This window comes from Streptomyces sp. NBC_00212 (assembly GCF_045206365.1).
GTDB lineage: Bacteria > Actinomycetota > Actinomycetes > Streptomycetales > Streptomycetaceae > Streptomyces.
In genome coordinates, this window is the sequence record NZ_CP108115.1 from 2,730,858 (window position 1) to 2,961,543 (window position 230,686).

Annotated in this window: 195 protein-coding genes, 1 tRNA gene, 3 rRNA genes, 1 pseudogene and 1 riboswitch (2 of these 201 only partly in view); of the genes and pseudogenes, 87 read left to right on the plus strand and 113 right to left on the minus strand. The window is 70.5% G+C overall.

Annotated features, from left to right (window positions below):
- From OHA17_RS12270 to OHA17_RS12320, 11 genes are all read right to left on the minus strand, one after another.
- A protein-coding gene (locus tag OHA17_RS12270; RefSeq protein ID WP_406506563.1) for a thioesterase family protein crosses the window boundary here: on the minus strand, window positions 1-169 show its beginning. Its footprint begins 701 nt before the window's first position; the window shows 169 of its 870 coding nt (coding positions 1-169); it begins with the start codon at window positions 167-169; the stop codon falls past the left edge of the window.
- Window positions 170-253: 84 nt separating this feature from the next.
- The gene (locus tag OHA17_RS12275) at window positions 254-913 is read right to left on the minus strand and encodes a trimeric intracellular cation channel family protein (protein WP_053726224.1); all 660 of its coding nucleotides are present in this window, start codon (window positions 911-913) and stop codon (window positions 254-256) included.
- Between the two features lie 46 nt (window positions 914-959).
- Entirely contained in the window at window positions 960-2,366 is a 1,407-nt protein-coding gene (locus OHA17_RS12280) for a M1 family metallopeptidase (protein WP_406506565.1), read from the minus strand.
- A gap of 95 nt (window positions 2,367-2,461) precedes the next feature.
- Window positions 2,462-3,739, minus strand: a complete 1,278-nt coding sequence (locus tag OHA17_RS12285; protein WP_406506567.1) for an ABC transporter ATP-binding protein — start codon at window positions 3,737-3,739, stop codon at window positions 2,462-2,464.
- Window positions 3,740-3,753: 14 nt separating this feature from the next.
- On the minus strand, window positions 3,754-4,851 hold the full coding sequence (locus tag OHA17_RS12290; RefSeq protein WP_053726222.1) for an ABC transporter ATP-binding protein: 1,098 nt from the start codon (window positions 4,849-4,851) through the stop codon (window positions 3,754-3,756).
- Window positions 4,848-5,846, minus strand: a complete 999-nt coding sequence (locus OHA17_RS12295) for an ABC transporter permease (protein ID WP_053726221.1) — start codon at window positions 5,844-5,846, stop codon at window positions 4,848-4,850. Before OHA17_RS12295 ends, OHA17_RS12290 begins: the two co-directional genes overlap by 4 nt.
- A 123-nt stretch (window positions 5,847-5,969) precedes the next feature.
- The gene (locus OHA17_RS12300; RefSeq protein WP_398879415.1) at window positions 5,970-7,739 is read right to left on the minus strand and encodes an ABC transporter substrate-binding protein; all 1,770 of its coding nucleotides are present in this window, start codon (window positions 7,737-7,739) and stop codon (window positions 5,970-5,972) included.
- 80 nt (window positions 7,740-7,819) lie between these two features.
- Window positions 7,820-8,824 (minus strand): ABC transporter permease, encoded by a 1,005-nt coding sequence (locus tag OHA17_RS12305; RefSeq protein WP_398879413.1) that lies wholly within the window; start codon window positions 8,822-8,824, stop codon window positions 7,820-7,822.
- A 388-nt stretch (window positions 8,825-9,212) separates the two neighbouring features.
- Window positions 9,213-10,010, minus strand: a complete 798-nt coding sequence (locus tag OHA17_RS12310; protein ID WP_406506570.1) for an enhanced serine sensitivity protein SseB C-terminal domain-containing protein — start codon at window positions 10,008-10,010, stop codon at window positions 9,213-9,215.
- A 168-nt stretch (window positions 10,011-10,178) separates the two neighbouring features.
- Window positions 10,179-10,952 (minus strand): enhanced serine sensitivity protein SseB, encoded by a 774-nt coding sequence (locus OHA17_RS12315; RefSeq protein WP_406506572.1) that lies wholly within the window; start codon window positions 10,950-10,952, stop codon window positions 10,179-10,181.
- Between the two features lie 106 nt (window positions 10,953-11,058).
- Window positions 11,059-11,715 (minus strand): AAA family ATPase, encoded by a 657-nt coding sequence (locus OHA17_RS12320; RefSeq protein WP_406506574.1) that lies wholly within the window; start codon window positions 11,713-11,715, stop codon window positions 11,059-11,061.
- Between the two features lie 129 nt (window positions 11,716-11,844).
- Window positions 11,845-11,942: riboswitch (glycine riboswitch) on the plus strand.
- Between the two features lie 153 nt (window positions 11,943-12,095).
- Here OHA17_RS12320 and gcvT point away from each other — a divergent pair.
- The 4 genes from gcvT (at window position 12,096) to OHA17_RS12340 (ending at window position 16,504) form a co-directional block, all read left to right on the plus strand.
- Window positions 12,096-13,211 carry a glycine cleavage system aminomethyltransferase GcvT gene (gcvT, locus tag OHA17_RS12325; RefSeq protein WP_398879406.1) on the plus strand — a complete coding sequence of 372 codons (1,116 nt, stop codon included), beginning with the start codon at window positions 12,096-12,098 and terminating at the stop codon, window positions 13,209-13,211.
- Between the two features lie 100 nt (window positions 13,212-13,311).
- Complete coding sequence (gene gcvH, locus OHA17_RS12330; RefSeq protein WP_344376580.1) at window positions 13,312-13,686, plus strand: glycine cleavage system protein GcvH; 375 nt, start codon at window positions 13,312-13,314, stop codon at window positions 13,684-13,686.
- A 32-nt stretch (window positions 13,687-13,718) separates the two neighbouring features.
- The gene (gene glyA / locus OHA17_RS12335) at window positions 13,719-14,978 is read left to right on the plus strand and encodes a serine hydroxymethyltransferase (protein WP_053726214.1); all 1,260 of its coding nucleotides are present in this window, start codon (window positions 13,719-13,721) and stop codon (window positions 14,976-14,978) included.
- A 155-nt stretch (window positions 14,979-15,133) separates the two neighbouring features.
- On the plus strand, window positions 15,134-16,504 hold the full coding sequence (locus OHA17_RS12340; protein ID WP_406506577.1) for an L-serine ammonia-lyase: 1,371 nt from the start codon (window positions 15,134-15,136) through the stop codon (window positions 16,502-16,504).
- A 94-nt stretch (window positions 16,505-16,598) separates the two neighbouring features.
- Here the strand turns inward: OHA17_RS12340 and OHA17_RS12345 are convergent.
- From OHA17_RS12345 to OHA17_RS12355, 3 genes and pseudogenes are all read right to left on the minus strand, one after another.
- A pseudogene (locus OHA17_RS12345) lies at window positions 16,599-17,261 on the minus strand (NADPH-dependent F420 reductase); the annotation flags it as partial.
- Between the two features lie 126 nt (window positions 17,262-17,387).
- Entirely contained in the window at window positions 17,388-17,600 is a 213-nt protein-coding gene (locus OHA17_RS12350; protein ID WP_053726211.1) for an EF-hand domain-containing protein, read from the minus strand.
- Between the two features lie 56 nt (window positions 17,601-17,656).
- Window positions 17,657-18,577: a MerR family transcriptional regulator gene (locus tag OHA17_RS12355; protein WP_406506579.1), complete on the minus strand. Its 921-nt coding sequence runs from the start codon at window positions 18,575-18,577 to the stop codon at window positions 17,657-17,659.
- A gap of 67 nt (window positions 18,578-18,644) precedes the next feature.
- On the opposite strand from OHA17_RS12355, the gene OHA17_RS12360 reads away from it, so the two are divergent.
- From OHA17_RS12360 to OHA17_RS12370, 3 genes are all read left to right on the plus strand, one after another.
- On the plus strand, window positions 18,645-19,283 hold the full coding sequence (locus tag OHA17_RS12360) for a GNAT family N-acetyltransferase (RefSeq protein WP_406506581.1): 639 nt from the start codon (window positions 18,645-18,647) through the stop codon (window positions 19,281-19,283).
- Between the two features lie 202 nt (window positions 19,284-19,485).
- Window positions 19,486-20,181 (plus strand): tRNA-dependent cyclodipeptide synthase, encoded by a 696-nt coding sequence (locus OHA17_RS12365; RefSeq protein ID WP_406506583.1) that lies wholly within the window; start codon window positions 19,486-19,488, stop codon window positions 20,179-20,181.
- On the plus strand, window positions 20,178-21,368 hold the full coding sequence (locus tag OHA17_RS12370; protein ID WP_053726207.1) for a cytochrome P450: 1,191 nt from the start codon (window positions 20,178-20,180) through the stop codon (window positions 21,366-21,368). Before OHA17_RS12365 ends, OHA17_RS12370 begins: the two co-directional genes overlap by 4 nt.
- A 64-nt stretch (window positions 21,369-21,432) precedes the next feature.
- Here the strand turns inward: OHA17_RS12370 and OHA17_RS12375 are convergent, their stop codons facing one another.
- The 6 genes from OHA17_RS12375 to OHA17_RS12400 all read right to left on the minus strand — a co-directional run bounded on the left by OHA17_RS12375 (window position 21,433) and on the right by OHA17_RS12400 (window position 28,196).
- Window positions 21,433-22,626, minus strand: a complete 1,194-nt coding sequence (locus OHA17_RS12375) for a YncE family protein (protein ID WP_053726206.1) — start codon at window positions 22,624-22,626, stop codon at window positions 21,433-21,435.
- A complete protein-coding gene (locus OHA17_RS12380; protein ID WP_406506586.1) occupies window positions 22,626-23,447 on the minus strand; it encodes a polysaccharide deacetylase family protein in 822 nt (273 codons plus the stop codon). The genes OHA17_RS12375 and OHA17_RS12380 overlap by 1 nt, the downstream gene beginning before the upstream one ends.
- A 399-nt stretch (window positions 23,448-23,846) precedes the next feature.
- Window positions 23,847-24,350, minus strand: coding sequence for an ATP-binding protein (locus OHA17_RS12385; RefSeq protein ID WP_053726204.1), 504 nt, complete (start codon window positions 24,348-24,350; stop codon window positions 23,847-23,849).
- A 285-nt stretch (window positions 24,351-24,635) separates the two neighbouring features.
- On the minus strand, window positions 24,636-25,403 hold the full coding sequence (locus tag OHA17_RS12390; protein ID WP_398879388.1) for an enoyl-CoA hydratase/isomerase family protein: 768 nt from the start codon (window positions 25,401-25,403) through the stop codon (window positions 24,636-24,638).
- An 82-nt stretch (window positions 25,404-25,485) separates the two neighbouring features.
- Window positions 25,486-26,730 (minus strand): Ig-like domain-containing protein, encoded by a 1,245-nt coding sequence (locus OHA17_RS12395; protein WP_406506589.1) that lies wholly within the window; start codon window positions 26,728-26,730, stop codon window positions 25,486-25,488.
- 236 nt (window positions 26,731-26,966) lie between these two features.
- Window positions 26,967-28,196, minus strand: a complete 1,230-nt coding sequence (locus tag OHA17_RS12400) for an Ig-like domain-containing protein (protein WP_398879384.1) — start codon at window positions 28,194-28,196, stop codon at window positions 26,967-26,969.
- 141 nt (window positions 28,197-28,337) lie between these two features.
- Between OHA17_RS12400 and glgX the strand changes: the two genes are divergently transcribed.
- Window positions 28,338-30,593: a glycogen debranching protein GlgX gene (glgX, locus tag OHA17_RS12405; protein WP_406506591.1), complete on the plus strand. Its 2,256-nt coding sequence runs from the start codon at window positions 28,338-28,340 to the stop codon at window positions 30,591-30,593.
- Between the two features lie 205 nt (window positions 30,594-30,798).
- On the plus strand, window positions 30,799-31,377 hold the full coding sequence (locus OHA17_RS12410) for a methyltransferase family protein (protein ID WP_406506593.1): 579 nt from the start codon (window positions 30,799-30,801) through the stop codon (window positions 31,375-31,377).
- A 36-nt stretch (window positions 31,378-31,413) separates the two neighbouring features.
- Here the strand turns inward: OHA17_RS12410 and OHA17_RS12415 are convergent, their stop codons facing one another.
- From OHA17_RS12415 to OHA17_RS12430, 4 genes are read right to left on the minus strand one after another with little or no spacing between them, the layout of a single operon-like run.
- Entirely contained in the window at window positions 31,414-32,058 is a 645-nt protein-coding gene (locus OHA17_RS12415; RefSeq protein ID WP_406506595.1) for a response regulator, read from the minus strand.
- On the minus strand, window positions 32,048-33,316 hold the full coding sequence (locus OHA17_RS12420) for a sensor histidine kinase (protein WP_406510695.1): 1,269 nt from the start codon (window positions 33,314-33,316) through the stop codon (window positions 32,048-32,050). The genes OHA17_RS12415 and OHA17_RS12420 overlap by 11 nt, the downstream gene beginning before the upstream one ends.
- Window positions 33,317-33,375: 59 nt before the next feature.
- A complete protein-coding gene (locus OHA17_RS12425) occupies window positions 33,376-34,167 on the minus strand; it encodes an ABC transporter permease (RefSeq protein WP_406506597.1) in 792 nt (263 codons plus the stop codon).
- Window positions 34,164-35,066 (minus strand): ATP-binding cassette domain-containing protein, encoded by a 903-nt coding sequence (locus tag OHA17_RS12430; RefSeq protein WP_406506599.1) that lies wholly within the window; start codon window positions 35,064-35,066, stop codon window positions 34,164-34,166. Before OHA17_RS12430 ends, OHA17_RS12425 begins: the two co-directional genes overlap by 4 nt.
- 228 nt (window positions 35,067-35,294) lie before the next feature.
- Here OHA17_RS12430 and OHA17_RS12435 point away from each other — a divergent pair, with 228 nt between their 5' ends.
- The 3 genes from OHA17_RS12435 to OHA17_RS12445 are packed head-to-tail and all read left to right on the plus strand — an operon-like array spanning window position 35,295 to window position 40,189.
- Window positions 35,295-37,133 carry an ABC transporter ATP-binding protein gene (locus OHA17_RS12435; RefSeq protein WP_406506601.1) on the plus strand — a complete coding sequence of 613 codons (1,839 nt, stop codon included), beginning with the start codon at window positions 35,295-35,297 and terminating at the stop codon, window positions 37,131-37,133.
- Window positions 37,130-38,977: an ABC transporter ATP-binding protein gene (locus OHA17_RS12440; protein WP_406506603.1), complete on the plus strand. Its 1,848-nt coding sequence runs from the start codon at window positions 37,130-37,132 to the stop codon at window positions 38,975-38,977. The genes OHA17_RS12435 and OHA17_RS12440 overlap by 4 nt, the downstream gene beginning before the upstream one ends.
- Window positions 38,978-39,037: 60 nt before the next feature.
- The gene (locus tag OHA17_RS12445) at window positions 39,038-40,189 is read left to right on the plus strand and encodes a DUF1266 domain-containing protein (protein WP_406506605.1); all 1,152 of its coding nucleotides are present in this window, start codon (window positions 39,038-39,040) and stop codon (window positions 40,187-40,189) included.
- A gap of 8 nt (window positions 40,190-40,197) precedes the next feature.
- On the opposite strand, the gene OHA17_RS12450 is transcribed toward OHA17_RS12445, so the two are convergent.
- Window positions 40,198-40,704: a DinB family protein gene (locus OHA17_RS12450; protein ID WP_406506607.1), complete on the minus strand. Its 507-nt coding sequence runs from the start codon at window positions 40,702-40,704 to the stop codon at window positions 40,198-40,200.
- An 83-nt stretch (window positions 40,705-40,787) separates the two neighbouring features.
- On the opposite strand from OHA17_RS12450, the gene OHA17_RS12455 reads away from it, so the two are divergent.
- Window positions 40,788-41,507, plus strand: a complete 720-nt coding sequence (locus OHA17_RS12455) for a PaaI family thioesterase (RefSeq protein ID WP_406506609.1) — start codon at window positions 40,788-40,790, stop codon at window positions 41,505-41,507.
- Between the two features lie 422 nt (window positions 41,508-41,929).
- On the opposite strand, the gene OHA17_RS12460 is transcribed toward OHA17_RS12455, so the two are convergent.
- Window positions 41,930-43,453, minus strand: a complete 1,524-nt coding sequence (locus OHA17_RS12460) for an MFS transporter (protein WP_406506611.1) — start codon at window positions 43,451-43,453, stop codon at window positions 41,930-41,932.
- Window positions 43,454-43,567: 114 nt separating this feature from the next.
- On the opposite strand from OHA17_RS12460, the gene OHA17_RS12465 reads away from it, so the two are divergent.
- A complete protein-coding gene (locus OHA17_RS12465; RefSeq protein ID WP_406506613.1) occupies window positions 43,568-44,476 on the plus strand; it encodes a TetR/AcrR family transcriptional regulator C-terminal domain-containing protein in 909 nt (302 codons plus the stop codon).
- Window positions 44,477-44,679: 203 nt separating this feature from the next.
- Window positions 44,680-46,713 carry a M4 family metallopeptidase gene (locus OHA17_RS12470; RefSeq protein WP_406506615.1) on the plus strand — a complete coding sequence of 678 codons (2,034 nt, stop codon included), beginning with the start codon at window positions 44,680-44,682 and terminating at the stop codon, window positions 46,711-46,713.
- Between the two features lie 127 nt (window positions 46,714-46,840).
- Here OHA17_RS12470 and glgP read toward each other — a convergent pair whose 3' ends face one another.
- The gene (glgP, locus tag OHA17_RS12475; RefSeq protein WP_406506617.1) at window positions 46,841-49,474 is read right to left on the minus strand and encodes an alpha-glucan family phosphorylase; all 2,634 of its coding nucleotides are present in this window, start codon (window positions 49,472-49,474) and stop codon (window positions 46,841-46,843) included.
- Window positions 49,475-49,821: 347 nt separating this feature from the next.
- Here glgP and OHA17_RS12480 point away from each other — a divergent pair, with 347 nt between their 5' ends.
- The 4 genes from OHA17_RS12480 (at window position 49,822) to glgB (ending at window position 57,486) form a co-directional block, all read left to right on the plus strand.
- Complete coding sequence (locus OHA17_RS12480) at window positions 49,822-51,918, plus strand: alpha-1,4-glucan--maltose-1-phosphate maltosyltransferase (protein WP_406506619.1); 2,097 nt, start codon at window positions 49,822-49,824, stop codon at window positions 51,916-51,918.
- Window positions 51,915-53,621, plus strand: a complete 1,707-nt coding sequence (gene treS / locus OHA17_RS12485) for a maltose alpha-D-glucosyltransferase (RefSeq protein ID WP_406506621.1) — start codon at window positions 51,915-51,917, stop codon at window positions 53,619-53,621. Before OHA17_RS12480 ends, treS begins: the two co-directional genes overlap by 4 nt.
- Window positions 53,622-53,764: 143 nt before the next feature.
- A complete protein-coding gene (locus OHA17_RS12490) occupies window positions 53,765-55,132 on the plus strand; it encodes a maltokinase N-terminal cap-like domain-containing protein (RefSeq protein WP_406506623.1) in 1,368 nt (455 codons plus the stop codon).
- Window positions 55,133-55,152: 20 nt separating this feature from the next.
- A complete protein-coding gene (gene glgB, locus OHA17_RS12495) occupies window positions 55,153-57,486 on the plus strand; it encodes a 1,4-alpha-glucan branching enzyme (protein ID WP_406506625.1) in 2,334 nt (777 codons plus the stop codon).
- 233 nt (window positions 57,487-57,719) lie between these two features.
- Here glgB and OHA17_RS12500 read toward each other — a convergent pair whose 3' ends face one another.
- The 6 genes from OHA17_RS12500 to OHA17_RS12525 all read right to left on the minus strand — a co-directional run bounded on the left by OHA17_RS12500 (window position 57,720) and on the right by OHA17_RS12525 (window position 67,378).
- Window positions 57,720-60,731 carry a glycoside hydrolase family 38 C-terminal domain-containing protein gene (locus OHA17_RS12500; protein ID WP_406506627.1) on the minus strand — a complete coding sequence of 1,004 codons (3,012 nt, stop codon included), beginning with the start codon at window positions 60,729-60,731 and terminating at the stop codon, window positions 57,720-57,722.
- 40 nt (window positions 60,732-60,771) lie between these two features.
- Window positions 60,772-62,775: an endo-beta-N-acetylglucosaminidase gene (locus OHA17_RS12505; protein WP_406506629.1), complete on the minus strand. Its 2,004-nt coding sequence runs from the start codon at window positions 62,773-62,775 to the stop codon at window positions 60,772-60,774.
- A gap of 22 nt (window positions 62,776-62,797) precedes the next feature.
- Entirely contained in the window at window positions 62,798-64,039 is a 1,242-nt protein-coding gene (locus tag OHA17_RS12510) for a glycosyl hydrolase (protein ID WP_406506631.1), read from the minus strand.
- Window positions 64,040-64,093: 54 nt separating this feature from the next.
- Window positions 64,094-64,984, minus strand: a complete 891-nt coding sequence (locus tag OHA17_RS12515; protein WP_406506633.1) for a carbohydrate ABC transporter permease — start codon at window positions 64,982-64,984, stop codon at window positions 64,094-64,096.
- Between the two features lie 25 nt (window positions 64,985-65,009).
- On the minus strand, window positions 65,010-65,972 hold the full coding sequence (locus OHA17_RS12520) for a carbohydrate ABC transporter permease (RefSeq protein ID WP_406506635.1): 963 nt from the start codon (window positions 65,970-65,972) through the stop codon (window positions 65,010-65,012).
- A 110-nt stretch (window positions 65,973-66,082) separates the two neighbouring features.
- Window positions 66,083-67,378 carry an ABC transporter substrate-binding protein gene (locus OHA17_RS12525; protein ID WP_406506637.1) on the minus strand — a complete coding sequence of 432 codons (1,296 nt, stop codon included), beginning with the start codon at window positions 67,376-67,378 and terminating at the stop codon, window positions 66,083-66,085.
- A gap of 201 nt (window positions 67,379-67,579) precedes the next feature.
- On the opposite strand from OHA17_RS12525, the gene OHA17_RS12530 reads away from it, so the two are divergent.
- Window positions 67,580-68,659, plus strand: a complete 1,080-nt coding sequence (locus OHA17_RS12530; protein WP_398879333.1) for a LacI family DNA-binding transcriptional regulator — start codon at window positions 67,580-67,582, stop codon at window positions 68,657-68,659.
- Between the two features lie 596 nt (window positions 68,660-69,255).
- On the opposite strand, the gene OHA17_RS12535 is transcribed toward OHA17_RS12530, so the two are convergent.
- From OHA17_RS12535 to OHA17_RS12550, 4 genes are all read right to left on the minus strand, one after another.
- Window positions 69,256-71,499: a HelD family protein gene (locus tag OHA17_RS12535; RefSeq protein ID WP_406506640.1), complete on the minus strand. Its 2,244-nt coding sequence runs from the start codon at window positions 71,497-71,499 to the stop codon at window positions 69,256-69,258.
- 152 nt (window positions 71,500-71,651) lie between these two features.
- Window positions 71,652-71,984, minus strand: a complete 333-nt coding sequence (trxA, locus tag OHA17_RS12540; protein WP_406506642.1) for a thioredoxin — start codon at window positions 71,982-71,984, stop codon at window positions 71,652-71,654.
- Window positions 71,981-72,424 (minus strand): MerR family transcriptional regulator, encoded by a 444-nt coding sequence (locus OHA17_RS12545; RefSeq protein ID WP_053723753.1) that lies wholly within the window; start codon window positions 72,422-72,424, stop codon window positions 71,981-71,983. The genes trxA and OHA17_RS12545 overlap by 4 nt, the downstream gene beginning before the upstream one ends.
- A 91-nt stretch (window positions 72,425-72,515) precedes the next feature.
- Window positions 72,516-73,046 (minus strand): Lrp/AsnC family transcriptional regulator, encoded by a 531-nt coding sequence (locus tag OHA17_RS12550; protein WP_398879327.1) that lies wholly within the window; start codon window positions 73,044-73,046, stop codon window positions 72,516-72,518.
- 78 nt (window positions 73,047-73,124) lie between these two features.
- Here OHA17_RS12550 and OHA17_RS12555 point away from each other — a divergent pair, with 78 nt between their 5' ends.
- Window positions 73,125-74,030, plus strand: a complete 906-nt coding sequence (locus OHA17_RS12555; RefSeq protein ID WP_406506645.1) for an NAD-dependent epimerase/dehydratase family protein — start codon at window positions 73,125-73,127, stop codon at window positions 74,028-74,030.
- Window position 74,031: 1 nt separating this feature from the next.
- Window positions 74,032-74,898, plus strand: coding sequence for an aldo/keto reductase (locus OHA17_RS12560; RefSeq protein WP_406506647.1), 867 nt, complete (start codon window positions 74,032-74,034; stop codon window positions 74,896-74,898).
- A gap of 13 nt (window positions 74,899-74,911) precedes the next feature.
- On the opposite strand, the gene OHA17_RS12565 is transcribed toward OHA17_RS12560, so the two are convergent.
- The gene (locus tag OHA17_RS12565) at window positions 74,912-76,555 is read right to left on the minus strand and encodes an MFS transporter (protein ID WP_406510696.1); all 1,644 of its coding nucleotides are present in this window, start codon (window positions 76,553-76,555) and stop codon (window positions 74,912-74,914) included.
- A 242-nt stretch (window positions 76,556-76,797) separates the two neighbouring features.
- On the opposite strand from OHA17_RS12565, the gene OHA17_RS12570 reads away from it, so the two are divergent.
- The 3 genes from OHA17_RS12570 (at window position 76,798) to OHA17_RS12580 (ending at window position 78,879) form a co-directional block, all read left to right on the plus strand.
- On the plus strand, window positions 76,798-77,361 hold the full coding sequence (locus tag OHA17_RS12570) for a TetR/AcrR family transcriptional regulator (RefSeq protein WP_406510697.1): 564 nt from the start codon (window positions 76,798-76,800) through the stop codon (window positions 77,359-77,361).
- A gap of 295 nt (window positions 77,362-77,656) precedes the next feature.
- On the plus strand, window positions 77,657-78,109 hold the full coding sequence (locus OHA17_RS12575; protein ID WP_398879319.1) for a phospholipase: 453 nt from the start codon (window positions 77,657-77,659) through the stop codon (window positions 78,107-78,109).
- A 62-nt stretch (window positions 78,110-78,171) separates the two neighbouring features.
- Window positions 78,172-78,879: a hypothetical protein gene (locus tag OHA17_RS12580; RefSeq protein WP_406506649.1), complete on the plus strand. Its 708-nt coding sequence runs from the start codon at window positions 78,172-78,174 to the stop codon at window positions 78,877-78,879.
- A 9-nt stretch (window positions 78,880-78,888) separates the two neighbouring features.
- On the opposite strand, the gene OHA17_RS12585 is transcribed toward OHA17_RS12580, so the two are convergent.
- Window positions 78,889-80,241, minus strand: coding sequence for a cation:dicarboxylate symporter family transporter (locus tag OHA17_RS12585; RefSeq protein WP_406510698.1), 1,353 nt, complete (start codon window positions 80,239-80,241; stop codon window positions 78,889-78,891).
- 147 nt (window positions 80,242-80,388) lie between these two features.
- On the opposite strand from OHA17_RS12585, the gene OHA17_RS12590 reads away from it, so the two are divergent.
- From OHA17_RS12590 to OHA17_RS12615, 6 genes are all read left to right on the plus strand, one after another.
- Window positions 80,389-81,987, plus strand: coding sequence for an ATP-binding protein (locus OHA17_RS12590; protein ID WP_406506651.1), 1,599 nt, complete (start codon window positions 80,389-80,391; stop codon window positions 81,985-81,987).
- Window positions 81,984-82,670, plus strand: coding sequence for a response regulator (locus OHA17_RS12595; protein WP_406506653.1), 687 nt, complete (start codon window positions 81,984-81,986; stop codon window positions 82,668-82,670). Before OHA17_RS12590 ends, OHA17_RS12595 begins: the two co-directional genes overlap by 4 nt.
- Window positions 82,671-82,791: 121 nt before the next feature.
- Window positions 82,792-84,162: an extracellular solute-binding protein gene (locus OHA17_RS12600; protein ID WP_406506655.1), complete on the plus strand. Its 1,371-nt coding sequence runs from the start codon at window positions 82,792-82,794 to the stop codon at window positions 84,160-84,162.
- Window positions 84,159-85,055, plus strand: coding sequence for a carbohydrate ABC transporter permease (locus tag OHA17_RS12605; protein WP_406506657.1), 897 nt, complete (start codon window positions 84,159-84,161; stop codon window positions 85,053-85,055). The genes OHA17_RS12600 and OHA17_RS12605 overlap by 4 nt, the downstream gene beginning before the upstream one ends.
- Window positions 85,052-85,891, plus strand: a complete 840-nt coding sequence (locus OHA17_RS12610) for a carbohydrate ABC transporter permease (protein WP_406506659.1) — start codon at window positions 85,052-85,054, stop codon at window positions 85,889-85,891. The genes OHA17_RS12605 and OHA17_RS12610 overlap by 4 nt, the downstream gene beginning before the upstream one ends.
- Window positions 85,892-86,021: 130 nt before the next feature.
- Window positions 86,022-86,690, plus strand: coding sequence for a helix-turn-helix domain-containing protein (locus OHA17_RS12615; RefSeq protein ID WP_398879307.1), 669 nt, complete (start codon window positions 86,022-86,024; stop codon window positions 86,688-86,690).
- A 68-nt stretch (window positions 86,691-86,758) separates the two neighbouring features.
- Here the strand turns inward: OHA17_RS12615 and OHA17_RS12620 are convergent, their stop codons facing one another.
- Complete coding sequence (locus OHA17_RS12620) at window positions 86,759-87,784, minus strand: ATP-dependent 6-phosphofructokinase (protein WP_189963778.1); 1,026 nt, start codon at window positions 87,782-87,784, stop codon at window positions 86,759-86,761.
- A gap of 256 nt (window positions 87,785-88,040) precedes the next feature.
- Here OHA17_RS12620 and pta point away from each other — a divergent pair, with 256 nt between their 5' ends.
- The 4 genes from pta to OHA17_RS12640 all read left to right on the plus strand — a co-directional run bounded on the left by pta (window position 88,041) and on the right by OHA17_RS12640 (window position 94,351).
- Window positions 88,041-90,128, plus strand: a complete 2,088-nt coding sequence (gene pta / locus OHA17_RS12625) for a phosphate acetyltransferase (RefSeq protein WP_406506662.1) — start codon at window positions 88,041-88,043, stop codon at window positions 90,126-90,128.
- Complete coding sequence (locus tag OHA17_RS12630) at window positions 90,125-91,354, plus strand: acetate kinase (RefSeq protein ID WP_406506664.1); 1,230 nt, start codon at window positions 90,125-90,127, stop codon at window positions 91,352-91,354. Before pta ends, OHA17_RS12630 begins: the two co-directional genes overlap by 4 nt.
- 106 nt (window positions 91,355-91,460) lie before the next feature.
- A complete protein-coding gene (gene pyk / locus OHA17_RS12635) occupies window positions 91,461-92,891 on the plus strand; it encodes a pyruvate kinase (protein WP_406506666.1) in 1,431 nt (476 codons plus the stop codon).
- 218 nt (window positions 92,892-93,109) lie between these two features.
- Window positions 93,110-94,351 carry a D-alanyl-D-alanine carboxypeptidase family protein gene (locus OHA17_RS12640; RefSeq protein WP_406506668.1) on the plus strand — a complete coding sequence of 414 codons (1,242 nt, stop codon included), beginning with the start codon at window positions 93,110-93,112 and terminating at the stop codon, window positions 94,349-94,351.
- On the opposite strand, the gene OHA17_RS12645 is transcribed toward OHA17_RS12640, so the two are convergent.
- The 9 genes from OHA17_RS12645 to OHA17_RS12685 all read right to left on the minus strand — a co-directional run bounded on the left by OHA17_RS12645 (window position 94,330) and on the right by OHA17_RS12685 (window position 105,869).
- Window positions 94,330-95,796, minus strand: a complete 1,467-nt coding sequence (locus OHA17_RS12645; protein ID WP_406506670.1) for a hypothetical protein — start codon at window positions 95,794-95,796, stop codon at window positions 94,330-94,332. The two genes, OHA17_RS12640 and OHA17_RS12645, sit on opposite strands and share 22 nt — an antisense overlap.
- A 254-nt stretch (window positions 95,797-96,050) precedes the next feature.
- On the minus strand, window positions 96,051-96,350 hold the full coding sequence (locus OHA17_RS12650) for a hypothetical protein (RefSeq protein WP_406506672.1): 300 nt from the start codon (window positions 96,348-96,350) through the stop codon (window positions 96,051-96,053).
- The gene (locus OHA17_RS12655) at window positions 96,347-96,820 is read right to left on the minus strand and encodes a hypothetical protein (protein ID WP_406506674.1); all 474 of its coding nucleotides are present in this window, start codon (window positions 96,818-96,820) and stop codon (window positions 96,347-96,349) included. The genes OHA17_RS12650 and OHA17_RS12655 overlap by 4 nt, the downstream gene beginning before the upstream one ends.
- Complete coding sequence (locus OHA17_RS12660; RefSeq protein WP_406506676.1) at window positions 96,817-101,100, minus strand: DUF6531 domain-containing protein; 4,284 nt, start codon at window positions 101,098-101,100, stop codon at window positions 96,817-96,819. The genes OHA17_RS12655 and OHA17_RS12660 overlap by 4 nt, the downstream gene beginning before the upstream one ends.
- Window positions 101,097-101,456, minus strand: coding sequence for a hypothetical protein (locus OHA17_RS12665; protein WP_344376672.1), 360 nt, complete (start codon window positions 101,454-101,456; stop codon window positions 101,097-101,099). Before OHA17_RS12665 ends, OHA17_RS12660 begins: the two co-directional genes overlap by 4 nt.
- Before the next feature lie 201 nt (window positions 101,457-101,657).
- Window positions 101,658-102,977: a hypothetical protein gene (locus tag OHA17_RS12670; RefSeq protein WP_406506678.1), complete on the minus strand. Its 1,320-nt coding sequence runs from the start codon at window positions 102,975-102,977 to the stop codon at window positions 101,658-101,660.
- A complete protein-coding gene (locus tag OHA17_RS12675) occupies window positions 102,967-103,515 on the minus strand; it encodes a DUF6114 domain-containing protein (RefSeq protein ID WP_406506680.1) in 549 nt (182 codons plus the stop codon). The genes OHA17_RS12670 and OHA17_RS12675 overlap by 11 nt, the downstream gene beginning before the upstream one ends.
- Before the next feature lie 96 nt (window positions 103,516-103,611).
- A complete protein-coding gene (locus tag OHA17_RS12680) occupies window positions 103,612-104,253 on the minus strand; it encodes a DUF6230 family protein (protein ID WP_398879292.1) in 642 nt (213 codons plus the stop codon).
- A 644-nt stretch (window positions 104,254-104,897) separates the two neighbouring features.
- Window positions 104,898-105,869, minus strand: coding sequence for a tetratricopeptide repeat protein (locus OHA17_RS12685; RefSeq protein ID WP_406506682.1), 972 nt, complete (start codon window positions 105,867-105,869; stop codon window positions 104,898-104,900).
- Between the two features lie 297 nt (window positions 105,870-106,166).
- Here OHA17_RS12685 and OHA17_RS12690 point away from each other — a divergent pair, with 297 nt between their 5' ends.
- Window positions 106,167-106,805, plus strand: coding sequence for a TetR/AcrR family transcriptional regulator (locus OHA17_RS12690; protein ID WP_398879290.1), 639 nt, complete (start codon window positions 106,167-106,169; stop codon window positions 106,803-106,805).
- Window positions 106,806-106,829: 24 nt separating this feature from the next.
- On the opposite strand, the gene OHA17_RS12695 is transcribed toward OHA17_RS12690, so the two are convergent.
- Both OHA17_RS12695 and OHA17_RS12700 read right to left on the minus strand, forming a co-directional pair.
- Complete coding sequence (locus OHA17_RS12695) at window positions 106,830-107,828, minus strand: GDP-mannose 4,6-dehydratase (RefSeq protein ID WP_406506684.1); 999 nt, start codon at window positions 107,826-107,828, stop codon at window positions 106,830-106,832.
- A complete protein-coding gene (locus OHA17_RS12700) occupies window positions 107,825-108,970 on the minus strand; it encodes a UDP-N-acetylglucosamine--N-acetylmuramyl-(pentapeptide) pyrophosphoryl-undecaprenol N-acetylglucosamine transferase (protein WP_406506686.1) in 1,146 nt (381 codons plus the stop codon). Before OHA17_RS12700 ends, OHA17_RS12695 begins: the two co-directional genes overlap by 4 nt.
- 63 nt (window positions 108,971-109,033) lie before the next feature.
- Here OHA17_RS12700 and OHA17_RS12705 point away from each other — a divergent pair, with 63 nt between their 5' ends.
- Complete coding sequence (locus OHA17_RS12705; RefSeq protein WP_053727037.1) at window positions 109,034-109,729, plus strand: response regulator transcription factor; 696 nt, start codon at window positions 109,034-109,036, stop codon at window positions 109,727-109,729.
- Window positions 109,726-111,123, plus strand: coding sequence for a sensor histidine kinase (locus OHA17_RS12710; RefSeq protein WP_406506689.1), 1,398 nt, complete (start codon window positions 109,726-109,728; stop codon window positions 111,121-111,123). Before OHA17_RS12705 ends, OHA17_RS12710 begins: the two co-directional genes overlap by 4 nt.
- Window positions 111,124-111,476: 353 nt before the next feature.
- Here the strand turns inward: OHA17_RS12710 and OHA17_RS12715 are convergent, their stop codons facing one another.
- From OHA17_RS12715 to OHA17_RS12725, 3 genes are all read right to left on the minus strand, one after another.
- Window positions 111,477-113,177 (minus strand): methylmalonyl-CoA mutase, encoded by a 1,701-nt coding sequence (locus OHA17_RS12715; RefSeq protein ID WP_406506691.1) that lies wholly within the window; start codon window positions 113,175-113,177, stop codon window positions 111,477-111,479.
- Between the two features lie 86 nt (window positions 113,178-113,263).
- Window positions 113,264-113,602 (minus strand): DUF3817 domain-containing protein, encoded by a 339-nt coding sequence (locus OHA17_RS12720; RefSeq protein ID WP_398879280.1) that lies wholly within the window; start codon window positions 113,600-113,602, stop codon window positions 113,264-113,266.
- Window positions 113,603-113,811: 209 nt separating this feature from the next.
- Window positions 113,812-114,318, minus strand: a complete 507-nt coding sequence (locus tag OHA17_RS12725; RefSeq protein WP_053727033.1) for a MarR family winged helix-turn-helix transcriptional regulator — start codon at window positions 114,316-114,318, stop codon at window positions 113,812-113,814.
- A 173-nt stretch (window positions 114,319-114,491) separates the two neighbouring features.
- Here OHA17_RS12725 and OHA17_RS12730 point away from each other — a divergent pair, with 173 nt between their 5' ends.
- Window positions 114,492-115,526: a glycoside hydrolase family 6 protein gene (locus OHA17_RS12730; RefSeq protein WP_406506693.1), complete on the plus strand. Its 1,035-nt coding sequence runs from the start codon at window positions 114,492-114,494 to the stop codon at window positions 115,524-115,526.
- Between the two features lie 16 nt (window positions 115,527-115,542).
- On the opposite strand, the gene OHA17_RS12735 is transcribed toward OHA17_RS12730, so the two are convergent.
- From OHA17_RS12735 to OHA17_RS12750, 4 genes are all read right to left on the minus strand, one after another.
- Window positions 115,543-117,498 (minus strand): galactose oxidase-like domain-containing protein, encoded by a 1,956-nt coding sequence (locus OHA17_RS12735; RefSeq protein ID WP_406506695.1) that lies wholly within the window; start codon window positions 117,496-117,498, stop codon window positions 115,543-115,545.
- Window positions 117,499-117,501: 3 nt separating this feature from the next.
- Window positions 117,502-119,268, minus strand: a complete 1,767-nt coding sequence (locus tag OHA17_RS12740) for a glycosyltransferase family 2 protein (protein ID WP_406510699.1) — start codon at window positions 119,266-119,268, stop codon at window positions 117,502-117,504.
- 198 nt (window positions 119,269-119,466) lie between these two features.
- Window positions 119,467-119,760: an MTH1187 family thiamine-binding protein gene (locus tag OHA17_RS12745; protein WP_365440018.1), complete on the minus strand. Its 294-nt coding sequence runs from the start codon at window positions 119,758-119,760 to the stop codon at window positions 119,467-119,469.
- Complete coding sequence (locus tag OHA17_RS12750; RefSeq protein ID WP_053727029.1) at window positions 119,757-120,101, minus strand: DUF3817 domain-containing protein; 345 nt, start codon at window positions 120,099-120,101, stop codon at window positions 119,757-119,759. Before OHA17_RS12750 ends, OHA17_RS12745 begins: the two co-directional genes overlap by 4 nt.
- A 157-nt stretch (window positions 120,102-120,258) precedes the next feature.
- Between OHA17_RS12750 and OHA17_RS12755 the strand changes: the two genes are divergently transcribed.
- The 4 genes from OHA17_RS12755 (at window position 120,259) to OHA17_RS12770 (ending at window position 122,940) form a co-directional block, all read left to right on the plus strand.
- Window positions 120,259-120,897 (plus strand): AIM24 family protein, encoded by a 639-nt coding sequence (locus OHA17_RS12755; protein ID WP_078966488.1) that lies wholly within the window; start codon window positions 120,259-120,261, stop codon window positions 120,895-120,897.
- The gene (locus OHA17_RS12760) at window positions 120,897-121,547 is read left to right on the plus strand and encodes an AIM24 family protein (protein ID WP_406506698.1); all 651 of its coding nucleotides are present in this window, start codon (window positions 120,897-120,899) and stop codon (window positions 121,545-121,547) included. Before OHA17_RS12755 ends, OHA17_RS12760 begins: the two co-directional genes overlap by 1 nt.
- Complete coding sequence (locus OHA17_RS12765; RefSeq protein WP_406506700.1) at window positions 121,544-122,320, plus strand: AIM24 family protein; 777 nt, start codon at window positions 121,544-121,546, stop codon at window positions 122,318-122,320. Before OHA17_RS12760 ends, OHA17_RS12765 begins: the two co-directional genes overlap by 4 nt.
- A gap of 143 nt (window positions 122,321-122,463) precedes the next feature.
- Window positions 122,464-122,940, plus strand: coding sequence for a MarR family winged helix-turn-helix transcriptional regulator (locus OHA17_RS12770; protein WP_053727026.1), 477 nt, complete (start codon window positions 122,464-122,466; stop codon window positions 122,938-122,940).
- Between the two features lie 30 nt (window positions 122,941-122,970).
- Here OHA17_RS12770 and meaB read toward each other — a convergent pair whose 3' ends face one another.
- The gene (meaB, locus tag OHA17_RS12775; RefSeq protein ID WP_053727025.1) at window positions 122,971-123,927 is read right to left on the minus strand and encodes a methylmalonyl Co-A mutase-associated GTPase MeaB; all 957 of its coding nucleotides are present in this window, start codon (window positions 123,925-123,927) and stop codon (window positions 122,971-122,973) included.
- Between the two features lie 75 nt (window positions 123,928-124,002).
- Complete coding sequence (locus OHA17_RS12780) at window positions 124,003-125,202, minus strand: acetyl-CoA C-acetyltransferase (protein WP_398879273.1); 1,200 nt, start codon at window positions 125,200-125,202, stop codon at window positions 124,003-124,005.
- 137 nt (window positions 125,203-125,339) lie between these two features.
- Between OHA17_RS12780 and mce the strand changes: the two genes are divergently transcribed.
- From mce to OHA17_RS12815, 7 genes are all read left to right on the plus strand, one after another.
- Window positions 125,340-125,780 carry a methylmalonyl-CoA epimerase gene (mce, locus tag OHA17_RS12785; protein WP_398879271.1) on the plus strand — a complete coding sequence of 147 codons (441 nt, stop codon included), beginning with the start codon at window positions 125,340-125,342 and terminating at the stop codon, window positions 125,778-125,780.
- Window positions 125,781-125,980: 200 nt separating this feature from the next.
- Window positions 125,981-130,171: a polarized growth protein Scy gene (gene scy / locus OHA17_RS12790; protein WP_406506704.1), complete on the plus strand. Its 4,191-nt coding sequence runs from the start codon at window positions 125,981-125,983 to the stop codon at window positions 130,169-130,171.
- Window positions 130,172-130,285: 114 nt separating this feature from the next.
- A complete protein-coding gene (locus OHA17_RS12795; protein ID WP_053727021.1) occupies window positions 130,286-131,224 on the plus strand; it encodes a cellulose-binding protein in 939 nt (312 codons plus the stop codon).
- A gap of 96 nt (window positions 131,225-131,320) precedes the next feature.
- On the plus strand, window positions 131,321-132,319 hold the full coding sequence (locus tag OHA17_RS12800; RefSeq protein WP_406506706.1) for an ABC transporter ATP-binding protein: 999 nt from the start codon (window positions 131,321-131,323) through the stop codon (window positions 132,317-132,319).
- A 3-nt stretch (window positions 132,320-132,322) separates the two neighbouring features.
- Complete coding sequence (locus tag OHA17_RS12805; RefSeq protein ID WP_406506708.1) at window positions 132,323-133,102, plus strand: ABC transporter permease; 780 nt, start codon at window positions 132,323-132,325, stop codon at window positions 133,100-133,102.
- 130 nt (window positions 133,103-133,232) lie between these two features.
- Window positions 133,233-134,405: an ABC transporter ATP-binding protein gene (locus OHA17_RS12810; RefSeq protein WP_406506710.1), complete on the plus strand. Its 1,173-nt coding sequence runs from the start codon at window positions 133,233-133,235 to the stop codon at window positions 134,403-134,405.
- Complete coding sequence (locus OHA17_RS12815; RefSeq protein ID WP_398879262.1) at window positions 134,402-135,253, plus strand: ABC transporter permease subunit; 852 nt, start codon at window positions 134,402-134,404, stop codon at window positions 135,251-135,253. Before OHA17_RS12810 ends, OHA17_RS12815 begins: the two co-directional genes overlap by 4 nt.
- A gap of 6 nt (window positions 135,254-135,259) precedes the next feature.
- Here the strand turns inward: OHA17_RS12815 and OHA17_RS12820 are convergent, their stop codons facing one another.
- Entirely contained in the window at window positions 135,260-135,592 is a 333-nt protein-coding gene (locus OHA17_RS12820) for a hypothetical protein (protein WP_053727016.1), read from the minus strand.
- A gap of 216 nt (window positions 135,593-135,808) precedes the next feature.
- On the opposite strand from OHA17_RS12820, the gene OHA17_RS12825 reads away from it, so the two are divergent.
- Entirely contained in the window at window positions 135,809-136,846 is a 1,038-nt protein-coding gene (locus OHA17_RS12825) for an LLM class flavin-dependent oxidoreductase (RefSeq protein WP_406506713.1), read from the plus strand.
- Between the two features lie 81 nt (window positions 136,847-136,927).
- On the opposite strand, the gene OHA17_RS12830 is transcribed toward OHA17_RS12825, so the two are convergent.
- The gene (locus OHA17_RS12830; RefSeq protein ID WP_053727014.1) at window positions 136,928-137,320 is read right to left on the minus strand and encodes an SCO5389 family protein; all 393 of its coding nucleotides are present in this window, start codon (window positions 137,318-137,320) and stop codon (window positions 136,928-136,930) included.
- Between the two features lie 228 nt (window positions 137,321-137,548).
- Between OHA17_RS12830 and nucS the strand changes: the two genes are divergently transcribed.
- The gene (gene nucS, locus OHA17_RS12835; RefSeq protein WP_053727013.1) at window positions 137,549-138,220 is read left to right on the plus strand and encodes an endonuclease NucS; all 672 of its coding nucleotides are present in this window, start codon (window positions 137,549-137,551) and stop codon (window positions 138,218-138,220) included.
- A gap of 101 nt (window positions 138,221-138,321) precedes the next feature.
- Here nucS and OHA17_RS12840 read toward each other — a convergent pair whose 3' ends face one another.
- The 4 genes from OHA17_RS12840 to OHA17_RS12855 all read right to left on the minus strand — a co-directional run bounded on the left by OHA17_RS12840 (window position 138,322) and on the right by OHA17_RS12855 (window position 143,217).
- On the minus strand, window positions 138,322-140,883 hold the full coding sequence (locus OHA17_RS12840) for an ATP-binding protein (protein WP_406506715.1): 2,562 nt from the start codon (window positions 140,881-140,883) through the stop codon (window positions 138,322-138,324).
- Window positions 140,884-141,133: 250 nt separating this feature from the next.
- Complete coding sequence (locus OHA17_RS12845) at window positions 141,134-141,457, minus strand: STAS domain-containing protein (protein WP_398879256.1); 324 nt, start codon at window positions 141,455-141,457, stop codon at window positions 141,134-141,136.
- A gap of 134 nt (window positions 141,458-141,591) precedes the next feature.
- Complete coding sequence (locus OHA17_RS12850) at window positions 141,592-142,440, minus strand: 3-hydroxyacyl-CoA dehydrogenase family protein (RefSeq protein ID WP_406506717.1); 849 nt, start codon at window positions 142,438-142,440, stop codon at window positions 141,592-141,594.
- A 135-nt stretch (window positions 142,441-142,575) separates the two neighbouring features.
- The gene (locus OHA17_RS12855; protein ID WP_406506718.1) at window positions 142,576-143,217 is read right to left on the minus strand and encodes a TetR/AcrR family transcriptional regulator; all 642 of its coding nucleotides are present in this window, start codon (window positions 143,215-143,217) and stop codon (window positions 142,576-142,578) included.
- 83 nt (window positions 143,218-143,300) lie between these two features.
- Between OHA17_RS12855 and OHA17_RS12860 the strand changes: the two genes are divergently transcribed.
- From OHA17_RS12860 to OHA17_RS12870, 3 genes are read left to right on the plus strand one after another with little or no spacing between them, the layout of a single operon-like run.
- Window positions 143,301-144,083 (plus strand): ABC transporter ATP-binding protein, encoded by a 783-nt coding sequence (locus OHA17_RS12860; protein WP_406506720.1) that lies wholly within the window; start codon window positions 143,301-143,303, stop codon window positions 144,081-144,083.
- Window positions 144,084-144,092: 9 nt separating this feature from the next.
- Window positions 144,093-144,854 carry an ABC transporter permease gene (locus OHA17_RS12865; protein ID WP_406506722.1) on the plus strand — a complete coding sequence of 254 codons (762 nt, stop codon included), beginning with the start codon at window positions 144,093-144,095 and terminating at the stop codon, window positions 144,852-144,854.
- A gap of 13 nt (window positions 144,855-144,867) precedes the next feature.
- Window positions 144,868-145,440 (plus strand): cob(I)yrinic acid a,c-diamide adenosyltransferase, encoded by a 573-nt coding sequence (locus OHA17_RS12870; protein ID WP_053727006.1) that lies wholly within the window; start codon window positions 144,868-144,870, stop codon window positions 145,438-145,440.
- Window positions 145,441-145,880: 440 nt separating this feature from the next.
- Here OHA17_RS12870 and OHA17_RS12875 read toward each other — a convergent pair whose 3' ends face one another.
- The 5 genes from OHA17_RS12875 to OHA17_RS12895 form a co-directional block, all read right to left on the minus strand.
- Entirely contained in the window at window positions 145,881-146,078 is a 198-nt protein-coding gene (locus tag OHA17_RS12875; RefSeq protein ID WP_406506725.1) for a hypothetical protein, read from the minus strand.
- Window positions 146,078-146,494, minus strand: coding sequence for a hypothetical protein (locus OHA17_RS12880; RefSeq protein ID WP_053727004.1), 417 nt, complete (start codon window positions 146,492-146,494; stop codon window positions 146,078-146,080). The genes OHA17_RS12875 and OHA17_RS12880 overlap by 1 nt, the downstream gene beginning before the upstream one ends.
- 75 nt (window positions 146,495-146,569) lie before the next feature.
- Window positions 146,570-148,033: a sensor histidine kinase gene (locus OHA17_RS12885; RefSeq protein WP_406506727.1), complete on the minus strand. Its 1,464-nt coding sequence runs from the start codon at window positions 148,031-148,033 to the stop codon at window positions 146,570-146,572.
- The gene (locus tag OHA17_RS12890) at window positions 148,030-148,725 is read right to left on the minus strand and encodes a response regulator transcription factor (RefSeq protein ID WP_398879240.1); all 696 of its coding nucleotides are present in this window, start codon (window positions 148,723-148,725) and stop codon (window positions 148,030-148,032) included. The genes OHA17_RS12885 and OHA17_RS12890 overlap by 4 nt, the downstream gene beginning before the upstream one ends.
- A 23-nt stretch (window positions 148,726-148,748) precedes the next feature.
- Window positions 148,749-149,381 carry a hypothetical protein gene (locus tag OHA17_RS12895; protein ID WP_406506729.1) on the minus strand — a complete coding sequence of 211 codons (633 nt, stop codon included), beginning with the start codon at window positions 149,379-149,381 and terminating at the stop codon, window positions 148,749-148,751.
- A 150-nt stretch (window positions 149,382-149,531) separates the two neighbouring features.
- Here OHA17_RS12895 and OHA17_RS12900 point away from each other — a divergent pair, with 150 nt between their 5' ends.
- The 3 genes from OHA17_RS12900 (at window position 149,532) to OHA17_RS12910 (ending at window position 153,367) form a co-directional block, all read left to right on the plus strand.
- Window positions 149,532-150,725: a sensor histidine kinase gene (locus tag OHA17_RS12900; protein ID WP_406506731.1), complete on the plus strand. Its 1,194-nt coding sequence runs from the start codon at window positions 149,532-149,534 to the stop codon at window positions 150,723-150,725.
- Entirely contained in the window at window positions 150,722-151,366 is a 645-nt protein-coding gene (locus tag OHA17_RS12905) for a response regulator (protein ID WP_406506733.1), read from the plus strand. The genes OHA17_RS12900 and OHA17_RS12905 overlap by 4 nt, the downstream gene beginning before the upstream one ends.
- 156 nt (window positions 151,367-151,522) lie before the next feature.
- A complete protein-coding gene (locus OHA17_RS12910) occupies window positions 151,523-153,367 on the plus strand; it encodes a glycosyl hydrolase family 18 protein (RefSeq protein WP_406506735.1) in 1,845 nt (614 codons plus the stop codon).
- 299 nt (window positions 153,368-153,666) lie between these two features.
- Here OHA17_RS12910 and OHA17_RS12915 read toward each other — a convergent pair whose 3' ends face one another.
- From OHA17_RS12915 to OHA17_RS13040, 26 genes are all read right to left on the minus strand, one after another.
- Window positions 153,667-154,113 (minus strand): DUF2550 domain-containing protein, encoded by a 447-nt coding sequence (locus OHA17_RS12915; RefSeq protein ID WP_053726997.1) that lies wholly within the window; start codon window positions 154,111-154,113, stop codon window positions 153,667-153,669.
- A 127-nt stretch (window positions 154,114-154,240) separates the two neighbouring features.
- On the minus strand, window positions 154,241-154,615 hold the full coding sequence (locus tag OHA17_RS12920) for a F0F1 ATP synthase subunit epsilon (protein WP_053726996.1): 375 nt from the start codon (window positions 154,613-154,615) through the stop codon (window positions 154,241-154,243).
- A gap of 110 nt (window positions 154,616-154,725) precedes the next feature.
- Window positions 154,726-156,168, minus strand: a complete 1,443-nt coding sequence (gene atpD / locus OHA17_RS12925) for a F0F1 ATP synthase subunit beta (RefSeq protein ID WP_406506737.1) — start codon at window positions 156,166-156,168, stop codon at window positions 154,726-154,728.
- Window positions 156,168-157,085 carry a F0F1 ATP synthase subunit gamma gene (locus OHA17_RS12930; RefSeq protein WP_406506739.1) on the minus strand — a complete coding sequence of 306 codons (918 nt, stop codon included), beginning with the start codon at window positions 157,083-157,085 and terminating at the stop codon, window positions 156,168-156,170. Before OHA17_RS12930 ends, atpD begins: the two co-directional genes overlap by 1 nt.
- Before the next feature lie 23 nt (window positions 157,086-157,108).
- Complete coding sequence (gene atpA / locus OHA17_RS12935) at window positions 157,109-158,701, minus strand: F0F1 ATP synthase subunit alpha (protein ID WP_406506741.1); 1,593 nt, start codon at window positions 158,699-158,701, stop codon at window positions 157,109-157,111.
- A gap of 139 nt (window positions 158,702-158,840) precedes the next feature.
- The gene (locus OHA17_RS12940) at window positions 158,841-159,656 is read right to left on the minus strand and encodes a F0F1 ATP synthase subunit delta (protein WP_053726992.1); all 816 of its coding nucleotides are present in this window, start codon (window positions 159,654-159,656) and stop codon (window positions 158,841-158,843) included.
- Window positions 159,653-160,189 (minus strand): F0F1 ATP synthase subunit B, encoded by a 537-nt coding sequence (locus OHA17_RS12945; protein WP_063802014.1) that lies wholly within the window; start codon window positions 160,187-160,189, stop codon window positions 159,653-159,655. Before OHA17_RS12945 ends, OHA17_RS12940 begins: the two co-directional genes overlap by 4 nt.
- A gap of 51 nt (window positions 160,190-160,240) precedes the next feature.
- The gene (gene atpE / locus OHA17_RS12950; protein WP_053726990.1) at window positions 160,241-160,474 is read right to left on the minus strand and encodes an ATP synthase F0 subunit C; all 234 of its coding nucleotides are present in this window, start codon (window positions 160,472-160,474) and stop codon (window positions 160,241-160,243) included.
- Window positions 160,475-160,550: 76 nt separating this feature from the next.
- Window positions 160,551-161,375, minus strand: a complete 825-nt coding sequence (gene atpB, locus OHA17_RS12955) for a F0F1 ATP synthase subunit A (RefSeq protein ID WP_053726989.1) — start codon at window positions 161,373-161,375, stop codon at window positions 160,551-160,553.
- Window positions 161,376-161,600: 225 nt separating this feature from the next.
- Window positions 161,601-162,038, minus strand: coding sequence for a hypothetical protein (locus OHA17_RS12960; protein ID WP_053726988.1), 438 nt, complete (start codon window positions 162,036-162,038; stop codon window positions 161,601-161,603).
- A 264-nt stretch (window positions 162,039-162,302) separates the two neighbouring features.
- A complete protein-coding gene (locus OHA17_RS12965) occupies window positions 162,303-163,643 on the minus strand; it encodes an MraY family glycosyltransferase (RefSeq protein ID WP_406510700.1) in 1,341 nt (446 codons plus the stop codon).
- A gap of 179 nt (window positions 163,644-163,822) precedes the next feature.
- On the minus strand, window positions 163,823-165,061 hold the full coding sequence (gene glyA, locus OHA17_RS12970) for a serine hydroxymethyltransferase (RefSeq protein WP_406506744.1): 1,239 nt from the start codon (window positions 165,059-165,061) through the stop codon (window positions 163,823-163,825).
- Window positions 165,062-165,112: 51 nt separating this feature from the next.
- Window positions 165,113-165,763: a low molecular weight phosphatase family protein gene (locus tag OHA17_RS12975; protein ID WP_053726985.1), complete on the minus strand. Its 651-nt coding sequence runs from the start codon at window positions 165,761-165,763 to the stop codon at window positions 165,113-165,115.
- Complete coding sequence (locus tag OHA17_RS12980; RefSeq protein ID WP_386155165.1) at window positions 165,760-166,407, minus strand: L-threonylcarbamoyladenylate synthase; 648 nt, start codon at window positions 166,405-166,407, stop codon at window positions 165,760-165,762. The genes OHA17_RS12975 and OHA17_RS12980 overlap by 4 nt, the downstream gene beginning before the upstream one ends.
- Before the next feature lie 46 nt (window positions 166,408-166,453).
- Window positions 166,454-167,335, minus strand: coding sequence for a peptide chain release factor N(5)-glutamine methyltransferase (gene prmC / locus OHA17_RS12985; protein ID WP_053726983.1), 882 nt, complete (start codon window positions 167,333-167,335; stop codon window positions 166,454-166,456).
- Window positions 167,336-167,367: 32 nt separating this feature from the next.
- On the minus strand, window positions 167,368-168,447 hold the full coding sequence (prfA, locus tag OHA17_RS12990; protein ID WP_406506747.1) for a peptide chain release factor 1: 1,080 nt from the start codon (window positions 168,445-168,447) through the stop codon (window positions 167,368-167,370).
- Window positions 168,448-168,549: 102 nt separating this feature from the next.
- Window positions 168,550-168,777, minus strand: a complete 228-nt coding sequence (rpmE, locus tag OHA17_RS12995; protein ID WP_053726981.1) for a 50S ribosomal protein L31 — start codon at window positions 168,775-168,777, stop codon at window positions 168,550-168,552.
- 167 nt (window positions 168,778-168,944) lie between these two features.
- The gene (locus tag OHA17_RS13000; RefSeq protein WP_406506749.1) at window positions 168,945-170,054 is read right to left on the minus strand and encodes an LCP family protein; all 1,110 of its coding nucleotides are present in this window, start codon (window positions 170,052-170,054) and stop codon (window positions 168,945-168,947) included.
- A gap of 242 nt (window positions 170,055-170,296) precedes the next feature.
- Complete coding sequence (locus OHA17_RS13005) at window positions 170,297-171,925, minus strand: trypsin-like serine protease (protein ID WP_406506751.1); 1,629 nt, start codon at window positions 171,923-171,925, stop codon at window positions 170,297-170,299.
- A 336-nt stretch (window positions 171,926-172,261) separates the two neighbouring features.
- Complete coding sequence (gene rho / locus OHA17_RS13010; protein ID WP_406506753.1) at window positions 172,262-174,310, minus strand: transcription termination factor Rho; 2,049 nt, start codon at window positions 174,308-174,310, stop codon at window positions 172,262-172,264.
- Window positions 174,311-174,713: 403 nt separating this feature from the next.
- Window positions 174,714-175,631 carry a homoserine kinase gene (thrB, locus tag OHA17_RS13015; RefSeq protein WP_053726977.1) on the minus strand — a complete coding sequence of 306 codons (918 nt, stop codon included), beginning with the start codon at window positions 175,629-175,631 and terminating at the stop codon, window positions 174,714-174,716.
- A gap of 280 nt (window positions 175,632-175,911) precedes the next feature.
- Window positions 175,912-176,970: a threonine synthase gene (gene thrC / locus OHA17_RS13020; RefSeq protein WP_406506755.1), complete on the minus strand. Its 1,059-nt coding sequence runs from the start codon at window positions 176,968-176,970 to the stop codon at window positions 175,912-175,914.
- Window positions 176,971-176,976: 6 nt separating this feature from the next.
- A complete protein-coding gene (locus tag OHA17_RS13025) occupies window positions 176,977-178,269 on the minus strand; it encodes a homoserine dehydrogenase (protein WP_053726975.1) in 1,293 nt (430 codons plus the stop codon).
- Window positions 178,270-178,367: 98 nt separating this feature from the next.
- Entirely contained in the window at window positions 178,368-179,759 is a 1,392-nt protein-coding gene (gene lysA / locus OHA17_RS13030) for a diaminopimelate decarboxylase (protein ID WP_406506758.1), read from the minus strand.
- A 68-nt stretch (window positions 179,760-179,827) separates the two neighbouring features.
- Window positions 179,828-180,814: an ArgS-related anticodon-binding protein NrtL gene (gene nrtL, locus OHA17_RS13035; RefSeq protein ID WP_406506759.1), complete on the minus strand. Its 987-nt coding sequence runs from the start codon at window positions 180,812-180,814 to the stop codon at window positions 179,828-179,830.
- An 89-nt stretch (window positions 180,815-180,903) separates the two neighbouring features.
- Entirely contained in the window at window positions 180,904-181,329 is a 426-nt protein-coding gene (locus tag OHA17_RS13040) for a response regulator (protein ID WP_053726972.1), read from the minus strand.
- Window positions 181,330-181,495: 166 nt separating this feature from the next.
- Between OHA17_RS13040 and OHA17_RS13045 the strand changes: the two genes are divergently transcribed.
- Window positions 181,496-181,567 (plus strand) — tRNA-Arg (locus OHA17_RS13045).
- A 441-nt stretch (window positions 181,568-182,008) separates the two neighbouring features.
- Here the strand turns inward: OHA17_RS13045 and rrf are convergent.
- The 3 genes from rrf to OHA17_RS13060 all read right to left on the minus strand — a co-directional run bounded on the left by rrf (window position 182,009) and on the right by OHA17_RS13060 (window position 187,171).
- Window positions 182,009-182,125: ribosomal RNA gene (rrf, locus tag OHA17_RS13050) — 5S ribosomal RNA — on the minus strand.
- Window positions 182,126-182,217: 92 nt separating this feature from the next.
- Window positions 182,218-185,342: ribosomal RNA gene (locus OHA17_RS13055) — 23S ribosomal RNA — on the minus strand.
- Window positions 185,343-185,645: 303 nt separating this feature from the next.
- Window positions 185,646-187,171: ribosomal RNA gene (locus OHA17_RS13060) — 16S ribosomal RNA — on the minus strand.
- Together the 16S, 23S and 5S rRNA genes form the textbook arrangement of a ribosomal RNA operon.
- Window positions 187,172-188,042: 871 nt before the next feature.
- On the opposite strand from OHA17_RS13060, the gene OHA17_RS13065 reads away from it, so the two are divergent.
- From OHA17_RS13065 to OHA17_RS13115, 11 genes are all read left to right on the plus strand, one after another.
- Window positions 188,043-188,807, plus strand: coding sequence for a MerR family transcriptional regulator (locus OHA17_RS13065; RefSeq protein ID WP_406510701.1), 765 nt, complete (start codon window positions 188,043-188,045; stop codon window positions 188,805-188,807).
- A 421-nt stretch (window positions 188,808-189,228) separates the two neighbouring features.
- Complete coding sequence (locus OHA17_RS13070; RefSeq protein ID WP_398878815.1) at window positions 189,229-189,564, plus strand: hypothetical protein; 336 nt, start codon at window positions 189,229-189,231, stop codon at window positions 189,562-189,564.
- Between the two features lie 18 nt (window positions 189,565-189,582).
- The gene (locus OHA17_RS13075; RefSeq protein WP_398878801.1) at window positions 189,583-189,894 is read left to right on the plus strand and encodes a pore-forming ESAT-6 family protein; all 312 of its coding nucleotides are present in this window, start codon (window positions 189,583-189,585) and stop codon (window positions 189,892-189,894) included.
- A 55-nt stretch (window positions 189,895-189,949) separates the two neighbouring features.
- On the plus strand, window positions 189,950-190,378 hold the full coding sequence (locus OHA17_RS13080; protein ID WP_406506762.1) for a DUF6507 family protein: 429 nt from the start codon (window positions 189,950-189,952) through the stop codon (window positions 190,376-190,378).
- Window positions 190,375-193,377, plus strand: a complete 3,003-nt coding sequence (locus tag OHA17_RS13085; RefSeq protein ID WP_406506764.1) for a hypothetical protein — start codon at window positions 190,375-190,377, stop codon at window positions 193,375-193,377. The genes OHA17_RS13080 and OHA17_RS13085 overlap by 4 nt, the downstream gene beginning before the upstream one ends.
- Window positions 193,361-194,254, plus strand: a complete 894-nt coding sequence (locus tag OHA17_RS13090) for a pentapeptide repeat-containing protein (protein WP_406506766.1) — start codon at window positions 193,361-193,363, stop codon at window positions 194,252-194,254. Before OHA17_RS13085 ends, OHA17_RS13090 begins: the two co-directional genes overlap by 17 nt.
- 64 nt (window positions 194,255-194,318) lie before the next feature.
- Window positions 194,319-194,627: a hypothetical protein gene (locus OHA17_RS13095; protein ID WP_078966891.1), complete on the plus strand. Its 309-nt coding sequence runs from the start codon at window positions 194,319-194,321 to the stop codon at window positions 194,625-194,627.
- A 13-nt stretch (window positions 194,628-194,640) separates the two neighbouring features.
- The gene (eccD, locus tag OHA17_RS13100) at window positions 194,641-196,005 is read left to right on the plus strand and encodes a type VII secretion integral membrane protein EccD (protein WP_406506768.1); all 1,365 of its coding nucleotides are present in this window, start codon (window positions 194,641-194,643) and stop codon (window positions 196,003-196,005) included.
- Window positions 196,006-196,025: 20 nt separating this feature from the next.
- Window positions 196,026-197,531, plus strand: a complete 1,506-nt coding sequence (locus OHA17_RS13105) for a hypothetical protein (protein WP_406506770.1) — start codon at window positions 196,026-196,028, stop codon at window positions 197,529-197,531.
- Window positions 197,528-201,535, plus strand: a complete 4,008-nt coding sequence (gene eccCa, locus OHA17_RS13110; protein WP_406506772.1) for a type VII secretion protein EccCa — start codon at window positions 197,528-197,530, stop codon at window positions 201,533-201,535. The genes OHA17_RS13105 and eccCa overlap by 4 nt, the downstream gene beginning before the upstream one ends.
- On the plus strand, window positions 201,532-202,950 hold the full coding sequence (locus OHA17_RS13115) for a DUF6177 family protein (protein WP_406506774.1): 1,419 nt from the start codon (window positions 201,532-201,534) through the stop codon (window positions 202,948-202,950). The genes eccCa and OHA17_RS13115 overlap by 4 nt, the downstream gene beginning before the upstream one ends.
- A gap of 257 nt (window positions 202,951-203,207) precedes the next feature.
- Here OHA17_RS13115 and OHA17_RS13120 read toward each other — a convergent pair whose 3' ends face one another.
- Complete coding sequence (locus OHA17_RS13120) at window positions 203,208-204,206, minus strand: PP2C family protein-serine/threonine phosphatase (RefSeq protein WP_406510702.1); 999 nt, start codon at window positions 204,204-204,206, stop codon at window positions 203,208-203,210.
- 190 nt (window positions 204,207-204,396) lie between these two features.
- Entirely contained in the window at window positions 204,397-205,452 is a 1,056-nt protein-coding gene (locus OHA17_RS13125) for a Ku protein (RefSeq protein WP_406506776.1), read from the minus strand.
- A 59-nt stretch (window positions 205,453-205,511) separates the two neighbouring features.
- Between OHA17_RS13125 and ligD the strand changes: the two genes are divergently transcribed.
- Together ligD and OHA17_RS13135 are read left to right on the plus strand one after the other, a co-directional pair.
- A complete protein-coding gene (ligD, locus tag OHA17_RS13130; protein WP_406506777.1) occupies window positions 205,512-206,396 on the plus strand; it encodes a non-homologous end-joining DNA ligase in 885 nt (294 codons plus the stop codon).
- Window positions 206,393-207,298, plus strand: coding sequence for an ATP-dependent DNA ligase (locus OHA17_RS13135; RefSeq protein ID WP_406506779.1), 906 nt, complete (start codon window positions 206,393-206,395; stop codon window positions 207,296-207,298). Before ligD ends, OHA17_RS13135 begins: the two co-directional genes overlap by 4 nt.
- A 23-nt stretch (window positions 207,299-207,321) precedes the next feature.
- On the opposite strand, the gene OHA17_RS13140 is transcribed toward OHA17_RS13135, so the two are convergent.
- Entirely contained in the window at window positions 207,322-208,125 is an 804-nt protein-coding gene (locus OHA17_RS13140; protein WP_406506781.1) for a nuclease-related domain-containing protein, read from the minus strand.
- A gap of 153 nt (window positions 208,126-208,278) precedes the next feature.
- Here OHA17_RS13140 and OHA17_RS13145 point away from each other — a divergent pair, with 153 nt between their 5' ends.
- From OHA17_RS13145 to OHA17_RS13165, 5 genes are all read left to right on the plus strand, one after another.
- Window positions 208,279-208,581: a zinc-ribbon domain-containing protein gene (locus OHA17_RS13145; RefSeq protein WP_053730062.1), complete on the plus strand. Its 303-nt coding sequence runs from the start codon at window positions 208,279-208,281 to the stop codon at window positions 208,579-208,581.
- Window positions 208,582-208,679: 98 nt separating this feature from the next.
- A complete protein-coding gene (locus OHA17_RS13150) occupies window positions 208,680-209,324 on the plus strand; it encodes a class F sortase (protein WP_406506783.1) in 645 nt (214 codons plus the stop codon).
- A 73-nt stretch (window positions 209,325-209,397) separates the two neighbouring features.
- Complete coding sequence (locus tag OHA17_RS13155) at window positions 209,398-210,186, plus strand: hypothetical protein (RefSeq protein WP_406510703.1); 789 nt, start codon at window positions 209,398-209,400, stop codon at window positions 210,184-210,186.
- Window positions 210,183-211,511, plus strand: coding sequence for an ATP-binding protein (locus OHA17_RS13160; RefSeq protein WP_398876168.1), 1,329 nt, complete (start codon window positions 210,183-210,185; stop codon window positions 211,509-211,511). Before OHA17_RS13155 ends, OHA17_RS13160 begins: the two co-directional genes overlap by 4 nt.
- Before the next feature lie 99 nt (window positions 211,512-211,610).
- On the plus strand, window positions 211,611-211,952 hold the full coding sequence (locus OHA17_RS13165) for an SH3 domain-containing protein (protein WP_406506786.1): 342 nt from the start codon (window positions 211,611-211,613) through the stop codon (window positions 211,950-211,952).
- A 9-nt stretch (window positions 211,953-211,961) separates the two neighbouring features.
- Here the strand turns inward: OHA17_RS13165 and OHA17_RS13170 are convergent, their stop codons facing one another.
- Both OHA17_RS13170 and OHA17_RS13175 read right to left on the minus strand, forming a co-directional pair.
- Window positions 211,962-212,219, minus strand: a complete 258-nt coding sequence (locus tag OHA17_RS13170) for an SHOCT domain-containing protein (protein WP_406506787.1) — start codon at window positions 212,217-212,219, stop codon at window positions 211,962-211,964.
- 2 nt (window positions 212,220-212,221) lie between these two features.
- Entirely contained in the window at window positions 212,222-212,671 is a 450-nt protein-coding gene (locus OHA17_RS13175; RefSeq protein ID WP_406506789.1) for a DUF6325 family protein, read from the minus strand.
- Window positions 212,672-212,765: 94 nt separating this feature from the next.
- On the opposite strand from OHA17_RS13175, the gene OHA17_RS13180 reads away from it, so the two are divergent.
- From OHA17_RS13180 to OHA17_RS13190, 3 genes are all read left to right on the plus strand, one after another.
- Entirely contained in the window at window positions 212,766-214,157 is a 1,392-nt protein-coding gene (locus tag OHA17_RS13180) for an FtsW/RodA/SpoVE family cell cycle protein (protein ID WP_406506791.1), read from the plus strand.
- Complete coding sequence (locus tag OHA17_RS13185) at window positions 214,154-215,617, plus strand: penicillin-binding transpeptidase domain-containing protein (RefSeq protein WP_406506793.1); 1,464 nt, start codon at window positions 214,154-214,156, stop codon at window positions 215,615-215,617. The genes OHA17_RS13180 and OHA17_RS13185 overlap by 4 nt, the downstream gene beginning before the upstream one ends.
- Window positions 215,618-215,689: 72 nt before the next feature.
- Window positions 215,690-216,157, plus strand: a complete 468-nt coding sequence (locus OHA17_RS13190; RefSeq protein WP_406506795.1) for a DUF3291 domain-containing protein — start codon at window positions 215,690-215,692, stop codon at window positions 216,155-216,157.
- 62 nt (window positions 216,158-216,219) lie between these two features.
- On the opposite strand, the gene OHA17_RS13195 is transcribed toward OHA17_RS13190, so the two are convergent.
- Entirely contained in the window at window positions 216,220-217,323 is a 1,104-nt protein-coding gene (locus tag OHA17_RS13195) for a ferritin-like domain-containing protein (RefSeq protein ID WP_406510704.1), read from the minus strand.
- A 190-nt stretch (window positions 217,324-217,513) separates the two neighbouring features.
- On the opposite strand from OHA17_RS13195, the gene OHA17_RS13200 reads away from it, so the two are divergent.
- The 4 genes from OHA17_RS13200 to OHA17_RS13215 all read left to right on the plus strand — a co-directional run bounded on the left by OHA17_RS13200 (window position 217,514) and on the right by OHA17_RS13215 (window position 220,774).
- Window positions 217,514-218,443 carry a diiron oxygenase gene (locus OHA17_RS13200; protein WP_406506797.1) on the plus strand — a complete coding sequence of 310 codons (930 nt, stop codon included), beginning with the start codon at window positions 217,514-217,516 and terminating at the stop codon, window positions 218,441-218,443.
- A gap of 29 nt (window positions 218,444-218,472) precedes the next feature.
- The gene (locus OHA17_RS13205; RefSeq protein ID WP_406506799.1) at window positions 218,473-219,198 is read left to right on the plus strand and encodes a TetR/AcrR family transcriptional regulator; all 726 of its coding nucleotides are present in this window, start codon (window positions 218,473-218,475) and stop codon (window positions 219,196-219,198) included.
- Between the two features lie 10 nt (window positions 219,199-219,208).
- Window positions 219,209-219,508 (plus strand): hypothetical protein, encoded by a 300-nt coding sequence (locus OHA17_RS13210; RefSeq protein ID WP_398876158.1) that lies wholly within the window; start codon window positions 219,209-219,211, stop codon window positions 219,506-219,508.
- A gap of 105 nt (window positions 219,509-219,613) precedes the next feature.
- Window positions 219,614-220,774: an NlpC/P60 family protein gene (locus OHA17_RS13215; RefSeq protein ID WP_406506801.1), complete on the plus strand. Its 1,161-nt coding sequence runs from the start codon at window positions 219,614-219,616 to the stop codon at window positions 220,772-220,774.
- Here the strand turns inward: OHA17_RS13215 and OHA17_RS13220 are convergent.
- Genes OHA17_RS13220 through OHA17_RS13240 form a run of 5 tightly spaced genes read right to left on the minus strand, consistent with a single transcriptional unit; the run spans window position 220,771 to window position 226,148 of the window.
- Entirely contained in the window at window positions 220,771-222,012 is a 1,242-nt protein-coding gene (locus OHA17_RS13220) for a styrene monooxygenase/indole monooxygenase family protein (protein ID WP_406506803.1), read from the minus strand. The two genes, OHA17_RS13215 and OHA17_RS13220, sit on opposite strands and share 4 nt — an antisense overlap.
- Before the next feature lie 48 nt (window positions 222,013-222,060).
- Window positions 222,061-222,678, minus strand: coding sequence for a GTP-binding protein (locus OHA17_RS13225; RefSeq protein WP_406506805.1), 618 nt, complete (start codon window positions 222,676-222,678; stop codon window positions 222,061-222,063).
- Entirely contained in the window at window positions 222,659-223,030 is a 372-nt protein-coding gene (locus OHA17_RS13230; RefSeq protein ID WP_406510705.1) for a DUF742 domain-containing protein, read from the minus strand. The genes OHA17_RS13225 and OHA17_RS13230 overlap by 20 nt, the downstream gene beginning before the upstream one ends.
- Before the next feature lie 23 nt (window positions 223,031-223,053).
- Window positions 223,054-223,587, minus strand: coding sequence for a roadblock/LC7 domain-containing protein (locus tag OHA17_RS13235; RefSeq protein WP_078966894.1), 534 nt, complete (start codon window positions 223,585-223,587; stop codon window positions 223,054-223,056).
- Window positions 223,584-226,148, minus strand: a complete 2,565-nt coding sequence (locus OHA17_RS13240; RefSeq protein ID WP_406506807.1) for a nitrate- and nitrite sensing domain-containing protein — start codon at window positions 226,146-226,148, stop codon at window positions 223,584-223,586. Before OHA17_RS13240 ends, OHA17_RS13235 begins: the two co-directional genes overlap by 4 nt.
- A gap of 340 nt (window positions 226,149-226,488) precedes the next feature.
- Between OHA17_RS13240 and OHA17_RS13245 the strand changes: the two genes are divergently transcribed.
- A complete protein-coding gene (locus OHA17_RS13245) occupies window positions 226,489-227,274 on the plus strand; it encodes a hypothetical protein (protein ID WP_406506809.1) in 786 nt (261 codons plus the stop codon).
- 26 nt (window positions 227,275-227,300) lie between these two features.
- On the opposite strand, the gene OHA17_RS13250 is transcribed toward OHA17_RS13245, so the two are convergent.
- On the minus strand, window positions 227,301-227,753 hold the full coding sequence (locus tag OHA17_RS13250) for a MarR family winged helix-turn-helix transcriptional regulator (protein ID WP_107090701.1): 453 nt from the start codon (window positions 227,751-227,753) through the stop codon (window positions 227,301-227,303).
- Between the two features lie 309 nt (window positions 227,754-228,062).
- Between OHA17_RS13250 and OHA17_RS13255 the strand changes: the two genes are divergently transcribed.
- Both OHA17_RS13255 and OHA17_RS13260 read left to right on the plus strand, forming a co-directional pair.
- Entirely contained in the window at window positions 228,063-228,905 is an 843-nt protein-coding gene (locus OHA17_RS13255) for a lysozyme (RefSeq protein WP_406506811.1), read from the plus strand.
- Window positions 228,906-229,032: 127 nt separating this feature from the next.
- On the plus strand, window positions 229,033-229,839 hold the full coding sequence (locus OHA17_RS13260) for a trypsin-like serine peptidase (protein ID WP_406506813.1): 807 nt from the start codon (window positions 229,033-229,035) through the stop codon (window positions 229,837-229,839).
- A 7-nt stretch (window positions 229,840-229,846) separates the two neighbouring features.
- On the opposite strand, the gene lon is transcribed toward OHA17_RS13260, so the two are convergent.
- A protein-coding gene (gene lon / locus OHA17_RS13265) for an endopeptidase La (RefSeq protein ID WP_053730084.1) crosses the window boundary here: on the minus strand, window positions 229,847-230,686 show its final stretch. Its footprint extends 1,575 nt past the window's final position; the window shows 840 of its 2,415 coding nt (coding positions 1,576-2,415); the start codon falls outside the window, past its right edge; its stop codon occupies window positions 229,847-229,849.

The window sequence follows — 230,686 nt, forward strand, 5'->3', positions numbered from 1 at the left end:
GGCCGAGCAGGGCGAGCAGATAGCCCCCGTTGACGGCGTGGATGATGGTCCAGCCCGCCGAGAGCTCCGCGTCATAGACCCCCGCTTCGCGCAGGGTGACGGCGGTGTCGCGGTCGAACTCGCTGTCCCCGATCGCAGCGGGGAGTACCTGTGACGATGCCTGTGCCATGCGCAGCACCGTACACCTATAAATTACTGAGCGGTAGCTTTCCCGTCCGCCGTCCACCGTCCCCGTCCCCGGCTCTCGGAACACTCACGCCTCCTCCAACGCGGAGCTCCGCCGGTTCCAAGCCCGCGGCGCTCGCCAGTGGTACTTGAGGGCCGCGATGCGCAGCAGGAACGCCGTGACCACCGCCAGGCCGCTCGTCGTCGCGTTCAGGAGGTCGAAGCGGATGAAGAGCACGATCATCGTGGAGCCGACGATCGCCGGGACCGCGTACAGGTCGCGGTCCCAGCGGAGCAGCGAGGGGACCTCGTTGGCCAGGACGTCGCGCAGTACGCCGCCGCCCACCGCCGTCGCGAGGCCCAGGGCCGCCGAGGAGGTGAGGCCGAGCCCGTAGTCGTACGCCTTGGTCGTGCCCGTGACGCAGAACAGGCCGAGGCCCGCCGCGTCGAAGACGTTGACCGCGGTCTGGGTGCGCTCCACCTCGGGGTGGAGGAAGAAGACAAGGACCGCGGCGAGCAGCGGGGTCACGAAGTACCCGAGGTCCGAGAAGGCGGCCGGCGGGACCGCTCCGATGATGAGGTCGCGGAACAGCCCTCCGCCCAGTGCGGTGACCTCGGCGAGCACCGCGATGCCGAACACGTCGAAGTTCTTGCGCACGGCGAGCAGGGCGCCGGAAATCGCGAAGACGAAGATTCCGACGAGGTCCAGCGCGTGCTGGACGGAGGGGCTGAACAGTTCGTGAAGCACCCCGCATTTTTACGCATGCGGAGGTGCCGCTCGGCACACGCCGGGCTCAGAGCGCGGGCTTGCCCGAGTCGTAGATCCACTTCTGGAACAGGCCGTCGAGCGACTTGCCCGAGATGTGCTCGGCCAGGTTGATGAAGTCCTCGGTGTCGGCGTTCTGGTAGCGGTGCAGCTTCGTCCAGGCCGGGAGGAGCTTGAAGAAGGCCTGGTCACCGATGCGTTCGCGCAGTTCCTGGAGCATCATCGCGCCGCGCTGGTAGACCGCGGAGGCGAACATCGTGTCGCGCTGCGGGTCGGCCACCTCGATCTTCCAGAAGTCGGAGGAGGCCGGGCGCGAGTTGTAGGCGTTGAGGAAGGACTGGTGGGCCGTCGCCGTCCCGCGGTGCTCGGCCCACAGCCACTGCGCGTACGTCGCGAAGCCCTCGTTGAGCCAGATGTCGTCCCAGTGCGCCACCGACACCGAGTCGCCGAACCACTGGTGGGCCAGCTCGTGGACGATCGTCGTCTCGTTGCGCACCGCCGAATAGCTCGGCTTGGTCTGGGTCTCCAGGGAGAACCCGGCCTCGGGCATGTCGTCGACGACCGCGCCGGTCTCCTCGAACGGGTACGGGCCGAACAGCTTGGACCAGTAGTCGGTGGCCTCGGCGGTCACCGCGTACACGTCGACGGTGTTCTGGTTGGCCAGGACCGGGTCGATGGCGACGTAAATCGGCGTGCCCGCGGGCGTCTTGCCCGTCTTCACGTCGAACTTGCCTATGGACGCCGTTGCGAGGTACGTCGCCATCGGCTTGGTCTCGCGCCAGTGGAAGTACGAACGGCCGCCGCTGTCATGGGAGTCCACCAGGCGCCCGTTGGACACGCCGGTCAGACCCTTGGGCGCGTCGATGCGGATGTCGTACGTCGCCTTGTCGGCGGGGTGGTCGCTGGACGGGAACCAGGTGGAGGCGGCGTTGGGCTCGCACGCCACGAACACGCCGTCCTTGGTCTTCATCCACCCGTAGTCGGAGCCGAAGACGATGGGCCCGTTCAGCGCCTGCGGCACCCCGCCGTAGGCGACGGTGACCTCGAACTCCTCGCCCTTGCGCAGCCGGTGGCGCGGCGTGATGACGATCTCGTCGCCGGTTCTGCTGAAGTCGGCGGGCTTGCCGTTCACCCGGATCGAGTCGACGGTGAGCTTCTGGAGGTCGAGGTCGAAGCTGGAGAGGTTCTGGGTGGCCCGGGCGGTCAGTGTGGTGCGCCCGTCCAGGCGCCCGGAATCGGGGTTGTAGCTCACCCCGAGGTCGTAATGGAGGGCGTCGAAGCCGCCGTTGCCCAGGTCGGGGAAGTACGGGTCGCCGATGCCCGGGGCGCCGGGTGAGGCGGCGGGCGCGGCGGCGATGGTGAGCCCGGCGGCCACCGCGGTGGCGAGGGCGAGCAGCCGGGAGGAGGTACGACGTGCCGAACGGGAGAGTGCCATGAGTCTGCCCTTCGAACGCATGCCGTTGGTACGGACACGCAGACTCTGCACTCTCCCGCTTCGGCATGAACATGACTTTGCCGAACTGTCATGCCCTACTTGTCGGTTGACTCCTGAGCGGTGTCGTCCGGTCCGGTTTCGCCCTCGGCGCCGGTCGCCTCGGAGGACGCGTCGGACGCCTCTGCCGCGGCAGGCTCCTCGGCCGCATCGGCTGCGGCAGGCTCCTGCGCCGTCGCCGTCTCGCCGATCGTCACGATCTCGACCGACTCCCTGGCCTCCGGAAGGACCGCCTCGCCCGGTGCCTGGTCCGGCGCGTTCTCCGGGTGGTGGCAGGCCACCCGCTGGCCGGGCTTCAGCTCGACGAGGACCGGCTCCTGCGTCTTGCAGATCTCCGTCGCCTTCCAGCACCGGGTGTGGAACCGGCAGCCGCTCGGCGGCGAGATCGGCGAGGGGACGTCGCCCTTCAGCAGGATCCGCTCGCTCTTCATGCCGCGCCGCTTGGGATCCGGCACCGGCACCGCGGACATCAGCGCCTTGGTGTACGGGTGCATCGGGGCCGCGTACAGCGACTTGCGGTCGGCCAACTCCACGATCTTGCCCAGGTACATGACCGCGATCCGGTCCGACACGTGCCGGATGACCGACAGGTCGTGCGCGATGATCACGTACGTGAGGCCGAGCTCCTGCTGGAGGTCGTCGAGGAGGTTGACCACCTGCGCCTGGATGGACACGTCGAGCGCCGAGACCGGCTCGTCCGCGACGACCAGCTTCGGGTTGAGCGCGAGCGCGCGGGCGATGCCGATGCGCTGGCGCTGGCCGCCGGAGAACTCGTGCGGATAGCGGTTGTAGTGCTCGGGGTTGAGGCCCACGACCGAGAGAAGCCGCTGGACCTCCTTCTTGATCCCGCCCTCCGGGGTGACGCCCTGCAGCTTGAACGGGGCGGAGATGATGCCGCCGACCGTGTGCCGCGGGTTCAGCGAGGAGTACGGGTCCTGGAAGATCATCTGGACGTCGCGGCGCATCGGCCGCATGCCGCGCACCCCGAGGTGGGTGATGTCCCGGCCCTCGAACTCGACCGTGCCGCCGGTCGGTTCGAGCAGCCGGGTGATGAGGCGGCCCATCGTCGACTTGCCGCAGCCGGACTCGCCGACCACGCCCAGCGTCTCGCCGGAACGCACGTCGAAGTCGATGCCGTCGACGGCCTTGACCGAACCGGTCTGCCGCTTCAGCACACCGCTGCGGATCGGGAAGTGCTTCTGCAGGCCGCTGACCTTGAGCAGGACCTCGCCGGGAGCCGCGTCTTTGTTGAGCACAGCCTTGGTCGGGGCCGCGCTCTTGCTCTGCGCGGGAATCGCCGCGTCGTTGTCCGTCACGCCTTTGTCCTCGCTCACAGCTTGGGCGCAATCTCTTCGGTCCAGATGCGCTCCCGCTCGTCCGGCGTCATGTGGCAGGCGGTCCAGTGGCCGCTTCCGCCGTCGGCCAGCTCGGGGCGTACGGTCCGGGTGATGTTGTCCTTGGGCACATCGGCGTACGGGCAGCGCGGGTTGAAGGCGCAGCCCGACGGGATGTTGATCAGGGACGGCGGGGAACCCTTCACCGGGATGAGACGCTCGGTCTCCTCCCGGTCGATGCGCGGCATCGAGCCGAGCAGGCCCCAGGTGTAGGGGTGGCGGGGCTCGTAGAACACCTTCTCGGCCGGCCCGCGCTCCACGCACCGGCCGCCGTACATTACCAGGATGTCGTCGGCGAGCTCGGCGACCACGCCCAGGTCGTGGGTGATGATGATGACCGCGGAGCCGAACTCCTTCTGGAGGTCCCGGATCAGGTCGAGGATCTGCGCCTGGACGGTGACGTCCAGGGCGGTCGTCGGCTCGTCCGCGATCAGGAGGTCGGGGTTGTTCACCAGGGACATCGCGATCATCGCGCGCTGGCGCATGCCGCCCGAGAACTCGTGCGGGTAGGAGTCGACGCGCTTGTCGGGCTGCGGGATGCCGACCCGGTCGAGCATCTCGATCGCCCGGGTGCGCGCCGCCTTCTTGTCGACGTCGTGGTGGACCCGGTACGCCTCGATGATCTGCTTGCCGATGGTGAAGTACGGGTGCAGCGCGGACAGCGGGTCCTGGAAGATCATCGCCATGTCGCGGCCGCGCAGCTTGCGTACGTCATCGGGGTCGGCGGAGAGCAACTCCTTGCCGTTGAGCCAGATTTCGCCGGAGATCTGCGCCTTGCGCTTGCCGTACTGGCCGGCCGTGTGCAGGCCCATGATGCCCATCGAGGTGACGGACTTGCCGGAGCCGGACTCGCCCACGATGCCGAGGGTCTTGCCCTTCTCAAGGGAGAAGCTGAGCCCGTCGACGGACTTGACCAGGCCGTCGTCGGTCGGGAAGTGCACCTTCAGGTCGCGTACGTCGAGAAAGGCGTCCGAGGGCTGCACCGCCGCGACCGGCTCGCCGACCGCCGCGCCGGTCTTGTTCAGGTCGGTCATGCGAGCCTCACTCGGGGGTCGATCACGGCGTACAGGAGGTCCACGACGAGGTTCGCGAAGATCACCGCCGCCGAGGTGATCAGCGTGACGCCGAGGATCACCGGAAGGTCGCGCTCGCCGATCGCGCGGAGCACCGCTTGGCCAAGGCCCGGGATGCTGTACGTGGTCTCGGTGAGGATCGCGCCGCCGATGAGGGCGCCGATGTCCATGCCGAGCACCGTCAGGATCGGCGCCATGGTGGACCGCATGGCGTGCTTGCCGATGACGGCGGGTTCACTCAGGCCCTTGGCCCGGGCGGTTCTGACGTAGTCCTCGCCCATCACTTCGAGCATGGTCGCTCGGGTGAGCCGGGCGTACATCGCCGCCTGGAGGAAGGCGAGCGTGATCCAGGGCAGGATCAGGCCGCTGAACCACCCGCCCGGTGATTCGCTGAAGGGGACGTATTGGCCGTCGATCCAGTGCAGGCCGTACGTGAAGATCGCCAGCGAGAGCAGACCGGTGAAGTAGATCGGCAGCGAGACGCCGGCCAGGGCGACGGTCATGGAGAACCGGTCCCACAGCGAGCCGCGCTTGAGCGCGGACACCACGCCGGTGAGCACACCGAAGATGACCCACAGGATGGCCGCGCCGATGACCAGCGACAGCGTGACCGGGAAGCGCTCCTTGAGCACCGGCCAGATGGCCTGCTCGTTGCGGAACGAGTAGCCGAAGCACGGGGCGTCGCAGTGGATCGTCGAGCCGCCGCCGGTGTAGTCCCGGCCGGCCAGGATGCCCTTCACGAAGTCGAAGAGCTGCACGAAGATCGGGTCGCCGAGACCCAGCTTCTCGCGGACCGCTTCGAGCGCGGCGGAGTCGGACTGCTTGCCGACGTACATCGTGGCCGGGTCGACGCCCGTCCACTTGGGGATCAGGAAGAAGATGCCGAACGTCACCAGCATGACGATCAGCAGCATCACGATGGCGGCGAACAGCCGCCTGATGAGATATGCGAGCACTGCTCTCGGCCCGGCGGCGGGCCGGGGGCACCGGATTGCGGTACCCCCGACCCGTCACACGACGGCCTTCACCTGCCCTTCGTGCCTAGCGGCGGGTGCGCCGGCGGAGCGATTGGACGACGGTCACTTCTCGACGCCGAGCGAGGCGTAGTCGTAGAAACCGTTGTTGTTGGTCGTCGTGTAGACGTTCGTGAGCCGGGAGCTGCGCCACTTGACGTTCTTCTCGAAGACGAACGGCAGGTAGACGGCGTGCTCGGAGACCTTCTGGTTGATCTGCTTGTAGAGCCCGGCCGCTTCTTCGGGGGTGTTGGCCGCGATGGCCTGGTCGAAGAGCGTGTCGATCGCCGGGTCCTTCAGCATCGAGTAGTTGTTGTTGCCGTTCGACAGGACGAACTTGGAGTCCACCAGCGGGAGCAGGAAGCCCTGGCCGGACGCGAAGTCCGGGCCCCAGCCCATGATGATGATCCCGTAGTTCTTCTTCTTGACGACCTCGGGGTTGCCGATGATGCCGGTCGTCTGCGAACCGTCGTACTGGTCGATGTCGGCCTTGATGTTGACCTTGGCCAGCGCGGCCTGCATCGACTGGGCGGTGGCGACCTCGGCCGGCTTGTTGTTGCGGACCGCGATGGTGGTCGAGAAGCCGCCCGCCTTGCCGCAGGCCGCGAGCTCTTCCTTGGCCTTGGCGACGTTCGCCGCACCGTCGTTCTGCGTCACGCCGTACGGGTCGTACTTCGGGTCCGAGCCGCTGATGATGGGCGGCAGCATGTTGGTGGCGATGTCACCACCGGCCTGCGGGCCGCCGCGGGCAGTCTGCAGCGACTTGTGGTCGGAACCGTAGATGACGGCCTTGCGGCAGTGCTCGTTGTCCATCGGGGCCACCGTCTGCGGGAAGACCGCGTAACGGATGTAGCCGGTGTCCGGGTTGTCGACGTTGCCCTTGTCCTGCTGGAGCGCCTTGGTGCGGCCGGCCGGGCTGAGGCCGGTGCCGTTGAGGTCGACGTCGTAGTCACCGTTGATGAGACGGCTGTCCATGTCGTCGGCGCTGGTCAGCAGGGTGAGGCTGATCTTGTCCGGCAGGGCCTTGCGGACGTCGTCCGTCTTCGGGTCCCAGTTGGGGTTGCGGACCAGGACCATGGACTTGTTCGGCTCGTAGGACTCCCACTTGTACGGGCCGAGCGAGAACGGCTTCAGGCCGTACTTCGACTGGGTGTCCTTGTCCTGGCGGACCGGGGAGCCCGACGGCATGGCCAGCATCTGCTGGAAGTCGACGTTGGGCGCCGGCAGCTTGAAGACGATGGTCTTGTCGTCCGGCGTCTCGATCGCCTTCAGACCCAGCTTGTCGGGAGAGGTGTCCTTGTAGGGACCCTTGTACTCACCGGTGGGGTCGAGGACGTCCTTCAGGTAGACGGGGCCGCCGGAGATGACGTCCTGCGCCCAGATGCGCTCGATGCCGTACTTGACGTCCTTGGAGGTGACGGGCTTGCCGTCCTCCCACTTGACGCCGTCCTTCAGGTGGTACGTGTACGTCTTCTTGTCCGCCGAGACGTCCGCGAGACCGGTCGCGATGTCCGGGACCAGCGTCTCGCTCTCCTTGCCCGGGGCGGGCTTGTAGGTGATCAGCGTGCGCGTGTAGTAGCGCGCGTAGTCCCACATGAAGCCGTAGTAACCGCGCTGCGGGTCCCACGAGTCGGCGTCCTGGGTGCCGACGAACTTGAGCTCCCCGCCCTTCTTCGTCGACGCGTTCGCGAGCTTACTGTTGGCGGCGTTGAAGCCGGGGCCCTTGCCCTTGGCGCTGCCGCCGCCCCCGCCGCAGGCCGCGGTGGACAGCAGAGCCGCAACGACGATGGCCGCGCCGGCGACCGTCTTTCGCCTTGATGAACCTAGGGTTGTCACGATCTCGCTTCCTCCGTAGTGGGCGTCTTGGGTGTCGCGGCCCGTGCGGTGCGCCGGGCCGGAGTCTTCGAATTCCCGCATCAGCGGGTGCCCTTCGGGTCGAAGGCGTCGCGGACGCCGTCGCCGAAGAGGTTGAACGCCATCACGGTGATGAAGATCGCCAGACCCGGGATGATCATGAACATGGGATCGGACTGGTAGGTCGCGATCGCCGTCGACAGCATCTGTCCCCAGGAGGCCGTGGGCGGCTTGACGCCCGCTCCCAGGAAGCTGAGCGCCGCCTCGGTGAGGATGTTCGTCGGGATCATCAGCGTCATGTAGACGGTGATCGGCGCGATGAGGTTGGGCAGCAGCTCCTTGAACAGGATGTAGCCGCGCCCCGCGCCGAGGCTGCGCGCCGCCTCCACGTACTCGCGCTCGCGCAGCGACAGTGTCTGGCCGCGCACGATGCGCCCGACGTACGGCCATCCGAAGAAGCCGATGACCAGGATCATCACGAGCAGCCGGACCCCGGTGCCGCTGAGCCCGAACAGCTGGGTGGGGACCACGGAGATCAGCGCGATGATGAAGAGCAGCTGCGGGAAGGAGAGCAGCATGTCCATCACGCGGCTGATGATCGCGTCGAGCCAGCCGCCGAAGTAGCCGGCGATCACGCCGAGTACGGTGCCGACGAGGACCGCGAAGACCGCCGCGAGGAAGCCCACGAGCAGCGAGATCCGCGCTCCGTAGACGATCCGGCTGAACACGTCGCGGCCGTTGACCGGCTCAACTCCCAGCAGGAAGTGCGAGTTGATGCCGCCCCAGCTGCCGACCGGCGTGGAGAGCAGCGGGTCGATCTGGTCCTCGTGGAAGTCGTCCGGCGGATGTCCGAACGCGTCGACGATCAAAGGCGCGAAGATCGCGACGAGGACCAGGAACACGACAACGATGCCACCGGTGAGGGCGAGCTTGTCCTTCTTCAGCCGGTTCCAGGCGATACGGCCCAGCGACCGCCCCTCGACCGCTCTGGTCTCGCCGCTGGGCGTGACACTGATGTCCGCGGTCGGGTCCGCGTCGGCGGGTGTGTCGTGCAATGGTGCCGTCATCGTGGCAAGGACCCCTCTCAACCGGCGGTGACCGGCCCGCACTTGCCGCTGTAGCGGCGCGTTCCCATCAGCAGTGCGAGCGGAGGGCGACACCAAGCAGCGGGTCGAGCTGCTCGCACAAGGGCCCGAACGGCCCTGCATGCCGGGAGTCTTCAATGGCCTCGCGATCACCCGCCAGACCTGACGGCGAAAGTATGCGCAAACGTGATGCGGAGAGGGGGTTTCCGTTATCCGGACGCGGGTGAACCAGGGGCGGACATGGGGAAGTTGGGGCGCAAGCGGCGCCCGGGACTATTGCGGTCTTCGCCCCATCAGAACGGACATTCCCCTTACGCGAGGGGGAAGTTGTCGGGGTCTGTCCCGGTTGGTGTGCCGCGCGGGGCCGGATTCAGTACGTGCGCGGGGCGGCCGGCGGGTAGCCGTACCCGGCGGTCCCGGGGGCCGGGGCGGCGTGCGCCTCGCGGTCGTAGAACGGCCGGGCGTTGGCTTTCAGCCACATGCCGACCGGGTCGTACTCGTCCGACATCGCGACCGTGGACACCGCGAGCCCGTCCGGCACGGCGGCGACGGACTGCTGCATCATCGCCCGCACCGCGTCGACCGACTGCGGGCCGGTGTCGTAGAGGTCGAGCCCGATGGCGAGGTACGGCGTGCCGAGCGCGGGCTGCACCCAGGCGCGGCGCAGCGAGCGCACGGCCGGGGTGCGGTGCGCGTGCTGCGTGAGCAGGGCGTAGAACTGCGGGATCTCCACGGCCGGTTCGGAGAGCCGCAGCGGCCCGGCCGGCATCCGGTCCAGGCCCGTGGCGATCCGCCGCAGATCGGTCCAGGGGATGCCGACGCCGCCGCCGGGGGCGTGCGGATTCAGCCAGATCCCGTACCGGTCGGGGTAGAGGGCGCGGGCGACCTCCAAGGCGCCGGTCACTTCGTGCGCCCGGTTCCAGCCGCTGGCGGAGAGCTCCTGCGCGGAGGTGACACAGGGCGCGTACGCGACGCCGTCGACCTCCATGTTTCCGTACTGCGCGTCCGGGGAGCCCGGCCGGCCGTTCCACAGCAGCATCCAGAGCCGGCCGGTCGCGGGGTCGGCGAGGGCGTGGAGCAGCGCCTCGTACACGTCGTAGCGCCCGGGCGTCACCTGGCGCAGCATGTGCTCGACCTGCCCGGCCGCCGCGGTGCCTGACGCGCTCACCCTGGGTCCCGCCCCTCTTCGATCCACCGTGCCGACGCCTGCGCCGCCCCGCAGCCCCGGGCACACGCGTGCGGCTGCGGGGATGCAAGGGTCATGAAACCAGGTTAAGCCGCCGTACAGACACCGCCATGACCCGGCGGGGACGTGCCGCGACGTACCCGGCGGTTGCTACTGGGCCCGCGTGTAGAACGGGCGCACCCGCTCGCGCATCCACGTGGCGACCGGGTCCTGGGTCACATCGAGCAGGACCAGGTTGACCGGCCAGCCGACCGGGACGCGGCCGAGCGCGCGGCCGAGCGCCTCCATGGGGGCGTTGCGGCCCGCCCCGTCCCAGGTGGAGAACTCCACTGCGATGAAGAGCGTGGGCGAATCCCCCTCGATGGAGGCGAGCGCGCGGCGGGCGCTGAGCACCACGCCGGTCGCCTCGAACTCCTGGGAGGCCGCGCCCAGGAAGTCCACCGGATCCTCCTGCCAGTCCGGCTCGAAGAGGCGCACCCGGGCGCCGGACGCGGGTCCGTCGAGGGCGGTACGCCCGGTGCGGCACAGCTCGGCCACGGCAGGCGGGGGCAGCGGCATCCCGACCGCGCCCTCGGGGTTGACCACGACACCGAGCTGCGGCGGGAGCCCGCGGGCGAACTCGACGGCGGGCGCCACCGCGAACGACATGTGGGAGCCGACGCACTGCCGGAACTGCTGCTCGGAGCTGTAGACGGGGACGTAGGGGGCGCCGTCGAGCTGCATGGTGGGCAGGTCGAGGTCGGCGCTGTCCTGGCCGCCGCCGTTGGGCAGCGGCACCCATACGACGCTGCGGCCGAGCACCTCTATGAGGCGGGGGCCCGCGTCGGCGTGGCCGAGCGCCGCCGCCAGTGTCTCTTCGAGCTCGTTGCCCGGCCAGCCTCCGCCGCCGTGCGGATGCGCGAATGCCTGCCCCGGAAAGTTCATGTGCCGTCCTTCTCCCCCGACTGCTGCCGTGCCCCACGACCCTAGCGCCGAGGGTGCGACAGGAGGAAAGGGTGCCCGGAAAGGGCCCCGCGCGCGCCAGGGGGCGCTACTCGGAGAAGCCGATCCGGCGCAGCACGGTGGCCGACTCCCGGTCGAGCAGGACCGCGCCGGCACAGCCGGTCGGCAGCCGCCCGGCCTCCACCTGGGCTATGAGGCGGCGGGCCGCGCCGCGGTGCCGGGCGAAGGCGTACTTCGACACCCAGCGGCCCCGGATCGCCTGGCCCTCCAGGGCGGTGCCGGCCGGCACGTCGAGCACGACGAGCCGCAGCGCGCGTCCCCTGCGCCGGGCGCCCCGGCCCAGCCAGTGCCGCACCCATGCCTGCGTGCCGCAGTCGTGCACGACGAGGCTGTCTCCGGAGCGCAGCGCCCACCAGGTCCTGGCGAAGTGCGCGGTCCGGGTCAGCGGGCGGTACAGGGCGTACGGAATGCCGGGGAGCCGGCGCTGCCAGGCGAGGCGGGTGTCCTGGGAGTCGATGCGGCGGTCGGTGACGGCGCGGCGCATCAGCGTCGTCTTGCCGCTGCCGGGCAGGCCCGACACCACCACGACGTCGCCCGCGTCGAAGAGCAGCTCCGGTGGCGTGTGCCCGGGCCGCCCGCGCAGATCCCGCACCGCCGGCCGCGTCTGTCCTCCCGGCCCCTGCCGACCAGGGCCTTTTGGCGTGGGGACCTCCCGCACCTGGCCCGTGTTCCGTCCAACCGTCATGGCACTCCCCCCTGTTCGGGTCCCGCGACCCCTGCCCACGAAGTGTAAAGAGACGGTAATAGGTCACCGGCGATGTGACGCTTCCGGGATGCGTGCAATGATGTGCGCGCCAACTGCATACCGGCCGTTCGAATCCGCGCGGGAGAGTCCTCAGCAGCTGTGAGCTGGGGCGCCGAAGGAGCAAGTTCCTCCCTTGAATCTCTCAGGCCCCGTACCGCGCGGACGAGGCAGATCTGAAAAGCGGGCCGTCCCCTGCCGGGCGTCCCCACCCAAGGTGCAAGCCGTGCCGCGCAACGCGCGCCGGTGAACCTCTCAGGTTCCGATGACAGATGGGGAGGATGTCCTCGACCGTCATGCCCCGGGACCTTGGAGCCACTTCCATGAGCAACGCCCCCCGCCTCACCGCCCTCGATGCACTGCATCGTTCGCTGGGCGCCACGATGACCGACTTCGCGGGCTGGGACATGCCGCTGCGGTACGGGAGCGAGCGCGACGAGCACACCGCCGTACGGACCCGCGCCGGGCTCTTCGACCTGTCCCACATGGGCGAGATCACCGTCACCGGGCCCGAGGCCATGAAGGCGCTGAACTACGCCCTGGTCGGCAACATCGCCACCATCGGCCCCGGCCGCGCCCGGTACACGATGATCTGCCAGGAGGACGGCGGCATCGTCGACGACCTGATCGTCTACCGCCTGGGTGAGACGGAGTACATGGTTGTCGCGAACGCGGGCAACGCGCAGATCGTGCTCGACGCGATCACCGAGCGCGCGGCCGGCTTCGACGCCGAGGTCCGCGACGACCGCGACGCGTACGCGCTGATCGCCGTGCAGGGCCCCGAGTCCCCCGGCATCCTCAAGTCCGTCACGGACGCCGACCTGGACGGCCTGAAGTACTACGCGGGCCTGCCCGGCACCGTCGCCGGTGTCCCCGCCCTGATCGCCCGCACCGGCTACACCGGCGAGGACGGCTTCGAGCTGTTCGTCGCCCCCGAGCACGCCGAGCAGCTGTGGCGCGCGCTGACCGAGGCCGGCCAGGACGCGGGCCTCGTGCCGTGCGGCCTGTCCTGCCGCGACACGCTGCGCCTGGAGGCGGGCATGCCGTTGTACGGGCACGAGCTGACCACCGGGCTCACCCCCTTCGACGCCGGGCTCGGCCGGGTCGTGAAGTTCGAGAAGGACGGCGACTTCGTGGGCCGTACGGCTCTGGAGGCCGCCGCCGAGAAGGCCGCCGCGAACCCGCCGCGCAAGCTGGTCGGCCTGATCGCCGAGGGCCGCCGGGTGCCCCGCGCCGGCTTCTCGGTCGTCGCCGGCGGCGAGGTCGTCGGCGAGGTCACCTCCGGCGCCCCGTCGCCGACCCTGGGCAAGCCGATCGCCATCGCGTACGTGGACGCCGCGCACGCCGCGCCCGGCACCGCCGGGGTCGGCATCGACATCCGCGGGACGCACGAGGCGTACGAGGTCGTCGCGCTGCCCTTCTACAAGCGCGAGAAGTGACCCGCGCGTCCCTGCGGCACCGCCCTTCTCGTCTCGCTGTCCGAGACACTCTTCGAGACCCCGTCACCAGCACTCCCCCGCGTACAGGAGAATTCAGGTCATGAGCAACCCGCAGCAGCTGCGCTACAGCAAGGAGCACGAGTGGCTGTCGAACGCCGAGGACGGCGTGTCGACGGTCGGCATCACGGAGCACGCGGCCAACGCGCTCGGTGACGTCGTGTACGTACAGCTTCCCGAGGTGGGTGACACGGTGACCGCGGGCGAGACTTGCGGCGAGCTGGAGTCCACCAAGTCGGTCAGCGACCTGTACTCCCCCGTGACCGGCGAGGTCGTCGCCGCCAACCAGGACGTCGTGGACGACCCGGCCCTGGTGAACTCCGCTCCGTTCGAGGGCGGCTGGCTGTTCAAGGTGAAGGTCACGGACGAGCCGGGCGACCTGCTCTCCGCCGACGAGTACACCGACTTCGCCAGCTGACCTAGAGACCACAGGGATACAGGGATCGTCTGATGTCGCTTCTGAACCAGCCCCTCCACGAGCTGGACCCGGACGTCGCCGCCGCCGTCGACGCCGAGCTCCACCGTCAGCAGTCCACCCTCGAAATGATCGCCTCGGAGAACTTCGCTCCGGTCGCGGTCATGGAGGCCCAGGGCTCGGTCCTCACCAACAAGTACGCCGAGGGCTACCCGGGTCGCCGCTACTACGGCGGCTGCGAGCACGTCGACGTGGTCGAGCAGATCGCGATCGACCGCATCAAGGCGCTCTTCGGCGCCGAGGCCGCCAACGTGCAGCCCCACTCGGGCGCCCAGGCCAACGCGGCCGCGATGTTCGCGCTGCTCAAGCCGGGCGACACGATCATGGGTCTGAACCTGGCCCACGGCGGCCACCTGACCCACGGCATGAAGATCAACTTCTCCGGCAAGCTCTACAACGTGGTCCCGTACCACGTCGACGAGACCGGCGAGGTCGACATGGCCGAGGTCGAGCGCCTCGCCAAGGAGTCGAAGCCGCAGCTGATCGTGGCCGGCTGGTCCGCCTACCCGCGCCAGCTGGACTTCGCCGCGTTCCGCCGCATCGCGGACGAGGTCGGCGCGTACCTGATGGTCGACATGGCGCACTTCGCCGGCCTGGTCGCCGCGGGTCTGCACCCCAACCCGGTGCCGCACGCCCACGTCGTGACCACCACCACGCACAAGACCCTCGGCGGTCCGCGCGGCGGTGTCATCCTGTCGACGCAGGAGCTCGCCAAGAAGATCAACTCGGCGGTCTTCCCCGGTCAGCAGGGTGGCCCGCTGGAGCACGTGATCGCGGCCAAGGCCGTCTCGTTCAAGGTCGCGGCCTCCGCGGAGTTCAAGGAGCGCCAGCAGCGCACCCTGGACGGCGCCCGGATCCTGGCCGAGCGCCTGGTCCAGGACGACGTGAAGGCCGTCGGTGTCGACGTCCTGACCGGCGGCACCGATGTGCACCTGGTCCTGGTGGACCTGCGCAACTCGGAGCTGGACGGCCAGCAGGCCGAGGACCGCCTCCACGAGGTCGGCATCACGGTCAACCGGAACGCCATCCCGAACGACCCGCGGCCGCCGATGGTCACCTCGGGTCTGCGGATCGGCACCCCGGCGCTCGCCACCCGCGGCTTCGGTGACGACGACTTCCGCGAGGTCGCCGACATCATCGCCGAGGCCCTGAAGCCGGACTTCGACAAGGACGCGCTGGCCGCCCGGGTGTCCGCTCTGGCCGCGAAGCACCCGCTGTACCCCGGCCTGAAGTAGTTTCGTACGCTTTAGTTCCCGGTTCATTCGGGACGAAGCCCCGGGGCACCGCGCACACTGGTAGTGAGCGCGGTGCCCCATCCCATGCTGTGCCAGCTTTGCTCTGCACCACCCCGGCAGACAACGGCGTCTACCAACCCCTCAAGGAGTCCCCCGTGGCCATCTCGGTCTTCGACCTGTTCTCGATCGGCATCGGCCCGTCCAGCTCCCACACCGTCGGCCCGATGCGAGCGGCCCGCATGTTCGCCGCGCGCCTGAAGAACGAGGGCCTCATCGCCCACACCGTGCGGATACGGGCCGAGCTGTACGGCTCGCTCGGCGCCACCGGACACGGCCACGGCACGCCGAAGGCGGTGCTGCTCGGCCTGGAGGGCGCCTCCCCGCGCACGGTCGACGTCGAGACCGCCGACGACCGGGTGGAGCGGATCAAGGAGTCGGGGCGGCTCAACGTGCTGGGCATGCACGAGATCGACTTCGCCTACGACGACGACCTGATCCTGCACCGCCGCAAGGCGCTGCCGTACCACGCCAACGGCATGACGGTCTTCGCGTACGACATCGACGGCGCGCTGATCCTGGAGAAGACGTACTACTCGGTCGGCGGCGGCTTCGTGGTGGACGAGGACGCTGTCGCGGGCGAGAACCCGATCGTGCCGGAGGACACCGTTCTCAAGCACCCCTTCCGCACCGGCGACGAGCTGCTCCGGCTCGCCCGGGACACCGGTCTTTCGATCTCCGCGCTGATGCTGGAGAACGAGAAGGCCTGGCGCACCGAGGACGAGATCCGCTCCGGCCTGCTCGACATCTGGCGGGTCATGCAGGCCTGCGTCTCGCGCGGCATGGCCCGCGAGGGCATCCTGCCCGGCGGCCTCAAGGTCCGCCGCCGCGCCGCCACCACCGCCCGCCAGCTGCGCGCCGAGGGCAACCCCGAGGCGCACGCCATGGAGTGGGCGACGCTGTACGCGATGGCCGTCAACGAGGAGAACGCGGCGGGCGGCCGGGTCGTGACCGCCCCCACCAACGGCGCCGCGGGCATCATCCCGGCGGTGCTTCACTACTACATGAACTTCGTGCCCGGCGCCGATGAGGACGGCATCGTCCGCTTCCTGCTCGCGGCCGGCGCGATCGGCATGCTGTTCAAGGAGAACGCCTCGATCTCCGGCGCCGAGGTCGGCTGCCAGGGCGAGGTCGGCTCCGCCTGCTCGATGGCGGCGGGCGCGCTCGCCGAGGTCCTCGGCGGCACCCCCGAGCAGGTCGAGAACGCGGCCGAGATCGGTATGGAGCACAACCTGGGGCTGACCTGCGACCCGGTCGGCGGCCTCGTCCAGATCCCCTGCATCGAGCGCAACGGCATGGCGGCCGTGAAGGCCGTCACCGCCGCCAAGATGGCGATGCGCGGCGACGGCAGCCACAAGGTGTCCCTGGACAAGGTCATCAAGACGATGAAGGAGACGGGGGCCGACATGAGCGTCAAGTACAAGGAGACGGCCCGCGGCGGCCTCGCCGTCAACATCATCGAATGCTAGGCGCTCCGCGAGGACGGGGGGTCGCGTTTTCAGCTGCGGGCCGTCTGCGGCTGGTCGCGCCGTTCCCCGCACCCCTTGGGGCGCTCGCCCGCGCTCAGAAGCTGTGGGCCGCCGGCCTTTCCTTCGGCGCCGCCGCCAGGGCCTCGGTGACCTCCGCGACGCTGCCCCTCATCCCGTAGACCGGGGTCGCGGGCTGCTGGCGCCAGGAGTCGTCGATGCCGCCCGCGTCCACCGTGTCGAAGCCCAGCTCGTCGATGAGCTCGCGGACCAGCCGCTTGGCGGCCGCGTCGTCGCCGGCCACCGGCAGGGCGATCCGCTCGGGGTCGCCCTGCGGACGCGGCCGGTCGAGCAGGTCCTGCGCGTACGTGCCGTTGAAGGCCTTGATCACCGGGTGGCCGATGTGCTGCTCGGTCCAGCGGCTCTCGGTGAGGCCGTCCTCGATCGCGTCGATCCGGCCGTCGCGCTCCTTGGGGTAGTAGTTCCCGGTGTCGATGACGGCGAAGCCGTCGGCCGCGCCGTCGAGGAAGCCCTTGGGCAGGTCGGGGACGCGCTTCAGCGGGATGGTCACCACGACGACCTGCGCGCCCTTGGCGGCCTCGGCGACGGTGACCGGGGTCGCGCCGGTCTCCTCGGCGAGGGCTGAAAGGGTCTGCGGGCCGCGGGAGTTGGCGACGGAAACCTCGTGGCCGAGCGCGGTGAGGCGGCGGGTCAGGTTGCCGCCGATGTTGCCCGCGCCGATGATGCCGATCTTCATGAGCTGGCCTTCCGGAGATGGTGCCGCGTTGGCATGCTCCGGGGAACTCGCGGTCCCGGGGAGTTATTCCGGGCCGGCCCCGGATGGCGTACCGCGCGAGCGGGATCACGCCACCGGGGCCGATCGGGGTCACTTGTTCAGCGAGGCCCAGAACTCCTCGAAGGAGAGCTTGCCGTCGCCGTTGGCGTCCTTGGCCTTGATGATGGCCTGGGCCACCGTCTCGGTGACGTGGAAGTCGCCCAGCTGCGCCATGACCGCCTTGTACTCGCTCGCGGTGACGCGTCCGTCGCCGTCGATGTCGAGCTTCGCGAACGCCTTGCGCGCCTCTTCGATGTCCGCCACTGGGTCCACCCCTTTGTTGGTGCCTACTGCTTGATGCGTTTCTGACGCGGGTCAGATTAGCTGCCGACGTGCGCGCTCAGTGCGGCGGCCAGCCATTGGAAGGCGGCGGCCGCGCTCGGCGGCTGCTCGTACCCGTTGATGACGGCGAGCAGCTGGAAATAGCGTTCGACGCGCAGGTCCGGGCTGACGCCGACCCGCTCCAGGACGGCCGCCCGGTCGGCGCCCGCGCCGAACAGCTCGGTGAGCAGTGCGTCGGCCTCGGGGCTTTCGGGTGCGACGCCGCGCTCCTGGGCCCCGCACGCGAGCTGGGCGACCTTCTTCGCGAAGGCGAGGTAGGCCTGCGGTTCGCGCGAGCGCTCCCGGAAGCTCTCGGAGTCGGTCTCGGCGATCCGCCGCATCAGCGCCCGGAAGGCCTCGTCCTCGACCAGTTCGGCCAGCTCGATCCAGGCGTCGACCTGGAGCGGGGTGGGGTCGTCGGGCAGCTCTGCGGCCACGCCGCGGACCCGGGCGTGGAAGTGCGGGTTGGTGTCGTCGAGGCCGGCGAACACCTCGTCGGTGAAGTCGTCGATGATCTGCTTGCGCTCGCGCGCGGAGAGCCTGGCCAGCTTGTTCATGAGGGTCGTCTCCTCCGTGTCGGACTGCCGTCGGGCGATGGTCGACAGGACGGCCCGGCTCACCCGGAGCGCCCGGATCTGGGCGTCGAGGGCCGCGACATGGGCCGCGGCGACCTCGGCGACCGTGATCTCCCGGGCGAGCACACGGCGTACGTCGTCCAGGGAGAGCCCCAGTTCGCGCAGGGTGCGCACCAGCTCAAGGCGGGCCACGCACTCGGCGTCGTACAGCCGGTAGCCGCCGTGGGAGCGGCCGACGGGCGGCAGGGCGCCGATGTCGGACCAGTACCGGATGGTGCGCACGGGCAGTCCGGTGCGGCGGGCGAGCTGCCCGATGGTGAAGGTTTCCGGGCCGTCGTCGATCATGTTGTCGAGTGTCCGGTTTCCAGTGGGTGGAGACTCAAGGCCTTGGCGGAAAGAAACGGGGAATTCCATGGATGGCACGCTCGGCGACATTCTGGCGGCCGCGGCGACGGGGCGGTTCCCGCCGGCCGACGGCGGTACGACGGTGGTGGCGCAGCCGGGGCCGCGCGACGCGGGCGTGCTGGCGTTCACCGCGCACTCGGTGATCTTCCTGGACGAGGACGAGGACTGGCTGCGGGCCACGCTGGCCGAGACGAGGGCCGACCCGCTCGGCGCGGCCATGAACCCCGGGTTCCTGGCCGCCCTGATGGCCCGCACCGGCCGCTCGATGAACTGCGTCGACCTGCTGACCTGCGCCCCCGCCCTACCGGGCGGGCCGCCGCTGGCGCTGACCGAGATCGAGGACCCGGAGCATCCGAGGGTGGCGCGGGCCCTGAAGTACCGGGACGACGTACGGGTCTGGGCGGCGGACGGCGGCGTCCTGATACTCGGCCGGGGCGTCGCCGGCCGCTGGGAGGCCGCCATCGAGGTCGACGAGTCCGCGCGCGGCCTGGGACTCGGCGTTCAACTCGCCCTGGCCGCACGACACTTGGTGCCCGAGCCGGTGCTCTGGGCGCAGCAGTCGCCGGGCAACGCGCGCAGTGTGCGCACCTTCCAGGCGGCGGGTTTCCGGCCGGTCGGCTCGGAGGCACTGCTTGTCGCGCACTGATAACGGGTCCAGACCGGCGGGCCCCGGACTCTGACTGTTCGAAACACGGAAAGGGCTGTTTTCCGCCCCCCAAAGAGCAGTTCACGCCAACTTCACGCCGCCACTTCCTCACGCTCCGCACTTGGCGGATAACTTCTTGCTGTCGCCGCCACACCGGGAGCACAGGGCACCCAGGGACTAGCGGCGCTGGGGCGTTACAGCTGTGACCATCACAACTGAAGCATTCACCGTGCAGCCCTTCACGCGAAGTTGCCACCACATATGGGACGAGGGCGATCACGTCCTCATCGGTGTGAGTCCGGGAAACAGCTATTTCAGCGCCGGCCGCATCACCGAACTCGTCCGCTGGGCTTCGGCACGGTTCTCCCGCATCGACATCGTGTACGCCGACCTCCATGTGGCCGAGCTGTTCAGCGCGCTCGGCTACGACGAGGAGCACGCGGTACGGCGCGCCTCGAAAGAACTCAAGGCGGTACGCCGCAGAATTCTGCGCGGCGTCGAAGAGGCCGGCTCGCCGGGCATACCCGTCGGCGTGCACGGGCTCTCCGAATTCGCCGGTAATCCGGTCTACGAACTCCTGCACCGGCGGGTGCGGCATTTCCTTGCCACCGATCCGCATTTCCGGGCCGGCTGCGAGCGCATGGCCGGGCACTTCCTCTCCACGAAGGTCGGCGGGCCGGCCGCGAGCGCGGAACAGCTCGCCGCCTGCCTCGACTACATCGCCGCGGAACTCCCCTTCTTCCTGGACACTCCGGGCATCCTCGGCGTCCCCTCCTCGGTGTCGGCCTACCACGCGCCGATCCCGCTGACCGAGCTCCTCTACGCGAAGGGCGGCGGCTTGCGCGCCTCCCGCAATCAGGCCTACGCCGTGGTGCGCCCGGAAGGAATCGCCGCATGACCCCCGAGCCCGTACTCGACTTCCCGCTCTCGCGCCGCGGTGACGTCCTGCCCGAGGAGTGCGCCTGGCTGCGCGAGAAGCAGCCGGTGGCCCGGGTGCGTACGCTCACCGGCGACCAGGCCTGGCTGGTGAGCAGCCACGCGCTGGCCAAACAGGTCCTGGAGGACGCGCGGTTCAGCCTGAAGGACACCGCGAACGCCGGGGTGCCCCGCCAGTACGCGCTGACGATCCCGCCCGAGGTCGTCAACAACATGGGCAACATCAACAGCGCCGGGCTTCGCACCGCCGTGATGAAGTCCCTCAGCCCGCGCGCCGACGGCCTCGCCGGTCAACTCCGCGTCCGGGCAGGAGAGTTCATCGACGCGCTGCTCACCGAGGGCCCGCCGGCCGACCTCCGGGCGGGGTTCGCCGACCCCTTCTCGGCGGCGCTGCACTGCCAGGTGATCGGGGTGCCGTTCGCGGACTGGCGCCGGCTCATGTCCGGCCTGGACACCGCCTTCATGACCAGCGCGCACACCTTCGAGGGTGCCGGGCTCAACTGGTACAAAGACCTCGGGTACATGGTGGAGCGCCTCAACGCGCCAGGCCTGGACCCCGACAGCCTGCTCGGCCGGCTCGCGGCGCTGCGCGAGGACCAGGAGTCCGCGCACCTCACGGACGAGATGCTGGCGACGGTCGCGGTGTCCATGTTCGGCGCGGGCGCGGTCTCCACCTCCGCGTTCCTGATCCTCGCGATCCTGGCGCTGCTCCAGCACCCGGAGCTGATCACCCATCTGCGCGAGCACCCCGAGCGCATGGGCCGCGCGGTGGAGGAGCTCCTGCGCTGGAACCTGTCGATCGGCGACGGGCTGCCCCGGCTCGCCCTGGAGGACGTGACGCTGGGCGAAGTCCTCGTGAAGAAGGGCGAGTTGGTGCTCGTCCTGGTCGAGGGCGCCAACTTCGACCCGGAGGTCTTCACCGACCCCCAGCGCCTCGACCTCGACCGGGAGCACAACCCGCATCTCTCGTTCGGCGCCGGGCGGCACTTCTGCCCGGCCACGGGACTCGGCCGGCTGCACGCCGAGACGGCGCTCTCGGTCCTGGTGGACCGGATGCCGGGGCTGCGCCTCGCAGTCCCGGCCGAACAGCTGGTGTGGCGTACGGGATTCATCAAGCGCCTGCCGGAGCGGCTGCCCGTGCTGTGGTGACACGGAGGTGCCCCGGGACCGGCGGACCCCGGGGCACCTCGCCGTCGTACGCCTCCGCTCGCGCTCAGCGGAAGATGCCGGTGTGGCCGAGCGAGTACCGGCCGGGCTGCGGGTAGACGGCGAGGCCGTGCGGGCCCGAGCCGACCGGGATGCGGGCCAGCTCCTTGCCGGTGGCGGTGTCGATGGCGTACACCTCGGAGTTGTAGCGGCCGGACAGCCAGAGCACCTTGCCGTCGGCGGAGACGCCGCCCATGTCGGGGCTGCCGCCGTCCGGCAACTCCCACTTCTTGGTGAGCTTGTTCTTGGTGAAGTCGAAGATGGAGATGGTGCCCTCGCCCCGGTTGGAGATGTACATCTCCTTGGAGTCGCGGCTGATGTAGAGGCCGTGGCAGCCCTTGCCGGTGGGCAGCAGGGTCGGCGTGGTGAACTTGTCGCCGTCCAGGACCCACATGCCGTGCGCCATCATGTCGGCGATGTAGAAGGTCTTTCCGTCCGGGGACATCTTCACGTCCTGCGGCATCGCCCCGTCGAAGGGCAGCTTCTGGTGGGCGATGACCTCCATCTTCTCCGTGTCGACCTTGAGCAGCTCGCCGGAGAACTCGCAGGAGACGATGAAGTACCGCCCGTCCATGGAGAAGTCGGCGTGGTTGACGCCCGCACAGGTCACCGGGACGGTCTTGACCCGGTTCATGCTGACCGGGTCGCGGAAGACGAGCTCGCGGTCCTTGGAGGCCATCACGACGGCGTACTTGCCGTTCGGCGTGAAGTAGAGGTTGTACGGGTCCGAGACCTGGACGGTGCGCCCGGTCTTGCCGGTCGCCGGGTCGATGGCGGTGAGCGAGTCGCCGAGGTCGTTGTTGACCCAGAGCGTCTTCATGTCCCAGGACGGCACGACGTGCTGCGGCTGGTGGCCGACCGGAATCGTCTCGATGACCTTGTACGTGGCCGGGTCGATCACGGACACCGTGTTGGAGTTGGTGTTGGGCACGTACACGCGCGGCAGGAAGTTCTTGACGGCCGGCTGGAGGGCGTTCGGCCGGTCCGCGGCGTAGGCGTCCTTCGAGTCCAGGACGGGCGGCATCCCGGGCAGGCCCTGCGGCACGGCCTTCTTGGCGGCCGGGGGCGGCAGGGCCGCCTTGGTGCTGAGCGCCTCGTCCTTGTGGTCGGCGCCCGAACCGCAGCCGACCAGCGCCGCGAGCAGGGCTGCCGAGAGCAGCACGGTGATCCTCTTCGTTACGGCCTTCGTTGCGGTCGGCATCAGATCAGCAGCTCCGTGGTCGTGACCGCGCGCAGTCGGCGGCGTTCCAGTTCGGCGAGTAGGGCGGGCAGCGCGGCGACCGTGTCCGCATAGCCGAAGTGCAGGCTCACCACCGATCCGTTGCGGATCTGCCCGGTGACGTTGCGGGTGACGGCCGCGGCACCGGGCGAGGTGAAGTCGAGCGAGTCGACGTCGTACGACAGAACGTGCGGGTACCCCGCCTTCCGGGCCAGTCTCTGAACGAGCGGTGTCGCGTACTGGGCACGGGAGGGCCTGAACCAGGTCCCGATGGAGCCGGTGAGCCTACGCAGCCGGTCCGCGCAGCCCGTGATCTCGGCGTACGCCGCCGCCTCGTCCATGGCCCCGATGTCGATGTGGTGCTGGGTGTGGTTGCCCAGCTCGTGGCCGCCGTCGAGGATGCGGCGGGCCATCGCGGGCTGCTCGTCGAGCCAGCTGCCGACGGCGAGGACGGTGACTTTGGCACCGGCCTTCTCGGCCTCGCCGAGCAGGGTCGTGGCGATCTTCGGATCGCCCTGGCCGTGGAAGGTGAGCGCGACCTGGGGGCGGCCCCGGGGGCCGCTGCTGATCTGGACCGGCTGCCCGGGGAAGGCGCGGGGGGCCGGTGCGGGACGTGGGACCTTGGGGCGGGCGGGAGCGGCGGCCGTCGTGGAGGCGGACGGCTGGGGCTTCGGAGAGTCGGCCGGCTGCTCGCCGGCGTGGTCGTCCGAACAGCCTGCCGTGAATGCCCCCACGATGGCCGCGCCCGCCCCGGCCCGCAGGGCGCTGCGGCGGTCGACGGCACGGGGTGATGGATTCGACACATGGACATTTAAGTGGGCCGAAGGACGGTTGGTAACGATTGACCCATTTCAGGACCTCTGCGGGTCGCGGCTGCCCGAAGGTGACCGGAGGCGACCGAGTCGCTGATTCACTCAGCACCTCCGATATTTATTCATGCTTTAGAAGGTGCGTGCTCTAGCTCACCTACGATTCACAGCTAAACTGTCATGGTTCATGGCGTTATGTCCGACTAAGGACTTTTGATGATGGGCCGCCCATCTGTCATAGTCGGAGCCACGACCCCCATTGACCCGGGCCAGGTCGTCTTCAGTCGTCGTGGATCACACCCCCCCCCAGATCCACGGCGCTCCACAGAAGCCCCCGCGGCGCCGCATCCGGCAGCCAGGGGGCTTCTGTGATTCGACGGGGCCTTCGGCGGCTCAGCGGTCGGCGACACGCATCTCGAACCAGGTGGTCTTGCCGCGCGGCAGCAGGTCCACGCCCCAGCGGTCGGAGAGCTTGTCGACGAGGAAGAGGCCGCGGCCGCTGATGTCGAGCTCGTGCACCGGCATCAGACAGGGCAGGCCGCGCGAGGGGTCACGGACCTCGATCCGGATCCAGCCCCGGCGGCGCAGCATGCGCAGACCGAAGACGCGGGCTCCGGTGTGCCGCACCGCATTGCCGACGAGCTCGGAGACGAGGAGCACGGCGTGCTCGGCGAGTGTCGGCGAGAGCGCCCACTGGCGCAGTACGACGGACTGCGTGATCCGGCGGGCCGTGGCGGCGGACTCCGGACGTGAGGGCAGCCGGACCTCTTCCTCCGTCGGATTCCCGAACAACTCCAGCGCCTTCAGCGCCACTTCGTCGTCGGCGGACGGCATCCACCGTGCTGCGGTCGCACTCACACGCTGCGCCGGTTGTTCCACACCCTCCAGCCCCGCCATGCCACCATCATGGCGGCCCGGCGCGGCCTCCGGGGCCGTTCCGAAGGAATCGAGCCCCCGGAACCTGACGTTCCGGAGGCTCGTTCTGGCATATGACGGGGGCAGTCGATGACCCAATGCACCCGCCCTGACCTGCGGTGACGTGATGCGTTTGCTTGATCACCAAGCGTTCCGAAGGGGTTTTCCTTAAGGTGCGCTTAAGGCTGTGCTAATCCCCCCACAGGGTGTACACACTGCCCTCACATGTACACCGCCGTTGACCCCGGCCACTCAACTCCCGTGCGTTCAGAGGAACTTGGCCTTGCCCGGGCCCTCCTCGACGAAGCTGCGCATGCCCCGCTCGCGGTCCTCGGTCGCGAACAGGCCCGCGAACCAGTTGCGTTCAACAGCGAGGCCGGTGTCGATGTCCGTCTCCAGACCGGCGTCGATGGACTCCTTGGCGGCGCGCAGCGCGATGGCCGGGCCCTGGGCGAGGCGCGCGGCCCAGGCGACGGCCCGCTCGTACACCTCAGCGGCCGGCACCACCTGGTCGACCAGGCCCATGGCCAGCGCCTCGTCCGCCTTCACCTGACGGCCCGTGAAGATGAGGTCCTTGGCCTTGGACGGGCCCACCAGGCGCGCGAGGCGCTGGGTGCCGCCGGCGCCCGGGATGAGGCCGAGCAGGATCTCGGGCTGGCCGAGCTTGGCGTTCTCACCGGCGATGCGGAAGTCGGCGCAGAGCGCCAGCTCGCAGCCGCCGCCCAGCGCGTAGCCGGTGACGGCCGCCACGACCGGCTTGGGGATCTTGGCGACGGCGGTGAAGGCGTCCTGCAGCGCCCGGCCGCGTACGACCATCGCCGCGTGGTCCATGGCCTGCATCTCCTTGATGTCCGCGCCCGCCGCGAACAGCTTCTCGCCGCCGTACAGGACCACCGCCCGCACGTCCTCGCGCCGGGCCGCCTCCTCGGCGAGCTCGCGCAGCCGGTCCTGGCTCGCGATGTCGAGGGCGTTCATCGGAGGGCGGTCCAGGCGGATGGTGCCGACGCCTTCGGAAACTTCGAGGTTCACAGTCATGGAGGCAGGTTAACGGTCACTAACGACAACGGACCCGGTGCTGTCGGTCACAGCACCGGGTCCGTCGGGAGTTCGTCCGGGCCTACTTGGTCCAGTCCGCCCAGGAGAGGTTCCAGCCGTTGAGGCCGTTGTCGGGCTGGATGACCTTGTCCTTGGAGTTCTTCACGACGACCACGTCGCCGATCAGGGAGTTGTTGTAGAACCAGGCGGCCGGCGTGGACGGGTCGCCCGCACCACGCGCGTCCTCCAGACCGACGCAGCCGTGGCTGGTGTTGGCCGAGCCGAACACCGACGGGTCGCCCCAGTAGTTGCCGTGGATGAAGGTGCCGGAGCTCGACAGGCGCATCGCGTGCGGCACGTCCTTGATGTCGTACTCGCCGCCGAAGCCGACGGTGGCGCCGTTCATCCGGGTCACCTCGTACTTCTCGCTGATGACCATCTGCCCGTTGTACGTGGTGTTCGCCGGGGAGCCCGCGCTGATCGGGATGGTCTTCAGGGGCTTGCCGTCGCGCTCCACCTTCATGGTGTGGGCGCTCGCGTCCACGGTGGAGACCTGGGAGCGGCCGATGGTGAAGTGGATGGTGCGGGTCTGCTTGCCGTAGACACCGGGCCGGCCCTCGACGCCGTCGAGGTTGAACTTGACGGTCACCTTGGTGCCGGGCGCCCAGTACTGCTCGGGCCGGAAGTCGAGGCGGTCGTTGCCGAACCAGTGGCCCTCGACCGGGACGGACGGCTCGGCCGTCACGGTGATCGCCTTCTCGACCGCGTCCGGGTTGGTGATGCCGCGGCTGAAGTTGATGGAGACCGGCATGCCGACGCCGACGGTGGAGCCGTCCTCGGGCACGTACTGGCCGATGAAGGTGTTGGTCGGCACGAGGGTGGTGAAGGTGGTGTCCTTGGCGGACTCGCGGCCCTTGGCGTCCTTGGCGACCGCGTGGACCTTGTACTGCGTCGCGGAGGCGAGGTGCTGGTCCGGGGCCCAGCCGAGGCCGTCCGCGGATATCTTCCCGGCGACTGCGTTGCCCTTGCTGTCGGCCACCGTGACGGCGGACAGCTTGCCCTTGTCGGCGGATATCTTCAGCGCGCCGTTGGTGGCCACGTCCTTGGCGTTGTCGGCCGGCAGGATGGTGACCACGGCCTCGGAGGCCTTGGTGTCCTCGGCGGCGCTTCCGCTGCCCGCCTTGGCCTTGGAGCTGGAGCCGTCGCCCCCGCCGCATGCGGTGACGAGGAGCAGCATCGCCCCGAAGAGGAGGGCCAGCAGTGCGCTGCCCTGGCGACCGCGTCGTCCGGCCCCGGCCGAAGCCCCCGAAATAGGCTGCCCGTTCAAGACTTTTTCTCCCCTCGCACGGCGTGGCCCCGCCACCGCCCGTACTCACTCACCCCCGCGCGCGTCATCGCGCACGCACGGCGCTAGATAATCACACCGGACGGGCCCCGACCTCCCCTCCAATGTCACCGTTCAGTCCCAACTTGTCCTGGAACTCTCAGGTGAAACACAGGAACCGTTCCCGGTTGGTTAACCGGGAACGGTCAGGGGCCGTGCGTTCGAGGGGTGAGGGGAAATCAGGAGATCGCGGAGCCCGCCTTCCACTTCGCCCAGTCCAGGTTCCAGCCACTGAGCCCGTTGTCGGGAGCCACCTGGCGGTCATGGGAGTTGACGACCTCGACGATGTCGCCGATGAGGGTGCGGTCGAAGAACCACCCCGCCGGGGTGTCCGAGCTGCCGCCCTTCACATCGCGCAGACCGACGCATCCGTGGCTGGTGTTGGAGTTGCCGAAGGTCTTGGAGGGAGCCCAGTAGTTGCCGTGCAGGAAGGTGCCGGTGTTGGTCAGCCGGATGGCGTGCGGGACGTCCGGAATGTCGTACTCGCCGCCGAAGCCCACGGTCTGGCTGTTCATCCGCGTCACGTCGTACATCTCGGTGACGACCATCTTCCCGTTGTACGTGGTGTTCTTCGGCGACCCCGCGGAGATCGGCAGCGTGGACACCAGCTCGCCGCCGCGCCGCACCTCCATGGTGTGCGCCTCGGCGTCCACGAGGGACTCCTGGGCGCGCCCGACGGTGAAGCCGACCGTCTTGTCCTGGATGCCGTAGACGCCGGGCGCCGCGACCACGTCGCGCAGGTGCATGTCGACGGTGACCTTGGTGCCGGGCACCCAGTACTGCTCGGGCCGGAAGTCGATCCGGTCCTTGCCGAACCAGTGGCCCCGCACGTCCACCGGAGGCTGCGAGGTGATCCTGATGGCGCGCTCGACGGCCGCCCGGTCCTTGATCGGCTGGTTGAAGTTGAACGACACGATCATGCCGACGCCCACGGTCGAGCGGTTCTCGGGCTTGAAGTAACCGATGAACCGGTGCTCGGGGACGAGTGTGGTGAAGCTGGTGTGGCGGGCCTGGCGGTGGCCGTGGCCGTCGAGCGCCACGGTGTCCACCGTGTACAGCGCGGCCAGTTGCAGCGAGCTGCCGGTCGGCGTCCACGTCAGCCCGTCCGCCGAGATCCTGCCCGGCACCTCCTCGGGCTGCGCGTCCTCCGTCTTCATCACCTTGACCCGCTCCAGGCGCCCGCCCGGCACCCGCACCTCCACCTTCTGGTCCGCCTTGACCGCCTTGGCGCCGTCGTCCGGAGTCACCAGAATGGCCTCCTGGGGCGTCAACGGCTTGCCCCCGATGTCGCCGATGTCCAGGGTGCTGCCCGAGCACCCGGTCAGCGTGGCCACCAGGACCGCCGTCAGTCCTGCCCATGCCAGGGCGGCGGCCGTGCCCGCCCCTGCCCGCTTCAGTACGTCTCTCACGACCGACCCAACGACCGCCCCCCGCCGGGGGAAACGTGAGTACGAGGGCTGTTGCGGGAAGAACAGGTGCAGGGACACGCATGGGGAGCCGCGGCCGGGACGCCGCGTGCTGCCCTGCGCCGAGCCGCGGGAGGCCGTCAGGTGTCGAGCGCAGCCGAGCAGAGGGCAGTGCGGGGTGCCGCGCAGGGCGCGCCCGGCACGGAGGGGCACCGGAAGGTGAACGGCCACCGGGGTGAACCGGGGGCGCTGCGCCCCCCTGTCTGGCCGGGCGCGCCGACCCCCCTCGGCGCCCGCTTCCGGGTCGGCCCGGACGGTGTCGCGGGCACCAATTTCGCGCTGTGGGCGGGCGGCGCCGAATCGGTCGAGCTGTGCCTCTTCGACGCGGCGGGCACCGAGTCCCGGCTCGCGCTCACCGAACTGACCCATGAGATCTGGCACGGCTTCGTGCCGGGCGTACGCCCGGGGCAGCGGTACGGATTTAGGGTGCACGGGCGCTGGGACCCGTGGACGGGGGCGCGCTGGAACCCGGCGAAGCTGCTGCTCGACCCGTACGCGCGGGCCGTGGACGGGGACTTCGTGCTGCCGCCCGAGGTGTACGGGCACGTCCGGGACTGGCCGCAGCAGCAGGTCGCCGACACCGTCCGCGACGACCGCGACTCGGCGCCGCACGTCCCCAAGGGCGTGGTGGTGCAGGACGACGACGACTGGGCGGACGACCGCCGCCCCAAGACGCCCTGGTCCGACTCGGTCATCTACGAGCTGCACGTACGCGGCTTCACCCGGCTCCACCCGGAGATCCCCGAGCCGCTGCGCGGCACCTACGCGGGGCTCGCGCACCCGGCGGCGATCGGCCATCTGGTGCGGCTCGGCGTGACGGCGGTCGAGCTGCTTCCGGTGCACCAGTTCGCGCACGAGGACCATTTGCTGCGGCGCGGCCTTCGCAACTACTGGGGCTACAACTCGATCGGGTACTTCGCGCCGCATGCCGGCTACTCGGCGACCGGGACCGCGGGGCAGCAGGTCGGCGAGTTCAAGCGGATGGTGCGGGCGCTGCACGCGGCCGGCATCGAGGTCATCCTCGACGTGGTCTACAACCACACGGCCGAGGCAGGGGAGTTGGGGCCGACGCTGTCCCTGCGCGGCATCGACAACCGCGGCTACTACCGGCTCCAGTCCGATGCCCGCCGCTACGCCGACTACACGGGCTGCGGCAACACCCTCCATGTGGTCCAGCCACATGTCCTGCGCCTGATCACTGATTCGCTGCGCTACTGGGTGACCGAGATGGGGGTCGACGGCTTCCGGTTCGACCTGGCGGCGGCGCTGGCCCGCTCGATGCACGACGTCGACATGCTGTCGCCCTTTCTCGCGGTGATCGCCCAGGACCCGGTGCTGCGCCGCGTGAAGCTGATCGCCGAACCGTGGGACGTGGGCAACGGCGGCTACCAGGTGGGCTCCTTCCCGCCGCTGTGGACCGAGTGGAACGACCGCTACCGGGACGCCGTACGCGACTTCTGGCGGGGCGCGCTGCCGGACGTGCGCGATCTCGGCTACCGCCTCTCGGGCTCCAGCGACCTGTACGCCTGGGGCGGCCGGCGCCCGTACGCGTCGATCAACTTCGTGACCGCGCACGACGGTTTCACGCTGCGCGACCTGGTGTCGTACGAGCGCAAGCACAACGAGGCGAACGGGGAGGGCAACCGGGACGGCACCAACGACAACCGGGCCTGGAACTGCGGGGTCGAGGGCGAGACCGACGATCCCCGCGTCAACGCGCTGCGGCGGCGCCAGCTGCGGAACCTGCTCACCACCCTGCTGGTGTCGACGGGCGTGCCGATGCTGGTCGCGGGAGACGAGATGGGCCGCACCCAGGGCGGCAACAACAACGCGTACTGCCAGGACGGCGAAGTGAGCTGGGTCGACTGGTCGCTCCTGGAGCAGCCGGGGCCGCGCGGCCTGCTCGAACTGGCCACCCGGCTCGTCGAGTTGAGGCACCGGCATCCGGTGCTGCGGCGCCGGGCCTTCTTCTCCGGCCGGGCACAGGGCGCGGACGGGCTGCGGGACCTGGCCTGGTTCACCGCGCGGGGCGAGGAGATGACGGAACAGGACTGGTACGCGCCCGCCGCGACGCTGGGCCTGTACCTGTCCGGCCGGGACATCCCGGGGCGTGACGCGCGGGGCGCGCCGGTGACCGACGACAGCTTCCTGATCCTGCTGCACTCGGCGGACCGCCCGGCGAGCTGCGTGCTGCCGGGGCCGCCGTGGGCCGCCTCGTACGAGCTGGTCGTGGACACCTCGGAGGAGGAGCAGGCCGAGGCGCCGGGGCGGGTGCACCGGGGCGGCGAGACGGTGACGCTGCCGGCCCGGTCGGTGCTCGTGCTGAAGGTGGCGGAGTAGGGGGCGGGCTGATCCGCATGTCCCGGGGGCCGGGGCCGGATGGAGCCGGTGCGGGTGGAGGCGGTGCGGGTGGAGGCGGGGTGGAGGCCGGGCCGCCGAAAGCTCCACCCAGCGGTCCACCCGGGAGCCGATCCTCTCCACCCGCACCGGCTGCGATCGTCGAACGTGCCGGAGCCATCAGCGGGCGACGAGGGAGTGGTGCGGCATGAACAACGACATCGATCTGGCCCTGCGGATCACCCTGTACGCGTGGCTTGCCTGCGAACTGGCTCTCCAGGCAAGGCAGTTGATGAGCAGCGCGCCCACGGAGCGCACCGAGTGGCGCAGCCTGCTGCTCTTCGTCGTGGCGGTGGGCGCGGCCGGCTGGGCGGCGCATCCCGTCGCCCGCGCCACGCCCGCGCTCGACTACTCGACCACGGCTACGGCTGCCCGCCTGGCCGTGCTGATCGTCGCCTGGGCCGGGATAGGCCTGCGGCTGTGGGCCATCGTCGCCCTGGGCCGCTTCTTCCGGGGCACGGTCCACGTCCAGCGGGACCACCAGGTGGTGCGGTCGGGTCCGTACCGCTGGGTGCGCCATCCCGCGTACAGCGGCATCGCGCTGGCCGGGCTCTCCCTCGGGGTGACCTACGACAACGCGGCGGCGCTCCTGGTCTTCCTGGCGGGCGGCGCGCTGGCGCTCGGCTATCGCATCCACGTGGAGGAGAAGCTCCTCTCGGAGGCGCTGGGCACCGCGTACACGGAGTACGCGGCGACCACGCCCCGGCTGATACCCGGGGTCTGGTGAGGGTCCGGTGAGGGCGGGCGGCGCGACGAGCTTCGGCTAGCCGAGGATCTTCCGGTCGTACGCCACCGCCACCGCGGCGGCACGTTCCTTGACGCCCAACTTGCCGTAGATGTGCGTCAGATGGGTCTTCACGGTGGCCTCGCTGATGAACAGGGCCCGCGCGATCTCCCGGTTGGAGGTGCCCTTGGAGACGAGTGCGAGGACCTCGCGCTCGCGGCCCGAGAGGGGTTCACCGGCGGGGACGGCGGGCGTGCGGACCGCCGTGACGAGGCGGGAGGCGACCGCCGGGGAGAGCACCGTGCGGCCCGCGGCCGCGGCCCGGACGGCGGTGAACAGCTCCTCGCGCGGGGCGTCCTTGAGGAGGTAGCCGGTGGCGCCCGCCTCGATCGCGGGGAGGGTGTCCGAGTCGGTGTCGTACGTGGTGAGGACGAGGACCTTGGAGCGCAGCCCGCGCCGGGTGAGCTCGGCGATCGCGGCCACTCCCCCGCCACCGGGCATCCGCAGGTCCATCAGGACTACGTCCGGGTCGAGTCGCTCGGCGAGCTCGACACCCTCGACTCCGTCGGAGGCCTCGCCGAGGACCTCGAAGCCGTCGGCCGAGGCGAACATGCCGCGCAGACCGTCCCGTACTACGGGGTGGTCGTCGCAGATCAGGAGGGTGATGGTGGCGTCATTGGTCATGGGGGACCAACGGTACGCGGGCACAGACCGCGGTGCCATGGCCGGGCTCCGATTCCACGGTGACACTGCCGGCGATGCGTTCGGCCCGGGCGCGCATGCCGTCGAGGCCGAAGCCCCCGGTGCCGGAGCGGGCCGGCAGGCCCAGCGGGTCGAAGCCCCGGCCGTCGTCGCGGACGTCGAGGGAGACCTCGTCGCCCATGAAGGAGAGCGTGACGCCGATGCGGGAGGCCTGGGCGTGGCGGCTCGCGTTGGCGAGGGCCTCCTGGGCGATGCGCAGCAGGGTGGCCTCGATCTCGTCGTGGAGCTGCACGGCGGTGCCGGTCACGGTGAAGTCGGCGCGGACCTGGTGCCGGTTGCCCCAGTCGGCGACGGTCTTCTTCAACGCCTTGTGCAGGACGTCGTGTTCGAGGTCGAGGGGGCTGAGGTTCTGCACGGAGCGGCGGGCCTCGCCGAGGCTGTGCCGGGCCAGCGACTGGGCGCTGGCGAGGTGTTCGCGTACGAGGTCGGGGTCGGTGCTGCTGGTGACGACCTGGAGCTGGGCGATGATGCCGGCCAGGCCCTGGGCGATGGTGTCGTGGATCTCGGCGGCGAGCCGGCGGCGTTCGTCGGCGACGCCCGCCTCCCTTGCCTGGAGCAGGAGTTGGGCGTGCAGGGCGGCGTTCTCGTCGAGGGCCTGCTGGAGGCGGGCGTTGGTGGTCTCCAGCTCGTCGATGGTGGCGACCTGCACGCGGGCCCGCTCGTCCTCCTGGGCGGCGAGGTGGCCGAACACGGTGAGGAGGACGGAGTTGATGGCGAGTACGGCGCCGAACAGGACCCACCCCATGGAGCCCTTGGGTGGCAGGCCGCCGGACTGGGAGCCGGCCATGATCACCGCGGTCGCGAACAGGCCGACCTTGACCCAGCGCCGGGGCAGCACCGCCTGGGCGCCGAAGTAGCCGACGACGGCGTAGAACGCGAAGAACGGGTTGAGCCAGGTGAGCGCGAAGGCGAAGGCCCAGCGCAGGAAGTAGTAGACGACTCCGGCGGCGCTCGGTCCCGGCCGGGTGCGGCGCAGATGGCCCCAGCAGAGCTGGAGCAGCAGGGCACCGCCGGCCAGGGCGGCGGCGGCCCAGCGGTCGGCGGTGCTCATCAGCAGGTCGGCGGTGGCCGCGGCGGCGAGGCAGCCGACGAAGAGGAGTCCATAGGGTCCCCAGCGGTGGAACACCCCCCAGCGTTCCTCCACCGGATCCGACTTCGCCGTGCTCGCCCCGTTGCTCATGGCCCCAGTCTCGTCCACGTCGAAGCCGTCACCGGAGCCGCCCCAGAAGGACACGGCTGTCATTCCCACCGGAACCAGCGGGTGGCGGCCGCCGAGAGGAGCACGGTCCACAGGGCGAGGATGCCGAGGTGGTCCCAGCCGGGCCAGCCGCCGGCCGCGGCCTCGTTGAGGGCCTGGGCTGCGGCACCGAAGGGCAGCAGCTCGACGATGCGGCCCAGTGTGTCGGGCATGGCCTGGACGGGCAGCCAGACACCGGCGCTGAACATCATCGGGAAGAACACCGCGGAGCCGATGGCGTTGGCGACCTTCGAGGTACGGGAGAGGGCGGAGATCAGGGCGCCGAGGGCGAGCGCGCTCAGGACGGCGAGCAGCAGAGCGAGGGCATACCCGAAGAGCTGGTGCGGCAGGGCCACGTGGAAGGCGAGCCGGCCCACCGTGATGGAGAGGACGGCGGAGATCAGCGCGGCCACGCCGTGCAGCCCCATCTGGGCGCCGAGCAGGGCGGCAGGGCGGACCGGGGTGGCCGACATGCGGCGCAGGATGCCGCGCTCGCGGTATCCGGTGATGACCGGCGGCATCGCCTGGAGGCCCGCCATGATCATGGAGAGGAGTACGGCGACGGGAACGTAGGCGTCGACGAAGCGGATGCCGCCGAGCGCCTTGTCGGGGTCGCGGAAGCCGGGGATCGAGCCGAGCACGACAAGGAGGACGGTCGGGAACACCATGATCCAGAAGAGCCCGGCGGGCTCGCGCCGGAACAGCTTGGTCTCGGTCTTCAGTACGGCGACGGCGGCCGTACGGGAGGTGCGGGCGGCTCGGGCGGGGCGCGGCCGGGTGAGGGTGGTGGTCATGCCGAGGCCTCCGTCAGGTCCAGGAACGCGTCGTCGAGGGTCGCCTCGGAGACGCGGAGTTGGTGGGCGGTGATGTGGTGCCGGGCGAGCAGGGTGATCACGGCGTTGACGGTCTCGTCGGTGCCGTGGATGGTCACCCGGCCGTGCTTCTCCTCCACGGCGGCGGCCTGCGGCAGCTCGGCCAGGGCGAAGTCGTCGAGCGGTGCCGAGGGGGTGAAGGAGATGACGGTGGAGCCCGCCGCCCGCCGGATAAGACCGGAGGGGGTGTCCAGGGCGGCGATCCGCCCCTTGTCGATCACAGCGACGCGGTCGCAGAGGCGCTGGGCCTCCTCCATGAAGTGGGTGACGAGCAGGACGGTGACTCCGCTGCGGCGCACGTCCTCGATCAGTTCCCAGGTGTCGCGGCGGGCGCGCGGGTCGAGGCCGGTGGTGAGCTCGTCGAGCACCACGACGCGCGGGTTGCCGATGAGGGCGAGCGCGATGAACAGGCGCTGCTTCTGTCCGCCGGACAGCTTGGCGAAGCGGGTGTTCAGCTTCTCGCCGAGGCCGAGTCGTTCGGCGAGCGGGCGCCAGTCGGCCGGGTTCGGGTAGAAGGCGGCGTACAGCTCAAGGGACTCGCGGACGGTGAGCTTGGGCTGGAGCTCGCTCTCCTGGAGCTGGGCGCCGAGGATGCGGGTCACCTGGTCGTGGTCGGCGACGGGGTCGTGACCGGCCACCCGGATCGTCCCGGCGTCCGGGACGCGGAGCCCCTCGATGCACTCGACGGTGGTGGTCTTGCCGGCGCCATTGGGGCCGAGGATCCCGAAGATCTCGCCCTCTTCCACGGCGAAGCTGACGCCGTCGACGGCGGGCCTGCGGCCGTATGTCTTGCGCACTCCGGTGACTTCGATGATTGGCATGCCTTGAGAATCCCGTTCGGCGGGGGTCCGCCACATCGCCCATCGCGCTCGACCCCGCATCAACCGATCGGTTGATGGGCGGTACGACCCCCTGCCCTCCCGGCTCGAAACGCGACGCGGCGCCGTCCATCACCGCCGCCCGACGACCGGTCCTAGGACCAGCGGACCAGCCGGGCCCGTCCGAAACTCGGTGGGCACTGTCAGTGGCCGTCCGTAGGCTCGGCCACGATGCCCGATACACATGCAGCTACCAAGGACCCGTCGGCCACGCGCGCGCTCCTGAGGCTCTGGCCGTACGTAAGACCCGTGCGAACTCGCCTGTTCAGCGCGGCATTTGTGGCGGTTGTCGCCTCCTGTCTCGGTCTGGTGATCCCGCTCGTCCTGAAGTGGATCGTCGACGGGCCGGTCGCCGACCACGACCCCGGCGGGGTGTGGCTCGGCGCGCTGTACCTGCTGCTGCTCGGGGTGGCGGAGGCGGCGCTCTTCGGGTTCCGGCGGTGGCTGGTGGCGCGGCCGCTCGCGAGCGTCGAGGCGGACATGCGGGCCGATCTGTACCGGCACGTGCAGCGGCTTCCGGTCTCCTTCCACGACCGCTGGGCGTCGGGCCAGCTCCTGTCGCGGGGCACCACGGACCTCATGCTGCTTCGGATGTTCCTGGCGTTCCCGCTGACCTTCCTGGTCGTCAACGGGGTGACGATCCTGGCCGGGTTCGCGATCCTGCTGTCGCAGCAGTGGAGCCTCGGGCTCGTGCTGCTCGTCCCGGTGATCCCGCTGGTGGTCCTGTGCTCGGTCTTCGAGACCCGGTACTCGCTGGTCGCCCGGCAGGCGCAGGACCAGGTGGGCGACCTCACGACGGTCGTCGAGGAGAGCGTGCTCGGCATCCGCATCATCAAGGGGTTCGGCCGCCACCGCAGCCAGGCCCTGGCCTTTCGCGAACTCTCCCGGCGGCTGCGCGGCACCGAGCTCGCCAAGGCCCGGCTGCTCGCCGGGCTCTGGGGCCTGATCACCACGATCCCCGAACTCGCCATCGGCGCGGCCTTGGTGCTCGGTACGGTGCAGGTGGCCGACGGGCACCTCTCGGCCGGAACGCTGGTGGCGTTCCTGTCCACGGCGCTGGCCCTGCGGTGGCCGGTGGAGTCGATCGGCTTCCTGCTTGCGATGAGCCAGGAGTCCGCGACGGCGACGGTCCGCTTCTTCGAGGCCATGGACGCGGAGGAGGAGGCCGAGGGTGCCGCCTCCCCCGACTCCCCGGGTTCCGCGCCGGAGGCCGAGTCGGCCGGCACTGCTCAGGCAGTGCCGGGCCGTGAGGAACTCGGCATCCGGTTCGAGGGGGTCGTCTTCCGGTATCCGGATGCGGCCGAGGGGAGTTCGGCTGTCCTCTCCCGGATCGATCTGCACATACGGGCCGGCGAGACCATGGCCCTCGTCGGGGGGACCGGGTCCGGGAAGACCACGCTCACCGCGCTCGTGCCGCGCCTGCACGAGGCCAGCGGGGGGCGGATCACTCTCGACGGGGAGGACATCGCGCTCATGCCGCGGGAGCGGCTGCGCGGACTGGTCTCCGTCGCGTTCGAGGAGCCCACGCTCTTCTCGGCCTCCGTGGGGGACAACGTCCGCATGGGCGGCGGAAGTCCGGCCGATCTGGAGCGGGCGCTCGACATCGCGCAGGCCCAGTTCGTACGGCGGCTGCCGCAGGGCGTGGACACGCAGGTCGGGGAGCAGGGGCTCAGCCTGTCGGGCGGGCAGCGGCAGCGGCTCGCGCTGGCCAGGGCGGTCGTGGGGCGGCCGAGGTTCCTGATACTCGACGACCCCCTGTCGGCCCTGGACGTACACACCGAGGCGCTCGTCGAGGCGGCGCTGCGGCGGGTGCTTCAGGACACCACCGCGCTGGTCGTCGCGCACCGCCCGTCCACGGTGATGCTCGCCGACCGGGTCGCCCTGCTTTCGGGCGGACGGATCGCGGCCGTCGGCACGCACCAGGAGCTGCTGCGCGGCAACGCCGAATACGCCTGGCTCATGTCGGGCGCCGAAGAACGTCACGACGGCAAGGGGGAGGACGGGCGATGACCACGACTGTCGGGGAGGAGACCGCCACCGGGGAGGACGAGGTGCCGGCGGCCGGCGATCCCTTTGACCGGGACGAGCTGCCCGCGCCCCCGGGGGCGACCGGCGCGCTACTCAGGTCCCTGCTGCGGCCGCTGCGCCGGCGCGTGGTGATCGCGACGCTGATGCTCGTCGTGCAACAGGCCGCGGCCCAGGCGGGCCCGCTGCTCGTCGCGTACGCCATCGACCGGGGCGTGCCGGCGTTCCGCGCGCACGACTACGGGCCGCTGATCGCGGTGGGCGCCGGATATCTGGTGTGCGCGCTGGGCTCCGGGTTCTTCCAGTACGCGTTCATCCAGACCTCCGCGCGGGTCAACCAGGACGTGCTGCTCGATCTGCGCGGGCGGATCTTCCGGCAGGCGCAGGCGCTGAGCGTGGACTTCCACGAGCGGTACACCTCGGGCCGGCTGATCTCGCGGTCCACCACGGACGTCGAGTCGCTGCGGGAGCTGCTCAGCGAGGGCCTGCAGGAGCTGATCGGGGTGATCCTCTCCTCGGTCTACATCTGCGCGATGCTGCTCTGGCTCGACTGGGGCATCGGGGCTCTGGCCGTCGCCTCCTACGTCCCGCTGCACTTCCTGATCCGGCTCTACCAGCGCCGGGCGGGGACCATGTACGCGGCCAGGTCCACCGCGATCGCCGCGGTGATCGTCAAGTTCGCGGAGACCCTGAACGGCATCCGGCCGGTGCAGGCCTTCCGGCGCGAGCGGGCCAACGACGCCGAGTTCCAGGAGCTGAACCGCCGCCACGAGCGGACGAACGGCGACGCCCTCCTGGAGATGGCTCGCTATGTCGTGGGCTCCCGGCTCGTCGCCAACACGGCGGTCGCGGCGATGGTGCTGTGGGGTGCCACCCGGGTCGCGGACGGCGGCCTGGAGCTGGGTGTGCTCGCGGCCGCGGTGCTGTATCTGCGCCGCCTGTACGACCCCATCGACCGGCTCGGCATGTTCCTCAACTCCTACCAGTCGGCCGCGGCCTCCCTGGAGAAGGTCGCCGGGCTGCTCGCCCAGACCCCGTCCGTCCGGGAGAGCGCCCAGCCGTCCGCCCTGCCGGAGCGGGCGGCCGAACTCCCGGGCCGCCGCGTCGAGTTCGAGCAGGTCGGCTTCGGCTACCGGACCGGCGGCGAGGTGCTGCCCCGCTTCGACCTGACCATCCCGGCGGGCCAGACCGTCGCCGTGGTCGGCTCGACGGGCGCGGGCAAGTCCACCCTCGCCAAGCTCCTGGCCCGCTTCTACGATCCGACGGCGGGCCGCGTCCTGCTCGACGGCACGGATCTGCGCGAGCTGTCCGTACGGGATCTGCGGCGCGGGGTCGTCATGGTCACCCAGGAGGCGTTCCTGTTCTCCGGCACGGTCGCCGAGAACATCGCGATCGGCCGCCCGGACGCCACCCGGGACGAGATCGAGCAGGCCGCGAAGGCGATCGGCGCGCACGACTTCATCGCGGGCCTGCCCGACGGCTACGACACCGACGTACGCAAGCGGGGCGGCCGCATCTCGGCCGGGCAGCGCCAACTGGTCGCCTTCGCACGGGCGTTGCTGGCCGACCCGGCGGTGCTGATCCTCGACGAGGCGACCAGTTCGCTGGACATTCCGGGCGAGCGGGCGGTGCAGCGCGCCATGCACACGGTCCTCAACGGGCGTACGGCGGTGGTGATCGCGCACCGCCTGTCCACGGTCGAGATCGCGGACCGGGTCCTGGTGATGGAGCACGGCCGCATCGTCGAGGACGGCTCCCCCGCCGACCTGATCGCGGGCACCGGCCGATTCGCCGACCTGCACCGCGCCTGGCGGGACAGCCTGGCCTGACCTGTGCGTTTCCCTGTACCTGCCGCGTGGCGGCCGGAAGGGAGTTCGTAGGATCGGGGCGTGGCAACGGGGACGGGTACCAACTGGGCGGCGCCTACGGAGACGGAGTGGCTGCTGCACTCGGCGGGGCTGCGCGGCGACGTGATGGCGCAGCTGCGGGTGCTCGCCCGCGAGGAGCTATACATCGCCGCGCCGAAGGCCGAGGTCGACGCGCGGCCCGACCTGATCCGCTGGCCCTCCTACCGGGACGCGTCGGGCTGGCTGTGCAAGCCGGTGCTCACCCGGGGGATGCTGCCGCCGTGGCATCCGGACTGGGTGTTCCACGGGGTCTCCCTCAAGTGGATCGCCGACTCGGGCCTCCTGGACGGGCGGGCGCTCCTCGCGGTCGACGCCGGCACCCCGGCCCAGCTGTTCCTGCCCACCGCCGCCGACAACCTGGCCCTGTGGCGCCGGCTCCACGAGGAGGTCGAGCGCCCCGCCCGGCTGATCGGCCTGCGGCACGGCGCGCTGCGCGGACCGCTCGCGTACGGCCTTGCCTGCGGCGCGCATCTGGCGCTCGGCAACGACGTGCCGTGGAACGAGGTCGGCTCGGTCTACCAGGAGTACACCCGGCAGCTCCGGATGCTCCGCGACTCCTGGGACATCACCGACCGGGCGGGCTGGCGGCAGCAGTTGGACTTCCTGCTCGACGCGCGCAACAGCCCGGCCGAGCCCGACTTCGTCCTGCGCGTGCGCGAGGAATTGCGCGCCGGGCTCGACGAGGCGCCGCCGCCCGATCTGTGGCGCGAGACGGCCGCCGGGCACGCCCAGGACATCGGAGTCGGCCCCGGCGCGGTCAAGGACATCGAAGAGCTGGTCCGGCGCATCATCCGGTACGAGGCCCGGTTCCGGGCGGACGGGCTGCTCTCGCCGGACGGCCGGGTCACCACCACCGTCGCCTACGACTACGGGCGGGCCGTGAACCTGGCACGCTGGGGGCTCTCGGCCCGGTTCTGCACCCCGCACGAGGCCGAGCAGGCGATCGTGCACGCGGGCGCGCTCAGCAAGTCGGCCTACCGCTCGTGGGAGGACTTCTCGGCGGCGTACGCGCTCGGCCGGGTGCTGCGCTTCGACGAGGAGTCGTACGGCCGCTACTACCAGCAGAACGTCGACGCGCACCGGATCCTGACCGAGCACGAGGCCAGCCCCTGGCGGAACATCCCCTGGCGCTGAGCCAGCCTTCAGGCTCCCGTGGTTCCGTCGACGCCCTCGCGCAGGAAGTCGGCGTGGCCGTTGTGGCGGGCGTACTCGTGCATCATGTGCAGCATCACCATGCGCAGCGACACGTCCTCGCCCCAGCGCGGCTGGTGGCCCGCGAGGTCGAGGGACTCGGCGTCCCGCTCGATCCGCCGCGAGTGCTCGACCTCGGCCTCCCAGGCCGCGAACGCCTCGGCCCTGGTGGAGTTGCTCGCGTCGTACGCCGCCTGGAAATCGATCTTGTCCGACCACACCATCGGGATGTCGTGGTCCTCGAAGACCCGGCGGAACCAGGTCCGTTCGACCTCGGCCATGTGCCGCACCAGGCCGAGCAGCGAGAGCGTGGACGGCGGCATCGACTGCCGGCGCAGTTCCTCGTCGCCGAGCCCCTCGCACTTCATGGCCAGCGTCGCGCGGTGGTAGTCGAGGAACGCGCGCAGCGTCTCGCGCTCGCTGCCGAAGTGGGGCGGGCCTATGCGGTGGTCGGTCATGGGTGGGGCTCCTCACGGTGTTCCGGCCGGGCGGCCCGAACAGTACCCGCAGGCACCGGGGCCGGTGTGATGGGGTGGCGGGCATGACAGCGATAGAGACGATCACGGTTCCGGCCCACCTCCAGGGGTACCCGGGGGTGGCCTTCGGCGGCTACGTGGCAGGCGTGCTCGCCCGTCGGGCAGGGGCCAAGACGGTACGGGTGGACTTCCGGCGGCCGGTGCCGACGGGTGTGCCGGTGCGGCTCGCCGAGACCGCCGACGGCGGCAGCCAACTGACCTCCGGGGAGGCGGTGCTTGCCGTCGCCGTCCCGGCCGAGCAGAGCGTCGAGGCGCCGGACGCGCCGTCGTGGGCGCAGGCGTCGGCCGCGGCCGAGGCCTACCGGGCCGCGCCCCCGTCCGGCAGCGTCGACTGCTTCGGCTGCGGCCTGGACCGCACCCCCGACACCGGCCTGCGCCAGCACTGCGGCCGGGTCCCGGGCCGGGCCCTGGTGGCCACCGCCTGGACCCCGGGCTCCCAACTCGCCGGTGCGGACGGCGCGTTGCCCCCCGAGCTGGTGTGGGGCGCGCTCGACTGCCCGGGCAACGCGGCGGGCCGCCTCCTCGGCACCCAGCGGGCGGGGGCGGTGACGGCCTCCCTCACGGCGACCCTGCTCCGCCCGGTGAGGGTGGGCGAGCCGCTCATCTCGTACGCGTGGCTGCGCGCCGAGGAAGGCCGCAAACACCACATGGGCGTGGCGCTGACCTCGGCTTCGGGCGACCTTTACGCGGTGGCGGAGTCGCTGTGGGTCGACCCCAGGGTCTAGGGGGCCGCACCGCCGATATGCGACTGCGGACCGTCAGTGGCTGATCGCGCAGTTCCCCGCGCCCCTGGAGGGCGCGGGCCACCGCCCGGCGCCCACGCGGCGAAGCCGGACGATGCGCCCCTCGGAGCCGCCGGGTCACGGCTCAACGGGCCCGAGCCCCACGCCCGGAAGGTGCACGGGCTTGCACCATCGCGCGGCCCCACCACACAGCCGGACACCCAGCCGAACGCCGAGCTCCGCAGAGTCGAGCCCCCTAGGGGCGCGGGGAACTGCGCGACCGGCCACGGACCGGCCCGCAGCCGAAGCACCCCACACCCAGCAGAACGCCGAACCCCGCCAAGCCACACCCCCTCAGGGGCGCGGGGAACTGCGCGACCGGCCACGGACCGGCCCGCAGCCGAAACAACCCCGCACCCCCACAGTCACCTCCCCGAGGGAGCCGGATCACCCTCACCCCGCCGAATCCTCAGCAGCGTCAGCGCCAGCCCCGCCGCCCCCGCCATCAGCGCGGCAGCGCAGAGCGCCGCGAAGTCCAGGCCCCGCGTGAACGCGGAGAACGCCGCCTCCAGGTCAGCCCCGTGGAGGCTGGCCAGCGCCCCGCCCAGCGTTTCGCGTGCCGCGGCCGGCGCGTCGCCCATGCCGTGCCGGTAGACCGCCGCCCCCACCGAGCCCAGGACCGCCATCCCCAGCGCGCCGCCCAGCTCCTGCCCGGATTCCAGGACGGCGGCCGCGGAGCCGGCCCGCTCGGGCGGGGCGGCGCCCAGGGCCAGTTCGTTGGCGAGGGCCATCGCCGCGACAAGGCCCGAGGTGTAGACGGCACACGCGGCCAGGGTGAACCAGAGCGCCGAGTCCGTACGCACCCACGTCAGCGCCAGGAAGCCGCCCGCGGAGACCGCGAAGCCGCACGCCATGACCGTCCCCCGGTCGAAGCGCCGGGCCAGCACCGCCCCGGTCGGCGCGCCCACGAACGCGCCCGTCGCCGGCACCAGGCTCCACAGCGCCGCCTCGAACGGGCTCTTGCCGAGCACCGACTGGAGGTACTGGGTGAGGAACACCGCCATGCCGACGGTCGCCGCGATGGCGAAGAGGTTGGCCAGCACCGCGCCGCCGTAACCGCGCCGCCGCAGCAGCTCCAGGTCGACCAGGGGGTGGGCGAGCCTCGACTGGCGCCGGACGAAGACGTACAGCAGACCAAATCCGGCCATGATCATCAGGATGGGCGGCAACTCGACGCCGTTGCGGGCCAGTTCCTTGACGCCCTGGATCACCGGGAGCAGCCCGGCCAGGGACAACACCGCGCTCGGCCAGTCGAAGCGGCCGGACGACGGCTGCCTCACCTCGGGCAGCAGCAGTGGCGCCAGGATCAGCAGCAGGAGCATCGCCGGCAGGTTGATGAGGAACACCGAGCCCCACCAGAAGTGTTCGAGCAGGGCGCCGCTGACGACCGGCCCGAAGGAGATGCCGGCCGTCATGACGCCGGTCCAGGCGGTGACCGCCGTGGCGCGCTGCTTCTCGTCATGGAAGAGGTTGCGGATCAGGGCGAGCGTGGAGGGCATCAGCGCGGCCCCGCCGACACCGAGCAACGCCCGTACGGCGATGAGGAGTTGGGGCGAGTCGGCGTAGGCCGCGGCGACCGAGGCCAGGCCGAACACGCCCGCCCCCGCGAGCACCAGCCTGCGGCGGCCGACGCGGTCGCCGAGGGCGCCCATCGTGATGAGCAGCCCGGCGAGCACGAAGCCGTACATGTCGAGGATCCACAGCTGCTGGGTGGAGCTGGGCGCCAGGTCCTCGCTGATGAACGGGATGGCGAAGTAGAGGACGGAGACGTCCATCGAGACGAGAAGGAGCGGCAGCATGAGGACGGCGAGCGCGGTCCATTCCCTGCGCCCGGCGCGCTGCGGGGCCGGGTCCGTGCGGCCCGCGAGGGGGCCGGTCGTGGTGTCCATGACGGTAGCGAAACAGCGTCGCGCGTACACCGCCATCAGCGGCTAGTGCACCCCGGTAACACCCTTGGTATCAGCGGGCATTACACCGTCCGGCGCACTAGTACACTGCCCGCCGTGACCGAGCAGCCGCCCTACCTCGCCATCGCCGCCGGCATCCGGCGCCGCATCGCTTCCGGGGAGCTCGCGCCCGGCGACCGGGTGCCCTCCACGCGGGCCATCGTGCGCGAGTCGGGGGTGGCGATGGCGACCGCGACCAAGGCGCTCGCCGCGCTCACGCGCGAGGGCCTGGTGCGGGCGGTGCCGGGGGTCGGCACGGTGGTCGCCGAGGCACGCCCGGCGCGCGCCCAGGACGGAGCGGCGGCTTTGAGCCGCGAGGCCGTGGTGGCCACCGCCGTCCGCATCGCGGACGCCGAGGGCCTGGCCGGGCTCTCGATGCGCCGGGTCGCCGGCGACCTCGGCACCTCCACGATGGCGCTGTACCGGCACGTGCCGAGCAAGGGCGACCTCGTACGGCTCATGACGGACGTGGGGTTCGGCGAGGCGCACCCGGGGCGGCCGACCGGAGACTGGCGGGATCAACTCGCGCATGCGGCCCGGACGTTGTGGGCCGCCTATCGCAGGCACCCGTGGATGGCGCGGGCGATGGCGTCCTTCATCCGGCCGGATCCCATGCCGGAGGCGATGAAGTACACCGAGTGGACCCTGCGGGCCCTGCGCGGCACCGGCCTGGGCGCGCACCGGGTCATGCACGCGCACCTGACGCTGATCGCCTTCGTCCAGGGTCTGGGCGTGGCCATGGAGTTGGAGGGCCACGCCCTCCAGGACACCGGGGTCTCCAACGACGAATGGATGGACCGGAACGGGGGTCGGTTTGCGGCCATCGTGGCGGGCGGCGGCTACCCCGTCCTGACCACCATCTTCGAACACGAGCCATTCGAGCTGGACTTGGACTCGCTCTTTGCTTTCGGGCTCGACCGACTCCTCGATGGCATCGCCATCATCATTGCCGAAACGTCCGCTTAACGAACGGCGACCTTCGGACAACGGACGTTTTTCGGCCAACTTGTTGACGCGCTCCTGACATTAGTTCTCATCTGCTGGCACTCTCTCCCCGTTCCACGCACAAAGTTTTCACGCAGCACGCTTTGTTGCCGCACACGCTCCGCCTTGCTCTGCCCGGCCGGCCCCACCCAGTCGACCGGATCCCCCTCGCAGAAGGAGTTCGCGTGAGATCCACGCACCGTCGTCGTGCCACCGCCACCGGCGCCCTGATCGCCGCAGCCGCCATGCTCAGTGTCGGCGTCCAGGCAGGTAGCGCCAGCGCACGCCCCGACGACTCCGCGGCCACCGCGGCCCTCAAGGCCCAGGCGGTACGCAACCCGGGCGCCCTGCCCGCCGGCCTCAGCCCCTCCCAGCGTGCCGAGCTCATACGCCAGGCCACGGCCACCACGGCGGCCACGGCCAAGGAGCTCGGGCTCAGCGCGCAGGAGAAGCTCGTCGTCCACGATGTGTCCAAGGACCAGGACGGCACCACGCACACCCGCTACGAGCGCACCTACGACGGCCTGCCCGTCCTCGGCGGCGACCTGATGGTCGACACCGCGGCCGGCAAGACCAAGGGCGTCAGCAAGGCCAACAGCGCGCAGCTGAAGGGCATTTCCACGTCCACCCCCGCCAATGCCCCGGCCGCCGCCGAGGGCCAGGCCCTCAAGGCCGCCAAGGCCGCCGGCTCGAAGGCGGACAAGGCCGACAGCGCCCGCAAGGTCATCTGGATGGTCAAGGGCGCGCCGACCCTCGCGTACGAGACGGTCGTGGGCGGGCTGCAGGACGACGGCACCCCGAACCAGCTGCACGTCATCACGGACGCCAAGACGGGCGCCAAGCTGCACCAGTGGCAGGGCATCGAGACCGGTGTCGGCAACACCCACTACAGCGGCCAGGTCACGCTCGGCAGCTCGCAGTCGGGGTCGAACTACACCCTGACCGACGCCGCGCGCGGCGGGCACAAGACGTACAACCTGAACCACGGTTCGTCCGGGACGGGTTCGCTGTTCACCCAGACCAACGACACCTGGGGCGACGGCACCAACTCCAACGCCGCGACGGCGGGTGCGGACGCCGCCTACGGCGCCGGCGAGACCTGGGACTTCTACAAGAACGTCTTCGGCCGCAGCGGCATCCGCGGCGACGGCGTCGGCGCGTACTCCCGCGTCCACTACGGCAACGCGTACGTCAACGCGTTCTGGGACGACAGCTGCTTCTGCATGACGTACGGCGACGGCGCGGGCAACAACGACCCGCTGACCGCGCTCGACGTGGCGGGCCACGAGATGACGCACGGCGTCACCGCCGCCACCGCGGGCCTGAACTACGCCGACGAGTCGGGCGGCCTGAACGAGGCCACCTCCGACATCATGGGCACCTCGGTGGAGTTCTACGCGAACAACGCCTCGGACCCGGGTGACTACCTCATCGGCGAGAAGATCAACATCAACGGTGACGGCACCCCGCTGCGCTACATGGACAAGCCGAGCAAGGACGGCGGCTCCGCGGACAGCTGGTACTCCGGCGTCGGCAACCTCGACGTCCACTACTCCTCGGGCCCCGCGAACCACTGGTTCTACCTGGCCTCCGAGGGCAGTGGCGCCAAGGTCATCAACGGCGTGAGCTACGACTCGCCGACCTCCGACGGCCTGCCGGTCACCGGCATCGGCCGCGACAAGGCCCAGCTCATCTGGTACAAGGCGCTGACCACCAAGTTCAACTCCAGCACGGACTACGCGGGGGCCCGCGCGGGCACCATCGCCGCGGCGACCGAGCTGTACGGCGCGAACAGCGCCGAGGTCACCAACATCACCAACGCCTGGGCGGCCATCAACGTCGGCGCCCGCGCCGGCGGCGGCGACCCCGGCGGCAAGGTCTTCGAGTCCACCGCGAGCGTGGCCATCCCGGACTACCCGGGTGCCGCGGTGACCTCGCCGGTCACCGTCTCGGGCATCACCGGCAACGCGCCGTCCGCCCTCAAGGTCGGGGTGAAGATCACCCACACCTACATCGGTGACCTCCAGATCGACCTGGTGGCCCCGAACGGCACCTCGTTCCGGCTGCAGAGCTCTTCGTCGGACTCGACGAAGAACCTCGACAAGACGTACACCGTGAACGCCTCCAGCGTCGCGGCGAACGGCGTGTGGAAGCTGAAGGTCCAGGACAAGGCGCGGCAGGACGTCGGCACCATCACCGACTTCAAGCTCTCCTTCTGAACGTCCGGTACCCCCTGAGGTTCACCTTCTGGAAGCTCACCTTCTGACCAGGCGGCTGGCCGGAAAGTGAAGGTGCCCGGAGCCCACGAGGCTCCGGGCACCGCCCATGTCCGCGGGCGTACGCGGCTCAGCGCATGAGCACGCCCGCGCCCTCTCCGGTCGCCTCCGTCGGGCCCGCCATCAGGCCGAGCTCCGCATGGGTGGCCAGGTGGCGGTGGGCCGGAAGCACGCGGACCGTGTAGCCGAACGGGCCCGCACGGTCCAGCGCGAGGGGGCCCTCGTACATCCAGCGGCCCTCCAGGTCCGGGCCGCCCGCCGGTTTCAGCGGGAAGGCCGCCGCGTCCGCGATGGCGTCGGCCGCGTCCACCCGGCCCGCCACCGCCTGCACCTCGACGTCGTCCGGGCCGAGCTCGCCGAGTGCGACCCGGACCCGCAGCGCAAGGGTGGAGCCGAGCTCCGCGGTGCCGTTGAGAGCCCCGGCGGCCGGGGCCAGCGCCTCGACGTGGTCGACCGCGACCCGCGGCCAGGCCCCCCGCACCCGCGCCTTCCACTGCGCCAGCTCCCTTGCGGTGGACGGGTCCAGGGCCCGGTGTGCCGCGGCGGCGGGCGCGTACAGGCGGGTCACGTACTCCCGCACCATCCGCCCCGCGAGCACCTTCGGGCCCAGGGTGGTGAGGGTCTGGCGGACCATTTCGATCCAGCGGTCGGGGAGCCCGGCCGGGCCCCGGTCGTAGAAGCGCGGGGCGACCCGGTCCTCGATGAGGTCGTACAGCGCGTTGGCCTCCAGCTCGTCGCGCCGGTCCTCGTCGGTCGACGCGCCGTCGGCGGTCGGGATGGCCCAGCCGAAGTCGGGCTCGAACCACTCGTCCCACCAGCCGTCCAGGACGGACAGGTTGAGGCAGCCGTTCAGGGCCGCCTTCATGCCGCTCGTCCCGCAGGCTTCCAGGGGCCGCAGCGGGTTGTTGAGCCACACGTCGCAGCCGGGGTAGAGCTTCTGTGCCATGCCCATGCCGTAGTCGGGCAGGAACACGATCCGGTGGCGCACCCTCGGGTCGTCGGCGAACTTCACCAGCTCCTGCACGAGGCGTTTGCCGCCGTCGTCGGCGGGGTGCGCCTTGCCCGCGACGACGATCTGCACCGGCCGCGTCGGATGAAGGAGCAGCTCCATCAGACGGTCCCGGTCGCGCAGCATCAGCGTGAGCCGCTTGTACGAGGGGACTCGCCGGGCGAAGCCGATGGTGAGCACGTCGGGGTTCAACACCCCGTCGATCCAGCCGAGTTCGGCCGATCCCGCGCCGCGCTGGCGCCACGAGACGCGCAGCCTCTCCCGCGCCTCGGTGACGAGCTGTTCGCGCAGTTCCCTGCGCAGCTCCCAGATCTCGGCGTCCGGGATGTCGGCGACGGCGTCCCAGCGGTCGGAGCCGCCGACGGTCAGCGCGTCCTCGGTGCGGCCCGCGCCGATCTGCCGGGCGCCGAGCCGGAAGACCTCGGGGGCGACCCAGGTCGGGGCGTGCACGCCGTTGGTGACGGAGGTGATCGGCACCTCCTGCGCGTCGAATCCCGGCCACAGGCCCGCGAACATCTCGCGGCTGACCGCGCCGTGCAGGGTCGAGACCCCGTTGGCGCGCTGGGCGAGCCGAAGCCCCATCACGGCCATGTTGAAGAGGTTCGGCTCGCCGCCGGGGTAGGTCTCCATGCCGAGCTGGAGGATCTTCTCGACGGGCACCCCGGGCAGCTCGCCGTCGTCGCCGAGGTGGCGGGCGACCAGCTCGCGGTCGAAGCGGTCGATTCCGGCCGGCACCGGGGTGTGGGTGGTGAACACGGTCCCGGACCGCACCGATTCGAGCGCGGCGTCGAATTCGAGCCCCTCGCCCGCGAGTTCACGGATGCGTTCGAGCCCGAGGAAGCCCGCGTGGCCCTCGTTGGTGTGGAACACCTCGGGCGCCGGGTGCCCGGTGAGGCGGCAGTACGTGCGGACCGCGCGCACCCCGCCGATGCCGAGCAGCATCTCCTGGAGCAGCCGGTGCTCGCTGCCGCCGCCGTAGAGCCGGTCGGTGACGTCGCGCTCGCCCGGCGCGTTCTCCTCGACGTCCGAGTCGAGCATGAGCAGCGGCACCCGGCCGACCCGGGCCTGCCAGACGGTGGCGTGCAGGGCGCGGCCGCCGGGCAGCGCGAGCGAGACCCTGGCCGGGGTGCCGTCCTCCTCGCGCAGCAGGGAGACGGGCAGCTCGTTGGGGTCGAGCAGGGGGTAGTGCTCCTGCTGCCAGCCGTCGCGCGAGAGCGACTGGCGGAAGTAGCCGTGCCGGTAGAGGAGGCCGACCCCGATGAGCGGTACGCCGAGGTCGCTGGCCGATTTGAGATGGTCGCCGGCGAGGATGCCGAGGCCGCCGGAGTACTGCGGCAAGGCCGCGGTGATGCCGAATTCGGGAGAGAAGTAGCCGATGGCGCAAGGGAGTTCGCCGCTCTGCTCCTGGTACCAGCGGCGGCCGTGCAGATAGTCGTCGAGGTCGTCGGCGGCGGCGGTGAGTCTGCGCAGGAAGCGGCGGTCCTGGGCGAGCGAATCGAGCCGGGCGGCGCCGACGGCGCCGAGCAGCCGCACCGGATCCTCACCCGCCGCCCGCCAGCCGTCGGGATCCACGGACTGGAAGAGTTCTCTGGTCTCGGTGTGCCAGGACCAGCGCAGATTGCGCGCGAGGTCGCTGAGCGGCCGGAGGGCGTCGGGCAGGACAGGGCGCACGGTGAATCGACGGATTGCCTTCACGCTTCCACCTTTGCAGGGGATGTACGTACCGGGGTGGGCACACCGCGATGTGCGCCCCTCCTTCACCCCCGAAGGTAGTGCCGGTGCGCCCCGTCAACCACAGCGCCTCGCGGCCCGGCGCCTCCGATTTCCGCCGCCACCTGACGGAGCATCACATGACCTACGGGTAGGCAAAGTTTGAGCCGTTGCCGACGAAAGGCGCGGCACCTTCCTTGTCTGAACCGTTACGCGCAGGTAGTTAACAAACTGCCGGAATGCCCACCCGCACGCCGTGGAAGGCTCCCCCGGTAACGCATTCCCGCAGTCTCTCCCGCACGCCATTCGAGTGAACGCGGACAGGAGCGGCCATGCCCGCAGCCGGTCAGCCGTCAACGGAGCAGCTAAAAAGGACAGATTCCCGCAAACGCGGCAAACCCTACCAATCGCCCGCAGGTGAGCCCGTGAACCCGAACCCGTCAATCGGCCGCATCCCCGTGCTCGACGTACACCCCGCCGTCGAGTGCGGCAGAAGGCCCGCGAAGGCGGTGGCCGGGGAGAGTTTCCAGATCACCGCCACCGTCTTCCGCGAAGGCCACGACGCCGTCGCCGCCAATGTCGTCCTGAGAGACCCGGGAGGAAGGCCGGGACCCTTCACCCCGATGCGCGAGCTCGCCCCCGGCACCGACCGCTGGGGCGCCGAGGTCGCCCCGGCCGCCGAGGGCCGGTGGACGTACGCCGTCGAGGCCTGGAGCGATCCGGTCACGACCTGGCGCCGCCACGCCGCCATCAAGATCCCGGCCCGCCAGGACACCGAGCTCGTCCTCGCGGAGGGCGCCGCGCTGTACGAGCGGGCCGCGGCCGGGGTGCCCAAGGCCAAGGGCCGCGAGGCGGTCCTGGCCGCGGTGGACGCCCTGCGCGACACGAGCCGCCCGCCCGGGAACCGGCTCGCGGCCGCGCTCGCCCCGGCGGCGGTGGCCGCCCTAGCGGCGCACCCGCTGCGCGAGCTCGTCACCTCCTCGGCCCCCATGCCGCTGCTCGTCGAGCGCGAGCGCGCCCTGTTCGGGTCCTGGTACGAGCTGTTCCCGCGCTCGGAGGGGGCGGTGGTCACCAAGGGCGCACCGCCGGTCTCCGGCACCTTCCGCACCGCGGCGGAGCGCCTTCCCGCGGTCGCCGCGATGGGCTTCGACGTGGTCTATCTGCCGCCCGTCCACCCCATCGGCAGCACCTACCGCAAGGGCCCCAACAACAGCCTGAAGGCGGGGCGTTGGGACGTCGGAGTGCCCTGGGCGATCGGCTCGGCCGACGGCGGGCACGACGCCGTCCACCCCGACCTCGGCACCCTCGACGACTTCGACGACTTCGTGGCCGCCGCCCGCGACCTGCGCATGGAAGTGGCCCTCGACTTCGCCCTCCAGTGCTCCCCCGACCACCCCTGGGTCGACAAGCACCCCGAGTGGTTCCACCACCGGGTGGACGGGACGATCGCGTACGCCGAGAACCCGCCGAAGAAGTACCAGGACATCTACCCGATCGCCTTCGACCAGGACATGCCCGGTCTCATCGAGGAGACGGTGCGGCTGCTGCGGTTCTGGATGGGGCACGGCGTACGGATCTTCCGCGTCGACAATCCGCACACCAAGCCCGTGGTGTTCTGGGAGCAGGTCATCGCCGAGATCAACGGGACCGACCCGGACGTGATCTTCCTGGCCGAGGCGTTCACCCGGCCCGCCATGATGCGCACCCTCGCCAAGATCGGCTTCCAGCAGTCGTACACCTACTTCACCTGGCGCAACACCCGGCACGAGCTCACCGAATACGTCACCGAGCTGGCGGGCGAGTCCGCGTCCTACATGCGGCCCAATTTCTTCGTGAACACCCCGGACATCCTGCACGGCTACCTCCAGGAGGGCGGCCGGCCCGCCTTCGAGGTGCGGGCCGTGCTCGCCGCGACGCTCTCCCCCACCTGGGGTGTCTATGCCGGATACGAACTGTGCGAGAACACCCCGGCCAAGGCCGGGAGCGAGGAGTATCTGCATTCCGAGAAGTACCAACTACGGCCCCGGGACTGGGAGTCGGCCGAGCGCGAGGGCCGCTCCATCGCCCCGCTGATCACCTCGCTCAACCGCATCAGGCGCCGCAATCCGGCGCTGCGGCAGCTGCGCTCGGTCCACTTCCACGACACCGGCAACGACGCGCTCATCGCGTACAGCAAGCGCGCGGGGTCGAACACCGTTGTGGTGGTCGCCAACCTCGACCCCCACCACACCCAGGAGGCGACGGTCTCGTTGGACATGCCGGCACTCGGCCTCGCGTGGGACGAGTCCGTCCCGGTGCGCGACGAGCTCACCGGTGAGACCTACCACTGGGGCAGGGCCAATTACGTGCGTCTGGAGCCGGGCCGAGCGCCCGCGCACATCCTGGTCCTGCGACCGTCCCCGCCGATCGGAGGGTCACCCACACCATGATCGTCAACGAGCCCGTCCACGACACCTTCGAGGACACCCCCGCCAAGGACCGCGACCCCGAGTGGTTCAAGCGTGCGGTGTTCTACGAGGTGCTCGTGCGGTCCTTCCAGGACAGCAACGGCGACGGCGTCGGGGATCTCAAGGGCATCACCGCCAAGCTGGACTATCTCCAATGGCTGGGTGTCGACTGCCTCTGGCTGCCGCCGTTCTTCAAATCCCCGCTGCGCGACGGCGGTTACGACGTCTCGGACTACACGGCCGTGCTGCCCGAGTTCGGTGATCTCGCCGACTTCGTGGAGTTCGTGGACGCCGCCCACCAGCGCGGCATGCGCGTGATCATCGACTTTGTCATGAACCACACCAGCGACCAGCACCCGTGGTTCCAGGAGTCGCGCAAGGACCCGCAGGGCCCCTACGGCGACTACTACGTCTGGGCCGACGACGACAAGCAGTTCCAGGACGCCCGGATCATCTTCGTCGACACCGAGACGTCGAACTGGACCTTCGACCCGGTCCGCAAGCAGTACTACTGGCACCGCTTCTTCTCCCACCAGCCCGACCTCAACTACGAGAACCCGGCCGTGCAGGAGGAGATCGTCTCCGCCCTGCGCTTCTGGCTCGACCTCGGCATCGACGGCTTCCGCCTCGACGCGGTGCCCTACCTGTACCAGCGGGAGGGAACCAACTGCGAAAACCTTCCGGCAACGCATGAGTTCCTCAAGCGGGTACGGGCCGAGATCGACGCCAGCTACCCGGACACGGTGCTGCTCGCCGAGGCCAACCAATGGCCCGAGGACGTCGTCGACTACTTCGGCGACTACGCCAAGGGCGGCGACGAGTGCCACATGGCGTTCCACTTCCCGGTGATGCCGCGCATCTTCATGGCGGTACGGCGCGAGTCGCGCTACCCGGTCTCGGAAATCCTCGCCAAGACCCCGGCCATCCCGCGCAACGCCCAGTGGGGCATCTTCCTGCGCAACCACGACGAGCTCACCCTCGAAATGGTCACGGACGAAGAGCGCGACTACATGTACGCCGAATACGCCAAGGATCCCCGGATGCGCGCCAACATCGGCATCCGGCGCCGGCTCGCCCCGCTGCTCGACAACGACCGCAACCAGATCGAGCTGTTCACCGCGCTGCTGCTCTCGCTGCCCGGCTCGCCGATCCTGTACTACGGCGACGAGATCGGCATGGGCGACAACATCTGGCTCGGCGACCGCGACGCGGTGCGCACCCCGATGCAGTGGACCCCGGACCGCAACGCGGGCTTCTCCTCCTGCGACCCGGGCCGGCTCTACCTGCCCACGATCATGGATCCGGTCTACGGCTACCAGGTGACGAACGTCGAGGCGGCCATGGCCTCGCCGTCCTCGCTGCTTCACTGGACCCGGCGGATGATCGAGATCCGCAAGCAGAACCACGCCTTCGGGCTCGGCTCGTACACCGAGCTGATGTCGTCGAACCCGGCCGTCCTCGCCTTCCTGCGCGAGTCCGGCGACGACCTGGTGCTGTGCGTGCACAACTTCTCGCGCTTCCCGCAGCCCACCGAGCTCGACCTGAGGGCGTTCAACGGGATGCACCCGGTGGAGCTGATCGGCGGGGTGCGCTTCCCGGCGATCGGCGAGTGGCCGTATCTGCTCACCCTGGCCGGACACGGCTTCTACTGGTTCCGGCTGCGGAAGGACCCCGCCGTCACTTGACCCGTAGCGCCGGGCGGAGCGGTTTCCACCGCTCCGCCCGGGGCACTCTGAACCCCGAACCCCGCGCGCCGCCGGACAGCTTCTGTTGCAATCCGGGACACTCTGCGCAACTCGATGTGTGCCCGGGGAAAGGATGCGCCGTCATGCCGAAGGCCGCACCGCCCCGTACCACCGGCCTCCCACTCGCCCGGCTGCTGACCTCGCTCGCCCCGCTCCTGCACGAATGGCTCCCCCGGCAGCGCTGGTTCGCGGGAAAGGGGCGGCCCGTCACGGACTTCGTCCTGCTCAGCGCGACCGAGCTGCTGCCCGGCTTCCTGCACCTCCTCGTGCGCACCGAGCACGCTCCGGTGCCGCTCCCCGCCGACGCCGCGCCGGTGCCCGCCGACTGCTACCAGCTCCTGATCGGGGTGCGCGACCAGCTGCCTCCCCGGCTCGCCCCCGCCCTGATCGGCCGGGCGGACAAGGGCCCGCTGGCCGGGCGCACGGTGTACGACGCCCTCCAGGACCCGCAGTCCGCGGCCCTGCTCATGGAGCGCCTGCGCACCCCGGGCACGGTGGGCCCGCTGTCCTTCGAACTCGACCCGGAGGTGAAGGTTCCGCCGGGTCTCGCACCGCGCCTGCTCGGCGTCGAGCAGTCCAACTCCTCACTGGTGTACGGAGATACGTTCATCCTGAAGGTGTTCCGCCGGGTGCAGCCGGGCGTCAATCCGGACCTGGAGCTGCCGTGGGCGCTGGCCCGCCAGGGCTGCGACCGGGTGCCCGCCCCGGCCGCCTGGTTCCGCACCTCCCAGCCCCAGGAGGCGACGCTCGGCGTGCTCCAGCCGTTCCTGCGCGGCGCCGACGACGGCTGGACCCTGGCGCTCGCCTCGCTCGCGGCGGGCCGCACCTTCACGCGGGAGGCGTACGAGCTCGGCCGGGCCACCGCCGAGGTGCATCTGGCCCTCGCCGAGGCCTTCACGCCGGTCACCCTCGGCCGCCCGCAGACGGCGCTGATCGCGGCCGCGATGGCCGAGCGCCTGGACGCCACCGCCCAGGCGGTGCCCGCGCTCGCGCCGTACGTACCGGGGCTGCGGGCCGCGTTCGAGGCGGTCGCGTCCCTCGACTCGGCGGGCACGGCCCAGCGCGTCCACGGCGACCTGCACCTGGGCCAGGCCCTGCGGCCCGCGGACGGACCCTGGTCGGTGATCGACTTCGAGGGCGAGCCGGCCCGCCCGCTCGCCGAGCGCCGCCGCCCGCAGCCCCCGGTCCGCGATGTCGCGGGCATGCTGCGCTCCTTCGACTACGCGTCCTGCTCGGCGCGCCCGCCGAACCCGGCCTGGGCCACGGACTGCCGGGCCGCCTACTGCGCGGGCTATGCGGCACGCTCCGGCTCGGACCCGCGCGAGTCGCCCGAGCTGCTGCGCGCGTACGAGACCGACAAGGCGGTGTACGAGGTCCTCTACGAGGCCCGGCACCGCCCCGACTGGCTGCCCGTGCCGATGGCGGCGATCCGCCGCCTGGCCAGGGACTGAAGTTGTGAACTCCGGTGAAAATGACGCCACTTGAGGAGGCCCACCCCGTGACCCCCCGCCCCGCCCGCAGCTCCTCCGAACCCGCCCCGCGCACCGCCGAGCCGACGACGCCGGCGGCGGCGAAGCCGGCCAAGCCGGCCAAGGCGCCGCCCGCGCCGCGCCGGGCCGCGAGCCGCGGCGTACGGTCCGCGCCCGCCCTCGCCGCCGCGGACCGGGGGCGCCTGCTCGCGGGCGGGCACCACGATCCGCACTCCCTGCTCGGCGCGCATCCGGTGCGCGGCGGGGTGGCGTTCCGGGCCCTGCGTCCGTACGCGCAGGCCGTGACGGTGCTCGGCAAGGGGCTGCGGGCCGAGCTGCACGACGACGGCGACGGGCTGTTCTCCGGGGTGCTGCCGCTGCGCGAGATCCCGGACTACACCCTCCTCGTCACCTACGAGGACACCGAGATCGAGGTGCACGACCCGTACCGCTTCCTGCCCTCGCTCGGCGACCTCGATCTGCATCTGATCGGCGAGGGCCGGCACGAGGAGCTGTGGACGGCGCTGGGCGCCCGCCCGATGGCTCACCAGGGCGTGATGGGAACCCGGTTCACGGTGTGGGCGCCGAACGCGCAAGGGGTCAGGGTCACGGGCGACTTCACTTACTGGGACGGCGCCGCGCACCCCATGCGCTCGCTCGGCTCGACCGGGGTGTGGGAGCTGTTCCTGCCCGGGGTGGGCGACGGCGCCCTCTACAAGTTCGACATCATGCGCCCGGACGGCAGCCACACCGTGCGGGCCGACCCGATGGCCCGGCGTACGGAGGTGCCCCCGGCCAACGCCTCGATCGTCACCGAGTCGCACCACGTCTGGCGGGACGCGGACTGGATGGCCCGGCGGGCCGAGCGCCCGGTGCACGAGGCGCCGTTCTCGGTGTACGAGGTCCACCTGGCCTCCTGGCGCCCCCGCCTGACATACCGTCAATTGGCAGATCAACTCCCGGCCTACGTAAAGGACTTGGGCTTCACCCACGTGGAGTTCCTCCCCGTGGCGGAGCACCCCTTCGGCGGCTCGTGGGGCTACCAGGTGACGGGCTTCTACGCCCCGACATCGCGCATGGGCACCCCGGACGACTTCCGCTTCCTCATCGACGCACTGCACGAGGCGGGCATCGGGGTGCTCGTGGACTGGGTGCCGGCGCACTTCCCCAAGGACGACTGGGCACTGGCGGAGTTCGACGGCCGGACGCTCTACGAGCACGAGGACCCGGCGCGCGCCGAGCACCCCGACTGGGGCACCCTCGAATTCGACTACGGCCGCAAGGAGGTGCGCAACTTCCTTGTCGCCAACGCGACGTACTGGTGCGAGGAGTTCCACGTCGACGGACTGCGCGTGGACGCGGTGGCCTCGATGCTGTACCTGGACTACTCCCGCGAGCACGGCGAGTGGACCCCCAACGAGCACGGGGGCCGCGAGAACCTGGACGCGGTCGCCTTCCTCCAGGAGATGAACGCGACGGTGTACCGGCGCTGCCCCGGCGTCGTGACCATCGCGGAGGAATCCACGGCCTGGGACGGCGTGACGCGGCCCACCGATCACGGGGGCCTGGGCTTCGGCCTGAAGTGGAACATGGGCTGGATGCACGATTCACTGGGCTACGTCCAGCACGAGCCGGTGCACCGCAAGTACCACCACAGCGAGATGACGTTCTCGATGGTGTACGCCTACAGCGAGAACTACGTGCTGCCGATCTCCCACGACGAGGTCGTCCACGGCAAGCGCGCCCTCGTCTCGAAGATGCCCGGCGACTGGTGGCAACAGCGCGCCACCCACCGCGCCTACCTGGGCTTCATGTGGGCCCACCCCGGCAAGCAACTCCTGTTCATGGGCCAGGAGTTCGCGCAGGGAGCGGAATGGTCCGAGGGCCACGGCCCGGACTGGTGGCTCCTGGACCCGTCGTACAGCGCGGAGCCGGACCACCGGGGCGTACGCGATCTGGTCCGCGACCTGAACGCGGTGTACGCGGCGCAGCCGGCCCTGTGGGAGCGGGACACGGACCCGTCGGGGTTCAGCTGGGTCGCCGGGGACGCGGCGGAGGACAACGTCTTCGCGTTCCTCCGCCACGACGCGGCGGGCACGCCACTCCTCTCGGTCTCGAACTTCTCCCCGGTGGTGCGGGCGGAGTACCGTCTGGGCGTCCCGGAGTCCGCGGCGGCGTGGGGCGAGGTCCTGAATACGGATGAACTGCGGTACGGGGGCGGCGGGGTGGGCAACCCGGACCCGCTGAAGCCGGAACCGATCCCATCACACGGGCAGCCGGTGTCCCTCTGCTTGACGCTGCCGCCGTTGGGGACGGTTTGGCTGCGGGGGGTGTGAGCCGGGCCCGCCTCAGGTGACGGGCAGGGTCCCGAGCAACAGTTCATCGACGGCTGGCACGGGGTGACCGCGGCGATCCACGCACAGTGCGGAAGCTATGGATCACGGCTGCACCGAGCGGACGACCTGCTCGCCGAGCCGAGCAGCCACGTCTAGTCACGGGTGGCGACCTCCGGCCGTGGGCCTGCGCCCACGGCCGGACGCGCCCCGGCCAAAAGCCCAGGCGCGTCGGGCTACGACCGCTTGAACCGCAGCGTCCGCAGTTCGAACGGGCGCAGGGCCACCTCCACCAGTCCTTCGGTCAACTCCGGCTCTGCCAGCGGGCGTTCGAGGAGGTCCGTCGCCACAACGCTCTCCGTCGAGAAGCCCAGCGTCAGCCTCGCCCGAGCCCGCCCCCCGCACGCCTCGTGGAAGCGGACCACCACGTCCCCGCTCCCGTCGTCCGCCAGCTTCACCGCGGTCACCACCACCGCGTCGTTGTCGACCACCACCAGCGGCTCGACGGGGCCTGCGCCCGGGACCGTCCGCTCGGGGAGGTTTACCACGTACCCCTCCCGCACCGCGTCCCCGATCGTGGCGCCCGGCACCAGCGCGTGGCGGAAGCGGTGCAGGCCCTGGTCGGTTTCCGGGTCGGGGAAGCGGGGGGCCCGCAGCAGCGAGACCCGCAGGGTCGTCGTCGTGCCCGCGTCCTGCGCCCGGACCGTACGCGTCACATCGTGGCCATACGTCGAATCCGTCACCAGGGCCACGCCCCAGCCCGGCTCCTCCAGGTGGACGAAGCGGTGGTTGCACGCCTCGAACTTCGCCGCCTCCCAGCTCGTGTTCGTGTGCGTCGCCCGGTAGAAGTGGCCGAACTGGGTCTCCGACGCGTACCGCTCCGCGTGCACGTCCAGCGGGAACGCCAGCTTCAGGAACTTCTCCGTCTCGTGCCAGTCCACCTCGGTGAGGATGTCCAGGCGGGAGGAGCCCGGCGCCAGGGTCAGGGTCTGGGTCACCTTCGACGACCCGAACGACCTCACCACCCGCACCGACGCGTCACCCTCCCCCGGCGCCACCTCCTCCGCCTCGACCAGATCCGTCACCGTGTTGCGGTAGAACGCGTCCACGTCCCACGCGTCCCACATGTTGGGGAAGTCGGGGTGGAGTTGGAGGAGGTTGGCGGGGTGGTCCGGTGCGATCGTCTCCCGGCCGGCGAGCAGGTCGTACGCCGAGACCACCAGGCCACGCCCATCCACCTCCACCCGCAGCAGTCCGTTGGAGAGGACGAAGCCGCCGCCCGGCCGAGCCGACCGTTCCGGTCGCGCGTCACCCACCGGTACCGCCGCCCCGCCCGCCGCCACCCCGCGCCGCGCATGCGGGGCCGCGTTGAAGACCAGAGCCTGCGTGCCCTCCCCGGCCAACGCCCGCTGGGCCTTCTCGATGATCGCGGTCAACTCCTCGGCGACCGCCGCGTACGTCTTCTCCGCCTCCCTGTGCACCCACGCGATCGACGACCCCGGCAGGATGTCGTGGAACTGGTGCAGCAGCACCGTCTTCCAGATGCGGTCCAAGTCCGCGTAGGGGTAGGAGAATTCGGGGGTCCGCACCGCCGCCGTCGCCGACCACAGCTCTGCCTCCCGCAGCAAGTGCTCGCTCCGGCGATTGCCTTGCTTCGTCTTCGCCTGGCTCGTCAGGGTCGCCCGGTGCAGTTCCAGGTACAGCTCGCCCACCCACACCGGCGGGTTCGCGTACTCGGCCGCCGCCTTCGTGAAGAACTCCGCCGGGGTCTCCCAGACCACCTGCGCGCTGCCCTCCAGGTTCCGCAGCCGCGCCGCCTTCGCGATCATTTCGCGGGTCGTGCCGCCGCCCCCGTCGCCCCAGCCCGTCGGCGCGAGCGAGTGGCGGGCGACGCCCTTGTCCTTGAAGTTCTTGGCCGCGTGGGCGATCTCGCTGCCCTTCATGGCGCAGTTGTACGTGTCGACCGGCGGGAAGTGCGTGAAGATCCGGGTGCCGTCGATGCCCTCCCACTGGAAGGTGTGGTGCGGGAACTTGTTGGTCTGGGACCAGGAGATCTTCTGGGTGAGGAGCCACTTCGAGCCCGCCGCCTTGATGATCTGCGGCAGCCCGGCCGCGAACCCGAACGTGTCGGGCAGCCATGCCTCGTCGTTCTCGACCCCGAACTCGTCGATGAAGAAGCGCTTTCCGTGTACGAACTGCCGGGCCATCGCCTCCGAGCCCGGCATGTTCGTGTCCGCCTCCACCCACATGCCGCCCGCCGGGACGAACCGGCCGTCCGCCACCGCCTTGACCACCTTCGCCCACACTTCCGGGCGGTGCTCCTTGATCCACGCCCACTGCTGGGCCTGCGACATCGAGAAGATGAAATCGGGCTCGTCGTCGAGCAGGGCCGTCATGTTCGACGTCGTACGCGCCACCTTCCGTACCGTCTCGCGCAGCGGCCACAGCCACGCCGAGTCGATGTGCGCGTGGCCCACCGCGCTGATCCGGTGCGCCGACGGTTCGGCGGGCGAGGACAGGACACCCACCAACTCCGAACGGGCAGCGCCCGCCGTGCCGTTCACGTCCTGGAGGTCCAGCGCGTCGAGCGCCCGGTCCACCGCGCGCAGGATGTCCCAGCGCCGCCCCGACTCGACGGGGAGCTCCGCCATCAGCTCGCCGAGCACCTCCAGGTCGATGACCAGGCGCCACACCGTCTCGTCGAAGACGGCGAGGTCCATGCGGGTCAGCTTGTACAGCGGGTCCCGGTGCGCCGTCTCGATGTCGCCGAGCTGTGTCGGCAGGAAGGGGTGGTAGTCGAGCAGCACCGGGTTGGAGGCCGCCTCGATGTGCAGGCGCACGTCTTCGCCGCCGTCCACCGGGGCTCCGATCCGTACCCACTGGTTGCGCGGGTTGAGGCCCTTCACCGGGGTGCCGTCGGGGCGGTAGACCAGGCCCTCGCACTGGAAGCCGGGCATGTTCTCGTCGAAGCCGAGGTCCAGGATCGCCTCCACCGACTTCCCCGCCCACTCCTCGGGCACGGTCCCGGTGACCCGGAACCAGCTGGTTCCCCAAGGCGGGCCCCACAGGTCACCGACCGCGACCGGCGTCACCGGGGCGGCAAGACCTTCCTCCACCGGTACCGGCTCGCCGGGCGCGTTCCAGACGGCGACCTCCAGTGGCACCGACTCCGGGTACACGGCGGGGCGGATGCGCTCGTCCAGAACGCGCTTGAGGCGGGCTTCGACCAGGCCGCGGTCGTCATGCATGAGGGGTGCTCCGTTTCGGGGTGGAGGGGGACGGGTGGGTCTACCAGGTGTGGGCGGCCGAGGCCGGGCCGGACGCGGCGTACAGCTCGCCCACCGCCCACACCTCGAAGCGCGCCGACTTCTCGCCCTGCTCGGGTGCCGGGCCCGGCACGTAGTACGCGCGCTGGCACGTGCCGCCGAGGAAGCGCCGGGTGCCGTCGGGGAGGATCCGGTGCAGTTCGTAGTGGCGTACGGGGCCTGGCGCGGCGCGCCAGGTGAAGCGCATGCCGTCGGAGCCCGCCACTGCCTTCAACTCCCTTGGCGAACAAGGCACTTGAGGGCCATCCTGCACGGCGAGCGCGCCGATCCGGTAGGTCAGCGCACCCGCCGCCGTGAGCCGTATGCCCATCGCCCTCGCCGTGCCGGACAGGCCGGTCAGCCGCAGTCGGGTCGTCGTCCACCCGCCCGCCTTCAGCGTGCCGGCCGGTATGTAGCGGTACGGCTGCGGGGCACCCGGCTTCGCCGGTTCGTCGGTCGCCACGGCCAGCTCGACCGTGACGTCCGCTTCGGCTCGGTGGGTGAGTTCCACGACCGTACGTTTCGACAGCGGCAGGCGCGTCGCGTACAGGTCCAAGGTGACCGGCGCGCCCGGATTTCCCGAAACCAGCACGCTGCTTCCGCCCCGCCACGCGTCCGTGAAGTCGAAGGCTACGGTGGGGTGTTGGCCGGACGTGCGGGTGACCCAGCGCCGGGACGGCAGCCGGTCCTGGAGGCCCAGGTGGTTCCACTCGGCAGGCGACGTCACCTTGCCCGCCTCGTACCAGCGCAGTCCGTGGCCCGTGTTGAACGTGGTGGCGAAGGGCAGTGCGCTCACCGTCGAGCGGTCGGCCACCGCCACGGCGGGGGCGCGCCAGGCGGACCCGGCGTCGGGGCGCGACGGGTCGAGGGACGGGCCCGTCCAGAAGCGGTCGTCCGCCGCGTGGAAATCGGCGGGGGTGCGGCTCGCGGGGAGGTGGCCCAGGGTCCACTCCGGGCGGTAGAAGCCGTACGACGCCACGTGCGGCTTGGTCGCGGGGATGATCGCGTCCCAGTCCACCGGCGCGTCCCAGCCGTTGGACTCCACGTCCACCCCGGCCCACAACTCATGGCGACTGCGGCTCAGTTGCTCGGCCTTCCTTCCGGACGACGCCAGGGTTCCGGCCGTCCAGCGGAAGTCGAGGAACATGGTGTCGGCGGCTTGGAAGAACGCCTGGTTCTGGCTGTTCAGCGCGCCCTGCCAGCTCACGGAGCCGTTCGCGGTCATCGAGTCGTACCAGGTGACGCGCTGCCCCCTGGCCGCGCCGAGCGCCTTGAGCTCCGTCACGAAGCCGAGCACGTCGGTGGCGAGCGCGGTGTTCCCGCCGTCGGTCTCCGCGTTGATGAACCAGCCGTCGAAGCCGTACGCGGCGGCCACCGAGACGAGCTGGGCGGCCAGCGGGTAGCGGCCCGAGGCGTCCTTCTGGACCAGGTCGCGGGTCCACTGGAGCTGCCCGCCGTACGCTGCCGGAGGCAGGAAGACGTTGCCCAGGACGCGTACGCCATGCCGGTGGGCGGCGTCCACGACCGGCGCGTTCGGCGCGAGGATCAGGCCCTCGCCCGACGAGCCGCCCCAGAAGACCAGCTCGTCGATGTACGCCCAGTGCGTGAGCGCGTAGTAGTCGGCGGTGGGCGCGCCCTGCGAGGGGTTGGACGCGGTGGGGCCGAAGGAGACAAGGGACTGGATACGGGCCTGCCCGGCGCGGGCTGTCGGGTTAGCCGGGGTGGGCGTGAAGCGCCGGGCGAGCGGCACCGTCGCCGCGTTGAACGCCAGGTCGGCGTCGGTGGCCTTCCGCCAGGACTTCAGGCTGCGCCAGGTGACGCCTTCGCCGGGGCTGCCCGACGGCAGCGAGTCCGGGTACCAGTAGGAGGCGTACGGCTGAATTGCCTTTGTTCCTACGGGAGTTGAGGCGAAGGCGGGCAGCGTCGGGGTGAGGGCGGCTGCCGCGCCGGCGAGGACCACGGCGCGTCTGGTGGGGTGGTGGTGCACGGGGTGCCTCCTGGCGGGAGCGTTACCGGACCTGGTCGGGGCTGACGACTTCGGTGATGCCGCGTGCGGCGAGGTGCGCCTTGTCCTCGGCCCGGGTCGCGAGGACGGTGGTGGGGCGGGCGCCGTCGGCGGTGAGCCGGAAGAACGCCTCGAAGACGACGCCGCCGGGGGCGCACACGGAGCGGGCGGCCGGGTCGTCGGGGACCACGAGCGCGGTCGTGCGGGGTGCGGGGGCGTAGGTGCGCACGCCGTCACGGAACGCGGCGGCGGTCCGGGCGAGGACTTGGGCGGTGTCCTTGGGGTGCCGGTCGTTGGTCAACAGGCCGAGCCCGTATTCGAGTTCGGGAAAGTCGGCGAGGTCGCGCGAGACGTCGTGGGAACACCACCAGGTGATGCCCCACAGGTCGGGGCAGTCCAGGGCGTTCTCGACCGTGGCCTCGGTGAAGGCGGCGGCGTGCACGGGCGGCACCAGCGGGGCGGGGGCGCCGACCTCCTGGAGCCAGACAGGGCGGTGCGGGTCGTCCGCCCACGCCTTGGAGAGTTCGACGAGGTAGGCGGCGTGGTGCTCGGTCGCCGTCGAGAGGCGTCCGTGCTGTTGCGCGGTGCCGTTGAAGACCCAGGAGTGCACGGCGGTCAGTGCGCCGCGCCGGGCCGCCTGGGCCGGGGTGAACGGCATGTCGTCCTGGTACCAGCACGCGTCGTACTCGGCGTGCAGATGGAGCCTGCCGGGCGCGCCCTCCTCGCAGGCCGCCAGCATCCGCTCCAGCCAGCTGTCGACCTCGGCCTCGGTGGCCCGGTCGGGGTCGGGGTGGGGCCCGGCGGAGAACTGGTTGACCTCGTTGCCCAGCGTCATGCCGATGAAGTTGGGCCGGTCGGCGAGGGCTGCCGCCAGGGTACGCAGGTAGGCGGCCTGCCCGTCGGCGACCTCGGGGTCGGTGAACAGGTTGCGGCGGTGCCAGGTCCGCGTCCAGGCGGGCAGGAAGTCGAAGCTCGACAGGTGCCCTTGCAGGCCGTCGACGTTGACGTCCAGGCCGCGCTCGGCGGCGGCGGCGGCGAGGTCGACGAGGTGCTCGACGGCTCGGGGCCTGATCAGGGCACGGTTGGGCTGGAAGTAGGGCCAGAGCGGGAAGACCCGTACGTGGTCGAGGCCGAGCGCGGCGATGGAGTCGAGGTCGGCCCGCACCGCGTCCGGGTCGTAGTCGAGCCAGTGGTGGAACCAGCCTTGGCTGGGCGTGTAGTTGACGCCGAAGCGCGGGGCTGCCATGGGGTGAGCTCCAAGGTAGTTCTGCGGAAAGGGAGTTGGAGGACCGACGAAGCGCTATCCCTTGACCGCGCCCTCGCCGACCCCGCGGAAGAAGAACCGCTGGAGGCAGGCGAACATCACGATCAGCGGGGCGACGGCGATGATCGTGCCGGCCGCGACGACGCGCTGGTTGTTGGAGAACGTGCCCTGCAGGAAGTTCAGGCCGACGGTCAGCGTGAAGTGGTCGGAGTCGGAGAGCACGATCAGCGGCCACAGGAAGTCGTCCCAGGCACCCATGAAGGAGAAGATCGCGACGACCGCGAGCGTGCCCTTCACGGCAGGCAGCGCGATACGGGTGAAGCGCTGCCACACGTTGGCGCCGTCGACGATGGCCGCCTCTTCGATCTCGTACGGGATGTTGTCGAAGGCGTTGCGCATCAGCAGCACGTTCATCGCGCCGATGCAGCCGGGCAGCACCACGGCGACCAGGGTGTTGTTGAGTTCGAGCGAGCGCATGGTCGCGAACTGGGCCAGCATGATCGCTTCCATCGGCACCAACAGCGCCAGGACGAAGACGATTCCGGCGGCGCCGCGCCCCTTGAAGCGGAGCCGGGAGAGCGCGTACCCGGCCATCGCGGCGCCGGCCACGTTCGTCAGGACGTTGCTGAGCGCGACCTTCACGGAGTTCAGGATGAAGTCCCAGACCGGGATGATGTCCGCGACGCCCCGGTAGTTGGCGAAGGTGGGGTGCTCGGGCAGCAGCCGGGGCGGCGAGGTGTAGATGTCCTCGGTGATGCCCTTGAGCGAGGTGGACAGCTGCCACAGGAACGGCCCGATCATGATCAGCAGCACGAGCACGAGGGCCGCGTACCGCAGGATCTTGCGCCAGCGCGGCACGCGTCCGCGGCTCAGCCGGGCGGGGGTGCGGGGATCGGCGGGCGTGCGGGCGTGGGCGACGGCGGCCATCAGTGGTTGTCCTTCCGGTCGGCCATCAGTCCTTGTCCTTCCGGTCGGCCCGCAGCACGAGGAGCATCAGGACCAGGGTCAGCAGGAAGAGCACGATCGACATGGCGGAGGCGTAGCCGGTGCGGCCCTGGAGCCCGGTGCCGGCCCGCTGGATGAGCATGACGAGGGTGGTGTCGGCGCCGCCGGGTCCGCCGGTCGGCCCCGCGATCATGAAGACCTCGGTGAAGACCTTGAAGGCGGAGACCGAGGAGAGCGCGCCGACCAGGACCATCGTGGAGCGCACGGACGGCATGGTGATGGAGAGGAACCGGCGGATCGGCCCGGCCCCGTCGACCTCGGCGGCCTCGTGGAGTTCCTTGGGTACGTTCGCGAGCGCGGCCAAGTAAATGATCATGTAGTAGCCGAGGCCCTTCCATACGGTCAGGGCCATCGAACTGAGCAGCAGCAGCCACTCGTTGGAGAGGAACGGCACCGGGTCGACGCCCACCATGTGCAGGACGCCGTTGATGAAACCGCGGTCGTCCAGCATCCAGACCCACATCAGGGCGACCACCACGACCGACGCGACGACGGGCGTGTAGTACGCGGACCGGAAGAAGGCGATGCCGGGGATGTGCCGCTGCACCAGGAGTGCGAGGAGCAGCGGCAGGAAGACCAGGCACGGCACGACCAGGACCACGTACAGCGCGCTGTTGCGCAGGGCGACCCAGAACTGGTCGTCGTGGACGAGCGCGGTGAAGTTGTCGAAGCCGACGAAGCTGCCGGTGGTCAGGGTGCGGGCGTCGGTGAACGACTTCCACACCGTGGCGAGGAACGGGTAGAGGTTGAAGGCGAGGGTGATCAGGAGGCCGGGTGCCAGGAAGAGCCAGGGGCTGAAGGCCTTGTGCGTACGGGCCGTGGTGCGGCCCGCGCGCCGGCCGGGGGCGGCTATGCGCGGACGGCCCGCGGCCCCCTTCGCGGCGACGGTGGTGGTGGTCGAGGTGCTCATCGCTGGGACCGCCGGGTCGGTGTCGAGGTGCTCATCACTGGAACCGCCGGGTCGGTGTGCAGGTGCTCATCGCCAGGACCGAGGAGTGGCTCATTTCTCGTTCCCCCGGGTCACTTCTGCTGGATCAGCTTGGTCATCTGGTTCGCCGCGCTGTCCAGGGCCTCCTTCGGGGACTCCTTGCCCTGGAGGCACTTGGCGATCTCGTTGCGCAGGATCGTCTTCATCTCGTCGCTGAACAGCACCGGCGTGTAGTTGACGGCGGTCGGCAGCATCTTGGCCGAGGCGACCCGGATCTTGCCCTCCTCCGTGCTGTCGGCCTTGGTCCAGTACTCCTTGTCGAGGGAGCCCTTGGTGCTGGGGAAGACGGCGACCTTGTAGCCGAAGTCCTCCTGGTTCTTCTGGTCGGTGACGAAGTGCGCGAAGGCGAGGGCGGTCGCGGCGTTCTTGCTCTGCGAGTTGACCGAGAGACCCTGCAAGTACATGTTCTGCTTGCCGGTGTTGGTCGGTACGTCGGTGATGCCGAGGCTGTCGTAGAGCGACGGGGCGTTCTTCTTGAAGGTCTCCAGATCATGGGCGCTGCCCGGGTTCATGGCGACCTCCTGCTGGAGGAACTTCTGCCCGGCGGTCTCGGCGGTGAGCGTGAGAGCCTGCTTGTGGAGCCCGCCCTCCTTGAACATCTCCTGATACTTCGTCAGGAATTCCACGCCCTTGGCGTCGTTGAAGGTGAACTTCGTCCCGTCCTTGCTCATGATGTCGACGCCGTACCGCCCGAAGTCCTCGACGGTCGGCGGCTGCGCGAGGGTGGCCTTGCCCTTCTTCGCCAACTGGGCGGCGTCCGCGAAGAGTTCGTCGAAGGTCTTCGGCGCCTTGTCCGGGTCGAGGCCGGCGTCCTTGAACATGGACTTGTTGTAGAAGAGCGGTCCGGTGTTCAGGTACCAGGGGAAGGCGTACGAGCCGTCGAGCCCCGGCATGTCGAAGCCCTGCCAGGCGCCGTCCAGGTACTCGGGCCTGAACTTGGCGGCGACCTTGTCCTTGTCCAGGTTGAGCAGGGTGCCCGCCTTGGCGAGCGGATAGGCGAGGTCCGGGGAGAGGTTGACGACGTCGGGGAGGGTGCCGGCGGTGGCGTCGGCGCTCAGCTTGTCGGCGTAGTTGTCGGCGGGCTGGTCGACCCACTTCACCTTGGTGCCGGGGTTCGCCTTCTCGAAGTCCTTGATGACGCCTTCGAAGTAGTCCTTGAAGTTGGCGCGGAGGTTCCACGTCTGGAACTTGATCTCGCCCTCGACCTTCCCGTCGGTGGACGAACCCGTACCGCTCCCGCCGCCCCCGCACGCGGTGAGCACGGTGAGCGAGAGGGCCGCGCCGAGCCCGACGGCCGTCCGGATCGCGACACTGCGATGAATGGACATGAGTGGCTGACTCCTTCGCCTCGTCCCGATGACGTTGCCGCACACCATGCAGCGCGAATTAATTGGACGTCAATACCGAATAAGTAGGCTGTTTTACTAAACACGCAGGTCAGCACGGCTAAAAAGGACTAAAGTCCCGAATATTCGGGATCAACTAAGACGGTTTAGTTGCAGCCAGCTAAACCGCGTTACCATCACCCCATGAGCGAGACCGAAAGCGATGCGCCGCCGCCCCGCCGTCCGACCATGAAAGACGTGGCCAGAGAGGCCGGCGTCTCCACCAGTGCGGTTTCCTTCGCGCTCAACAACCGGCCCGGGGTGTCCGATTCGACCCGCCGCCGGGTCATACGGGTCGCGGACCGGCTCGGCTGGCGGCCGAGCTCGGCGGCGCGTGCGCTCTCCGGGGAGAACGCGGGCGCGATCGGGCTGGTCCTGGCCCGCCCGGCGGACAGCCTGGGCGGGGAGTCGTTCTTCCTCCAGCTCGTCTCGGGCATCCAGGCGAGCCTCGCGCCGCGCGACCAGGCGCTCGTGTTCCAGATGGTCGACGACGTCCAGGCGGAGTGCGAGCTGTACCGGCGCTGGTGGGCGCAGCGGCGGGTCGACGGGGTGATCGTGGTCGACCCCCGGGTGTCGGACCCCCGCCCCGAGACCCTCGCGGTACTCGGCCTGCCGGCCGTGATCATCGGCGGCATGGAGGCGCCGGGGAACCCTGGTGCACCCCAACTCCCGCGCCAGGCACGGCTTTCCAACATCTGGGCTGACGATTCCGGGGCCATGGACCTGATCGTCCGCCACCTGTACGCGCTGGGCCACCGCCGCATCGGCCACATCGCGGGTACGCCGGGCTTCGCCCACACCGCGCGCAGGATCGCTTCGCTGCGGGCGGCGGGGCGGCGGCTCGGCCTGGAGCAGGCGGTGTCGGTGACGACGGACTTCACGGACCGCCAGGGGGCGAAGGCGGCACGCCGGTTGTTCTCGTCCCCCGCCCCGCCCACCGCGCTCATCTGCGACAACGAGGTGATGGCGGTGGCGGCGGTCAGTGTCGCGGCCGAGCGGGGGCTGCTCATCCCGCGGGACGTGTCGGTGGTGTCCTGGGAGGACTCGGTGATCTGCCACACGCTGCATCCCCAACTCACCGCGCTGGTACGGAAGGCGGACGAGTTCGGGCACCGGGCGGCGGGCGAACTGCTGGCCCTGCTGGACGGCGGCCCGGCCCGGCAGGTCCAGGACCCGTTGCCCCGGCTCCAGCCGAGGGAGAGCACGGCGCCGCCTCCCGCTTAGGGGTTCGGGGTGCGCACCGAAGCCCCCTGGGGCTGCGCCCCAGAACCCGGGGGGGGACTGCCCACCCGCCCGCCCGTGCAAGGGGTTGGAGAGGTTGAGCCCTGGGGCTGCGCCCCAGACCCCGAGGGAGTCGCCCACCCACCCACCCGTAACTCGGGGTTGGATGCCTCGGCCCCTGGGGCTCCGCCCCAGACCCCTGCGGGGACTTCGTCCCCTGCACCCCTACTTCGGGGGCTCCGCCCCCGGACCCCCGTTCGCGCCTTAAGGGCGCTCGTCCTCAAACGCCGGACGGGCTGAAGATGCCTGTACAGGCGGTGTGCAAGAGGCCGGACGGGCTGAAGATGCCGGCGCCGGCCAGGATCCATCGTGCTAGGGGCGCGGGGAACTGCGCGACCAGCCACCCACGGTCCGCAGCCGAACTCGACCACGCATCCAGCGGGGCCAGGGGCAGCGCCCCGGCATCACCCACCGAGCCGCACCCGACCCCATCCCCCGGAGGGTCCAGGGAAGGGGCGGGGTGGGGGCTCAACGGGGTCCGGGGCAGAGCCCCAGCGCACCCCGCCCGACCCGCACTCCCGGCCCCGCCCCAGGAACGATCAGGCCCCCTCCAGCCCTTCCAGCCCGGCCAGCGCCCCCGGCAACTCCCCGGCGAACAGCACCCCCAGCCGCTGCGTCGCCCGCGTCAGCGCGACATACAGGTCGCTCACCCCGTACTCCCCGGGCTCAACCACCAGCACCGCATCGAACTCAAGCCCCTTCGCCTGACGCGGGTCGAGAAGGACCACCTCCCGGGTCAGGTCGGGGGCCGCCCCGGACGCCGCGTCGGGCAGCGCCGCGAGGAGCGGGCCGCGCAGGGAGCCCGGCGCGATCACCGCGAGGCGACCGGCGCCCCGCCAGGCCTCCACCGATTCCGCCACCGCCGAGGCGAGGGCAGCCGAGGTCACGGCCCGGGCCCAGGGTCGTACCCCCGTCGACCGCACCGAGCTCGGCGGCACGAAGGACGGGTCCGCCGTCCGGCACACCTCCGCCGCCACCGCCATGATCTCCGCCGGGGTGCGGTAGTTGACGCCGAGTCGGACGTGCTCCCAGTTCCCGTCCGCGACGTACGGCGAGAGGATGCGCTCCCACGAGCCGACGCCCGCCGCGTCCGCGGTCTGCGCCGGGTCGCCGACCAGCGTCATCGAACGGGTCGGGCAGCGTCGCATCAGCAGCCGCCAGGCCATCGCCGAGAGCTCCTGCGCCTCGTCGACGATGATGTGCCCGAACGCCCACGTGCGGTCCGCCGCCGCACGTTCGGCCGCGCTGCGGTGGTCGGCCTCCTCGTGCCGCTCCGCCATCCGCTCGGCGTCGATGATGTTGTGCGCCGCGAGCACCTCGGACTCCTCGTCCTCGAACTCGTACGACTCCGAGCCCGCCGAGAGGTCGAGCACGCCCTGCGCGTAGGCGATCCGCTCCTGGCGTTCGGCCTCGGCGGCGGCCCGTGCCGCGCTGTCGTCCTCGCCGAGGAGTTCGGCCGCCTCGTCGAGCAGCGGCACATCGCCCGGCGTCCACTCGCCGCCCTCGCGCCGGATCAACTTGGCGTCCTCGTCCGGGAGACGGGCCGGATCCGCCAGGAAGTCCGCGACCAGCCCCTGCGGCGTCAGCTTCGGCCACAGCTCCTCGATCGCCGCGTGCACCTCACCGCTCGTCGCGATCTCCTTGCCCATCTGGGCGGCGTCGTCCGGACCGAGCAGGTTTGGGCCGCCGAACGGGTCCGCGCCGATCCGCTCGACCAGTTGCGCGGTGAGCGCGTCGATGATGTGGAACGCGAAGTGCGGCCGCGCCAGGTTGTGCGGGAGGCCGCTCTCGCGCGCCCGCCACCTCGCGTCCTCGGCCATCGCCCGGTCGAGCTGGAGCGTGCCGTACCCCTCGTGCTCGATCTCGATGGCCCACTCGGGCACGGTCTGGCGGTCGCGCACGGCCGCCGCGAGCACCTCGGCCATGGCGGCGCGGCCCTTGACCTCGGCCGCCTCGGGGGTGTCGGTGCCGGTCGCGTGCACGCCGGGGAACAGCTCGGACATGGTCGACAGGAGCACCCCGGTCTCGCCGAGCGAGGGCAGCACGTCGCCGATGTAGCCGAGGAAGGCGGGGTTGGGCCCGACGATGAGCACGGCCCGCCGGGCCAGCAACTCCCGGTATTCGTACAGGAGATACGCCGCCCGGTGCAGCGCGACGACGGTCTTGCCGGTGCCGGGCCCGCCCTCGACGACGAGCACCCCGCGGTGCGGGGCCCGGATGATGCGGTCCTGCTCGGCCTGGATGGTCTGCACGATGTCGTGCATCCGGCCGGTGCGGGCGGCGTCCAGCGCGGCGAGCAGCACCTCGTCGGCGTTGGCGCCCTCGTGCCCGGTGCGCTCCGCGTCCGTCAGGTCCAGGAGTTCGTCATGGAGCGCGGTGACGGTGCGGCCCTCGGTGGTGATGTGCCGCCTGCGCCGCAATCCCATCGGGGAATGCCCGGTGGCGAGATAGAAGGGCCGGGCCACTTCGGCCCGCCAGTCGATCACCAGCGGAGTGCGTTCCCGGTCGTTCCTGCGGATTCCGATGCGTCCGACGTGATGCGCCGTACCGTCCTGGAAATCGAGCCTCCCGAAGCACAGCCCGTTCTCGCCCGCGTTGAGCGCGCCGAGCAGCCCGGACTGCTCGGCGACCATCACATCCCGTTCGAGCCGGGCCTGAAGACCGGTGCCGACCTGCGACAACGCCGACTGCACCGCGACCTCGGCCTGATCCCGCAGATCGTCGAGACGGGCGTAGAGGTCGGTGATGAATTGCTGTTCCTTCCGAAATTCCTCGGTTGACAATTCCACTCCTGACGCGATACAGTGCTTTCATAAGGCTTCTCCGTGACTTCATTATATGAAATCGCGAAACACCTAATATACGCAAGGGAATGCCCCGGATGTCAATTCATCCGGGGCATTTTCTTTGCCGCGACCCGCGCCAGGCAGTGCCGTCAGATCACGTCTTCCAGCTCCTGCAACAGCCGCCGCTTCGGGCGCGCGCCCACCATCGACTTCACCGGTTCGCCGTCGACGAAGACCATGAGCGTGGGCATCGACAGGACGCCGTACTTCGTCGTCGTCTCCGGGTTCGTGTCCACATCGAGCTGGACGATCTTCAGCCGGTCCGCCTCCTCGACCGCCAGCGCACGAAGGACGGGGGCGATCTGCCGGCACGGCGGACACCAGTCGGCCGTGAACTCGACGAGGACCGGAAGCGCCGCCCCCCTCACCGCGTCGGCGAAGGTCTCGTCCGTGACCTCGTCCACGCCTGCCGCCTTGATCATCGCGTCATCCCCTCACTCCTCGGTCCCCCGGTCTCGTCCGGGCTCAACTCGCAGCGCGGCTCCGGACCGCCCGGAACCTCCGCAGCCGCCATCACCTCGGCCCGCGCCAGCTCGGCCCCGACCTGGGCGCGTACGGCGCCGAGCTCGTCGATCAGCGCGTCGAGCTCGGCCAGCTTGCGGCGGTACACCGCGAGCGACGCCGGACAGGTGTCCCCCGCCGGGTGGCCGGCCCGCAGGCAGTCCACGAACGGACGGGTCTCCTCCAGCTCGAACCCGAAGTCCTGCAGGGTCCTGATCTGCTGGAGCAGCCGCAGGTCGGCCTCGTCGTACGACCGGTAGCCGTTCTCCGTGCGCCGCGCGGCGAGCAGGCCGCGCGACTCGTAGTACCGAAGCGTGCGAGGTGTCGTGCCCGCCCGTGCCGCAAGTTCGCCGATGCGCATGACAAGGAACGTAAGCCTTTACGTCGGCGTCAAGGCAAGGGGAGCAAGGCAGGAAGCAAGGTAAGAGGAGCCACGAGGGCCCGGGGGCGGCTCAGTCCCGTACCGGCGGCAGCAGCGGTTTTCCCTCGCGGCCGCCCACCGGTGACGAAAGGACGATCGACGTGGTCGTGCGGCCGAGCGCCGAGGTCTGTTCCAGGATCTCTTCGAGGTGGATCGTGTCGGCGACCGCCACCTTGATGATCCAGCAGTCCTCGCCCACCACGTGGTGCACCTCGATGATCTCCGGCCGCTCCATCAGCTCCAGGGTCCTGGGGTGCTTGAGGTTGTAGCCGCCGTGCGGGCTGACCCGGATGAAGGCCTGGATGCCGTAGCCGAGCCTGGCCGGGTCGACCCGCGCCCCGTACCCGGTGATCGCCCCGCTCGCCTCCAGCCTGCGCAACCGCTCGGTGACCGCGGCCGGGCTCAGCCGGACCCGCCGGCCCAGCTCGCTGAGCTTGATCCGGCCCTCCCGCTGGACGACTTCGAGGAGCTGCCGGTCGACCTGATCGAAGCCCCCTGACGAATCGTTGGCGACGGCGCGCGAATGCCGTGGTTCTTTCGGTACGGCCGCGAGATCTCCCATGTTTCCCCCTTCAGTCCCGGAGCCGTCAACGTAACACTGGTACCCGGGAAAACCGCAGGTGGGAAGGGGATTGAGGACATGCGTGAGGTACTGGTCATCGGGGGCAACCGCTACTTCGGAAAGCGGCTCATCGCGCGGCTGATCGCGGCCGGTGACCGGGTGACGGTCCTGAACCGGGGCTCGGCGCCGCCCCCACCGGGCGCGGTCCAGCTGATCGCCGACCGCGACGACGAGGCGTCCCTCGCGGCCGCGCTCGGCGGGCGCACCTTCGACGTGGTGGTCGACCAGGTCTGCTACACCCCGCGCCAGGCCGGCATCGCCCGCCGCGTCTTCGCCGGCCGCACCGCGCGCTACGTCATGACGTCGACGGTCGAGGTGTACGAGTACGAGGACTCCGCCGGGCTGGTCGGCGAGGACGTCCTGGACCCCGCCACGGTCATTGTCACGCCCCAACTCCCTTGGCAGGAGCCCGAGTTCGTCGCCGCGCGCTACGGCGAGGGCAAGCGGCAGGCCGAGGCGGTGTTCGCCGCGGGCCCGGACTTCCCGTACGTCGCCGTGCGGGTGGCCCATGTCCTGGGCGGGGCCGACGACTTCACCGGGCGGCTCGCCCACTACGCGGACCGGATCCGCAGCGGCGAGCCGGTCGCGGTGCCGGCGACGAACCGCCCGGCGACGTACATCGACGTCGAGGAGATCGCGGAGTTCCTGTTCTGGGTGACCCGGCAGGACTTCACCGGTCCGGTGAACGCCGCCTCGCACGGGCCGCTGACCACCGAGGACATCGTGGCGGCGGTCGCGGGCGCGCTGGGCGGCGACCACCGGGCCGTGCGGTACCAGCCGGTGGAGGTCGGCGCGGTCTCGCCGTTCTCCTTCGCCCGCTCGTACGGGATGGACACCAGCCGCGCCGAGTCGCTCGGCTTCACGTTCACACACACCGAAAGCTGGCTGCCGCGCGCGGTGGCCGAGACGATGGGGGTCAACTGACATGCGGATACGCACACTTGGACCGTACGAGGTCGGCGCCATCGGCTACGGGGCGATGCCGCTGTCGATCGAGGGGCGGCCGGACGAAGCGCGGGCAGTCGCCACTGTGCACGCGGCCCTGGACGCGGGCGTCACGCTCATCGACACCGCCGACTCCTACTACGCGCCCGGCGGCGAGCCGGGCCACAACGAGCTCCTCGTCGCCCGCGCCCTCGCCTCGTACGGCGGCGCCACCGATCACGTCCTGGTCGCGACCAAGGGCGGCCGGGGGCGCACCGACGACGGCGGCTGGACGGTGAACGGCGACCCGGGCCAGCTGCGGCGGGCCGCCGAGGGATCGCTGAAGCGGCTCGGCGTCGAGGCGATCGGGCTCTACCAGCTGCACAAGCCGGACCCAGAGGTTCCGTTCGCCGAATCCCTGGGCGCGCTGCGGGAGTTGGCCACGGAGGGCAAGATCCGCACCGTCGGCATCTCCAACGCGGACACGGGCCGGATCCGTGAGGCGAAGGCGGTTCTGGGCGACCTGCTCGTCTCCGTACAGAACCGCTACTCGCCCGCCGTACGCGACGGCGAGCCCGAGCTGCGGCTCTGCGCCGAGCTCGGGCTCGCCTACCTGCCCTGGAGCCCGCTGGGCGGGATCTCGCGCAGCGCCCTCGACGGGCCCGGCGGCCCGGAGGCCCGATCGGCCTTCCACACGGTGGCCGACGCCCGGGGCGTCAGCCCTCAACAGGTGGCGCTGGCTTGGCTGTTGACGCTGTCGCCGACGCTGATCCCGATCCCGGGGGCCAGCCGCCCCGAGTCGATACGGGATTCGGCCGGAGCGGCCGATCTCGTACTGACCGGGGCGGAGCTGGCGTTGCTGCCCTGAGCGATCAGAGCGTTCAGACGGACACAGGCTCGCGCTCCGAGCCGTCCGAAGCCTGCTCCTGCTGCGCGTCGCCCTTGCCGCGGCGCGGCAGCAGGACGGCGACGAGGACGGTTCCCACGCCCAGGATGACCGCGCCGATGAGGCTGGTGTGGGCGACGGCGTCGGAGAACGCGGAGCCGACCGCGTGGCTCATCTGCTGGGCACCGGCGCCCAGTTGCTCGGCCTGGGCCTTCAGCTGGGCCGCCTGCTGCGGGGTACCCGCGTGCAGCGCCTGGGCGCCGAGCTGCTTGGCCTGTTCGCCGATGCCCTGGGCGACGGCGTATCCGGCGCCGACCGAGTCCTGCGCGGTGGCGAGCGCGGAGGCTGGCAGCTTGGAGCCCGCGGTCGCGTCCGCGAGGTGCGAGGAGTAGGAGCCGGCGAGCACCGAGCCGAGGATGGCGATGCCGAGCGAGCCGCCGAGTTCGAGCGAGGTGTCGTTGACCGCGCCGCCGACGCCGAGCTCGGCCTCCGGGAAGGCGCCCATGATCGCGTCGGTGCAGGGCGACAGGGCGAGCCCGATGGCGACGCCGAGGATGATCAGCGGGGCGAGGAAGTCGCCGTATCCGGAACCGGCGTCGATGCGGGTGAGCAGCGCGAGCGCGACGGTTCCGGCGACCATGCCCGCGGTGACCGTGACCTTCATGCCGAGCCGCGGCGTGAGGAACCCGGTGAGCGCGGAGCCCACGAAGACCGCGCCGGCCAGCGGCAGCATGCGGATGCCGGTCTCCAGCGGGGTGTAGCCGAGCACGAACTGGAGGTGCTGGGTCAGGTAGTAGAAGGCACCGAAGACCGCGAGGAAGAAGAGCGCGACGGCGAGCAGCGAGCCGGAGAACATCCGGTGCGCGAAGCGGCGTACGTCCAGGACGGGCCGCGGGTGGCGCAGCTCCCACAGCACGAAGACCACGAAGCCGAGCCCGGCGACGACGGCGGCGGATATCGCCTTGGCGTCCCAGCCGAAGTGCGGGCCCTGGATGATCATGTAGACCAGCGCGCCGACGGAGACGACCGAGAGCAGCCCGCCCACGTAGTCGATGCGGTCGTGGTGGGCGGCCTTCGACGGCGGTACGAGGACGAACGCGCCCAGGACCGCGAGCAGCGCGATCGGCACGTTGATCAGGAACGTCGAGGCCCAGCCGTGGTTCTCCAGGAGCGCCCCGGCGACCAACGGCCCGGCGGCGATGGCGATCCCGGCGGTCGCGGTCCACAGCAGAATCGCCTTGGCGCGCTCCGCGCGCGGGAACGTCGAGGCGAGCAGCGACAGGGTCGCCGGCATGATCAGCGCGGCGCCGACGCCCATGACGGCGCGGGACGCGATGACACCGGTCGAGCTGTCGACGAGCGAGCCGGCCACGGAAGCGCCCGCGAAGACGAGCAGGCCGAGCACGAGCGCGCCGCGCCGGCTGTACTTGTCGCCGATCGCGCCGAGCAGCAGCATCAGGGCGGCGTACGGGACGGTGTAGCCGTCGATGACCCACTGGAGGTCGGAGCTGCTGAGCCCGAGGTCCTTGGTCATGTCGGGCGCTGCGACGGTGAGGGCGGTGTTCGCCATCACGATGATCAGCAGGCTGAGGCAGAGCACGAGCAGCGCCCACCAGCGCCGCCGGTAGGGCGCCCCCATCTTCTCGACGGGCTGGTTGATGACGAGACCCACGACGTCTCACCCTTCCTCGAACTCGCTTGCCCCGGAGGTCTGGTCTGTTCCTCCGGGCCCCGTTGGGGTAGATCTACTTGCACATCGCTGTGCAACTACACAACGGTGTGCAATTTACGCCGCTGCACGCCGCTGTGCAAAATGGGGGCGTGACTGCTACCCCTGCCGCCCCTCCCGGGGGCCGCGCCGACGCGAACCGCCGCCGCATCATGGAGGTGGCCTTCGCCGAGCTGGTCCGCGACCCGGACGCGTCGATGGACCAGATCGCCCGGGCGGCGGGCGTCGTACGGCGCACGGTGTACGGGCACTTCCCGAGCCGGGACGCGCTGATCGCGGCGCTGGTGGACGAGGCGGCGGAGACCGTCGCGGACGCGCACCGCGAGGGGCGCGAAGGCGTCACCGACCCGGCCGAGGCGCTGGCCCGGGCCACCCTCGCGGTGTGGGCGATCGCCGACCGCTACCGGCTCCTGGTGGCCCTGGCGCAGCGCAGCGTCACGATGGCGGGCATCAAGCAGCGCCTCGCCCCGGTCCGCAAGGAGTGCGTGGACCTGCTCCAACTCGGCCTGCGCGAAGGTGTGTTCACGTCCCCGCTCCCCCCGGCAGCCCTCGCCTACGTGCACGAGCAGTCCCTGTTCGGCCTGATGGAGGCGGTCAACGAGGGCGCCCTGCCCGCCTCGGAGGCGGGCCGCTCGGCGGCCACGACCCTGCTGCTCTCGGCGGGGGTCCCGGCGGAGCGGACGGCGCAGGTGGTGGAGGCGGCGCTCACGCAGTAACCGCGCGGTGAACTCCGGGCACACCACCGCGACAGGAACGCCGAAGCGGCTCGTTCCTCGGACCCGCGATCCCGGCGACCTCGCCCGGTCGCACGTCGGCGGCGAGCCAGTCCGGGCTCGCGGCGACGGAGTGCCCCACCACGGGCGTTTTCCAGCTGCGGCATAGATGGCGGCGAGGCCGAGCGACCGCACCGCTCCACCGTCTTTCAGGCTCCAGTGAATCTGTAGCGCCCGCGTAGCCCGTGAGGCCAGAGTGACGGTACGTCAACCGCCCCTCTCCCCCACGGAGTTCAGGATGCGCCGTCGTACCACCCTGAGCATGACCGCCGCCGCCACGCTCACGCTCGCCGCCCTGGCCACCACCCCGGCCCAGGCCGCCCCGGCCGACAAGGCGCAGGTGCTCGCCTCGTTCACCCAGACCAGCGCGACCAGCTCGAACGCGTTCCAGGCCGCCCGCAACGACCAGTCCCGCTGGTCCGCGTACGGCTTCGACTGGTCGACGGACTACTGCTCGGATTCCCCCGACAACCCCTTCGGCTTCCCCTTCAAGCTGTCATGCGCACGCCATGACTTCGGCTACCGCAACTACAAGGCGGCCGGCCAGTTCCCCGCGAACAAGGCCCGCATCGACAGCGCTCTGTACGAGGACCTCAAGCGCGTCTGCAACGCGTACAGCGGCGCGAAGAAGACGTCGTGCGACGCGACGGCGTGGACGTACTACGAGGCGGTGAAGAACCTGGGCAGCTGACCCCGCCCCGCCTGCGGCCCCCCGGTTCGCCCCTGTGGGGGCCGGGGCGGCAGCATGACCCCGTGACGCACGCACCCCACGAAGAGCCCGAGCACGACTCCGGGCACCGGCCGCTCCCCGCCTGGCTGCGGGTTACCCAGGGCGAGACCCGGTGGGCCTCGACGCTCGCCGTGCTCACCGCCGTCGGCCTGCAATGGGCGCTGCCCGAGCGGCTGAGCATCCATCCCGAGTGGCTGCTGCCCGGCCTGGAGATCGCGCTCATGGTCGCGCTGATCGCGGGCAACCCCGTACGCATCGAACGCGCCTCTCGGCTCTACCGGCTGGCCGGGCTCGTGCTGATCGCGTGTATCAGCGCGGCCAACGGCTGGTCGGCGGTGCGGCTCGTCGTCGGGCTCGTGCGGGGGCAGGAAGGCGCCGATGCCGCGGCCCTGTTGGTGACGGGCGGCGGCATCTGGCTGACCAACGTGATCGTGTTCGCGCTCTGGTACTGGGAGTGGGACCGGGGCGGTCCGGTCGCCCGGATGCAGGCGACCCGCACCTTTCCCGACTTCCTCTTCCCTCAGATGCAGAGCCCGGAGCTCGCCCCGCCGCACTGGGAGCCGGCCTTTCCGGACTATCTGTACCTGTCGTTCACCAACGCCACCGCGTTCAGCCCGACGGACGTCATGCCGCTGAACCGGTGGGCGAAGATGCTGATGATGTTGCAGTCGGCTGTGTCACTGCTGACCGTCGTGCTGGTTGTCGCTCGCGCCGTCAACATTCTCAAGTAGGCGCCCTTCTCAAGTAGCCACCGGAGACGGCGACTTGTCTTCCTCGCGCTGCTCCGGGACCTCCGGCTCCCCCACCGTCAGCATCCGCTCGTCGAACGGGAGGCGGCCCGCCAGGACCTCCCCGACCCGGGTCTTGTCGATCTCCTTCGTCCACGTGCCGACCAGCACGCACGCCACCGCGTTGCCCGCGAAGTTGGTCAGTGCGCGCGCCTCGCTCATGAAGCGGTCGATGCCGACGATCAGGCCGACCCCGTCGACCAGTTCGGGGCGGTGCGACTGGAGCCCGCCCGCCAGGGTCGCCAGGCCCGCGCCCGTGACGCCCGCCGCGCCCTTCGAGGCGATGATCATGAAGAGGAGCAGCGAGATCTGCTCGCTCGCGCCCAGCGGCTTGCCCATCGCGTTCGCGATGAACAGCGACGACATCGTCAGGTAGATCGCGGTGCCGTCCAGGTTGAACGAGTAGCCGGTCGGCACGGTGATGCCGGCCACCGAGCGGCTCACACCCAGGTGCTCCATCTTCGCGATGAGCCGCGGCAGCGCCGACTCGGAGGAGGACGTGGACAGGATCAGCAGGAACTCCCTGGCCAGGTACTTCAGGAGGCTGAAGATGTTCACGCCGGTCATCAGCTTCAGGATCGCGCCGAGGACCACGAAGACGAACAGGGCGCAGGTGACGTAGAAGCCGATCATGATGACCGCCAGGGCCTTCAGGGCGTCCACGCCGGTCTCGCCGACCACCCCCGCGATCGCGCCGAACGCGCCGATGGGCGCGACCCACATCACCATCGCCAGGATGCGGAAGACGAGCCGCTGGATGTGCTCGACGCCGCGCAGTACCGGCTGTCCCGCCGAGCCGAGCGCCTGGAGGGCGAAGCCGGCGAGCAGAGCGATCAGGAGGGTCTGGAGGACCTGGCCCTCGGTGAACGCGGACACCATCGTCTTGGGGATGATCCCGAGCAGGAAGTCCGCCGTCGACTCGCTGGCGCCCGCGGCCTGCTTGGCACCCGCGTGCCGCGCGGCCTCGGTCAGATGCAGACCGGAGCCGGGCTCCAGGACGTTGCCGACCAGGAGGCCGATGGCGAGCGCCACCGTCGACATGAGGAGGAAGTAGCCGAGCGCGAGGCCGCCCACGGCGCCGACCTTGGCGGCCTTTCGCACCGAGCCGACGCCGAGCACGATCGTGCAGAAGATGATGGGCGAGATCATCATCTTGATCAGGTTCACGAACCCGGTGCCGATCGGCTTCAGCTCGACGGCGACCCCCGGCGCCGCGAAGCCCACGACGATGCCGAGGATCACCGCGCCGATCACGGCCAGGTAGAGATAGTGGGTGCGCTCCCGGCGTGCGGGCGGCTCTGCCACGGGGTCCACGGGGTTCCTCCTCGGTTGCGGCTGGCGGCCATGTCCCGATGGCCGATTCAGCGATCCCCGCGACTATCCAGCACACTGTGACGCCGGTCACCCTTACGTGCATTTCGTTCATGCAGATCCAGCCAGCACACTTACCGGATGCGTCTCCCAGGACCCCGCTCCCTCGCCGGCCAGCTCTTCGCCATGCAGGTGGTCCTGGTCGCCGCGATCGTGGCGGGGTGCGCGCTCTTCTCGTACGTCACCGACCGGCACCAGGCCGAGGAGACCGCGCGGCGCCAGGCGATCGCGACCGCGACCTCCGTGGCCGCGTCCCCGGCGGTCGTCGAGGCGGCCCGCACCAAGAACCCCACGCCCGCCCTCCAGCCGTACGCCGAGACGCTGCGCACCACGACCGGCGTCGACTTCGTCGTGGTCATGGCCCCGGACGGGACCCGCTGGACGCATCCCGTCCTGGGCGAGATCGGGAAGAAGTACCTCGGCGACACCGCCCCGGCGCTGCGCGGGAAGACGTTCGCCGAGACGCACTTGGGGGTGCTCGGGCTTTCCGTACGGGTCGTGGCGCCGGTCATCGACCCGAATGATCATGGCCGGATCACCGCGCTCGTCAGCGCGGGCATCACCATCGACAGGATCAGCGAGCAGGTGCGGAAGCAGTTGGTGGCGCTGGTCGCCATGGCGGGCGGCGCGCTCGCGCTCGGCGGCCTCGGCACGTACGTGATCAACGCGCGGCTGCGCCGCCACACGCACGGCATGAACGCCGCCGAGCTGAGCCGCATGCACGACTACCACCAGGCCACCCTGCACGCGGTGCGCGAGGGGCTGCTCATGCTGGACGGGGAGCGGCGGATCGCGCTGATCAACGACGGCGGGCGCGAGCTGCTCGGGCTCGGCGGGGACGCGGTGGGCCGCCCGGTGGCCGGGATCGGCCTGCCCGCCCGGCTCACCGGGGCGCTCCTCGCCTCCGAGCCGAGGGTGGACGAGGTCCACATGACGGCCGACCGGGTCGTGGTCCTGAACACCCGGCCGGTCTCCTCCGGCGGGCGGCGCGGCACGGTGGTGACCCTGCGCGACCACACCGAACTCCAGGCGCTTTCCGGTGAGTTGGACTCCGAGCGCGGCTTCACCCAGGCCCTGCGGGCGCAGGCCCACGAGGCCGCGAACCGGCTGCACACGGTGGTCTCGCTCATCGAGCTGGGCCGCGTGCCGGAAGCCGTCGAGTTCGCCACCGCCGAGCTGGAGCTGGCCCAGGCGCTCACCGATCAGGTGGTCACGGCGGTCGGCGAACCGGTGCTCGCCGCGCTGCTGCTCGGCAAGGCGGCGCAGGCCAACGAGCAAGGCGTGGAGCTGGTCCTCACCGAGGGCAGCGCGATCGGCGACGGCCTCCTTCCGGCCACGCTGCCGGCCCGCGACCTGGTCACCGTCCTCGGCAACCTGATCGACAACGCGGTGGACGCGGCGCAGGGCAGCGCGGCCGCCGAGGTCGCCGTCACGCTCACCACCGAGGACGGGCAGCTCCTGGTGCGGGTCGCGGACAGCGGGCCCGGCATCGACCCGGCCGCCGCCGAGGCCGTGTTCGAGCGGGGGTGGTCGACGAAGAGCCCGGGGCGCGGCCTCGGCCTCGCGCTGGTGCGGCTCGCGGCGGCCCGGCACGGCGGCACCATCGCACTGGATCAAAGTCCGTACGGGGGAGCCGAGTTCACCGTAAGACTGCCCATAGAGCAGGGAGTGCGCGCATGATCAGGGTGCTGGTCGTCGAGGACGATCCCGTCGCCGCCGAGGCGCACCGGCTCTACGTCGGCCGGGTGCCCGGCTTCACCGCCGTCGCGGTCGCGCACTCGCGGGCCGAGGCGCTGCGCGCCCTGGAGCGGACCGAGGTGGACCTGCTGCTGCTCGACCTGTACCTGCCGGACGGCCACGGCCTCCAGCTCGTACGGTCGCTGCGGGCGGCCGGGCACAGCGCCGATGTGGTCGCGGTGACCTCGGCCCGGGATCTGACGATGGTGCGCGAGGGCGTCTCGCTCGGGGTCGTGCAGTACGTACTGAAGCCGTTCACCTTCCCCACGCTGCGCGACCGGCTCGTGCGGTACGCGGAGTTCCGGGCGACGGCCGGGGAGGCGAGCGGGCAGGAAGAGGTCGACCGGGCGCTCGCCGCGCTGCGCGCCCCGCAGCCCTCCGCGCTCCCCAAGGGCCTGAGCGCGCCCACCCTCCAGGCCGTCACGCGGACCTTGCGCGAGGCGCCGGAAGGGGTGACGGCCGCCGAGACCGGCCTCGCGGTCGGCATCTCGCGGATCACCGCGCGCCGCTACCTGGAGCACCTGGTCACCACCGGCCGCGCCGAGCGCACCCCGCAGTACGGTCAGATCGGCCGCCCCGAGTTGCAGTACCGCTGGCTCAACTCCTCGCACGGCGACGGCAGTTGACAAGGTTGTCGGGCGGGGGTGGGCGCGGGGTTGACCTTGCCTGCGGGCGCCCTTACGTTCACCGGGCAGCCAAGTGCGGCCGTGGCCATGGCCGCACGCCTGGCCAGAGGAGGTCGTGCCCGTGCGCCCCACCGCCCCCGCCACAGACTCCGTATCCAGAACCCGACACCGGCTCTCCCTGATCCTCGCCGCCGCGCTCGCCGCCGGAACGCTCACCAGTTGCAGCAGCGGCTCGGGCAGCGACGCGAACACCGTGCGGATCGCGTACAACCGCTCCACCGACAACAAGATCCGCTTCAAGGACGCGTTCCTGGAGGACGTCAAGAAGCAGTTCGAGCAGGCGCACCCCGGCAAGAAGGTCGAGCTGGTGCCGATCCAGGCCGCCGACAACGACTACGCGGCCAAGGTCCAGCAGATGATGCGCTCGCCGAAGACCGCCCCGGACCTGGTGTACGAGGACACGTTCCGCATCAACTCCGACATCGGGGCGGGCTATCTGCGCCCGCTCGACGACTATCTGTCCCAGTGGGACATGTGGGGCCAGTTCGTCGACACCGCGAAGGCGGCGGCCAAGGCCGAGGACGGCAGGACGTACGGGGTGCCGGACGGCACGGACACCCGGGGCCTGTGGTTCAACAAGGAGATCTTCGCGAAGGCGGGCCTGCCCGCGAACTGGCAGCCCAAGAACTGGGCGGAGGTCCTCGACGCGGCGCGCACGGTGAAGCGAAAGGTCCCCGGCGTCATCCCGCTCAACGTCTACACGGGCAAGGCGGCCGGCGAGGCAGCGGCCATGCAGGGCTTCGAGATGCTGTTGTACGGGACCGGTCAGAGCCCGCTGTACGACCCGGCCGCCAAGAAGTGGGTGTCGGGCTCGCAGGGCTTCAAGGACGCCCTCGACTTCGTACGGACGGTGTACGCGGAGAAGCTCGGCCCGGACCCCTCGGACGCCCTCGACCCCAATGTGGGCACGCACCTGGCGACGGACTGGATGCCGAACGGCAAGCTGGCGATCGCGCTCGACGGCTCCTGGCTGGGCCAGAACTGGATCAACAAGGGCCCCAAGGAGTGGCCGTCCTGGTCGACCGCGCTGGGCCAGGCGCCGATGCCGACGCAGCACGGCCAGGCGCCGGGCAAGGTCTCCATGTCGGGCGGCTGGACCTGGGCGATCCCCGCGAAGGCGGGCAACCCCGACCTCGCCTTCGACTTCGTCAAGACGATGCAGACGAAGGAGAACGCGGTGAAGTGGGACGTCGCCGACGCCCAGATCGCGGTCCGCAGGGACGTGGCGGCCGACCCGACGTACCTGAACTCCATGCCGGGCATCACCTTCTTCACGGGCCTGGTCCCGTTCACGCACTACCGGCCCGCACTGCCCGTCTATCCGCAGGTGTCGACGGCGATCGGCGAGGCGATGGAGTCGGTGACGACCGGCGGCTCGGCGGCCTCGGCCGCGAAGGCGTACGACGACCAGCTCAAGTCGATTGTCCGGTGAGCCAGTTGAGCGCCTCGGCGGCTGTGACGGGCAGGCGGCGGACCCGCGCGGTGCGCTGGCTGCCGATCGCGCCCGCGACCCTGCTCCTGCTCCTTTTCCTGGCCGGGCCGATCGGCTACTGCGTCTACATCGCGTTCACGGACATGCAGCTGACCGGCTCCTCGGCGGTCGACTTCGTGGGCTTCGCGAACTTCCGGCGGGCATTCGCCGACCCCGCGTTCCGCAACGCGGTCTGGCTCACCCTCGTCTTCACCGTCCTGTCCTCGCTGGTCGGCCAGAACACGCTGGGCCTGGCGCTCGCCGCGCTGATGCGGCGGGCCTCGCGCCCGGTGCGGACGGTGACCGGGGCGCTGGTGATCACCGCCTGGGTGCTGCCGGAGATCGTGGCGGCCTTCCTCCTGTACGCCTTCTTCCGGCGCGAGGGCACCCTGAACGCGATCCTCGCCTGGCTCCATCTGCCCACCCAGAACTGGCTGTTCACGCTGCCGATCCTGGCGGTGTCGTTCGCGAACGTGTGGCGCGGCACCGCGTTCTCGATGCTGATCTACTCGGCCGCGCTCGCCGAGATCCCGAAGGACATCGAGGAGGCCGCGGAGGTCGACGGGGCGAGCGGGGCGCGCCGGTTCTGGCACATCACGCTGCCGATGATCCGCCGCTCGATCGGCACCAACCTGATGCTCAACACCCTCCAGACCCTTTCCGTGTTCGGCCTCATCTGGGCGATGACGCGCGGCGGCCCGGGCGACCGCAGCCAGACGCTGCCCGTGTTCATGTACGACCAGGCGTTCCTGAAGAGCCTGATCGGCTACGGCACGGCGGTCGCCCTGCTGCTGCTCCTGGTCGGCTCGCTGTTCTCGGTGGTCTATCTGCGGCTGATGAAGGTGGACGCGTGAGGGCCCGGCGATCGCGGCGCCGCACCCGGCAGCGGCTCGCCGCCGACGCGGCCCTGCTCGCGGTGGCCGCGGCCTTCGCGGTGCCGCTGCTCTGGCTGCTGCTCGCCTCCGTGGACACCCAGGCCGATCTGCGTGTACGGGTCCCGGGCTCGGCCACCCTGGACAACTTCTCGGCCGTCCTGACCCCGGACATCACGTTCAATCCGATGCTCAACAGCCTTCTCCTGTGCGGGAGTTCGACCCTTCTCACGGTCGCCTGCGCGGCGCTCGCGGCGTACCCGCTCTCGCGCTACCGCTCGCGCCTGGCCCGCCCGTACCTCCTGACCATCCTGTTCACGACATGTCTGCCGATCACGGCGATCATGGTTCCGGTGTACGGGCTCTTCGTGCAGGTGAACCTCATCGACACGATGTACGGCACGGCGCTCTTCCTCGCCACCTCCCAACTCCCGTTCGCCATCTGGCTGATGAAGAACTTCATGGACGGGGTGCCGATCACCCTGGAGGAGGCCGCCTGGACGGACGGCGCCTCGATGCCGCAGACGCTGGTGCGGGTGGTGCTGCCGCTGATGGGCCCCGGCGTGACCGTCGTGACGATCTACACCTTCATCATGCTGTGGGGGAACTTCTTCGTCCCCTTCATGCTGCTGCTCTCCCCCGACCAGCTGCCGGCCTCGGTCTCCATCTTCACGTTCTTCGGGAACTACGGCTCGGTGGTCTACGGCCAGCTCGCCGCCTTCTCGATCCTCTACTCGGCACCGGTGCTCCTGCTGTACGTCCTGATCGCGCGGCGGCTCGGAGGAGGTTTCGCGCTGGCCGGCGCGGTGAAGGGTTAGCGTTGGAGAGCACACGCTTACCCAACCCTTAGGTAACCCGGACGGCATCAAAACCGTACTTTCCTACAATTCACCTTCTTTGGTGGAACACACCGTAGTCAGATGTCACTTACCGTCCTACGGTGTGCGCGTGCACCCCACCCCACCCTTCAATGCCCTCGCGGCCCGCCGACTGCGGGAAGCCCTGGGCATGGCCCCCGGCCACGTCGCCTACGGCATGCGCGCCCAGTACGGCCTCCTGGTGTCGCCCGACACCGTGATGGCGTGGGAGCGGGGGCTCGCGGCGCCCGAGGCGCGGGAGCTGACCGCGCTCGCCGGCGTCCTGTGGTGCTCCCCCGGCGACCTCATGGCGGCCGCCTCGACCCTGCGCGAGCACCGCCTCGCGCGCGGCCTGTCCATCGACGACATGGCCCGACGGGTCGGTCTCGACGCGGGGGCGTACCGACGCATGGAGGACGCGGGGCGCTGGCGCGGCAACGAACGCCAGTCGGCGGCGCTTGCCGATCTGCTCCAGCTGCCGCTGCGCGACTACGTGACGGCCACCGGCCAGAACGCGGACCTCTCGGAGCTCCTGCGCAGCGCGGTCACCACCCGCTGGCAGGCCTACGTGAAGCCGACGGCGAAGCTGCTCCCGCTCTCGAAGCAGCAGCTGGAGCAGGTGCTCGACCAGTTGCACACCGAGTACCAGGAGAAGATGGTCGGCACGCTCAACTGGAACTCGGCCGCGGACACGGGCGACGCGGGCCGAGCCTTCCTGGACCGCATAGTGGACCGCTTCTGGGAACTGGCTCACGGCTAAGGGCCACAGGGGCGGGCCCGGGGACCTTCGACCCCCGGCATTGAGGGCCGAGGTCCTGCGGGGTCCGGCTAGAAGACGGACTCCGCCTCGTACATCCGGTTGTCCGGGACCGTCTTGAGGGTGGTCACGGCGTGAGCCAGCGGGGCCATGACGATGTCCGTGCCCCGCAGCGCGGTCATGTTGCCGAAGTCGCCGCGGTGCACGGCCTCCACCGCGTGCCAGCCGAAGCGCGTCGCGAGCACGCGGTCGTACGCGGTCGGCACGCCGCCGCGCTGGACGTGGCCGAGGATGACCGGGCGGGCCTCCTTGCCCAGGCGCCGCTCCAGTTCGACGGCGAGCCGGTTGCCGATGCCGGCGAAGCGCTCGTGGCCGTACTGGTCGATCGCGCCCTTCTCGTACGGCATCGAACCCTCGGCGGGGTGCGCGCCCTCGGCGACGCAGATGACGGCGAACTTCTTGCCGCGTGCGAAGCGCTCCTCGACCATCTTGACCAGGTCGTCGACCTCGAAGAGCCGCTCGGGCAGGCAGATGCCGTGGGCGCCGCCGGCCATGCCGGACTCCAGCGCGATCCAGCCCGCGTGCCGGCCCATGACCTCGACGACCATGACGCGCTGGTGCGATTCGGCGGTGGTCTTGAGGCGGTCGATGGCCTCGGTCGCCACGCCCACGGCGGTGTCGAAGCCGAAGGTGCGGTCGGTGGCGGAGATGTCGTTGTCGATGGTCTTGGGCACGCCGACGACGGGCATCCCCGCGTCGGACAGCATGCGGGCCGCGGTCAGCGTGCCCTCGCCGCCGATCGGGATGAGCGCGTCGATGCCGTAACGCTTCGCCAACTCGGCGCAGTTCTCGGACGCTTCGCGCAGCCGGTCGCGCTCCAGGCGGGCGGAGCCGAGGATGGTGCCGCCGCGGGCCAGGATGCCACTCACCGCGTTGAGGTCGAGCGGCCGGAAGTGACCGTCGAGCAGACCCTTGAACCCGTCCTCGAAACCGATGACTTCGTCGCCGTGGCCGACCACGGCTCGGTGCACGACCGACCGGATCACTGCGTTCAGGCCGGGGCAGTCGCCGCCTGCGGTGAGAACTCCGATGCGCATCGTGGTCAATCTCCTGCTTCGCTGGTCCAGGGACGTCACGCCCGAATCCCCCGTAACGTGAGCAATTCAGATTGTCCCACGCACCCTGGGCCACCCGCCCATCCAGCTACTCCGACCATGATGGACCGGGGGTCTTCCGACCCTCCCGCCGGGCCTTTCGTCCGGCGGGCGTCCTATCCATCCGCAGAGGTATTGTCAAGGGGGCAAGACCGCCCTATATGGACAATTTCCTGCAACGCAGAACAGGAGAGCACGCGTGACGCGCAGCGTGTACGTGACCGGGATCGACCGGGGAGACGGCCGCCAGGTCATCGAGCTGGGAGTCATGGAGCTCCTGACCCGCCAGGTGGACCGGGTCGGCGTCTTCCGCCCCCTGGTGCACGACGGACCGGACCGCCTGTTCGACCTGCTCCGCGCCCGCTACCGGCTGGCGCAGGACGCGGCCACCGTGTACGGGATGGACTACCACGAGGCGTCCGCGCTCCAGGCCGAGCAGGGTACCGACGAACTCGTCTCGCGGCTCGTCGACCGCTTCCACCAGGTGGCCCGCGACTACGAGGTCGTCCTGGTCCTCGGCACCGACTTCGCCGACACCCAGCTCCCCGACGAGCTGGCGCTCAACGCCCGGCTCGCCAACGAGTTCGGCGCCTCGGTGATACCCGTGGTCGGCGGCAAGGGCCAGACCGCCGAGTCCGTACGGGCCGAGGCGCGCAACGCGCACCGGGCCTACGACGGGCTCGGCTGCGACGTGCTCGCGATGGTGGTGAACCGGGTCGCCCCGGCCGACCGCCAGGAGATCGAGGAGCGCCTGAAGGCCCGCCTCCCCGTGCCCTGCTACGTCCTGCCGGACGAGCCCGCGCTCTCGGCGCCCACCGTCGCCCAGATCACCGCGGCCCTGGACGGCACGGTGCTGCTCGGCGACGACGCGGGGCTCGCGCGCGACGCCCTCGACTTCGTCTTCGGCGGCGCCATGCTGCCGAACTTCCTGAACGCCCTGACCCCGGGCTGCCTGGTCGTGACCCCGGGAGACCGCGCCGACCTGGTCGTCGGCTCGCTGGCCGCGCACAGCGCCGGCACCCCGCCGATCGCGGGCGTCCTTCTCACCCTCGACGAGCGGCCCGGCGAGGCGATCCTGACGCTCGCCGACCGGCTCGCGCCGGGCACCCCGGTGGTCGCGGTCAGCCACGGCTCCTTCCCCACCGCGCAGGAACTCTTCGCCCTGGAAGGGAAGTTGAACGCGGCGACCCCCCGCAAGGCGGAGACCGCGCTCGGTCTCTTCGAGCGGCACGTCGACACCGCCGACCTGCTGCGCCGGGTCTCGGTGGCCCGCAGCGGCCGGGTCACCCCGATGATGTTCGAGCACGTGCTCCTGGAACAGGCCCGCTCGAACCGCCGCCGGGTCGTGCTGCCCGAGGGCACCGAGGACCGGGTGCTGCGCGCGGCGGACGTGCTCCTTCGCCGGGACGTGTGCGAGCTGACGCTGCTCGGCGACGTCGAGGCGATCCGCAAGAAGGCCGCCGACCTCGGCATCGACGTCACCAAGTGCCAGATCATCGACCCGCAGACCTCCGAGCTGCGCCAGCGCTTCGCCGAGCGCTACGCCCAGCTGCGCGCCCACAAGGGCGTCACCGTGGAGCTGGCGTACGACGTGGTCGCGGACGTGAACTACTTCGGCACGCTGATGGTCCAGGAGGGCCTGGCCGACGGCATGGTGTCGGGCTCGGTGCACTCCACCGCCGCGACCATCCGCCCCGCCTTCGAGATCATCAAGACCAAGCCGGACGCCTCGATCGTCTCGTCCGTCTTCTTCATGTGCCTCGCCGACAAGGTGCTGGTGTACGGCGACTGCGCGGTCAACCCGGACCCGAACGCCGAGCAGCTCGCGGACATCGCGGTGCAGGCGGCCGCCACCGCCCAGCAGTTCGGCGTGGACCCGCGGATCGCGATGCTGTCGTACTCGACCGGCACCTCGGGCTCGGGCGCCGACGTGGACAAGGTGCGCGAGGCCACCAAGCTGGTGCGCGAGGCCCAGCCCGAGCTGCGCATCGAGGGGCCGATCCAGTACGACGCGGCCGTCGAGCCGTCGGTCGCCGCGACCAAGCTGCCGGAGTCGGAGGTGGCCGGGCAGGCGACCGTGCTGATCTTCCCGGACCTCAACACCGGCAACAACACCTACAAGGCCGTGCAGCGCTCGGCCGGCGCCGTGGCCGTGGGCCCGGTGCTCCAGGGTCTGCGCAAGCCGGTCAACGACCTGTCGCGCGGCGCCCTCGTCCAGGACATCGTCAACACCGTCGCCATCACGGCCATCCAGGCCCAGGCGCAGGAGCAGGAGGCCTCCGCATGACCACCGCCAACCAGGGCACCCGCGTCCTCGTCCTCAACTCCGGGTCCTCGTCGGTGAAGTACCAGCTCCTCGACATGTTCGACTCCTCGCGCCTCGCCGTCGGCCTGGTCGAGCGGATCGGCGAGGAGACCTCGCGGCTCAAGCACACCCCGTTGGCCACCGGTGGCGCCTCGCGCGAGCAGAACGGCCCGATCGCCGACCACGCGGCGGCGCTCAAGGCGGTCGCCGCGGAGCTCGCGGCCGACGGACTCGGCCTGGATTCCCCGGAGTTGGCGGCCATCGGCCACCGCGTCGTGCACGGCGGGCTGAAGTTCGGCGCGCCGACCGTGATCACGGACGAGGTCATGGCGGAGATCGAGCGCCTGGTGCCGGTCGCCCCGCTGCACAACCCGGCGAACATCACCGGCATCCGCACCGCCCAGGCGCTGCGCCCGGACCTGCCCCAGGTCGCCGTCTTCGACACCGCCTTCCACACGACGATGCCGGAGTCCGCGGCCCGGTACGCGATCGACGCGGCGACGGCGGACGAGTACCGCATCCGCCGCTACGGCTTCCACGGCACCTCGCACGCGTACGTGTCGCGGGAGACGGCGAAGCTGCTCGGCAAGGCGCCCGAGGACGTGAACGTGATCGTGCTGCACCTGGGCAACGGCGCCTCCGCCTCGGCGGTGCGCGGCGGCAGGTGCGTCGACACCTCGATGGGGCTCACCCCCCTCGAAGGCCTGGTCATGGGCACTCGTTCCGGTGACATCGACCCGGCGGTCACCTTCCATCTCAAGCGCGTCGCCGGAATGTCGGTGGACGACATCGACGTGCTGCTCAACAAGAAGAGCGGCCTGGTGGGCCTGTGCGGTGACAATGACATGCGGGAGATCCGTCGCCGCTGCGACGAGGGCGACGAGAAGGCACAACTCGCCTTCGACATCTACATTCACCGGCTGAAGAAGTACATAGGCGCCTATTACGCCGTGCTCGGCAAGGTCGACGCGATCGCGTTCACGGCGGGTGTCGGCGAGAACGCCGCCCCGGTCCGCGAGGCCGCGGTCGCCGGTCTGGAGGAGCTGGGCCTGGCGGTGGACGGCGAGCTCAACGCCGTACGGTCCGACCGGCCGAGGCTGATCTCCCCGGAGTACGCCCGGGTCGCGGTGGCCGTGGTGCCGACGGACGAGGAGCTGGAAATCGCCCAGCAGACGTATGCCCTGGTGACTCCGGCGCTGAATTCCTGACCGGATTTCCGGTTTGCCTGGACGACACCTGAGCGTCATCCCGCCCATTTGTACATTCCACCAGACGGAATATTCCGCAGCGAAACAAACCGATAGGATCCGCCTTATGCGCCGTTCCAAAATCGTCTGCACACTGGGCCCCGCCGTCGACTCTCATGAGCAGCTCGTCGCTCTGATCGAGGCCGGCATGAGCGTGGCCCGCTTCAACTTCAGCCACGGCTCCCAGGCCGAGCACCAGGCCCGTTACGACCGGGTCCGCAAGGCCGCCGAGGAGACGGGCCGCGCGGTGGGCGTGCTCGCCGACCTCCAGGGCCCCAAGATCCGGCTGGCGAAATTCGCCGAGGGGCCGGTCGAATTGGTCCGGGGTGACGAGTTCACCATCACCGCCGAGGACGTCCCGGGCGACAAGTCGATCTGCGGCACCACCTACAAGGGCCTGCCGGGCGACGTCGTCAAGGGCGACCCGATTCTGATCAACGACGGCAACGTCGAGCTCAAGGTCGTCGCGGTCGACGGCCCCCGGGTGAAGACGATCGTCATCGAGGGCGGTGTCATCTCCGACCACAAGGGCATCAACCTGCCCGGTGCGGCGGTCAACGTCCCGGCGCTGTCCGAGAAGGACATCGAGGACCTGCGGTTCGCCCTGCGGATGGGCTGCGACCTGGTCGCGCTCTCCTTCGTGCGCGACGCCGACGACGTCAAGGACGTCCACAAGGTCATGGACGAGGTCGGCCGCCGCGTGCCGGTCATCGCCAAGGTCGAGAAGCCGCAGGCCGTCGCCAACATGGAGGGCGTCGTCGCCGCCTTCGACGGTGTGATGGTGGCCCGTGGCGACCTCGCCGTCGAGTACCCGCTTGAGAAGGTCCCGATGGTGCAGAAGCGCCTCGTGGAGCTCTGCCGCCGCAACGCCAAGCCGGTGATCGTCGCGACCCAGATGATGGAGTCGATGATCACCAACTCGCGGCCGACCCGCGCCGAGGCGTCCGACGTCGCCAACGCGATCCTGGACGGCGCGGACGCGGTCATGCTGTCCGCCGAGTCCTCGGTGGGTGCGTACCCGATCGAGACGGTCAAGACGATGTCGAAGATCGTCGAGGCGGCCGAGGAGGAGCTCCTGTCCAAGGGCCTCCAGCCGCTGGTGCCGGGCAAGAAGCCGCGCACGCAGGGCGGTTCGGTGGCCCGCGCCGCCTGCGAGATCGCGGACTTCCTGGACGGCAAGGCGCTGGTCGCGTTCACCAAGTCCGGCGACACGGCCCGCCGCCTGTCCCGCTACCGCACCTGCCAGCCGATCCTCGCGTTCACCACGGACCCGAGCACCCGCAACCAGCTCGCGCTGAGCTGGGGCGTCGAGACCCACGTCGTCCCGCACGTGGACTCCACCGACGCGATGGTCGACCTGGTCGACGCCGAGCTGCTCAAGCTGAAGCGCTACAACAAGGGCGACACCATGGTCATCACGGCCGGTTCGCCCCCCGGCATCCCCGGCACCACCAACATGGTCCGGGTGCACCACCTGGGCGGCGGCGAGAAGGAATAGCCGTCGGCCGTACGTCCTTGGAGGGCGGCATCCCGTCGCGTACGGGTGCCGCCCTCCGGCGTACCCGCGCCGAGCCGCACGGATCCGGCGTGCGGGCCACACCCGTGTGTCCGGGACCGGACGGGCTGGCGCGCTTGTCCGTTCCATGAACAAGGCGTGGCAAATTCCACGGGCGGACGAGTCAATTCCGTGACAACTCCTGGGGTACGTTCTCGTGCATGCGTCTTCCCATATCGCCGCAGGTCCGGCGCGCACTCGTGGCGCTCACCGCCACCGCGGTCACCGCGGGCACCGCCGTCGGTCCGGCCGTGGCGAGCGGTCACCCCGCGAAGCCGCCCAAGTCGGCGACGCCGGGGGCACCCGGCGGCGAGGCGAAGAAGGAGCCGCCGGCCGGCATGTCGCAGGCGGGCGGCGCGCAGTTGGGCAAGCCGGGTGATCAAGTGGGCGCGGGCGCACCGGCCTTGCCCCCCGGCCTCTCCGCGCTCTCCTGGGTCGTGGCGGACGCCGACACCGGCCAGGTCCTCGCGGCGAAGAACGCGCACTGGCCGCTCCCCCCGGCCAGCACCCTGAAGATGCTCTTCGCGGACACCGTGCTGCCCGGGGTGCCGCACGACGCGAGCCGCAAGGTCAGCGACGAGGACCTCAAGGGCATGGGCGACGGCAGCAGCGCGGTCGGCATCGTGCCCGGCCAGACGTACAAGGTGCCCGACCTGTGGCGCGGGGTGTTCCTGCGCTCGGGCAACGACGCGGTGCACGTCCTCGCCGCGATGCACGGCGGCGTGGACAAGACCGTCGCCGACATGCAGAAGAAGGCCGAGGGCCTCGGCGCCAAGGACACCCACGTACTGAGCCCGGACGGCTACGACGCCCCGGGCCAGGTCTCATCGGCGTACGACCTGGCCCTGTTCCTGCGCTCGGGCCTGAAGAACAAGGACTTCAAGGAGTACTGCGGCACGGCCTCGGCCGACTTCCCCGGCGGCCCCAACACCAAGGGCAAGCCGTTCGGGATCTCCAACACCAACCGCCTGCTGTCCGGCATCGAGGGCGTCGCCAAGTACCCCGGCCTGATCGGCGGCAAGAACGGCTACACCACCAACGCGGGCAACACCCTGGCCGAGGCGGCCCAGCGCGACGGCCACACCCTGGTGGTGACGGTGATGAACCCGCAGGAGAACAAGCGCGACGAGGTCTACACCGAGATGCGCCAGCTCCTGGACTGGGGCTTCACGGCGGTCGGCAGGGCCACCCCGGTCGGCACCCTCGACCAGGCCCTGCCGTCCGCCCCGGCCGACGGCAAGGGCGGCTCGGCGACCGGCGCCGCGGCCGGCTCGTCCGACTCGGGCCTCGGCGCGCTCGGCTGGACCGGCATCGGCGCGGCCGTGGTCGTGGCGGGCGGCGCGGGCGTCCTGTTCCTGACCCGCCGCAGGAAGGCGAGGTCTCAGACCGACGCGGTGATCTGAGCCGGGGTCCCCGCGCCCAGCATCCAGTCGATGACCTGGGCGGCCGTGTACGGGCGGCCGTCCGGGCTGATGTCGTCGAGGAACCCGAGGTCCTGCCCGATGGTGACGACGGGCGGCTCGCTCACCCCGCGGGGCCTGCGCTGCCCGAGCCCCACGGTCGCGAGCAGCCCGTTGCACAGACACACCCGCCCGGCGGTGTCCACGGCGTCACCGCCCTTGCGTACGTACGCGGCGATCGGCTCAGCGGCACAGCGGTAGACGAGCTCCCCGCTCGTCGCGCGGGCCGGCGTGCGCAGATAGCCGAGGTCGCACACGGGCCGCCTGGCCGCCCGTACCGACTCCTCCGACAGGGTCCCGGGAAGCTCGGCCACCTTGAACGGGAAGGCCGTCGGCGAGGCACGCGGGTCGTTGCGCACCCGCAGCGTCCCGGCCCGGGCCCGCCCCCTCAACTCGGTTCGCAGATCGTCCCGCAGGCCCGACTCCTCGCAGAGCGCGAACACGCTGCCGAGCTGCACCCCGACGGCCCCGAGCGCCCGCGCCCCGGCCAGCCGCTCGGGATGCGCGGCTCCGCCCGCGAGCCAGAACGGGATGCCGAGGGCCGCGACCTTGGCGAGGTCGGGATGATCGCGCGGCCCGTACACGGGCTCGCCCCCCGCATCCAGCGAGAGCTTCCCGCGCGGCGGGGCACTGTGCCCGCCGGCCAGGTGCGTCTCGATGACGAACCCGTCGGGCCGGGTCGCCGGATCCCGCACGAGGTAGGAGGCGAGGACAGGCAGCGAGACGATGGCAAGCACGTCGGGACGCTTCAACTGGAGCGCCTGTTCCGGGAGTTGGGCCATGAGCCCACCCCGCGGATCGAAGGTAAACGGAAGCGCTTCCTCGCCCCCATCCACACCGACCAGGGTGGTGACGGGCTCCGCGCGGGCGAGTCGGGACGCGAGGGCGGGGATCTGCCCGGGGATCCCGGCGCCGACCAGAACGTGGTCGACCCCGGCGAGCATCGCGCCGAACAGGGCGGGCGCCGTGGCGAGCTGGATCTTCGCGAGGTAGTTGACCCCGACGGGCCCGTCGTGGCCCTCCTTGGCGAGCCACACCTCGACGAAGTTGCCGAGCACGGTGAGGAGTTCGGCGTGCTCGCCCCGGTCGACCCGCAGCCGGGCCATGGCCCGCATCCGCTCGCCGGGCGCGAGCCCGCCCTCGACGAAGTACCGGTCGACGACGTACGCGGCTGCCTGCGGCACGGGGAACGCGGCGAGCGCCCGCCGCATGTGCCCGCCGGGATCCCCGAGCTGGAGCCTGCGCGCGAGCACGCCATCGAGCGCGGTCCCCGACACCACCCCGAGCTGCCCACCCCCCGCCACAGCCCGCGCAAGCCGCCACCCGGACACGGCTACGCCCATGCCGCCCTGGATGAGCGGGGGGTGGGTGCGGCGGGGTGTGGGCATGCTGGATCCGTTCGTCGGGGCGGCACGTCGGGGCCGTACGAGGTGTCCGGGGTACGCAACCTACGGGGCCGTAGGTTCCTGCTCCCGAGTCTCGACCACCCCCGCCCCCTGTCACCCCGCCGAAGGTCCCTACTTGGAGTGCCGGGAGGCCTCGGCTCCCGCGAGGAATTGGGCCCGGCCGAGGGCCGGGTGACCGCTTGCCGTCGTAGACGGGGGCAGGAACAAACTGCCGTCACGGCCTTCTATTGGCACCCTCAACTGAGGTGCCACAGCGCATAACCGGCGATCACGAGGACCAACCCGGCAGCGGTGAGGACAGCACCGAGGAGGCGGTGGTACCAAGGCTGGGCCCACATCGTCCCCGAGGACACCCCGCCAAGCTGCATGGCATGCCGCTGCCGAATGGCCTCGGCCCGCCGCACCGCGATCCCTCGTACATTGAACGCCCAATTCACACCACACCACAGCGCGGCAAGCCCGCCGACCACAAAAATCCCGACGATCACGGGCGACGGCCCGTTTGACCCTAGGGAAAGGGTGGCTCCCTGGATCACGACGTTCCCCTGTCGCCGCCGGCACCCCAAACAGCGTCCAGATCCTCACATCGGACAGTGATCGCCGCATCGGTCAATGCGATTTCGTGGATGCATCCTCCATTGTCCGGGAGGATTTCATCGAGCAGGACGGTATCCGCCTGCATCCAGTCGATCGAATGCTCGTAGTCGATCGAGAAGTGAGCAACCTTCGCGTACCGAATACTAAGACCCGCTTCATGCTTCCACTGATTGCCGGTGAATTCGAGGGTGAGCGTTCCACTCTTGTCCGTCGCCACATGGATGCCAGCCAGCTCCAGATCCTTCACACAACGGCTGCTCCCCATGCTGTAGTGCCCGGCGTCGGACGCGAACGCCCTCGCACCTGGAGGCAGCTCCTCCTGGATCCGGGGCAACTCGGCCAAGTAGGCAGTCGAATCCAGGAAGAATCCGTTCAGTTCGGGGTCCCAATCAGCCTTCACGAATTTCATTTGCATCCTTCTGCTGCGAGGCGAGGCCTCTGCCATTTTTCTCCACTGATGTCCTCGGTGCCCTTCGGCCCAATTCGACCGGTCTTTCTCAGAGTGTCGATGGCTCGCCCCTTGAGCGCATTCTCCACACTGGCCGGCACCTGGACATCTGCCGCCGTCGTACCGTGCTTGTTGAACCATCCGTCGCTGCCGAAAATACCGACCTCGCGACCGGATTTATCGTATACGTGGACCTCGAAATCGGTTCCCTTCGTGCCCTCCTGCCACATGTCCAACCGGCCTCGGTAGCCCGCTCCGAGGTCCAGAGGATCCTTCGGACCCCGTGCAGCAAGTCCGAGCGGGTCGCTCCAACCGAGCGGGTCCGCCACATAGGCATGGTGATTGGGGGCCGGCTCCAAACCGAGTGGATCCGGGCTGGCGTACCGAGCGGTTTCGGGGTCGTAATGCCTGAAATAGTTGTAGCTCAGGCCCGTTTCAGGGTCGTCGAACTGGCCGGGAAAGCGCAGGGGGCAGTCGATCTCAGCGGCATCCGCAGGAGACGGAAGATGCGTTCCCCACACACTCGTGCGGCGCTGCCAGGACAACCTGCCCTCAGGCGACACCAATTCAGCCGGAGTGCCGACAGCGTCGGTAATGATCGCGTGGAATCGGGTCGCACAGCCCACCGCCGAGTCATCGGCCAGCGTCGAGAGGAAGGACACTCCCGCCTCTCGGAGTGTCGGCTTGTGGTCGGTCTGGGTGAGAGGGCGGTGGGTGCCCGGCTCATAGTCCCAGGTGGTGAACCTGCCGTCGGGCGTGCTCTGTTCGGCGAGCCGGGTGTCGTCCCAGGTGAACTGCGTGCGCTCGATGGTCGAGCCGTCCTCTGCCACCCGGTGCTTCGAGATGCGGCGTCCGAGAGGGTCGTACATGTACCGCCAACGTGCGCCGCCGGGCGTGGCGGCCTCCGTCAGGCGGTCCTCGGCGTTCCAGGAGTACGTCCATGTCCGCCGCTGTCCGTTGAGAAGCTTGCGGATCCTGCGGATCAGGCGGCCCTGTGCGTCGTGCTCGTACGTCGTGCGGCCGGCTCGGCGTATGAGGGTGCCGCCGAACTCGCGGCCGCCGGCGGACTCGTGGGCGGGGGCGGTTGCGTGCGACAGGTTGCCCATCGTGTCGTACGCGTACGTCTCGGCCCAGCCATGGGCTCGGACGCCTGTGACTCGACCCATGGCGTCCACGTCGAGCTTCCGGGTTCCCGAGGTGAGTTCGCGGATCTCGGTCAGGTAGCCGTCCGCACGGTAGGTGTACGCACGGTGTTGGAGGAGGCGGTCAGCCTCGACACCTCCCGTCTGCAGAGACTGGACTGTGAGCCGGTCGGTCGCATCCCAGATCTGGTGGAGCACCACATCGCTGCCTATGCGGCGTTCGTTCTCGCGCCCCGAGGCGTCGTAGGAAAAAGCCAACTCGCCGTGTTTCGAGCGTAGTTGTGTGGGGCGTCCAGCCGCATCGCAGGCCCACTCGGACACCAGGCCCGAGGGGGTGACCCGGCGGACGCGCCGCCCCAGCGGGTCATATGCGAAGGCCGTCGTTCGGCCGTTGACGGTCTCGGCGAGTTCACGGCCGAGCGCATCGCGCCGGGTGACCACATCGGCGTCCGCGTTGACCGCGCGGACGAGCTCACCCGTCGCGTCGTACTCGTACGAGGTCACCTCGCCCTCGTCCGACCGCTGCTCCGTGACGCGTCCCATCGCGTCCCGGCTGAACCGCAGCGCCTCGCCCGCCCCGTTCGTGCGGGACACCAGGGCGCCCGTCGCATCGTGCGCGTAGGACAAACTGCGGCCGTTGAAGTCCCTCTCGGCGACCAGCCGACCCGCCTCGTCATAGGCGTACGACCAGGTCAGGCCCTGCGGGTTCGTGACTTCGGTCAGGCGGAGCTCGGTGTCGTAGGCGAAGGCGTAGGTCGTGCCGTCGGGGTCGGTGCGGGTAGCCGGTACGTCGAAGGGGCCCACCTCGTGGCTGGTCAGGTTACCCACTGCGTCGGTGTGGGTGAGGAGGTTGCCCTCGCCGTCCCACGTCCACGACTCCCGGCTGCCGTCGGCGTGTTCGTGCCACCCCGGCTTGCCCTCGGCCGTCCAGCCCATGCGGACCACGTGGCCCATCGGGTCGGTCGCCTCCACGACCCGGCCCCAGGCGTCACGGCGCACGGCCGTGGTGTGGCCCAGCTCGTCGGTCACCGCCAGCGGGAGTCCGGCCGCGTTCGGTATGACCGTCCGGGTGTGGCCGAGGGCATCGGTCACGGCGACCAGATGCCCGGACTCGTCGTAGGCGCAACGGGTTTCGGCGCCGAGTGGGTCCGTCGTCGTGAGCAGGTTTCCGGCGGCGTCGTACGTGTGGCGCCAGGTGGCGCCACCTGGGTCGATGACCTCGACCGGCTTTCCGAGGGCGTTGTAGGCGGCCCGCGCGACGGACCGGTCGGGCAGGGTGAGTTCGATGAGGGCGCCGGACTCGTCGTAGACGTAACGCGTGGTCCGTCCCAGCGCGTCCGTGATCGTCAGCGGCTTGTCGCCGCGCTCGTCCCAGTCGGTGCGGGTGGTGTGGCCGAGCGGGCTGGTCTCCTCGACGACCAGGCCCTCAGCGTTGTAGCGGTGGGTCGAGCGGCGGCTCAAGGAGTCCGTGTAGGTCGTGGTACGGGCGGTCTCGTCGTACGTCAGCGAGCCCGACAGAATGCCGTCAACACCCTCGGTGCGCACGACTCGGCCGCGTTGGTCGTAGACGTACGAGAACCAAGTCCCGTTGCGATCCGTCCACTTGGTGATTCGGCCCTGATCGTCGTACGCGTACTTCAGCGGCTCGCCCGAAGAGTTGATCACCTCGGTGAGGTTGCCCTCCTCGTCGTAGCCGTAGGTCATCACCACCGTTCCGGCATCCGACGGCACATCCCGTGCCTCGTAGGCGGACGGCGCTTCGTCCAAGAGGCGCAGGGCCATGATGCGGCGACCACGCGTGTCCACGGCGAGGTAGTAGCCGCCGCTGTGGCGCAGGCCGACGGGTATGCCCTCCCCGGAGCGTTCGATGTCGATGCGCGCGCCGTTACGGTCTTGCCAGCTGTCCACCGGCAGCCGGAAGACTCCGAAGGTGTCGGTGGGCAGCGGTGTGCCGAAGCTGCGGACCACCCCTGTGTCGGGGTCGGTCACGGTCATGACACCGTCGGGCTTGCCGTCCCATTCCAGCGGCCAGCGGGCGCCCTTGGCCGGCAGCACCGGCTCGGCCGCCTTCGGCACCGGGTACACCAGGCGCATACCGTCGGCGGCGGCGAACACCACTCCCTCGCCGTCGATCTGAAGGCACTCGTCGAGGCTTGATATCCACGTCGGGCCGAAGCACGTACCCGCTCGGTACGAGGACAGGTGGGTGCGAGTGAAGACAAGGGGCAGCGCGCCGGGCAGGCTCAGGTCGGTCTGGGTCATCAGCATCGCGCCGGTGGCGACGTCGATGGGCTCGCCGACGCACGGGGTGCGGTCTGCCTGCCGGGCTGCGGGCCCCAGTTCGACCAGGTCGGGACGGAGTGAAGGCGGGCGCAGCATGAAGGGGGTCGGGTTGCTGAAGGCTCCCTCGACTCCGGCCTTCAGGACGCCGCTGCCCGCACCGAGCGCGCCGCCGTAGATCATGCCGTCCTTGGCGGCCTGGTTGATCTCGTCCAGGCTCAGGCCCTTCTGCTGGCCCGTGGCGATCTTCAGGGGCTGGGCGACCGCGAGGTCGACGGTGACCGATTCGATTCCGCCGAAGGCGGCGGCCACCAGGGTCCCTGCCGCGATTTCGGCGACGGTGGCGGAGACCGCGACACCAAGAGTGCTGCCGAGTTCGATGATGGCATCGGCGGCAGCGGCCGCTGCACCCGAGGCCAGGCCCGCGGTGAGGAAGGCCACGGCGACGCCGCCCGCGATCACGGCCGCATCGATCCCGATCTGAATCCAGAGCTTGTGGATGGCGTGATCGACGGCGTCGGCGAACTTGTCCAGCGCCTCCGCCATCTTGCGAGCCGACTTGGAGAGGTCGCTCAGCCACCCCGCATTGCCGTCCTTGGCGTACCGGCCCCAGAAGATCTCAAACGCATCGATCGCCTCACCCTTGTTGTTGTGGATGAGAGCGGACGCCGCGTTGTTCACCGGCGTCCGTACGTCGTCGACCGCGTCGGCGAAGGTGCGCCAGGCGTCGGCGGCGTGCCGTAGGGTGCCGGAATTGGCGTCCGGCCACCACATCCCCAGCTTGAGCAGGATCTTCTTGGCCTCGTCCTCGACACTCACTCGGAATCATCGCCGTCCGTGGCGTCGACCGGCTTCTTGATCTTCGTGAAGATCCCGGCGATCAACTGGTCGTTGTCCACGTGTCCGTCGGACATGTCGACCATCGCCTCATGAATGCTGACCAGGCCTAGCACCAGGGTGCCCGCCGCCCGCTCGATGACCTTCTGCTGGGGCGCGTACGCGTCGTGGAACGCCTTGCCCTGGTCGTCGTCGCCCCACGGCGCGCCGAATCCGTCGAGGGCGTGAACGAGGTTGGTCAGCGCCGTGCTCAGGTTCGTGGCCTGCTCGTGGAAGACCGGCGCGGTGAGTTTCACATCCGCGATCTTGATGTCCAGAACCTTGCCGTCGTCGCCCATCCGGCACTCCCCCGCTTTCCCCGCTGCCCGCCCGAACCTTCCCGACCCTAGGAGCGAGAGGTAAAGGGAACCCCAATCAATCTCCACATGGAAGCAATGGATCCGCTGGGCGAGCGATGACACAGCCGTGGCCCGCACCCCCGAGGGGTGCGGGCCACGGCTCAACTGCGGCTCCCGGATGGGCACTTGGGGTGGCCAGGGCTACGACGGGTTGCCGTTCGTGACGTAGTTGTGGAGGCCCGGGACGGTCAGGGTGCCGCCGAACTGGCCTGCCTGACGGACCGTCACATTGGTGAAGAAGGCGAACGGGACGTTCAGCGGCGGCGGGGTGGCCGGGCTGAAGGTGATCGGGATGAGGCCGAAGAGGTTGCCCTTCAGCTCCTCCGTGTACATCGTCACCGTGCCGTTGCGGATCGTCGAGGTCGAGCCGGAGCGGGCCACGACGTGGGCGGTGGTGGGCGAGCCGCCCACCTCGGGCCCGTACACCTGCTGGTCCAGGTCCTTGATGTCCACGGACGAGGCCGTGAACTTGAGGACCTTCTTGGTGGTGTCGCCGGCCTTGACCTCGACGATGCCCTCGTAGTTCAGACCGCTCAGGGTGAGCATCGAGCTCTTGAGGATCCAGGGCTGCGTGGGCAGCGTCGGGACTCCGCTGTCCTGCTTGGCCGCGGCGAGCGCCTTCGGGTCGGCGGTCGGGCAGGGGAAGGCGGGCTTGGCACCGTCGGGGATGGCGGTGTCCTTCTTGGGGTCCAACCCCTTTGCCGCGTCCGGGAGTTCGGCGACCTTCTGGCCCGCCTCGTCGGCCGCCTTCTTGATCGCGTCCGCCGTCTTGTCGACCGGCTTGCCCTCGGTGGTGGCGGGCTTGGACGCCTTCGTGGACGGCTTGGGCGCGGCCGTGCTCGCCGACGGCTTCGGCGCGGGGGCCGTCGACGTGCTCGCGGTGGGCGCCGGGCTCGGCGTGTCGTGGATGCCGAACAGACCCTTGAGCGCGTCACCCAGACCCAGCGGGTCGAGCGGGTTGGTCGTCTTGGCGGGCGGCGGGGTCGCGGCCGTCTTCGCCGGAGCGTCCGCCGCGGACGGCTTGGCAGCGGGCTGGGCCGGCTTCAGGAGCTTGTCGACGGTGTCCCCGGCCGAACCCGAGGCCGTGGGCGTGGGCGTCTTGGACTTCGACGCGTTGTCGTCCGACTTCGTGTCGTCCGACTTCGCCGCCGACGGACTCGGCGAGGCCTTGCCCGACGCGCTGCTCGACGGGCTCGGCGAGCCCGAGGGGCTGTCCGAGCGGGTCACACAGGGGCCGGGGGCGAACGGGATGTCCGTCTTGTCGTCGGCCATCGCGAGCTTGGGCGTGAGGCTCATGCCGACCAGGACGGCCGTGGGCATGGCGGCGAGCGCCATCGCCTTGCCCGCGGGCATCTGCCACTTGGTCAGGAGCGACTTCCTCGGGGCCGCGTGGCGCGGCCCTCTTCTTTCCCGCGGGTCGCCGCCTCCGGTCGAGTCCAGCTGCGTCTCGTCACCCCGCACTGTTCCTCCCGCCGTTGGCGTCAACTGTCGTATCGGTTGCGGCGGTTCCCGGCTGTCCTTCACGCGGGCCGGGCACGGTCTCGTCGCCCGCGGAGGGCGCGGGGCCCTCGGGCGCCGGACCGGCGGCCGGCGCGGCCGGCCCCTTGGCCTTGCTGGGCACCCACGCCACGGAGAGCGCGCCGCCGAGCATCGCGAGCAGGAAGCCGATGACGAAGCCGCCGATATTGGCCACGGGCAGGGAGATCAGCGCGAGCAGGATGGCCGCGACACCCGCGAACGTCCGCACCACGCTGTGGAACCACATGGTCAGACCGAGCGTGACCAGCAGGACGCCGATGATCAGCGAACCGGCACCGGCGGTCGTGGACATGGCCAGCGTGACGTTGCCGAGGTGCATGTTGGCGTACGGGAAGTACGCGATGGGCACGCCGCCGGCCATCGTGAACAGACCCGCCCAGAACGGGCGACTGCCCCGCCAGGCCCGGAAACGAAGACGCCAGTACTGGAAGTCGCGGGAACCCGTGGTCTCGGCGCTCATGGAAAACAGCTCCCTGGAACCGCTGTTGCTGTGAAAAAGGAGAGGGTCCCGGCGGCCGGGGAGTGCGTGGGCACCCCCGGCCGTCAGGCGGGGTGCTTAGTAGCACTCCTTGCTGCCCTGGTAGAGCCGCAGGCTGAGACCGCTGAGCTTGAAGGTGCCGGCGGTCGTCGCCCACGCCTTCTGCTTGACGTTCGACAGCGTCGCGACGTCCGCGCGCTGGGCGAATCCGTACGGGTTCACCTGGGGCTTGGCGTTCGGCTGGATGCCCGTCTTGTTGGACGGGTCTCCGGCGGCCACGCCGATGTCGATGTTCTTGAACTCCGCGTCGGTGTCGAGCTCGGCGACATCGAGGTAGAGGTTCGTCGCCTCGACGGGCTTGTCGGCCTGGGTACCGGCGTTCAGCTGCAGCGTGATGCTGCCGAAGAACGGCACGTCCGGGGTCACGACCGACTGGCACATGTTGCTGATCGTCGCGTCACTGAAGCCGGACACCACGACGGGGTGTGCGGCGTCCTTGCCGTTCAGGTCCTTGCCGGTCGCGATCGATCCGTACTGGATCAGGTTGTGACCGACGAGCTTGTCCGCCCGGACCTTGAACTCCTGGCCGGACACGCTGAACGAGGCGGCGAGCGCACCCTGTGCCAGGCCGACGCCTATCGCGGCCGTCGCGGCCACGCTCGGCACCATGACCAGCGCGAACCGCTTCCATCTGGTCCCGCCACGTACTTGGGACTCCATGACTTTCCTCCTTCTCGGACGTACATCTCCGGGACGGACCCTCAAGGGCTGTCACGGGATGGGAGAAGTGCTACGTCCTCGGGAAGGGGAGCGCACGGGAGGTCGACCGCGTACGACTCGCGCACTTCGTCCGACACCGGCGATCACCCCCGAGCGACAACCACTGGCCACGCGTTCGCGCAACCTGCTGGACAGGCCCTGCCGGAGAGCAGAGACCCCCCTGTCCACGGCCGGTGCCACTGCCACCGGCCGGCCCGGTGGGGACCCAAATGGGCGGCAGCGCCGAGTGGCTGTCGGGCTGGTGCGTTATTGGACCGAGCGTGGCCGATCGTGGTGCATTCGGGGCCGCGACACAAGGGGGATCGTTACTAGCCAGTAACGGCCCGATAACCGAAGCGCGACCGGTCGGCATCGGCCGGGCACGCAGGGTGCCGCCGAGTGACCGGACAGAAGAGGAAATCGCCGCTGAAATGCGGACGTAAGAAGCGGCTCAACTTACTGCAAGTAACAGCGGCCGCGTTTACCAAGTTTTGGCAAAACGCGGCCGCCTCTTGTCTCTCTGTCGCCAAATCGTCCGTCGCGTACCGCGCTCGGCACTCATTCGGTGACAGGTTCATGAACGCCCGAAGGCGTCCACGGGTGGCTCAGAAGAGCACCCTCGCCAGCGCGGTTCGCGCCGCCGTGACGCGCGGGTCGTCCCCGCCGATCACCTCGAAGAGCTCAAGGAGCCGGACCCGGGCCGCGTCGCGGTCGTCACCGAACGTGCGCCGCACGGTCTCGACGAGCCGTCCGAAGGCGTCCTCGACATGACCGCCGACCAGATCGAGGTCGGCCGCCGCGATCTGCGCCGCCACGTCGGCGGGCTTCTCGGCGGCCTCCTTGCGGACCTGCTGGGGGTCGAGCGACTGGACGCGCTGGAGCAGTTCCGCCTGCGCCAGGCCGAGCTTCGCCTCGGGGTTGCCCGGGTCGTCGCTCAGCACGTTCCGGTACGCCTGGACCGCGCCGCCCAGATCGCCCGAGTCCAGGGCGACCACGGCGGCTTCGAGCAGTGCGTCGTACGGGCCCGCCGGGGCCTGCGCCGGTTCGGCCGCGGGGGCCGCCACGTCCGGGTCGACCGCGATGCCGGTCAGGCCGAAGCGCTCCTCCGCGACCTGCACCAGCTGGTCGAGCGTCTCGCGGATCTGCGCCTCGGGAGCCGCGCCCTGGAAGAGCGGCAGCGCCTGGCCGGCGACCACCGCGAAGACCGCCGGGATCCCCTGGATCCCGAACTGCTGCATCAGCATCTGGTTGGCGTCGACGTCGATCTTGGCAAGGAGGAAACGGCCGTTGTACTCGACGGCGAGGCGTTCGAGCAGCGGGCCGAGCTGCTTGCAGGGCTCGCACCACTCGGCCCAGAAGTCGATGACGACCGGCACCTCGGAGGAGCGCGTCAGGACATCGCGTTCGAAGGAGGCCTCGTCGACATCGATGACGAGGGCGGACGGCGCGACCGCCGGGACCCCGCCCTGGCGGGCTGCCTCGGCTCGCGCCTGCTCCGCCTTGCTCTTGGCCTCACCGGCCGCCTTCACCGCGGCGAGGTCGACGACGCCGCTCATGGACATGTTCCTAGGCTGCATGCGTACATCCTCCCCCTTCCGCGACGGTGCGTGGTGATCCGGTGGCAGGATCCGGGCCCACCCGCTGCCTCCCGCCGGAGTGCGAGACTCTGCGAGACAACGGCCGGGCCGCGGATCTTTCCTGGTGGCACCAGGGTCCCCACCCCGGCGCCGTGTGACATGTGGTTGTCGCGGAAGGCCGCTCAAGGCTTTCGCTACGAGCCGTAGCGTAACTGGTGCGGACCCGGCGCACAGGGTGATCTCGCGCACACCGCGTGCCCTCTGGCGCGATTGCTACCGGCCGGTATGGTCGCCGTCATGCCTTCTTCATCCCGAGCCGCGAGACCGTCCTGTACGGGTCGTACGGGTCGGCCCCGCAGCGCCGAGGCCGATGCCGCGATCCTGCTGGCGACCCGGGAGGCGCTGGTGGACGTCGGCTGGTCGAAGTTCACGATGGGGGACGTGGCGACGCGGGCCGGGGTGGCCAAGACGACGCTCTACCGCCGCTGGGCCGGCAAGAACGAGCTCGTCGTGGACGCGGTCGCGGTCCTCTTCGACGAGCTCGAACTCCCGGACCTGGGCAGCCTGGTGGCCGATGTGGAGGGCGTCGTCCTCCAGTTCGCGGCACTGTTGGAACGCCCCGAGACGAAGACCGCGCTGATGGCGGTGGTGGCCGAATCCACCCGGGACGACGCGCTGCGCGGGCGGATCCGCTCGGCCATCGTGGACCGTCAGAAGCGGCTGGTTCTGATCGGCCGCGAACGCGCCCAGGCCCGCGGCGAGCTCCCCTACGAGGCCGACCCGACCGTCTCCGCCCGCCACACCGACCTCATCTTCGACGTGGTGGCGGGCGCGGTGGTGCACCGGGCGCTGGTCAGCGCGGAGCCGGTGGACGAGGAGTGGGCCCGCGACTTCACGCTCCTGATCTGCTCGGGGTTGGCCGCGACAGCGGCCTGAAGGCGGCTTGAGCCCAGCCCGAACTCAGACCTGATAGCGCGTCGGCGCGAACAGGGCGAGGTTCTCCTCGACCCAGGCCGACGTCTTCTTCAGGCCTTCTTCCAGGCTCATTTCCGGCTCCCAGCCCGCCCACTCGCGGGCCCGCGTGTTGTCGGAAAGCAGTCGCTCCACCTCGCTGCCCGAGGGGCGCAGGCGCGCCGGGTCGACCACGACCGAGGCCTCGCGGCCCGATGCGGCGATGAGCGCCTCGGCGAGGTCGCCGATCGCTATCTCGCGGCCCGTGCCCAGGTTCACGACCTCGCCGAGCGCCCGGTCGCACTCGGCCACCGCGAGGAAGCCCCGCGCGGTGTCGGTGACGTACGTGAAGTCGCGGGTCGGGGTGAGCGAGCCGAGCTTGATCTCCCGTACGCCCGCGTGCAGTTGGGCCAGGATGGTCGGGATCACGGCGCGGGCGGACTGGCGCGGGCCGTAGGTGTTGAAGGGGCGCACCACCGTCACCGGGAGCTCGAAGGCGTGCCAGTGCGAGAGCGCCATCATGTCGGCGCCGATCTTGGACGCGGAGTACGGCGACTGGGGCTGGAGCGGGTGCTGCTCGCTGATCGGCGCGGTCAGGGCGGTGCCGTACACCTCGCTCGTGGAAGTGTGGACGAGGCGGCGCACCGAGTGGCGGCGGCAGGCCTCGGCGATGTTCTCGGTGCCGACGACGTTCGTCTGGACATAGGCGCCCGGGGAGTCGTAGCTGTACGGGATGCCGATGAGGGCGGCGAGGTGGAAGACCGTGTCGCAGCCGGCGACCGCGTCCGAGACGCGGCCCGCGTCGCGGACGTCCCCGGAGAGCATCTCCACCTGGGGGTGGCCGATGAGGTGGGCGAGGAATCCCTTCTCGGCGTACGGCTTGTAGTGCACGAACGCCCTGACGTTCGCGCCGAGTTCGACCAGCAGGTCGACGAGCGTCGAGCCGATGAAGCCCTCCGCGCCGGTGACGAGGACGGTGCGGTTCTGCCACGTGTTGACAGTGCTCATGCTGCGTACTCCCTGGTGTACGAGGTGGGGTAGGAGGCGAGTTCGAGGACCTTGGCGGCCAGGAGGTCGGCGGCCCGGGCGTGGTTGCCGGGGTCGGCGGCGCCGCTCATCGCGGCGAGCCGGGCCGGGTCGGCCAGGAGCGGTTCGATGAGGCCGGCCAGGCGGAACGCGGTGGTCTCGGCGTCCGGGACGAGCAGGCCGGCGCCCGCGTCGGAGAGGACCCGCGCGTTGTGGGTCTGGTGGTCGCCGGGCGCGTGCGGGTACGGCACGAGGACGGCGGGCACCCCGGTCGCGGCGAGTTCGGCCACGGTCGCCGAACCGGCCCGGCACACCACGAGGTCGGCGGCCGCGTACGCGAGGTCCATCCGGTCGAGGTAGGGCACGGCCCGCGCACCCGGAAGGGCGGCCAACTGCCGCTCGGTGTCGGCCAGTTGGGCCGGGCCGGTCTTGATGAGGAGGTGGACGTCGGCCCGCTCCCGCCAGCGTTCGGCCAGACCGATCGCCGCGGCGGTGAGCCGGGCCGCGCCCAGGCTGCCGCCGTTGACGAGGACGAGGCGCGCCCCGGGCGGCACTCCGAACGCCCGCCGGGCCTCGGTGCGCAGCGCCGTGCGGTCGAGCGCGGCGAGCGCGGCGGCGATGGGCATGCCGGTGGTGACGGCGTCCTGGCCGCCCGCCAGATGGGCCCGGCTGCGGTCGAAGGCGACCGCGATGTTGGAGGTGAGCCGGGCCGCGAACTGGTTGGCACGGCCCGGCACGGCGTTGGACTCGTGGATGAGGCTGGGCAGCCCGGCCATCTTGGCGCCGACGATGACCGGCGCGCTCGGGTAGCCGCCCATGCCGACCGCGACCTGGGCGCGCTGAGCCTTGAGGATGGCCCGGCACTGCGCGCCCGACTTCAGCAGCGCGGCGGGCAGCAGATACCGCTTGGCCCCGAGCGAGGGGTCGAAGGGGATCATGTCGACGGTGTGCAGGTGGTACCCGGCGCCGGGTATGAGCTTGCCCTCCAGGCCCCGGGTCGTGCCGACGAAGGAGATCACCGCGTCGGGGACGGCCCGCCGCAGCGCCTCGGCGAGCGCGAGCCCGGGGTAGATGTGCCCGCCGGTACCGCCCGCCCCGATCACTACTGACAATGGTGTGCGCATGGCACCGAGGTTCACGGGGCGGCTTAAGAGGGTTCTAAGAGCGCTGTTTGGCAGGCTTTGCCCATGAGCACCACGCGCGCGGTCAGAATTCTCGTCGTCGACGACGAGCCGGAGGTACGGGCGGCCGTCGAGGACGGCCTCGCGGTCGAGGGGTACGAGGTGAAGGGCGCCCAGGACGGGCTCGCGGCGCTCTCCGAGGTGGCCGCCTGGCGGCCGGACGCGATCGTCCTGGACGTGATGATGCCGGTCCTCGACGGCCTCGGGGTGTGCCGCCAGCTGCGTGCGATGGGCGACCGCACCCCGGTCCTGGTCCTCACCGCGCTGGATTCGGTGAGCGAGCGCGTGGACGGCCTGGAGGCGGGCGCGGACGACTACCTGGTCAAGCCCTTCGCCCTGGACGAACTCATCGCACGCGTACGGGCGTTGCTACGCAGGGCAGCGCCCGACCCCGCCGAGCAGCAGGAGCTGCGGTACGCGGATCTGGTGGTGGATCCGGTGGCGCACACCGCCCGCCGGGGCGAGCGCCCGATCGACTTCACGCGCACCGAGTTCGCCCTGCTGGAACTTCTGATGCGCAACCCGGGACAGGTCCTTCCGAGGGAGCTGATCCACGAGCTGGTCTGGGGCCGCGACTTCGGCCCGGACTCCAACTCCCTGGCTGTGTACGTGGGTTATCTGCGGCGCAAGCTGGAGGCGGCGGGCGAGCCGCGCCTGGTCCACACCGTGCACGGCGTCGGCTACCGCCTGGACGTCTCGTGAGCTCCCGGCGGCGCCTGGGCGCCCGCTGGCGCCGCCACCGCCCGCTGCGCACCCGGCTCGCGGTGGCCGCGACCGCCGCGGTGGCGCTGGTCGCGGTCGGCGTGTGCACGGCCGCGTTCTTCGTGATCCAGTACGAGCTCTACCACCAGCTCAACCTGAACCTGACCCAGTCGGCGACGCTGGTCATCCAGCAGAACCGGGGCGCGTCCCCCGGTGTGCTCGCCGGCGAGTGCCGCTTCCTGTCCGCCCCCGCCTGCGCGCAGATCGTCCCGGCCGACCCGGCGAAGGACCCCTCCCGCCCCTACCTCCTGCCGGTGAGCCCGCCCGTGCGCGAGGTCGCCTCCGGAGACCGCAACGCCTACTTCACCAACATCACGCTGCCCGGCGGCGAGCCCGCGCGGATGCTCACCACGACCTTCGGCCACGGCAAGTCGCTGCAGGTGGCGCTGCGTTCGGACGCGGTGCGCAAGGGCGTGAGCCAGGCGGCCGGACTCCTGAGCGGGGTGGGGGCGGCGGGCGTACTGCTCGCGGCCGCGCTCGGCTACTGGGTGTCCCGCACCGGACTCGCCCCCGTGGCCCGGCTCACCGCGACGGCCGAGCACATCGCGGCCACCCGCGACCCGAGCCACCGCATCGAGCTGCCGCCCGGCCCGCCGGACAAGGAGGACGAGGTGACCCGGCTCGCGGCGTCCTTCAACACGATGCTGGGCGAGCTGGAGCAGTCGGTGACGGCCCAGCGCCGCCTGGTCGCCGACGCGTCCCACGAACTGCGCACCCCTTTGACCGCGCTGCGCACGAACGCCGAGCTCCTTGCCCGGGCCGACCGTCTGACGCCGGCCCAGCGCGACCGGGCCTCGGCGGCGCTCGGCCGCCAGATCCGAGAGGTGTCCGTCCTGGTCAACGACCTGATCGACCTGGCGAGGGACGAGGAGCCGACGCCGCTCCTGGAGAAGGTCCGGTTGGCCCCACTGCTCGCACACACGGTGGATACGGCCCGTACGCACTGGCCGGCGACCTCGTTCCAGCTGGAGCTGTCCGACGCGTCGGCGACGCTGTCGGGCGTGCCGGGGCGCCTGGCTCGCCTGATCTCCAACCTCCTGGACAACGCGGCGAAGTTCAGCCCGCCGGGGGCGCCGGTGGAAGTGGTGCTCCTGTCGGGCGAGTTGACGGTACGGGACCACGGGCCCGGTATCGCCCCGGCCGACCTCCCCCATGTCTTCGACCGCTTCTACCGGGCGGAGCAGGCGCGGGCGTTGCCGGGGTCGGGGCTGGGGTTGGCGATGGCCCGGCAGATCGCGCGGGCGCACGGAGCCGACCTGACGGCGCATCAGGCCCCGGGCGGCGGAGCCCTGTTCCGCCTGACGCTCCCGAGCGGGGACGGCGGGCCCGCCTGAGCCCCTGGGGCTCCGCCCCAGACCCCGGGGAGAGCCCCACCCCACCCCACCCCTTCCCTAGACCCGCCGGGGGTGAGGGAAGGGGTGAAGCCGGTTTCCTGGGGCTCCGCCCCAGACCCCGACCGCGCCTTAAGGGCGCTCGTCCTCAAACGCCGGACGGGCTGAAGATGCCGGTACTGGCCAGCGTTAATCCTGCTAGGGGCGCGGGGAACTGCGCGACCAGCCACGCACGGTCCGCAGCCGAACCACCGCATATCACCGGCTCTGGCCGACCCCACCCACCCCCGGAGGCCACGCGGCGGAGCCGCAGAGTGTCACAGCGGGAAGGGGCGGGGTGGGGGGGCAAAACGGGGTCAGAAGCCCGGCGGCTCCGTGTACGTGCCCCACTCGTCGCGGAGCACCCCGCAGATCTCACCCAGCGTCGCCTCCGCCCGCACCGCGTCCAGCATCGGCACGATCATGTTGGAGCCGTCCCGGGCGGCGGCCAGCATCGCGTCGAGGGCGGCGCGCACCGCCCCGTCGTCGCGGCGCGACTTGCGGTCGACCAGGACCCGTACCTGCTCGCGCTCCACCTCGTGGCTGACCCGCAGGATCTCCAGGTCACCGGTGACCGAACCGTGGTGGCAGTTGACGCCCACGACCCGCTTGTCGCCCTTCTCCAGGGACTGCTGGTAGCGGAAGGCCGACTCGGCGATCTCGCCGGTGAACCAGCCGTCCTCGATGCCGCGCAGGATGCCGGACGTGATCGGGCCGATCGGGTGCTGCCCGTCGGGGTGCGCCCGCGTGCCCCGCTCCTTTATCTGCTCGAAGATCTTCTCCGCGTCCGACTCGATCCGGTCGGTGAGCTGCTCCACGTACCAGGAGCCGCCCAGCGGGTCGGCGACGTTCGCGACGCCAGTCTCCTCCATCAGCACCTGCTGCGTGCGCAGCGCGATCTCGGCGGCCTGCTCGCTGGGCAGCGCGAGGGTCTCGTCCAGCGCGTTGGTGTGCAGCGAGTTGGTGCCGCCGAGCACGGCCGCGAGGGCCTCCACGGCGGTGCGTACGACGTTGTTGTACGGCTGCTGCGCGGTCAGCGAGACCCCGGCGGTCTGGGTGTGGAACCGCAGCCACTGCGCCTTGTCCGACTGGGCGCCGTACACCTCCTTCATCCAGCGGGCCCAGATGCGGCGCGCCGCGCGGAACTTGGCGATCTCCTCGAAGAAGTCCACGTGTGCGTCGAAGAAGAAGGAGAGCCCGGAGGCGAAGACGTCGACGTCCATGCCTCGACTGAGGCCCAGTTCCACGTAGCCGAAGCCGTCGGCCAGGGTGTACGCCAGCTCCTGCGCGGCCGTCGCCCCGGCCTCGCGGATGTGGTAGCCGGAGACCGACAGCGGCTTGTAGGCGGGGATGCCGCGCGCGCAGTGCTCCATCAGGTCGCCGATGAGGCGCAGATGGGGCTCGGGCTGGAAGAGCCACTCCTTCTGCGCGATGTACTCCTTGAAGATGTCCGTCTGGAGCGTGCCGTTGAGGATGCCCGGGTCGACCCCTTGCCGCTCCGCGGCCACCAGGTACATGCAGAAGACGGGCACGGCCGGCCCGCTGATGGTCATGGATGTGGTGACATCGCCCAGCGGGATGTCCTTGAACAGGACCTCCATGTCGGCGGCCGAGTCGATGGCGACGCCGCAGTGGCCGACCTCGCCGAGCGAGCGGGGGTCGTCGGAGTCGCGGCCCATGAGGGTGGGCATGTCGAAGGCGACGCTCAGCCCGCCGCCGCCGGCGGCCAGGATCATCTTGTAGCGCTCGTTGGTCTGCTCGGCGTTGCCGAACCCGGCGAACTGCCGGATCGTCCACGTACGCCCCCGGTAGCCGGTGGGGTACAGGCCACGCGTGAAGGGGTACTCCCCGGGCCAGCCGATCCGTTCGAACCCGTCGTAGGTGTCGCCGGGCCGGGGCCCGTACGCCGGGTCCACGGGGTCCCCGGAGAGCGTGGTGAAGTCCGCGTCGCGCTTGCGGGCCTTGTCGTAACGGGCCTGCCAGCGACGGCGGCCTTCTTCGATGGCGTCAGCGTCCATGACTCAAATTTACTTGGACGTCCTAGTAAATGTCGATGGCCGACCGCCACGCATTGCTCACGCGGCGATGGATCGGGCTTGTGCCGTCAGGCGCGGGCGCCCGCGGGGACGCCGTCCGCGAGCTTGGACTCCAGTTCCTTGGAGACCTTGCGCTCGACGAAGAAGGCGGCGGTGGGGATCGTGCCGGCGATCAGCACCCACAGCTGCTTGCCGACCGGCCACTTCGCCTTGGAGCCCAGGTCGAAGGCGAAGACGAGGTAGATCACGTACAGCCAGCCGTGGGCGATGCCGACGACCTTCGTGAAGTCCGCGGCGCCGTTCATGTCGAGGATGTACTTGGCGATCACGCCGAGGGTCAGCAGGACCAGCAGCACGCCGGTGACGTACGCCATCACCCGGTAGCGGGTCAGCACGCTCTTTTTCATGCGGTCGAGCGTAACCGGACATGCGGGGCGATCTTCGCCCGGGTCCCACAGCCCCTGGGGCTCCGCCCCAGACCCCGTAGGCCCCACCCCACCCCTTCCCGAAACCCGCCGGGGGTGTTGACGCTTCGGCTGCGGACCGTGCGTGGCTGGTCGCGCAGTTCCCCGCGCCCCTGGCCGGGTGCGAACCAGGCCTCCCCAGCGGGGATGGGCTACTCCTCGAAGTCGTTCGCCGCCACCCGCAGGGGCCGCAGCATCGCGAAGATCTCCCCGCACTCCTCCGCGTCGTAGACGCCGAGCCCGAACTCCATCGCCATCAGGTCGCGCGTGGCCTGTTCCACCACCTCACGGCCCTTGTCCGTGATGGACGCCAGGGTCCCGCGGCCGTCGTTCGGGTTCGGGCGCTTGTCCACGAGGCCCGACTTCACGAGGCGGTCCACCGTGTTGGTGACCGAGGTGGGGTGGACCATCAGGCGCTCGCCGATCTTCGACATCGGCAGCTCCCCCTCCTTGGAGAAGGTCAGCAGCACCAGTGCCTCGTACCGCGCGAAGGTCAGCCCGTAGGGCTTCACCACCGCGTCGACCTCGGCGAGCAGGATCTGGTGCGCCCGCATGATCGAGGTGATCGCCCCCATCGAGGGCACGGGTCCCCAGCGCTGCTGCCAGAGTTCGTCGGCTCGGGCGATGGGATCGAAGGGAAGGCTGAGCGGCTTGGGCACCCGTCGACCTTACCCACTGGTCACATGCCGGTCAGCCCCGTCTCGAAGTTCGGTACCGGACCGCCCGGCATGGCGCTCCCCCACGCAGAGTGACCATTATGTCACTATTGGCCGGTTCCATGTAAATCATTCAGAACATCCCGTCCAGACCCTTGTCGCCCCCAGGGGGCCTGATGTCCCGGTACAGAACCCTCCCGTACAGAACCCTGCTCGCCGCGGCCCTGCTCGCCTCCGTCGCCGGCTGCTCGTTCGGCGCCGACCCCGACGAGGCCCCCGTGGCCCGGGCCCACACCGCGGCCGAGGCCGAGGCCGCCCCCGCGCCCGCGCCCGGCTCTCCCTTCTGGGTGGACCCGGAGAGCGACGCGGCCCGGCAGATCAGGATCTATCAGCGGCAGGGCCGGACCGCCGACGCCCAGGCGCTGCGGCGGATCGCGGACCGGCCGGTGGCCACCTGGCCGTCCGGGGACAACCCGCAGCCCGGCATCCGCAGGGCCGTCGAGGGCGCCGCCAAGGACAAGCGGACCGCGCTGTTCGTGGCGTACAACATTCCGCACCGCGACTGCGGCAAGTACTCGGCGGGCGGGGCGAACGGGGTCGACGGCTACCGCGCCTGGTACGGGATGTTCGCCGAGGCGATCGGCGACGCCCCGGCGGTGGTGATCCTGGAGCCGGACGCGGTCGCCCACATGGTCGACGGGTGCACGACGCCCGACCATCACGCCGAGCGCTATCAGCTCCTCAACGAGGCGGTTCAGTATTTCAAGAAGCTGCCCAACACCAAGGTCTATCTCGATGCCGGCAACCCTTCGTGGCTCCCGGATCCCTACAGCCTCGTCGAGCCCCTGCGGCGGGCCGGGGTCGAGAACGCCGACGGGTTCGCGCTGAACGTCTCCAACTTCCAGACCGACGCGACGGTACGGGCGTACGGGGCGAAGGTGTCCCAGGGGCTCGACGGCAAGCACTTCGTCATGGACACCAGCCGCAACGGCGAGGGCCCCCTGCGCGGCGACCGCGACCAGGCCTGGTGCAATCCCCCGGGCCGGTCGCTGGGGACGCCGCCGTCGGTCAGTACCGGGGATCCGCTCGTCGACGCGTTCCTGTGGATCAAGCGGCCGGGCGACTCGGACGGGCCCTGCCGGGGCGGCCCGTCCGCCGGGACCTGGTGGCCGGAGTACGCCCTCGGGCTCGCCAAGCGCGCCCGGTTCTGACACCCCCCCGGGCCGCTCAGTCCACCCGGAGCCACTTCGCCTCGGACGGGGTGCCCTCCTGGTCGGTCACGAAGACCATGTACCAGCCGGGCGGGACCAGCGCCCGGTCCTTCGGGACGGTGATGGTGACCGAGTTCTTGTCCTTCGTCAGGCCCAGTTCGATCGAGCGCTGCTCGACGTCCGTGGTGTGGGTGACCGCGCTCGGCCGCATCAGGCGGGCCTTGACGACACGCTCGGGGTGGTCCGTCCTGAAGGTCGCCCGGCCGTCGCCCGCCGCGGCCTCGGGGCCGTCGCCGAGGGCCGGGCGCTTGTCCTTGTCGCGGTAGAGGTAGGGCGGGGTGTAGACCTCCATGCGCTGCTCGAACTTGCCGAGCTTGGTGTTGTCCTTGTCGCCGAACAGCGAGTCGGAGCCGAAGGTGGCGACCCGGCCGTCGGGCAGCAGCAGCGCCTCGGAGTGGTAGTTGCGGCCGACCGTGGGGTCGGCCGCCTCGCGGAAGGCGTTCTCCTTGGGGTCGTAGAACTGCGCTTTGAGGATGTTGGAGCCGCCCCGGCCCCGGTAGTCGGCGGAGCCGCCGCTGGTGAACACCGAGTCGTCCGGCATGATCACGCTGTTCAAATACCGGGTTCCCTGCGGGAGTTCGGGCCCGCTCTTGAAGGCGGGGCTGTTCTGCTTGAGGTCCACCACGGCGGTGCGGGGCGTCGCCTTCTTGGACTCGCCGACCCCGCCGCCGCCGAGCAGCATGAACCGCTGGTCCTGGGCGGGAGGCAGCAGGAGTGAACTGGCCGTCTCCAGCTGGTCGGTGGCGCTCAGGCCGCCGATCTTGGTGAAGGTGTTCTTCTCGACGTCCCACAGGCCGGGCTCGCGGCCCTTGTCGGCGGGCCCGTACCCGGCGTTGGCGCCCGAGTAGAAGAGCTTGCCGCTCTTGGTCAGGAACAGCGAGGGGTAGGTCGGGAAGTAGCGGAAGGGGCCCTTGGACCACTGCTTGGTCTTCGGGTCGTAGATCTCGTTGTCGCCCGCGAGGATCGCGCCCACGTCGTCGAGCCCGGAGACGGCGAGCACCCGGCCGTCCTGGAGCGTGGTGAGCGTCGGGTACCAGCGGGCCTCCTTCATCGGGGCGACCGGGATGTACTTCTCGGCCTTCGGGTCGAATTCGTACGCCGCCCTGATCCCCTGGAAGTCCTGCTTGTCCAGGGTGATCTTCTCGGCGAGCCCGTACACGTCGTCGGCGTCCTTGCCGGTCAGGCCCTCGATCTCGTACTGGGCCCGGTCGGTGGCCACCGACTGGGGGCCCTCGACGACCGCCTCGACGAAGACCCGCGCCTCGCCCGCGGTGGTCTTGGTCTTCCAGGGCTTCATCTGCCCGGTGTCGTAGTACGCGACCTCGAACTCGCGCTTGGCGCGCGGCACCGTGACGTCGAACTTGGATATGTACTCGATGCCCGACGGGGAGCGGAACCTGCTGCCCTTCTTGACGGTGACGGCCCTGTCCGGGCTCTCGTTCTTGACCCGCATGCCGCCCCCGGCCCGTTTGACCTCGCCGTCCAGGAGCTCGTAGCGAGCGGTTCCGCCGGCCACCAGGAGCTTGCCGTCCGGGAGTTGGGCGTGGCCGCCGCAGAAGAAGTCCGCGGGGGTGGGGATCTTCTTGAAGGAGTTGTCCTTCGGGTTCCACAGCACGGTGTCGAAGGTGCCCGCGTCGAAGTGGTCCTGCTTGTTGCCGGAGCCCGCGATGATCAGCACCTTGCCGGTGTGCAGCAGCGCCGCGTGGATGGCGTTGGTGCGGTACTCCTTGGGGATGTCGACGCCGTGCCAGGCGCCGTACCGCGCCATGTACTCGGGCTGGGCGATCTCGTACGCGTGGTACTGCTCGGTGGCGAAGGAGAGCGCGGCGGGGGCGTTGAGGCCGGCGAGGAGCACGACGGCGCCGCCGCCGAGCAGGGTCTTCTTCGTCCGCTGCGAGGGCCGGTGGGCCATGGCTCAGTTCCCTCCGGTCGTCGTGGCGACGGCGGGTTCCGCCTCGCCCGTGGCCTTCTTCTGCCGGGTGGCGACCTTGGCCGCGCCGCGGGCCGCGCCGCGCTCGCGCAGCGTCGTCCAGGACCAGATCGCCGCCGGGGCCAGCGCGATGCACAGGGCGAGCACGGCCCAGGTGCGCATGGCGGCGTGGGTGTGGCGGTACTGGACGGAGGCGATCAGCGAGATGGCGAGGACGGCCGCCCAGAACAGGTGGATGCGGAAGGTCCACAGCCGGTCGGGGCTGGCCTGGCCGCCCTTGGGGGTGACGACGAACTGGCCGCGGGTGCGCAGCACGGCCGAGCCGAGCGACTTGAGGTAGATGGGCGCCGAGAGCGCCGACATGCCCATCCCGGCGAGCCCGCCCGAGCCCTCGGGTTCGTGGGGGGAGACGTTGTGCCGCCGGTTCCAGAGGTAGAGCCCGATCTGGAGGGCCGCCGCATCGCTGTAGAGCATCAGCCAGACCGAGGCGGTGACCTGGGTGCCGGACGCCCCGAACCACAGGAAGAGCACGCAACTGACGATCCCCAGAAGCCAGTTGACGGCGGTCATCGGGTAGTAGACGAGCATCAGGGTGTACGAGAGCAGCCGGCCGGGCGGCATGCTGAAGGGCGCCTTCCAGTACTGCTTGAACAGGGTCTCGTAGGTGCCGCGCGACCAGCGCATCTGCTGGGTGAAGAAGTCGGTCCAGGAGGCCGGGCCCTCGCCGACGGCCAGCACGTCCGGGGTGTACACGGAGCGCCAGTGGTGGCCGGTCCTCGGGTTCCTGTGCCGGTGCAGTTCGAAGCCGGTGGCCATGTCCTCGGTGATCGAGTCGTACAGGCCGCCGATCTGCCGCAGCGCCGCGATCCGTACGACGTTGTTGGTGCCGACGAACATGGGCGCCCGGTAGCGGTTGCCGGCCCGCTGGATCAGCGCGTGGAAGAGGAACTGCTGGGATTCGGCGGCCTTGGTGACGGGCGAGTCGTAGTTCCCGTACACCTGCGGTCCGACGACGAAGGCGACGTCGGGGTCGCGGAAGTAACCCATCATCCGGTCCAGGAAGTTGGGGAGCGGGGCGTGGTCGGTGTCGACGGAGGCGAAGAAGTCGTAGCCGCCGCCGTGCATCGCGATCCATGCGTTGTAATTGCCGTGCTTGGTGCGGGCCTTGTGGGCGCCGTTGTCGCGGTTCCACTCGGGGACGCCCTTGCGGGAGAAGTGGCGCACCCCGAGCTCGGTGCAGAGGGCCCTGGCCTGTTCGTCGTCGCCCTCGTCCAGGAGCCAGATGTCGAGCGGCCCGGTGTGCGTGAGCCGGACGGCCGCCTCCAGGGTGTTCCGCACCATGGATATGGGTTCCTTGCCGGGCACGTACGTGGTGAGGAAGGCGACCCGGGTGCCGTATTCGGGGACGACCGGGACGGGGTCGCGGGCGACCATGGTGGCGTGGGCCACGGAGGCGACGTTGGTGACCATGAAGAGCTCGATCAGGCCGATCGAGACCAGCATCGCGATGTCGAGGCCCACGAGCCAGCGGTCGCCGCCCTCGCGCTCGACCCAGTGGGTTGGCCAGACGAGGTAGACGAGCAGCAGGCCGGTGAGTATCGGCGCCAGGGTCATCAGCAGGACGGCGCGTATGCGGTGCGGCTCCCGGGAGAGCAGGCTGCGGTACTGCACCCGGTAGGGCTTGTCACCCGGCTCGGTGAGTGGTCCGGCCAGTCGGCTGTGGGTGTCGTAGTCGTAGCCCTCCGGACGCACGGTGCCCTCCAGCTGATCGTCGAGCAGGGTCTCGAACTGGGTTGATATCCCCACAAAAGTGGAGAATTCTCGGCGTGTCGACTGGAGTACTCCGAGTGAGCGGTTCTGGATTGAACGGCTTTCGCGCGCGGTAGGTGCGGCCCGGGACGCGCAAGAGCCCCCGGCCGTGACGGCCGGGGGCTCTTCGCCGAAGGTCGGTTACGCGGACAGGTGGCGCTCCACCGTCTCCACCTTGGACGTCAGACCGTCCGTGACGCCGGGGCGGATGTCCGCCTTGAGCACCAGCGAGACCCGGTTCGAGCGGGCCTCGACGGCGGCGACGGCGCGCTTGACGACGTCCATCACCTCGTCCCACTCGCCCTCGATGGACGTGAACATCGCGTCCGTACGGTTGGGCAGGCCGGACTCGCGGACCACGCGGACCGCGTCGGCCACGTACTCCCCCACGTCCTCGCCGACGCCGAGCGGGCTGACCGAGAAGGCGACGATCATGCGTTGACCACGCCTTCCTTGCGGGCCCGGGTGGCGATGACCGCGGCGTCCAGCTCGCGGCGGATCTTGCGCTCGGCGAAGAAGCCGCCGAAGGGCAGCACGGCGAGCACGAAGTAGAGCGCGCCGGTCTTCGCGGACCACTTGGTGCGGTTCCAGGCGTCCAGCCAGAAGAGCACGTACAGCGTGAACAGGATGCCGTGGACCATGCCCATGACCATGACCCCGTCGAACGAGGTGGTGCGCTTGAGCACGGAGCACACCAGCAGGATCGGGAACGAGATGGCCTCGGGGAGCGAGATCAGTCGGAGTCGATGCAGGGCGGAGGCTGTCTTGATGTCCACGGGCGGGGGCACCTTCGCTGGGAGGGGCGGGCGGCGGTGATCGTCTCACGGCGATCCGTCGGCAGCGATCTTGTGAACGCGTGCACAAACGATCCCCATTCTGACATCGCACCCTTGCCCCTGTCGGGGCGGGTCCCCGGCCCGCTAACGTCGAGCCGTGGCAACGTTCCGACTCCAGGGCAGCAAAGTGCTCGCCGTCGACATGACCGGCGACGCCGTCAAAGCGAAGAACGGCTCGATGGTCGCCTACGACGGCCAGATGGCGTTCAAGAAGATGACCGGCGGCGGTGAGGGTCTGCGCGGCATGGTGACCCGCCGCCTCACCGGCGAACAGATGACCGTGATGGAGGTGAAGGGGCACGGCACGTGCTACTTCGCCGACCGCGCGAGCGAGATCAACCTCGTGAGCCTGACCGGCGACAAGCTCTTCGTCGAGGCGAGCAACCTGCTCGCCACGGACGCGGGGCTGCGCACCGGCACCACCTTCACCGGCCTGCGCGGCGCGAGCCAGGGCAACGGCCTGTTCACCACGACGATCGAGGGCCACGGCCAGGCCGCGATCATGTCGGACGGACCGGCCGTGGTGCTCCGGGTCAGCGCCCAGTACCCGCTGTCCGTCGACCCCGGGGCGTACATCGCGCACCAGGGCAACCTCCAGCAGCGCTTCCAGTCCGGGGTGACGTTCCGGACCTTCCTCGGCGAGGGCTCCGGCGAGGCCTTCCAGATCCGGTTCGAGGGCGAGGGCCTGGTGTACGTGCAGCCCAGCGAGCGCAACACGATCGGCGGGGACGTCTGATGCCCTTCCGCGAGATCAACTCGAAGATGGTCGAGGCGACGGTGAGCCCCGGCCAGAAGATGTTCAGCCAGCGCGGCGCGATGCTCGCCTACAAGGGCGAGGTGTCCTTCACGCCCAACATCCAGGGCGGCCAGGGCGGCATCATGTCGATGATCGGCCGCCGGGTCGCCAACGAGGCGACCCCCCTGATGACGGTCGAGGGCAGCGGCACCGTGATGTTCGGCCACGGCGGCCACCACATCCAGGTCATCAACCTCCAGGGCGACACCCTGTACGTGGAGGCCGACCGCCTGCTCGCCTTCGACGGGTCGCTCCAGCAGGGCACGATGTTCATGGGCTCGCAGGGCGGCGTCATGGGCATGGTGCGCGGCCAGGTGACCGGGCAGGGCCTGTTCGCCACGACCCTCAAGGGACACGGGGCGGTCGCGGTCATGGCGCACGGCGGCGTGATCGAGCTTCCGATCACCCCGCAGCGCCCGGTGCACGTCGACCCGCAGGCCTACGTGGCCCACCACGGCGACGTGCGCAACAAGCTCTCGACCGCGCTGGGCTGGCGCGACATGGTGGGCCGGGGCTCCGGCGAGGCCTTCCAGCTCGAACTGTCCGGCAACGGCTCGGTGTACGTGCAGGCCTCGGAGGAGAAGCTGTGACCGCCGCGGTGATCTTCGATCCCTACTCTCTGCCGACCGACGACAACGTCAACAAGTACACCTTCTGTGTGGAGCTCAAGTCGAGCCAGTGGTTCCTGCAGAAGGGCAAGATGATCGCCTACTACGGGCAGATCGAGTTCAACGGCATCGGCCACGGCCGGCTCGACCGGCTGCTTCGCACGAGCTTCCACTCGCCGCTGCACGCCAGCGACTGGGTGGTGGCGGACGGCAGCGGCAAGATGCTGCTCGCGGACCGCGCCTTCGACGTGAACAGCTACGACCTGGACGAGGGCAACCTGACGATCCGGTCCGGCAACCTGCTGGCCTACCAGCCCTCGCTCGCGCTGAAGCAGTCGATCGTGCCGGGGTTCCTCACGCTGATCGGCACGGGCAAGTTCGTGGCCGCGTCCAACGGTCCGGTCGTCTTCATGGAGCCGCCGATCCGGGTGGACCCGCAGGCGCTGGTCGGCTGGGCGGACTGCCCTTCGCCGTGCCACCACTACGACCACGGTTATATGACGGGCGTCCTGGGCGGAATCCGGTCACTCACCGGGCTCGGCGGAACGTCCGGCGAGGAGCACCAGTTCGAGTTCGTGGGGGCCGGTACGGTACTGCTCCAGTCCACCGAGGTACTCATGGCGGAGCAGGCGACGGGGCAGGTCACGAACGAGCCCGGGGTGCCGGGCGGCGGCCAGGGCGGGCCCGGCCAGCAGGGCGCGGGACCGCGTCTTCCCGGCCAGCTGGGGGACCTCCAGCGTCGCTTCGGCCTGTGAGCGGTAGTCTGCGGAGTGTGACGTCGAACGCCTGAGCCCCTCGGGGCTCGGCGGGGCCGCGCGAGTGGCGCGATCGCATCACGTGCCGGGCGTCACACTCCCACACTTGGTTCAGAATTCAACTTCTTAGGTAGAATCCACATATGGAGACCGAGACGGCCACGAACTGGCTGAGCGACGACGAGCAGTGCGCCTGGCGCACCTATCTGGACGTCAACAGGATGCTGACGTACCAGATGGAGAAGGATCTGCAGCCGTTCGGCCTGACCAACAACGACTACGAGATCCTGGTGAACCTCTCGGAGTCGGCCGACAAGCGGATGCGGATGAGCGACCTCGCGGCCGCCACCCTCCAGTCCAAGAGCCGTCTCTCGCACCAGATCACCCGCATGGAGAACGCGGGCCTGGTCCGGCGCGAGAACTGCGAGTCGGACCGGCGCGGGCTCTTCGCCGTCCTCACCGAGCACGGCACGGAGACCATGGAGAAGGTCGCCCCCCACCACGTGGCCTCCGTGCGGCGCCACTTCATCGACCTGCTGTCGAGCGAGGCGCTGGCGGATCTACGCGAGTCGCTGACCCCGGTCGCGGAGCACCTGCGGGGTCACCGCGGCAAGATCTGACGCACAGTCAGACACGGGTCCCGGTCGGATCTAGGCTCCGGTCAGCCCGGCCACCAGCTCGTCGGCCGCCGCGTACGGGTCGAGCTCGCCGTCCACGATGCGCTGCGCCAGCGCGTCCAGGCGGCGGTCGCCGTGCAGGGAGCCGATGCGCTCGCGCAGGGCGGTGACCGCGATGGTCTCGACCTCGCGGGCCGCGCGGGCCCGGCGCCGCTCGGCGAGGACGCCGTGCTCGGCCATCCACGCGTGGTGCTTCTCCAGCGCCTCCACGACCTCGTCGATGCCCTCGCCTCGCGCCGCCACCGTCTTGACGATGGGCGGGCGCCAGTCCCCCGGGCCGCGTGATTCGCCGAGGCCCAGCATGTGGTTGAGCTCGCGGGCCGTCGCGTCCGCGCCGTCCCGGTCCGCCTTGTTGACGACGTACAGGTCGCCGATCTCCAGGATTCCGGCCTTGGCCGCCTGGATGCCGTCGCCCATGCCGGGCGCGAGCAGCACCACCGAGGTGTCGGCCTGCGAGGCGATCTCGACCTCGGACTGACCGACGCCCACCGTCTCGACCAGGATCACCTCGCAGCCCGCCGCGTCCAGGACCCGGATCGCCTGGGGCGCGGCCCAGGCCAGGCCGCCCAGGTGGCCCCGGGTCGCCATCGAGCGGATGTAGACGCCCGGGTCGGAAGCGTGCTCGGACATCCGGACCCGGTCGCCGAGCAGGGCCCCGCCGGAGAAGGGCGAGGACGGGTCGACGGCGAGCACGCCGACCCGCTTCCCGGCTCTGCGGTAGGCGGTGACCAGCGCCGAGGTGGAGGTCGACTTGCCGACACCGGGCGAGCCCGTGAGCCCCACGACGTACGCGTTGCCCGCGAGCGGGGCCAGCGCCGCCATGACCTCGCGCAGCTGCGGGGACGCCCCCTCGACCAGCGAGATCAGCCGGGCGACGGCCCTGGGCCGGCCTTCCCGGGCCTGGGCCACCAGTTCGGGGACGTCCACCATTGCCGCTCCGTTCAGTCGCGTACGCACCGCAGGGATCAGGGGGTTGCTCGCGGGTGTTACTTGCCCGGACTGCGCTTACTTGGGAACGTGCACGATCAGCGCGTCGCCCTGACCGCCGCCGCCGCACAGGGCCGCCGCGCCCACGCCGCCGCCGCGGCGCTTCAGTTCGAGGGCGAGGTGCAGCACGACGCGGGCGCCGGACATGCCGATCGGGTGGCCGAGAGCGATGGCGCCGCCGTTGACATTCACCTTTTCCGGGGAAATTCCGAGGTCCTTCATTGACTGCACGGCGACCGCCGCGAAGGCCTCGTTGATCTCGATCAGGTCGAGGTCCTCGACCGTGATCCCCTCCTTGCCGACCGCGTGCTTGATCGCGTTCGAGGGCTGTGACTGGAGCGAGTTGTCGGGGCCCGCCACGTTGCCGTGGGCGCCGATCTCGGCGATCCACTCCAGGCCCAGCTCCTCGGCCTTGGCCTTGGACATGACGACGACCGCGGCCGCGCCGTCCGAGATCTGCGAGGAGGTGCCGGCCGTGATCGTGCCGTCCTTGGCGAAGGCGGGGCGCAGCTTGCCGAGGGACTCGACGGTGGTGTCGGCGCGCACGCCCTCGTCCTTGGCGAACAGGACCGGGTCGCCCTTGCGCTGCGGGATCTCGATCGGGGTGATCTCGGCCTCGAAGATGCCGTTCTTCTGGGCGGCCGCGGCGCGCTGGTGCGAGGCGGCGGCGATCGCGTCCTGCTCGGGGCGGGCGATGCCCAGACGGGTGTTGTGCTTCTCCGTGGACTCCCCCATGGGGATGTTCTCGAAGGAGTCGGTCAGACCGTCGTACGCCATCGCGTCGAGCATCTCGATCGCGCCGTACTTGTAGCCCTCGCGGGACTTGGGCAGCAGGTGCGGGGCGTTGGTCATCGACTCCTGGCCGCCGGCGACCACGATGTCGAACTCGCCCGCGCGGATCAGCTGGTCGGCGAGCGCGATCGCGTCCAGACCCGACAGGCACACCTTGTTGATGGTGAGCGCGGGGACGTTCATCGGGATGCCGGCCTTGACGGCCGCCTGGCGCGCGGGGATCTGGCCGGCCCCGGCCTGGAGCACCTGGCCCATGATCACGTACTGCACCTGGTCGCCGCCGATGCCGGCCCGGTCCAGGGCCGCCTTGATGGCGAACCCTCCGAGGTCGGCGCCGGAGAAGGACTTGAGGGAGCCGAGGAGCCGGCCCATGGGCGTACGGGCGCCCGCGACGATCACTGAGGTGGTACCGGTCGTTCCAGACATGAGGCACGGCCCCTAGGGAGGTGAGGTGAACGAGGGTTTACTTTGAATGTACTGAGCGGTACTGCCCACGTCACCGGGCAGTAGGTGTGATCGCGCGCACGTTGCGTAACCACCCCTGCGAGCGCTGCACTGGACCCATGCTGACGCGAATCGACCACATCGGGATCGCCTGTTTCGACCTCGACAAGACCGTCGAGTTCTACCGTGCGACGTACGGATTCGAGGTGTTCCACACCGAGATCAACGAGGAACAGGGCGTGCGCGAGGCCATGCTCAAGATCAACGAGACCTCCGACGGCGGGGCTTCCTACCTCCAGCTCCTGGAGCCGACCCGCGAGGACTCGGCGGTCGGCAAGTGGCTGGCCAAGAACGGCGAGGGCGTCCACCACATCGCCTTCGGCACCGGGGACGTCACCGCGGACTCCGAGGCCATCCGCGACAAGGGCGTACGCGTCCTCTACGACCAGCCGCGCACCGGTTCGATGGGCTCGCAGATCACCTTCCTGCACCCCAAGGACTGCCACGGCGTACTCACCGAACTCGTCACTTCCGCACCCGAGGGCACCACCGCCCACTGAGCCCACACAGTGGAGGCCGGACCTCCGGATACTCGGCCCGGTACAGTGGGCGGTTCCGGGCCGGGGTCGGGTCGGGGCCTGGGACCCACGCCCCTGTTTTGATCTGACACCATTCACCGGGGGCCCGTCCGCTGTCACTCGCGGTCGGACGGCGCTCGTACGGGCAGTGTTCGCGACCAGGGGACGGATGGGACCGCGCAGTGCGGGGCTACGAACGCCAGGAGAGCCAGAGCCACCGGCCTGACGACCACCTCTCGCGGTTCGAGGCCGAGATGGAGCGGCTGAAGACCGAGCGGGAGAAGGCCGTTCAGCACGCCGAGGATCTCGGCTACCAGGTCGAAGTGCTGCGCGCCAAGCTCCACGAGGCGCGCCGCAATCTCGCGACCCGTCCCGCCTACGACGCGGCGAACGTCGGCTACCAGGCCGAACAGCTGCTCCGCAACGCCCAGATGCAGGCCGAGCAGTTGCGTACGGACGCCGAGCGCGAGCTGCGCGACGCCCGTGCCCAGACCCAGCGGATCCTCCAGGAGCACGCCGAGCACCAGGCTCGCCTCCAGGCGGAGCTGCACGCCGAGGCCGTCAACCGCCGCCAGCGCCTGGACCAGGAGCTGGCCGAGCGCCGGGCCACCGTCGAGTCACATGTCAACGAGAACGTGGCGTGGGCCGAACAGCTGCGCGCCCGCACCGAATCGCAGGCCCGCCGCCTGCTCGACGAGTCCCGCGCCGAGGCCGAGCAGTCCCTCGCCGCGGCCCGCGCCGAGGCCACCCGCATCGCCGAGGAGGCCCGCCAACGGCTCGGCGCCGATGCCGAGTCGGCCCGCGCCGAGGCCGAAGCCACGCTGCTGCGCGCCCGCAAGGACGCCGAGCGGCTCCTGAACGCGGCCTCCACACAGGCCCAGGAGGCCACCTCCCACGCCGAGCAGCTGCGCACGACCACCACCGCCGAGTCCGACCAGGCGCGCCAGCAGGCCGCCGAGTTGAGCCGGGCCGCCGAGCAGCGGATGCAGGAGGCGGAGGCCGCGCTGCGCGAGGCGCGCAGCGAGGCCGAACGGGCCGTCACCGAGGCCAAGGAGGCCGCGGCCAAGCAGCTCGCGAGCGCCGAGTCGGCCAACGAGCAGCGCACCAGGACCGCGAAGACCGAGATCGCCCGCCTGGTCGCGGAGGCCACCAAGGAGTCCGAGACCCTCAAGGCCGAGGCCGAGCAGGCTCTTGAGGACGCGAAGGCGGAGGCCGAGCGGCTGCGCACCGAGGCCGCCGAGTCGGCCCGCACCAGCGCCGCCGAGGACACCGCGGCCCAGCTCGCCAAGGCCGCGCGTACGGCCGAGGAGGTACTGACCAAGGCGTCCGAGGACGCCAGGGAGACCACGCGCAAGGCGTCCGAGGAGGCCGAGCGGATCCGCCGCGAGGCGGAGGCCGAGGCGGAGCGGCTGCGCGGCGAGGCGGCCGAGCAGGCCGACGAACTCAAGGGCGCGGCCAAGGACGACACCAAGGAGTACCGGGCCAAGACGGTCGAGCTCCAGGAGGAGGCCCGCCGGCTGCGCGGCGAGGCCGAGCAGCTGCGCGCCGAGGCGGTCGCCGAGGGCGAGCGGATCCGGGGCGAGGCGCGGCGCGAGGCCGTCCAGCAGATCGAGGAGGCGGCCAAGACCGCCGAGGAGCTCCTCGCCAAGGCGAAGGCCGACGCGGACGAGCTGCGGACGACCGCGGGCAACGAGTCCGAGCGCGTACGGAACGAAGCCGTCGAGCGGGCCACCACGCTGCGCAAGCAGGCCGAGGAGACCCTGGAGCGCACCCGCGCGGAGGCCGAGCGGCTGCGCGCCGAGGCCGAGGAGCAGGCCGAGCAGACCACAACGGGCGCCGAACAGGCGGCAGTTGAGCTGCGCGCGGAGACCGAGCGGGCGATAGCGGCCCGTCAGGCCGAGGCCGCCGAGGAACTGACCCGCCTGCACACCGAGGCCGAGCAGCGGCACGCCGCCGCCGAGCAGGCCCTCACCGACGCCCGCGCCGAGGGCGAGCGGATCCGGCGCGAGGCCGCCGAGGAGACCGAGCGGATCCGCACCGAGGCCGCCGAGCGCATCCGTACGCTCCAGGCGCAGGCCGAGCAGGAGGCCGAGCGGCTGCGCACCGAGGCCGCTTCCGATGCTTCGACCGCCCGTTCCGAGGCGGAGAACGCGGCGTCCCGGCTGCGTTCCGAGGCGTCCGCGGAGGCCGAGCGGCTCAAGTCCGAGGCGCAGGAGACCGCCGACCGGATGCGCGCGGAGGCCGCGGCCGCCGCCGAGCGGGTCGGCGCCGAGGCCGCCGAGGCGCTCGCCGCCGCCCAGGAGGAGTCCGCCCGGCGCCGCCGCGAGGCCGAAGAAACGCTCAACTCGGCGCGCGCGGAGGCCGATTCGGAGCGCGCCCAGGCTCGCGAGCAGAGCGAGGACCTGCTGGCCTCCGCCCGCAAGCGCGTCGAGGAGGCGCAGGCCGAGGCGCAGCGGCTCGGCGAGGAGGCCGACCGGCGCGCCACCGAGCTGGTGTCGACGGCCGAGCAGACCGCCAAGGACGTACGGGATTCGGTGTCCGGGCTCCGCGAGGAGGCCGAGCAGGAGATCACGGGTCTGCGCAGTGCCGCCGAGCACGCGGCGGAGCGCACCACGACCGAGGCGCAGGAGGAGGCGGACCGGGTCCGCGCCGACGCGCACGCCGAGCGGGAGCGGGCGGGCGAGGACGCGAGCCGGGTCCGGGCGCGCGCCCAGGAGGAGTCCGAGGCCGCCAAGGCGCTGGCCGAGCGGACCGTGGCGGACGCCATGGCCGAGGCGGAGAAGGCCCGTTCGGACGCCTCCGAGTACGCGCAGCGCATGCGTACCGAGGCCTCCGACGCGCTCGCCTCCTCCGAGCAGGACGCGGCCCGCACCCGGGCCGAGGCCCGCGAGGACGCCAACCGGATCCGTTCCGACGCCGCGAGCCAGGCCGACCGCCTGGTCACCGAGGCGACGGCGGAGGCCGAGCGGCTCGCCGCCGAGTCGACCGCCGAGGCCGAGCGCCTCACCACCGAGGCCCAGCAGGTACGGGTCGAGGGCCAGGCCGAGGCCGACGCGCTGCGCGCCGAGGCCCGCGAGGAGGCCGAGCGGGTCACCTCCGCGGCCCTCGCCGAGGCCGAGCAGGTCACGACGGCGGCCCGGGAGCAGGCCGAGCGGGTCACCAGCAAGGCCGAGGCGGATGCCGAGCGCACCACCAACGAGGCCAACGCGTATGCCGAGTTGGTCACCACCGAGGCGCGCGCGGACGCGGGTTCCACGCTCGGCGCGGCGAGTGCCGAGGCCGAGCAGACCATAAACGAAGCCCGCGCCGAGGCCGACCGGGTCCTCGACGAGGCGCGTCGGGCCGCCGACAAGCGGCGTACGGACGCGGCCGCCCAGGCCGACCAGCTCATCGCGGAGGCGAGCGGCGAGGCCGAGCGGCTGCGTGCCGAGGCCGCCGACACGGTGGGCTCCGCCCAGCAGGCCGCCGAGCGGATCCGGGCCGAGGCCGAGAAGAACAAGGCCCGTACCGAGGAGGCCGCGGAGAAGACGCGCACCGAAGCCCGCGAGGAGGCGGACCGGCTGCTCGACGAGGCCCGCACGGCCGCGGCCAAGCGGCGTGCGGACGCGGCCGAGCAGGCCGACCAGCTCATCAACAAGGCCCAGGAGGAGGCGCTGCGCGCTGCCACCGAGGCCGAGGAGCAGGCCGACACGATGGTCGGCGCGGCCCGCAAGGAGGCCGAGCGGATCGTCGCCGAGTCGACGGTCGAGGGCAACTCCCTGGTGGAGAAGGCCCGTACGGACGCCGACGAGCTGCTGGCCGGCTCGCGCGCGGACGCCACCGCCATAAGGGAACGCACCGAGGAGATGCGCTCGCGCACCGAGTCGGAGGTCGAGGAGCTGCACGAGCGGGCCCGCCGCGAGAGCGCCGAGCAGATGAAGTCGGCCGGCGAGCGCGTCGACAAGCTGGTGAAGGCCGCCACGGAGCAGGCCGCCGAGGCCGAGGCCAAGTCCAAGGCGCTGGTCTCCGACGCCAACTCCGAGGCGGGCAAGGTCCGTATCGCCGCCGTGAAGAAGGCGGAGGCGCTGCTCAAGGAGGCCGAGACCAAGAAGGCCGAGCTGATCCGCGAGGCCACCGCGCTGCGCGACGAGGCGGCCGCCGAGGCGCGCCGCACGGTCGAGGAGGGCAAGCGCGAACTCGACGTTTTGGTACGGCGGCGCGCGGACATCAATGCCGAGATCTCCCGCGTTCAGGATGTACTTGAGGCACTGGAGTCGTTCGAGGCGCCGACCGGGGGTGGCAAGTCCGCGTCCAGCGGCGGTTCCTCCGCAGGTGTGAAGGCGGGTGCGGCGGCTGGGTCAACTCGTTCGAGTGGCAAGTCCTCCGAGGGGTAGCCACTCAAAAGGCTGGACATTCTCCAGATCAAACGGGCATCCGCTCGATGACACGCCGCTTGGGCCCCTAGGATTCCCCCTATCACCTCACCGGTCTCATTCGACAGGAACCCCATGAGCGACACTTCCTCCCCCTTCGGCTTCGAGCTCGTGCGGCGTGGTTACGACCGCGGTCAGGTGGATGACCGCATTACCAAGCTCGTCGCCGACCGTGACAGTGCTCTGGCACGGATCACTTCTCTGGAAAAGCGCATCGAGGAGCTCCACCTCGAAACGCAGAACGCCCAGGCTCAGGTGAACGACGCGGAGCCGTCGTACGCGGGTCTGGGTGCGCGTGTCGAAAAGATCCTGCGGCTCGCCGAGGAAGAGGCGAAGGACCTGCGCGAGGAGGCCCGCCGGGCCGCCGAACAGCACCGCGAACTCGCCGAGTCGGCCGCTCAGCAGGTGCGCAACGACGCCGAGTCGTTCGCCTCCGAGCGCAAGGCGAAGGCCGAGGACGAGGGCGTACGGATCGTCGAGAAGGCGAAGGGTGACGCCTCTCAGCTCCGTTCCGAGGCGCAGAAGGACGCGCAGTCCAAGCGCGAGGAAGCGGACGCGCTCTTCGAGGAGACCCGCGCCAAGGCCGCCCAGGCCGCCGCGGACTTCGAGACGAACCTCGCCAAGCGCCGCGAGCAGTCGGAGCGCGACCTGGCGTCGCGTCAGGCCAAGGCCGAGAAGCGCCTCGCGGAGATCGAGCACCGCGCGGAGCAGCTCCGCCTGGAGGCCGAGAAGCTGCGTACGGACGCGGAGCGCCGGGCGCGCCAGACGGTGGAGACCGCCCAGCGCCAGGCCGAGGACATCGTGGCCGACGCCAACGCCAAGGCGGACCGGATCCGTTCGGAATCCGAGCGGGAGCTGGCGGCGCTCACCAACCGCCGCGACTCGATCAACGCGCAGCTGACCAACGTCCGCGAGATGCTGGCGACGCTGACCGGTGCGGCCGTGGCCGCCGCCGGTTCCCCGGTCGACGACGAGCCCGTCTCGCGCGGCGTCCCGGCGCAGCAGGCCCGCTAGTCCCCGCAGCCCTTCCCCCGTGGGCTGCGGTCGAAGGTCATGAAGCCCTCTGCCACTCCAGTGGCAGGGGGCTTTGTCCGCACTTAGCGTAGTCGCATGATCGAGCTAGAGGGCCTCACCAAGCACTATGGCAGCAAGGTCGCCGTCGATCACCTGTCCTTCCAGGTCAGACCCGGTGTGGTGACCGGATTCCTGGGGCCCAACGGGGCCGGCAAGTCGACGACCATGCGCATGCTGCTCGATCTGGACAACCCGACCAGTGGGACCGTACGCATCGACGGCAAGCACTACCGCGAGCTGGCCGAGCCGCTGAAGTACATCGGGGCGCTGCTCGACGCCAAGGCGATGCACGGCGGCCGCACCGCGTACAACAACCTGCTGTGCCTCGCCGAGTCCAACCGGATTCCGGCCGCGCGGGTCTCCGAGGTGCTCGACACGGTCGGGCTCTCCGCAGTGGCGAAGAAGAAGGCGAAGGGCTTCTCGCTGGGTATGGGGCAGCGCCTGGGAATCGCCTCGGCGCTGCTCGGCGACCCCGAGATCCTGATGTTCGACGAACCCGTCAATGGTCTGGACCCCGAGGGAATTCACTGGATCCGCAATCTGATGAAGCAGCTCGCGGGCGAAGGGCGAACGATCTTCGTTTCGTCTCACCTGATGAGCGAAATGGCGCTCACCGCGGATCACTTGATCGTTATCGGGCAGGGCCGACTGCTCGCCGATACATCGATGGCCGATTTCATCCGGCAGAACTCTCGGAGTTTCGTCAGGCTGCGTTCACCGCAGTGGGAGCGGCTCATGGACGTGCTGAACCAGAACGGCGTCCCCTTCCTCCAGACCGGCGACGGCGCCATCGAAATCGACAACGGCAAGATCGAGGCGCTCGGTGAACTGGCCGCCCGGCACCAGCTCGTGCTGCACGAACTGTCGGGTCAGCAGGCCTCCCTCGAAGAGGCGTTCATGCAGATGACGGCGGGTTCGGTGGAGTACCACGCGCACGGCGCCAGCACCCCCGGCGGGCCGCCCGCGCCGCCGGACCGGGGCTCCGGGCGGCGGGCGCCGAACTGGGGCGCGTACGACCGGGGCCAGGGGGTCTGAGCCATGGCATCGGTACCCGCGGTCCTCAAGTCCGAGTGGACCAAGATCCGTACGGTCTCCTCGACGACCTGGACGCTGGCCTGCGCCCTGATCGTCACGGTCGCCATCAGCGCGGCGCTGTGCGCGCTGATGAAGTCGCAGTTCGACGATCTGGGGCCGACCGAGAAGCTGACCTTCGACCCGACGTTCATCAGCTTCTCCGGGATGATCCTCGGTCAGCTGGCGATGGTCGTGTTCGGCGTCCTGGTGGTCGGCACCGAGTACAGCTCGGGCATGATCCGCTCCTCGCTCGCGGCCGTGCCGCGGCGGGGCACGTTCCTCTTCGCCAAGCTGGCCGTGGCGACGCTGCTCGCACTCATCGTGGGCATGGCGACCAGCTTCCTGTCGTTCTTCCTCGGCCAGGCGCTGCTCGGCCCGCACAGGACCACGATCGGCGAGCCCAACGTGCTGCGGGCGGTCGTCGGCGCCGGGCTCTACATGGCGCTGATCGCGCTGTTCTCGATGGGCGTCGCCACGATGCTGCGCAGCTCGATGCTGTCGCTGGGCATCCTGATGCCGTTCTTCTTCCTGATCTCGCAGATCCTGTCCGCCGTGCCGGGCGCCAAGAACGTGGCCCGCTACTTCCCCGACCGGGCCGGCTCGCAGATCATGCAGGTGGTGCCGGACGCGATGAACAGCGATCCGGCGCCGTACGGGCCCTGGGGCGGCCTCGGCATCATGGTGCTGTGGGTGATCGCGGCGCTGGCCGGCGGCTATCTCGTCCTCAGGAAGCGGGACGCCTGAGCGACCTGCGCAGACGCGACGACTTAGCCGGAACCGTCAAGGCCTGGATAAGCTCCTCACTCATACGGGGGCACGCCGGCCGCACGCCGGACACCGCCCCGACGACCCAAACCGTCGATGGGGCTGGAGAATGATCGAGGCAGTCGGCCTGACGAAGCGCTACGGCGCCAAGACGGCCGTGTACAACCTTTCCTTTCAGGTACGACCCGGCGCGGTCACCGGATTCCTGGGGCCCAACGGCTCCGGCAAGTCCACGACCATGCGCATGATCCTCGGCCTGGACCAGCCGACCGCCGGCCACGTGACCATCGGCGGCCACCCCTTCCGCAACCTGCCGAACGCCCCGCGCCAGGTCGGCGCGCTGCTCGACGCGAAGGCCGTGCACGGGGGCCGCAGCGCCCGCAACCACCTGCTCTCGCTCGCCCAGCTCTCCGGCATCCCGGCCCGCCGGGTCGACGAGGTGCTCGGCGTGGTCGGCCTCCAGGAGGTCGCGAAGCGGCGCTCCAACGGGTTCTCGCTCGGCATGGGCCAGCGGCTCGGCATCGCGGCGGCCCTGCTCGGCGACCCGCAGGTGCTGCTCTTCGACGAGCCGGTCAACGGCCTCGACCCCGAGGGCATCCTGTGGGTGCGCAACCTGATGAAGCAGCTCGCCGCCGAGGGCCGCACCGTGTTCGTGTCCTCGCACCTGATGAGCGAGATGGCACTGACCGCCGACCACCTCATCGTGATCGGCCGCGGCCAGCTGCTCGCGGACATGCGGATCACCGACTTCATCTCGCACAACTCCGCCGACTTCGCCCGGGTGCGCACCCCCGCCACCGAGCCCGCCCAGCGCGAGAAGCTGGCCTCCGCGCTGACCGAGGCGGGCGGCCAGGTGCTGCCCGAGCCGGACGGCGCGCTGCGCGTGACCGGCCTCGCGCTGCCCCGCATCAGCGACGTCGCCCACCAGGCGGACGTACGGCTGTGGGAGCTCTCCCCGCACCAGGCCTCCCTTGAGGAGGCGTACATGCGGATGACGCAGGGCGCGGTCGACTACCGTTCGACGGCCGACCAGAAGGCGGGCCTGCAGCCCGCCATGGCGCCCGGGTACGCGCCGCCGCCGGTCATCCCCGACGTGCCGCAGCAGGGCTGGTACGCCCCGCCGCCGCCCGGCCAGAACCCGTACGCGGCCGCACCCCAGCAGGCCCCGGTGCACCAGCCGCCGGTCCAGCAGGCTCCGCAGCCGCAGCCGCCCGCCGCTCCCCCGGTTCCGCAGGCCCCGGCCGCGCCTGCCGCCCCGACCAAGCCCGAGGACGCCCGATGACCACCCCCTACCAGCAGCAGCCGCACCCGCAGCAGGCACCGGGCGGGCCGCTCGGCGCGTACACCTCGCCGATCGCCGTGCGGCGGGCCACCTTCGGTGACGCGCTCGCCTCCGAGTGGACCAAGATCCGGTCGGTGCGTTCCACGATGTGGACACTGGGCGTGCTGATCGTGCTCCTCCTCGGCCTCGGCCTGCTCGCCGGCATCGTCGTGCGGTCCAGCGACGCGCACATGGGCGACAACTCGGTCCTGCTGCTCGGCTTCTACGGAGTGCTGCTCGGCACGATCTGCGTGATCACGCTCGGCGTGCTGACCATCGCGTCCGAGTACGGCACCGGCATGATCCGTACGACCCTGACGGCCTGCCCGAGCCGGGGCCGGATCCTCGCCGCCAAGTCGGTCGTCTTCTTCCTGCTCGCGTTCGTGATCGTGACGGCCATGACGACGCTGGTCGCGGCCATCCAGAGCGCCCTGTTGCCGGACGCGGCGACGCCGAGCGGCGGCGAGTGGCTGCGCGCCACGGTGGGCGTGGGCCTCTACGTCGCGATGATCGGGCTGCTGTCGCTCGCGGTGGGCGCGCTGATCCGGCACTCCGCGGGCTCGATCACGATCATGATCGGCCTGGTGCTGCTGCCGCTGGTGCTCGCCCTGTTCATGTTCAGCCCGTCCCTTGAGGGCGTGCGGAACTTCCTCCTGGAGTACTCGATCCCGAGCCAGCTGAGCGCCTTCTACGGGGAATCGATCTCGAACTCCGGGCCGAGCGGCTGGGAGCCGCTGTGGATCATCACCGGGGTCACCGCCCTCGCGCTCGGCGGCGCGTTCCTGTCGCTCAAGACGCGGGACGTGTGAGGGCGTTCAGTACCTCGGCGCGTTCCTGGACCGCTGCACCCGCGTGGTGCGGCGGTCCTTCGCGTTCCAGCAGGCCTTGTGCCAGTGGCGGCGCTCGTCGACGCCCGCGTACTCGGGCCAGGCCACCAGGTGCGGGGCGCCCGACGGGATCTCCTGGTCGCAGCCGGGGCAGCGGTACCGCTTGCCCGCGGCACTGGCCCCCGCCACATGCCGGACCGACCACTCCTCGCCCTGCCAGGACTCGGTGCCCTGAAGCCCGAAGCGGTCGCCGCCCTCCGTCCGGCTCTCGGACTCGATCGGCTTCTCGCCGCCCTTGGGGCGGTTGCGGCGCGGGGACACGTAGACACCTCACGGGGCGGGTCGGACGTTTCTCTCCAGCCTAGGCCCACGCACGACGGGTACCCGCCGGGGTAGGGCGTGCCAGAGTCACCCGTTAGAGGGACTCTTAGCGGACAATCGCAAGAAGTTGGCGCCTGCCCGTGCCTTTGGCACTTGTCAGACGTTCTTGCCAGTAAGAGGGGGAGAGCCGCGTCGGCCGCAAGGAGGCAGAAGGCGATGCGTGTGGGAACTTTTGTACTGGCAGCCCAGTTCCCGGGCCAGGGGCAGGGAGAAACGCTCCATCGTGCGGTCAGGTCCGCCGAGGTGGCCGAGGAATCAGGGCTCGACTCGGTGTGGCTGGCCGAACACCACTTCGTACCGTACGGCGTGTGCCCGTCGGCCGTGACGCTGGCGGCCTTATTGCTCGGGCGCACGAAACGGATCAGGGTCGGCACCGCGGTCACCGTGCTGCCGACCGCACACCCGGTGGCGGTCGGCGAACAGGCCGCGCTGCTGCACCTCACCTCCGGCGGGCGGTTCACGCTCGGCGTGGGGCGCGGCGGGCCCTGGGTCGACCTGGAGGTGTTCGGCTCCGGCCTGAGGGCGTACGAGCAGGGCTTCCCGGAGTCGCTCGATCTGCTCCTGCGCTGGCTGCGCGAGCCCCGCGTGGTCGGCCTGGGGGAACGATTCACCTTCCGGGAGGTCCCGGTCGTGCCGCGGCCCGACGAGATCCTGGACGGCGGTCCCGACGACGCCTGCCCCGAGGTGATCGTGGCCTGTACGTCGCCGAGGAGCGTGAAGCTGGCCGCGGACCGCGGGCTGCCGATGCTGCTCGGGATGCACTGCGGCGACGAGGAGAAGGCCGAGATGGTCGCGCTGTGGCGCCGCGAGGCGCTGGCGGCGGGCCACGCGCCGGAGAAGGTCGCGGCGGCGGGCCATGTGTCGGCCGGGGTGGCCCAGCTCGCCGACCGCCGGGCCGAGGCCGCCGAGACGCTGCTGAAGTCGATGCCGGGTTGGCTGAAGCAGGGGCTTGACGCCCATGTGACGGTCGACGGCCGCCATCGCGCGATGCGCGACCCGGTGGCGTACACCGAACTCCTTTGCGGTCTGCACCCGGTCGGCACTCCGCGCCTGGCCGCGGACCGCCTGGCCGCCACGTCCGAGCGCACGGGCATCACCCGCTTCGCCCTGCTCGTGGAGGGCTCGGGCGACCTGGCCGCGACGGAGGAGAACGTACGGCGCCTCGGCGCGGAGGTGCTGCCGATGCTGAGCTAGCGGATGAGGGCCGCCGTGGCCCAAGTAGCCACCGCCCCGCGTCAGTTGCACCTCCCGCGACGCGGAGCGGCAGCGAAGACCTCAGCAGTCCCGAAGCTCCGGAGACTGGTTCAGCAGCTGACCCCTGATCGAGGTGAAGCGGGCGAGCCGCTCATCGGATGAGGGGTCCAGAGGGAACACCGCGACACGGTGGCAGTTCTGGAACGCCAGACGGACACCGAAGTGCCGCTGGAGCGCACCGCGAATGGCGTCACTCGCAAGGGCACGCAGCAGCTGGCCGCGCGCCTGCTCGTCCGGCGGTGGCGTCTGGTTGTCGGCGAACTCTCCGCCGTCGACCTTCAGCTGGGCCACCAGAGAGCTGATCATCTCCCACGCGTAGGGCAGGGAGGTCCGGACGCAGTCGACGAAGGCGGCTTCGTCGACCTCGCCTCGCTCGGCCTGTTCGAGTAGGGCCGGTGAGACGTCGAGCGACATGGTTTCTCCTCTCGCGACCCCGGGGAGCGGGGCCTTACGGGCAGGGAAAGGGAGCATGACGGCCGTCTCTCCCGACAACGCTGCGTGCGCGGCCGACAACCTCCCGCTTCCACGGTAGGCGCGATGTCCGGCCCGCGGCAGGTACTTGGCACATAACCGGCCAATAACGAACAGTGCACTCCTGGGCGAATCGCGTTCGGCGGGGGGAGTCGAGTAGCGTTGCCCACCATGCGTCTCGTCATCGCCCGCTGCTCCGTCGACTACGCGGGCCGGCTCACCGCCCACCTGCCCTCCGCCCCCCGTCTCATCCTGGTGAAGGCGGACGGCAGCGTCTCCATCCACGCTGACGACCGGGCCTACAAGCCCCTCAACTGGATGTCTCCGCCGTGCACCCTCAAGGAGGGCTCGGGGGACGACGAGGGCGTCTGGACCGTCATCAACAAGGCGGGCGAGAAGCTCATCATCACGATGGAGGAGGTCATCCACGACTCCTCCCACGAACTCGGCGTGGACCCTGGCCTGATCAAGGACGGCGTGGAAGCGCACCTCCAGGAGCTGCTCGCCGATCGCATCGAGACGCTCGGTGAGGGATACACCCTGATCCGCCGCGAATACCCCACGGCCATCGGCCCGGTGGACATCCTGTGTCGCGACGGTGACGGCAAGACCGTCGCGATCGAGATCAAGCGGCGCGGCGAGATCGACGGCGTGGAGCAGCTGACCCGCTATCTGGAGCTGCTCAACCGCGACCCGCACCTCGCCCCCGTGCAGGGCGTCTTCGCGGCCCAGGAGATCAAGCCCCAGGCCCGCGTGCTCGCCACCGACCGCGGCATCGGCTGCGTCGTGCTCGACTACAACGCCCTGCGCGGCATCGAGGACGACAAGCTCCGGCTGTTCTGAGCGGCCGGTTCCGGTACGTACGAGAAGGGGCCCGCAGAGTGCTGCGGGCCCCTTCTCGTGCCGTACGGGGTCTTACGCGGGCCCGGTGGCGACCGAGGTGTCTAGGTCGCCGGGGCGCTCTTGGTGGGGCTGGTCGACGTCGTCGGCGGCTTGGAACCGGCCGGCGCGCTGGACGTCGGGGTCTTGGCGGCCGGGCTCGAAGCCGGCGGCGAATTGGTGGAGGGTGGCGGCGGGCTGCTGCCCCCGCTCGGCGGCGACGACGGAGTGGTGGGCGTCGAAGGCGTGGACGTCGGCGTGCTGGACTTGCTCGGCGTCGGCGTGGGCGGCGTCGAGTGCGACGGCTTCCCCGGGGTCGAGGGCTTGCCCGGCGTGGACGGCTTGGAGGGCGTGGACGGCCCGGTGGACGACTTGCCCGGGGTGCTCGGGCTGCCGCTGGTGCCCGGGACCGGCTGCCCGGAGGCGCCCGGCTTGCTGCTGGCGCCGGGCTTGCTCGGGCTCGCGGGACCGCCGCCCTTGTTGTCGCCCGGCTTGGCGCTGCTGCCCGGGTTGTTCGGGTCGGCGTTCAGGCCGCCGCTGCCGTCGTCCTCGTTGGCCGACTGCTGCTGCTTGACGTTGTCGCCCTGGCCGTCGTCGTTGTTGTTGGAGGTCGCGCCGAGGGTCACGACCGTGCCGAGCACCGCGGCGAGCAGCGCGCCCGCGCCGGCCGCGATGAGGTTGCGCCTGGCACCGCCGAACAGCGTGCGCCGCGCCTTGGGCATGGCGGCACCGACCGGGGTCTCCCGCCGGGTGATCAACGTGACGCCGGGGTCCGGGAGTTGGGCGGTCACCGCGGCCGGAGGAACGCCCCCGGGCGGCGCCTTGGGCTCCTCGTAGCGGGGCGGGGGCACCTCTTCCGCGGCGGGGGTGCGTCCGCCCTGGAGCAGCCCGCCGGAGCGGTCCTCGACCAGGGCGAGGGCCCGGCGGCCGGCGACGGTGCCGCGCTTGTCGGCGAGCGCACCGCGCAGGCCGATGGAGGCCTCCAGCTCGGCGCGGGCCCGGTCCAGGCCGCCGTTGCACAGGGCGAGGACGCCCAACTCGTGGTGGAAGTACGCCTCCTCGGCCACCTCGCCGGTCAGCCGGGCGGCCTCGGACCCGACACGCAGCGTCCGCTCCCAGGCGCCCCAGTGCAGTCCCGCGGCGAAGGCGGGCGCGGCGGCGCGGGCCAGCCGGACCGCGGTGGCGGGGTGCTCGCCCTGGTCACCGGGGACGAGCGCGCTCATCGAGGCGAGCACCGCGTCCGCTTCCACTGCGGCCCGCTCGGGGGTGACCGAGGGGTGCCCGGTCCACCAGGTGTAGTGCTGGGCGGCGGCGTGGGCCCGCTCGGCCGCGTCGGTGGCGTACCCGGTGCTCTCCAGCTGGGCGAGGACGCCGGCGGCGAGCCGGTAGCGGGAGCCGACCGGGGACAGGAGCCCGCTGTCGAGGAGTTCGCCGAGGGCGGCGTCCGCGTGGGTGTCGCCGACCAGCGCGGGCAGGTGCGCCTGGTGCGGCACCTCGCCGCCGAGTGCGACCGCGAATCGCAGGGTGGCCCGGGCGGCCTCGCTCAGCCGGGAGGCGAGCAGCGCCGCGGGGGCCGCGCCCTCGCCGAGCGTGGGCAGCGGTATCTCGCGGCCCTCGCCCGAGAACACCGAGGCCTCGGCGGGCTCTTCCATCGGAAAGCCGTACGGATCAAGGGAGTTGGGCTCGCCGCGCAGGTGGTCGCGCTGGCGCAGCAGGGCGCCGGCCTGGACGAAGCGCAGCGGCAGGCCCTCGGACTCGAACCAGAGGTCGCCCGCCCAGTTGGCCTCCTCGTCGGTCAGCGCCCGGTCGACGGCCTGCTCCAGGAGTTCGAGCGAGGCGCTGCGGCCGAGGCCGGACAGGAAGACCTCTTCGACGTGCGAGTCGGACTGCGGCGCGGGTACGTCGGGGGTGGCGGCAAGCACATAGGCGCACTCGGGCGTGGCCATGAGCAGTTCTTCGAGGGTGGCCCCGCCGAATTCGAGGTCGTCGAGCACGACGACGGCGCCGATCTCGTGCACCCGCTCCAGGAGCGCGGCACGGTCGGGGCGGTGCAGCGGCGCGTGGAACACCGTGGTGTACAGCTCGTGGAGCAGCTCGGTGGGGGTGCGGCGGTGGCCCGAGAGGCGTACGACGCCGTCGGGGGCGAGCTCGGCGCAGTCACCGGCGACGGCGTCGAGGAGGGCGCTGCGCCCGGAGCCGGCGGGCCCGGTGAGCCGCACGGAGCGGCCGCGGCCGAGGAGGCGTACGAGCCTGGCTCGCTCCTCCTGCCGTTCGAGCAGAGCGGGGGTCGGTGTCATCAGGCCGGGTGGCAGCGGCGGCCGGGCGGCTCTCTCGCCCTCGGCCCGCTCGGCGGCGCTGCGCCGCACCGCACGGCCGGGTATCGCGCCCGGCGGGCAGTTCTCGATCTCGCTGCCGTCGATCGGATTGACCGTGAGCAGGAAGTCGCCCGAGACGAGCTGGACGGTGCGGGCGAGACCTGCCGCGCGCGGTCCGAAGTCGGGTGTGACGGGCTCCCTGTCGCGCGGCGGGCGCTGCGGTCCGGCGCCCGGTTCCGCGTGTGCGCCCGCAACGCCGACCGTGTCGTCGGCATGGTTGAACTCTTCCGGTCCCCGGTTCATCGGGTCCATGGTGAAAGCCCCCCAGATGCGTGGTGCGTAAGGAATGCCCCTCCCGGCCCTTACGCACTTCGCTCTTCGCTGTCGCTTCTGGTCCGGTGCCCGCCGTGTGGGTTCGTCGATCGGCGGGAAGCCGAACCCTAGACCTCCGGACAGTATCTATGAACAGGCGGGGTGCCGCCCCGCCCAAGACGTCACAGTCTCGTGAGGATTGCGCGCGGAGTCCGTTTCCCGCACTCCTGTCACGACAACTCCCGACCCGCTACACGCGGGGCAGGGCCTCGGCGACGATGCCGCCCTCGATCGTGAGGATGCGGTGCAGCCGGGTGGCGACCAGGAGCCGCTGCATCTGGGGCGGTACGCCGCGCAGTACGAGGCGCCGGCCGCACCGCCCGGCCCGGCGGTGGGCCCCCATGATCACGCCGAGGCCGGTGGCGTCCCACGAGTCCAGTTCGGTGAGGTCGAGCACGAGGTCTCCGGCCCCGTCGTCGACCGCCGAGTGCAGGGCCGTACGGGCGTCCGCCGCGCTGCGGACGTCGAGGCGGCCCCCGACGACCAGCTCGACGTGGTCGCCCCTGATGTGCATATGCGCTCCCGAGAGTGCTCTGACTTTCCAACCGACTCAACAACTGACTGCCTCACGGCCACAGAAGTTGCCGCCCGTGAGCGAACCGATACCTAATTCACCCCTGGGAGTGAGGGCTTCGGGCGGTCGGCGGTTCAGTGCTTGTAGAAGCCCTGCCCGCTCTTGCGACCGATGTCACCCGCGTCCACCATCCGGCGCATCAGCTCCGGCGGGGCGAACTTCTCGTCCTGGGACTCCGTGTAGATGTTGCTGGTGGCGTGCAGCAGGATGTCGACGCCCGTGAGGTCGGCGGTGGCGAGCGGGCCCATCGCGTGGCCGAAGCCCAGCTTGCAGGCGAGGTCGATGTCCTCGGCGCTGGCCACGCCCGATTCGTACAGCTTGGCCGCCTCGACGACGAGCGCCGAGATGAGGCGGGTGGTCACGAAGCCGGCCACGTCGCGGTTGACCACGATGCAGGTCTTGCCGACCGACTCGGCGAACTCCCGCGCGGTGGCGAGGGTTTCGTCGCTGGTCTTGTAGCCGCGCACCAGCTCGCACAGCTGCATCATCGGGACCGGCGAGAAGAAGTGGACGCCGACGACCCGCTCGGGGTGCTCGGTGGCCGCCGCGATCTTGGTGATCGGGATGGCCGAGGTGTTGGAGGCGAGCACGGTGTCCGCGCGCACGATCTTGTCGAGCGTGCGGAAGATCTCGTGCTTGACCTCCAGCTTCTCGAAGACGGCCTCGACGACGATGTCGGCGTCGGCGGCCGCGTCCAGGTCGGTGGTCGTGGTGATGCGGGCGAGCGCGGCCTCGGCGTCCTCGGCGTCCAGCCTGCCCTTGCTCACGAACCGGTCGTACGAGGCCTTGATGCCGTCGGTGCCCCGGGTGAGGGCCTCGTCGGTGACGTCGCGCAGGACGACGTCCCAGCCCGCCTGGGCCGAGACCTGCGCGATACCGGACCCCATGAGTCCGGCTCCGATGACGGCGAGCTTCCTGGCCACGACACTTCCCTCCAACAGGTTTCCACCCAAGCCTTCTTGGCGGAGGCTATCGGCCGGGCGGCGTTCTGGGAGTGCTAAGAGATGCGCGTCACGTCTCAGATGACGGACATCACACCGGACGGCGTGAGGTGGGTCTCAGCGGGCGCCCCGTACGGCGTAGTTGAGCACCTTGTCCCCCAGGAGCCCCTCCATCTCGTCGATCAGGACGAGCACCTCGCGGGAGACCGCCTTGGGATCGCGGCCGGCCATCATCTCGCGGCCGATGGCCGCCATCGCCGTCTGGTGGACCCAGTTGATCTGACCCGCGACCAGTGCGGGCAGCGCCTCGTCGGCGGGTGCGCCGACCTCCTCGCGCAGGGTCGCGTCCAGGTTGTCCAGGACCTCCTGGCCCACCGCCCACAGCCGGGCCTTGAGCGCGGGCGAGTCGTGGATGACGGCCATGAACCGGCTGTAGCCCTCCATCAGACCGACCCGGGGCGAGACCGACTCGACCTCGGCGCGCAGCTCGCGCAGGACCGCCTCGGCGGCCGACTCCCCCTCGTCGCGGCCGCGCACCCAGCGCGAGAGCCGGTCGACGATGCCCCGGCTGCGGTCGAGGAACAGGTCCTCCTTGGCGGGGAAGTAGTTGTAGACGGTGTTCACCGAGACGTCGGCCACCTCGGCGATCTCGGCGATCGTCACCGCCTCGAAGCCGCGCTCCATGAAGAGCCCGGTGGCCAGGTCCGAGATCCGCTGCCTGGTCTCGCGCTTCTTCCGCTCCCTGAGCCCTTCTGCCATGGCTCCAGCGTAGGCGATCCTCCTGCACTCCCTTAAATTTTGGAGCCATTGCAAAATTTAAGTCCCTCTGTTTTTCTTGACCCATGGCAATCATCAGCACGGCCGGGCTCGCCCGGACCTTCCAGAGCAAGGCCGGCCCGGTCGAGGCGGTGCGCGGCATCGACCTGACGGTGCGGGCCGGCGAGATCCTCGGCTTCCTCGGCCCCAACGGCGCGGGCAAGACCACCACGCTGCGGATGCTCACCACGCTGCTCCCGCCGACCGGCGGCGCGGCGACCGTGGCCGGCCACGACCTGCTGCGCGACCCCGCCGCGGTGCGCCGGGCCTGCGGATACGTGGCCCAGTCCGGCGGCGTCGACCCGAACGTCTCGGTACGCGAGGAGCTGGTCACCCAGGGCCGCCTCTACCGGCTCACCAAGGCCCAATCAGCGCTGCGCGCAAGGGAGTTGGCGGCCGACCTCGGCCTCGACGGGCTCCTGGACCGCAAGACCTCGACGCTCTCCGGCGGTCAGCGGCGCCGCCTCGACATCGCGATGGGCCTGATGCACCGGCCCGCGGTGCTGTTCCTCGACGAGCCGACCACCGGCCTCGATCCGGGCAGCCGGGCGGACCTGTGGGACCTGGTCCGCGCGATCCGGGCCGACCACGGCACCACCGTCTTCCTCACCACCCACTACCTGGACGAGGCCGACGCGCTCGCCGACCGCCTGGTGATCGTCGACAAGGGCGTGATCGTGGCCGAGGGCACGCCCGCCGACCTCAAGACCCGGCACGCGGGCGGCCCCGACGCCTCGCTCCAGGACGCCTTCCTCGCCATCACCGGGCGCAGTGCCACCCCGCAGGAATCCACCCCCGTAGCCGTCTAGGACTCCCCCATGACCGCCTCACCGCTGCTGTCCGACACCGCGCTGATCTTCGGCAGGTACGCCCGCCAGACCCTGCGCTCGAAGTTCCAGATCCTCTTCGGCGTGCTGATGCCGCTGCTCTACCTGCTCTTCTTCGGCCCGCTCCTGACCCATATGCCGCTTGGCTCGAACGGCAGCTCCTGGCAGGTCCTCGTCCCCGGCCTGCTGCTCCAACTCGCCCTGTTCGGCGCCTCGTTCGCGGGCTTCGCGGTCATCATCGAGAGCAGCTGGGGCGTCGTGGAGCGCATGCGCGTCACCCCCGTCTCGCGCCTGGCCCTGCTGCTCGGCCGGGTCCTGCGGGACTCCGCGCTCTTCGTCTTCCAGGCGGTGCTGCTGGTGCTCACCGCTCTGGTGATGGGCCTGCGCGCGCCGCTCGCCGGGATCCTCATCGGCTTCGCCTTCGTGGCGCTGCTCACCCTGTCACTGGCCTCGCTGTCGTACGCGCTCGCCATGAAGGTGCGCACGCCGCAGGGGTTCGGCCCGGCGATCAACTCGATCGCCATGCCGTCGATGCTGCTGTCCGGCCTGATGCTGCCGATGACGCTCGCGCCCGCGTGGCTGAACGTGCTGTCGCACTTCATGCCGTTCCGCTATCTGGTGGACGCGGTGCGCTCCGCGTACCTCGGCTCGTACGCCACCACGACCATGCTCTACGGGGGCCTGGTGGCGGTCGGTTTCGCGGTGCTCGCCGTGACGGTGGGCACACGCGTCTTCCGGACGGCCGGAGCGTAACTACTCTGGCCGCATGGTCAATCTGACGCGCATCTACACCCGCACCGGCGACCAGGGCACGACCGCCCTCGGCGACATGAGCCGGACCGCCAAGACCGATCTGCGGATCTCGGCGTACGCCGACACCAATGAGGCCAATGCCGTGATCGGCACGGCCATCGCGCTCGGGCAGCTTCCCGAGGAGGTCGTGAAGGTGCTGGTCCGGGTCCAGAACGACCTGTTCGACGTCGGCGCGGACCTCGCCACGCCGGTCGTCGAGAACCCGGAGTACCCGCCGCTGCGGGTGGAGCAGTCCTACGTCGACAAGCTGGAGGCGGACTGCGACCGCTTCCTGGAGGAGCTGGAGAAGCTGCGCAGCTTCATCCTGCCGGGCGGCACCCCCGGCGCGGCCCTGCTGCACCAGGCGTGCACGGTGGTGCGCCGCGCGGAACGCTCCACGTGGGCGGCCCTGGAGGTGCACGGAGCCGTCATGAACACGCTGACCGCCACCTACCTGAACCGCCTCTCCGACCTCCTGTTCATCCTGGCCCGCGCGGCGAACAAGGAGGTGGGGGATGTGCTGTGGGTGCCGGGGGGTGAGAGGTAGGGCTCGGGGGGTGGTGCGTGCGGGGGGGGGTGACTCCCCGGGCCCTTTTGCGCAGTTCCTCGCACCCCTTAAACCCACTTTTCGCTGCGGGCCGTGCGGTTGCTGAACCCGCTTTCGGCTGCGGGCCGTGCGTGGCTGGTCGCGCAGTTCCCCGCGCCCCTAGCGGTGCTGGTGCCGGCCAGGATCGGCATCTTCGCCCGTCCGCCCAGCAGGACAAGTGCTGGCCAGTACCAGCGCCTTCAGCCCGTCCGGCGTTTGAGGACGAGCGCCCTTCAGGCGCGAACGGGGGTGCAGGGGGCGGAGCCCCCTGCGAGGGTTCGAGGGGCGCAGCCCCTCAGGGGGGCTGGGGCGGAGCCCCGGGGCTCAACCTCTCCAACCCCCTGCACGGGCGGGCGGGTGGGCAAACCCCTCGGGGGTCTGGGGCGGAGCCCCGGGGGTGGTTATCGGTCCGCCTGCGTGTCCGCGTCTGCCGCCGCGGCGGCGGACTCCGCGTCGCTCACCTTCTTCTCCATCTGCTGCTCGGTGCCGCTCGACGACGACCCGGACTGGGGCTGGGGGTGCGAGTGGGCGCAGCCCGTGGCGAGCGCGGCCGTCAGGGCCGCGGCCGCCACGGCGAGCGGCACGCCCCGAACCCGCATCACTTGGTCCCGTTGTTGTTGGCCGCGCACCAGGAGGCCACGTCCTTGAGGTCCTTCTGGCGCTGCTGAAGGGTCGTCACCAGGCCCTTGCGGTAGGTGAGTTTGTGGTCGAGGTAGGTGGCGATCGCGGTGTGGCCCTCCTTCTTCGCGTTGTCCTCCCGCTGCTGCATCCGGGCCACCGACCCCAGCGTGTCCGCTCCCCCGCCGAGCCGGTTCAGGGCGCGCTCGATGCGCTTCTCGGTCTTGGGCTCGCGCTTGCAGATGCTCTTGGCGCCGTCGCCGGTGGGGGCCTTCGCGGTGGCGGCCGGCGAGGGCGTCGAGTCCGCGAAGGCGCTGGGCGCGGTGACGGTCAGTACGGCCGTCGCGGCGAGGGCTGCCGCCGCGACCCGGCGGCGGTTGAAGATGGCGTTGCGCATGACTGCTGCCTCCGTGACGTACGGATTGGTGAGGTACGGATTCGTGATGTACGGATTTCCCGTACGCCCCGGAGGCTAGGAAGGCTCTTTGTGGGAACTCTGTGATCGCTCGGCGGTGACCGTCAACCAGTCCCGCCGGGCCGGAAGTTCGCCCTCCCGGGCCGGGTCCCCGGCGGGCAGCCCGACCGTGCACCGGGTGCCGGTCCCGCCCGGCCCCTCGCCGAGTTCGACGGTGCCGCCGTGCAGCGCGGCCTGCTGGGCGACCAGGGTCAGACCGAGCCCGGATCCGGTGCTGGCGGGCCCCCGGTGGAAGCGGCGGAACACCTCCTGGCGGTCGGCGGGGGCGATGCCCGGGCCCCGGTCGTCGACGGTGATCAGCACCTGGCCGCCCGCGAGGCCGACGGCGACCGCGATCTCGGCCCGGCCCTGAGCATCCCTTCCGTGGGCCAGCGCGTTGCCGAGCAGGTTGTCGAGCAGGATCCGGATGCCGGGCTCCCAGCCGTGCACCGGCGCGGGTCCGGCGCTCAGCGTGATCACCGCGTCCGGGGCGCGCCTGCGGGCCTCGGCGACGGCGGCGTCGGCGACTTCCGCCACGTCGAGCACCCGGAAGGCGTCGGCCTCGACCAGGTCGCCGCGCCCCAGTTCGCGCAGCGCCACCAGCATGCCGAGCAGCCGCGCGTGCTCGCGGCGCAGGTCCTCGACGACCTCGGCGCGGTCGGCGTCGGGGAGCCGGGGGTGGGCCAGGACGTCGAGGTTGGTGCCCATGCTCATCAGCGGGTTGCGCATCTCGTGCGAGGCGGCCGCGGAGAAGGAGCGGGCTGTGTCGAGCGCCTGCGCGGTGCGGGCGGCCTGCTCGTCGTAGCGGGCCAGGACCGTCTGGAGGGTGGCGGCCAGGTCGTCGACCTCGGCGACTCGGGTCGGCCGGTGTTGCAGGCGCGCCGAGGTCGTCCGCGGGTCGAGCCCGGCCGCCGCCTTGCGGAGCCTGCCCAGCGGGCGGGTAGCGCCGCTCGCGATGGCCCAGGCGAGCAGCGCGGACAGCGGGGCGGCGAGCAGCGCGGTGGTGACGACGCGGTCGCGGACCAGGGCGAGCTGGGCGCGGCTCGCGGTGTCCGGCGCGAACACCCACAGCGTGCCGGAGACCTGCGCCCCCTTGACCGGCAGCGCGTACGCCCGCCAGCTGCGGCCGGCGGCGCGGATCGTCACCGGATTCTTTCCCACCGCGGGCAGCGCCACCGAGGCGTCGGGCTGCGGGCCGCCGCTGAACGTGCCGTCGGGACCGATGAGCCGTACGCCGACGTCCAGAGCGGCGTTGAACAGGCGGCGCTGGCGGTTCTCCTCGGCGGTCGGCTGGTCGTTGGCGGCGGCCCGCAGCAAGGTGCGGGCGTCCTGGGCGATGGCGGTGGCCCGGGTCCGCAGGTGACTGTCCTCCGCGCGGTGCAGATCGCGGGCGACCAGGGCGAACAGCAGCCAGCCACAGGCCAGGACCAGGAGCGGGACGGTGACGCCGACGGCGAGCGCGATCCGGGTGGAGAGCTTCACGGCTGCTCCCGCAGGACGAAGCCGACACCGCGCACGGTGTGGACGAGCCGGGGCGCGCCGTCCGCCTCCAGTTTGCGGCGCAGATAGCTCACGAAGGTGTCTACGGCGTCGGTGCGCACGTCGAAGTCGTACCCCCAGACCCGTTCGAGCAGCTGGTCGCGGCTGAGGACGAGGCCGGCGTTGCGGGCCAGGACTTCGAGGAGTTCGTACTCGCGCCGGGTGAGGTCGAGGGGGCGGCCGTCGCGCTCGGCGGTGCGTGCCGCCGGGTCGATGACGAGGCCGCAGGCGCGGACCACGTCGTGCGGGGCGGGCGGCCGGCGGCGCAGCAGGGCGTGCAGGCGCAGCACCAGCTCCTGAAGGGCGAACGGCTTGACCAGGTAGTCGTCGCCGCCCGCCTGGAGCCCGGCGATCCGGTCGGCGGTCTCGTCCAGCGCCGACAGCATCAGGACGGGCAGGTCGTGCCCGGCATCCCGCAGCGTCCGGCACACCTCGATGCCGCTCATCCCCGGCATGGACACGTCCAGGACGAGCACATCGGGCGGGCTCTGCCCGATCGCGGCGAGCGCGGCGCGGCCGCCGTCGGCGGTGCGGACCCGGAACCCGTTCAGCCTGAGCCCCCGGTCGAGCGAGCGGCGCACCGCATCGTCGTCGTCGACGACCAGGACGTCCCCGGGACGGCTCGGCCCGCTCATCCGCGCTCCCTCACTTCGTCCGGCTACCGCCGGGTCAGCGTACGGTCCTCGCCTGTGTGCGCCCCGGACCGCTCCGACGCGGGCTTCAGGAGCCGGTCGAACACCGAGGGCCTCGCCTTCGCCTCCTCCACCTTCTTCGGGAACAGCGTGTAGCTCAGCGCGATGATCACGTTGATGCCGATCACGTACAGCATCTTCTGCTGCCACATCCGCAGCGAGTCGGTGCTGCCGTCGCCGCCGACGTACCAGATCGCGGCCTGGAGCAGGGCGATCGCGAGCAGCGCCGCGACGGTGAAGCGGCCCGCCATCCTCCACTCGTACGCGGTCCTGGCGCTGCCTCCCTCGGGTGCCTTGGCGGGCTTGGGGCCGCCCGCGAAGCGGTAGGCGACCCAGGCGTCGGCGCGGGTCACCATGTAGTGGCCCATCCCCGCCGAGAAGCCGATGTAGACGGCGGCCAGGCCGTGCTTCCAGTCCGGCTGCGCGCCGTTCTTCAGGTCGACGGCCGTCACCACGAGCAGCACCACCTCCAGGAGCGGCTCGCACAACAGCACCGCCACGCTCGCCCTCCGCATCCTGGCGAGGTAGCGCAGGGCGAGGCCCGCGGCCAGCAGGACCCAGAAGCCGACTTCGCAGGCGATGATCAGCGTGACGATCACGGTGGTCTCCTTTCGTACTCCTCCAGGCTCGCCCGCGTCCGGCGCCCCTTCGTCGTCGCCAGTGACGAAACGGGACTGCATCCTTCGATGTAGCGGCACATCGCCCGGTGCGGTGAGGCCCGGCGCCCGGCCGCCGTGTTGGATGGGACCGTGAAGCCGCTCTCCCGACCAGACCGCGACGACGTCCTGATCGCCGGGGCCGGGCTGCTCGGCGGGCTCGTCCTGTGGGCCGTCGGCCTGCACACCCAGGGCGGCCGAGCGCTGGGCGGCGCCTGGGTGCTGCTGCCGCTGGCGGGGACGGCGGGCCTCGAACTGCTGCGCCGCACCGCCCCGCAGACCGCCCTGGTGCTCGGCACCTTCCTGCTGGTCCTCGACCAGTTCACGCTCGGCAGCCTGGCGACGGTCGTGATGTTCACCGACCTCGTGTACGCGGCCGTCGTGTACGGATCGCCCTCCGCCGCGCGCCGCATCCCGGTCAGCACCGGACTGATCACGGTCGGCGTGACCATCGGGTTCTACGCCTGGATCCACCGACCGGAGGCCCTGCTCATCGGCGTGATCACGGCCATCATCTCGTTCGCGCCCGCCACCACCGGGGCCCTCGTGCGCAACCACCGCGAGGCCGCCGAGAGCGCCCGGCTGCGGGCCGAACAGACCGCGCTGCTCGCCGAGATGGACCGCAGCCAGGCCGTGGTCGCCGAGCGCGCGCGAATGGCCCGCGAGCTGCACGACATGGTGGCCAACCACCTCTCGGCGATCGCCATCCACTCCACGGCCGCGCTCTCCCTCGACGATCCGGCGACCACCCGGCAGGCGCTTTCGGTGATCCGCGAGAACAGCGTGGACGGGCTCGCCGAGATGCGCCGGCTCATCGGGCTGCTCCGCGACACCAGCGGCCGCGACGAGCCCACCGCCGCGCCCACCCTGGCCGGGCTCGACGCGCTGCTCGCCCAGGCCCGTACCAACGGGGCCGACAGCGGTCTCTACTTCACGCTCGACGACCGGCGTGCCGAGGACGGGCCGCTGCCCGCGCCGGTGGAGCTGGCGGCGTACCGGATCGTCCAGGAGTCCTTGACCAACGCGCTCAAACACGCGGCGCCCGGCACCGTCGAGGTCGTACTCACGCGCCTGGACGGGCTGCTCACGGTGCGCGTCACCAGCCCGTACGGCGACCGTCCCGGCCCGCGCGCGCCGGGTTCCGGGGCCGGGCTCATCGGGATGCGCGAGCGGACCGAACTGCTCGACGGGGCCTTCGCCGCCGGCCCCGAATCGGCGGGGGACGGCACCAAGATCTGGCAGGTGCGGGCCCAACTGCCCGCCCACGACGAGGAGTTGACCGCATGACAATCCGGGTCCTGGTCGCGGAGGACCAGTCGGCGGTACGGGCCGGGCTCGTCCTGATCCTCTCCAGCGCCCCGGACATCGAGGTGGTCGGCGAGGCGGCGGACGGCGAGCGGGCGGTCGCGCTCGCCCGCGAGCTGCGCCCCGACCTGGTCCTGATGGACATTCAGATGCCGAAGCTGGACGGGGTCTCGGCGACCGCCGCCGTGACCGGCGAGCGGCTCGCCGACGTCCTGGTCCTGACCACCTTCGACCTGGACGAGTACGTCTTCGGGGCGCTGCGCGCCGGCGCCTCGGGCTTCCTGCTCAAGAACACGGACGCCAAGGACCTGATCGAGGCGGTGCGTACGGTGGCGCGCGGCGAGGGGCTGATCGCCCCGGCCGTGACCCGCCGCCTCATCGCGGAGTTCGCCTCGGCCCCGCACCCCGTGGCCCGGCGGCGCCCCGCCGCGCTCGACACCCTGACCCGCCGCGAGGGCGAGGTCCTTTCGTGTCTGGGCCGGGGCCTGTCCAACGCGGAGATCGCGGTACGCCTGGACATGGCGGAGGCGACGGTGAAGACGCACGTGAGCAGGCTGCTCGGCAAGCTGGAGCTGCGCAGCAGGGTCCAAGCGGCGGTACTGGCCCAGGAGTTGGGGATCTGAGGCCGGCATGTGTCGGAGGTCTGGACCTCTTGACGGTTGGTACAGACCTTTCTACGCTCACCGCACACTGCTGATGGGCGCGCCGTCCCTGAGGCGCACCCCATCGGACGGAGCAGGGTCCCACCCCCACCACCGTCGCACCATTCGGGAGCAGCCTTGAGAACCGCACGTCATCTCCGTACGCGCTTCAGATCAAGAGCCGCAGCGGCCCTGACCGCACTCGCCCTCCCCCTGGCCGCACTCGTGGGCCTCGCCTCCCCCGCCGAAGCCGCCACCTCGGCGACCGCCACGTACGCCAAGTCCTCGGACTGGGGTACCGGCTTCGGGGCCGGCTGGACCATCAAGAACACCGGCACCACCGCGCTCAGCTCCTGGACCGTGGAGTGGGACTACCCCTCGGGTACGTCCGTGACCTCGGCCTGGGACGCGGACGTCACCAGCTCGGGCACCCACTGGACCGCCAAGAACAAGTCGTACAACGGCGCCCTCGCCCCCGGCGCCAGCGTGAGCTTCGGCTTCAACGGCGCGGGCTCCGGCTCGCCCTCGGGCTGCAAGCTCAACGGCGGCTCCTGCGACGGGGGTTCGACCCCGGGCGACAATCCGCCGTCCGCGCCCGGCACCCCGACCGCGAGCGGCGTGACCGACACCGGCGCGACGCTGTCCTGGTCGGCCGCGACCGACGACAAGGGCGTCAAGAACTACGACGTCTACCGGGGCTCGGCCAAGATCGCGACCGTCACCGGCACGACGTACACCGACACGGGCCTCACGGCCGGGACCACCTACACCTACAGCGTGACCGCGCGCGACACCGCCGACCAGACGGGGCCCTCCTCGGGCTCGGTCACCGTCACCACCACCGGGGGCGGAGGCAACCCCGGCCCGGGCTCCACGGTCAAGCTCGGCTACTTCACCGACTGGGGCATCTACCAGCGCAACTACCAGGTGAAGAACATCGTCACGTCGGGCTCGGCGAGCAAGCTGACCCACATCAACTACGCGTTCGGCAACGTGACCAACGGCCAGTGCGCCATCGGTGACGCCTACGCCGACTACCAGAAGACGTACGACGCCTACTCCAGCGTGGACGGCACCGCCGACACCTGGGACCAGCCGGTCGCGGGCAACATCAACCAGCTCCGCGAGCTGAAGAAGAAGTATCCGAACATCAAGATCCTCTGGTCCTTCGGCGGCTGGACCTGGTCCGGCGGCTTCGGCGCGGCGGCCGCGAACCCGGCGGCGTTCGCCGACTCCTGCTACTCCCTGGTCAAGGACCCGCGCTGGGCCGATGTCTTCGACGGCATCGACATCGACTGGGAGTACCCCAACGCCTGCGGCCTGTCCTGCGACACGAGCGGTCCTGCGGCCCTGAAGAACCTGCTGGCCGCGCTGCGCGCCAAGTTCGGCAGCTCGGCGCTGGTCACGGCCGCCGTCACCGCCGACGGCTCGGCGGGCGGCAAGATGGACGCGGCCGACTACGGGGGCGCGGCGAGTTACGTCGACTGGTACAACGTCATGACGTACGACTTCTTCGGCGCGTGGGCCGCCCAGGGCCCCACGGCCCCGCACTCCCCGCTCACCTCGTACAACGGCATCCCGATCGCGGGCTTCAACACCGACGCGGCGATCCAGAAGTACAAGTCGAAGGGCGTCCCGGCGAACAAGCTCAACCTGGGCATCGGCTTCTACGGCCGCGGCTGGACGGGCGTGACGCAGGACGCCCCGGGCGGCACGGCGACGGGCCCGGCCCCCGGCACGTACGAACAGGGCATCGAGGACTACAAGGTCCTCAAGACCGCCTGCCCCGTGACCGGCACGATCGCGGGCACGGCCTACGCCCACTGCGGCTCCAACTGGTGGAGCTACGACACGCCGTCGACGATCACCGGAAAGATGACGTACGTGAAGAACCAGGGGTTGAGGGGGGCGTTCTTCTGGGAGTTCAGCGGGGATACGTCGAATGGTGAGCTGCTCTCGGCCATGTCCTCCGGCCTGAACTGACCGGCACCCTGGAAGGCGGGCCCGTCCCCCGCCTTCTGGGGGCTCAGCCCCCAGACCCCCGCTCCTCAAACGCCGGAGGGGCTATTGCGCGGCCGTGTCATCTGCGGACCGTGCATGGCTGGTCGCGCAGTTCCCCGCGCCCCTAACAGCACCGGGTACGGGCAACCTCAGCCCGTCCGGAGTTTGAGGACGAGCGCCCTTAAGGCGCGAACGGGGTCTGGGGCGGAGCCCCAGGAGTCCAGCTCAGCCCACCACACCCCCGGAGGGTCTCGGGAAGGGGCGGGGTGGGGGAAGACCGGCTACGCCACGTTCACCCGTTGGCCCGGGGGCGCCGCCTCCAGCCAGGCGAGGAAGCCGGTCAGCGCATCCTCGGACATCGCCAGCTCAAGCCGCGTACCCCGGTGCGTACAGCCAAGGATGATCGCGTCCGAGAGGAGGGCCAGCTCCTCCTCGCCCTCGGGCAGGCGCCGAGCCACGACATCGATCGCCGACCGCTCAAGAACGCGCCGCGGCCGAGGCGCGTAGGAGAAGACGCGGAACCACTCGATCCGGTCACCGTTGTAGCGGGCCACCCCGTACACCCAGCCCTTGCCGCTGGTGTCCGGCGTCTCCGGAAGCCCCCAGCGCAGACTGCAGTCGAACGTGCCGCCCGAGCGCTGGATCAGCCGCCGGCGCAGACCGAAGACGAAGAGTCCCACCAGTACCAGCGCGACGACCAGACCACACACAAGCAGAGCGAGGGTCATCTACACCGACCTCCTCGCTCAACCAGTAATCCAGCAACGGAAAAATCTGCCTGCATCGCCTCAGCCGCGACCGGCTCCGGAAAATTCCGGACCGAGCCGCGGCTGAGGGAAATCTCCGGCGGGGGTGCTAGCGCACCGCCACCGCACGCAGTCGCACATCGGCGCGTCGCTCAGCGGCGGCGTCCGACTCCGACTTCGCACTCTCCAGCGCACGCTCGGCACGCTGGACATCGATCTCGTCCGCCAGCTCGGCGATCTCCGCCAGCAGCGAAAGCTTGTTGTCGGCGAAAGAGATGAATCCACCGTGCACCGCCGCGACGACGGTGCCGCCCTCGCTCGTACGGATCATCACCGGGCCCGACTCCAGCACACCAAGGAGCGGCTGGTGACCGGGCATGACGCCGATGTCGCCGGACGTGGTGCGCGCGACGACCAGGGTGGCCTCGCCGGACCAGACACTGCGGTCCGCGGCGACGAGCTCGACGTGCAGCTCAGTAGCCATGGTTGGCTCCTCGGGTCACCACCCGGCGGTTCGGCCGGGTGTTGGGTCGAATTCTAGTAGGCGTACGTGGAGGGGCGGGACACACCCGCCCCTCCACGCGGTCGGGCGCGTCAGGAGACGCCCAGCTCCTTGGCGTTGGCCTTGAGGTCTTCCAGGCCACCGCACATAAAGAACGCCTGCTCGGGGAAGTGGTCGTACTCGCCGTCGCAGATCTGGTTGAACGCCGTGATCGTCTCTTCCAGCGGGACGTCCGAACCGTCGACGCCGGTGAACTGCTTGGCGACGTGCGTGTTCTGCGACAGGAAGCGCTCCACGCGGCGGGCGCGGTGCACGACCAGCTTGTCCTCTTCGCCGAGCTCGTCGATGCCGAGGATGGCGATGATGTCCTGGAGGTCCTTGTACTTCTGCAGGATCGTCTTGACGCGCATGGCGGCGTCGTAGTGCTCCTGCGCGATGTAGCGCGGGTCCAGGATCCGGGACGTGGAGTCCAGCGGGTCCACGGCCGGGTAGATGCCCTTCTCGGAGATCGGACGGGAAAGAACCGTCGTCGCGTCGAGGTGGGCGAAGGTGGTGGCCGGCGCCGGGTCGGTCAGGTCGTCCGCGGGGACGTAGATCGCCTGCATCGAGGTGATCGAGTGACCACGGGTCGAGGTGATGCGCTCCTGGAGGAGGCCCATCTCGTCGGCCAGGTTCGGCTGGTAGCCCACCGCGGAGGGCATGCGGCCGAGCAGGGTCGACACCTCGGAACCCGCCTGGGTGTACCGGAAGATGTTGTCGATGAAGAAGAGGACGTCCTGCTTCTGGACGTCACGGAAGTACTCCGCCATCGTCAGACCGGCCAGGGCGACCCGAAGACGCGTGCCCGGCGGCTCGTCCATCTGACCGAAGACCAGGGCGGTCTTGTCGATGACGCCCGAGTCCTGCATTTCCTCGATGAGGTCGTTGCCCTCACGGGTGCGCTCGCCGACACCGGCGAACACCGACACACCGTCGTGGTTGTTGGCCACGCGGTAGATCATTTCCTGGATGAGGACGGTCTTGCCGACACCGGCACCACCGAACAGGCCGATCTTTCCACCCTTGACGTACGGGGTGAGAAGGTCGATGACCTTGACGCCGGTCTCGAACATCTCGGTCTTGGACTCGAGCTGGTCGAAGTTGGGCGCCTTGCGGTGGATCGGCCAGCGCTCGCCGATGTTGGCGTTCTCCTCGGGCTTGTTCAGCACCTCGCCGAGGGTGTTGAACACCTTGCCCTTGGTGAAGTCGCCGACCGGCACCGTGATGCCGTCGCCCGTGTCGGTCACCGGGGCCTGGCGGACCAGACCGTCGGTGGGCTGCATCGAGATCGCGCGGACGATGCCGTCACCCAGGTGCTGGGCGACTTCGAGCGTCAGCGTCTTGAGCTTGCCGTCCTCGGCCGGGTCGGCCACCTGGACGTGCAGCGCGTTGTAGATGTCCGGCATCGCGTCGACGGGGAACTCCACGTCGACGACCGGGCCGATGACCCGGGCGACGCGGCCCGTGGCAACGGCCGTCTCAACAGTGGTCGTCATTACTTGTCACTCCCCGCGGTCGCGTCGGCCAGCGCACTGGAGCCACCGACGATCTCGCTGATTTCCTGGGTGATTTCGGCCTGGCGGGCCGCGTTGGCAAGCCGGGAGAGGCTCTTGATGAGGTCTCCGGCGTTGTCGGTCGCCGACTTCATCGCGCGGCGGCGGGCGGCGTGCTCGGAAGCAGCCGACTGCAGCAGCGCGTTGTAGATGCGGCTTTCGACGTAGCGCGGCAGCAGGGCGTCGAGGACGTCCTCCGCCGACGGCTCGAAGTCGAAGAGCGGAAGGATCTCGTCCTTGCCACCCGTCTCCTCCTGAGCCTTCTCCAGCGACAACGGCAGCATCCGGTTGTCGACCGGCGACTGCGTCATCATCGACACGAACTCCGTGAAGACGATGTGCAGTTCGTCCGCACCGCTCTCGGCCATCTCCGTCTGGATGGTCTCGATCAGCGGCGCGGCCACCCGCTTGGCGTCGGCGTACGTGGGGCTGTCGGTGAAGCCGGTCCACGATTCCGCGACCTTGCGCTCACGGAAGCCGTAGTAGGCGACACCCTTGCGGCCGACGATGTACGTGTCGACCTCCTTGCCCTCGCCGCGCAGCCGCTCCGTCAGCCGCTCCGCCGCCTTGATGGCGTTGGAGGAGTAGCCGCCGGCCAGACCGCGGTCGCTCGTGATGAGCAGGACCGCGGCGCGGGCCGGGGCCTCGGCCTCGGTGGTGAGCGGGTGCTTGGTGGTGGAGCCGGTCGCCACCGCGGTCACCGCACGGGTGAGCTCGGTAGCGTACGGCGTGGAGGCCGCCACCTGGCGCTGCGCCTTGACGATGCGCGAGGCGGCGATCATCTCCATCGCCTTGGTGATCTTCTTGGTCGCGGTGACGGATCGGATGCGACGCTTGTAGACCCGGAGCTGCGCTCCCATGAGTCAGGTCCCTTCCGTCGTCGTCACTTGCTGGTGCTGACCGGCGTGTCGTCGCCGAGGAGGTTGCCGTCCGAGGTCTCGAACTGACGCTTGAAGCCGGCGATGGCGTCGGCCACCGACTGCAGGGTGTCGTCCGACATCTTCGCGCCCTCGGCGATCGAGGTGAGGAGCTCCTTGCGCTCGCGGCGCAGGTACTCAAGCAGCTCGGCCTCGAAGCGGCGGATGTCCTCGACCGGGACGTCGTCCATCTTGCCGGTGGTGCCGGCCCAGATGGAGACGACCTGCTCCTCGACCGGGAACGGCGAGTACTGCGGCTGCTTCAGCAGCTCGACCATGCGCTTGCCGCGCTCAAGGGAGGCCTTGGAAGCGGCGTCCAGGTCGGAACCGAAGGCGGCGAACGCCTCCAGCTCGCGGTACTGGGCGAGGTCGACACGCAGTCGGCCGGACACCTGGCGCATGGCCTTGTGCTGCGCGGAACCACCGACTCGGGAGACGGAGATACCGACGTTCAGCGCGGGGCGCTGACCGGCGTTGAACAGGTCCGACTCCAGGAAGCACTGGCCGTCGGTGATGGAGATGACGTTGGTCGGGATGAACGCCGACACGTCGTTCGCCTTGGTCTCGACGATCGGCAGACCCGTCATCGAACCGGCGCCCATGTCGTCCGACAGCTTCGCGCAGCGCTCAAGGAGGCGCGAGTGCAGGTAGAAGACGTCACCCGGGTAGGCCTCGCGGCCCGGCGGGCGGCGCAGCAGCAGGGACACGGCGCGGTAGGCGTCGGCCTGCTTCGACAGGTCGTCGAAGATGATGAGGACGTGCTTGCCGTCGTACATCCAGTGCTGGCCGATGGCCGAACCGGTGTACGGGGCAAGGTACTTGAAGCCGGCCGGGTCGGACGCGGGCGCGGCGACGATCGTCGTGTACTCCAGCGCGCCGGCCTCTTCCAGGGCGCCACGCACGGAGGCGATGGTCGAGCCCTTCTGGCCGATGGCGACGTAGATGCAGCGGACCTGCTTCTTCGGGTCGCCCGAGCGCCAGTTGTCGCGCTGGTTGATGATCGTGTCGACGGCCAGAGCGGTCTTGCCGGTCTGACGGTCACCAATGATCAGCTGACGCTGGCCACGGCCGATCGGCACCATCGCGTCGACGGCCTTGTAACCGGTCGCCATCGGCTCGTGCACCGACTTACGGACCATGACGCCCGGAGCCTGCAGCTCCAGGGCGCGGCGGCCGTCGGTCTCGATCTCGCCGAGGCCGTCGATCGGGTTGCCGAGCGGGTCGACGACGCGGCCGAGGTAGCCCTCGCCTACGCCGACCGAGAGCACCTCACCGGTGCGCTGCACCGGCTGGCCCTCTTCGATTCCGCTGAACTCGCCGAGGACGATCGCACCGATCTCGCGCTCCTCAAGGTTGAGGGCGAGACCAAGGGTTCCGTCCTCGAACCGCAGCAGCTCGTTCGCCATGGCCGAGGGAAGACCCTCGACCTTCGCGATGCCGTCGCCGGCAACGCTGACCGTACCGACCTCCTCGCGCGAGGCCGCGTCCGGCTGGTACGACTGGACAAAGGTCTCCAGCGCGTCCCGGATCTCCTCCGGCCGGATCGTGAGCTCCGCCATCTGGGTTCCCTGCTCTCCTTGTTGGGCCCGAAGTTTCTAAGGGGGTCTGGGGGCCGACCCCCAGGAATCTTCTGCAATTTCTGCACGGCCCAACCGGGCCGCTGGTGTTGCTAATTCAGTTGCTGTGCCGACCGTGAGGTCAGCGCGCCAGCCGCCGGTTCGCCTCTTCGAGGCGCTCCGCGATGGTGCCTTCGATGACCTCGTCGCCGACGCGCACCGAGATCCCGCCGAGGACCTCGGGGTCCACGTCGAGGTTCAGGTGCATCTGGCGGCCGTAGATCTTCGCCAGAGCCGCACCGAGGCGCTGCTTCTGGACGTCGGTCAGCGGAACCGCCGAGGTGACGACGGCGACCATCCGGTCCCGGCGGTGCGCGGCGAGCTTGGAGAGGGACTCCAGTCCCGCTTCCAGGCTACGGCCACGCGGCCGGGTCACAAGACGGCCGACCAGACGCTCGGTGACCGGGTTCGCCCTGCCGCCGAGCAGGCTGCGCAGCAGCTCGCTCTTGGCCGCGACCGTGGCGGTGCGGCTGGTGAGCGCGGAGCGCAGCTCGGTGCTGGAGGTGACGATGCGGCCGAACCGGAACAGCTCGTCCTCGACGTCGTCCAGCGCGCCCGACTGCTGCGCGGCGGTGAGGTCGGCGGTGGCCGCCAGTTCTTCCAGCGAGTCCACCAGGTCACGGGACTGCGACCAGCGGGAGCGGACCATGCCGCCCACCAGGTCGACGGTCTCGCCGCCCACCTGGCCGCCGAGCAGACGCCCGGCCAGCTCGGCCCTGGCCTCGCCGGCCTGCGCCGGGTCGGTCAGGACCCGACGCAGCGAGACCTCGCGGTCGAGCAGCGTGGTGACGGCGGCCAGCTCGTCGCCGAGCTTCGCCGCGTCGACGGACGTGTTGTCCATCAAGGCGTCGAGACGCTCGCGTGCGGCGGCCAGTGCCTCGCGGCTCGCGCCGTTCATCGGACGGCCTCGGCCTTCTCCTCGAGCTCGCCGAGGAAACGGTCGATGGTGCGGCTCTGGCGGGCGTGGTCCTCAAGGGACTCGCCGACCAGCTTGCCGGCCAGGTCGGTCGCCAGCTTGCCCACGTCCTGACGGAGCGAGTGCGCGGCGGCCTTGCGGTCGGCCTCGATCTGGGCGTGGCCGGCAGCGATGATCTCCTCACGCTGCCGCTGGCCTTCCGCCCTCATCTCCTGGATGAGCGCGGTGCCCTGCTCGGTCGCCTCCTGGCGCAGGCGGGCAGCCTCGTGGCGGGCCTCGGCGAGCTGCGCCTTGTACTGCTCAAGGACGCTCTGGGCCTCGGTCTGAGCGGCCTCGGCCTTCTCCATCCCGCCTTCGATGGCCTCGCGACGCTCGTCCAGAACCTTGTTGATGTTCGGGAGGAGCTTCTTGGCGAGGAAGCCGAAGACGATGACGAAGGCGATGAGGCCGATGACGAGCTCAGGCCACGGCGGAACGAGGGGGTTTTCCTTGCCCTCGGCCGCCAGCTGAACCATGGTGAGGTTCACATCAGTGCCTTTCGTCGGTCGGTCTGGTCGTGGTTCGTCTTAGTAGACGAACGGCATGACGAGGCCGATCAGGGCCAGCGCCTCACAGAACGCGAAACCGAGGATCTGGTTGGCGCGGATCAGGCCGGCCGCTTCGGGCTGACGGGCAAGAGCCTGCGTGCCGTTACCGAAGATGATGCCGACGCCGACGCCGGGGCCGATCGCGGCGAGGCCGTAACCGATGGAGCTGAGCGAGCCGGTGACGCCATCGGAGGCAGCGAGGATCTGGGACATGCCAGTTCTTCCTTCTCTTTCACGGACCGGTGGGGGTTGGCCACCGGACGACTGGGGGTATGGAGGGTGCGGGCCGTCAGTGGTGCTCGGCGACGGCGCCCTGGATGAAGACGCAGGCCAGCAGGACGAACACGTACGCCTGGACAGCCTGGATGAAGAGCTCGAACGCGGTCATCACGACGACCATCACGAAGGAGACGCCGGAGTACGCGATGCCGATGCCGTTGAGCATGTACCAGCTGGCGATCGTGAACAGCAGCAGCAGGGTGTGACCGGCGAACATGTTCGCGAAGAGTCGCACCGCGTGCGTGAAGGGACGGACCAGCACGTTCGAGAAGAACTCGATGACCATGACCAGCGGCAGCACGCCGCCCAGAGACTTGTCATAGCCGGTCAGGTTCTTGAAACCGCCGACGAAGCCGTGACGCTTGAACGTGAGCGTCATCCAGATCACGTAGACGACCAGGGCGAGCACCGCGGGGTACGCGATGATCGACGTCACCGGGAACTGGGCGACCGGGACGATCGACCAGAGGTTCATCATCCAGACGAAGAAGAAGATCGAGACCATGAGGGGGACCCACTTCTCGCCCTCCTTCTTGCCGATGGTCTCGTAGACGATGCCGCGGCGTACGAAGTCGTAGCCGGCCTCGGCGACCATCTGGAGCTTGCCGGGAACGAGCTTCGGCTTGCGGAAGGCCGACCAGAAGAAGCCGACGATGATGAGCGAGCCCAGCAGGGCCAGCAGCATCGGCTTGTTGAAGTACAGGCCGTTGGTGTCGCCCCAGAGCGGCTCGAAGAGGAACGAGTGCAGGCCGGGACCCTCGAAGCCACAGCCGTTCGACTGGAAGATGTGGCAGCTCGGATCGAAGGCGAGCACCTGCGTCGGGTCAGCACTCACCGCGGGCTCCTTCAGCGTGGCGCATAGGTACGGCAACCTCGTTGTGTCGGCGCGGCGCGCAGCCGCGGTTCGGCACTGGACTGGTGTTACGGATGATGGGGCGGCGGTCGGGCATCAAGCCTCGCGATCGAGCAGGCGTCAGCTCAGATGCCCGCGTCCGCAGTGCCGCAGTTGGCACCGGACGATAGCAGGGTCCTGAACTCGCATTTATTCCGGCCCTACCGTTCACGACGACGGCCCCGTCTTTTCGGGCTTGTTGCCCTCAGCGGTATCCGGTTCGACGTAAAGGATCTTCGCCTTCATGTGCGCACGCGCCTGCGCGCCGATCCAGACGAGGGTCAGCGCGACGAGGGTCGCGGCGAAGCATTTGGGGTTGAACAGCGTCGTGTTCTTGAAGACCGCGACAAAGATGAAGAGCAGGAGCAACTGCGCGGTGTACAGCATCAGTCCCATGGCCTGGAACAGATGCGGAAGCGATTTGGCAGTGCGTTCCAGGACGACGAGTCCGATGCCCATGAAGAGGATCACGACCAGCGTCGCGACGATGGCACCCACCGCTCCCTTGCCGCCCGCGACCACACCGCTGATCACGGCGGCAACAGCGCCCGCGGCAGCGGTGGGTAGGGCGGTCTGGAGAAGAGTGCGTGCGTCGTTGGACGGCATGGCGGCAGCTCCGCTTGCTGGTGGGGGCAAAGTGGTGTCGTCATGGACGAGCGTAAGCCCGGGCCGAGTTGGTCCCTCGGGCCAACGGACCGTCGCACTACGGTCCTTCGGCTCTGGCGCCGGGTCTCGTGAACCGTATCACAAACTATTTGATGAGGTCTTTACCATGGAAGTGTGCTGCCCATCACACTTGAGAGTGGTGCTGCGCGTTTGTGCACAACGGGCGGCGAGATGTCTGGTATTGGGCGTCGGCGCGGCAATTCGTCAGCGCGACGCACCGGTCTTCCGTCGGTCGGGGAAACGCGAACGGGGGCCGATCGCGGTCGCCCCGTTGACGCCGGAGACCCCGGCGGCCACAGGAGTGCGCTCGCCGCGCACCTCTTCGTCGCCCTCGGAGGCCAGCGAGTGCACCGTCTCCGGCTCGCCCCGCACGCGCCGGTAGCGCGGCGGCACGAACCGCTCGGCCCACTGCGGGGTGCGCGGCGCGAACCGCGGCAGCAGCAACAGGACGAGCCCGACCGCACTCAGCGCGACGATCACGAGCACGATCCACATCGACGCCGAGTGCACCGAGTAGGCGACCGCGCCGAACGCGATGAGGGCCGACCAGAAATACATGATCAGCACCGCCCGGCTGTGCGAGTGCCCGATCTCCAGGAGCCGGTGGTGCAGGTGCCCGCGGTCCGCGGCGAACGGCGACTGCCCGTTCCAGGTCCTGCGGACGATCGCGAGTACGAGGTCGGCCATCGGGATCGCGATGATCGACAACGGCATGAGCAGCGGGATGAAGACCGGCAGCATCGCGTGCGTGGCATCGCGGGTGCCGCCGAAGTTGAGCTTCATCGCGTCCGGGTCGACCTGGCCCGTGATGGAGATCGCGCCCGCCGCGAGCACCAGGCCGATCAGCATCGAGCCCGAGTCGCCCATGAAGATCCTGGCCGGGTGCATGTTGTGCGGCAGGAAGCCCACGCACATGCCCATGAGGACGGCGGCGAACAGGGTGGCGGGGGCGGCCGCCTCGATTCCGTATCCGTACCAGAGCCGGTAGGCGTACATGAAGAACGCCGCTGACGCGATGCACACCATGCCGGCGGCCAGGCCGTCGAGGCCGTCCACGAAGTTCACCGCGTTGATGGTGATCACGACGAGCGCGACCGTCAGCAGGGTGCCCTGCCAGGAGGTCAGCGAGACCGAGCCGATGCCGGGGATGGGCAGCCACAGGATGGTCAGGCCCTGCATGACCATGACGCCCGCGGCGATCATCTGGCCGCCGAGCTTGATCAGGGCGTCGATCTCGAACTTGTCGTCCAGGACGCCGATCAGCCAGATCAGCGCGGCGCCGGACAGCAGGGCTCGCGGTTCGTTGGACTGGAAGACGGGGTTGAGGCCGTCGAGGTGGTCGGCCACGAGGAGACCCGCGCACAGGCCGCCGAACATGGCGATGCCGCCGAGCCTCGGCGTCGGTTCCCGGTGCACGTCGCGCGCGCGGATCTCCGGCATCGCACCGACGGCGATGGCGAACTTCCGCACCGGCCCGGTGAGCAGGTAGGTCACCGCGGCCGTGACGCAGAGCGTCAGCAGGTATTCACGCACGGGCTGCCCCAGAGGTATCGCTGGCCATCTCAGCCCCACACCCTAGCTTCGCGCGCATGTTGTTGAGGACATTCGGATCCGACGGATGGTTGCAGGTACCCCGCCGAAGCGGGGATAAGCCCGCATTTCTTCCTTTATGCGAACCCTGTGAAACGGTCCCGAGGCGCTGAAAACAGGACCCTTCTCAAGGCTCAAGGAGGGGGGAATCTCTCCGCCAGTTCCCTTGCCTCCGCCCGCGCCTTGGGATCCTCTCGCATCGCCATCGCGAACAGCACCGCGATTCTGGCCATCTCCGCCTCCCCCATGCCCTGGGTGGTGACGGCGGCGGTGCCGAGCCGGATGCCGCGGACGTCCACGTGCGGCAGGGCGCAGCTGTCGAGGACGAGCCCGGCGCCCGCGAGCCGGCCGCGCGCGGTGCGGCCGTCGACGCCGAACGGCGCGGGGTCGGCGAGCAGGAGGTGGGTGTCGGTGCCTCCGGTGACCACCCCGAACCCCTCGGCGAGCAGCCCCTCGGCGAGGGTGCGCGCATTGGCGACCACCTGATGGGCGTACGCCGCGAAGGCGGGGGTGGACGCCTCGCCGAAGGCGACGGCCTTGGCGGCGATCGTGTGCATCTGGGCGCCGCCCTGGGTGAACGGGAAGACGGCGCGGTCGATGCGCGCGGCCAGGTCGCTGCCGCAGAGGATCAGCCCGCCGCGCGGCCCGCGCAGCACCTTGTGGGTGGTGGCGCACACGACGTCGGCGTACGGGACCGGGCTCGGCGCCGCTCCCCCGGCGACCAGTCCGATCGGGTGCGCGGCGTCCGCGATGAGGTAGGCGCCCACGTCGTCGGCGATCTCGCGGAAGGCCTGGTAGTCCGGGTGGCGGGGGTAGGCGATCGAGCCGCACACGATCGCCTTGGGCCGGTGCTCGACCGCCAGGTCCCACACCTCGCCGTAGTCGATGAGCCCGGTGTCCGGCTCGACGCCGTACCCGACGAAGTCGAACCAGCGCCCGGAGAAGTTGGCGGGCGAGCCGTGCGTGAGGTGGCCGCCGAAGGGGAGCCCCATCGCCAGGACGGTGTCTCCCGGCTTCAGGAGCGCCGCGTAGGCCGCCAGGACCGCCGAAGTCCCCGAATGCGTCTGTACGTTGGCGTGGGCGGCCCCGAACAGGGCCTTGGCGCGGTCGACGGCGATGCGCTCGGCGACGTCCACGACTTCGCAGCCGCCGTGGTGGCGGGCGCCGGGATATCCCTCGGCGTACTTGTTGCCCAGCTGCGAGCCCAGGGCCGCGCGCACGGCCGGCGAGGTGAAGTTCTCGGCGGCGATCAACTGCAGCGAGGCGGCCTGCCGCTCGGCCTCGCCGAGCAGCACGTCGGCCATTTCGGGGTCCTGCCGCCTGAGGGCGTCGAACCCCGCGAGTTCAGTGCCAACTGCGGAGGTGACGGACATGCACCCAGCGTAGGTCTCGGCCGCCCCGTGCGCCCGGTGTGATGGCGCGTCTCAGTGGTGGGTCGGCACGCCCGTCAGGGCGGTGACCACCGGGTCCAGGGCCTGGTTGATCTCGTCGCCGATGGAGCGGAAGAACGTGATCGGGGCGCCGTACGGGTCGTTGACCTCGTCGGCCTCGGCGCTCGGGGCGAGCAGCCAGCCGCGCAGCGCGGCCGCGGCCCGCACCAGCGCCCTCGCCCGCTCGACCATGCCCTCCTGGAGGGGGTCGGGCAGCGTGGCCGGGTCTATGGCCCGTACGAGCCGGGTGAACTCCTTCAGGGTGAAGGTGCGCAGGCCCGCCGAGTGGCCCATCGAGATGACCTGGGCGCGGTGGTCGCGGGTGGCGGTGAGCACCAGGTCGGCGGTGATGACGTGCTCGTCGAGGAGCTCGCGCCCGGTGAAGCCGGTGGCGTCCGCGCCGAAGTCGGCGAGGACGGCGGCGGCGTTGGCCTCCATCGGGGCGCCCTCGTGCCCCCAGGTGCCGGCGCTCTCCACGATGAGGCCGCCCGTGTACGGGTCCCCGAGCCGGTCGCTCAGGGCATGGCGGGTCAGCCGCTCGGTGATCGGCGAGCGGCAGACGTTGCCGGTGCTGACGTGGAGGATGCGGAACGAGTTCCCCGCAGGGTGAACCGTGCCTATGCCACGCCCCTCAGGGGCGGTCAATTGGCCACCTCAAGATCGGGTACCACCTTGCGCAGCTCGTCCGCGTCGAGGGCGCCCGCGCGCAGCAGGACCGGGACCTTGCCGGTCACGTCGACGATCGAGGACGGGACGATGCCCGGGGTCGGGCCGCCGTCCAGGTACACGGAGACGGAGTCGCCGAGCATGCCCTGGGCGGCGTCGCAGTCCTCGGGCGCCGGGTGGCCGGTCAGGTTGGCGGAGGAGACGGCCATCGGGCCGACCTCGGTGAGCAGCTCGATGGCGACCGGGTGCAGCGGCATCCGGATCGCGACGGTGCCCCGGGTGTCGCCGAGGTCCCACTGCAGCGACGGCTGGTGGCGGGCGACCAGGGTCAGGGCGCCCGGCCAGAACGCGTCGACGAGCTCCCAGGCCTGCTCGGTGAAGTCGGTGACCAGGCCGTGCAGGGTGTTCGGCGAGCCGATGAGCACGGGCGTGGGCATGTTGCGGCCGCGGCCCTTGGCGTCGAGCAGGTCCGTGACGGCCTGCGAGCTGAACGCGTCGGCGCCGATCCCGTACACGGTGTCCGTCGGCAGCACCACGAGCTCGCCGCGGCGGACGGCGGACGCGGCTTCGCGCAGACCGGTCGTGCGGTCGGTCGCGTCGTTGCAGTCGTATCGCCGAGCCATTAGCGGGCCTCCTCGTACACGTACACGGTCTGGGTGTCGCGGCTGATCACGGTGTGGCCTTGCGGGCCGTGGCGAAGCGCGGGCGGTTGTTGAGGTCGGGGTGGTCGGCCGCGTCCGCCCAGCCGGCCTCCTCGTTGAAGATCCACGGCACTTGGCCGCCCTGGGTGTCGGCGTGCTCGATGACGACGAGCCCGCCGGGCCGCAGGAGGCGGTGCGCGGTGCGTTCGATGCCCCGGATGGTGTCGAGACCGTCCTCACCGGAGAACAGCGCGAGCTCGGGGTCGTGGTCGCGCGCCTCGGGGGCGACGTACTCCCACTCGGTGAGCGGGATGTACGGCGGGTTGGAGATGACCAGGTCGACCTGGCCGTCCAGCTCGGGCAGCGCGGTGAGCGCGTCGCCCTGGTGGAGAACGACGCGGGACCCCTCGACGTTCTTCCGCGTCCATTCCAGGGCGTCCTCGGACAGCTCGACGGCGTGCACGCGCGAGCGCGGCACCTCCTGCGCCATGGCGAGCGCGATGGCGCCCGATCCGGTGCACAGGTCGACGATGAGCGGCTCGACGACATCCATCGCGCGCACGGCGTCTATGGCCCAGCCGACCACGGACTCGGTCTCCGGCCGGGGCACGAACACCCCTGGTCCCACCTGGAGTTCGAGGTAGCGGAAGAAGGCGCGGCCGGTGATGTGCTGGAGCGGCTCGCGGGCTTCGCGGCGGGCGATCGCCTCCCAGTAGCGCGCGTCGAAGTCCGCGTCCTTGACGTTGTGCAGCTCTCCCCGCTTGCAGCCGTGGATGTGCGCGGCGAGCTCCTCCGCGTCGAAGCGCGGGGAGGGCACGCCGGCGTCGGCCAGCCGCTGGGTGGCCTGGGCCACCTCGGCAAGCAGCACGCTTCGAGGGCCTGGGGGTCGCCCCCCAGAGTTTTGCTGCACGCTGGTCCTCCGGCAGTCGTACGGGGGTGGAATTACTGGGCGGCCGCGAGCTTGGCGGCGGAGTCCGCGTCGACGCAGGCCTGGATCATCGCGTCCAGGTCACCGTCGAGCACCTGGTCCAAGTTGTACGCCTTGAAGCCGACCCGGTGGTCCGAGATGCGGTTTTCCGGGAAGTTGTACGTCCGGATCTTCTCGGAGCGGTCGACGGTGCGCACCTGGCTACGGCGGGCGTCGGCGGCCTCCTGCTCGGCGGCCTCCTGAGCTGCGGCGAGGAGCCGGGAGCGCAGGATGCGCATGGCCTGCTCCTTGTTCTGGAGCTGGCTCTTCTCGTTCTGGCAGGAGGCGACGACGCCGGTCGGGACGTGCGTGATGCGGACGGCGGAGTCGGTCGTGTTGACGGACTGGCCGCCGGGGCCCGAGGAGCGGTACACGTCGATGCGGAGGTCGTTCATGTTGATCTCGACGTCGACCTCCTCGGCCTCGGGCGTGACGAGCACGCCGGCGGCGGAGGTGTGGATGCGGCCCTGCGACTCGGTGGCCGGCACGCGCTGCACGCGGTGCACGCCGCCCTCGTACTTCAGCCGCGCCCAGACGCCCTGGCCGGGCTCGGTCGCGCCGTTGCCGCCCTTGGTCTTCACGGCGACCTGGACGTCCTTGTAGCCGCCGAGCTCGGACTCGGTGGAGTCGATGATCTCGGTCTTCCAGCCGACCCGCTCGGCGTAGCGCAGGTACATGCGCAGGAGGTCGCCGGCGAACAGGGCCGACTCGTCGCCGCCCGCGCCCGCCTTGATCTCCAGGAGTACGTCCTTGTCGTCGCTCGGGTCGCGCGGGACCAGGAGCAGGCGGAGCTTCTCGGTGAGCCCCTCGCGCTGCGCGGTCAGGTCCTTGACCTCGGCGGCGAAGTCGGGGTCGTCGGCCGCGAGCTCGCGGGCCGTCTCGATGTCCTCACCCGTCTGCTTCCAGGCGCGGTAGGTCCCGACGATCGGCGTCAGCTCGGCGTAGCGCTTGTTCAGCTTGCGCGCGTTGGCCTGATCGGCGTGGACCGAAGGGTCGGCGAGCTTCGTCTCAAGATCGGCGTGCTCGCCGATCAGGTCCTCGACCGCTTCGAACATCGGTGGCTCCTGGGGTTCAAACGAAGAAGTAGGGCTGGACGGCAAAGCGCCGGTCGCAGCGCCCCCGGAACGGAGGCGCCGCGGACCGGCGCAGTTGGCTCGCTACTTCTGGGCGGAGCCGGCAGCAGCCTTGCCGAAGCGGGCCTCGAAGCGGGCCACACGGCCGCCGGTGTCCATGATCTTCTGCTTGCCCGTGTAGAACGGGTGGCACTCGGAGCAGATTTCGGCGCGGATGGAGCCGCCGCCGATCGTGCTACGGGTGGTGAAAGCCGCGCCACAGGTGCAGCTGACCTGGGTCTCGACGTACTCGGGGTGGATGTCGCGCTTCAAGGTGTCTCCTAGGTTCGGGAGGGCGCCGGGTCGCAGGCGCGGATTGCGCATACGTGAACCGGGGCCGACGTACCAGTCTGCCAGGACTGGCCGCATCTCCCAAAACCGGGGTGGATGCGCATCTATTCCCGGAGCGTCCGAAAACCGCCAAGGCGCGGCCGCGGGCGCTACTGGCTCGCGACGTAGCCGCCCGCGGTGCCCTTGTCGCCCGCCGAGTCGGCGGTCGCGGACGCCGGGATCGGCTGGTCCTTGGCGAGGGCGTCCCAGACTTCCTGGGACTCCTTGGCGAGCGGGCTGACGCGGTTGGGGTCGGCCTTGTCGTACTGCACCGGCATCGTGATCATCTTGACGTTCGCGGCGTCCAGGCCCTTGAGGCCGTTGGCGAAGCCGATCAGCGAGTTGATCGAGCTCAGCTCCGAGTCGGTGGTGATCGCCTTGGTGGCGGCGTCGGCGAGCCCGTACAGCTTGGCCGGGTTGCTGAACACGCCGACGCTCTTGACCTGGCCGATCAGCGCCTTGATGAAGGCCTGCTGGAGCTGGATGCGGCCGAGGTCGCTGCCGTCGCCGACCACGCCGTGCCGGGTGCGCACGAGGCCGAGGGCCTGCTCGCCGTTGAGGGTGTGCTTGCCGGCCGGGAGGTTCAGATGGCTCTTGTCGTCCTTGATCGGCTTGTTGGTGGTGACGGGCACCCCGCCGAGCTGGTCGATGAGCTTCTTGAAGCCGGTGAAGTCGACCTCGATGTAGTGGTCCATGCGGATGCCGGACATCTGCTCGACGGTCTTGACCGCGCAGGCCGGGCCGCCGACCTCGTACGCCGTGTTGAACATCTGGCGCTTGGCGCCCGGGTCGGTCTTGCCGCCGGGGGCGGTGCACGAGGGGCGGGTGATCAGGGTGTCGCGCGGGATGGAGACGACGCTCGCGGTCTTGTGGCCCTGGTAGACGTGGATGACCATCGCGGTGTCGGACCGGGCGCCGCCCTCGTCCTCGCCGTACTCCTTGTTGGCGCCGGCCCGCGAGTCCGAGCCGAGGACCAGGATGTCCATCGAGCCGTTGTCGACGTTCTGCGGGCGGTCGGTGCCCAGCTGGGCGTTGATGTCGACGCCCTTGAGGTTGCCGTTGAGCTTGAAGTACACGTAGCCGAGGCCCCCGCCGCCGACGAGGACGACGCCTGCCGCGCTCCAGGCGGCTATCTTCGCGGCGCGACGGCGCGTGCTGGGCCGCTTGCGGCGCTTGCCCGCCCCGCGTATTCGGCTGCTGCGTGTGCCCTGCTCGCCCATGGTCTCCTCAGTTCTCGGTGCTCCTCCGGATACCCCCTGCCCAGGCCTTCAGGCACGGATTGTCGACACTTGTACGACGCCGAAGCACCAAGCAGGGTTGCACAGGGTTCTAAGAAGGCCATAAGAGCGCATCGGGCCCGGCCCGCAAGTCGGCCTTGAGCCCACCGCTCTCACCTGCACGTTCGCGGCGGCTACGGGCTGTGCCCGGAGCCGCCGCGAACGTGGGGCGTGTGGCGAACGCCTCAGCCGATGAGGCTGTAGCCGTTCCAACCGCCGCCGACCTGGTAGCGGTCGCCGAAGGCGCCGCGCCCGTTGCCCGGGTAGAGCCAGAGCACCCCCGCGCCGTCGCGCGCGAAGAGGTCCGCCCTGCCGTCCCCGTCCACGTCGCCGGTGGCCGCGTACGCCGGGAAGGTCCAGCCCGCCGAGCCCGCGAGGGAGCGGTTGCCGAAGGCGCCTCGGCCGGTGCCCGGGTAGAGCCAGAGCTTGCCGGAGGTGTCCTGGGCCAGCAGGTCGGCCTTGCCGTCACCGCTGTAGTCGCCCTTGCCGGCCAGCACCAGCGGGGCCCAGCCGCCGCCGAGGGCGGAGCGGTTGCCGAAGGTGCCGTCGCCCTTGCCGGGGTAGAGCCACAGCTGCCCGCTCGTGTCGACCGCGAGCAGGTCGGTCAGGGTGTCGCCGTTGAGGTCGCCCGGCAGCACGATCGACTTCATCGCGCCCCAGCCGCCGCCCAGGTCCTGGTGGACCGTGGCGTTGGCGGCCGCGCTGTAGTGGTACCAGTCGAGGTGCCCGCCGGTGGTGCGCAGGACGAAGTCCTGGCGCTGGTCCCGGTCGAGGTCCGCCTGACGGACCAGGTCGTAGCCGCGCCAGTCGCCGAGCGAGTACCGGTTGCCGATGGTGATGCCCTGCGAGTAGTACGCGAAGCCCTCGCCGGTGGCGTCGTTGCGGGCGAACAGGTCGGCGCGCCCGTCGAAGTTCAGGTCGGTGTCGTCGATGCGGGGACCGACGAGCCCGGCGAAGGTGCTGAGCTTCGAGTAGACGCTGTACGAGCCGGCCGCCACGCAGTCCTCGCGGCCCCAGGACACCACGCCCACGATCCGGTTGCCGACGATCAGCGGGCCCCCGGAGTCGCCGTTGCAGGGCGAGACGGTGCCCGCGTCGGCGCCGCTCGCCGGGTTGCCCGCGCACGCCATCTGACCGGCGACGAAGGAGTTCTCGGGCGCCTGGTTGTAGTACGCGGCGCAGGTGGCGTCGGCCTGCACCGGGATCGTCGCCTTGAGCAGCGACATCGAGACGTCCTGGTTGGTGGAGCTGATGCGGCCCCAGCCGTACACGGTGGCCGGGGTGCCCGGCTGGTAGGCGACGCTCTCGTCGGCCGCGGCCGGCTGGAGCGTCTGGTACGGCAGCGGCGCGGCCAGGCTGAGGACGGCCACGTCACCGGTGAGGGCGCCCGCGTCGAACGCGGGGTTCGACCACTGGCGCGCCACGTTGACGAGCTGGCCGCCGTGCAGGTCGCCGTTGAGCGGGTATTCGGTGGTGCCGCCCAGGATGACGCCGTTCTTCGTCCAGTCCCGGCCCGCCACGCAGTGGGCGGCGGTGAGCACCTTGCCGGGGGCGACCAGGGTGCCGCCGCAGAATATGCCCTGGTTGGTGACCGGGTCGTTGTAGAAGAGCTGGACCATCCAGGGCGCCTCGCCGACCGCGGCGGGCGTACCGCCGATGATCTTCGGGTCCTGGCCGGACGGCGCCTTGGAGGCACCGGGCGCGGGGGTCTGCGCGGCTGGTCTGAATTGGCTGGTTGCGCTCTTGAGCCGGGCCTTCAGTTCTGCTTGGGAGGCCGGGGCCGGTGGTGCCTGGACGCTCTGCTTGCCCGGCACCGGTGGAGCTTCGGATGCCTGGGCTGGTGCGGCCACGAGGGCCAGCGATCCCAGTGCGAATACGGCGGTCGCCGCAGGGAGGGCATTGCGCACCCTCCGCCTGCCAGATGTCATTCGATCTCCCCATGGGTTGACCCGTAAATGCGCAGGGGAGCAGGCGCGCCAAAAAGCGAAAAGCCCTGCCCGGCGGTAGCCCAGGGCAGAGCTCGGCGGCTCAGTGGCGTATCAGTAATACGTTCCCCCCACTTACGGCCCGCTGATAGTACTGCGCAAAAAACGCCCCCGTCACCGAAATGACGGGGGCGCTCTCAACTGGCCCTGGTGGAGCGGGAATTGCTAGTCGTTGCCGTTGCCCGGACCCGGGGTCGTCTTCTGGATCTGGAGCAGGAACTCGGCGTTCGACTTCGTCTGCTTCATCTTGTCGAGGAGCAGCTCGATGGCCTGCTGCTGGTCGAGCGCGTGCAGCACCCGGCGCAGCTTCCAGACAACCGCGAGCTCGTCGCTGCCGAGCAGGATCTCTTCCTTGCGGGTGCCGGACGCGTCCACGTCCACCGCCGGGAAGATGCGCTTGTCGGCGAGCTTGCGGTCGAGCTTGAGCTCCATGTTGCCGGTGCCCTTGAACTCCTCGAAGATCACCTCGTCCATGCGCGAGCCGGTCTCCACGAGCGCGGTGGCGAGGATGGTCAGCGAGCCGCCGTCCTCGATGTTGCGCGCGGCACCGAAGAAGCGCTTCGGCGGGTAGAGCGCGGTCGAGTCGACACCACCGGACAGGATGCGGCCGGAGGCCGGGGCCGCCAGGTTGTACGCACGGCCCAGACGGGTGATCGAGTCGAGCAGCACGACCACGTCGTGACCGAGCTCGACGAGACGCTTGGCGCGCTCGATGGCCAGCTCGGCGACGGTGGTGTGGTCCTCGGCGGGACGGTCGAAGGTCGAGGAGATGACCTCGCCCTTCACCGACCGCTGCATGTCGGTGACCTCTTCCGGACGCTCGTCGACCAGGACGACCATCAGGTGGCACTCGGGGTTGTTGTGGGTGATCGCGTTGGCGACCGCCTGCATGATCATGGTCTTGCCGGTCTTCGGCGGGGCCACGATCAGGCCTCGCTGGCCCTTGCCGATCGGCGACACGAGGTCGATGATCCGCGTGGTCAGGATGCCCGGGTCGGTCTCCAGACGGAGCCGGTCCTGGGGGTAGAGCGGGGTCAGCTTGTTGAACTCCGGGCGGCCGCGGCCCGAGTCGGCCGCCATGCCGTTGGAGGAGTCCAGACGCACCAGGGCGTTGAACTTCTCGCGGCGCTCGCCGTCCTTGGGCTGGCGGACGGCGCCGGTGACGTGGTCACCCTTGCGCAGACCGTTCTTGCGGACCTGGGCCAGTGAGACGTACACGTCATTCGGGCCCGGCAGGTAGCCGGAGGTCCTGATGAACGCGTAGTTGTCGAGGATGTCGAGGATGCCCGCGACGGGGATCAGGACGTCGTCGTCGGCGACCTGCGGCTCCGCGCCGAACTCCTCGCGGCCACCGCGGCGGCCCCGGCGGTCGCGGTAGCGGCCGCGACGGCCACGACGGCCGTCGGCGTCGTCGAAGTCGTCCTGCGGGCCGTTGTTCTGCTGCTGGCCCTGCTGCTGGCCGCCCTGGCGCTGCTGGCGCTGGCCGCCCTGCTGGTCCTCGCCCTTGCCGCCGCGCTCGCCGCGCTGACGGTCTCCGCGCTCGCCCCGCTCGCCCCGCTCACCGCGGTCGCCGCGCTGGCGGTCGCGGCGGTCGCCACGGTCGCCCCGCTCACCGCGGTCGCCGCGCTGGCGGTCGCGGCGGCCTTCGGCGGAGTCGACCGCCTCGGTGGCCTTCGCCTCCGGCTGAGCCTCAGTCTTGACCTCGGCCTTGGCCTCCGTCTTGGTGACGGTCTCGACAGCGGCCGAGGCGGACTCGGGGCTGCCGGAGGGCGCGGTCGCACGGCGGCGACGACGCTCGCCGACGGGCTGGTCGTCGCTGGCAGGCTGGCCGGGGATGTCGATCTGCTGCTGCGCGGGCTGCTTCTCGGCGGGCGCGGCGGCCTCCTCGCCCGTACGGGCCTTGGAGGTGGCACGGCGCTTCGGCTTGGCCTCGGCGTCCGCGGAAGAGGCAGCGCCCTTGGCCGGAGCCGCAGAACCGCCTCCGGCCTGCGCCTCCTTGATGACCTCGATCAGCTGGCTCTTGCGCATGCGCGCGGTGCCCCTGATGCCGAGGCCGGACGCGACCTGCTGCAGCTCGGCCAGGACCATGCCGTCGAGGCCGGTGCCGGAGCGGCGGCGCCGTGAGGTGGTGCCAGAGGCAGCACCTGCGGCGGGCGCGGCGGTGTCGACAGAGCTGTCGGCAGTCACGCCCATCAGATCGGTGGTGTCGCTCACGAAGGGTCCTTCCCTGGAGCGGACGTCGGCCTGTCTGGCTCGGCGACCGGTTGTGCTGTCCGGCTGCGGCCTGTGATCTTGTCGACCACGGATCGTGCCGGGGCGGTGGTCCGCCGCGTACGGCGGAGAGATAAACGTGCGTGGGTTCCGGCCCGAGGTCCCCCTACTCGGCCCCTGCTGGGAAAAAGCGTGGGGTGTCGTGCCGGTTCCGGAGCGTGCTCGAAACTGCTCAGGCAGGCTGCGCAGGCAGTTGGGGAGGCTCTCGGAAGAATGGCGGTCCCTGAAGGGGACACGAAGCACCGCGCCACGAAGACGACCGATGCAGACTTGAGGTTAACACTACCGGATCCAACAAACATTCCCCCTCTCGTTCACCGGCAAGCCGTGCTCGCTGCGCCCGTACCTACGATCCGAGCGGCAGGACGCTCGCACCCGCGGCGTCGAGACTGAGCCGGTTGGCGGCCCACCCCTCCCCCGCCAGGCGTGCGACCTTGTCGGCCGCACCGTCCTCGACCAGCGCGAGCACCGTGGGCCCCGCACCGGAGATGACTGCGGGGACGCCGTCCGCGCGCAGCCGGTTGACCAGTGCCACGCTCTCCGGCATGGCCGGTGCGCGGTACTCCTGGTGGAGCCGGTCCTCGGTGGCCGCGAGCAGTAGCTCGGGACGCCTGGTCAGGGCCTCCACGAGCAGGGCCGCCCGGCCGGCGTTGGCCGCGGCGTCGACGTGCGGAACGGTGCGCGGAAGCAGGCCGCGGGCCGTCTCCGTCAGGACCGCCTTGCCCGGTACGAAGACCACCGGAACAACGGAATCCGCCGGGTCCATCCTGATCGCACGGGCCGCTCCGCCGTCCATCCAGGACAGCGTGAACCCACCGAGCAGACAGGCGGCCACGTTGTCGGGGTGTCCCTCGATCTCGGTCGCGAGCTCAAGCAGGGCCGCGTCGTCGAGGCGGGCGTCGCCGCCTATGGTCACGGCGCGCGCGGCGACGATGCCCGCGCAGATGGCGGCGGAGGAGGAGCCGAGGCCGCGGCCGTGCGGGATGCGGTTGGCGCAGACGACCTCAAGGCCGCGCGGCTGCCCGCCGAGCAGGTCGAACGCGGTGCGCAGGGACCGTACGAGCAGGTGGCTCTCGTCGCGGGGCAGCGTCTCGGCGCCCTCGCCCGCGATGTCGATGGCCAGGCCGGAGTCGGCGACGCGGACGACCACGTCGTCGTACAGCCCCAGCGACAGGCCCAGGGAGTCGAAGCCCGGGCCGAGGTTGGCACTGGTGGCGGGGACGCGCACCCGTACGGCGGCGGCGCGGAATGCGGGACCGGCCATCGCTCTGATGACTCCTTGTGAGGCTGCTGCTGGTGTCTGCTGCGAGATTTTCGAAGACGTACAAAACACCCGAGGGCCACGTGGGCAACTGCACCACGGCATATGCGGCGGGGCGGGTTGAGTACAGCCTATCGAAGGAAGGTTCTGTGGCGACATAGGGCGCACAGGAGGCGCACGATGCGTGTCGCGAGCCCCCTGTGCCCCTACGTGCGGGTTGTCCGGCTTTACGTACGCGTCCCGGCGATGCGGGACGCGTACGCGACGCCGATGCGTAAGGGAACTACGCCAGACCGAGGCGTTCGGCCGCGGCCGCCGCGTCGACCGGGACGGTGACGGGCTGCGGGGCGCCCGCGACGGCCCAGTCGGGGTCCTTGAGGCCGTTTCCGGTCACCGTGCACACGATCTTCTGGCCCGGGTCGACGAGACCGCGCTCGGCGGCCTTGAGCAGCCCGGCCACCGAAGCGGCCGAGGCGGGCTCGACGAAGACGCCTTCCTGCGAGGCGAGCAGCCGGTACGCGCGCAGGATCTCACGGTCCGTCACTTCGTTGATGAGACCGCCGGATTCGTCCCGCGCGGCCAGCGCGAACTGCCACGAGGCCGGGTTGCCGATGCGGATCGCGGTGGCGATCGTCGAGGGGTCCTTGACGACCTCCCCGCGCACGATCGGCGCCGAACCCGACGCCTGGAAGCCCCACATGCGCGGGGTGTGCGTCGAGATGCCGTCGGCGGCGTACTCCTTGTAGCCCTTCCAGTACGCCGTGATGTTGCCGGCGTTGCCCACGGGCAGGACGTGGATGTCGGGGGCGTCACCGAGCGCGTCCACGATCTCGAACGCGGCCGTCTTCTGGCCCTCGATGCGCACCGGGTTGACCGAATTGACCAGCGCCACCGGGTAGTTGTCGGACAGCGAGCGGGCCAGCGTGAGGCAGTCGTCGAAGTTGCCGTCGACCTGGAGGATCTTGGCGCCGTGGATGAGGGCCTGGCCCATCTTGCCGAGCGCGATCTTGCCCTGCGGCACGAGCACCGCGCACACCATGCCGGCGCGCACCGCGTAGGCGGCGGCCGAGGCGGAGGTGTTGCCGGTGGAGGCGCAGATGACGGCCTTCGCGCCCTCCTCCTTCGCCCGGGTGATCGCCATCGTCATCCCGCGGTCCTTGAAAGAACCGGTCGGGTTCGCGCCCTCGACCTTGAGGTGCACCTCGCAGCCCGTGCGCTCGGAGAGCACCTGCGCGGGCACGAGGGGCGTACCGCCCTCGCGGAGGGTGACGACCGGCGTCGTAGCGGAGACGGGGAGCCGGTCCCGGTACTCCTCGATGATTCCGCGCCACTGGTGGGTCATTGCTGGTTACTCCCCTTCAACACGCATGATGCTGGCGACACCACGCACGGTGTCGAGCTTGCGCAGGGCGTCCACGGTCCCGGTGAGGGCCGCGTCGGCCGCGCGGTGGGTGACGACGACGAGGGAGGCCTCGCCGTCCTTCCCCGACTGGCGGACGGTGTCGATGGACACCCCGTGCTCGGCGAAGACCGTCGCGACCTGGGCGAGCACGCCCGGCTTGTCGGCCACGTCGAGGCTGATGTGGTAGCGGGTCACGACATCGCCCATGGGGCTCACGGGCAGCTGCGTGTACGCCGACTCACCGGGCCCGGTCGAGCCGCTGAGCTTGTTGCGGCAGACCGCGACCAGGTCGCCGAGGACGGCCGAGGCGGTCGGAGCGCCGCCCGCGCCGGGCCCGTAGAACATGAGCTGTCCGGCGGCCTCGGCCTCGACGAACACCGCGTTGTACGCGCCGCGCACGGACGCCAGCGGGTGGTCGAGGGGGATCATCGCCGGGTGGACGCGGGCGGTCACCGAGCCCCCGTCGGCGGCCCGCTCGCAGATCGCGAGCAGCTTGATGGTGCAGCCCATCTGGCGTGCCGAGGAGAAGTCGGCGGCGGTCACCTCGGTCATGCCCTCGCGGTACACGTCGTCGAGGCGGACCCGGGTGTGGAAGGCGATCCCGGCGAGGATGGCGGCCTTGGCGGCGGCGTCGAAGCCCTCGACGTCGGCGGTCGGGTCGGCCTCGGCGTAGCCCAGCGCGGTGGCCTCGTCGAGGGCCTCCTGGTACCCGGCGCCCGTCGAGTCCATCTTGTCGAGGATGAAGTTGGTCGTGCCGTTGACGATGCCGAGCACGCGGTTGACCTTGTCGCCCGCGAGCGACTCGCGCAGCGGGCGGATCAGCGGGATCGCGCCGGCGACGGCGGCCTCGTAGTACAGGTCCCGGCCGTGCTCGACGGCGGCCGCGTGCAGAGCCGCGCCGTCCTGGGCGAGCAGCGCCTTGTTCGCCGAGACGACGGAGGCGCCGTGCTCGAAGGCGGTGGTGATGAGCGTGCGGGCGGGCTCGATGCCGCCGATGACCTCGACGACGACGTCGATGTCGCCGCGTTTGACCAGGGCGGTGGCGTCGGTGGTGACCAGGGCGGGGTCGATGCCCTCGCGCACCTTCGAGGGCCGGCGGACGGCGACCCCGGCGAGCTCCACGGGAGCGCCGATGCGCGCCGTGAGGTCGTCGGCGTGCGTCGTCATGATGCGCGCCACCTCTGAGCCGACCACTCCACAGCCCAGCAGCGCCACCTTCAGCGGACGCGTACGCATCATCCGACCTCGTTTCCTCTTCAAACCTGGAATGCGAACCAGTCTCACTCACCGGACCGGGGTTTCTGCCCCCGGTCCGGATCCTGAGACAACTATTTCATTTACCCGACATCGAGACGCAGGAGATCTTCCTCCGTCTCGCGTCGGACGATCACCCGCGCCGATCCGTCGCGCACGGCGACGACGGGCGGGCGCAGCGCGTGGTTGTAATTGCTGGCCATGGAGCGGCAGTACGCACCGGTGGCCGGCACGGCAATCAGATCACCCGGCGCGAGATCCGCGGGCAGGAACGCGTCACGGACCACGATGTCACCGCTTTCGCAGTGCTTTCCGACCACCCTGACCAGCATCGGCTCGGCGTCCGAGGTGCGCGAGACGAGGGAGACCGAGTACTCGGCGTCGTACAGCGCGGTCCGGATGTTGTCGGACATGCCGCCGTCGACGCTCACGTACGTCCGCAGCCCTTCGAGCGGCTTGATCGTGCCGACCTCGTACAGCGTGAACGCGGTCGGCCCGACGATCGCCCGGCCCGGCTCGACGGAGATGCGGGGTGCGCGAAGGCCGGCCGCGTCGCACTCGCGCGCGACGATCTCGGTGAGCGCCTTGGCGATCTCGTGCGGCTCGCGGGGGTCGTCCTCGGAGGTGTACGCGATGCCGAGCCCGCCGCCGAGGTCGATCTCGGGCAGTTGGACGCCGTGCTCGTCGCGCACTTCGGCGAGGAGCTGTACGACGCGGCGCGCGGACACCTCGAAGCCGGCCATGTCGAAGATCTGCGAGCCGATGTGCGAGTGGATGCCCGTCAGTTCGAGCCCGTCGAGCTTGAGGGCGCGCCGCACGGCCTCGGCGGCCTGGCCGCCGGCCAGCGCGATGCCGAACTTCTGGTCCTCGTGCGCGGTGGCGATGAACTCGTGGGTGTGCGCCTCGACGCCGACGGTCACCCGGATGAAGGCCTTCTGCACCTTCCCGAGCTCCTGGGCGATGTGCGCGACGCGCACGATCTCCTGGAACGAGTCGAGCACGATCCGCCCGACCCCGGCCTCGACGGCCCGCCGGATCTCGGCCTCGCTCTTGTTGTTGCCGTGGAAGGCGATGCGCTCGGCGGGCATCCCCGCGTCGAGCGCGGTGGCGAGCTCGGTGCCGGAGCACACGTCGAGGTTGAGCCGCTCCTCGTGCAGCCAGCGCACCACGGCCCGCGACAGGAACGCCTTGCCGGCGTAGAACACGTCGGCGTCCCGCCCGAAGGCGTCGGCCCAGGCCCGGCATCGGGAACGGAAGTCGGCCTCGTCCAGGAAGTAGGCGGGCGTCCCGAACTCCTCGGCGAGCCGCGACACTTCGAGCCCGCCCACGGTCAGCTCGCCGCCCTTGTCACGGGTGACGGTGCTCGACCAGACCTTCGGGTCAAGGGAGTTGAGGTCGGCGGGCGGCGCGGAGTAGTGCCCTTCGGTCAGCACGTCGGCGTGACGGGGGCCGGCGGGGTGCGCGGATCGGCTCATGTTCTCTAGGTCTCTTCTCTTACACGTCTGCGGTCATGTGTGCGCCTGACGGGCCGCGTCTGCGCACGTCACAGAAACTCGGGGGCGTCGATGCCGAGCAGGGACAGGCCGCCGGCCAGCACCGTCCCGGCGGCCTCGGCGAGGGCGAGCCGGTTGCGGTGGGCGGCCGAGGGTTTCTCGTCACCGAGCGGCAGCACGCCGTGCTGGAAGCGGAGCAGCTCGTCGGCCACGGCTTCGAGCTGCCGCGCAAGCCGGTCCGGGGCCTGGTGCCGGGCGGCGCTTTCGAGCACCCCGGGGTGATCGGAAAGCAGCCCGAGCAGAATCTCGCCGTCGGGTACGGGCCCGACCTCACCCCGAAACCCCAGCTCAAGGGCGTTGCGCGTGAGGGCACGACTCCGGGCGTACGCGTACCGCACCCGAAAAAGCGCATTGCTCTCCCGCTGAGCGAGCAACTCGTCGACCTCGATACGCGGCCGATCGTGCCGGGCGGCCCGGAGCATGGCCCAGCGAGCGGCATCGACACCGACGAGCTCGGGGAGCCGTGGCTCGGGGCAGGCGACGAGGGGAAGCACCTGTCCCCCGTGCTCGACGGTGCGGGCGAGAGCCCCCTGGGACCGCAGCAGCCGCACGACAACGTCGGTGACGACCCGGGCCCGCTCCTCGCACACCTCGGCGAAGTCGTAGCTCTGCCCGAGCAGAGCGTCCCCGTGTCCGTACGAGGCCGTCGCTTCGAGCACGCGCCGTACGACGCGGTCCTTGCCGCCGCGATCAAGAGTGATGTTGAGGAACCCGGGCCCGCTGATCTCGACGAGGGCGATCCCGGGCTGGTCGGCGATCCGCCGGCGCAGCACTTCGGCGACCCGGCGGGGCGGCAGTCCGGCCGCGGCGGCGAGCTTGAGGGCGACCCCGCTGGCGTAGTCGCCGCCGCCCCCCGGCCTCGGCCGCTCGACCTTGACGACGTCGGGCACCGCGTCGCCCGCCACGCTCAGGGCACCCTCGTCGACCGCGCTGCGCACGACGCGCACGACGGTACGGGAGAGCTCTGCGGGGGTCACGGGACCAGCGTATGGGAGAAGGGGGGTCCCTCCGCGAACCGGTTTCGCCATACGGGCAGGGCGGGCCCGCGGGGCCGGCGGAGCGTGGGTCAGCCCCGGGTGCTGCCGGCCCGCCCGGGCTCCCTGCTGCCGTCGGCAGACGGCGGAGCCTCCCGGTGCAGCAACTGCCGTACGACACGGACCAGTTCGGCAGGCTCGAAGGGCTTCGCGAGAAAGGCGTCGACCCCGGCGGCGAGCCCGGTCTCCACCTCGTACTGGGTGCACGCACTGATGATCGCCACGGGCAGCCGGCTCGTACGGGGGTCCGAGCGCAGCCGCGCGGCCGTACGAAGCCCGTCGAGCCGGGGCATCACGACATCGAGGGTGACCACGTCGGGGCTGACCCGGTGGACGACTTCCAGGCACTCGGCACCATCGGCCGCGGTCACGACCTCGAAGCCCTCCAGCTCAAGGTTGACCCTGATCAGCTGCCGGATGACCTTGTTGTCGTCGACAACAAGAACCCGGCCGGACACGCCTGACACACCTTGAGGTTAGGTCCGAGGACGCCGCCGCGTCCGGGTTTTCCCGACTTCCACCCCACCCGGGGGACACAGCCCGCCGGAGGGACCGAAATACCTGTTCACAGCCACCCCGGGAGAGCTGGTAGGGTTCTACCCGTCGCCGCCGAACGCGGCGGACGCCCCCGTAGCTCAGGGGATAGAGCAACGGCCTCCGGAGCCGTGTGCGCAGGTTCGAATCCTGCCGGGGGCACAGAAGCCGGACAGTGTGGTCAAACCACTGATCGGCCGAAGTGCCAGACTTCAAGAGCCGGATCCAGTTCAACTGGGTCCGGCTCTTTGTCGTTTCTGCGTCGTTGCCGTTTCCACGTCCTTGTTGTTTCCGCGCTCTCTCCGCCGGCCTCTGTGCTGGGCTCTGTGCGTCGTCCAGAGCGGGGCGAGCCTCCCACGCATCAAGAGGCCCTGTAGGACGGCCTGCTGGCCCTTCCTCCGCCTTCTCCGGGCCAGAACCTGGGCAGAGGGGCCGAGGGGAGCTCAAGGGCCCCGTACCCGGCCTCCGCGCCGGCCATGGTCGGTACCTGTACGTATTCCGGTATTCCACTCGCGGGCTATGGAACGCTTGCCTTGAAACGTGAAAAAGCCCCGCACCGTGACCGTATTCCTACGGTCTGGTGCGGGGCTTTCCCCACAATTTGTTCGGCGGCGTCCTACTCTCCCACAGGGTCCCCCCTGCAGTACCATCGGCGCTGAAAGGCTTAGCTTCCGGGTTCGGAATGTAACCGGGCGTTTCCCTAACGCTATGACCACCGAAACACTATGAAGTTGAACACCGGAACCCACTGAAACCAGGGGTTCTGACGGCTGTTCATTGCTTCAGAACAAACACAGTGGACGCGAGCAACTGAGGACAAGCCCTCGGCCTATTAGTACCAGTCAGCTCCACCCGTTACCGGGCTTCCACATCTGGCCTATCAACCCAGTCGTCTACTGGGAGCCTTACCCTCTCAAGGAGGTGGGAACACTCATCTCGAAGCAGGCTTCCCGCTTAGATGCTTTCAGCGGTTATCCTTTCCGAACGTAGCCAACCAGCCATGCCCTTGGCAGGACAACTGGCACACCAGAGGTTCGTCCGTCCCGGTCCTCTCGTACTAGGGACAGCCCTTCTCAATGTTCCTGCGCGCGCAGCGGATAGGGACCGAACTGTCTCACGACGTTCTAAACCCAGCTCGCGTACCGCTTTAATGGGCGAACAGCCCAACCCTTGGGACCGACTCCAGCCCCAGGATGCGACGAGCCGACATCGAGGTGCCAAACCATCCCGTCGATATGGACTCTTGGGGAAGATCAGCCTGTTATCCCCGGGGTACCTTTTATCCGTTGAGCGACGGCGCTTCCACAAGCCACCGCCGGATCACTAGTCCCGACTTTCGTCCCTGCTCGACCCGTCGGTCTCACAGTCAAGCTCCCTTGTGCACTTACACTCAACACCTGATTGCCAACCAGGCTGAGGGAACCTTTGGGCGCCTCCGTTACTCTTTAGGAGGCAACCGCCCCAGTTAAACTACCCATCAGACACTGTCCCTGATCCGGATCACGGACCGAGGTTAGACATCCAGCACGACCAGAGTGGTATTTCAACGACGACTCCACAACCACTGGCGTGGCCGCTTCAAAGTCTCCCACCTATCCTACACAAGCCGAACCGAACACCAATATCAAACTGTAGTAAAGGTCCCGGGGTCTTTCCGTCCTGCTGCGCGAAACGAGCATCTTTACTCGTAGTGCAATTTCACCGGGCCTATGGTTGAGACAGTCGAGAAGTCGTTACGCCATTCGTGCAGGTCGGAACTTACCCGACAAGGAATTTCGCTACCTTAGGATGGTTATAGTTACCACCGCCGTTTACTGGCGCTTAAGTTCTCAGCTTCGCCACACCGAAATGTGACTAACCGGTCCCCTTAACGTTCCAGCACCGGGCAGGCGTCAGTCCGTATACATCGCCTTACGGCTTCGCACGGACCTGTGTTTTTAGTAAACAGTCGCTTCTCGCTGGTCTCTGCGGCCACCCCCAGCTCAGAGTGCAAGACTCATCACCGGACGTGGCCCCCCTTCTCCCGAAGTTACGGGGGCATTTTGCCGAGTTCCTTAACCATAGTTCACCCGAACGCCTCGGTATTCTCTACCTGACCACCTGAGTCGGTTTAGGGTACGGGCCGCCATGAAACTCGCTAGAGGCTTTTCTCGACAGCATAGGATCATCCACTTCACCACAATCGGCTCGGCATCAGGTCTCACCCTTATATGTCATCCGGATTTGCCTAGATGACGGGCTACACCCTTACCCCGGGACAACCACCGCCCGGGCTGGACTACCTTCCTGCGTCACCCCATCGCTTACCTACTACCACCTTGGGCCGGCGGCTCCACCACTTTCCATTCCCCGAAGGGTCCGGAACGGCTTCACGGCCTTAGCATTAATGGGCTCGATACTGGGCGTTTCAAAGCGGGTACCGGAATATCAACCGGTTGTCCATCGACTACGCCTGTCGGCCTCGCCTTAGGTCCCGACTTACCCTGGGCAGATCAGCTTGACCCAGGAACCCTTAGTCAATCGGCGCACACGTTTCTCACGTGTGTATCGCTACTCATGCCTGCATTCTCACTCGTGAACCGTCCACCACTAGCTTCCGCTGCAGCTTCACCCGGCACACGACGCTCCCCTACCCATCCCAGCAGGCGTTGGCCCTATATGCTGGAATGACACGACTTCGGCGGTACGCTTGAGCCCCGCTACATTGTCGGCGCGGAATCACTTGACCAGTGAGCTATTACGCACTCTTTCAAGGGTGGCTGCTTCTAAGCCAACCTCCTGGTTGTCTCTGCGACTCCACATCCTTTCCCACTTAGCGTACGCTTAGGGGCCTTAGTCGATGCTCTGGGCTGTTTCCCTCTCGACCATGGAGCTTATCCCCCACAGTCTCACTGCCGCGCTCTCACTTACCGGCATTCGGAGTTTGGCTAAGGTCAGTAACCCGGTAGGGCCCATCGCCTATCCAGTGCTCTACCTCCGGCAAGAAACACACGACGCTGCACCTAAATGCATTTCGGGGAGAACCAGCTATCACGGAGTTTGATTGGCCTTTCACCCCTAACCACAGGTCATCCCCCAGGTTTTCAACCCTGGTGGGTTCGGTCCTCCACGACCTCTTACAGCCGCTTCAACCTGCCCATGGCTAGATCACTCCGCTTCGGGTCTAGAGCGTGCAACTCAATCGCCCTGTTCGGACTCGCTTTCGCTACGGCTTCCCCACACGGGTTAACCTCGCTACACACCGCTAACTCGCAGGCTCATTCTTCAAAAGGCACGCAGTCACGACTGACAGCACAAGTGCTGCCAGCGACGCTCCCACGGCTTGTAGGCACACGGTTTCAGGTACTATTTCACTCCGCTCCCGCGGTACTTTTCACCATTCCCTCACGGTACTATCCGCTATCGGTCACCAGGGAATATTTAGGCTTAGCGGGTGGTCCCGCCAGATTCACACGGGATTTCTCGGGCCCCGTGCTACTTGGGTGTCTCTCAAACGAGCCGTTGATGTTTCAGCTACGGGGGTCTTACCCTCTACGCCGGACCTTTCGCATGTCCTTCGCCTACACCAACGGTTTCTGACTCGTCCTGTCGCCGGCAGACGACAGAAGAGAGATCCCACAACCCCGCATGCGCAACCCCTGCCGGGTATCACACGCATACGGTTTGGCCTCATCCGGTTTCGCTCGCCACTACTCCCGGAATCACGGTTGTTTTCTCTTCCTGAGGGTACTGAGATGTTTCACTTCCCCTCGTTCCCTCCACATACCCTATGTGTTCAGGTATGGGTGACAGCCCATGACGACTGCCGGGTTTCCCCATTCGGAAACCCCCGGATCAAAGCCTGGTTGACGGCTCCCCGGGGACTATCGTGGCCTCCCACGTCCTTCATCGGTTCCTGGTGCCAAGGCATCCACCGTGCGCCCTTAAAAACTTGGCCACAGATGCTCGCGTCCACTGTGCAGTTCTCAAACAACGACCAGCCACCCATCACCCCACCAACATCGTGGTGAGTTCACTGGGGCCGGCATCAGAAGGACAGACCTCACGGTCCGTACCCTCAGACACCCAACAGCGTGCCCGACCCGATCCTCCCTGGTTCACGTTCCACGCCGAAGCAGTACTGGTGACCCTGAAGCATCGTGCCGAATAGTCAACGTTCCACCCATGAGCTGACCACCGTCGGACGTTTGCCGACGAAATGGCCTCTGACCAGGCGAACCTGGTGAGAAGTGCTCCTTAGAAAGGAGGTGATCCAGCCGCACCTTCCGGTACGGCTACCTTGTTACGACTTCGTCCCAATCGCCAGTCCCACCTTCGACAGCTCCCTCCCACAAGGGGTTGGGCCACCGGCTTCGGGTGTTACCGACTTTCGTGACGTGACGGGCGGTGTGTACAAGGCCCGGGAACGTATTCACCGCAGCAATGCTGATCTGCGATTACTAGCAACTCCGACTTCATGGGGTCGAGTTGCAGACCCCAATCCGAACTGAGACCGGCTTTTTGAGATTCGCTCCGCCTCGCGGCATCGCAGCTCTTTGTACCGGCCATTGTAGCACGTGTGCAGCCCAAGACATAAGGGGCATGATGACTTGACGTCGTCCCCACCTTCCTCCGAGTTGACCCCGGCAGTCTCCTGTGAGTCCCCATCACCCCGAAGGGCATGCTGGCAACACAGAACAAGGGTTGCGCTCGTTGCGGGACTTAACCCAACATCTCACGACACGAGCTGACGACAGCCATGCACCACCTGTATACCGACCACAAGGGGGCGACCATCTCTGGCCGTTTCCGGTATATGTCAAGCCTTGGTAAGGTTCTTCGCGTTGCGTCGAATTAAGCCACATGCTCCGCTGCTTGTGCGGGCCCCCGTCAATTCCTTTGAGTTTTAGCCTTGCGGCCGTACTCCCCAGGCGGGGAACTTAATGCGTTAGCTGCGGCACCGACGACGTGGAATGTCGCCAACACCTAGTTCCCAACGTTTACGGCGTGGACTACCAGGGTATCTAATCCTGTTCGCTCCCCACGCTTTCGCTCCTCAGCGTCAGTAATGGCCCAGAGATCCGCCTTCGCCACCGGTGTTCCTCCTGATATCTGCGCATTTCACCGCTACACCAGGAATTCCGATCTCCCCTACCACACTCTAGCTAGCCCGTATCGAATGCAGACCCGGGGTTAAGCCCCGGGCTTTCACATCCGACGTGACAAGCCGCCTACGAGCTCTTTACGCCCAATAATTCCGGACAACGCTTGCGCCCTACGTATTACCGCGGCTGCTGGCACGTAGTTAGCCGGCGCTTCTTCTGCAGGTACCGTCACTTTCGCTTCTTCCCTGCTGAAAGAGGTTTACAACCCGAAGGCCGTCATCCCTCACGCGGCGTCGCTGCATCAGGCTTTCGCCCATTGTGCAATATTCCCCACTGCTGCCTCCCGTAGGAGTCTGGGCCGTGTCTCAGTCCCAGTGTGGCCGGTCGCCCTCTCAGGCCGGCTACCCGTCGTCGCCTTGGTAGGCCATCACCCCACCAACAAGCTGATAGGCCGCGGGCTCATCCTTCACCGCCGGAGCTTTTAACCCCCCACCATGCGGCAGGAAGTGTTATCCGGTATTAGACCCCGTTTCCAGGGCTTGTCCCAGAGTGAAGGGCAGATTGCCCACGTGTTACTCACCCGTTCGCCACTAATCCACCCCGAAGGGCTTCATCGTTCGACTTGCATGTGTTAAGCACGCCGCCAGCGTTCGTCCTGAGCCAGGATCAAACTCTCCATGAATGTTTACCCGTAATCGGGTGCACACATCACGTAAGAGCGGGACGACCAGGCCGGAATGAGGCCGGTCGTCCACAGCGTCCTCGCTGTGTAATCGCCACCCACACCCCAAAGGGGGCGAGTGGACTTTTCAAAGGAACCTCGATCCACCGAAGCGGATACGGGGTTGTCAATCTGGCGTTGACTTTTGGCACGCTGTTGAGTTCTCAAGGAACGGACGCTTCCTTCGTACTCACCCTCTCGGGCTTTCCTCCGGGCGCTTCCCTTCGGTATTTCGTGTTCCCGACTCTATCAGACTCTTTCGTGTCCGATTTCCTCGGCGCCTTTCCGGTTCCCCCTCTCGGGTTTCCCTTTCCGGCAGTTCCGACTCTATCAGATCCTTTCAGGCCTGATTCCCGGTCGAAATCGGGGTGTCTTCCCGACTGTTGGGCCGTTCCGACGTCCCGAACTCTAGCGGATCTTTCCGGCGATTCGTAATCGAGTCTTCCGGTCCGACCAGAATTGAATTCGGCATGCCGAAAGCACTCCCGGTCGGGAGATCGTGCTGAGTTGGGGTTGCCGCAGAATCTGCGGCGGATGGTTGCCTCGGAGCCATCCCGGCTGCGTGACAACTCGGAGAACACTACACGAGGTTCTGCGGGCTTCACGCGCCCCCTCGCCTTTGGGGGACGACGCCCCCAAGGCCCCCAGAAGTGTGTTCGTCGTCCGCGGACTGCCTGTGGCTGGTCGCGCAGATTCCCGCGCCCCTAAAGCCCCGTACCCCCGGCGTCGACAGGCCCGGCCCTCGTCTCGGCTTGCGGTTGCCGTTGCGTCAACTCCTAACGTCGTCTCTGTGGCCGGAGACGGACTCCGGCCCGGCGACGGGAGCACGGTCATGGCCTGGTCGATCGCGGATGTGGCTCGGATGTCCGGGGTGACGTCCCGGACGCTGCGGCACTACGACGAGATCGGGCTGCTGCCCCCGGCCTGGATCGGGAGCAACGGGCACCGCTACTACGAGGAGGCCGATCTGTTGCGGCTGCAGCAGATCCTCCTCATGCGGGAGCTCGACCTGGGGCTCCGCGAGATCCAGGCCGTACTCGACAGCCAGGTCGACCGCGTGGCCGTACTCCGTGAGCACCACCAGCGGCTGCTGGCGGAGCGGGACCGGCTCAGCACGCTGGCCCGCACCGTCGACCGCACCATCGCCGAACTGGAAGAAGCAGAGGAGAACAACGACATGACGAAGATCAATCGGCCGGAGAACCTGTTCGAGGGGTTCGAGCCCTCCGCAGAGGAGAGCGACAAGGTCCGCGAGCGCTGGCCGAAGGCTTGGGAGCAGTCCCGGCAGGCCGTCGAGACGATGACCGACGAGGACACCGAGCGGTGGCAGCGTGAGGTGACGGCGCAGATGATCCGCATCGCGGAGTTCATGGTGGCCGGCACCCCGGTCGACGACCCCCAGGTCCAGGCCGAGATCGACGACCACTACCGGAACGTCTGCCGGTTCTGGACGCCGAACGCGGCCGCGTACAAGGGGCTCGCCCAGACCTACGTCGACGACCCCCAGATGCGCGCCAACTACGACAAGATCGCCGACGGCCTGGCCGTCTACCAGCGGGACGCGATGCTCGTCTACGCCGACGCCCGGCTGAGCTGAGCCATCGCTCATTCCGTCGGTCGACCGACCAGACGGAGCGTCACCTAGCGTCGGGGGGCTGCAGACCCCCGACTGCACCCGGCGATTCCCGGCTTCACCTGGCTTCACCCGGCAATCGTCGGCCGGACCTAGCGCCCAGCGCCTTTCAGCCCGGCCTACCAACGCCCCCATAACCCCATTTGGGAGTTTTGGCAGCACAGCGAAGCTATGCCTTGAATGCCCTCCGGCCCGCCGTTCCAACTTCGTAACCGTTCCCGAGGCGGCATCGCCCCGAGTCCACCCGGCACCTGGGAAATCGGGGATCCGGGCAGGTCCGAGCGGTCTGGCTGCGCGTTGCGCGTGCAATCTGCATTGGGTACACATAGACGGCGCGCCGCGTTGCGCGTGTGGTGTTCGTTATGTCTGTTACGGGGGTGTGTGCGTGAAGTTCGACATGGGGTCCACGACTCTGTCCGATCTGGGGAAGAGCACCGAGGGTTCGAGTGGTGATCTGGGTTCGCTGATCCGGCAGTTGATCGCTGCCGCCGAGCCGTTGGAGGGCAAGTTCAACGGGGCGGGGAAGGCCGCGTTCGACTCGTTCAAGAACCACGCGGACGAGATCACAGGCGATCTGAACGGGTCGTTGCAGGACATTCTGGGTGGTCAGTCCGGGATGGACACGGCGTTCGGTACGGGTGATCACGAGCAGGAGTCCAACGCCCACCAGAACATGTCGGCGGCCAACTTCGACGCGGCCCGCTTCGGCGGACGTCACTAACACCGGGGGATCAGGATCATGGGTCAGAATCTGGACCGGCTCAGCTACGACACCGGCGCATCGACCGAGGTGCAGGGTGGTCTCGCCGGGATCGTCGGGCACCTGGAGCGTGTGCTGACGGACCGCGACCGTGCCGTGAAGGCGGCGATGGCCGAGTTCACCGCCGATGGTGTCTCGGACGAGTACCACGGCAAGGAGCTGCGCTGGAACAAGGCGGCGGCCGAGGTGCGGGAGATCATCCGTCTGGTGCGCGGCACGCTGGAGCTGAACGACGGGACCGCGCAGTCCACGCTGTCCAAGGCGAAGGCGGCCGTCGACGCCATCGGCTGACGGAGCAGGGGCGGGCTTTCTGCGTTGCGAAGTTGATTGACGGGGGTGTGGTGCGGTGACGAGTTGGGACATCAAACCGTCCGGGGTTTCGGGCGTGTTGAAGAAGACGGCGACCGCGGCCGAGGCCATGTCGAAGGCCGGAACAGCGATGCAGGAGAGCCTCAAATCGGCGGCCTCGTCCGCGGGCACGATCTCGGGCCCGTACTGCGGCACGGAAGCCCCGATGGGTCCGGTCGGCGGCGCCCTCGGCGAGTTCATGCAGCACAAAGCCCAGGAACTCGGCTACATCGCGGTGCGCACCGAACACTCCCTGAACGGTGCCTACGACGCGACGACCGAGTACGCCAAGGGTGACCTCGACATGGCCGCGAACAAGCAGAAACAGGCCGTCAAGGAACCCGTGATCAACGACAAGGGCCAGGAACTCGGCCCCGACGGCAAACCGATCGAAAAACCGGCAGACACGGCGGGGGCCGCGAAGTGAGCGACAAGGACGTCATCGAACCCGGCGGCATCCCGATGTTCACCGGCAACCTGGAGCAGCTCACCAAGGACGCGGCCGCGCTCACCAAGCAGGCCGGTGATTTCCGTGACGGCGGATCCAACGTCCACAAGGAGTTCCAGGGCCTGTCCGCCTGCTACCAGGCCCCCGAGGCCGATCAGCTGTTCGCGACCACCCTGCCGGTGAAGACGAAGGCGGATGATTTCGCGGACGGGCTGGAGAAGGCGGCTACGGCACTCACCGAGTACGAGGGTGTCGTGCGGCCGCTGGTCGCGAAGCTGCAGTCGCTGCGGACGGAGGCGTTCGCGTTCACCGACAGCATCGCCGGGGACGACCACTGGCGGCGCGACCAGAAGAAGATCGACCACAACAACCGCCTGATGAGTGACGTCGGCGCGACCATCTCCGCGTTCACCGATGCCGAGCGGGCCTGCCACGACAAGATCACCGCGCTGGTCGGCGGCAGCAAACTCACCGTCGACGACGGCAGCCACAAACCCGGCATGTACGGCTACAGCGCGGACGCGCTCCAGCACGCCGAGGAAACCCCCTGGGGCGGCCACGCCGAACGCGAATACACCGGCCTGGCCTGGGCCTGGCACCAGGTCAAAAGCTTCGTCTGGGACGGCTTCATCGTCGACGGGATCTGGGGCACCATCAAGGGCCTGGGCACCCTCGTCGGCACCGACGGCTGGGACAAGGCCGGCCAGGCCTGGACCGGCCTCGCCAAACTCGCCACCGGCCTGGCGATCTCCTCCACCCCGTTCGCCGCCGCGTTCTGGACCGTCCCCGACAAGGACATGCCCAGCTGGCTCCGCGACTCCCGCACCGCCATGAAGGAAACCGGCAAAGCACTCGTCGCCTGGGACGAATGGGGCAAAAACCCCGCACGCGCGGCCGGCGGAGTCACCTTCAACGTCCTGACCACCGTCTTCACCGGCGGCGCCGGCAGCGCCGCCAAGGGCGGCGCCGTCGCCAAGGTCCTCTCCGTCACCGGCAAGGTCGCCAAAATCGTCGACCCCATGACCTACGTCGCCAAAGCCGGCAAATTCGGCATCATCAAAGTCGGCGACCTCTTCGGCAGCCTCAAGAACATCACCTCCGGCGCCTACACGGATGTCCTCGCGGGCGGCGGCAGGTTCAACGTCGACGGCACGTACGTGAAGAACCCGGACGTCCCCGTCGTCAAGGGCAACTACATCGAATGGCCCGGCGGCAGCCGCCTCAACCTCGACGACGGCAAGGTCTACAAACCCGACGGCACCGTATCGGCAGCCAAGGTCGAACTCAGCGCCGACGACATCGCCCGCCTCAAGAGCTCCCTCCCCCACGTCGACGAGCCGGTGAAGATCGGCGCGGGGGTCAAGGAGCCGGTGCTGGCCGGAGCACACGACCCGGCGCGCACATCGGGCGGCATGGCGCATGACCCGGCGCGCACACCGGGCGGCATGGCACACGACCCAGCACGCACACCCGGCGGTACCGCCCACGACCTCAGGCCCTCCGCCAGCCACGAAACCCCGGGCGGGCCCTCGCACAATTCCGTACCGCCGACTCACAACTCCGTGCCGACGTCGCACGACCTCCCCGGTTCGGGAGGTTCGGGATCGCACGGCGACCTCCCCACCGGTGGTCACGGCGGCGGTACGCACCCGGGCGAGCCCGGGTCGACCGGAGGCGCGGGTACCGGTGGTGGCGACGCCGGAGGTCCGCCCGGCACCGGCGGTTCGCATCTTCCGGACGGGCCCGGGGAGCCGCGGGGCAATCTGCCCGACGGGTCCTGGGAGGGGCCGCAGGGGCTGCACCTCGATCCGCACGCCAACGCGGCGGCCGACCAGTTCATGCACCGGGCCGGGTCGGCCGAGCCGGGCATCACCGACGCGGTGAAGTCCGCCGCCGACCGGGTGGACCACGGCAAGCTCAACGGCCTGGAGTACCGCCTCAAGGGCGAGGACTCGCTCAAGCGCAAGATCGCGACGGCGCTGCACGACGACCCGATGCTCCGGCCCGAGGACGCGCTCGGGAACATCAAGGACTCGCTGCGCTACACCGTCGAGCTGCCCTCCAAGGACTACGCGCACGGCGTGCAGCAGGCCGTCGACGACTTCCGGAGCCGCAGGTTCGAGAACGTCACGTTCAAGAACACCTGGGACAGCGCGGGCTACAAGGGGATCAACTCGACCTGGCGGGACCCGGTTTCGGGCCAGGTCTTCGAGGTGCAGTTCCACACCCCGGAGAGCTTCACGGCCAAGATGGACGGCCATGTGCTCTACGAGAAGGAACGCCTTCCCGGAATTTCCCACGACGACCTCGCGGCGATCCGGGCCGAGCAGAGCGACTTGTTCGGAAAGGTGCCGGTGCCGCACGGCGCCGGGGATCTGCATATCGATCTCGGTCACGAGCCGCACGGTTCGGCATTGCCGGAGGCTCCGCACGTCGACCACGGCCAGCACGGAACCGCCTCCGTGCACGGCAATGGGCCGCCGGCCGAGCTCTCTCCGACCGAGCGCACGGTGCACGATTCGCATCTCCAGGCGATCGAGAAGAAGTACGCCGACGATTTCGACGTCTTGAAGCAGGACCCCGATCATAAGGGGAAGATCAAGCCGTCGGAGATGGACGAGGCGCGGATCGCTCTCGACATGCGCGAGAGCGGGAAGGTGCCGTCCGACATTCAGCGTCCGCCGGGTGCGAATCAGGGGGATCTGTACTCGCCGAGCATCGGGGAGTTCTACGACATCAAGGGCGTACACTCCGACTGGCCTCCGCTCAATAACGTTCGCGACAAGTCGCTGCCGTTCAAGGGCGCGTACGACCCCGCGAACAACGGGAGCTGGGTGCGCAAACTGGAGGACCAGATCGTGAACAGGAAGCGCGTGGTCATTCTGGACATGCGCAATGCCGATCAGGCCGCTATTGACGATGTCAGGGCAATTGTCGAAGACCATGGGTGGAGTGATCGGGTTGTCTGGTATCCGTGACGAAGGCGAGCGGCGGATCGTCCGGGCCATGCCGAAGGACGCCGAGGCCGCGGCCGCGCTCCGCGAGTGGGTCGAGCAGCCGGGCTCGCTGCTCGGTGTCGACGGGCTCGACCTGACCGCTGCCGATCTGTCCGGTGCGGATTTCGGCGGCGGCATGCTGACCGGGACCGTGCTCAGGGACGCCGTGCTCGTGGGCACCGACTTCTACCGGTGCCACATGGAAGGCGCGGTGCTCGACGGCGCGGACCTGACCGACGCCGGCCTGATCAAGGCCGCACTGGACGAGGCCTCCCTGCGCGGCGCCAAGCTGGACCGCGCGGATCTGGGCAGCGCCGAGCTGGCCGACACCGATGTGCGGGGCGGCTCGCTGCGCGGCGCCCGGCTCAACGCCGCCGCGCTGCTCGGCACCCTGTTGCAGGGCGCCGACCTCACCGGTGCCTCGGTGAAGGAGACCTCGTTCGGCGTCGTGGTCGACGAACACACCGTCGTCCAGGGCCTGTCGGGCTCGGTGTACGGGCCGATGGTCGTGGAGAGCGGCGAGCAGCGCCGCGAAGTCGACGGGCGCGAGCTGGAGTTGTGGCTGAACGGCCGGGGCGCCGATGTGCGGGTGATCGACCCCGCGTCGCGGGAGATCACGTACTTCGCGAAGATCGGCGACGGATATCCGCGGAGCAGTCCGCGCGGAATCGTCCGGCGGCGTTTTCTCCACGGGGTCGCCTACGACGAGGCTTTCACCCGGAATCTGCGCTGGGAGCCGACCGAATACCTCCGGCTCTACGAACTCGGCCACAACGAGGTCGACCATGTGGAGATCACCGAGGAGGAGGCGGACGCTTTTGTCGCGGCCGTCAACGCGAAGCTCCGCGAACGGCCTTGATTCCCCACGTCACGGCTTCACCGCCGTACGGCATTGAGCAGGATCCGAAGGAGATTGCCCGGGCATGACTGCCGCGCAGGACTATGACAGCCAATTGCTGGAGTCGGTTTCGGTACGGCGCCGGCGGCTTCGCGATGCCCTTCTGTTCGGGGGGCAGCGCGGGCGGCGGTCGGTCGACGAACGCCTCGGCAAGCTGTTTGCCGGAATTGTGATTGCGGCAGTGCTCTGCGCGGGTTGTGTGGGCTGGTCGTTCATTTCGCACAAGCTCATCGGCAAGACCCCGTACGGGACTTCGGTTCAGCCGACTTCGGCACCCTCTTCGCCCCCTTCTTCCCCCAGTTCTTCGCCCGCCGTGAAGTCTTCGGCCCGATGATAGGTTCGCACGCGTGATAGCTACGGGATCGGTGAGCCGTACGGCATTGAGCCGGGTCACTCTGGTCGGTGAACAGCGTCGGGTCGATCTCGTTCTGCCGTCCGAAGAGCCAATTGGGCTGCTGCTGCCCGAAATCATGCGGCTGCTCGGCGACGGTCCGGCCGGCCGCCCGATGCTGCGCCATCTGACGACGGCCGACGGCTCGGCGCTCGCCCAGGATTCGACGCTGGCGTCGGCGGGCGTGCCCGACGGCGCGGTGCTGCGTCTGGTGCGGGTCGAGGACGCGCCTTCGGCGCCCGTCGTGCACGACGTCACCGACGAGGCCGCGGACGATCTGGACGTACGGGCCTGGCGCTGGCGGCCCGCCGCGCGGCGCGCGGTCGCGGGGCTCGCCACGGTCTGCTGGGCGCTGGCGGCCGGGGTGCTGGCGCGCGACGAATTCGCGCTGTCCGCGGTCGGCACGGTGCTGCTCGCGGTGGCCGGGGGCTGCGCGATCGCCGGGCCGGTGCTCGGCCGGGCCGGGCAGCGCGGGCCCGCGACCACGCTGATCGTCACGGCCGGGGTGCTCGCCGTGCTCGGCGCGTGGACGCTGGCCGACGCGTACGGCTGGCCGGGCGGTGCACGGCTCGGCGCGGTCGGCGCCGCCCTCGCGGTGGCGCTGCTGCTGCTCGGCATGTTCTCGCCGCTCGGGCGGGGCGGGCTCATCGGGGCCGGGGCGGTCGCCGGGGCCGGGGCGTGCTGGGAGGCCGTGATCGCGCTGCAGTCCGGGGCCGGCACGGCGGTCGGGCAAGCGCGGGCCGGGGCGATCGTGGTGGTCGTGTCGGCGCTGCTGCTCGGCGTGCTGCCGCGTCTCGCCCTGATGGCGTCCGGGCTCTCGGGGCTCGACGACCGGCGCTCCGGCGGGACTTCCGTCAGCCGCTATCAGGTGTCGACCGCGCTCGCGGCCACCCACCGCGGGCTCGCCCTCGCCACCGTCGTCATGGCCGCCTGCGCGGCGGTCGCCGGGATCCTGGTGCTGCGTACGCCGACGGTGTGGACGGTGCCGCTCGCCTCGGTGCTCGCCGTGGTGCTCGCCCTGCGCGCGCGGGCGTATCCGCTGGTCGCCGAGGTGGTGGGCCTTTTCGCGGCCGCGGCCGCGGTGGCCGGGCGGCTCGCCTGGGTCTGGTGGGAGCGCACCGGCGCGGTCGGCCCGCTGGCCCTGCTCGTGGTCCTCGCACTGGCCCCGGTCGCGGTGCTCGTCATCCAGCCCGCGGACCACGTACGGGTTCGGCTGCGACGGTTCGGCGACGCGCTGGAATCGATCGGTGTGATCGCGCTGTTCCCGCTGGTGCTCGGGGTGTTCGGGGTGTACGGGCGTCTGCTCGGCACGTTCGCGTAGGTATGCGTAGAGGTCGGGATATGGCTGTGGGCGAGGACTGGCAGCGCGATGTGCTGCGCGAGCTGAACGGGGGTGACTCGGCATCGGGTGCACCGCAGGGCGCGGGTGCCCTCGGCTCGGCGTCGGCCGCACAGCCCAGTGCCGGCGACTCGGCCGCACAGCCTGATGCGGGCAACCCCGCGGCGCCGTCCGGCCGGCCGTACACCGGCCCCGCGGAGGGCACGTTCCGGATACGTCCGCTGGAACCCCGCCAGGCCGACGCCTCCCGGGACGGGTCAACTCCCGCTCCTTCGGCGGGAGTTGGGGCACTCAGTGCCGCGAACGCCGACGGCGGCCCCACTCCGGGTTCCCAGCACCCCAACCCCGGCGACGCCGGGCTCTCCACCTCCGACCCCCGCCAGGCTTCGGCCGCTCCCCACCCCCACACCGCCGGGACCCTCGACGCCATCGCCGCCGCGCGCGCCGCCGCCCCGTACGGATCCGGCGCCCCGGAGCCCCAGCCCTCCGGGCTGCCCGTGCCCACCCCCCACAACGCACCCACCGACCGCCCCGCCACCCTCCCCGAGCTCCGCATTCCCGGCGGGCGGGACGCCGCGGTGCCCATGGCCACGCCCGAGTCCGTGCCCACCATCGATCCCCGGCTCGCCGTGGCGCTCGGGAAGCCGGTGCACGGGGACTCCGTGGCCAAGCGGGCCGGGCGGTCCGTGCGCAAGCTCGGGTCGTCCGCCGCGCAGGACGTGACCGAGGAGAGCCGGATCGGGCGGGAGTTGCAGCAGCCCGTGACGACCGGGCGGGTCATCGCGGTCACCTCGATCCGGGGCGGCGTGGGGAAGACCACCGTCGCAGCCCTGCTCGCGCGGAGCTTCAATCACTACCGGCACGACCCCGTGCTCGCCCTGGAGGCGGACGGTGCGCTCGGCACGCTGCCGGTCCGGCTCGGCGCCGAGTCGGTGCGCTGGTCCTGCGCGGACCTCGCCGACATCCTCACCCCCGCCATGCAGCTGACCGACGTCACCGGCTATCTCGTGCCGGTCACGGACGGCGGCTGGCTGCTGCCCGCGAGCCAGGGCCGGCTCGGCGCGCCGCTGAGCATGCGGACGTACCGCACCGTGACGCTCGCGCTGCGGCGGTACTTCGCGGTGACCGTGGTCGACTGCGAGACGCTGCCCGGCGAGGTGGCGCGTACCGCGATGGACACCGCACACGCCCGGATCGTGGTCGCCCCGATGACCGCGGAGGGCGTCGGCGGCACCCGGGTCGTCCTCGACTGGCTCGCCCATCTGCCGCATTCGGCGCTTTCCACCACCGTGGTGGCGCTCACCGCCAACTCACCCGACATGACGCTGGACTTGAAGGCCGCCACCGCGCATCTGCGGGAGGCGGGCGTCACCGTGCTCCCGGTCCCCTACGACCGGCATCTGGCCCAGGGAGGCCCCATCCAGACCGCACTGCTCGGCCGGGCCACCCGGCAGGCCGCCGTCGCGCTGGCCGCCGAGGCGATGGAGCGGGCGGTGAGGGTGCGATGACGCTGCACCAGGTCCACCGCCCGGCCCGCTCGACCCGGCCGGCCGCCCCCGCGGCGCCGCGCGCCATCGAGCCGCCGCCGAACCTGCCCGAGGGCAAGACCGGCACGGCCGCGACCGCGCTGCTCCCGATGGCCGGCGTGATGAGCTCCGTGATCATGATGACGGTGATCCGCAACAGCCAGTTCGCGGGCCTCGGCGCCATCGTCCTGGTCGTGGCGCTGCTCGGCGCGGTCGCGCTGTTCCTTTCCCAGCGCGGCAAGGCGCAGCGCACCCGGCGCACCCAGCGCGAGCGCTACCTCGAATATCTGGAGGAGCAGCGCGAGGAGCTCGGCGCCGTGGAGCGGGAGTCGAGGCTCCGGGCCCGGCTGCTCAACCCGCCGCCGCAGGCGCTGTACGACCTGCTGCGGGATCCCGCGCGGCTGTGGGAGCGGCGGCGCGGCGACGCGGACTTCCTGCGGGTGCGGGTGGGCACCGGCACCGTACCGACGCAGGATCTGTCGATCGGGCAGAACAGCGCGCAGGGCGTGCTCACCCCGCCGGACCCGTTCATGCTGAACGAGGCGCGGGCGCTGGTGGCCCGGTACGCCACGGCCACCGAGTCGCCGCTGACGGTGCCGCTCGACCGGGCCGCGAACGTGAGCGTGGTCGGCGACCGCGAGGGTGTGCTGCGGGTCGCCCGGGCGCTGCTCGTGCAGGCGGCCGTCACGCACGCCCCTGACGATCTGGCGATCGCGCTCGGCGTGCCGGGCGACCGGCTCGACGACTGGGAGTGGGCCAAGTGGCTGCCCCATGTCCTGGACGCGCTGGAGAGCGACGGCCCGGTGGCCGCGCGCCGGATCGCGCCGAGCATGCCGCAGCTGGCCCGGCTGATGCGGACGGACCTGCGCCAGCGGGCCTCGTACGCGGCGGAGGTGCGCCGGGGCCTGTCGGACCGGAACGCGCTGATGATGATCGACCGGCTGCTCGTGGTGAGCGACGAGTACGGCGCCCCCGCCGAGGAACTGCCCCGTCCCGACACGGCGGTCGGTCTCACCGAGATGGGCGTGACGGTGCTGCACCTGCTTGAGCAGCAGGTGCACGAGCCGGACCACGTCACCGTCCGGATCAGCGTCGACGGCGACCGCGTCACGGTCGAGGACCTGCGCGATCCGGCGAACCCGGCGCCCCCGACGTCGTACGGACTGTCCGACGAGGTGAGCACGGCCGGGGCCGAGGGGCTCGCGCGCATGCTGGCGCCGCTGCGCCTTTCCGCCGAGTCGGTGGCCGAGGGCACCCCGGTGACCGGTCCGGTGGACTTCCCGCAGCTGCTCGGCATCGACGACCCGGCGGACCTGGACATCGACCGGCTGTGGGCGCCGCGCGGCGAGCGGGCGTTCCTGCGGGTGCCGATCGGGCTCGACGACCGGCACCAGCCGGTCCTTCTCGACCTGAAGGAGTCCTCCGAGCTGGGCATGGGCCCGCACGGGCTGTGTGTGGGCGCGACCGGCTCCGGCAAGTCCGAGCTGCTGCGCACCCTGGTGCTCGCCCTTGTCGCCGGGCATCCGCCGGAGGATCTGGCGCTGGTCCTGGTCGACTACAAGGGCGGCGCGACCTTCGCGCCGTTCGCCGAACTGCCGCACGTGGCCGGAGTGATCACCAACCTGGAGAACCAGGCGGGCCTCGTGGAGCGCGTGCACACCAGCCTGGCGGGCGAGGTCAAGCGGCGCCAGCAGGTCCTCAAGGACGCGGGCAACGTCGCCGACATCGGGCACTACGCGGCCCTGCGCGCCGAGCGGCCCGAGCTCGAACCGCTCCCCCACCTGTTCGTCGTGATCGACGAGTTCGGTGAACTCCTCACCGCCAAGCCGGACTTCATCGACCTGTTCCTGTCGATCGGCCGGATCGGCCGGTCCATCGGCGTCCACCTGCTCCTGTCCAGCCAGCGCATCGAGGGCGGCAAGCTCAAGGGCCTGGACACCTACCTCTCGTACCGGCTGGGCCTGCGCACCTTCTCCGCCGACGAGTCGCGCACGGTCCTGGACACGACGGACGCCTTCCATCTGCCGCCGCTGCCGGGCTTCGGCTATCTGAAGGTCGACACGTCGACGTACGAGCGCTTCAAGGCGGGGTACGTCTCCGGTGCCTACCGGGGTCCCGCCGTCCTGGAACAGCAGGACGACACGCCGCTCGCCTGGCCGTACCCGACCTTCAACTCCCCTTCCCAGGAAGAGAGTTCGGACGCGGCGGCCGAGCCGCAGATGCGCGAGCGGGAGACCGGGCCGACCGTCATGTCGGCGATGGTCGACCAGCTGCGCGCGGCCGCCGAGCCGGTGCGCCGGATCTGGCTGCCCCCGCTGCCCCAGGCCATCAGCCTCGACGCGGCGGCGGGCCCGCTCCAGGTCTCCGAGCACGGGCTCCAGCTCGGTCACCGGCCGGGCCCGATGCGGGTGCCGCTCGGCCTGCTCGACGATCCGGGCCGGCAGTGGCAGGGCCCCTGGACCCTGGATCTGACGGTGGCGGGCGGGCACGTGGCCGTCATCGGCGGCCCCCAGTCCGGCAAGACGACCCTGCTGCGCACCCTCGCGCTCTCGCTCGCCCTGACCCACACGCCCGCCCAAGTCGCCCTGTACGGGCTCGACCTGGTGGGCGGCGGTCTCGCGGCGCTTGCCGGGCTTCCGCACGTGGGCGGGATCGCCGGGCGCGCCGACCACGAGCGGGCCGCGCGCACGGTCGCCGAGGTGCGGTCCATGCTCGCCGCGCGCGAGGAGCTGTTCCGCGAGCACGGCATCGACTCGGTGGACGAGCTGCGCGGCCTGCGCGCGCAGGGCCGCCTGCCCGAGCTCGGCTCGACCGATGTGGTGCTGCTCGTGGACGGGTACGGGGCGCTGCGCGACGAGTTCGCCGCCCTGGACGACGACGTGGCCGACCTGCTCAAGCGGGGCAGCGGCTACGGCATCCACATCGTGGCGGGCATGCTGCGCTGGAACGACGTGCGGATCGCGACGCAGTCGATGTTCGGCACCCAGCTGGAGCTGCGGCTCAACGACCCGTCCGACTCCTCGATCGACCGCAAGCTGTCCGAGACGCTCGCCCAGGACACCCCCGGACGCGTGCTGACCAACGGCAAGCTGTTCGCGCAGGCCGCCCTTCCGCGCACCGACTCGGTCGCGTCGTCCGCCGACCTCGGGCCCGCCCTGGAGGACGCGGCGCGGACCATACGCGCCACCTGGCACGGTGAACTCGCTTCTCCCGTACGGGTGTTGCCGACCCGGCTGCCCGCACAGCGACTTCCCTCGCCGGCCGCCGAGCCTAGGCGGATCCCGATCGCGGTCGACCAGGACGCGCTCGACCCCGTACTCCTCGACCTGTTCGAGCACGACCAGCACCTGCTGATCCTGGGCGACAACGAGTGCGGCAAGACCAATCTGCTCAAGCTCATCGCCCAGCAGTTCACCGCCCGCTACAGCGACGAGGAGCTGGTCTTCGCGGTGTTCGACCCGCGCCGCGGGCTGCGCGGCGTGGTGCCCGAGCCGTACCGCGGGGGCTACGCGCACAACGCGAAGATCAGCGTGGGGCTCGCCTCGGGGATCGCCGCCGAGCTGGAGAAGCGGCTGCCGGACGAGACCGTCGACCACGACGCGCTGCCGGACGGGCCCTCGTTCAGCGGGCCGCGCATCGTCATCCTGGTCGACGACTACGACATCCTGACCACCGCGGGCCAGCAGCCCCTCGCACCGTTCCTGCCGTACATCTCCTCCGCGCAGGACATCGGGCTGCACTTCGTGGTGGCCCGCCGCGTCGCGGGCTCCGCGCGGGCGCTGTACGAACCGTTCCTGACCACCCTGCGCGAGACGGGCACCGCCGCGCTCGTGATGACCGGCGACCGCACGGAGGGCCAGCTGTTCCCGGGCCTGTACGCGTCCGCGCAGCCGCCGGGCCGCGGCTTCCTGGTGCGCCGCGGCCGCCGCCACCAGCTCGTCCAGACCGCCCTCGCCCACCAGCCGGAAGAAGCAGAGCACTCGTGACCAAGGACGTCATCGCCCTCACCCCGAAGATGCCGGACACCTGGGCCCTGCTCGCCGGCCTTTACGCGGGCGGGCCCGGGCTCTCCGTCGACACCGGCCACGACGGGGCGGTGGTCCAGCTCTGCGCGGCGGACGGCCGCCCGCTCGTGTCCCTGGAGGCGCCGCTGCTCGTCCAGGTGCCCGGCGAGGCCGAGCGCCTCCTGGGGGGGCAAGTCACCTCCCCCGAGGGCCCGTTCTGGTGGACGGAGGCGCGGGCCTCCACGGCCGCCCCCGAGGCCGAGCGGCTCGCCGGGTCGGTGGCCGGGCGGCTCACCACCCTGCTCGGCGGCACCGTCTGGCCGCCCGGCGCCGCGAGCACCGAGGTCGTCCCGGTCGCCGAGGACGCCGAGGTGAGCGCGCGGCCCGCGGCCGGCGGGGCGCACCCCACCGTGGACGTGCTCACCGAGTCGACGGCCGTCGTCATGTGCGACCGGCCGGTCATCGCGCTGACCGCGTGGCTCTCGCACATCCTGCGCGCCGCCGTCGAGAGCGGCCGCGCGCTCCAGATCGTGACCCCGCCCGGCGTGCGGCTCAGCCTTCCGCTGCGTACGGCGCTGACGGGCGCGCCCAACCGCTGGGTGGTCAAGGACCCCGACTGCGGGTACTACGACGGGCTTTCCGGCGCGGTCCTGCGCTGGCAGGACGGCACGTTCGCGCCGGCCCGGGACGCTTCGGGCCAGGCGGTCGTGGCCGAGGCGTTCAGCGCGCCCGCGCTCACCTCCGAGCGGCAGCTGATCGTCTCGTTCCGCACGGTGCACAACGCGGACGAGAACCTGGTCCTTGGCCGCGCCCTGTCGGCCGCCTGGGAAGCGCTGACCGGCGCGGCCCCGGCCGGCTGGGGCACCGCGGAGCCCATCAACCTCCCTTGGTCCGCACGACAGTTGACCGACCTCGCCCGCGACCGGGCACCCGAATCGACCCAGCTGCTCGCCGTCGGCGACCCGGCGCGGCCCGCGCTCGCGGGGCTCCGGGTGACGCGGGTGGAGCGGGGCGTGGCAGCGGACGCGACGCTGACGCTGGGGTACGGGGCGGATGAGGCGCCCCCGCTGGACGCGATCGAGCCGCTGGCCCGCACCCTGGCCGGCTCGCACGGCCTGACCCACATGCTGGTCTCCCTGCGCCGGGGCCGCCGGGACCTGGCCGTCCCGGCCCATTTCGAGGCCCCGCCGATCCCGGTGTCGTACACGCTGGGGGCGGAGGGGGTGCGGGTCGCCGGCCTGGCCCACGCCCAGCGCCCCCCGCTGTCCCTGCGCCCCGTCCGACTCGGCCCGGACGCGGGTCCCGCGTTGTACTACCCGCTCGGGGACGGTACGGATGCGGGCACGTGGCCGATGCTGGAGAAGCTGACGACGCACCTGGAACGTCCAGGGGCCTGAGCCGAAGCCCCCTCAGGGGCGCGGGGAACTGCGCGACCGGCAACGGACAGCCTGTGGCCGACCAACTACCTGCGGAAGCGGCCCAGTTGCGAGAGGCCCTCTCGCGGTTCGTTCGGCTGCGGACCGTGCGTGGCTGGTCGCGCAGTTCCCCGCGCCCCTTCAGGTGAACCGGCACTTCACGGCTAGCCCCTGGGCTGGGCCCGCGGCCGAACGAAGCGCAAACCCACGTAAGCGGGCCAGTCCCGGGCGGGCCCGGACTACTCGCGATGGCGGAGCAGCAGCATCGCCGCGTCGTCGTGCAACGGCCCCTCCGTGTGGAGCATGAGGTCCCGCCGGAGGGCCTCAAGGGCCGCTTCCGGGTCGGGGTCCTTCAAAAGCGGGGTGCGGGCGCCCAGGGGGTAGAACTCGCCCGATCTGTCCCGGGCCTCGGTCACCCCGTCCGTGTAGAGCAGGAGCTGGTCGCCCGGGGCGAACGGGACCCGGAAGGGCTGCGGGCTCTCCCCCGAGCCGAGCCCCAGGCCGAGCGGCAGCGCGTACGACGCGGGTTCGGGGAAGGACACCGAGCCGTCGGACCGTACCAACAGGGGTGGCGGATGGCCGTAGTTGAGGAACACCGCCCCGTTCGCGGGGTCGAGCTCGGCGATGATCGCGGTGACGAACTTCTCGCCCTCCAGGGCCCGCCCGGCCGCCCGCTCCACCCGCGCGCCCACCCCCTTCAGGTCCGGCTCGTCGTGCGCGGCCTCCCGGAACGCGCCGAGCACCACGGCCGCCGTCTCCACCGATTCGAGCCCCTTGCCCTGGACGTCCCCGATGATCACGCGCACCCCTCCGGGCGCGGCCACCACCTCGTACAGGTCGCCGCCGATCCTCGCCTCCGCGACCGCCGAGGTGTACGAGACCGCCGCGCGCAGATGTCCCGCGCTGCGCGGCACCGGCCGCACCAGCACCCGCTGGGCGACCTCGGCGATGGAGCGCATGCCGGCGAGTTCGGCCTCGCGGCGCTGGCGCATCACGGATCCGGCCACGCCCACCGCGGTGACCCCCGCGACGGCGGCCAGCGAGGCGAAGCCCCGGCGCTCCTCGAAGAGCTCGCTGTAGATCCCGAGCCCGACCCCGGCGACCAGCGCGATCAGGCCCACGACGACGGTGCGCCGCCAGCCGCCGACCAGACCGGCGAAGGCGGGGCCGAGCGAGACCAGCGGCAGCAGCCCGACCGTGGGGCCCGCGATCAGGTTGGCCACGACGACCAGCGCCATCACCACGTACGGCAGAACCGAGAGCACGAGGGGGTCCGGGCTGCGCCGTCCCTCGGTACGGGTGTGGCCGTCGCCGCTTCTGCGCACCATGACCGCACCCCTTTCACACCCTTGGGCATCCATTCGCCCTCGCGGACGCGCCGCAACCCTTCCGTTACCGAATCGAGGCCGCGGGCCGGGGATGCGGAGGTCAGGCGCTGGCCCGCTTCTTCGGGGTCGCCTTCTTCGCCGCGGTCTTCTTGGCGGTGGTGGCGGTGGACTTCTTCGCCCCGGTGGACTTGGGGCTCGACTCCGCGGTCTTCTTGGTGGCGGTGCTCTTCTTGGCCTGCGCGGTCTTGGTCTGCGCGGTCTTCTTCGCCGCAGGGGCCCTCTTGGCCGCCGTCTTCTTCGCCGACGCGGACTTGCGGGGCTTGCGCGAGCTCAGCTCGGTCACCTCGGCGACCTCCCCCTCACCCTCCTCGGCCTCCCCGCGCGCGGCCCTCGCGGCCTTGACGCTGCTCTCCAGTGCCGCCATCAGGTCGATGACCTTGCCTCCCTTGGCGGCGGGCGCCTCCTGCGCCTGGGGCAGCGCGCCGTCCGCCTTCGCGGCGATGAGCTCCTCGACGGCCGCCCGGTAGTCGTCGTGCAGGGTCGACATGTCCACTTCGCCGAGAGTGTCCATCAGGGCGTCGGCCAGGTCGAGTTCGGCCTCGCGGACGCTGACGTCGGCCTCGGGGGCGGCGTCCTCGGACGCCCGGATCTCGTCCGGCCACAGCAGCCCGTGCATCGCGATGACGTCGTCCACCACCCGCAGCATGCCGAGCCGCTCCCGCCCGCGCAGCGCGAACTTGGCGATGGCGACCTTCTGGCTGCGCTTGAGGGCCTCGCGCAGCAGGGTGTACGGCTTCGCGGCGGGCACCCCGTTCGCGGAGAGGTAGTACGCGGCGTCCATCTGGAGCGGGTCGATCGTGTCGGCGGGCACGAAGGCCACGATCTCGATCGTCTTGGCGGTGGGCAGCGGCAGCGAGGACAGATCGGCGTCGGTGATCGGGATCATCGAGCCGTCGGCGTCCTCGTACGCCTTGCCGATCTCCTCGGTGCTGAGCTCCTCGCCGTCCAGCTCGCACACCTTGCGGTAGCGGACCCGGCCGCCGTCCGCCGTGTGGATCTGGCGGAACGAGATCGAGTGGTTCTCGGTGGCGTTCACGAGCTTGATCGGGATGCTGACCAGGCCGAACGAAATGGCACCGTTCCAGATGGATCGCACGGTCTCTCCTCTTCGTCCCCGAGGAGTGTGGTTCGCGTGGTTCGTGGGACTCTCATCGTATGACGCCGATCACGGAGGTGGAGGGGCGGCGGATCGCCCTGTCGAATCTGGAGAAGGTGCTTTACCCGGCGACCGGTACCACCAAGGGCGAGCTCCTGCACTACTGCGCCACGGTCTCGGGCCCGCTCCTGGCCCAGCTGGACAACCGCCCGGTGTCGTTCCTGCGCTTCCCGGACGGTCCCGGGGGCCAGCGCTTCTTCACCAAGAATCCGCCGCCGGGCACGCCCTCCTGGGTGAGGACGGCCGCGGTGCCGCGCTCCGAGGACAAGGCGGCCCGGCAGGTCGTGGTCGCTGATCTGGCCACCCTGATGTGGGCGGCGAACCTGGTCGTGGAGTTCCACACCCCGCAGTGGCGGGCGGATTCCCCCGCCGAGGCCGACCGGCTTGTCCTCGACCTCGACCCGGGCGAGCCCGCGAGCGTGGTGGAGTGCTGCGCGGTGGCGGTGTGGCTGCGGGACAGACTCGCGGCGGACGGGCTGCACGCCTATGCCAAAACCTCCGGCGCCAAGGGGCTGCACCTGCTCTCCCCGCTGGAGCCGACCCCCTCCGATCAGGTCTCGGCGTACGCGAAGACGCTGGCCAGGGAGGCGGAGGCGGCCCTGCCCGAGCTGGTCACGCACAAGATGGCGAAGGCGCTGCGCCCCGGCAAGGTGTTCGTCGACTTCAGCCAGAACGCCGCCGCGAAGACCACCGCGACGCCCTACACCGTGCGCGCCAAGGAGCGCCCCACGGTGTCGGCCCCGGTGTCGTGGGCGGAGGTCGAGTCGTGCGGAGCCCCGGCCGACCTGACGTTCCTGATCGGCGACATCGGGCCCCGCCTGGACCGCGACGGCGACCTGCTCGCGCCGCTGGCCGACCCCGAGCGGGCGGGCCGCCTGCCATGAGTGCCCCGGCGCTGCGGCCCCCGCTCACCGTCGCCCTCGCCGAGGCGGTGGCCACGCTGCCGCGCGGGGCGGGCTGGGCGTACGAGCCGAAGTTCGACGGGCACCGGATGGTGGTGTTCCGGGAGGCGGAGCGGGTCGTGCTCCAGGCCCGATCGGGGCGCATCATCACCGGCGCGTTCCCCGATCTGGCCGACGCGGCAAGGGAGTTGACGCCCGGGACGGTCCTGGACGGGGAGGTCGTGGTGTGGTCCGGCGGGCGCACCGACTTCGCGGCGGTCCAGCGCCGCGCCGCCGCAACCCCCGCCCGGGCCCCGCTCCTGGCCCGCCGCCTGCCCGCCTCGTACGCGGCCTTCGACCTGCTCGCGGACGCGGGCCTTGACCTGCGGGCCGAGCCGTACGAGCGCCGCCGGGCCCGGCTCCTGGAGGTGCTCGCCCCGCTCGGCCCGCCGCTCCAGGCCGTGCCCATGACGACCTCGGTGGACACCGCACTGACCTGGTACGAGACGCTGCCCGCGAGCGGCATCGAGGGCCTGGTCGCCAAGCGTCTCGACGCCCCGTACCGGGCCGGGCGCCGCGCCTGGCGCAAGCTGCGGCACACCGACACCCGCGAGGCGGTGGTCGTCGGGCACACCGGCGGCGCGGCCCGGCCGACCGCGCTCGTCCTGGTGCTGCCCGGCGACGACGTGCCGGTGGTGTCGGGCCCGCTGTCCGCCGCCCTGCGCGCGGAGGCCGGCCGCGCGCTCGCCCCGCTCGCGGCCGAGGGCGGCGGCACGGCGGTCGCGGCCGGGCTCGGCGAAGTGGCGTACCGGGCGGTCGCGGAGGGCCTGCTCGCGGAGGTCGAGTGGGCGACCACCCGGCACGCGGGGGCGGTGGTGCTGCGGCTGCGGGACGCCGGGGGCTGACCGGACACAGGGCCCTCAGCCCCTCAGACCCGCAGCCACGTCCTGCGGTCCCGGGCCGTCCAGTACAGGGACTCCACGTCGGCCGGTTTCAGGACGCCGCCGAGGCGCGCGAGGTCCGGGATCTCGCTGTCCTTCAGGACGCTCACGCCCCGGATCCCCGGCGGGCCGAGCTCGACCCGTTCCGCGCCGACCAGGACGAGGACGGGCCGGACCGCCGCCGCGAGGGCGAGCGAGGCGCGTTCGGCCTCGTGGCGGGCGTGGCGCAGGTACGGCACGGAGGCGGCCCGGCCCACGGTGACCAGCGGGTCGGCGATCCGCACCCGATGCCGCTGGGCAGCCAGCGAGCGCACGGCGAGGACGCCCGCGGGCCCGACGAGCAGATGGTCGATCCTGGCCTCCCCCGGCAGCGGAACCGAGTGCAGGACCCGCCAGCCCGCGCCTTCGAGCCGCTCCAGGGCGGCCCCGGCGAGCTGCTGCGCGGCGAGTTCCCGGCGGCGCGGGTCGGTCCTGAACCGGTGCTGGGGCTCGTACCGCTCCAGCTCGGTCAGGAGCGCCTCGCCGGGCCGGTTGGGCGCGAGGTCGTCGTCGGGGTGCAGGGAGAGCCGGGCCAGGTCGGCGGGGGTCGGCACGGGCGGCGGGCCGACGAGCAGTTCCCCCACGGCGTACGGGCGCAGCGCGGCGAGCACCTCGTCCCTGCGGTCGTCGAGCAGCAGCGATACGCGCCCGGTGTCGCGGTCGTACCAGGCGACGCTGCGCCCGTCCGGGAGGCTGACGTACAGTCGCGCCTGTCCGTGCCGGTGTACCGGTGTGACCCGCAGTCCTGCCATGACCCATCACCCCACCACGCCCATGGGAACAGCCCGATGCCCGTGAGGGCAATAAGTCGTGTGGGCGTCGTCACAACGCGATGGACTCAGGACGGTCATGACCACGACACTTACGCGCGACACGACCCAGGAATCCGGGAGGGGAACCACTCAATGATCATCTTCGGCACCCGCGGCTATCTCTACCAGCTCGCGATGCTCACGCTGGTGTGCGGCAACTGCGGCAATCCTTCGGCGCACGGGCTGCGCAAGTACGTCACGAAGTTCACGCTGTTCTTCGTTCCGCTGTTCCCGATCTCGACGCGGTTCCGCATGCAGTGCACGTTCTGCGGTCTGGAGCAGCAGATCACCAAGGAGCAGGCCGAGGGCCTGCTGGCCCAGCCGGTGGCTCCGCAGCAGCAGTACGGCCAGCCGCAGCCGGGCCAGATGCAGGGCCAGAACCCGTACCAGCAGTAGGCCGGCCCGCCGCGCGTAACAGCACCGCCCGCTGAAGTACGGCGAGCTGTTACGTACGCGGGGCAAAGCCGCAATGCCGGACATTTAGCGTCGTACGCATGACGACGCCCACCCCGCCCCGCACCGCCCGGACGCCCCGGACCGCCAGACTCGCGGCCGCCTCCGTGCTCGCCCTCACCGTCGGCGGCGGGCTCATGGCCTGTACCCCGGACCCGGTGGCCAAGGCTCCCGACGTCAGGGTGCAGAACGCCGCCGCCCCGCAGGCCAAGGCGACGGCCGGCCCGCTGAAGGCCTCCGAGCCGACCCGGGTCGTCATCCCCTCCGCGGACGTCGACGCGAGCCCGGTGCTGCGGCTCGGGGTGGATTCCGCGCAGGAGCTGGAGGTGCCGCCGGTGGACCGGGCCGAGCAGGCCGGCTGGTACACCGGCAGCGTCACGCCGGGCGAGAAGGGGGCCTCGGTCCTGGTCGCGCACTACGACACCGCGAACGGCCCGGCGCTGCTGCGGAACGTGAAGGACATGAAGGTCGGCGACGTGATCGAGGTCGGCCGGGCGGACGGCTCGACCGCGGTGTTCAAGATCCGGGAAACCCAGCAGGTCGAGAAAAAGGACTTCCCGACGCATAAGGTTTACGGGACGACCAATCGCGCCGAGCTCCGCCTCATCACGTGTGGCGGTCCGATCGTGGACGGTCACCGCTCGGCCAACATCATCTTCTATGCCGACCTGGTCAAGGCCGCATAACGCACCGGGGCTCCGGCGAAGCCGCGGCAGACAGTGAAATAGCCTGGGGTTCCCGCACGACAGGAGCACCTTGATCCGCCACCGCCGCACAGCCCTCTTGGCACCCCTGCTGACCGCAGCGGGTGTCCTGCTGCTGTCCGGCTGCGGCGGGGCGGGCCACCTGGAGAGCTCGGGTGCGACGCCGACGGCGATCGGCCCGATCCACCTGTGGCCGGATCTGCCCCCCGCGACGGCGACCCCGAACGACTACGGCGAGACGGACACGGAGCAGGTGCCCGGCATCAAGGTGACCGGCGGCGACGTCCGCAAGCTGAACCCGGTCGCCGTGGTGCAGGCCGAGGTGAAGGCGCACCCGAACACGTACAGCGGCGAGGACGGCCTCTACGACGAAACGGTCCGGCAGCTCGCCACCTGCAAGCAGAAGCCGGGCAGCTGCCCGGTCCTCAAGCCGTACTACCGGGACCTGACCGGGGACGGCAGGGACGAGCTGATCGTCGGCATCCGGATGCCCGACCAGCAGCTCGCGGTGCGCTGCTACATGCCGGCCAAGGACGGCGGCCTGATCCGCATCATGTCCACCGTCGACCAGATCATCAGCGTCGACCTGGCCGGCCGCGACGTGATCCTGCGGTCGGTGTCGGCGGGCATGCCCGGGTACGAGTACCGCACGGCGTGGTCCTGGGACGACCACCAGCAGGCGATGCTCCCCACCCGGGACGAGATCGTGCGCCGCAAGCCCGGCAGCGAGAACTCCGGCGGGAAGCACCCCGCACCGTCCGGCGCCGGGCAGCTCTCGCCGTCGCCGAAGAAGAAGCCGCCGACGGCGAAGCCGTCGGCCACCCCCACGGCGGACGCACCATGAGACTCCCCCGGATACCGAGGCCGCCCCGCCTGCCGCTGCCCCGCTGGACGGCGACGCTCACCTGGAAGTCGGCGGTGTTCATCACCGTGATGTGCTGCGCGCTCGCGACGCTGCTCGGCGCCCTGGTGCACGTGTCGGTGACCCGGCAGACCGTCGGCGAGGCGCGCGGCAAGGCGCTCGACCGGCTGACCGACGTCACCCGCATGTACGAGGCGGGCGAGCAGCTGCCGCCCGGCGCCGGTATCGACCCGCCGGAGCTGCCGGCTTCGCTGCGCGCGCTCGCCGTCTCCGGCAAGCGCGGCACCCTCGTCGACGACGACCACGGCCGCCCCACCATGTGGGCGGCGGGCCCGGCGGACGGCAAGGCGCTGGCCGCCGAGATCGACTACACCCAGAGCGCCCGCACCATCAACGGCCTGGACAAGGCCATCTTCGGCTCGTCCATCCTGGCCATCGGCGCGACGCTGCTCGTCGGCGTCTTCGCGGTCACCCGGATCACCCGGCGCCTGCACCAGACAGCGACGGTGGCCCGCCGGATCGACGCGGGCGACCTGGACGCGCGGGTCAACGACCCCCGCACCAAGGATCCCTCGCGCCCGCAGGACGAGGTGGCGACCGTGGCCGGCGCCCTGGACACGATGGCCTCCACGCTCCAGGGCAAGCTGCTCAGCGAACAGCGCTTCACCGCCGATGTGGCGCACGAGCTGCGCACCCCGCTGACCGGCCTGCACGCGGCCGCGGAGCTGCTGCCGGAGGGCCGCCCGGCCGAGCTCGTACGGGACCGGGTGCGGGCGATGCGCTCGCTCACCGAGGACCTCCTGGAGATCTCCCGCCTGGACGCGGGCAGCGAGACCGTCGACCTGGACATGCAGCAGCTCTCCCCGGTGGTGGAGCGGGTGGTGCGCGCCTCGATCGCCTCCGGGACCGCCGAGGCGGACACCACCCTCACGGTGCTGCGGGACGCCTGCGTGGAGACCGACAAGCGCCGCCTGGAGCGGGTGATCGGCAACCTCCTTGCCAACGCCCACAAGCACGGCAAGGCCCCGGTCGAGCTGACCGTGCACGGCCCGGTCGTCACCGTCCGCGACCACGGCACGGGCTATCCGGACTACCTCCTGGACCACGGACCGCAGCGCTTCCGCACCGACGCCGGAAACAAGGGGCACGGGCTCGGCCTGACCATCGCGGCGGGGCAGGCGGCCGTGATCGGCGCCGAGCTGCGCTTCGCCAACGCCGCGGACGGCGGCGCGGTGGCCCGGCTCGAACTCCCGGAGTACGTCGGCTTCGAGGCGCCCGACTCCGAGGAGAGCCCGCACGCCGAGTGACACCTCGTCACGCTTTGCGAACACCAATGAGCGAATTTACTGTGAGGCAGGCGAATTGAGGGTCGTTCACATGCGGCCCCGCCCCATCCAGGAGGCACCATGTCCCTGCGCTCACCCCTTGCCGCACTCGGCCTCTGTGTGGCCACCGGCGCCGTGGCCGTCCTCGCCACGGCGCGGACGGCCGCCGCCGACGAGCACGGGCACAACGACTACAAGGGCCGCGTCACCGCCAAGTCCGGCCTGCTCCTGCGCGACCGGCCCACCCGCAGCAGCAGGATCGTCGGCAAGGCGCCGTACGGCTCGATCGTGCACATCTTCTGCAGGACCGGCGGCGACCGGGTCAACGGGAACGACCACTGGTACCTGCTCACCGACGGCACCTGGGCGTGGGCATCGGCCTACTACATCGACAACATCGGGGCCGTACCACGCTGGTGCTGACCCGGCCGCTCAGCCGCCGAGGAGTTTGGACTTGGCGGCCGCGAACTCTTCGAGCGAGAGCAGTCCTTCGCCGACCATGTCACCCAGACGGGCCAGCCGGTCCGCGATGTCCGCGCCGCTCGCGGGCACGGGCGCGGGCGGCGCCGCGGCGTGCGCCGCCCGGTCGGCGGCGTAGCCCGGGCTGCCGGACAGCAGTCCGCGCAGCAGCGGCGCGCCGGCCGGGCGCTCGACGGGACGGCCTTCGGGGCGGGCGGGTCGGACGTACATGGTCAGGCCTCCGTTCCGGTGGACGGTGACGGCGCTGAGGCGGCCAGCGCGGCGAGCCCCGCCTTCACCTCGGCGAGCCGCTCAGACGGGATCCGTACGGAGCCGGCGATGCGACCGCCGGCCGCCCGCACCTCCTCGGCCGCCTCCGCCGCCCAGAGGTGTTCGACCAGGACGAGCAGCGCGCAGTTGCCGCGGTCCAGGAGCCCGGCCGATTCGGCGACGTCCTCGGGGCCGATGAGCCGGGCCGCGTCCCGGCCCCCGAGCATCCCCTGGAGCTCCTCGAACTCGTCGAGTTCGGCGGTGAGCACCTCGCCGCCCGCCGTCTTGGTGACGACCAGCGCGTCGATCAGGGCGACGGCGCCGGACCGGCGCAGCGCGCCGAGCGAGGCGACCGCCCGGACCCTCAACTGCTCCTCGGGAAAGGCGAGGACGATGAACTCCACGGGCCCCATGGCGCCGGCTCCTTTTGACGGACCGTCATGCATTGTGTTCGGCACCTTATGACATACCGGGACATAAGGCCTGCGTCTTGCTACGTTGCCTGGCATGACCGCACCGTCGGCGGCGGACGCCTCCCCGCCCGAGCTCCGCCTCCCCAAACGGCGGGGCGTCGAGCTGTCCCTGCTCGCCGGTGCCGTTCTCGTCGTGGTGCTCGGCTACGTCGCCGTCGGGCTCGCCCGGAACGGCACGGTGCCGCCCGACGCCATGAGCCACGGGGCCGGGCTCGGCCTGCTCGCGCTCCTCACCCACCTCGTGGTCCGCTTCCGCGCGCCCTACGCCGACCCCGTGCTGCTGCCGATCGCGGTGCTGCTCAACGGGCTCGGCCTGGTGCTGATCTACCGGCTCGACCTCTCGACCCCGGGCAGCCGGGCGGCCCCCACGCAGCTGGTGTGGTCGACGCTCGGGGTCTGCCTGTTCCTCGCCGTCGTCCTCGTCCTGCGCGACCACCGCGTCCTGCAGCGGTACGCCTATCTCTCGATGGCCGCGGGCCTGGCGTCGATGCTCGTGCCGATCCTGTTCCCCGCGGTCAACGGCGCCAAGATCTGGATCAGGGTGGCCGGCTTCTCCTTCCAGCCCGCCGAGTTCGCCAAGATCCTGCTGGCCCTCTTCTTCGCGGCCTACCTCGCCGCCAACCGCAACGCGCTGGCGTACACCGGCCGCATGATCTGGCGGCTCCAGCTGCCCACCGGCCGGGTGCTCGGCCCGATCGTGGCGATCTGGCTGCTGAGCGTCGGCGTCCTCGTCCTCGAACGCGACCTCGGCACCTCGCTGCTGTTCTTCGGCCTGTTCGTGGTCATGCTGTACGTGGCGACCGGGCGCATCGGGTGGATCGCGGTGGGGCTGCTGCTCGCCTCGTTCGGCGCGGCCGCGGTCGCCCTGTTCGAACCCCATGTGCACGGCCGCGTCAGCGACTGGCTGAACCCGTACGCCACCATCGAGGCAGGCCGCGGCCCCAGCCAGCTCGCCCAGTCCCTGTTCGCCTTCGGGGCCGGCGGCACGCTCGGCTCGGGCCTGGGCCTCGGCCACTCCATCCTGATCGGCTTCGCCGCGAAGTCCGACTTCATCCTGGCCACGGCGGGCGAGGAGCTCGGCCTGTCCGGACTGACCGCGATCTTCCTCCTGTACGCCCTGCTCGTGGCCCGGGGCTACCGGGCCGGGCTCTGCCTGATCAGCCCGTTCGGGCGCCTTCTCGCCGTCGGGCTCGCCTCGATCCTGGCGCTCCAGGTGTTCGTGATCGCGGGCGGCGTGATGGGGCTCATCCCGCTCACCGGCATGGCCATGCCGTTCCTCGCACAGGGCGGCTCGTCCGTCGTCACCAACTGGATCATCGTGGCGCTGCTCATCCAGATCAGTGATTCCGCCCGTCGGCCGCTTCCCGCCGTCGAACCCGGCGTCATCGCACGGCCCGAACCATCGGTGGAGGGGACAGCCAGGTGATCCGGTACATCCGGCGGGCGGCCGCGTTCTGCCTCGTCCTGCTCGTGGCGCTGCTCGTGAACGCGGCCCGTGTCCAGCTCTTCGAGGCCGACGCGCTCGACGCGAACCCCGCCAACCGCCGCCTGGCGATCGCCCGTTACCACCAGCCGCGCGGCGCCATCGTGGTCGGCGAGGAGAGCGTCACCGGGTCGAAGGACAGCCGCCAGCAGCTGCGGTACGAGCGGACGTACAAGTACGGGCCGCTGTACGCGAGCGTCACCGGGTACGCCTCCCAGACCTACGGCACGACGCTCGTCGAGAACGCGGAGGACCCCGTCCTTTCGGGCACCTCCTCGCGCCTGTCGGTGTTCCCGCTGTGGAACGACCTCACCCGCAGCCGGCACTCCGGCGGGCGGGCCGTCACGACCATCAAGGCGTCGATGCAGCGGGCCGCGTACGACGGCCTGGGCGGCAAGAAGGGCGCCGTCGCGGCGATCGAACCGTCGACGGGCAAGATCCTGGCGCTGGTCAGCAGCCCGTCGTACGACCCGGGCGTTCTCTCGGGTACGGGCAGGTCGGTGGCGAACGCCTGGCAGCGGCTGATCTCGGACCCGAGCCAGCCCATGCTGAACCGGGCCATCCGGCAGACGTATCCGCCCGGCTCCTCCTTCAAGATCGTGACGGCGGCGGCCGCGCTCGACGCGGGGTTGATCACGGACGTCGAAGCGCCGACCGACACGCCGGATCCGTACGTCCTGCCCAACTCGGGCACCACGCTCACCAACGAGCCGAGCGGCTGCGGCGGGGCCTCGCTGGCGTACGCGGTGACCGTCTCCTGCAACACGGTGATGGCGCGGGTCGGGCTGAAGGTGGGGCTGGCCGGGATGGTGGACGCGGTGCGGAAATTCGGCTTCAACGACGCGTTGCTGCGCATCCCGTCACGCGTCGCGAAATCCAACTTCGACACGAAGATGACCCCCGACCAACTGGCCCTTTCCTCGATCGGCCAGTTCGACACGACGGCGACGCCGCTCCAGATGGCGATGGTCTCGGCGGCGGTCGCCAACGGCGGGGAGCTCAAATACCCCTATCTGGTGGACCGTACGACGACCGCGAGCGGCGCGACCGTCTCCACGACCGCGCAGCGTACCTATCACCGGGCGATGTATCCGGCGACCGCGATGCAGCTCCAGCAGATGATGATCGACGTGGTGCGGAACGGCACCGGCACCATCGCGGCGATCCCGGGGGCCACGGTCGGCGGCAAGACCGGCACCGCGCAGAACGGCGTCGGCAACATCGGCAGCCCGTACGCCTGGTTCATCTCCTGGGCCCGGGCGGACGGCGCGGACCGGCCCGCCGTGGCGGTGGCGGTCGTCGTCGAGGACGCGTCGGCGAAGCGGGGCGACATCAGCGGCGGCGGCGACGCGGCGCCGATCGCGAGGGCGGTGATGGAGGCGGCGCTGGCGGGCACCCCCTAGCGTCTCCCCCGTAGCGTCTCGCTCTGCGAAATGCCCGGGCGCTCCGGCGATGCGGCTGCCTAGGGTGCGCCCATGACGGACGAATCAGAGCGGTACGAACTGGCCCAGGTGAACATAGCCCGCCTCAAATTCCCCCTGGACTCCCCCGAGTTGGCGGACTTCATGGCCGGGCTCGACCCGGTGAACGCGGTCGCGGACGCGGCCGACGGGTTCGTGTGGCGGCTCCAGAGCGACAGCGGCAACGCGACGGACGTCCCCGTGTTCGGCGACGCGGCGATGATCGTGAACATGTCGGTGTGGCGCGACGCGGAGTCCCTGAAGGCCTTCATGTACGCGGGCCGGCACCGCGAGCTGCTGGCCCGCCGCTTCGAGTGGTTCGAGCGCATCGAGGAGGCACTGGTGGCCCTGTGGTGGGTCCCGGCGGGCCACCGCCCGACCGTCGAGGAGGCCGAGAAGCGCGTCCTGCACCTGCGCGCCCATGGCCCGACCCCGCATGCGTTCACCCTGCGGCAGAGCTTCCCGGCGGGTCCGGGCGAGTAGCATGCGGCCTCGGCCGGACCGTTGACGCGGCCCGGCCGGACCGCCCCCCACTCAGCTGGCCCCTAAGCCGCCCCGTCCGCGATCGCCCCCTCCACCTCCGCCACCCTCGCCGTTTCCTCCGCCTCGAAGCGCTCCTTGTCCAGTTGCTCGGCGATCTCCTCGTCCTGGGTCATCAGCAGGTCCAGGCTGGAGTCGCCGAGGTCGAAGACGCCCATGTCCACATAGGCCTTCTGGAGGCGTTCGCCCCAGAGGCCGATGTCCTTCACGCAGGGGACGATGCGGCTGAACAGGAGCTTCCTGAACAGGTGCAGGTACTCGCTCTCCTCGCTCAGCTGCTCGGCCTCCTGCTTCGGGATGCCGAAGTTCTCCAGGACCTCGACCCCGCGCAGCCGGTCGCGCATCAAGTAGCAGCCCTCGATGACGAATTCCTCGCGTTCGCGCAGCTCCGCGTCCGAGAGCTCGGCGTAGTAGTCGCGCAGCGCCATGCGGCCGAAGGCGACGTGGCGGGCCTCGTCCTGCATGACGTACGCCAGGATCTGCTTCGGCAGGGGCTTGGTCGTGGTGTCCCGGATCATGCCGAAGGCGGCGAGCGCCAGGCCCTCGATCAGGACCTGCATGCCGAGGTAGGGCATGTCCCAGCGGGAGTCGCGCAGGGTGTCGCCGAGCAGCGACTGGAGGTTGTCGTTGATCGGGTAGAGCATGCCGAGCTTCGTGTGGAGGAAGCGGGCGTAGATCTCGGCGTGCCGGGCCTCGTCCATGGTCTGGGTCGCGGAGTAGAACTTGGCGTCCAGGTCGGGGACGGACTCCACGATGCGGGCGGCGCACACCATCGCGCCCTGCTCCCCGTGCAGGAACTGGCTGAACTGCCAGGACGTGTAGTGCCGGCGCAGATCACCCTTGTTCCGGTCGGTCATCTTGGCCCAGTACGGCGTGCCGTACAGCGTCATCGCCTCGTCCGGGGTGCCCAGCGGGTCGTACGGGTCGACCTCCAGGTCCCAGTCGATGCGCTTGGCGCCGTCCCACTGCTTGTCCTTGCCCTTCTGGTAGAGGGCGAGCAGACGGTCGCGCCCGTCGTCGTAGTCCCAGTTGAAGCGGGCGGCGCCGGAGGCCGGCACCTGCCAGAGGGGTTCTCGCGGGCCCGTCACATAGAGGTCGTGCGTCGACACGTGCGGCTCCTTCGCCTCGCGGACGTCGTCGTCCATCGGCCGAACTTCTGCACACTGCTGTGCAGTTGGCAGGTTCACACGGTGGTAGACGCGCGGTCAACAAGTCGCGCGCAAGGGATTGACGAGCTTGCTGACAGGCAGTCTCATAAGAGGCGACCGCAGGTAACCCAGCCACGAGGTGCCCCCAGCCATGACGACCATGACCGAACGCGATGCGCTCCGCGACGCACTCGGCCTGCTCAGGGACCGCGAGCAGGTCGCCGAGCGGCTGCTCGAATCGTCCGCGAAGCACTCCTTCGACCCCGACAAGGAGCTCGACTGGGACGCCCCCGTCGAGGACGGCAAGTGGTTCTGGCCGCCGGAGCTGCTCTCGCTGTACGACACCCCGCTGTGGCGGAAGATGTCCGAGGAACAGCGCATGGACCTGGCCCGCCACGAGGCCGCCTCGCTCGCCTCGCTCGGCATCTGGTTCGAGATCATCCTGATGCAGCTGCTCGTGCGGCACATCTACGACAAGTCGCTCACCAGCAACCACGTCCGGTACGCGCTCACCGAGATCGCCGACGAGTGCCGCCACTCGATGATGTTCGCCCGCATGATCAAGAAGGGCGGGGCGCCGACGTACCGGGTGCCGCGCGTCTACCACAACCTCGCCCGCGTCCTGAAGACCGTCTCCACCACGCCGGGCTCCTTCGCGGCCACCCTGCTCGGCGAGGAGATCCTGGACTGGATGCAGCGCCTGACCTTCCCGGACGAGCGCGTCCAGACCATCGTGCGCGGCGTGACCCGCATCCACGTGGTCGAGGAGGCCCGCCATGTCCGGTACGCCCGCGAGGAGTTGCGGCGCCAGATGGTGTCCGCGCCGCGCTGGGAGCGGGAGTTGACCCGGATCAGCTGCGGCGAGGCGGCCCGCGTCTTCGCCACCTGCTTCGTCAACCCGCAGGTGTACGAGAACGTCGGCCTGGACCGCCGCGAGGCCGTCGCCCAGGTGAAGGCGAGCGGCCACCGCCGCGAGGTCATGCAGAGCGGCGCGGGCCGCCTGACGGAATTCCTGGACGACATAGGCGTCATGAACGGGCTGAGCCGGCGGCTGTGGAAGAGCTCCGGACTCCTTGCCTGAACGCCGATCGCGGGGATTACGCTGCTGGTATGAGTTCACCCGCCGCCACCCCCGCGTACCGCAGGCTCAGCGTCGAGGAGCGCCGCACCCAGCTTCTCGGCGCGGCCCTCTCGCTGTTCGCGCACCGGGCGCCGGAGGACGTGTCCCTCGACGACGTGGCCGAGGCCGCCGGGGTCTCGCGGCCGCTGGTCTACCGCTACTTCCCGGGCGGCAAGCAGCAGTTGTACGAGGCGGCCCTGAGGTCGGCCGCCGACGAGCTGGAGTTGTGCTTCGCCGAGGCGCAGACCGGGCCGCTCACCCAGCGCCTCACCCGCGCCCTGGACCGCTACCTCGCCTTCGTCGACGAGCACGACGCCGGGTTCTCGGCGCTGCTCCAGGGCGGCAGCATGGCCGAGACGTCCCGTACGACGGCGATCGTCGACGAGGTGCGGCGGGCCGCGGCCGAGCAGATCCTGGTGCACCTGCGGGTGGAGAAGCCGGGCCCGCGCCTTCGGATGATGGTGCGCACCTGGATCGCGGCGGTCGAGGCCGCCTCCCTCATCTGGCTGGACGAGGACAAGCAGCCCCCGCTGCCCGAGCTGCGCGACTGGCTGGTGGACCACCTGGTGGCGCTGCTCACCGCCACGGCGGCCACCGACGAGCAGACCGCCGCCGTGGTGCGGGGGGCGTTGGCCCACGAGTCGGCCGACGGCCCGGTCGGCCTCTTGGCCCGCCGGGTGATACCCGTGGTGAGCGAGGCGGCCCACCTGCTGTGAGACTTGGGGGGTGCGAAGCGAGAACACCCTCTTTGTGGGCGGCCCCCTCGACGGGCGCGTCCTGCCGGTACTGACCGGCCATACCGGCAAGCCGCCGCAGTGGTACGAGGTGCCCGTGCCGGATCCCGACGGCGGCCCGGCGACGGTGTACGCCTACCGCCTGGAGCCGGCCGCCCACTCCAAACGGCTCGGCCTGCCGCGCGGCTGGAAGTACACCTACGTGCCCGAGGGCCGCGAGCCGCGCCGCTGGCCATGGACGAAGAAGGGCGGCGACGCAAGCCCCCGCACCGGGCTGCCGCCGCACGAGTGAGGCAAAACCCCCGTTCACTCCTCCCACCGGGATTGTCGCGCCGGTGCGTGCCACGATCCGATCCGGTAGGGCCGGACGGACCGGTTCCGGACCGGAGGTGAGCACATGTCAGCTTGCGTGCGCTCGGTGTGCGCGGCGGCCGTCGCCGTGACTCTGGCGACGGCGGTGGTGGGCCCGCTCGCGATGGCCGCGCCCCAGCCGCCCGGCGAGTCCTCGGCCGTCCAGCCCGCGCAGCCGCCCGAGGCCTCGGCCACGGCTCTCCTCACCCAGCTCCAGACGCTGTACCGGCAGACGGAGGAGGCGACCGAGGCGTACAAGAGCGCCGACGTCGAGCTGAAGCGCCGCGAGGCCGAGGAGCAGAAGCTCGCCGCCTCCCTGTCCAAGGCCCGCACCGCGCTCGCGCAGAGCCGTGGCGAAGCCGGGCGGCTGGCCCGCGAGCAGTACCAGGGCCGCAGCGAACTCTCCACGTACGTACGGCTGTTGCTGGCCCGGGACCCGCAGAGCGCCCTCGACCAGCGCCACGTCCTGGACCGCGCGGCGCGCGAGCGGCAGGCCGCGGTGGCCCGGCTCGCCCGCGGCGAACAGCGGGCGGCCGACCTCGCGCGGGCCTCGCGCCGGGCCCTCGACGAGCAGCAGGCCCTCGCCCAGCAGCAACAGCAGGCCAAGGACGATGTCGAGCTCCGCCTCAAGGAGGTGGAGAAGCTGCTCGCCGGCCTCTCCCCCGGGCAGCTCGCCGAGCTCACCCGCTTGGAGCGGCAGGGCACGGACAAGGCCCAGCAGAGCCTGCTCGCCTCGGGCGCGCTGAACGGCACGCGGGCACCTTCGCCCGAGGGCGACCGGGCGCTCGCGTACGCCGTCGACCAGATCGGCAAACCGTACGTGTGGGGCGCGGAGGGCCCCGAGTCCTACGACTGCTCGGGGCTCACCTCGCAGGCGTGGGCGCACGCCGGCCGCGCGATCCCCCGCACCAGCCAGGAGCAGTGGGCCGAGCTGCCCCACGTCCCGCTGAACGAGCTGCGCCCGGGCGACCTGGTCGTCTACTTCCCCAAGGCCACCCATGTGGCGATGTACCTGGGCGACGGCCTGGTGGTGCAGGCGCCGCGCCCCGGCGCCCTCGTCAAGGTCTCCCCCATCGCCGCGAACCCGCTGCTCGGCGCGGTCCGCCCGGACCCGGCGGCGGCCCCGCTGCCCTGGTACCACCCTCCGAAGCTCCCGGAAGGAGCGACGGAGGGGGCGGACACGGGGTACTCGGCGGACTCCAACTAGCCCTGGGCGTCTGCCACTTGGGCGAGATAGGCGGCCGTCTTCTCCGGCTCGTAGAAGAAGTCCTCGAAGTCGGCCGGGTCGTTGAAGCCGTTCGCGAACCGGTCGGCGGCGGGCTGGAGCTGGCCGGCCGCGCCGATCAGGTTCAGGACGTGCTCCGGGGGTACCCCGAGCATGGCGTTGGTCCACTTCGTCACGTGCTGGGCGGTGTCCCAGTAGCGGTCGAAGGTGGCCGTCATCCACGCCTCGTCGAACTCCGCCTCGCCGTGCTCGACGATCGAGGCGAGGTAGGAAGCCGCGCACTTGGACGCCGAGTTGGAGCCCTGGCCGGTGATCGGGTCGTTCGCCACGACGACGTCCGCGACGCCCAGGACCAGGCCGCCGCCGGGCAGCCGGCCGATCGGGTTGCGGACGGTCGGCGCGTAGCGGCCCGCCAGCGTGGCGCCCGCGTCGGTCAGCTCGGCCTTGGTGGCCCGCGCGTACTCCCAGGGCAGGAACTTCTCCATCAGCTCCAGGGTGAGCGCGAGGTGCTCGGCCGGGTCCTTCACGCCGTTGAACACGTCCAGCGGGCCGCCGGGGACGCCCTCCCAGAACAGGATGTCCGCGCGGCCCGAGGTGGTCAGGGTCGGCATCACGAACAGCTCGCCCACCCCCGGCACCAGGTTGCAGCGCACCGCGTCGAACTCGGGGTGCTCCGGGCGCGGGCCGAGCCCGTGCACGTACGAGACGGCGAGCGCACGCTGCGGCTCGGCGTACGGGGAGCGCGACGCGTCGCGGCCGAACATCGAGACGAGCTCGCCCTTGCCCGCCGAGACCAGGACCAGGTCGTAGGTGCGCGCGAAGAAGTCGAGGTCGGAGACGGCCGCGCCGTGGATGACCAGCTGGCCGCCGCGCTGCGCGAACGTCTCCATCCAGCCGGCCATCTTGACCCGCTGGTCCACGGACTGCGCGTAGCCGTCGAGCCTGCCGACCCAGTCGATGGCGCGGGAAGAGTCGGGGGCCGCGACCGAGACGCCGACGCCCTCGATGCGCGGGGCCTGGGACTCCCAGAAGTTCAGCGCGAGGTCGCGCTCGTGCTGGAGCGCGGTGTGGAACATGCACTGCGTGGACATGACCCGGCCGGACCGGATCTCGTCCGCCGTGCGGTTCGACATCAGGGTGACCTCGTACCCCTGCGCCTGCAGTCCGAGGGCCAGCTGAAGACCGGACTGGCCGGCTCCGACTATCAGTATTCTCCGCATGCGGGACCGTTCTCCGTTGAGTGCGTAGCGAGCCGTGGGGGGCGGGGTCTATTCGGGGCAGGCTTCCAGCGCGTGGCCGACCAGGCCGAGCAGGGACTCGATCACCGAGATCCGGCTGCGCGCGTCCATGACCACGACCGGGATGTGCGGCGGCACGGTGAGCGCCTCGCGCACGTCCTCGGCCTCGAAGGACTCGGTGCCCTCGAAGTGGTTCACGGCCACGATGTACGGGAGCCCGCAGCTCTCGAAGTAGTCGAGCGCGGGGAAGCAGTCCGACAGGCGGCGGGTGTCGGCGAGCACGACCGCGCCGATCGCGCCGCGCACGATGTCGTCCCACATGAACCAGAACCGCTGCTGCCCGGGCGTGCCGAACACGTACAGGACGAGGTCGTCGTCCAGGGTGATGCGGCCGAAGTCCATGGCGACGGTGGTGGTCACCTTGTCCGGGGTCGCCGACAGGTCGTCCGTGGCCTCGCTGGCCTGCGTCATCACCGCCTCGGTCTGGAGCGGGGTGATCTCGGAGACCGCCGAGACGAAGGTGGTCTTGCCCACGCCGAAGCCGCCCGCGACCACGACCTTGGTCGCGATGGGGGCCCGGCTGCGGTCCTGCTGCCAGGGGAGCAACTCCTCGTAGGGGACGAGGAGTTCAGAGGCGGCGGAGTCCACTCAGTACCCTTTCGAGCAGCGCGCGATTCGGCTGACCCGGGCCGTGCCCGGTCCCGTACACACGGATCCTTCCCTGGTCGGCCAGGTCGCTGAGCAGCACGCGCACCACGCCGAGCGGCATCTTCAGGAGCGCGGAGATCTCGGCGACCGTACGCATCGCGCGGCAGATCTCGACGATGGCCAGCATCTCCGGCATGACCCGGTGCGTGCCGCCGCCGAGCTCCTTGCGCTCCGGGGCCGCCTCGATCGCCGCGACGAACGTCTCGACGAGCAGGACATGGCCGAAGCGGGTGCGGCCACCGGTGAGCGAGTACGGGCGGACCCGCGCGGGTTTCCGGTCGGAGCCGCGCATCGGCAGCTTCGGGGCTGGCGGGGTCACTGGGCGGCCTCCATCGACTGGCGCAGCTCGCTGCGGACTTCGGGGGTCAGAACGTGTCCGGCGCGGCCCACGAAGAGCGCCATGTGGTACGCCACCACGCTCATGTCGCAGTCCGGGGTGGCGTGCACGCCGAGCAGCGAGCCGTCGCTGATGGCCATGACGAAGACGCTGCCCTCCTCCATGGCGACCATCGTCTGCTTGACGTTGCCGCCGTCCATGAGACGGGCGGCGCCGACGGTGAGGCTGCCGATGCCGGAGACGATGGTGGCGAGGTCGGCGCTGGAGCCGCGCGGGCCCTGCCGGGCGACGGTGACCTGGCGCTGCTCCGGGTCGGAGGAGAGCAGCAGCAGCCCGTCCGAGGAGACGACCGCGACGGAGATGAGCCCTGGCACCTCCTCGACCAGGTTGCCGAGCAGCCACTGCAGATTGCGGGCCTCGGTGCTCGTGCCGATGGTGCCCGTTCCGGACGCGCCGCCGGTTCCGGACCCGCCGCTGCCGGGCCTGCCGGGCCCGGTGCCGGTCGCACTCATCTGCGTACCTCCTCGACTGTCTCCCCCGTGTCCGTGTCTGCCTGCTGGTCGGTCTCTTCGAGTTCCGCCGCCACGTCGCGGCGGCCTTCCTTGGCGCCCTGCTGGAAGCCGCCGAGCCTGCGCCGCAGCGCCTCGGCGGCGTCGGTGCCGCCCTTGCGTTCCTGGGACTTGGCGGGCCCGGCCTGCACGACCTTGGGCGTGCGCTTGGGGAGGCCCTTGTCGGTGACCTTCTGCGCGGGCTCGGGTTCGGGCTCAGGTTCGGGCGCGGTCTCCGGCTCGGCGGGCCGGGGCTCGGGGAGCCGCATCTCGAAGGTCGGCTCGTCGAGCGGGACTTCGGACGGCTCCGTGGGCTCGACCGGTTCGACCGGCTCGACGGGCTCCGGCGTGACGGGCCTGGCCACCTCGCCCGAGCGCTCCGTGCGCTCCGGCAGCACATTGGAGTTGGCCTCGGCGAGCGCGCCCGGCAGCGTGAAGCGCGGGGCTCCGCCCGGCACCGGCACCATGTGCGGCGCGGCCGCCGGCGGCGTGGTCGGCAGGATCGCCTCGGGCAGCACCACGACCGCCGCGACGCCGCCCTGCTTCTGCTCGCGCAGCTCGATGCGCACGCCGTGCCGGTGCGCGAGCAGCGCCGAGACGTGCAGGCCGAGGCCGCCCGCCTCGGTGCCGGGCTCGCCGGGTTCGTACGACGCGGGGTCGGCGAGCCGCCGGTTCAGCTCGGCGCGCCGCTCGGGGGGCACGCCGATGCCCTCGTCCTGGACCGAGAGCATGATCTCGCCACCCTCCAACTGCCAGCCGGAGAGCTGCACCTGGATGTCCGGCGGGGAGAAGGAGGTGGCGTTCTCCAGAAGCTCGGCGACCAGGTGGCTCAGGTCGTCGGCGGCGAAGCCGGCGACCTGGGCGTGCGGCGGCAGGGCCTGGATGACGACGCGTTCGTACCGCTCGATCTCGCTGACCGCGGCCCGCATGACGTCGACGAGCGGGACCGGGCCCGGGTGGTTGTGGTGGTGCTCAGTGCCGGCCAGGACCAGGAGGTTCTCGCCGTGGCGCCGGATGACGGTGGCCAGGTGGTCGAGCTTGAAGAGGACCGCGAGCTGGTCCGGGTCCTGTTCGCGCTCCTCCAGGCTCTCGATGACCGCGAGCTGACGCTCAATCAGACCGAGGCTGCGCAGCCCGAGGTTGACGAAGGCGTGCTGGACGGTGCCCTCGGTGCGCTCAAGGCGGTCGGTCAACTCCCGCACCTGGGTGCGCAGTTCGTCCTTCTCGGCGGCGAGTCGGGCGAGCCGGCCGCGCTGCTTGGCGAGGTCCTCGTCAAGGCCGCCGGCCCGCGTGGACTGCTCGGCGAACTTGCCGTGCAGCTCGTTGAGGGACCGTACGACCTGGGCGAACTCGTCGTTGCGACCGGTGAAGCGCACCGGCTCCTCGGTCCCGGGCGCCTCCGCGAGCCGGGCCGAGCCGCGGCGCAGCACGGCCAGCGGGCGGGTCAGGCTGCGGGCGGTGGCGGCGGAGACGCCGATGGCGAGCAGCAGCAGCGCGCCGATCAGGCCGATGCGGATCTCAAGCGCGGTGACGTCGTCGTCCCGCAGCTGCTCGAACCGCTTGACCTGCGAGGTGGCGAGCGCGGCCTCGGCGCCGCGCATCCGGTCGATCCGGGCGGACAGCGCGGCGTTCACCACGTTCGGGTCGGTCTTGCGCTCGGACGCGCTGAGCTGGGGCTGGTCGGTGAGGCGGGTGAGGAAGCCGTCGGCGGTGTCCACCTCGGGCCCGGTGACGGTGGTGGCGAACTTGTCGCGGGCATCCGCCCCGGCGGCCTGGTCGAAGTCGGCGAGCGCGGACTGCTCGCGCACGTGCGCCTGCTGGGCGGCGGCGCTGAGCGCGTCCCGCGCCCGGCCCGCGTCGCTGTCGTCCTTCTCCTTCTGCACGTACTTGCCGGTGACCGGGTCGAGCACCTTGGAGGTCTGCCCGGGCGGCACCGAGAGCGCGCCGAGCAGCAGCCCCCGGGTGGCCGAGGCCTGCTCGACGGCCCGCCCGAGCGCACCCGGCGCCCGCACGGCCTCGGCGGCGCGCGGCGGCGTGCGGTCGGCGAGCTCGTCGGCGACGGCGAGCAGCGTGGCGATCACGTCGGAGTACGCCTTCTGCGCCTCCGGGGCCGTGCCCTTGCCGGTGAGCGCGGTGCGGCGCAGGGCGGGCACGGTGGCGAGGTCGCGCGCGAGGCCCGCGGGGGCGGTGGCGCGCAGCTCGTCGATCTGGCGGTCGACGCGGGCGGCGGGCTCCTTCAGCGCCGCGTCCTTGCCGCTGGGCCGGCCGGCCGCGACGTACTGCGTGACGCCGTCCCGCTCGTCGCCGAGCGCGTGGGCGAGGCTGACCGTCTGCTGGTCGAGCTGCGCGAGGGTGACCAGGTGCTGGGAGTCGTTAAGGTCCGCGGAGGCCGCGAACAGGGTGGGCGCACCGGCTCCGAGCACGATGAGGGAGACAACGGCGACGGAGACGACCAGGCGGCTGCGCACCCGTACGGTGCGTGCTGCGCGTGTGCCGTCGTTGCCCCGAGGCCGCTTGTTCTGCACCGGTGCTCTCAATCTTCACTCGTGTTGCCAGTCAGTCCACCAAGGAAGCCAAGGTGACGACTGGTCATGACGAGTAGTCACTGCTCGGCCACCTGAACGAGTGAACATCACTTCGGAGTTGACCATCAACTCCCGCGGAATGCCCGGCCCCGCTCGTGGTCGACGCCGGTTGGAACTTCCGCGCGGGCTTTGGCAGGATGCCCGCCCACAGCTCGGCGGAGTGGCGGATTCCTCCCGGGATCACATGGTTCTCCCCCTGGTACAGGCCAATTGACGGGCCGTCCGCCGCCCCCGCGCAGGGCATGAAGGCACCGTGAAGGCGTCGTGCAGACTGGCGGGCATGCGCATCCAGCTGGCCACCGTTCCCGGAGACCCCGCCCGCCCCAACGAGGACTGGGCCGCGACCGCCATGCCCGCCTCGGGCCTGGGCGGCCTGCTCGTCGTCCTCGACGGCGTGACGCCGCTGCCCGGCAATGGCGACTGCGTGCACGACGTGCCCTGGTTCACCGCGCGGCTCGGCGGCGCGCTGACCGAACTGTCGGCTTCACGCCGGGATATGACGCTGGCCGAGATCCTGGCCGAATCCATTCGGCGCACCGCCGACGCCCACCGCGACACGTGTGACCTTTCTCACCCGCGTACGCCCCAGGCGACGGTGGTGCTCGCGCGCTGGGACGCGGCGGAGCTGGAGTACCTCGTCCTGTCGGACTCGGCGCTGCTCCTCGAATCGTCCGACGGCACGGTGCGGGCGGTCCTGGACGACCGGCTCGACCGGGTGCCGCGCGCCTGCCTGGTCAGCGACGCGGTGGCCGACTCCCTGGTCCGCAACAAGGAGGGCGGCTTCTTCACGGCGGCGGCGGACCCGACGGTCGCCGCCCGCGCCGTGACCGGCCGCGAGCCGCTCGCCCCGCTGCGCTCCGTCCTCGCCCTGACGGACGGCGCGACCCGGTGGGTAGAGAAGTTCGGCGAGGGCTCGTGGGCGGACTGCGTCTCGCTGGTCCGGAAGGTGGGGCCGGAGGGGCTGGTCGAGCGGGTCCGGGAGCTGGAGGCGGGGGACGTGGAGCGGGTGTTCCTGCGGGGGAGCAAGCCGCATGACGATGCGACGGTCGTGGTGGTGGAGCTTTAGTTCCGCCGCGCCCGCGGGAGCGGCGGCTACCCCTCCGCGGCCGCGTTCAGCTGGTGCAGCAGCCTGGCCAGTTCCGAGATCTCCGCCCGGTCCCAGTCCGCCAGCTTGCGCACGTAGCGTTCGCGGCGGGCGTCGCGCACCCGGCCGAACCGCGCCGTGCCCTCTCCCGTGATGCGGACCAGGGAGGCGCGGCCGTCCGCCGGGTCGGGCTCTCGGGCCACCAGACCCAGGTCCTCCAGGGCGTGCAGCTGGCGGCTCATCGTCGCCTTGCCCACGCCGAAGAACCCGGCGAGTTCGGTGGCCCGCTGCGGGCCGGCCTCGTCCAGGCGCACCAGCAGTCCGTACGCCGCCGGTTCGAGATCGGGGTGGACCTCGCGGGCCATCTCGCCGGACGAGGCCCTGGCCCGCCGCAGAAAGACGGCCAGCTCGCGTTCGAGCGCGAGGAACTCCTGGTCCGGACCGTGCACATCGGCTCCCATGCCGTAGGTGTGTCGTGACGGCACAGTATTTCCCAGCATGCTGTGCGCCCGGCACGCCGAGGTGCCCGCCCCGGCCGGGAGCGGTCGTGACGCCGGAGCCAACGCGGGATGAAAGTTTCTTCCAGGCCACGCCGTTCCCGCAGCGTGTCGCCACCACCATAGGTCTGAACCAACGGCATAACCTGAAGCCTCTTTCGCGCCAGCGGTCTACGTGCGTAGCGTCGTCTCTGACATGTCCACTGCGATACGTCGGCATGTCGACCCAGGCCGTCAAGTCCCAAGCCCCACCGAGCCTTTCGGAGGCACGCAATGCCCGTGCACAGATCCGGAACGGCCCGCCGCGGACCCATTGCCGCGGCCGGGATCCTCCTCTCCTCCCTCGCCCTCGTCCTCGGCACCACCGGAACGTCGGACGCCGCCGACACCCCGGCACGCGGCTCCGCGACCCTGGGCATGGGCGTCGCCAAGCACGACGGGGTGGGCGGTCTGCCCGGCGACACCCGCGACGTGCCCGCGGTGCAGGCCGTGCAGACGGAGGGCGTCGACACCAGCAGCCACAACGGCAGCGTCGCCTGGCCCACCCTGTGGAACAGCGGCGTGAAGTGGGCCTACGTCAAGGCCACCGAGGGCACCTACTACACCAACCCCGACTTCGCCCAGCAGTACAACGGCTCGTACAACGTCGGCATGATCCGCGGCTCCTACCACTTCGCCACCCCCGACACGACGGGCGGCGCCGCGCAGGCGGACTACTTCGTGGACCACGGCGGCGGCTGGTCCCGCGACGGGCGGACGCTGCCGGGCGCGCTCGACATCGAGTGGAACCCGTACGGCGACGCCTGTTACGGCAAGTCGGCGGCCGAGATGGTCGGCTGGATCCACGACTTCGCCAACCGGTACAAGGCCCGCACCGGGCGCGACGCGGTGATCTACACCGCGGCCAGCTGGTGGAGCGAGTGCACCGGCAACTCCGCCGCCTTCGGCTCCACCAACCCGCTCTGGATCGCGCGCTACAACACCGACCCCGGCACCCTGCCGGCCGGCTGGGGCTACTACACGATGTGGCAGTACACCTCGTCCGGCCCGACGGTCGGCGACCACTCCAAGTTCAACGGGGCGTACGACCGGCTGCAGGCGCTCGCCAAGGGCTGATCCGGTCCGCGTCGCACGAGCGGGGCCCCCGGCGCTGCGTAGCCGGGGGCCCTTCCGCGTGACCGTACGGAGCACGACTCGCACATCTGACCCCATCTCGCGCGCGGCATGCGTAAGGATGGGGGGCATGCGCAGGTTGGGAGTGGTGTTCCGGGCGGTGGCCCTGGCCGCGGTCGTCGCGGTCGGCGGTGCGGGGTGCGACAGGCCCGCGGCCTCGGAGCCGCAGCCGGAGAGTTCCCCGAGCGCCGCCCCGCAGGCCGCGCAGCCCGGCACCCAGACCAGCGCCGTCCCGGCAGCGAAGGTGGCGTCGGTCGGCGTGCTGGTCAACGGCGACGGCCACTCCTGCACGGCCAGCGTGGTGGACAGCCCGCGCGGCAACGTCATCGCCACCGCCGCGCACTGCACGACCGGCGAGCCGCTCGACTCCCTGGAGTTCGCGCCGGGCTTCTCGGGGGCGGCGAAGGGGACGTACCCGTACGGGAAGTGGAAGGTGCGGGCCGTCCAGGTCGACGACGAGTGGACCTCGGAGCAGAGCGACGCGGTGGACTACGCCTTCCTGACGGTCGCGCCGGACGCGCGGGGCCGCAGCGTGCAGAGCGTGGTCGGCGCCTCGACGCCCGAGTGGGGCGCGGGCCCCGACCAGCGGGTCACCGTCGTCGGTTACCCGGAGGAGAACCACAACCCCGACAACCGGCCGGTCATGTGCACCACCGACGTCCACCGGGACCCCGACGAGCCCGCGATGATGCGCATGGAGTGCGGCGGCTTCTGGGTCGGCACGAGCGGCAGCCCCTGGCTGACCGGCTACCGGGGCCCGGACCAACCGGGCCGGATCGTCGGCGTGTTGAGCGGTGGCGACACGGACGACCAGTCGACGGCGGCCCTGTTCGACGCGAAGGCCCGCTCGGTGTACGAGCGGGCCACGCAGGCGTAGCCGTCCCTCACGCGGCTGCGGCTACCGCGACCTCCGCCGGGGAGAGCGCGATCTCCAGGACCTGGCGGACGTCCGTCACGGGGTGGACCTCCAGCTTCTCCAGGACCTCCGCCGGGACGTCGTCCAGGTCCGCCTCGTTCCGCTTGGGGATCACCACGGTCGTGATCCCGGCCCGGTGCGCGGCGAGCAGCTTCTGCTTGAGGCCGCCGATCGGCAGCACCCGGCCGGTCAGCGACACCTCACCGGTCATCGCCACGTCGGTTCGCACCTGCCGCCCCGAGAGCAGCGAGGACAGCGCGGTGACCAGCGTGATGCCGGCGCTCGGGCCGTCCTTGGGGACCGCGCCCGCCGGGAAGTGGACGTGCACGCCCCGGTCCTTCAAGTCCCCCACGGGAAGCTCCAGTTCGGCCCCGTGCGAGCGCAGGAAGCTCAGCGCGATCTGCGCGGACTCCTTCATCACGTCGCCGAGCTGACCGGTGAGGGTCAGGCCCGCCGCGCCCGTCTCCGGGTCGGCGAGGGAGGCCTCGACGAACAGGACGTCGCCGCCGGCCCCGGTGACGGCGAGGCCGGTGGCCACGCCCGGCACCGCGGTGCGCCGCTCGGCCGGGTCCTGGGCGGACTCGGGCACGTGGTGCGGGCGCCCGATCAGGCTCCGCAGCCCGTCCGGGGTGATGGTGAACGGGAGCTCCTGCTGGTCCAGTTCGTGCTGGGCGGCCACCTTGCGGAGCAGCCGGGCGATCGAGCGCTCCAGGTTCCGTACGCCCGCCTCCCGGGTGTACTCCCCCGCGAGCTTGCGCAGCGAGGCGTCTTCGAGGACGACCTCGCCGGGCTCCAGACCGGCCCGCTC

What these genes read in the sequence shown, in the direction of transcription:
- OHA17_RS13190 (WP_406506795.1), top strand. Translation starts at nt 215,690, where the DNA reads ATGACGGACGAATCAGAGCGGTACGAACTGGCCCAGGTGAACATAGCC.
- OHA17_RS13120 (WP_406510702.1), bottom strand. Translation starts at nt 204,206, where the DNA reads ATGGCGCTGGTCGTCGTGGCCAACCTGATCGCGGGCCCCACGGTCGGG.
- OHA17_RS13230 (WP_406510705.1), bottom strand. Translation starts at nt 223,030, where the DNA reads ATGCGCGGCTCCGACCGGAAACCCGCGCGGGTCCGCCCGTACTCGCTC.
- OHA17_RS12810 (WP_406506710.1), top strand. Translation starts at nt 133,233, where the DNA reads ATGATCGAGGCAGTCGGCCTGACGAAGCGCTACGGCGCCAAGACGGCC.
- OHA17_RS13215 (WP_406506801.1), top strand. Translation starts at nt 219,614, where the DNA reads ATGTCAGCTTGCGTGCGCTCGGTGTGCGCGGCGGCCGTCGCCGTGACT.
- OHA17_RS12840 (WP_406506715.1), bottom strand. Translation starts at nt 140,883, where the DNA reads ATGGACCCGATGAACCGGGGACCGGAAGAGTTCAACCATGCCGACGAC.
- nucS (WP_053727013.1), top strand. Translation starts at nt 137,549, where the DNA reads ATGCGTCTCGTCATCGCCCGCTGCTCCGTCGACTACGCGGGCCGGCTC.
- OHA17_RS12730 (WP_406506693.1), top strand. Translation starts at nt 114,492, where the DNA reads ATGTCCCGGTACAGAACCCTCCCGTACAGAACCCTGCTCGCCGCGGCC.
- OHA17_RS12655 (WP_406506674.1), bottom strand. Translation starts at nt 96,820, where the DNA reads ATGAAATTCGTGAAGGCTGATTGGGACCCCGAACTGAACGGATTCTTC.
- OHA17_RS13160 (WP_398876168.1), top strand. Translation starts at nt 210,183, where the DNA reads ATGAGACTCCCCCGGATACCGAGGCCGCCCCGCCTGCCGCTGCCCCGC.
- glyA (WP_406506744.1), bottom strand. Translation starts at nt 165,061, where the DNA reads ATGTCCGTCACCTCCGCAGTTGGCACTGAACTCGCGGGGTTCGACGCC.
- trxA (WP_406506642.1), bottom strand. Translation starts at nt 71,984, where the DNA reads ATGATCAAGGCGGCAGGCGTGGACGAGGTCACGGACGAGACCTTCGCC.
- OHA17_RS13255 (WP_406506811.1), top strand. Translation starts at nt 228,063, where the DNA reads ATGCCCGTGCACAGATCCGGAACGGCCCGCCGCGGACCCATTGCCGCG.
- glgB (WP_406506625.1), top strand. Translation starts at nt 55,153, where the DNA reads ATGACGCCACTTGAGGAGGCCCACCCCGTGACCCCCCGCCCCGCCCGC.
- OHA17_RS12515 (WP_406506633.1), bottom strand. Translation starts at nt 64,984, where the DNA reads ATGGCCGCCGTCGCCCACGCCCGCACGCCCGCCGATCCCCGCACCCCC.
- prfA (WP_406506747.1), bottom strand. Translation starts at nt 168,447, where the DNA reads ATGTTCGAAGCGGTCGAGGACCTGATCGGCGAGCACGCCGATCTTGAG.
- OHA17_RS12945 (WP_063802014.1), bottom strand. Translation starts at nt 160,189, where the DNA reads ATGGTTCAGCTGGCGGCCGAGGGCAAGGAAAACCCCCTCGTTCCGCCG.
- OHA17_RS12565 (WP_406510696.1), bottom strand. Translation starts at nt 76,555, where the DNA reads ATGGGGGCGCCCTACCGGCGGCGCTGGTGGGCGCTGCTCGTGCTCTGC.
- OHA17_RS12385 (WP_053726204.1), bottom strand. Translation starts at nt 24,350, where the DNA reads ATGGCGGGGCTGGAGGGTGTGGAACAACCGGCGCAGCGTGTGAGTGCG.
- OHA17_RS12735 (WP_406506695.1), bottom strand. Translation starts at nt 117,498, where the DNA reads ATGGCCCACCGGCCCTCGCAGCGGACGAAGAAGACCCTGCTCGGCGGC.
- OHA17_RS13025 (WP_053726975.1), bottom strand. Translation starts at nt 178,269, where the DNA reads ATGATGCGTACGCGTCCGCTGAAGGTGGCGCTGCTGGGCTGTGGAGTG.
- OHA17_RS13200 (WP_406506797.1), top strand. Translation starts at nt 217,514, where the DNA reads ATGACGACCATGACCGAACGCGATGCGCTCCGCGACGCACTCGGCCTG.
- OHA17_RS12390 (WP_398879388.1), bottom strand. Translation starts at nt 25,403, where the DNA reads ATGACTGTGAACCTCGAAGTTTCCGAAGGCGTCGGCACCATCCGCCTG.
- OHA17_RS12560 (WP_406506647.1), top strand. Translation starts at nt 74,032, where the DNA reads ATGCGGATACGCACACTTGGACCGTACGAGGTCGGCGCCATCGGCTAC.
- OHA17_RS12915 (WP_053726997.1), bottom strand. Translation starts at nt 154,113, where the DNA reads ATGACCCTCGCTCTGCTTGTGTGTGGTCTGGTCGTCGCGCTGGTACTG.
- OHA17_RS13175 (WP_406506789.1), bottom strand. Translation starts at nt 212,671, where the DNA reads ATGGGGCCCGTGGAGTTCATCGTCCTCGCCTTTCCCGAGGAGCAGTTG.
- OHA17_RS12315 (WP_406506572.1), bottom strand. Translation starts at nt 10,952, where the DNA reads ATGAACTTTCCGGGGCAGGCATTCGCGCATCCGCACGGCGGCGGAGGC.
- lysA (WP_406506758.1), bottom strand. Translation starts at nt 179,759, where the DNA reads ATGAGCCGATCCGCGCACCCCGCCGGCCCCCGTCACGCCGACGTGCTG.
- OHA17_RS12805 (WP_406506708.1), top strand. Translation starts at nt 132,323, where the DNA reads ATGGCATCGGTACCCGCGGTCCTCAAGTCCGAGTGGACCAAGATCCGT.
- OHA17_RS12695 (WP_406506684.1), bottom strand. Translation starts at nt 107,828, where the DNA reads ATGAGCACTGTCAACACGTGGCAGAACCGCACCGTCCTCGTCACCGGC.
- OHA17_RS12595 (WP_406506653.1), top strand. Translation starts at nt 81,984, where the DNA reads ATGATCAGGGTGCTGGTCGTCGAGGACGATCCCGTCGCCGCCGAGGCG.
- OHA17_RS12280 (WP_406506565.1), bottom strand. Translation starts at nt 2,366, where the DNA reads ATGGCACTCTCCCGTTCGGCACGTCGTACCTCCTCCCGGCTGCTCGCC.
- OHA17_RS12940 (WP_053726992.1), bottom strand. Translation starts at nt 159,656, where the DNA reads ATGAACGGCGCGAGCCGCGAGGCACTGGCCGCCGCACGCGAGCGTCTC.
- OHA17_RS13205 (WP_406506799.1), top strand. Translation starts at nt 218,473, where the DNA reads ATGAGTTCACCCGCCGCCACCCCCGCGTACCGCAGGCTCAGCGTCGAG.
- gcvH (WP_344376580.1), top strand. Translation starts at nt 13,312, where the DNA reads ATGAGCAACCCGCAGCAGCTGCGCTACAGCAAGGAGCACGAGTGGCTG.
- OHA17_RS12550 (WP_398879327.1), bottom strand. Translation starts at nt 73,046, where the DNA reads ATGGGAGATCTCGCGGCCGTACCGAAAGAACCACGGCATTCGCGCGCC.
- pyk (WP_406506666.1), top strand. Translation starts at nt 91,461, where the DNA reads ATGCGCCGTTCCAAAATCGTCTGCACACTGGGCCCCGCCGTCGACTCT.
- OHA17_RS12930 (WP_406506739.1), bottom strand. Translation starts at nt 157,085, where the DNA reads ATGGGAGCGCAGCTCCGGGTCTACAAGCGTCGCATCCGATCCGTCACC.
- OHA17_RS12375 (WP_053726206.1), bottom strand. Translation starts at nt 22,626, where the DNA reads ATGCCGACCGCAACGAAGGCCGTAACGAAGAGGATCACCGTGCTGCTC.
- OHA17_RS12480 (WP_406506619.1), top strand. Translation starts at nt 49,822, where the DNA reads ATGCCCGCAGCCGGTCAGCCGTCAACGGAGCAGCTAAAAAGGACAGAT.
- OHA17_RS12370 (WP_053726207.1), top strand. Translation starts at nt 20,178, where the DNA reads ATGACCCCCGAGCCCGTACTCGACTTCCCGCTCTCGCGCCGCGGTGAC.
- atpA (WP_406506741.1), bottom strand. Translation starts at nt 158,701, where the DNA reads ATGGCGGAGCTCACGATCCGGCCGGAGGAGATCCGGGACGCGCTGGAG.
- OHA17_RS12795 (WP_053727021.1), top strand. Translation starts at nt 130,286, where the DNA reads ATGAGCGACACTTCCTCCCCCTTCGGCTTCGAGCTCGTGCGGCGTGGT.
- OHA17_RS13095 (WP_078966891.1), top strand. Translation starts at nt 194,319, where the DNA reads ATGACTGCCGCGCAGGACTATGACAGCCAATTGCTGGAGTCGGTTTCG.
- OHA17_RS12705 (WP_053727037.1), top strand. Translation starts at nt 109,034, where the DNA reads ATGAGCACCACGCGCGCGGTCAGAATTCTCGTCGTCGACGACGAGCCG.
- OHA17_RS12630 (WP_406506664.1), top strand. Translation starts at nt 90,125, where the DNA reads ATGACCACCGCCAACCAGGGCACCCGCGTCCTCGTCCTCAACTCCGGG.
- OHA17_RS12855 (WP_406506718.1), bottom strand. Translation starts at nt 143,217, where the DNA reads ATGGCAGAAGGGCTCAGGGAGCGGAAGAAGCGCGAGACCAGGCAGCGG.
- OHA17_RS12640 (WP_406506668.1), top strand. Translation starts at nt 93,110, where the DNA reads ATGCGTCTTCCCATATCGCCGCAGGTCCGGCGCGCACTCGTGGCGCTC.
- OHA17_RS12510 (WP_406506631.1), bottom strand. Translation starts at nt 64,039, where the DNA reads ATGGCAGCCCCGCGCTTCGGCGTCAACTACACGCCCAGCCAAGGCTGG.
- meaB (WP_053727025.1), bottom strand. Translation starts at nt 123,927, where the DNA reads ATGGTGGACGTCCCCGAACTGGTGGCCCAGGCCCGGGAAGGCCGGCCC.
- atpE (WP_053726990.1), bottom strand. Translation starts at nt 160,474, where the DNA reads ATGTCCCAGATCCTCGCTGCCTCCGATGGCGTCACCGGCTCGCTCAGC.
- mce (WP_398879271.1), top strand. Translation starts at nt 125,340, where the DNA reads ATGCTGACGCGAATCGACCACATCGGGATCGCCTGTTTCGACCTCGAC.
- OHA17_RS12355 (WP_406506579.1), bottom strand. Translation starts at nt 18,577, where the DNA reads ATGATCGACGACGGCCCGGAAACCTTCACCATCGGGCAGCTCGCCCGC.
- OHA17_RS13000 (WP_406506749.1), bottom strand. Translation starts at nt 170,054, where the DNA reads ATGGGCGAGCAGGGCACACGCAGCAGCCGAATACGCGGGGCGGGCAAG.
- OHA17_RS12770 (WP_053727026.1), top strand. Translation starts at nt 122,464, where the DNA reads ATGGAGACCGAGACGGCCACGAACTGGCTGAGCGACGACGAGCAGTGC.
- OHA17_RS12815 (WP_398879262.1), top strand. Translation starts at nt 134,402, where the DNA reads ATGACCACCCCCTACCAGCAGCAGCCGCACCCGCAGCAGGCACCGGGC.
- OHA17_RS12410 (WP_406506593.1), top strand. Translation starts at nt 30,799, where the DNA reads ATGAACAACGACATCGATCTGGCCCTGCGGATCACCCTGTACGCGTGG.
- OHA17_RS12415 (WP_406506595.1), bottom strand. Translation starts at nt 32,058, where the DNA reads ATGACCAATGACGCCACCATCACCCTCCTGATCTGCGACGACCACCCC.
- OHA17_RS12425 (WP_406506597.1), bottom strand. Translation starts at nt 34,167, where the DNA reads ATGACCACCACCCTCACCCGGCCGCGCCCCGCCCGAGCCGCCCGCACC.
- OHA17_RS12800 (WP_406506706.1), top strand. Translation starts at nt 131,321, where the DNA reads ATGATCGAGCTAGAGGGCCTCACCAAGCACTATGGCAGCAAGGTCGCC.
- OHA17_RS12430 (WP_406506599.1), bottom strand. Translation starts at nt 35,066, where the DNA reads ATGCCAATCATCGAAGTCACCGGAGTGCGCAAGACATACGGCCGCAGG.
- OHA17_RS13260 (WP_406506813.1), top strand. Translation starts at nt 229,033, where the DNA reads ATGCGCAGGTTGGGAGTGGTGTTCCGGGCGGTGGCCCTGGCCGCGGTC.
- OHA17_RS12665 (WP_344376672.1), bottom strand. Translation starts at nt 101,456, where the DNA reads ATGGGCGACGACGGCAAGGTTCTGGACATCAAGATCGCGGATGTGAAA.
- treS (WP_406506621.1), top strand. Translation starts at nt 51,915, where the DNA reads ATGATCGTCAACGAGCCCGTCCACGACACCTTCGAGGACACCCCCGCC.
- OHA17_RS12870 (WP_053727006.1), top strand. Translation starts at nt 144,868, where the DNA reads ATGGTCAATCTGACGCGCATCTACACCCGCACCGGCGACCAGGGCACG.
- OHA17_RS13165 (WP_406506786.1), top strand. Translation starts at nt 211,611, where the DNA reads ATGTCCCTGCGCTCACCCCTTGCCGCACTCGGCCTCTGTGTGGCCACC.
- OHA17_RS12715 (WP_406506691.1), bottom strand. Translation starts at nt 113,177, where the DNA reads ATGGACGCTGACGCCATCGAAGAAGGCCGCCGTCGCTGGCAGGCCCGT.
- OHA17_RS12360 (WP_406506581.1), top strand. Translation starts at nt 18,645, where the DNA reads ATGGATGGCACGCTCGGCGACATTCTGGCGGCCGCGGCGACGGGGCGG.
- OHA17_RS12830 (WP_053727014.1), bottom strand. Translation starts at nt 137,320, where the DNA reads ATGTCGCTCGACGTCTCACCGGCCCTACTCGAACAGGCCGAGCGAGGC.
- OHA17_RS12905 (WP_406506733.1), top strand. Translation starts at nt 150,722, where the DNA reads ATGACAATCCGGGTCCTGGTCGCGGAGGACCAGTCGGCGGTACGGGCC.
- OHA17_RS12620 (WP_189963778.1), bottom strand. Translation starts at nt 87,784, where the DNA reads ATGCGCATCGGAGTTCTCACCGCAGGCGGCGACTGCCCCGGCCTGAAC.
- OHA17_RS12460 (WP_406506611.1), bottom strand. Translation starts at nt 43,453, where the DNA reads ATGGACACCACGACCGGCCCCCTCGCGGGCCGCACGGACCCGGCCCCG.
- glyA (WP_053726214.1), top strand. Translation starts at nt 13,719, where the DNA reads ATGTCGCTTCTGAACCAGCCCCTCCACGAGCTGGACCCGGACGTCGCC.
- OHA17_RS12500 (WP_406506627.1), bottom strand. Translation starts at nt 60,731, where the DNA reads ATGCATGACGACCGCGGCCTGGTCGAAGCCCGCCTCAAGCGCGTTCTG.
- OHA17_RS12420 (WP_406510695.1), bottom strand. Translation starts at nt 33,316, where the DNA reads ATGAGCAACGGGGCGAGCACGGCGAAGTCGGATCCGGTGGAGGAACGC.
- OHA17_RS12980 (WP_386155165.1), bottom strand. Translation starts at nt 166,407, where the DNA reads ATGGCTCGGCGATACGACTGCAACGACGCGACCGACCGCACGACCGGT.
- atpD (WP_406506737.1), bottom strand. Translation starts at nt 156,168, where the DNA reads ATGACGACCACTGTTGAGACGGCCGTTGCCACGGGCCGCGTCGCCCGG.
- OHA17_RS12675 (WP_406506680.1), bottom strand. Translation starts at nt 103,515, where the DNA reads ATGAGCGCCGAGACCACGGGTTCCCGCGACTTCCAGTACTGGCGTCTT.
- OHA17_RS12450 (WP_406506607.1), bottom strand. Translation starts at nt 40,704, where the DNA reads ATGACCGACCACCGCATAGGCCCGCCCCACTTCGGCAGCGAGCGCGAG.
- OHA17_RS13220 (WP_406506803.1), bottom strand. Translation starts at nt 222,012, where the DNA reads ATGCGGAGAATACTGATAGTCGGAGCCGGCCAGTCCGGTCTTCAGCTG.
- OHA17_RS12305 (WP_398879413.1), bottom strand. Translation starts at nt 8,824, where the DNA reads ATGACGGCACCATTGCACGACACACCCGCCGACGCGGACCCGACCGCG.
- OHA17_RS13150 (WP_406506783.1), top strand. Translation starts at nt 208,680, where the DNA reads ATGACGACGCCCACCCCGCCCCGCACCGCCCGGACGCCCCGGACCGCC.
- OHA17_RS13135 (WP_406506779.1), top strand. Translation starts at nt 206,393, where the DNA reads ATGAGTGCCCCGGCGCTGCGGCCCCCGCTCACCGTCGCCCTCGCCGAG.
- OHA17_RS13250 (WP_107090701.1), bottom strand. Translation starts at nt 227,753, where the DNA reads ATGGGAGCCGATGTGCACGGTCCGGACCAGGAGTTCCTCGCGCTCGAA.
- OHA17_RS12825 (WP_406506713.1), top strand. Translation starts at nt 135,809, where the DNA reads ATGCGTGTGGGAACTTTTGTACTGGCAGCCCAGTTCCCGGGCCAGGGG.
- OHA17_RS12530 (WP_398879333.1), top strand. Translation starts at nt 67,580, where the DNA reads ATGAGCGAGACCGAAAGCGATGCGCCGCCGCCCCGCCGTCCGACCATG.
- OHA17_RS12960 (WP_053726988.1), bottom strand. Translation starts at nt 162,038, where the DNA reads ATGCCGTCCAACGACGCACGCACTCTTCTCCAGACCGCCCTACCCACC.
- ligD (WP_406506777.1), top strand. Translation starts at nt 205,512, where the DNA reads ATGACGCCGATCACGGAGGTGGAGGGGCGGCGGATCGCCCTGTCGAAT.
- OHA17_RS12555 (WP_406506645.1), top strand. Translation starts at nt 73,125, where the DNA reads ATGCGTGAGGTACTGGTCATCGGGGGCAACCGCTACTTCGGAAAGCGG.
- OHA17_RS12860 (WP_406506720.1), top strand. Translation starts at nt 143,301, where the DNA reads ATGGCAATCATCAGCACGGCCGGGCTCGCCCGGACCTTCCAGAGCAAG.
- OHA17_RS12575 (WP_398879319.1), top strand. Translation starts at nt 77,657, where the DNA reads ATGCGCCGTCGTACCACCCTGAGCATGACCGCCGCCGCCACGCTCACG.
- thrC (WP_406506755.1), bottom strand. Translation starts at nt 176,970, where the DNA reads ATGACCCACCAGTGGCGCGGAATCATCGAGGAGTACCGGGACCGGCTC.
- OHA17_RS12690 (WP_398879290.1), top strand. Translation starts at nt 106,167, where the DNA reads ATGCCTTCTTCATCCCGAGCCGCGAGACCGTCCTGTACGGGTCGTACG.
- OHA17_RS13235 (WP_078966894.1), bottom strand. Translation starts at nt 223,587, where the DNA reads ATGAGTGCGACCGGCACCGGGCCCGGCAGGCCCGGCAGCGGCGGGTCC.
- OHA17_RS12525 (WP_406506637.1), bottom strand. Translation starts at nt 67,378, where the DNA reads ATGTCCATTCATCGCAGTGTCGCGATCCGGACGGCCGTCGGGCTCGGC.
- OHA17_RS12490 (WP_406506623.1), top strand. Translation starts at nt 53,765, where the DNA reads ATGCCGAAGGCCGCACCGCCCCGTACCACCGGCCTCCCACTCGCCCGG.
- OHA17_RS13180 (WP_406506791.1), top strand. Translation starts at nt 212,766, where the DNA reads ATGACCGCACCGTCGGCGGCGGACGCCTCCCCGCCCGAGCTCCGCCTC.
- OHA17_RS13245 (WP_406506809.1), top strand. Translation starts at nt 226,489, where the DNA reads ATGCGCATCCAGCTGGCCACCGTTCCCGGAGACCCCGCCCGCCCCAAC.
- OHA17_RS12720 (WP_398879280.1), bottom strand. Translation starts at nt 113,602, where the DNA reads ATGAAAAAGAGCGTGCTGACCCGCTACCGGGTGATGGCGTACGTCACC.
- OHA17_RS12845 (WP_398879256.1), bottom strand. Translation starts at nt 141,457, where the DNA reads ATGCACATCAGGGGCGACCACGTCGAGCTGGTCGTCGGGGGCCGCCTC.
- OHA17_RS12435 (WP_406506601.1), top strand. Translation starts at nt 35,295, where the DNA reads ATGCCCGATACACATGCAGCTACCAAGGACCCGTCGGCCACGCGCGCG.
- OHA17_RS13170 (WP_406506787.1), bottom strand. Translation starts at nt 212,219, where the DNA reads ATGTACGTCCGACCCGCCCGCCCCGAAGGCCGTCCCGTCGAGCGCCCG.
- OHA17_RS13075 (WP_398878801.1), top strand. Translation starts at nt 189,583, where the DNA reads ATGGGTCAGAATCTGGACCGGCTCAGCTACGACACCGGCGCATCGACC.
- OHA17_RS12880 (WP_053727004.1), bottom strand. Translation starts at nt 146,494, where the DNA reads ATGCGCAACGCCATCTTCAACCGCCGCCGGGTCGCGGCGGCAGCCCTC.
- OHA17_RS12760 (WP_406506698.1), top strand. Translation starts at nt 120,897, where the DNA reads ATGCCCTTCCGCGAGATCAACTCGAAGATGGTCGAGGCGACGGTGAGC.
- OHA17_RS12745 (WP_365440018.1), bottom strand. Translation starts at nt 119,760, where the DNA reads ATGATCGTCGCCTTCTCGGTCAGCCCGCTCGGCGTCGGCGAGGACGTG.
- OHA17_RS12290 (WP_053726222.1), bottom strand. Translation starts at nt 4,851, where the DNA reads ATGACCGACCTGAACAAGACCGGCGCGGCGGTCGGCGAGCCGGTCGCG.
- OHA17_RS12520 (WP_406506635.1), bottom strand. Translation starts at nt 65,972, where the DNA reads ATGAGCACCTCGACCACCACCACCGTCGCCGCGAAGGGGGCCGCGGGC.
- OHA17_RS13140 (WP_406506781.1), bottom strand. Translation starts at nt 208,125, where the DNA reads ATGGCAGGACTGCGGGTCACACCGGTACACCGGCACGGACAGGCGCGA.
- gcvT (WP_398879406.1), top strand. Translation starts at nt 12,096, where the DNA reads ATGAGCAACGCCCCCCGCCTCACCGCCCTCGATGCACTGCATCGTTCG.
- OHA17_RS12680 (WP_398879292.1), bottom strand. Translation starts at nt 104,253, where the DNA reads ATGGAGTCCCAAGTACGTGGCGGGACCAGATGGAAGCGGTTCGCGCTG.
- eccCa (WP_406506772.1), top strand. Translation starts at nt 197,528, where the DNA reads ATGACGCTGCACCAGGTCCACCGCCCGGCCCGCTCGACCCGGCCGGCC.
- OHA17_RS12685 (WP_406506682.1), bottom strand. Translation starts at nt 105,869, where the DNA reads ATGCAGCCTAGGAACATGTCCATGAGCGGCGTCGTCGACCTCGCCGCG.
- OHA17_RS12890 (WP_398879240.1), bottom strand. Translation starts at nt 148,725, where the DNA reads ATGAGCGGGCCGAGCCGTCCCGGGGACGTCCTGGTCGTCGACGACGAC.
- OHA17_RS12455 (WP_406506609.1), top strand. Translation starts at nt 40,788, where the DNA reads ATGACAGCGATAGAGACGATCACGGTTCCGGCCCACCTCCAGGGGTAC.
- OHA17_RS12865 (WP_406506722.1), top strand. Translation starts at nt 144,093, where the DNA reads ATGACCGCCTCACCGCTGCTGTCCGACACCGCGCTGATCTTCGGCAGG.
- thrB (WP_053726977.1), bottom strand. Translation starts at nt 175,631, where the DNA reads ATGGCCGGTCCCGCATTCCGCGCCGCCGCCGTACGGGTGCGCGTCCCC.
- OHA17_RS13145 (WP_053730062.1), top strand. Translation starts at nt 208,279, where the DNA reads ATGATCATCTTCGGCACCCGCGGCTATCTCTACCAGCTCGCGATGCTC.
- OHA17_RS12320 (WP_406506574.1), bottom strand. Translation starts at nt 11,715, where the DNA reads ATGACGGTTGGACGGAACACGGGCCAGGTGCGGGAGGTCCCCACGCCA.
- OHA17_RS12875 (WP_406506725.1), bottom strand. Translation starts at nt 146,078, where the DNA reads ATGCGGGTTCGGGGCGTGCCGCTCGCCGTGGCGGCCGCGGCCCTGACG.
- OHA17_RS13105 (WP_406506770.1), top strand. Translation starts at nt 196,026, where the DNA reads ATGGCTGTGGGCGAGGACTGGCAGCGCGATGTGCTGCGCGAGCTGAAC.
- OHA17_RS12645 (WP_406506670.1), bottom strand. Translation starts at nt 95,796, where the DNA reads ATGCCCACACCCCGCCGCACCCACCCCCCGCTCATCCAGGGCGGCATG.
- OHA17_RS12570 (WP_406510697.1), top strand. Translation starts at nt 76,798, where the DNA reads ATGGAGGTGGCCTTCGCCGAGCTGGTCCGCGACCCGGACGCGTCGATG.
- OHA17_RS12440 (WP_406506603.1), top strand. Translation starts at nt 37,130, where the DNA reads ATGACCACGACTGTCGGGGAGGAGACCGCCACCGGGGAGGACGAGGTG.
- OHA17_RS12590 (WP_406506651.1), top strand. Translation starts at nt 80,389, where the DNA reads ATGCGTCTCCCAGGACCCCGCTCCCTCGCCGGCCAGCTCTTCGCCATG.
- OHA17_RS12780 (WP_398879273.1), bottom strand. Translation starts at nt 125,202, where the DNA reads ATGTCTGGAACGACCGGTACCACCTCAGTGATCGTCGCGGGCGCCCGT.
- OHA17_RS12700 (WP_406506686.1), bottom strand. Translation starts at nt 108,970, where the DNA reads ATGCGCACACCATTGTCAGTAGTGATCGGGGCGGGCGGTACCGGCGGG.
- OHA17_RS12920 (WP_053726996.1), bottom strand. Translation starts at nt 154,615, where the DNA reads ATGGCTACTGAGCTGCACGTCGAGCTCGTCGCCGCGGACCGCAGTGTC.
- OHA17_RS13065 (WP_406510701.1), top strand. Translation starts at nt 188,043, where the DNA reads ATGGCCTGGTCGATCGCGGATGTGGCTCGGATGTCCGGGGTGACGTCC.
- OHA17_RS12545 (WP_053723753.1), bottom strand. Translation starts at nt 72,424, where the DNA reads ATGCGCATCGGCGAACTTGCGGCACGGGCGGGCACGACACCTCGCACG.